This is a genomic window from Serratia sp. CY82433 (assembly GCF_052166535.1).
GTDB lineage: Bacteria > Pseudomonadota > Gammaproteobacteria > Enterobacterales > Enterobacteriaceae > Serratia > Serratia sarumanii.
Map to the genome: position 1 here is coordinate 1 of NZ_JBJNOR010000005.1, position 225,072 is coordinate 225,072.

206 protein-coding genes, 1 other RNA gene, 2 pseudogenes and 1 riboswitch (1 of these 210 only partly in view) are annotated in these 225,072 nt (G+C 60.8%); of the genes and pseudogenes, 113 read left to right on the top strand and 96 right to left on the bottom strand.

The features are described 5' to 3' along the window. The first annotated feature begins 320 nt into the window (after window positions 1–320). Window positions 321–1,631: an MFS family transporter gene (locus tag ACJ8PI_RS19680; RefSeq protein ID WP_033654343.1), complete on the top strand. Its 1,311-nt coding sequence runs from the start codon at window positions 321–323 to the stop codon at window positions 1,629–1,631. Between the two features lie 36 nt (window positions 1,632–1,667). Here ACJ8PI_RS19680 and pssA read toward each other — a convergent pair whose 3' ends face one another. From pssA to trxC, 4 genes are all read right to left on the bottom strand, one after another. Next, window positions 1,668–3,023: a CDP-diacylglycerol--serine O-phosphatidyltransferase gene (pssA, locus tag ACJ8PI_RS19685; RefSeq protein ID WP_033649759.1), complete on the bottom strand. Its 1,356-nt coding sequence runs from the start codon at window positions 3,021–3,023 to the stop codon at window positions 1,668–1,670. Window positions 3,024–3,175: 152 nt separating this feature from the next. Beyond that, window positions 3,176–5,824 carry a bifunctional acetate--CoA ligase family protein/GNAT family N-acetyltransferase gene (locus ACJ8PI_RS19690; protein WP_033654341.1) on the bottom strand — a complete coding sequence of 883 codons (2,649 nt, stop codon included), beginning with the start codon at window positions 5,822–5,824 and terminating at the stop codon, window positions 3,176–3,178. A gap of 48 nt (window positions 5,825–5,872) precedes the next feature. After that, entirely contained in the window at window positions 5,873–6,562 is a 690-nt protein-coding gene (locus ACJ8PI_RS19695; RefSeq protein ID WP_033649762.1) for a tRNA-uridine aminocarboxypropyltransferase, read from the bottom strand. Between the two features lie 114 nt (window positions 6,563–6,676). Next, window positions 6,677–7,096 (bottom strand): thioredoxin TrxC, encoded by a 420-nt coding sequence (trxC, locus tag ACJ8PI_RS19700; RefSeq protein ID WP_004928868.1) that lies wholly within the window; start codon window positions 7,094–7,096, stop codon window positions 6,677–6,679. 207 nt (window positions 7,097–7,303) lie between these two features. Here trxC and ACJ8PI_RS19705 point away from each other — a divergent pair, with 207 nt between their 5' ends. Further along, the gene (locus tag ACJ8PI_RS19705) at window positions 7,304–8,392 is read left to right on the top strand and encodes a tRNA/rRNA methyltransferase (RefSeq protein WP_004928870.1); all 1,089 of its coding nucleotides are present in this window, start codon (window positions 7,304–7,306) and stop codon (window positions 8,390–8,392) included. Window positions 8,393–8,450: 58 nt separating this feature from the next. On the opposite strand, the gene emrB is transcribed toward ACJ8PI_RS19705, so the two are convergent. The 7 genes from emrB to ACJ8PI_RS19740 form a co-directional block, all read right to left on the bottom strand. Further along, window positions 8,451–9,989, bottom strand: a complete 1,539-nt coding sequence (gene emrB / locus ACJ8PI_RS19710) for a multidrug efflux MFS transporter permease subunit EmrB (RefSeq protein ID WP_033654339.1) — start codon at window positions 9,987–9,989, stop codon at window positions 8,451–8,453. Window positions 9,990–10,006: 17 nt separating this feature from the next. Beyond that, the gene (gene emrA, locus ACJ8PI_RS19715) at window positions 10,007–11,179 is read right to left on the bottom strand and encodes a multidrug efflux MFS transporter periplasmic adaptor subunit EmrA (protein ID WP_164134610.1); all 1,173 of its coding nucleotides are present in this window, start codon (window positions 11,177–11,179) and stop codon (window positions 10,007–10,009) included. 23 nt (window positions 11,180–11,202) lie between these two features. Beyond that, window positions 11,203–12,654, bottom strand: a complete 1,452-nt coding sequence (locus ACJ8PI_RS19720) for an efflux transporter outer membrane subunit (RefSeq protein ID WP_033635706.1) — start codon at window positions 12,652–12,654, stop codon at window positions 11,203–11,205. Between the two features lie 27 nt (window positions 12,655–12,681). Further along, entirely contained in the window at window positions 12,682–13,200 is a 519-nt protein-coding gene (mprA, locus tag ACJ8PI_RS19725; protein WP_004928879.1) for a transcriptional repressor MprA, read from the bottom strand. Window positions 13,201–13,361: 161 nt separating this feature from the next. Then, window positions 13,362–13,709, bottom strand: a complete 348-nt coding sequence (ygaH, locus tag ACJ8PI_RS19730) for an L-valine transporter subunit YgaH (protein ID WP_033649768.1) — start codon at window positions 13,707–13,709, stop codon at window positions 13,362–13,364. Then, window positions 13,699–14,445: an AzlC family ABC transporter permease gene (locus ACJ8PI_RS19735; RefSeq protein WP_033649769.1), complete on the bottom strand. Its 747-nt coding sequence runs from the start codon at window positions 14,443–14,445 to the stop codon at window positions 13,699–13,701. Before ACJ8PI_RS19735 ends, ygaH begins: the two co-directional genes overlap by 11 nt. A 121-nt stretch (window positions 14,446–14,566) precedes the next feature. After that, on the bottom strand, window positions 14,567–15,766 hold the full coding sequence (locus ACJ8PI_RS19740) for an MFS transporter (protein ID WP_164134611.1): 1,200 nt from the start codon (window positions 15,764–15,766) through the stop codon (window positions 14,567–14,569). A gap of 105 nt (window positions 15,767–15,871) precedes the next feature. On the opposite strand from ACJ8PI_RS19740, the gene ACJ8PI_RS19745 reads away from it, so the two are divergent. After that, window positions 15,872–16,750 (top strand): LysR family transcriptional regulator, encoded by an 879-nt coding sequence (locus tag ACJ8PI_RS19745; protein ID WP_033649770.1) that lies wholly within the window; start codon window positions 15,872–15,874, stop codon window positions 16,748–16,750. 29 nt (window positions 16,751–16,779) lie between these two features. Here ACJ8PI_RS19745 and proX read toward each other — a convergent pair whose 3' ends face one another. From proX to proV, 3 genes are all read right to left on the bottom strand, one after another. Beyond that, a complete protein-coding gene (gene proX, locus ACJ8PI_RS19750) occupies window positions 16,780–17,781 on the bottom strand; it encodes a glycine betaine/L-proline ABC transporter substrate-binding protein ProX (RefSeq protein ID WP_033635697.1) in 1,002 nt (333 codons plus the stop codon). Between the two features lie 70 nt (window positions 17,782–17,851). Beyond that, complete coding sequence (gene proW / locus ACJ8PI_RS19755; RefSeq protein ID WP_164134612.1) at window positions 17,852–18,958, bottom strand: glycine betaine/L-proline ABC transporter permease ProW; 1,107 nt, start codon at window positions 18,956–18,958, stop codon at window positions 17,852–17,854. Next, window positions 18,951–20,153, bottom strand: a complete 1,203-nt coding sequence (proV, locus tag ACJ8PI_RS19760; protein ID WP_033649772.1) for a glycine betaine/L-proline ABC transporter ATP-binding protein ProV — start codon at window positions 20,151–20,153, stop codon at window positions 18,951–18,953. Before proV ends, proW begins: the two co-directional genes overlap by 8 nt. 232 nt (window positions 20,154–20,385) lie before the next feature. On the opposite strand from proV, the gene ACJ8PI_RS19765 reads away from it, so the two are divergent. Next, window positions 20,386–20,532, top strand: a complete 147-nt coding sequence (locus tag ACJ8PI_RS19765) for a hypothetical protein (protein WP_164097994.1) — start codon at window positions 20,386–20,388, stop codon at window positions 20,530–20,532. Window positions 20,533–20,548: 16 nt separating this feature from the next. On the opposite strand, the gene ACJ8PI_RS19770 is transcribed toward ACJ8PI_RS19765, so the two are convergent. Next, on the bottom strand, window positions 20,549–21,235 hold the full coding sequence (locus ACJ8PI_RS19770; protein ID WP_033635694.1) for a response regulator: 687 nt from the start codon (window positions 21,233–21,235) through the stop codon (window positions 20,549–20,551). A 32-nt stretch (window positions 21,236–21,267) separates the two neighbouring features. Further along, entirely contained in the window at window positions 21,268–22,860 is a 1,593-nt protein-coding gene (locus ACJ8PI_RS19775; protein ID WP_060430571.1) for an ATP-binding protein, read from the bottom strand. A gap of 326 nt (window positions 22,861–23,186) precedes the next feature. Between ACJ8PI_RS19775 and ACJ8PI_RS19780 the strand changes: the two genes are divergently transcribed. Further along, window positions 23,187–24,542, top strand: coding sequence for a 2-hydroxycarboxylate transporter family protein (locus ACJ8PI_RS19780; RefSeq protein ID WP_033635692.1), 1,356 nt, complete (start codon window positions 23,187–23,189; stop codon window positions 24,540–24,542). A 97-nt stretch (window positions 24,543–24,639) separates the two neighbouring features. On the opposite strand, the gene ACJ8PI_RS19785 is transcribed toward ACJ8PI_RS19780, so the two are convergent. Then, window positions 24,640–25,611, bottom strand: coding sequence for a patatin-like phospholipase family protein (locus ACJ8PI_RS19785; protein ID WP_033649775.1), 972 nt, complete (start codon window positions 25,609–25,611; stop codon window positions 24,640–24,642). 206 nt (window positions 25,612–25,817) lie between these two features. On the opposite strand from ACJ8PI_RS19785, the gene ACJ8PI_RS19790 reads away from it, so the two are divergent. The 3 genes from ACJ8PI_RS19790 (at window position 25,818) to ACJ8PI_RS19800 (ending at window position 27,922) form a co-directional block, all read left to right on the top strand. Next, window positions 25,818–26,762, top strand: a complete 945-nt coding sequence (locus ACJ8PI_RS19790; RefSeq protein ID WP_049232485.1) for an MBL fold metallo-hydrolase — start codon at window positions 25,818–25,820, stop codon at window positions 26,760–26,762. A 151-nt stretch (window positions 26,763–26,913) separates the two neighbouring features. Continuing rightward, the gene (locus ACJ8PI_RS19795; protein WP_049232487.1) at window positions 26,914–27,654 is read left to right on the top strand and encodes an SDR family oxidoreductase; all 741 of its coding nucleotides are present in this window, start codon (window positions 26,914–26,916) and stop codon (window positions 27,652–27,654) included. Between the two features lie 64 nt (window positions 27,655–27,718). Next, entirely contained in the window at window positions 27,719–27,922 is a 204-nt protein-coding gene (locus ACJ8PI_RS19800) for a DUF1289 domain-containing protein (protein WP_033654334.1), read from the top strand. A gap of 62 nt (window positions 27,923–27,984) precedes the next feature. Here ACJ8PI_RS19800 and nrdF read toward each other — a convergent pair whose 3' ends face one another. The 5 genes from nrdF to ACJ8PI_RS19825 form a co-directional block, all read right to left on the bottom strand. After that, on the bottom strand, window positions 27,985–28,956 hold the full coding sequence (nrdF, locus tag ACJ8PI_RS19805) for a class 1b ribonucleoside-diphosphate reductase subunit beta (RefSeq protein ID WP_033635683.1): 972 nt from the start codon (window positions 28,954–28,956) through the stop codon (window positions 27,985–27,987). Between the two features lie 8 nt (window positions 28,957–28,964). Continuing rightward, window positions 28,965–31,109, bottom strand: a complete 2,145-nt coding sequence (nrdE, locus tag ACJ8PI_RS19810; RefSeq protein WP_072021607.1) for a class 1b ribonucleoside-diphosphate reductase subunit alpha — start codon at window positions 31,107–31,109, stop codon at window positions 28,965–28,967. Then, complete coding sequence (gene nrdI / locus ACJ8PI_RS19815) at window positions 31,091–31,495, bottom strand: class Ib ribonucleoside-diphosphate reductase assembly flavoprotein NrdI (RefSeq protein WP_033649781.1); 405 nt, start codon at window positions 31,493–31,495, stop codon at window positions 31,091–31,093. The genes nrdE and nrdI overlap by 19 nt, the downstream gene beginning before the upstream one ends. A 9-nt stretch (window positions 31,496–31,504) precedes the next feature. Next, a complete protein-coding gene (nrdH, locus tag ACJ8PI_RS19820) occupies window positions 31,505–31,735 on the bottom strand; it encodes a glutaredoxin-like protein NrdH (RefSeq protein WP_033635681.1) in 231 nt (76 codons plus the stop codon). A 273-nt stretch (window positions 31,736–32,008) separates the two neighbouring features. After that, window positions 32,009–32,440 carry a carboxymuconolactone decarboxylase family protein gene (locus ACJ8PI_RS19825; protein ID WP_041036428.1) on the bottom strand — a complete coding sequence of 144 codons (432 nt, stop codon included), beginning with the start codon at window positions 32,438–32,440 and terminating at the stop codon, window positions 32,009–32,011. Between the two features lie 95 nt (window positions 32,441–32,535). On the opposite strand from ACJ8PI_RS19825, the gene pdxR reads away from it, so the two are divergent. Beyond that, window positions 32,536–33,969 carry a MocR-like pyridoxine biosynthesis transcription factor PdxR gene (pdxR, locus tag ACJ8PI_RS19830; protein WP_041036426.1) on the top strand — a complete coding sequence of 478 codons (1,434 nt, stop codon included), beginning with the start codon at window positions 32,536–32,538 and terminating at the stop codon, window positions 33,967–33,969. A 61-nt stretch (window positions 33,970–34,030) separates the two neighbouring features. Here the strand turns inward: pdxR and ACJ8PI_RS19835 are convergent, their stop codons facing one another. After that, window positions 34,031–34,339: a DUF883 family protein gene (locus ACJ8PI_RS19835; RefSeq protein ID WP_004928950.1), complete on the bottom strand. Its 309-nt coding sequence runs from the start codon at window positions 34,337–34,339 to the stop codon at window positions 34,031–34,033. Window positions 34,340–34,569: 230 nt separating this feature from the next. Here ACJ8PI_RS19835 and asr point away from each other — a divergent pair, with 230 nt between their 5' ends. Further along, window positions 34,570–34,920 (top strand): acid resistance repetitive basic protein Asr, encoded by a 351-nt coding sequence (gene asr, locus ACJ8PI_RS19840; protein ID WP_004928953.1) that lies wholly within the window; start codon window positions 34,570–34,572, stop codon window positions 34,918–34,920. 195 nt (window positions 34,921–35,115) lie between these two features. Here the strand turns inward: asr and ACJ8PI_RS19845 are convergent, their stop codons facing one another. Further along, on the bottom strand, window positions 35,116–35,496 hold the full coding sequence (locus ACJ8PI_RS19845; protein ID WP_039568646.1) for a DUF4440 domain-containing protein: 381 nt from the start codon (window positions 35,494–35,496) through the stop codon (window positions 35,116–35,118). Then, a complete protein-coding gene (locus ACJ8PI_RS19850) occupies window positions 35,493–36,875 on the bottom strand; it encodes an MFS transporter (protein ID WP_074027469.1) in 1,383 nt (460 codons plus the stop codon). Before ACJ8PI_RS19850 ends, ACJ8PI_RS19845 begins: the two co-directional genes overlap by 4 nt. A 105-nt stretch (window positions 36,876–36,980) precedes the next feature. Here ACJ8PI_RS19850 and ACJ8PI_RS19855 point away from each other — a divergent pair, with 105 nt between their 5' ends. The 3 genes from ACJ8PI_RS19855 to ACJ8PI_RS19865 all read left to right on the top strand — a co-directional run bounded on the left by ACJ8PI_RS19855 (window position 36,981) and on the right by ACJ8PI_RS19865 (window position 39,587). Further along, window positions 36,981–37,877: a LysR family transcriptional regulator gene (locus ACJ8PI_RS19855; protein ID WP_033649787.1), complete on the top strand. Its 897-nt coding sequence runs from the start codon at window positions 36,981–36,983 to the stop codon at window positions 37,875–37,877. A 98-nt stretch (window positions 37,878–37,975) separates the two neighbouring features. Beyond that, entirely contained in the window at window positions 37,976–39,157 is a 1,182-nt protein-coding gene (locus tag ACJ8PI_RS19860) for an MFS transporter (RefSeq protein WP_033635673.1), read from the top strand. 91 nt (window positions 39,158–39,248) lie between these two features. Further along, on the top strand, window positions 39,249–39,587 hold the full coding sequence (locus tag ACJ8PI_RS19865; protein ID WP_016929830.1) for a DUF2002 family protein: 339 nt from the start codon (window positions 39,249–39,251) through the stop codon (window positions 39,585–39,587). Between the two features lie 25 nt (window positions 39,588–39,612). On the opposite strand, the gene ACJ8PI_RS19870 is transcribed toward ACJ8PI_RS19865, so the two are convergent. After that, complete coding sequence (locus tag ACJ8PI_RS19870; protein WP_025303978.1) at window positions 39,613–40,059, bottom strand: DUF1198 family protein; 447 nt, start codon at window positions 40,057–40,059, stop codon at window positions 39,613–39,615. Between the two features lie 67 nt (window positions 40,060–40,126). Next, the gene (locus tag ACJ8PI_RS19875) at window positions 40,127–40,462 is read right to left on the bottom strand and encodes an MbeD/MobD family mobilization/exclusion protein (protein WP_033635672.1); all 336 of its coding nucleotides are present in this window, start codon (window positions 40,460–40,462) and stop codon (window positions 40,127–40,129) included. A gap of 184 nt (window positions 40,463–40,646) precedes the next feature. Here ACJ8PI_RS19875 and smrA point away from each other — a divergent pair, with 184 nt between their 5' ends. After that, window positions 40,647–41,219 carry a DNA endonuclease SmrA gene (gene smrA, locus ACJ8PI_RS19880; RefSeq protein WP_049211732.1) on the top strand — a complete coding sequence of 191 codons (573 nt, stop codon included), beginning with the start codon at window positions 40,647–40,649 and terminating at the stop codon, window positions 41,217–41,219. A gap of 50 nt (window positions 41,220–41,269) precedes the next feature. Here smrA and ACJ8PI_RS19885 read toward each other — a convergent pair whose 3' ends face one another. Continuing rightward, entirely contained in the window at window positions 41,270–41,683 is a 414-nt protein-coding gene (locus ACJ8PI_RS19885; protein ID WP_033635670.1) for a DoxX family protein, read from the bottom strand. A gap of 192 nt (window positions 41,684–41,875) precedes the next feature. Here ACJ8PI_RS19885 and ACJ8PI_RS19890 point away from each other — a divergent pair, with 192 nt between their 5' ends. Both ACJ8PI_RS19890 and ACJ8PI_RS19895 read left to right on the top strand, forming a co-directional pair. Continuing rightward, window positions 41,876–42,106 carry a (4Fe-4S)-binding protein gene (locus ACJ8PI_RS19890; protein ID WP_060431263.1) on the top strand — a complete coding sequence of 77 codons (231 nt, stop codon included), beginning with the start codon at window positions 41,876–41,878 and terminating at the stop codon, window positions 42,104–42,106. Between the two features lies 1 nt (window position 42,107). Then, complete coding sequence (locus tag ACJ8PI_RS19895) at window positions 42,108–42,386, top strand: GNAT family N-acetyltransferase (RefSeq protein WP_033654325.1); 279 nt, start codon at window positions 42,108–42,110, stop codon at window positions 42,384–42,386. A gap of 32 nt (window positions 42,387–42,418) precedes the next feature. Here ACJ8PI_RS19895 and ACJ8PI_RS19900 read toward each other — a convergent pair whose 3' ends face one another. Beyond that, window positions 42,419–42,601, bottom strand: coding sequence for a YodC family protein (locus ACJ8PI_RS19900; RefSeq protein ID WP_025303973.1), 183 nt, complete (start codon window positions 42,599–42,601; stop codon window positions 42,419–42,421). 120 nt (window positions 42,602–42,721) lie between these two features. Here ACJ8PI_RS19900 and ACJ8PI_RS19905 point away from each other — a divergent pair, with 120 nt between their 5' ends. Then, complete coding sequence (locus ACJ8PI_RS19905; RefSeq protein WP_033649790.1) at window positions 42,722–43,237, top strand: DUF1543 domain-containing protein; 516 nt, start codon at window positions 42,722–42,724, stop codon at window positions 43,235–43,237. Here ACJ8PI_RS19905 and ACJ8PI_RS19910 read toward each other — a convergent pair. Further along, entirely contained in the window at window positions 43,232–44,158 is a 927-nt protein-coding gene (locus tag ACJ8PI_RS19910) for a LysR substrate-binding domain-containing protein (protein ID WP_442528149.1), read from the bottom strand. The two genes, ACJ8PI_RS19905 and ACJ8PI_RS19910, sit on opposite strands and share 6 nt — an antisense overlap. Window positions 44,159–44,243: 85 nt before the next feature. Between ACJ8PI_RS19910 and ACJ8PI_RS19915 the strand changes: the two genes are divergently transcribed. Continuing rightward, window positions 44,244–44,741 carry a GNAT family N-acetyltransferase gene (locus tag ACJ8PI_RS19915; protein WP_060431265.1) on the top strand — a complete coding sequence of 166 codons (498 nt, stop codon included), beginning with the start codon at window positions 44,244–44,246 and terminating at the stop codon, window positions 44,739–44,741. A gap of 62 nt (window positions 44,742–44,803) precedes the next feature. Here the strand turns inward: ACJ8PI_RS19915 and ACJ8PI_RS19920 are convergent, their stop codons facing one another. After that, the gene (locus tag ACJ8PI_RS19920; protein WP_101427276.1) at window positions 44,804–45,538 is read right to left on the bottom strand and encodes a class I SAM-dependent methyltransferase; all 735 of its coding nucleotides are present in this window, start codon (window positions 45,536–45,538) and stop codon (window positions 44,804–44,806) included. A gap of 98 nt (window positions 45,539–45,636) precedes the next feature. Here ACJ8PI_RS19920 and ACJ8PI_RS19925 point away from each other — a divergent pair, with 98 nt between their 5' ends. From ACJ8PI_RS19925 to ACJ8PI_RS19935, 3 genes are all read left to right on the top strand, one after another. After that, window positions 45,637–46,089, top strand: a complete 453-nt coding sequence (locus ACJ8PI_RS19925) for a GNAT family N-acetyltransferase (protein WP_164134615.1) — start codon at window positions 45,637–45,639, stop codon at window positions 46,087–46,089. 112 nt (window positions 46,090–46,201) lie between these two features. After that, on the top strand, window positions 46,202–46,618 hold the full coding sequence (locus tag ACJ8PI_RS19930) for a DUF2946 domain-containing protein (RefSeq protein WP_226872019.1): 417 nt from the start codon (window positions 46,202–46,204) through the stop codon (window positions 46,616–46,618). A gap of 71 nt (window positions 46,619–46,689) precedes the next feature. Further along, window positions 46,690–48,351: a DUF2534 family protein gene (locus tag ACJ8PI_RS19935; protein WP_204350487.1), complete on the top strand. Its 1,662-nt coding sequence runs from the start codon at window positions 46,690–46,692 to the stop codon at window positions 48,349–48,351. 113 nt (window positions 48,352–48,464) lie between these two features. Here the strand turns inward: ACJ8PI_RS19935 and ACJ8PI_RS19940 are convergent. Continuing rightward, a pseudogene (locus ACJ8PI_RS19940) lies at window positions 48,465–49,021 on the bottom strand (DNA primase); the annotation flags it as partial. Between the two features lie 380 nt (window positions 49,022–49,401). Here ACJ8PI_RS19940 and ACJ8PI_RS19945 point away from each other — a divergent pair. Further along, window positions 49,402–49,785, top strand: a complete 384-nt coding sequence (locus ACJ8PI_RS19945; protein WP_126171188.1) for a hypothetical protein — start codon at window positions 49,402–49,404, stop codon at window positions 49,783–49,785. 55 nt (window positions 49,786–49,840) lie between these two features. On the opposite strand, the gene ACJ8PI_RS19950 is transcribed toward ACJ8PI_RS19945, so the two are convergent. The 3 genes from ACJ8PI_RS19950 to smpB form a co-directional block, all read right to left on the bottom strand. Beyond that, complete coding sequence (locus ACJ8PI_RS19950; protein WP_164134616.1) at window positions 49,841–50,557, bottom strand: colicin Z family toxin; 717 nt, start codon at window positions 50,555–50,557, stop codon at window positions 49,841–49,843. Between the two features lie 588 nt (window positions 50,558–51,145). Beyond that, window positions 51,146–51,509, bottom strand: a transfer-messenger RNA (tmRNA) gene (ssrA, locus tag ACJ8PI_RS19955). A 49-nt stretch (window positions 51,510–51,558) separates the two neighbouring features. Further along, window positions 51,559–52,041 (bottom strand): SsrA-binding protein SmpB, encoded by a 483-nt coding sequence (gene smpB, locus ACJ8PI_RS19960; RefSeq protein WP_033654311.1) that lies wholly within the window; start codon window positions 52,039–52,041, stop codon window positions 51,559–51,561. 161 nt (window positions 52,042–52,202) lie between these two features. Between smpB and ACJ8PI_RS19965 the strand changes: the two genes are divergently transcribed. After that, complete coding sequence (locus ACJ8PI_RS19965) at window positions 52,203–52,637, top strand: type II toxin-antitoxin system RatA family toxin (RefSeq protein ID WP_033648948.1); 435 nt, start codon at window positions 52,203–52,205, stop codon at window positions 52,635–52,637. Next, window positions 52,630–52,914, top strand: a complete 285-nt coding sequence (locus tag ACJ8PI_RS19970; protein WP_004929098.1) for an RnfH family protein — start codon at window positions 52,630–52,632, stop codon at window positions 52,912–52,914. The genes ACJ8PI_RS19965 and ACJ8PI_RS19970 overlap by 8 nt, the downstream gene beginning before the upstream one ends. Before the next feature lie 114 nt (window positions 52,915–53,028). On the opposite strand, the gene bamE is transcribed toward ACJ8PI_RS19970, so the two are convergent. The 3 genes from bamE to nadK all read right to left on the bottom strand — a co-directional run bounded on the left by bamE (window position 53,029) and on the right by nadK (window position 56,234). Next, window positions 53,029–53,367 (bottom strand): outer membrane protein assembly factor BamE, encoded by a 339-nt coding sequence (gene bamE / locus ACJ8PI_RS19975; RefSeq protein ID WP_004929101.1) that lies wholly within the window; start codon window positions 53,365–53,367, stop codon window positions 53,029–53,031. Window positions 53,368–53,607: 240 nt separating this feature from the next. Beyond that, complete coding sequence (recN, locus tag ACJ8PI_RS19980) at window positions 53,608–55,269, bottom strand: DNA repair protein RecN (RefSeq protein ID WP_038870807.1); 1,662 nt, start codon at window positions 55,267–55,269, stop codon at window positions 53,608–53,610. A gap of 86 nt (window positions 55,270–55,355) precedes the next feature. Continuing rightward, window positions 55,356–56,234 carry an NAD(+) kinase gene (gene nadK, locus ACJ8PI_RS19985; protein ID WP_019452304.1) on the bottom strand — a complete coding sequence of 293 codons (879 nt, stop codon included), beginning with the start codon at window positions 56,232–56,234 and terminating at the stop codon, window positions 55,356–55,358. Window positions 56,235–56,359: 125 nt separating this feature from the next. On the opposite strand from nadK, the gene grpE reads away from it, so the two are divergent. Continuing rightward, on the top strand, window positions 56,360–56,944 hold the full coding sequence (gene grpE, locus ACJ8PI_RS19990; RefSeq protein ID WP_049194958.1) for a nucleotide exchange factor GrpE: 585 nt from the start codon (window positions 56,360–56,362) through the stop codon (window positions 56,942–56,944). A 56-nt stretch (window positions 56,945–57,000) separates the two neighbouring features. On the opposite strand, the gene ung is transcribed toward grpE, so the two are convergent. After that, on the bottom strand, window positions 57,001–57,684 hold the full coding sequence (gene ung, locus ACJ8PI_RS19995; protein WP_033635636.1) for a uracil-DNA glycosylase: 684 nt from the start codon (window positions 57,682–57,684) through the stop codon (window positions 57,001–57,003). Window positions 57,685–58,030: 346 nt separating this feature from the next. On the opposite strand from ung, the gene grcA reads away from it, so the two are divergent. The 3 genes from grcA to ACJ8PI_RS20010 all read left to right on the top strand — a co-directional run bounded on the left by grcA (window position 58,031) and on the right by ACJ8PI_RS20010 (window position 60,308). Next, window positions 58,031–58,414, top strand: a complete 384-nt coding sequence (gene grcA, locus ACJ8PI_RS20000) for an autonomous glycyl radical cofactor GrcA (protein ID WP_004929114.1) — start codon at window positions 58,031–58,033, stop codon at window positions 58,412–58,414. A gap of 183 nt (window positions 58,415–58,597) precedes the next feature. Then, on the top strand, window positions 58,598–59,560 hold the full coding sequence (locus ACJ8PI_RS20005; RefSeq protein ID WP_164134617.1) for a DUF2974 domain-containing protein: 963 nt from the start codon (window positions 58,598–58,600) through the stop codon (window positions 59,558–59,560). Continuing rightward, on the top strand, window positions 59,553–60,308 hold the full coding sequence (locus ACJ8PI_RS20010) for an ankyrin repeat domain-containing protein (RefSeq protein ID WP_060426200.1): 756 nt from the start codon (window positions 59,553–59,555) through the stop codon (window positions 60,306–60,308). Before ACJ8PI_RS20005 ends, ACJ8PI_RS20010 begins: the two co-directional genes overlap by 8 nt. A 53-nt stretch (window positions 60,309–60,361) precedes the next feature. On the opposite strand, the gene srmB is transcribed toward ACJ8PI_RS20010, so the two are convergent. Beyond that, window positions 60,362–61,684, bottom strand: a complete 1,323-nt coding sequence (gene srmB / locus ACJ8PI_RS20015; protein ID WP_025303951.1) for an ATP-dependent RNA helicase SrmB — start codon at window positions 61,682–61,684, stop codon at window positions 60,362–60,364. Between the two features lie 132 nt (window positions 61,685–61,816). Here srmB and trmN point away from each other — a divergent pair, with 132 nt between their 5' ends. Then, window positions 61,817–62,563, top strand: coding sequence for a tRNA(1)(Val) (adenine(37)-N(6))-methyltransferase TrmN (trmN, locus tag ACJ8PI_RS20020; protein ID WP_204350488.1), 747 nt, complete (start codon window positions 61,817–61,819; stop codon window positions 62,561–62,563). A gap of 38 nt (window positions 62,564–62,601) precedes the next feature. On the opposite strand, the gene nadB is transcribed toward trmN, so the two are convergent. Then, complete coding sequence (gene nadB / locus ACJ8PI_RS20025; protein ID WP_204350489.1) at window positions 62,602–64,203, bottom strand: L-aspartate oxidase; 1,602 nt, start codon at window positions 64,201–64,203, stop codon at window positions 62,602–62,604. A gap of 214 nt (window positions 64,204–64,417) precedes the next feature. Between nadB and rpoE the strand changes: the two genes are divergently transcribed. The 4 genes from rpoE to rseC are packed head-to-tail and all read left to right on the top strand — an operon-like array spanning window position 64,418 to window position 67,109. After that, window positions 64,418–64,993 carry an RNA polymerase sigma factor RpoE gene (rpoE, locus tag ACJ8PI_RS20030; RefSeq protein ID WP_004929136.1) on the top strand — a complete coding sequence of 192 codons (576 nt, stop codon included), beginning with the start codon at window positions 64,418–64,420 and terminating at the stop codon, window positions 64,991–64,993. A 30-nt stretch (window positions 64,994–65,023) separates the two neighbouring features. Beyond that, window positions 65,024–65,677 (top strand): anti-sigma-E factor RseA, encoded by a 654-nt coding sequence (gene rseA / locus ACJ8PI_RS20035; protein WP_016929795.1) that lies wholly within the window; start codon window positions 65,024–65,026, stop codon window positions 65,675–65,677. Next, window positions 65,677–66,636 (top strand): sigma-E factor regulatory protein RseB, encoded by a 960-nt coding sequence (gene rseB / locus ACJ8PI_RS20040; protein ID WP_033635628.1) that lies wholly within the window; start codon window positions 65,677–65,679, stop codon window positions 66,634–66,636. The genes rseA and rseB overlap by 1 nt, the downstream gene beginning before the upstream one ends. Continuing rightward, window positions 66,633–67,109 (top strand): SoxR-reducing system protein RseC, encoded by a 477-nt coding sequence (gene rseC / locus ACJ8PI_RS20045; RefSeq protein WP_033635627.1) that lies wholly within the window; start codon window positions 66,633–66,635, stop codon window positions 67,107–67,109. Before rseB ends, rseC begins: the two co-directional genes overlap by 4 nt. On the opposite strand, the gene ACJ8PI_RS20050 is transcribed toward rseC, so the two are convergent. After that, the gene (locus ACJ8PI_RS20050) at window positions 67,106–67,942 is read right to left on the bottom strand and encodes a hypothetical protein (protein WP_033654302.1); all 837 of its coding nucleotides are present in this window, start codon (window positions 67,940–67,942) and stop codon (window positions 67,106–67,108) included. The two genes, rseC and ACJ8PI_RS20050, sit on opposite strands and share 4 nt — an antisense overlap. Window positions 67,943–68,461: 519 nt before the next feature. Here ACJ8PI_RS20050 and lepA point away from each other — a divergent pair. From lepA to acpS, 7 genes are all read left to right on the top strand, one after another. After that, on the top strand, window positions 68,462–70,261 hold the full coding sequence (gene lepA, locus ACJ8PI_RS20055; protein WP_033648940.1) for a translation elongation factor 4: 1,800 nt from the start codon (window positions 68,462–68,464) through the stop codon (window positions 70,259–70,261). Window positions 70,262–70,293: 32 nt separating this feature from the next. Next, window positions 70,294–71,271, top strand: coding sequence for a signal peptidase I (gene lepB, locus ACJ8PI_RS20060; protein WP_033635624.1), 978 nt, complete (start codon window positions 70,294–70,296; stop codon window positions 71,269–71,271). A 236-nt stretch (window positions 71,272–71,507) separates the two neighbouring features. After that, window positions 71,508–72,188, top strand: coding sequence for a ribonuclease III (gene rnc, locus ACJ8PI_RS20065; RefSeq protein WP_004929158.1), 681 nt, complete (start codon window positions 71,508–71,510; stop codon window positions 72,186–72,188). Beyond that, on the top strand, window positions 72,185–73,093 hold the full coding sequence (gene era / locus ACJ8PI_RS20070) for a GTPase Era (protein WP_004929162.1): 909 nt from the start codon (window positions 72,185–72,187) through the stop codon (window positions 73,091–73,093). Before rnc ends, era begins: the two co-directional genes overlap by 4 nt. Window positions 73,094–73,099: 6 nt before the next feature. Then, the gene (recO, locus tag ACJ8PI_RS20075; RefSeq protein WP_004929165.1) at window positions 73,100–73,831 is read left to right on the top strand and encodes a DNA repair protein RecO; all 732 of its coding nucleotides are present in this window, start codon (window positions 73,100–73,102) and stop codon (window positions 73,829–73,831) included. 71 nt (window positions 73,832–73,902) lie between these two features. Further along, window positions 73,903–74,634 (top strand): pyridoxine 5'-phosphate synthase, encoded by a 732-nt coding sequence (pdxJ, locus tag ACJ8PI_RS20080; protein WP_025303943.1) that lies wholly within the window; start codon window positions 73,903–73,905, stop codon window positions 74,632–74,634. After that, window positions 74,634–75,014 carry a holo-ACP synthase gene (gene acpS, locus ACJ8PI_RS20085; RefSeq protein ID WP_004929169.1) on the top strand — a complete coding sequence of 127 codons (381 nt, stop codon included), beginning with the start codon at window positions 74,634–74,636 and terminating at the stop codon, window positions 75,012–75,014. The genes pdxJ and acpS overlap by 1 nt, the downstream gene beginning before the upstream one ends. Window positions 75,015–75,059: 45 nt before the next feature. Here the strand turns inward: acpS and ACJ8PI_RS20090 are convergent, their stop codons facing one another. The 3 genes from ACJ8PI_RS20090 to ACJ8PI_RS20100 form a co-directional block, all read right to left on the bottom strand. Next, a complete protein-coding gene (locus ACJ8PI_RS20090) occupies window positions 75,060–75,320 on the bottom strand; it encodes a YfhL family 4Fe-4S dicluster ferredoxin (RefSeq protein WP_033635622.1) in 261 nt (86 codons plus the stop codon). Window positions 75,321–75,411: 91 nt separating this feature from the next. Further along, entirely contained in the window at window positions 75,412–76,956 is a 1,545-nt protein-coding gene (locus tag ACJ8PI_RS20095; RefSeq protein WP_190296740.1) for a phosphoethanolamine transferase, read from the bottom strand. A gap of 143 nt (window positions 76,957–77,099) precedes the next feature. Beyond that, on the bottom strand, window positions 77,100–77,948 hold the full coding sequence (locus ACJ8PI_RS20100) for a MurR/RpiR family transcriptional regulator (protein WP_033648938.1): 849 nt from the start codon (window positions 77,946–77,948) through the stop codon (window positions 77,100–77,102). A gap of 167 nt (window positions 77,949–78,115) precedes the next feature. Between ACJ8PI_RS20100 and murQ the strand changes: the two genes are divergently transcribed. The 3 genes from murQ to yfhb are packed head-to-tail and all read left to right on the top strand — an operon-like array spanning window position 78,116 to window position 81,055. Continuing rightward, complete coding sequence (gene murQ, locus ACJ8PI_RS20105) at window positions 78,116–79,009, top strand: N-acetylmuramic acid 6-phosphate etherase (protein WP_033648937.1); 894 nt, start codon at window positions 78,116–78,118, stop codon at window positions 79,007–79,009. Between the two features lie 18 nt (window positions 79,010–79,027). Beyond that, a complete protein-coding gene (locus tag ACJ8PI_RS20110) occupies window positions 79,028–80,395 on the top strand; it encodes a PTS transporter subunit EIIC (protein WP_164134620.1) in 1,368 nt (455 codons plus the stop codon). Between the two features lie 3 nt (window positions 80,396–80,398). Beyond that, window positions 80,399–81,055 (top strand): phosphatidylglycerophosphatase C, encoded by a 657-nt coding sequence (gene yfhb, locus ACJ8PI_RS20115; RefSeq protein WP_039568563.1) that lies wholly within the window; start codon window positions 80,399–80,401, stop codon window positions 81,053–81,055. A 35-nt stretch (window positions 81,056–81,090) separates the two neighbouring features. Here the strand turns inward: yfhb and ACJ8PI_RS20120 are convergent, their stop codons facing one another. Then, the gene (locus ACJ8PI_RS20120; protein ID WP_060428986.1) at window positions 81,091–82,155 is read right to left on the bottom strand and encodes a DUF2157 domain-containing protein; all 1,065 of its coding nucleotides are present in this window, start codon (window positions 82,153–82,155) and stop codon (window positions 81,091–81,093) included. A gap of 117 nt (window positions 82,156–82,272) precedes the next feature. On the opposite strand from ACJ8PI_RS20120, the gene tadA reads away from it, so the two are divergent. Continuing rightward, the gene (gene tadA, locus ACJ8PI_RS20125; protein WP_033648933.1) at window positions 82,273–82,779 is read left to right on the top strand and encodes a tRNA adenosine(34) deaminase TadA; all 507 of its coding nucleotides are present in this window, start codon (window positions 82,273–82,275) and stop codon (window positions 82,777–82,779) included. Here the strand turns inward: tadA and mltF are convergent, their stop codons facing one another. Continuing rightward, the gene (gene mltF, locus ACJ8PI_RS20130; RefSeq protein ID WP_041036366.1) at window positions 82,780–84,240 is read right to left on the bottom strand and encodes a membrane-bound lytic murein transglycosylase MltF; all 1,461 of its coding nucleotides are present in this window, start codon (window positions 84,238–84,240) and stop codon (window positions 82,780–82,782) included. It abuts the gene before it with no gap. Window positions 84,241–84,514: 274 nt separating this feature from the next. Here mltF and purL point away from each other — a divergent pair, with 274 nt between their 5' ends. The 15 genes from purL (at window position 84,515) to ACJ8PI_RS20205 (ending at window position 106,524) form a co-directional block, all read left to right on the top strand. After that, window positions 84,515–88,408: a phosphoribosylformylglycinamidine synthase gene (gene purL, locus ACJ8PI_RS20135; protein WP_172841023.1), complete on the top strand. Its 3,894-nt coding sequence runs from the start codon at window positions 84,515–84,517 to the stop codon at window positions 88,406–88,408. An 887-nt stretch (window positions 88,409–89,295) separates the two neighbouring features. After that, window positions 89,296–90,732 (top strand): sensor histidine kinase, encoded by a 1,437-nt coding sequence (locus ACJ8PI_RS20140; protein ID WP_033635614.1) that lies wholly within the window; start codon window positions 89,296–89,298, stop codon window positions 90,730–90,732. Window positions 90,733–90,735: 3 nt separating this feature from the next. Further along, window positions 90,736–91,608 carry a two-component system QseEF-associated lipoprotein QseG gene (qseG, locus tag ACJ8PI_RS20145; RefSeq protein ID WP_442528152.1) on the top strand — a complete coding sequence of 291 codons (873 nt, stop codon included), beginning with the start codon at window positions 90,736–90,738 and terminating at the stop codon, window positions 91,606–91,608. Further along, window positions 91,605–92,945 carry a two-component system response regulator GlrR gene (gene glrR, locus ACJ8PI_RS20150; protein WP_049194940.1) on the top strand — a complete coding sequence of 447 codons (1,341 nt, stop codon included), beginning with the start codon at window positions 91,605–91,607 and terminating at the stop codon, window positions 92,943–92,945. The genes qseG and glrR overlap by 4 nt, the downstream gene beginning before the upstream one ends. Before the next feature lie 129 nt (window positions 92,946–93,074). Then, window positions 93,075–94,697, top strand: a complete 1,623-nt coding sequence (locus tag ACJ8PI_RS20155; RefSeq protein ID WP_025303930.1) for an NAD+ synthase — start codon at window positions 93,075–93,077, stop codon at window positions 94,695–94,697. An 11-nt stretch (window positions 94,698–94,708) separates the two neighbouring features. Next, entirely contained in the window at window positions 94,709–95,047 is a 339-nt protein-coding gene (gene glnB, locus ACJ8PI_RS20160) for a nitrogen regulatory protein P-II (protein WP_004847623.1), read from the top strand. Window positions 95,048–95,332: 285 nt separating this feature from the next. Continuing rightward, entirely contained in the window at window positions 95,333–96,256 is a 924-nt protein-coding gene (locus tag ACJ8PI_RS20165; protein WP_038874511.1) for a LysR substrate-binding domain-containing protein, read from the top strand. 115 nt (window positions 96,257–96,371) lie between these two features. Then, complete coding sequence (locus tag ACJ8PI_RS20170) at window positions 96,372–97,835, top strand: gamma-aminobutyraldehyde dehydrogenase (protein ID WP_164134622.1); 1,464 nt, start codon at window positions 96,372–96,374, stop codon at window positions 97,833–97,835. Window positions 97,836–97,908: 73 nt separating this feature from the next. Further along, a complete protein-coding gene (ydcS, locus tag ACJ8PI_RS20175) occupies window positions 97,909–99,063 on the top strand; it encodes a putative ABC transporter substrate-binding protein YdcS (protein ID WP_164134623.1) in 1,155 nt (384 codons plus the stop codon). A gap of 53 nt (window positions 99,064–99,116) precedes the next feature. Continuing rightward, a complete protein-coding gene (locus tag ACJ8PI_RS20180) occupies window positions 99,117–100,145 on the top strand; it encodes an ABC transporter ATP-binding protein (protein ID WP_074027040.1) in 1,029 nt (342 codons plus the stop codon). Window position 100,146: 1 nt separating this feature from the next. Next, on the top strand, window positions 100,147–101,091 hold the full coding sequence (locus ACJ8PI_RS20185) for an ABC transporter permease (RefSeq protein ID WP_025303927.1): 945 nt from the start codon (window positions 100,147–100,149) through the stop codon (window positions 101,089–101,091). Beyond that, window positions 101,081–101,887, top strand: coding sequence for an ABC transporter permease (locus ACJ8PI_RS20190; RefSeq protein WP_033648928.1), 807 nt, complete (start codon window positions 101,081–101,083; stop codon window positions 101,885–101,887). Before ACJ8PI_RS20185 ends, ACJ8PI_RS20190 begins: the two co-directional genes overlap by 11 nt. Before the next feature lie 35 nt (window positions 101,888–101,922). Then, window positions 101,923–103,347, top strand: a complete 1,425-nt coding sequence (gene patD, locus ACJ8PI_RS20195; RefSeq protein WP_033635609.1) for an aminobutyraldehyde dehydrogenase — start codon at window positions 101,923–101,925, stop codon at window positions 103,345–103,347. Window positions 103,348–103,432: 85 nt separating this feature from the next. Further along, on the top strand, window positions 103,433–105,343 hold the full coding sequence (locus tag ACJ8PI_RS20200) for an NAD(P)/FAD-dependent oxidoreductase (RefSeq protein ID WP_103799206.1): 1,911 nt from the start codon (window positions 103,433–103,435) through the stop codon (window positions 105,341–105,343). After that, window positions 105,340–106,524, top strand: a complete 1,185-nt coding sequence (locus ACJ8PI_RS20205; RefSeq protein WP_164134624.1) for a c-type cytochrome — start codon at window positions 105,340–105,342, stop codon at window positions 106,522–106,524. The genes ACJ8PI_RS20200 and ACJ8PI_RS20205 overlap by 4 nt, the downstream gene beginning before the upstream one ends. 37 nt (window positions 106,525–106,561) lie before the next feature. Here the strand turns inward: ACJ8PI_RS20205 and hmpA are convergent, their stop codons facing one another. Next, window positions 106,562–107,752 (bottom strand): NO-inducible flavohemoprotein, encoded by a 1,191-nt coding sequence (hmpA, locus tag ACJ8PI_RS20210; protein ID WP_049194931.1) that lies wholly within the window; start codon window positions 107,750–107,752, stop codon window positions 106,562–106,564. Between the two features lie 357 nt (window positions 107,753–108,109). On the opposite strand from hmpA, the gene glyA reads away from it, so the two are divergent. Beyond that, complete coding sequence (gene glyA, locus ACJ8PI_RS20215) at window positions 108,110–109,363, top strand: serine hydroxymethyltransferase (RefSeq protein ID WP_004941389.1); 1,254 nt, start codon at window positions 108,110–108,112, stop codon at window positions 109,361–109,363. Window positions 109,364–109,519: 156 nt separating this feature from the next. Beyond that, the gene (locus ACJ8PI_RS20220; protein ID WP_033648923.1) at window positions 109,520–110,665 is read left to right on the top strand and encodes a 3-phenylpropionate MFS transporter; all 1,146 of its coding nucleotides are present in this window, start codon (window positions 109,520–109,522) and stop codon (window positions 110,663–110,665) included. On the opposite strand, the gene csiE is transcribed toward ACJ8PI_RS20220, so the two are convergent. Then, a complete protein-coding gene (gene csiE / locus ACJ8PI_RS20225) occupies window positions 110,666–111,931 on the bottom strand; it encodes a stationary phase inducible protein CsiE (RefSeq protein ID WP_164134625.1) in 1,266 nt (421 codons plus the stop codon). Between the two features lie 182 nt (window positions 111,932–112,113). Between csiE and ACJ8PI_RS20230 the strand changes: the two genes are divergently transcribed. Further along, entirely contained in the window at window positions 112,114–112,749 is a 636-nt protein-coding gene (locus ACJ8PI_RS20230) for a DUF1007 family protein (protein ID WP_033651572.1), read from the top strand. After that, window positions 112,740–113,762 carry a nickel/cobalt transporter gene (locus ACJ8PI_RS20235; protein WP_164134626.1) on the top strand — a complete coding sequence of 341 codons (1,023 nt, stop codon included), beginning with the start codon at window positions 112,740–112,742 and terminating at the stop codon, window positions 113,760–113,762. Before ACJ8PI_RS20230 ends, ACJ8PI_RS20235 begins: the two co-directional genes overlap by 10 nt. 55 nt (window positions 113,763–113,817) lie before the next feature. Here the strand turns inward: ACJ8PI_RS20235 and suhB are convergent, their stop codons facing one another. Beyond that, the gene (suhB, locus tag ACJ8PI_RS20240; protein ID WP_004941400.1) at window positions 113,818–114,621 is read right to left on the bottom strand and encodes an inositol-1-monophosphatase; all 804 of its coding nucleotides are present in this window, start codon (window positions 114,619–114,621) and stop codon (window positions 113,818–113,820) included. 119 nt (window positions 114,622–114,740) lie between these two features. Between suhB and trmJ the strand changes: the two genes are divergently transcribed. The 22 genes from trmJ (at window position 114,741) to ACJ8PI_RS20350 (ending at window position 134,926) form a co-directional block, all read left to right on the top strand. After that, on the top strand, window positions 114,741–115,475 hold the full coding sequence (gene trmJ / locus ACJ8PI_RS20245; protein ID WP_025303916.1) for a tRNA (cytosine(32)/uridine(32)-2'-O)-methyltransferase TrmJ: 735 nt from the start codon (window positions 114,741–114,743) through the stop codon (window positions 115,473–115,475). Window positions 115,476–115,668: 193 nt separating this feature from the next. Next, the gene (gene iscR, locus ACJ8PI_RS20250; RefSeq protein WP_004941404.1) at window positions 115,669–116,163 is read left to right on the top strand and encodes a Fe-S cluster assembly transcriptional regulator IscR; all 495 of its coding nucleotides are present in this window, start codon (window positions 115,669–115,671) and stop codon (window positions 116,161–116,163) included. 54 nt (window positions 116,164–116,217) lie between these two features. Then, on the top strand, window positions 116,218–117,432 hold the full coding sequence (gene iscS / locus ACJ8PI_RS20255; RefSeq protein ID WP_016929764.1) for a cysteine desulfurase: 1,215 nt from the start codon (window positions 116,218–116,220) through the stop codon (window positions 117,430–117,432). 24 nt (window positions 117,433–117,456) lie between these two features. Further along, window positions 117,457–117,843 (top strand): Fe-S cluster assembly scaffold IscU, encoded by a 387-nt coding sequence (gene iscU / locus ACJ8PI_RS20260; RefSeq protein WP_033635600.1) that lies wholly within the window; start codon window positions 117,457–117,459, stop codon window positions 117,841–117,843. A gap of 54 nt (window positions 117,844–117,897) precedes the next feature. Then, the gene (gene iscA / locus ACJ8PI_RS20265; protein ID WP_004941410.1) at window positions 117,898–118,221 is read left to right on the top strand and encodes an iron-sulfur cluster assembly protein IscA; all 324 of its coding nucleotides are present in this window, start codon (window positions 117,898–117,900) and stop codon (window positions 118,219–118,221) included. Window positions 118,222–118,283: 62 nt separating this feature from the next. Continuing rightward, window positions 118,284–118,805, top strand: a complete 522-nt coding sequence (gene hscB, locus ACJ8PI_RS20270; RefSeq protein ID WP_086580322.1) for a co-chaperone HscB — start codon at window positions 118,284–118,286, stop codon at window positions 118,803–118,805. 32 nt (window positions 118,806–118,837) lie between these two features. Further along, entirely contained in the window at window positions 118,838–120,688 is a 1,851-nt protein-coding gene (gene hscA, locus ACJ8PI_RS20275) for a Fe-S protein assembly chaperone HscA (RefSeq protein WP_060442838.1), read from the top strand. A 2-nt stretch (window positions 120,689–120,690) separates the two neighbouring features. Next, window positions 120,691–121,026, top strand: coding sequence for an ISC system 2Fe-2S type ferredoxin (gene fdx / locus ACJ8PI_RS20280; RefSeq protein WP_004941417.1), 336 nt, complete (start codon window positions 120,691–120,693; stop codon window positions 121,024–121,026). Window positions 121,027–121,058: 32 nt separating this feature from the next. Beyond that, window positions 121,059–121,259: a Fe-S cluster assembly protein IscX gene (iscX, locus tag ACJ8PI_RS20285; protein WP_006327336.1), complete on the top strand. Its 201-nt coding sequence runs from the start codon at window positions 121,059–121,061 to the stop codon at window positions 121,257–121,259. A gap of 300 nt (window positions 121,260–121,559) precedes the next feature. Next, on the top strand, window positions 121,560–122,855 hold the full coding sequence (pepB, locus tag ACJ8PI_RS20290; protein WP_049213317.1) for an aminopeptidase PepB: 1,296 nt from the start codon (window positions 121,560–121,562) through the stop codon (window positions 122,853–122,855). Between the two features lie 89 nt (window positions 122,856–122,944). Next, window positions 122,945–123,775 (top strand): enhanced serine sensitivity protein SseB, encoded by an 831-nt coding sequence (gene sseB / locus ACJ8PI_RS20295; protein WP_164134627.1) that lies wholly within the window; start codon window positions 122,945–122,947, stop codon window positions 123,773–123,775. A gap of 162 nt (window positions 123,776–123,937) precedes the next feature. Beyond that, window positions 123,938–124,363, top strand: coding sequence for a nucleoside-diphosphate kinase (ndk, locus tag ACJ8PI_RS20300; protein ID WP_004941424.1), 426 nt, complete (start codon window positions 123,938–123,940; stop codon window positions 124,361–124,363). 232 nt (window positions 124,364–124,595) lie between these two features. After that, window positions 124,596–125,792, top strand: coding sequence for a bifunctional tRNA (adenosine(37)-C2)-methyltransferase TrmG/ribosomal RNA large subunit methyltransferase RlmN (locus ACJ8PI_RS20305; protein ID WP_004941426.1), 1,197 nt, complete (start codon window positions 124,596–124,598; stop codon window positions 125,790–125,792). 98 nt (window positions 125,793–125,890) lie between these two features. After that, window positions 125,891–126,640 (top strand): type IV pilus biogenesis/stability protein PilW, encoded by a 750-nt coding sequence (gene pilW, locus ACJ8PI_RS20310; protein ID WP_039568691.1) that lies wholly within the window; start codon window positions 125,891–125,893, stop codon window positions 126,638–126,640. Then, window positions 126,630–127,604, top strand: a complete 975-nt coding sequence (gene rodZ, locus ACJ8PI_RS20315; protein WP_004941432.1) for a cytoskeleton protein RodZ — start codon at window positions 126,630–126,632, stop codon at window positions 127,602–127,604. Before pilW ends, rodZ begins: the two co-directional genes overlap by 11 nt. A 47-nt stretch (window positions 127,605–127,651) precedes the next feature. Continuing rightward, the gene (gene ispG, locus ACJ8PI_RS20320; RefSeq protein ID WP_016929756.1) at window positions 127,652–128,773 is read left to right on the top strand and encodes a flavodoxin-dependent (E)-4-hydroxy-3-methylbut-2-enyl-diphosphate synthase; all 1,122 of its coding nucleotides are present in this window, start codon (window positions 127,652–127,654) and stop codon (window positions 128,771–128,773) included. A gap of 139 nt (window positions 128,774–128,912) precedes the next feature. Then, window positions 128,913–130,187 carry a histidine--tRNA ligase gene (gene hisS / locus ACJ8PI_RS20325; RefSeq protein ID WP_033635593.1) on the top strand — a complete coding sequence of 425 codons (1,275 nt, stop codon included), beginning with the start codon at window positions 128,913–128,915 and terminating at the stop codon, window positions 130,185–130,187. Between the two features lie 13 nt (window positions 130,188–130,200). Then, window positions 130,201–130,821 carry a YfgM family protein gene (locus ACJ8PI_RS20330; RefSeq protein WP_049194911.1) on the top strand — a complete coding sequence of 207 codons (621 nt, stop codon included), beginning with the start codon at window positions 130,201–130,203 and terminating at the stop codon, window positions 130,819–130,821. Window positions 130,822–130,832: 11 nt separating this feature from the next. Further along, on the top strand, window positions 130,833–132,014 hold the full coding sequence (gene bamB, locus ACJ8PI_RS20335) for an outer membrane protein assembly factor BamB (protein ID WP_047570924.1): 1,182 nt from the start codon (window positions 130,833–130,835) through the stop codon (window positions 132,012–132,014). 131 nt (window positions 132,015–132,145) lie between these two features. After that, window positions 132,146–133,636: a ribosome biogenesis GTPase Der gene (gene der, locus ACJ8PI_RS20340; protein WP_004941442.1), complete on the top strand. Its 1,491-nt coding sequence runs from the start codon at window positions 132,146–132,148 to the stop codon at window positions 133,634–133,636. Between the two features lie 99 nt (window positions 133,637–133,735). After that, on the top strand, window positions 133,736–134,692 hold the full coding sequence (locus tag ACJ8PI_RS20345) for an AEC family transporter (protein ID WP_033648913.1): 957 nt from the start codon (window positions 133,736–133,738) through the stop codon (window positions 134,690–134,692). 12 nt (window positions 134,693–134,704) lie between these two features. Beyond that, entirely contained in the window at window positions 134,705–134,926 is a 222-nt protein-coding gene (locus tag ACJ8PI_RS20350; RefSeq protein ID WP_041036329.1) for a zinc ribbon domain-containing protein, read from the top strand. A gap of 4 nt (window positions 134,927–134,930) precedes the next feature. On the opposite strand, the gene ACJ8PI_RS20355 is transcribed toward ACJ8PI_RS20350, so the two are convergent. From ACJ8PI_RS20355 to ACJ8PI_RS20365, 3 genes are all read right to left on the bottom strand, one after another. Further along, a complete protein-coding gene (locus ACJ8PI_RS20355) occupies window positions 134,931–135,272 on the bottom strand; it encodes a protealysin inhibitor emfourin (protein ID WP_033635587.1) in 342 nt (113 codons plus the stop codon). Next, window positions 135,272–136,297 carry a M4 family metallopeptidase gene (locus tag ACJ8PI_RS20360; RefSeq protein ID WP_110593799.1) on the bottom strand — a complete coding sequence of 342 codons (1,026 nt, stop codon included), beginning with the start codon at window positions 136,295–136,297 and terminating at the stop codon, window positions 135,272–135,274. Before ACJ8PI_RS20360 ends, ACJ8PI_RS20355 begins: the two co-directional genes overlap by 1 nt. Window positions 136,298–136,359: 62 nt before the next feature. Beyond that, window positions 136,360–137,442, bottom strand: coding sequence for a LacI family DNA-binding transcriptional regulator (locus ACJ8PI_RS20365; RefSeq protein ID WP_164134628.1), 1,083 nt, complete (start codon window positions 137,440–137,442; stop codon window positions 136,360–136,362). 358 nt (window positions 137,443–137,800) lie between these two features. Between ACJ8PI_RS20365 and ACJ8PI_RS20370 the strand changes: the two genes are divergently transcribed. Together ACJ8PI_RS20370 and ACJ8PI_RS20375 are read left to right on the top strand one after the other, a co-directional pair. After that, window positions 137,801–139,111, top strand: coding sequence for an MFS transporter (locus ACJ8PI_RS20370; RefSeq protein ID WP_033635583.1), 1,311 nt, complete (start codon window positions 137,801–137,803; stop codon window positions 139,109–139,111). 11 nt (window positions 139,112–139,122) lie between these two features. Then, entirely contained in the window at window positions 139,123–141,489 is a 2,367-nt protein-coding gene (locus tag ACJ8PI_RS20375; protein ID WP_164134629.1) for a glycoside hydrolase family 31 protein, read from the top strand. Window positions 141,490–141,492: 3 nt separating this feature from the next. Here the strand turns inward: ACJ8PI_RS20375 and xseA are convergent, their stop codons facing one another. Then, window positions 141,493–142,869, bottom strand: coding sequence for an exodeoxyribonuclease VII large subunit (gene xseA, locus ACJ8PI_RS20380; RefSeq protein WP_031299944.1), 1,377 nt, complete (start codon window positions 142,867–142,869; stop codon window positions 141,493–141,495). Window positions 142,870–143,039: 170 nt separating this feature from the next. Between xseA and guaB the strand changes: the two genes are divergently transcribed. Further along, a complete protein-coding gene (gene guaB / locus ACJ8PI_RS20385) occupies window positions 143,040–144,503 on the top strand; it encodes an IMP dehydrogenase (RefSeq protein ID WP_033635581.1) in 1,464 nt (487 codons plus the stop codon). Window positions 144,504–144,605: 102 nt separating this feature from the next. Continuing rightward, window positions 144,606–146,183, top strand: coding sequence for a glutamine-hydrolyzing GMP synthase (guaA, locus tag ACJ8PI_RS20390; RefSeq protein ID WP_039568517.1), 1,578 nt, complete (start codon window positions 144,606–144,608; stop codon window positions 146,181–146,183). 271 nt (window positions 146,184–146,454) lie between these two features. Here the strand turns inward: guaA and ACJ8PI_RS20395 are convergent, their stop codons facing one another. Next, on the bottom strand, window positions 146,455–146,817 hold the full coding sequence (locus ACJ8PI_RS20395) for a winged helix-turn-helix transcriptional regulator (protein WP_033635579.1): 363 nt from the start codon (window positions 146,815–146,817) through the stop codon (window positions 146,455–146,457). Between the two features lie 122 nt (window positions 146,818–146,939). Here ACJ8PI_RS20395 and ACJ8PI_RS20400 point away from each other — a divergent pair, with 122 nt between their 5' ends. Continuing rightward, entirely contained in the window at window positions 146,940–147,773 is an 834-nt protein-coding gene (locus tag ACJ8PI_RS20400; protein ID WP_164134630.1) for an enoyl-CoA hydratase/isomerase family protein, read from the top strand. A 14-nt stretch (window positions 147,774–147,787) separates the two neighbouring features. On the opposite strand, the gene ACJ8PI_RS20405 is transcribed toward ACJ8PI_RS20400, so the two are convergent. Both ACJ8PI_RS20405 and ACJ8PI_RS20410 read right to left on the bottom strand, forming a co-directional pair. After that, window positions 147,788–149,569 (bottom strand): hybrid sensor histidine kinase/response regulator, encoded by a 1,782-nt coding sequence (locus tag ACJ8PI_RS20405; protein WP_164134631.1) that lies wholly within the window; start codon window positions 149,567–149,569, stop codon window positions 147,788–147,790. Then, on the bottom strand, window positions 149,566–150,198 hold the full coding sequence (locus tag ACJ8PI_RS20410; RefSeq protein WP_041036315.1) for a response regulator transcription factor: 633 nt from the start codon (window positions 150,196–150,198) through the stop codon (window positions 149,566–149,568). Before ACJ8PI_RS20410 ends, ACJ8PI_RS20405 begins: the two co-directional genes overlap by 4 nt. A gap of 175 nt (window positions 150,199–150,373) precedes the next feature. On the opposite strand from ACJ8PI_RS20410, the gene ACJ8PI_RS20415 reads away from it, so the two are divergent. Next, the gene (locus ACJ8PI_RS20415; protein WP_025303891.1) at window positions 150,374–150,688 is read left to right on the top strand and encodes a hypothetical protein; all 315 of its coding nucleotides are present in this window, start codon (window positions 150,374–150,376) and stop codon (window positions 150,686–150,688) included. 195 nt (window positions 150,689–150,883) lie between these two features. Further along, on the top strand, window positions 150,884–153,946 hold the full coding sequence (locus tag ACJ8PI_RS20420) for an autotransporter outer membrane beta-barrel domain-containing protein (protein WP_319861459.1): 3,063 nt from the start codon (window positions 150,884–150,886) through the stop codon (window positions 153,944–153,946). Window positions 153,947–154,091: 145 nt separating this feature from the next. Here the strand turns inward: ACJ8PI_RS20420 and rluF are convergent, their stop codons facing one another. Both rluF and ACJ8PI_RS20430 read right to left on the bottom strand, forming a co-directional pair. Further along, a complete protein-coding gene (rluF, locus tag ACJ8PI_RS20425; protein WP_021504493.1) occupies window positions 154,092–154,961 on the bottom strand; it encodes a 23S rRNA pseudouridine(2604) synthase RluF in 870 nt (289 codons plus the stop codon). Between the two features lie 105 nt (window positions 154,962–155,066). Beyond that, window positions 155,067–155,507, bottom strand: coding sequence for a winged helix-turn-helix transcriptional regulator (locus ACJ8PI_RS20430; protein ID WP_164134633.1), 441 nt, complete (start codon window positions 155,505–155,507; stop codon window positions 155,067–155,069). Between the two features lie 95 nt (window positions 155,508–155,602). Here ACJ8PI_RS20430 and ACJ8PI_RS20435 point away from each other — a divergent pair, with 95 nt between their 5' ends. Next, on the top strand, window positions 155,603–156,832 hold the full coding sequence (locus ACJ8PI_RS20435) for an MFS transporter (protein ID WP_164134634.1): 1,230 nt from the start codon (window positions 155,603–155,605) through the stop codon (window positions 156,830–156,832). On the opposite strand, the gene ACJ8PI_RS20440 is transcribed toward ACJ8PI_RS20435, so the two are convergent. From ACJ8PI_RS20440 to ACJ8PI_RS20460, 5 genes are all read right to left on the bottom strand, one after another. Next, a complete protein-coding gene (locus ACJ8PI_RS20440) occupies window positions 156,809–157,489 on the bottom strand; it encodes a methyltransferase (protein WP_164134635.1) in 681 nt (226 codons plus the stop codon). The genes ACJ8PI_RS20435 and ACJ8PI_RS20440 overlap by 24 nt on opposite strands. A 101-nt stretch (window positions 157,490–157,590) precedes the next feature. Then, on the bottom strand, window positions 157,591–158,016 hold the full coding sequence (locus ACJ8PI_RS20445) for a GNAT family N-acetyltransferase (protein ID WP_164134636.1): 426 nt from the start codon (window positions 158,014–158,016) through the stop codon (window positions 157,591–157,593). A gap of 70 nt (window positions 158,017–158,086) precedes the next feature. Next, on the bottom strand, window positions 158,087–160,051 hold the full coding sequence (locus ACJ8PI_RS20450; protein WP_164134637.1) for an FUSC family protein: 1,965 nt from the start codon (window positions 160,049–160,051) through the stop codon (window positions 158,087–158,089). 4 nt (window positions 160,052–160,055) lie between these two features. Then, a complete protein-coding gene (mdtN, locus tag ACJ8PI_RS20455) occupies window positions 160,056–161,093 on the bottom strand; it encodes a multidrug transporter subunit MdtN (protein ID WP_049194891.1) in 1,038 nt (345 codons plus the stop codon). Window positions 161,094–161,103: 10 nt separating this feature from the next. Then, window positions 161,104–161,367 carry a YtcA family lipoprotein gene (locus ACJ8PI_RS20460; RefSeq protein WP_025303884.1) on the bottom strand — a complete coding sequence of 88 codons (264 nt, stop codon included), beginning with the start codon at window positions 161,365–161,367 and terminating at the stop codon, window positions 161,104–161,106. A 217-nt stretch (window positions 161,368–161,584) separates the two neighbouring features. On the opposite strand from ACJ8PI_RS20460, the gene ACJ8PI_RS20465 reads away from it, so the two are divergent. The 4 genes from ACJ8PI_RS20465 (at window position 161,585) to ACJ8PI_RS20480 (ending at window position 164,557) form a co-directional block, all read left to right on the top strand. Beyond that, window positions 161,585–162,199 (top strand): TetR/AcrR family transcriptional regulator, encoded by a 615-nt coding sequence (locus ACJ8PI_RS20465; protein ID WP_049194890.1) that lies wholly within the window; start codon window positions 161,585–161,587, stop codon window positions 162,197–162,199. A gap of 91 nt (window positions 162,200–162,290) precedes the next feature. Then, window positions 162,291–162,387, top strand: a riboswitch (TPP riboswitch). Between the two features lie 35 nt (window positions 162,388–162,422). Next, entirely contained in the window at window positions 162,423–163,214 is a 792-nt protein-coding gene (gene thiM / locus ACJ8PI_RS20470) for a hydroxyethylthiazole kinase (RefSeq protein WP_060436615.1), read from the top strand. Beyond that, entirely contained in the window at window positions 163,214–164,014 is an 801-nt protein-coding gene (gene thiD / locus ACJ8PI_RS20475; RefSeq protein WP_060436619.1) for a bifunctional hydroxymethylpyrimidine kinase/phosphomethylpyrimidine kinase, read from the top strand. The genes thiM and thiD overlap by 1 nt, the downstream gene beginning before the upstream one ends. Window positions 164,015–164,098: 84 nt before the next feature. Then, window positions 164,099–164,557, top strand: coding sequence for an inhibitor of vertebrate lysozyme family protein (locus ACJ8PI_RS20480; protein WP_033648850.1), 459 nt, complete (start codon window positions 164,099–164,101; stop codon window positions 164,555–164,557). A 39-nt stretch (window positions 164,558–164,596) separates the two neighbouring features. On the opposite strand, the gene gutQ is transcribed toward ACJ8PI_RS20480, so the two are convergent. The 12 genes from gutQ to ACJ8PI_RS20540 all read right to left on the bottom strand — a co-directional run bounded on the left by gutQ (window position 164,597) and on the right by ACJ8PI_RS20540 (window position 175,246). Beyond that, window positions 164,597–165,568, bottom strand: coding sequence for an arabinose-5-phosphate isomerase GutQ (gene gutQ / locus ACJ8PI_RS20485; protein ID WP_016926691.1), 972 nt, complete (start codon window positions 165,566–165,568; stop codon window positions 164,597–164,599). Beyond that, a complete protein-coding gene (srlR, locus tag ACJ8PI_RS20490) occupies window positions 165,561–166,334 on the bottom strand; it encodes a glucitol operon DNA-binding transcriptional repressor SrlR (protein ID WP_033635559.1) in 774 nt (257 codons plus the stop codon). The genes gutQ and srlR overlap by 8 nt, the downstream gene beginning before the upstream one ends. Before the next feature lie 83 nt (window positions 166,335–166,417). Further along, the gene (gene gutM, locus ACJ8PI_RS20495) at window positions 166,418–166,774 is read right to left on the bottom strand and encodes a transcriptional regulator GutM (RefSeq protein ID WP_033648849.1); all 357 of its coding nucleotides are present in this window, start codon (window positions 166,772–166,774) and stop codon (window positions 166,418–166,420) included. A 46-nt stretch (window positions 166,775–166,820) separates the two neighbouring features. Continuing rightward, on the bottom strand, window positions 166,821–167,600 hold the full coding sequence (srlD, locus tag ACJ8PI_RS20500; RefSeq protein WP_041036296.1) for a sorbitol-6-phosphate dehydrogenase: 780 nt from the start codon (window positions 167,598–167,600) through the stop codon (window positions 166,821–166,823). Window positions 167,601–167,610: 10 nt separating this feature from the next. Continuing rightward, window positions 167,611–167,973, bottom strand: a complete 363-nt coding sequence (gene srlB, locus ACJ8PI_RS20505) for a PTS glucitol/sorbitol transporter subunit IIA (RefSeq protein ID WP_021504438.1) — start codon at window positions 167,971–167,973, stop codon at window positions 167,611–167,613. 22 nt (window positions 167,974–167,995) lie between these two features. Further along, window positions 167,996–168,976 (bottom strand): PTS glucitol/sorbitol transporter subunit IIB, encoded by a 981-nt coding sequence (gene srlE / locus ACJ8PI_RS20510; RefSeq protein ID WP_033635556.1) that lies wholly within the window; start codon window positions 168,974–168,976, stop codon window positions 167,996–167,998. Window positions 168,977–168,991: 15 nt separating this feature from the next. Beyond that, a complete protein-coding gene (gene srlA, locus ACJ8PI_RS20515) occupies window positions 168,992–169,540 on the bottom strand; it encodes a PTS glucitol/sorbitol transporter subunit IIC (protein WP_004941528.1) in 549 nt (182 codons plus the stop codon). Between the two features lie 258 nt (window positions 169,541–169,798). Next, window positions 169,799–170,326 carry a hypothetical protein gene (locus ACJ8PI_RS20520; protein ID WP_033648847.1) on the bottom strand — a complete coding sequence of 176 codons (528 nt, stop codon included), beginning with the start codon at window positions 170,324–170,326 and terminating at the stop codon, window positions 169,799–169,801. A 337-nt stretch (window positions 170,327–170,663) separates the two neighbouring features. Beyond that, the gene (fbaB, locus tag ACJ8PI_RS20525; protein ID WP_074026990.1) at window positions 170,664–171,713 is read right to left on the bottom strand and encodes a class I fructose-bisphosphate aldolase; all 1,050 of its coding nucleotides are present in this window, start codon (window positions 171,711–171,713) and stop codon (window positions 170,664–170,666) included. A 289-nt stretch (window positions 171,714–172,002) separates the two neighbouring features. Beyond that, window positions 172,003–172,908, bottom strand: a complete 906-nt coding sequence (gene yegS / locus ACJ8PI_RS20530; RefSeq protein ID WP_033635546.1) for a lipid kinase YegS — start codon at window positions 172,906–172,908, stop codon at window positions 172,003–172,005. Between the two features lie 466 nt (window positions 172,909–173,374). Continuing rightward, entirely contained in the window at window positions 173,375–174,727 is a 1,353-nt protein-coding gene (gene trhP / locus ACJ8PI_RS20535) for a prephenate-dependent tRNA uridine(34) hydroxylase TrhP (protein ID WP_164134638.1), read from the bottom strand. Window positions 174,728–174,907: 180 nt separating this feature from the next. Then, on the bottom strand, window positions 174,908–175,246 hold the full coding sequence (locus tag ACJ8PI_RS20540; RefSeq protein ID WP_033635544.1) for a YegP family protein: 339 nt from the start codon (window positions 175,244–175,246) through the stop codon (window positions 174,908–174,910). 339 nt (window positions 175,247–175,585) lie between these two features. Here ACJ8PI_RS20540 and ACJ8PI_RS20545 point away from each other — a divergent pair, with 339 nt between their 5' ends. Next, on the top strand, window positions 175,586–175,849 hold the full coding sequence (locus ACJ8PI_RS20545; protein ID WP_004941563.1) for an antitoxin: 264 nt from the start codon (window positions 175,586–175,588) through the stop codon (window positions 175,847–175,849). A 3-nt stretch (window positions 175,850–175,852) separates the two neighbouring features. Then, the gene (locus tag ACJ8PI_RS20550; RefSeq protein WP_041036282.1) at window positions 175,853–176,242 is read left to right on the top strand and encodes a type II toxin-antitoxin system VapC family toxin; all 390 of its coding nucleotides are present in this window, start codon (window positions 175,853–175,855) and stop codon (window positions 176,240–176,242) included. A gap of 7 nt (window positions 176,243–176,249) precedes the next feature. Here ACJ8PI_RS20550 and baeR read toward each other — a convergent pair whose 3' ends face one another. Genes baeR through ACJ8PI_RS20580 form a run of 6 tightly spaced genes read right to left on the bottom strand, consistent with a single transcriptional unit; the run spans window position 176,250 to window position 187,235 of the window. Beyond that, complete coding sequence (gene baeR / locus ACJ8PI_RS20555) at window positions 176,250–176,966, bottom strand: two-component system response regulator BaeR (RefSeq protein WP_033635542.1); 717 nt, start codon at window positions 176,964–176,966, stop codon at window positions 176,250–176,252. Then, on the bottom strand, window positions 176,966–178,348 hold the full coding sequence (gene baeS / locus ACJ8PI_RS20560; protein WP_033635541.1) for a two-component system sensor histidine kinase BaeS: 1,383 nt from the start codon (window positions 178,346–178,348) through the stop codon (window positions 176,966–176,968). Before baeS ends, baeR begins: the two co-directional genes overlap by 1 nt. After that, window positions 178,345–179,775 carry a multidrug transporter subunit MdtD gene (gene mdtD, locus ACJ8PI_RS20565; RefSeq protein WP_049213353.1) on the bottom strand — a complete coding sequence of 477 codons (1,431 nt, stop codon included), beginning with the start codon at window positions 179,773–179,775 and terminating at the stop codon, window positions 178,345–178,347. Before mdtD ends, baeS begins: the two co-directional genes overlap by 4 nt. 10 nt (window positions 179,776–179,785) lie before the next feature. Continuing rightward, window positions 179,786–182,866 carry a multidrug efflux RND transporter permease subunit MdtC gene (gene mdtC, locus ACJ8PI_RS20570; protein ID WP_164134639.1) on the bottom strand — a complete coding sequence of 1,027 codons (3,081 nt, stop codon included), beginning with the start codon at window positions 182,864–182,866 and terminating at the stop codon, window positions 179,786–179,788. Next, on the bottom strand, window positions 182,863–185,982 hold the full coding sequence (locus ACJ8PI_RS20575; RefSeq protein WP_041036275.1) for an MdtB/MuxB family multidrug efflux RND transporter permease subunit: 3,120 nt from the start codon (window positions 185,980–185,982) through the stop codon (window positions 182,863–182,865). The genes mdtC and ACJ8PI_RS20575 overlap by 4 nt, the downstream gene beginning before the upstream one ends. Further along, the gene (locus tag ACJ8PI_RS20580; RefSeq protein WP_079656708.1) at window positions 185,982–187,235 is read right to left on the bottom strand and encodes an MdtA/MuxA family multidrug efflux RND transporter periplasmic adaptor subunit; all 1,254 of its coding nucleotides are present in this window, start codon (window positions 187,233–187,235) and stop codon (window positions 185,982–185,984) included. The genes ACJ8PI_RS20575 and ACJ8PI_RS20580 overlap by 1 nt, the downstream gene beginning before the upstream one ends. A 272-nt stretch (window positions 187,236–187,507) precedes the next feature. On the opposite strand from ACJ8PI_RS20580, the gene ACJ8PI_RS20585 reads away from it, so the two are divergent. Both ACJ8PI_RS20585 and ACJ8PI_RS20590 read left to right on the top strand, forming a co-directional pair. Next, entirely contained in the window at window positions 187,508–188,461 is a 954-nt protein-coding gene (locus ACJ8PI_RS20585; protein WP_041036271.1) for an aldo/keto reductase, read from the top strand. A gap of 61 nt (window positions 188,462–188,522) precedes the next feature. Continuing rightward, window positions 188,523–189,140, top strand: a complete 618-nt coding sequence (locus ACJ8PI_RS20590) for a pyridoxamine 5'-phosphate oxidase family protein (protein ID WP_164134640.1) — start codon at window positions 188,523–188,525, stop codon at window positions 189,138–189,140. Here the strand turns inward: ACJ8PI_RS20590 and ACJ8PI_RS20595 are convergent. Together ACJ8PI_RS20595 and yegD are read right to left on the bottom strand one after the other, a co-directional pair. Further along, window positions 189,137–189,703: a GNAT family N-acetyltransferase gene (locus tag ACJ8PI_RS20595; protein WP_103773016.1), complete on the bottom strand. Its 567-nt coding sequence runs from the start codon at window positions 189,701–189,703 to the stop codon at window positions 189,137–189,139. The genes ACJ8PI_RS20590 and ACJ8PI_RS20595 overlap by 4 nt on opposite strands. 51 nt (window positions 189,704–189,754) lie before the next feature. After that, window positions 189,755–191,107, bottom strand: a complete 1,353-nt coding sequence (yegD, locus tag ACJ8PI_RS20600) for a molecular chaperone (RefSeq protein ID WP_033648831.1) — start codon at window positions 191,105–191,107, stop codon at window positions 189,755–189,757. A gap of 164 nt (window positions 191,108–191,271) precedes the next feature. Here yegD and alkA point away from each other — a divergent pair, with 164 nt between their 5' ends. Further along, window positions 191,272–192,762, top strand: coding sequence for a DNA-3-methyladenine glycosylase 2 (gene alkA / locus ACJ8PI_RS20605; RefSeq protein WP_060423946.1), 1,491 nt, complete (start codon window positions 191,272–191,274; stop codon window positions 192,760–192,762). A 9-nt stretch (window positions 192,763–192,771) separates the two neighbouring features. On the opposite strand, the gene ACJ8PI_RS20610 is transcribed toward alkA, so the two are convergent. The 6 genes from ACJ8PI_RS20610 to ppk1 all read right to left on the bottom strand — a co-directional run bounded on the left by ACJ8PI_RS20610 (window position 192,772) and on the right by ppk1 (window position 202,355). After that, window positions 192,772–193,125 carry a DNA-binding protein gene (locus tag ACJ8PI_RS20610; RefSeq protein ID WP_033635531.1) on the bottom strand — a complete coding sequence of 118 codons (354 nt, stop codon included), beginning with the start codon at window positions 193,123–193,125 and terminating at the stop codon, window positions 192,772–192,774. Window positions 193,126–193,317: 192 nt separating this feature from the next. After that, window positions 193,318–196,644, bottom strand: a complete 3,327-nt coding sequence (locus ACJ8PI_RS20615; RefSeq protein ID WP_049234952.1) for a diguanylate cyclase — start codon at window positions 196,642–196,644, stop codon at window positions 193,318–193,320. Window positions 196,645–196,829: 185 nt separating this feature from the next. Beyond that, window positions 196,830–198,263, bottom strand: coding sequence for a magnesium transporter (mgtE, locus tag ACJ8PI_RS20620; RefSeq protein ID WP_033654569.1), 1,434 nt, complete (start codon window positions 198,261–198,263; stop codon window positions 196,830–196,832). 103 nt (window positions 198,264–198,366) lie between these two features. After that, window positions 198,367–198,549, bottom strand: a complete 183-nt coding sequence (locus ACJ8PI_RS20625) for a YfgG family protein (protein WP_004941600.1) — start codon at window positions 198,547–198,549, stop codon at window positions 198,367–198,369. Between the two features lie 181 nt (window positions 198,550–198,730). After that, the gene (gene ppx, locus ACJ8PI_RS20630) at window positions 198,731–200,281 is read right to left on the bottom strand and encodes an exopolyphosphatase (RefSeq protein ID WP_033635528.1); all 1,551 of its coding nucleotides are present in this window, start codon (window positions 200,279–200,281) and stop codon (window positions 198,731–198,733) included. Window positions 200,282–200,291: 10 nt separating this feature from the next. After that, complete coding sequence (gene ppk1, locus ACJ8PI_RS20635) at window positions 200,292–202,355, bottom strand: polyphosphate kinase 1 (protein WP_033648827.1); 2,064 nt, start codon at window positions 202,353–202,355, stop codon at window positions 200,292–200,294. A 396-nt stretch (window positions 202,356–202,751) separates the two neighbouring features. Between ppk1 and ACJ8PI_RS20640 the strand changes: the two genes are divergently transcribed. Genes ACJ8PI_RS20640 through pstB form a run of 3 tightly spaced genes read left to right on the top strand, consistent with a single transcriptional unit; the run spans window position 202,752 to window position 207,410 of the window. Continuing rightward, complete coding sequence (locus tag ACJ8PI_RS20640; protein WP_164134641.1) at window positions 202,752–204,923, top strand: ABC transporter permease subunit; 2,172 nt, start codon at window positions 202,752–202,754, stop codon at window positions 204,921–204,923. Next, on the top strand, window positions 204,920–206,569 hold the full coding sequence (pstA, locus tag ACJ8PI_RS20645; RefSeq protein WP_033635525.1) for a phosphate ABC transporter permease PstA: 1,650 nt from the start codon (window positions 204,920–204,922) through the stop codon (window positions 206,567–206,569). The genes ACJ8PI_RS20640 and pstA overlap by 4 nt, the downstream gene beginning before the upstream one ends. A gap of 28 nt (window positions 206,570–206,597) precedes the next feature. Beyond that, the gene (gene pstB / locus ACJ8PI_RS20650; RefSeq protein WP_019452422.1) at window positions 206,598–207,410 is read left to right on the top strand and encodes a phosphate ABC transporter ATP-binding protein PstB; all 813 of its coding nucleotides are present in this window, start codon (window positions 206,598–206,600) and stop codon (window positions 207,408–207,410) included. A gap of 69 nt (window positions 207,411–207,479) precedes the next feature. Here the strand turns inward: pstB and ACJ8PI_RS20655 are convergent, their stop codons facing one another. Together ACJ8PI_RS20655 and ACJ8PI_RS20660 are read right to left on the bottom strand one after the other, a co-directional pair. Next, window positions 207,480–207,971: a TIR domain-containing protein gene (locus ACJ8PI_RS20655; protein ID WP_033654571.1), complete on the bottom strand. Its 492-nt coding sequence runs from the start codon at window positions 207,969–207,971 to the stop codon at window positions 207,480–207,482. Further along, complete coding sequence (locus ACJ8PI_RS20660; protein WP_164134642.1) at window positions 207,968–209,422, bottom strand: SIR2 family protein; 1,455 nt, start codon at window positions 209,420–209,422, stop codon at window positions 207,968–207,970. Before ACJ8PI_RS20660 ends, ACJ8PI_RS20655 begins: the two co-directional genes overlap by 4 nt. 376 nt (window positions 209,423–209,798) lie before the next feature. Here ACJ8PI_RS20660 and ACJ8PI_RS20665 point away from each other — a divergent pair, with 376 nt between their 5' ends. From ACJ8PI_RS20665 to ACJ8PI_RS20685, 5 genes and pseudogenes are all read left to right on the top strand, one after another. Continuing rightward, window positions 209,799–211,466 (top strand): ShlB/FhaC/HecB family hemolysin secretion/activation protein, encoded by a 1,668-nt coding sequence (locus tag ACJ8PI_RS20665; RefSeq protein ID WP_049213370.1) that lies wholly within the window; start codon window positions 209,799–209,801, stop codon window positions 211,464–211,466. Between the two features lie 60 nt (window positions 211,467–211,526). Next, window positions 211,527–217,454 carry a DUF637 domain-containing protein gene (locus ACJ8PI_RS20670; RefSeq protein WP_164134643.1) on the top strand — a complete coding sequence of 1,976 codons (5,928 nt, stop codon included), beginning with the start codon at window positions 211,527–211,529 and terminating at the stop codon, window positions 217,452–217,454. After that, entirely contained in the window at window positions 217,451–217,834 is a 384-nt protein-coding gene (locus ACJ8PI_RS20675) for a hypothetical protein (RefSeq protein ID WP_126192347.1), read from the top strand. The genes ACJ8PI_RS20670 and ACJ8PI_RS20675 overlap by 4 nt, the downstream gene beginning before the upstream one ends. A gap of 165 nt (window positions 217,835–217,999) precedes the next feature. Further along, a pseudogene (locus ACJ8PI_RS20680) lies at window positions 218,000–219,358 on the top strand (DUF637 domain-containing protein); the annotation flags it as partial. Beyond that, window positions 219,355–219,621, top strand: coding sequence for a hypothetical protein (locus ACJ8PI_RS20685; RefSeq protein ID WP_049213429.1), 267 nt, complete (start codon window positions 219,355–219,357; stop codon window positions 219,619–219,621). The pseudogene ACJ8PI_RS20680 and the gene ACJ8PI_RS20685, both read left to right, overlap by 4 nt. Window positions 219,622–219,740: 119 nt before the next feature. Here the strand turns inward: ACJ8PI_RS20685 and ACJ8PI_RS20690 are convergent, their stop codons facing one another. The 4 genes from ACJ8PI_RS20690 to purM all read right to left on the bottom strand — a co-directional run bounded on the left by ACJ8PI_RS20690 (window position 219,741) and on the right by purM (window position 222,500). Next, complete coding sequence (locus tag ACJ8PI_RS20690) at window positions 219,741–219,956, bottom strand: hypothetical protein (RefSeq protein ID WP_060419990.1); 216 nt, start codon at window positions 219,954–219,956, stop codon at window positions 219,741–219,743. Window positions 219,957–220,158: 202 nt separating this feature from the next. Next, window positions 220,159–220,710 carry a spermidine N1-acetyltransferase gene (speG, locus tag ACJ8PI_RS20695; RefSeq protein WP_004941631.1) on the bottom strand — a complete coding sequence of 184 codons (552 nt, stop codon included), beginning with the start codon at window positions 220,708–220,710 and terminating at the stop codon, window positions 220,159–220,161. 114 nt (window positions 220,711–220,824) lie between these two features. Further along, window positions 220,825–221,463 carry a phosphoribosylglycinamide formyltransferase gene (gene purN / locus ACJ8PI_RS20700; protein WP_041036249.1) on the bottom strand — a complete coding sequence of 213 codons (639 nt, stop codon included), beginning with the start codon at window positions 221,461–221,463 and terminating at the stop codon, window positions 220,825–220,827. Further along, window positions 221,463–222,500 (bottom strand): phosphoribosylformylglycinamidine cyclo-ligase, encoded by a 1,038-nt coding sequence (gene purM, locus ACJ8PI_RS20705; RefSeq protein WP_025303843.1) that lies wholly within the window; start codon window positions 222,498–222,500, stop codon window positions 221,463–221,465. Before purM ends, purN begins: the two co-directional genes overlap by 1 nt. 255 nt (window positions 222,501–222,755) lie before the next feature. On the opposite strand from purM, the gene upp reads away from it, so the two are divergent. The 3 genes from upp to ACJ8PI_RS20720 all read left to right on the top strand — a co-directional run. Continuing rightward, window positions 222,756–223,382 (top strand): uracil phosphoribosyltransferase, encoded by a 627-nt coding sequence (gene upp, locus ACJ8PI_RS20710; RefSeq protein WP_004941642.1) that lies wholly within the window; start codon window positions 222,756–222,758, stop codon window positions 223,380–223,382. A 76-nt stretch (window positions 223,383–223,458) separates the two neighbouring features. Then, window positions 223,459–224,748: a uracil permease gene (uraA, locus tag ACJ8PI_RS20715; protein ID WP_021504398.1), complete on the top strand. Its 1,290-nt coding sequence runs from the start codon at window positions 223,459–223,461 to the stop codon at window positions 224,746–224,748. 108 nt (window positions 224,749–224,856) lie between these two features. Then, a protein-coding gene (locus tag ACJ8PI_RS20720) for a DUF421 domain-containing protein (RefSeq protein ID WP_033648818.1) crosses the window boundary here: on the top strand, window positions 224,857–225,072 show its 5' end (the start). It continues 435 nt past the right edge of the window; 216 of the gene's 651 nt are visible here — the first part of the coding sequence; its start codon is at window positions 224,857–224,859; its stop codon lies beyond the right edge, outside the window.

Below are 225,072 nucleotides of genomic sequence, written 5' to 3' on the forward strand. Positions count from 1 at the left end.
GAACGTTGCGAAGCAACGGCCCGAAGGGGGGCGGGCAGGACGCCCGCCATAAACTGCCAGGCATCAAACCAAGCCGAAAGCCCTGAACTGACGTTCAGGGCTTTTTGCTATGCGTAAAACGGAAAATCCCCGTTGCAATCCGCTTCAGCTTTCAGCGTGCGGTTTAATATTCATCACAAATTCCGCGCATTGTCCCTCCAAACGCCAGATATTCTTCGTCCGCTATTAAGTTTGGCTGTTAACTTATAAATAACAATAAAGTAACAACCAGAGCGGCAGGACGCCGAATTTCATCATTGCTATGGCTCGGAGAAAATACCATGACAGAAACAACCTCGGTTCTTGAGGATGAACGCGGCGTCGAACAGGGGGCGCTGGATAACAAAAAACGCATTTTTGCCATCGTCGGGGCTTCATCAGGCAATCTGGTGGAGTGGTTTGATTTTTACGTTTACTCCTTCTGCTCAATCTACTTTGCCGCCTCATTTTTTCCGGCGGGCAACAGCACGACACAACTGCTGCAAACTGCCGGTGTGTTCGCCGCCGGCTTCTTTATGCGGCCGATCGGCGGCTGGCTGTTCGGCTACATTGCCGATAAACACGGCCGAAAAAACTCAATGCTGCTTTCGGTCTGCATGATGTGCGCCGGATCGCTGGTGATCGCCTGTCTGCCGACGTATGAGTCGATCGGCAGCTGGGCGCCGGCGCTGCTGCTGATCGCGCGATTGTTCCAGGGGCTGTCTGTGGGCGGCGAGTACGGCACCAGCGCCACCTACATGAGCGAGGTGGCAATCAAGGGGCGGCGCGGCTTCTACGCATCGTTCCAGTATGTCACGCTGATCGGCGGGCAACTGCTGGCGCTGCTGGTATTGGTGATCCTGCAGCAGATATTGTCCGGCGAAGAGCTGAAGGCCTGGGGATGGCGCATCCCGTTTGCCTTGGGGGCCGTGTTGGCGGTGGTGGCGTTGTACCTGCGCCGTTCGCTGAATGAAACCTCCGATGCGAAAACACGTAACCACCAAGATGCCGGTTCGCTGACGGGGCTATGGAAAAACCGCAAGGCGTTTGTGATGGTGTTGGGCTTTACCGCCGCCGGTTCACTGACCTTTTACACTTTTACCACCTATATGCAGAAATATCTGGTGAACACCGCCGGTATGGACGCCAAGCTGGCCAGCGCCATCATGACCGCCGCGCTGTTCGTCTTCATGTTGCTGCAGCCGGCGGCAGGCGCGTTCTCGGACAAAATCGGCCGTCGCAGCTCGATGCTGATCTTCTCGGCATTGGCCACCCTGTTGACGGTGCCGATCCTGTTCGCCCTGAAAGGGGTGAGCAACCCCTTTATGGCGTTCGGCCTGATCGTACTGGCGCTGTTCGTTGTCAGCTTTTACACCTCGATCAGCGGGCTGCTTAAAGCCGAGATGTTCCCGCCGGAGGTGCGTGCGTTAGGGGTAGGCTTGTCTTATGCGGTAGCGAATGCCCTGTTCGGCGGTTCGGCGGAATATGTCGCGCTGTCGCTTAAATCGTTCGGCGTGGAAAATGCCTTCTTCTGGTATGTTTCCGGCATGTGCCTGCTGGCGTTGCTGGTCTCACTCCGGCTGCATCGCAAAGGCAAGGAAATACAGCTGTAATAAAAACCCCGGCCTTGGCCGGGGTCAGAGTAGATCTTACAGGATACGGCTAATCAACCGATCGATGCGGATACGCCGTAGACGGCGAATCAGCTTGCGCACCTTGATCGGGTACTGCTGAATGCTTTGCAGCTCCTGATAATGGCCGACCACGGTGGTGTGAGTGCGGATGCACTCCAGTTCTGTTTGCCGTTGCTCGCGCATTTCCTGCTTGGGATCGTGGATCAGAATGGCGTTTTCCAGATCCAACCGCCAGGCGCGCGGGTTGAGGTTATTGCCGGTAATCAGCTGCCACTCTTCGTCAACCCACATGCCTTTCAGATGATAGCTGTTATCGCCATCCTTCCACAGACGCACGATCAGCTGCCCGGTGTCGATATAGCGCTGCAAGCGGCTCAGAAAACGGCGCAGGTTGATCTCGTACAGGTAGGGCAGCGCGCCGATGATTTTGAACGGCTGGTCTTCCGGAATATAGAAGTCGTTGGCGGTCTTGTCGCCGACGATGATCTCCACCTGTTTGCCCTGGCGCAGCAGATAAATGATATTGCGCACCAGCAGCGCCGGCAGGTTGAAATAAGGGGTGCATAGCGTCAGTTTCTGGTCGGCGCACGACATCAGGTGATGAATGGTTTTATTCAGCACGCTTTGCTTGCCAAGCCCAACCAGCGGCGTCACCGCCAACTCATCGTTGCCGGCCTTGCCGCGGAAGTGATAGCCGGCGCGGCGCAGGGCGAAACGGAACAGGCGGGTCTCGTTTTTGATCTCCGGGCTTTTCGGCCGATCGCTGCGATCGAGGCGCTGTACGGCGCCGGCGGTGAGCAGATGCTGCTTGATGTAATCGATCAGGGTATCGGCCAACACCTCGTTGGTGATCAGCTGGTAGCGATCGTAACGGTATTTCTCATGCTGATGCAGATAAACGTCGTTGATGCTGGCGCCGCTGTAGATCACGGTATCGTCGACCACAAAGCCCTTCAGGTGCAGTACGCCCAACGCTTCGCGGGTATTGACCGGCACGCCGTAGATAGGCACCGACTGCTCGGGATGTTGGCCGGCCATGGCGCAGTACCAGTCGGCGTTGGTATTGGCGGCGGCGGCGCCGATACGGCCGCGCTGTGCGCGGTGCCAGTCGACCAGCACGCAGATTTCCAGCTCGGGCCGCCGCTGCTTGGCTTGATACAGCGCGTTGAGGATCTCGCGCCCGGCGTCGTCATGCTCCAGATACAGGGCCACCAGATAGATGCGTTGGGTAGCGTTGGCGATGGCGTCCAGCAGCGTGGTGCGAAAATCGGACGGCGCGTACAACGTACGAACATCAGCAACCGTCTGGGGGAGTTTGGGCAGTTGTGCAAGGTGTTGTTGATGTTTGCTACGTTTAAATTTTGACAACATCACAGTGCGTTTCTTCTCTCATGATTGATGGCCGGAACGCCACAGGCATAAAAACATTAAACCGAATAATCGGGCGATAATACCATTAGTTGCCTCGATTGTGCGTATGTTTTGGCGTTAAGTGGTGGATTCGTAGCGCATTGCGACGCAGGTCACTGCGCGTCGGCGGCCTGCAGCGGCAGCGTCAGATTGACGATGCCGTCCTCAAGCTGCACCTCGATGCCAAAGCCCAGCCGCTGCGCCAACGCGATCATGCCGCGGTTATTCGGCATGGTGATGCCGCTCAGACGGGTCAGGCCATGGGCGCGCGCATAGGCGATCATTTTCTCCAGCAGCTGGCGGCCCAGACCCAGGCCTTTCAGGTCGGAACGCACCAGCACGGCGAATTCGGCGTCGGTGTTGTCCGGATCGGACAGCGCGCGGGTCACGCCGATGATCTCGTCTGCGCGCACCGCCACAAAGGCCATTTCTCGATCGTAGTCGATCTGCGTCATGTTGGCCAAATCGTCATGGGTAAACTCGTTGATCTCGCTGAAGTAGCGATAATAGAGGTCTTCCTTGGTCACCCGGTCAATGAAATGCTTCAGCGCCGGCTCGTCTTCCGGCAGGATCGGGCGGAACAGGCATTGGCTGCCGTCTTTCAACGCGATGGTTTCTTCCAGCTCATGCGGATAAGGGCGAATCGCCAGCCGCGCCTGCGGATCGCCGCTGAACGGCGCGAGCTGCATCGAAACGTCCAGCAGGGTGAATTCGCTGCCGGAGGCCAGCACCGGGTGAATATCCAGCCGGGCGATCTCCGGGCAGTCGAGGATCAGGTTGGAGACCTGCACCAGCAGGCGGCTCAGCCCGGGGATATCCAAAGGCCGCAGCGCGCTGCGGCCGCGGATCTTGCCGCCTTTCACCGCCTGCAGCACCAGATAACGCGCCAGCGCCATGTTCAGCGGCGGCAGCGCGACCGCCACCTGATTTTCCTGTCGCCATTCCACGCCGCCTTCGCCCAGCATGATCAGCGGGCCGAAAATCGCATCCTGCTCCACCGCGATGCGCAGCTCCTGGGCACCGGCGCGGTTGGCCATGCTCTGCACCAGCAGGCCGTGAATGCGTGCCTGGGGGTAGGTGCGCTTCACGCGGTCGAGGATCGCCTCCGCCGCGCGCTGCACTTCGGTCGCGGTGCGCAGGTAGAGCATGACGCCCTGAACTTCCGATTTATGCGGGATATCCGGCGAACGCAGCTTCAGCGCCACCGGGTAGCCGATCTGTTCGGCGATGTGTACCGCTTCGGCGCTGTCTTCGGCGATCCAGGTCGGCAGGGTGCTCAGGTCATAGGCCTGCAGAATGGATTGCACCTCGTGGGTATCCAGCTGGGTGGCGCCTTCGGCCAGCGCCTGATGGATAAGGCGGTGGGCGTCGGCGGTGTTGGCGGTCAGGCCGATCGGCAGCGCCGGCGTCTCTTTCAGCTGCTTCTGATTGCGGCGGTATTCCACCATATGCATAAAGGCGGTCACCGCGCCTTCCGGGGTGCGGTAGGTGGGAATGGCGGCCTCGGTAAACAGCCGGCGCGCCTCTTGAGAAGAGTATTCGCCGCACCAGTTGGTCAGCAACGTGATGCGCTTGCCGCGCGCATGGCGATGCAGCGCGTCGATCAGCCGTTCCGCCGTGGCGGTGCCCGGCGCCGCCGCGCTCGGCGCGTGGATCAACAGCAGCGCGTCATAGTCGTGGCTGTCGAGCAGCGCTTCGATTGCCGCCAGGAAGCGCTGCGGCGTGGCGTCATCTCGCAGGTCGAGCGGATTGCCGGCGCGGATGAAATCCGGCAGCGCGTCGCTCAATTTTGCCAGGCTCTCATCGCTCAGCGTGGCCAGCTTGCCGTTGCGTCCGAGCAGTTCGTCCAGCGCCATCGCCGCCGGCGCCGCCCCGTTGCTGACGATCATCAGCCGCTCGCCGCGCAGCGGATGCATATGGCTGAGGGTTTCCACCGCCGAGAACAGCTCGTGGGTATCCTGCACGCGCAGCAGGCCGGCGCGCTGGATGGCGGCGTCGTAGGCGGCGTCCAGCCCCAGCTGGCTGTTGAGCAGCAGCTGCGCCTGTTGGCTGCGGCCGCTTTTGATCACCAGAATGGGCTTGTTGCGTGAGGCGCTGCGCGAGGCGGAGAGAAAGCGCCGCGCGTCGCTGATGTTTTCCAGATACAGCAGGATGGCGCTGGTCTTGCTGTCGCGCGCCAAAAAGTCGAGCAGGTCGTCGACGTCGATATCCAGGCTGTCGCCCAGCGCGATGAAGTAGGAGAAACCGACTTCGCGCTGCTGCGCCCAGTCGAGAATGGTGTTGGCCACGGCGGCGGACTGCGAGATAAACGCCAGCTTGCCCTTTTGGATCGGCACCGGCGAGAAGCTGGCGTTGATGCCCTGCCACGGCGCCAGCAGCCCCAGGCTGTTGGGCCCTAACAGCCGCATGGCGTAGCGCTGTGCGCAGGCCTTCAGCTCGGCGAACTGTTCCGGCGGCGAAGAGAGCACGATGGCGGTTTTGCAGCCGCGTTGGCCCAGCGCTTCAATCAGCGCCAAATTGCGTTTGGCGTGGGTGCAGATGATCGCCAGATCCGGCGTCAGCGGCAGGCTGGCGACGTCGGGATAGGCCATCACGCCGCATACCGCCTTGTAGCGCGGCGTGACCGGCAAGATGGGCCCGCCGAAACCGCCGGCCAGCAGGTTGCTCATCATCAGGTTGCCGGCGCGGCCGGGCTGCTGCGACGCGCCCAGCACGGCGATCGATTTGGGACGTAGTAGCGCTTCTAACCCTCGCTGGCTCATGCACGGCTCCTTTTGGCAACGTTACGCCTGATTTTAGGCGCTTTCTGGCTACATTGCTGTGACCGGTGCCTCCGGCCGGGTCGGTTTTCCCGCCAGATACTGTTGACGGAAATAGCGGAAATGCTGATTCAAACCGTCGGCGGCCGGCAGATCGCCCGCCTGTTGCAGCAGGGCGGCGGCCACTTCCGCCGTGCAGTGTTGCTCGGCGCGGCTGGCTTCTCGCAGCTGGTAGTCCGATGCCGCGTCGACGTTGAGGGAAAACACCGGGAATTGATTGAGGTACGGGCTTTTACGGAACATTTTGCGCGCTTCCGCCCAGGTGCCGTCCAGCATGATGAACAGCGGCGGTTTGCCGCCGGCGGGCAGCTCGCTGAACACCGGCCGTTCGGCGTCGGCGTAGGAAGCGGGGAACACCACGTAAGGCTGTCGCGTAGGATCGTTAATAGCCGCCAGCAGGGCGGGATCGATCTCGGTGCGTGACCAGAGAAACGCCTGGGTGTCCGGCAGGATATCGGCGATCAGGCGGCCGGTGTTGCTGGGCTTGAGCGGCTCGGCGCCGAACATGATCAGGCAGAAACGGCTGCCGGCTTGCTGCGGGCGAATGGTGTCGCACAGGCAGTTTTTATGCGGTAGCAGGCAACCCTGACAACGCGCCACCCGGCAACCGCGCGCCAGAAAAGGGCGGGTGGCGCGGTCTAAACGGAATTGGCGCAGGCGAAGTACGGCGTTGTCGGTCATAACGATCCTGGGGAAAAACCGCCATTGTAACGCAGAAAAAAGCCCGCCGGGAGGGGCGGGCTCGATCGCGGCACGTTCGCGCGCGATGGCGGGATACGGCCTATACTTGCCGAATCACACTAACTCGTTGAGCCAGTTGTCAAACGGCGCTTTCGGCATCGCGCCGTTGAGCATATCGACCATTTTGCCCTGACGGAACACCATGATGGTCGGGATGCTGCGGATGCGGAAACGGGCGCTCAGCTCCGGCTCGGCTTCGGTGTTCACTTTCACGAAGCGCACTTTGCCGGCGCGCTCTTCGGCCACGTCTTCAAAGATCGGCGCAAAGCTGCGGCACGGGCCGCACCACGGCGCCCAGAAATCGACCACGACCGGCAGATCGTCCTGCAGCAACTGGTCCAGCGTGGCGGCGGTGGCGTTGATCACTTCACCGTCGAAGAGCTCATGGCCGCAGCGGCCGCATTTCGCGTTGTCCGCCAGACGCTCTTCCGGCACGCGGTTGGTGGCATTGCAAGCTGCACAAACTGTATTCATGTTGACCTCGGGTACAGAGAAAGCATGGTCCCCGCAACGCGGTTGCGGAGATGTTTCTTTAATGCTGACAATTATCGGCAAAACCCGGCGCATGAACAATGAGGTTTGTTCAATGGATGTGATAGTTGGGAGCTTTTAGCGCAAGTTGGTGGCTTCGTGCACCAACATCAGGTAATCTTCGCGCCCTGCGCGTTGGTGGAGAAGACAATGAACGATTCATTTAGTGGCAAGAACGGTAAAGTCAAAGTGATGTACGTCCGCAGTGACGACGACAACGGCGACGACCGCAACAAGAATAAACGTCCGGCCGGCAAAGGCCGTCCGGCTGACGGTGCGCGCTCAGGCCGCACCGGTCAAGACAAGGCGCGCGGCGGCAACGATCGCCGCGGCGCCGACTCCCGCCGCAGTGAAAGCGATCGTCCTCGCCGTCCGGCGCGCTCTGAAGATCGCGGCGGCAACGAGTCGCCGTGGAGAACCGTCTCGCGCGCGCCGAATGAAGAGCCGGCGTTCGATCACGGCGGCATCAGCGGCAAAAGCTTTATCGATCCTGAGCAACTGCGCCGCCAGCGCGCGGAAGAAACCCGCGTTTACGGTGAAAACGCCTGTCAGGCGCTGTTCGCCAGCCGCCCGGAAGCGATCGTGCGCGCCTGGTTCGTGCAGTCGGTCACCCCGCGCTTCCGCGAAGCGCTGCGCTGGATGGCGGCCAACCGCAAGGCTTACCACGTGGTGGATGAGGAAGAGCTGGCCAAGGCTTCCGGCACCGAGCACCACGGCGGCGTGTGCTTCCTGATCAAAAAACGTCAGGGTCTGGACGCGCAAACCTACCTGAAAACCGCCCCGGCGACCGACTGCGTGCTGGCGCTGGAAGAAGTGGGCAACCCGCATAACCTGGGCGCCATCGTCCGTTCGTGCGCCCACTTCGGCGTCAACGGCGTGCTGCTGCAGGATCCGGCGCTGCTGGAGTCCGGCGCGGCGGTGCGTACCGCAGAAGGCGGCGCTGAGCATATCAAGGCGATCAACGCCGACGATTTCCTGTCGGTGCTGGATACCTTCCGCAAGGCGGGTTACACCATCGTTACCACCTCCAGCCATAAAGGCACCGCGCTGGCGCAGGCCAAGCTGCCGGCCAAGATGGTGCTGGTGCTGGGCCAGGAACGCGACGGTCTGAGCGACAGCGCCTGGCAGCAGGGCGACATGAACGTCTCGATCGGCGGCACAGGCAAGGTGGAAAGCCTGAACGTTTCCGTGGCGACCGGCATTCTGCTGGCGGACTGGTGGCGTCAGAATCAGGCGTAATCTTTTCTACGTCGGATAAAAAACGGGCGCCCCAGGGCGCCCGTTTCGTTATTGAAGCTTAGTGAGCGCCGCCGCCCCCACCGCCGCCGGAGCTGAACGGCGGTTTCGCCACCCACACCAGCGCCAGCAGCACCAGGAATACCCCGGCCGACAGCCAGAAGATCTCGTTGGCGGAGATGATCAGGCCTTGCGCGGTGATCTCGTTGGCGATGTAGGCCGACGCCTGCTGCTTGCTCATGCCGAGCTGCTCCAACTGCCGGTACATCTCCTGCGACTGCGGGTTGTACGGGTTGACGAACTCCGTCAGCTGCGAATGGTGCTGCGATTCGCGCTGCGTCCACAGGGTGGTGGTGATCGAGGTGCCGATCGAACCCGCCAGCGTCCGCGTGAAGTTCGACAGGCTCGACGCCGCCGCCATGCGTTCCGGCGGCAGGCCGGACAGCGTGATGGTGGTCAACGGCATGAAGAAGCAGGCGATGGCGAAGCCCTGAACGAACTGCGGCCAGGCGGACGCGCCGAAGTCCATGCCCGGTTCAAACGTATAGGCACGCCAGTAGAAGCACACGGCATACATGATGAAGCTGAAAGTCACCAGCTTGCGCATGTCGAGCCGGTTGCCGAACTTGCCGATGATCGGCGACAGCAGCACCGGGATCAGCCCGACCGGCGCCGACGCCAGCCCAGCCCAGGTGGCGGTATAGCCGTACACCTCTTGCAGCAGCTGCGGCAACAGCACGATGGCGCCGAAGTACAGCATGTAGGCCAGGCTGATGCACAGGCAGCCGATGGTGAAGTTGCGCGACTTGAACAGCGACAGATCCACCACCGGATGGTCGTCCGTCAGCTCCCACACCACCAGGAACAGCAGCGCTACTACCGCCACGACGGTGAGCGTGATGATCTCGGTCGAGTTGAACCAGTCCAGCTCCTTGCCCTGATCGAGCATCACCTGCAGCGAACCGATGCCGACGATCAGCAGCACCAGGCCGACGGTGTCGATCGGTTTGATCTCGGTTTTGGTTTCTCGCCCCTTCAGCGTCGCCATCGCCGCCACGATCACGAAGGCGCCGATCGGGATGTTGATGAAGAAGATCCAGCCCCAATGGTAGTTGTCGCTGATGTAACCGCCGAGGATCGGCCCGAAGATCGGCGCGACGATAACGGTCATCGACCAAAGCGCCAGGGCCATCGCCCGCTTGGCGGGCGGGTAGTTGTTCAGCAACAGGCTCTGCGACAGCGGGATCAGCGGCCCGGCCACCACGCCCTGGATCACGCGGAAGAAGATCAGCATGCCGAGGCTGTTGGAGATGCCGCACAGCCAGGAGGCGAGGACGAACAGCGCGGTGGACCAGAGGAACAGCCGCACTTCGCCGATGCGCTTCGCCAGCCAGCCGGTGATCGGGATCGAGATGGCGTTCGCCACGCCGAACGAGGTGATCACCCAGGTGCCCTGCGAGTTGGAAGACCCGAGGTTACCGGCAATGGTGGGGATCGCCACGTTGGCGATGGTGGAGTCCAGCACCTGCATGAAGGTCGCCATGGCGAGCGCGACCGTCATCCAGGCGAGCTGGGCGCCTTCAAGCGGTTTCTGTGGCAAGATGGCCTCCCGCGCGCTTAGCCGGCGTTCGCATGGATCACGTCGGCGATCAGCTGATTAACCGGCGCCAGGTTCAAGGCCAGCGCGTCGCTCTGGTACAGCGGTTTGTCGCGCACCACGTCGGCCAGCACGCGGCCGTCCAGGTTGGCGGTGTCGACGGTCACCAGCGTAGAAAGACCGATGCGCAGCGGATGGTCGGCCACCTGCTTGGCGTCGAGCTCAATACGCACCGGCAGACGTTGCACCACTTTGATCCAGTTGCCGGTGGCGTTCTGGGCCGGCAGCAGCGAGAAGGCGCTGCCGGTGCCCATGTCGATACCGGCCACTTTGCCCTGATACACCACGTCGTCGCCGTAGACGTCGCTGACCACCGTCGCCGGCTGGCCGATGCGCATGTTGGCGATCTGGGTTTCCTTGAAGTTGGCGTCAACCCAGATGTGATCGGCCGGCACCACCGCCATCAGCGGCGAACCGGCGGCGATCTGCGCGCCGACCTGCACGCTGCGGCGCGAGACATAGCCGGTAATGGGGCTAATCACTTTGGTACGCTGCAGCGCCAGCCAGGCGTCGCGCATTTGCGCAGCGGCCTGTTGGATCGCCGGCTGCTGTTCCAGCGGGGTATTCAGCACCATCGCCTGGTTGGCGTTGTATTGCTGCACCGCCACTTCCAGCGCGGCCTTGGCGCTGTCGACCGCATTGCGAGCGTGTTGCAGCTCTTCGCGGCCGATGGCGTCAACGCTGCCCAGCACCACGCGGCGCTTCAGATCGTTCTCGGCCTTGCTCAGATCGGTCTTGCGCAGGGCGATGTTGGCCTGATACTGCTTGCTGTTGATGATCAGCTGGTGGGTCTGACGCACGCTGTTGGCCAGGCCGGTCTTGGCGCGTTCAAACGCCTGCTCGGCATCGGTCGGATCGAGCGTCAGCAGCACGTCGCCCTGCTTGACGTAGTCGGTGTTGTCGAAATTGACGCTGTTCACGCTGCCGGACACCTGGGCCATGATCTGCACCTGGTTGCCGGAGACGTAGGCGTCGTCGGTTTCCTGGTGATGACGCAGCACCAGGAACCAATACACTAAGTAAGCCACCCCTATAACAATGAAAATAACCGTCAGCAACAGCAGCCAAAATTTACGCTGCTTCTTTTTGCCGCTCGGCTGCTGCGGGTTTTGGATTTCCGCGCTTGCGCTCATGGTGTTCTCCAAGCCTTATATTATTATGCTTTCGAATCCGCTGCGGCCGGGGCCTGATAGCCACCGCCCAGCGCACGGATCAGTCCTATCTTCGCCTGCAGTAAGTTGCTGCTGGCATTCAACTCCGCCTGTTGCTGCTGCAATAGCTGCGTCTGGCTGGTCAACAGATCGTCGCGCCCGATAATCCCTGCCTGGTAACGGGCGTTGGCGACCTGATACACCTGTTGCATCGACTGGGCCGCGGACGCCGCCTGCAGCTGCTGTTGCGCAGAACTCTGCTGGATGGTGATGGCGTCGGCGGTTTCCTGTACCGCATTCAGGATGGTTTGGTTGTAGGATTCCACCGCTTCGTCATACAGCGCGGATTCCTCGCCCAGCTTGCTGCGCAGCGCCCCGGCGTGGAAGATCGGCAGCGAAATCGCCGGCATCACGTTCCAGGCCTGGCTGGCCGCTTCAAACAGATTCGGGCTGGTGCCACTGGTATTGGTGGTCATCAGGCCGGCGAAGGCTGAAATGGTCAGGCTGGGGTAAAACTCTTTACGCGCGGCGCTGACGCGCTGGCTGTAAGACTCCACCAGCTGGCGTTGCGCGGCGATGTCCGGGCGTTTGCCCAGCAGATCCGCCGTCAGCTCGCCCTGCGGCGCCATCAGGTTGTCTGCGGGCAAAGGCACCTGACGCAGGTGCTGCATGGCGTTCGGCCCCTGGCCCGCCAGCGCGGCGAGTTGGTGCCGGAGCTGCTCGATCTGCGACTGCAGCTGCAGGATCTGCTGCTTGGCGACGTCGGACTGCGCCTGGGTTTGTTGCGGCACGTCGACGCCGGTCAGGCCGGCCTGATAGCGCTGTTGGCGCAGCGCGGTCAGGCGCTCATTGTTGTTCACTTCCTGCTGCAGCAGCTTCTCGAGCGCCAGATTGCTCTGCAGCTGATAGTAGGCGGACGCCACCGAGCTGGTCAGCGTCAGCGCCGCCTGTTCCTGCTCGGCGCGCGCGGCGTTGACCTGCGCTTTGGCGGCGTTCACCTGGTTGCGGTATTTGCCCCACCAGTCGAACTCGTACGCCAGGTTCAACCCCAGCGAGTTGGAGCTTGAATAGATCGGTTTATGCGGATACCCCAACCCCATATTGACGTTTTGCGGCACGCGCTGGCGCTGGGTGCTGGCGTTCAGATCCAGGTTCGGCCCGTTGGCGGCGCTGGCTTCGCCCACCACGCTTTGCGCTTCGCGCACGCGGGCGGCGGCCTGCCGCAGGGTCGGCGAGCTTTGCAGCGTTTGCGTCATCAGGGTATCCAACTGCGGATCCTTGAGGGCACGCCACCACTGCGGGCTGACGGCCAGCGAACTGACTTTCGGCTGAGCCAACTGCAGGCTCTGCGGATCCATCAGCGTGGATTGCGGGGCAATATTATCGGTCGAAGCACACCCGGCCAGCAGCAACACGGCGAACAGCGGGGTGAATCTCCAGTTAAATGGGGATCGCATAATAGGTACCTGAACAGAAATTGTGAATTAGGGTAACTGTTCTGTGATTTCCATTTGATCCAGACGTGCCAGCAATTTGCGCGTCAGCTGTTCCAGCTGTTTTTGCTCATCGTCGGTCAACGTGGACCACAGGAAATGCAGACATTGGTGCTGCGGCGGCAGCAGTTGACTGAGAAACTCTTCCCCCTGCGGTGTCAGATGCAGATGCAGGCAGCGGCGATCGTTGTCGCTTTCCCGGCGCTCGATCCAGCCGCGTTTCTCCAGCTCATCGGCGATGCGGGTCGCATTGGTGCGCGAGGAGCCCAAGGCAGAGCTTAGCTCAGAAGGTTGGATGCTGTGGCTCTCCTGCGCATCCAGGGTAATCAGCGCCATAAACAGTGTTTCGTTAATCCCCTGCGCCTTGAGCATCTTATTGCGGTTTTCCAGCAGCTTGCCTTGCATGTGCATGCACAGGCGGGTCAGCAGGATTTCCTGATAAGGGAAATCTTTCTGCCGCGTGGCGCGGAAATTCAGCATTTGTTCTATGGGGGCAAACGAGCTTTCCATAATTTAGGGCCTCATTAATTTCGTTCGAGATAGTAACGACGGTGACTAATAATGTAAATGTTCAGCCGTGCGGATAATTTAGCAATTCGTGTCATTTGTCAGTGTTTGTAAAGATGTGGCGCCTGAAAACGCCAAAGTGAAGCCAAACGATCGGAGCGGCGTCAGCCCGGACCGAAAAGCATTAACAGCTTTAATGTGACGCCAAAGGCCGTCGCGCCGAGCAGCGTCGACAGAATGATGCTTTTGCTGCGGTAGAAGCACAGCGCCAGCGCGGCGAACCCCACCAACGTCGGCAGCAGCTTGTCCGGTTCGCGCATCACCACCGGCGTGCTGGAGACCACCAGCAGGGCGCAGATCGAGGCGATGCCGATGCTGTCGAGCAGCAGGGCGGCTTTACCGCGTTTGAGGCCGGGCTGGGCGCGCGCCGGCGCCAGCCGCAGCGGCAGATAACGGAACAGGTAATTGGCGCAGCCCACCACCAGACCGATCGCCAGCACATCAGTGTTCATGGGGGGCCTCCGCAGGGGCTGGCTGGAACAGGGCGGCGACGCAACCGGCGCCGATGCCGGCCAAAATGGCGACCGGAATGGAGAACAGCACTACGCCGAGCAGCGCGCCGGCCAGCGCGGCGGCGATAGTCAGGCTCTGCGGGCGGCGGAAGGCGGCCAGCAGGAAGCTGAGAAACAGCGCCGGCAGCATGAAGGCCAGCGAGGCTTCTATCACCGGGAACTGCTCCAGCGGGCCGTTGCCGAACAGCGCGCCGAGCGCGGTGCCGGCTACCCAGGAGAGCCAGGAACAGAGCGCGATGCCCAGCATCCAGTTTTCGCTCCAGCTGCGGTTATTGCGCATCAGCCTGGCGGTCGCGGCGGCGAAAACTTCATCGGTCAGGCCAAAGGCCCACATCGCCGTTTTTCCGGGGGACATGCGCGAGACGATGCGGTGACGCAGCGCCGGGCCGTACAGCAGGTGGCGCACGTCCATCGCCATCACCGTCAACGCGGAGACCCACAGCGACATTCCGGCGCTCAGCAGGGCGGTGATCACGAACTGGCTGGCGCCGGCGTAGATGATGCAGGAGAAGAAAATGCTTTCCAGCGGGGAAAAGCCCAGTTTGACGGCGCTGAGGCCGAAGGCGAACGCCACCGGGACATACCCGATGACGATCGGCAAACTGTCGACGACGCCGTTGGCGAAGGTGGCGCTGACGGCGGGCGGATTGAGGCTGTCTGCAGCTTGGCTTTGCATGGTTGTGGGTCGCAGGGTAGATAGGACTTCAATAGTTTATGGCCAGAACATTACCAGAGAGTAAGTAATGTTTATACCCTGCACCGCTAATAAATTTCTTAAGTTACTATTTGCACGATAATCAGATTGTCGCCGGCCCCTGCGGATCGTGGTGCTTGCCGAGCCACCAGGTCAGCAGGTTGAGCAGGCATAACACCCCGCCGGCGGCGGCCACGCCGTACCAGCCGGCATGCTGATAGGCCGAGGCGGAGAGCAGTGAACCGAGGGCGCCGCCGATAAAGTAGCTGGTCATGTAGCCGGCGGTCAGGCGGTTGCGCGCGTCCGGCATGATGCGGTACATCACGCTCTGGTTGGTGACGTGTACTGCCTGCACCGCCAGATCGAGGATCAGGATGCCGGCGATCAGCGCCCACAGCGATTGTTTAGCCAACGCGATGGGTATCCAGGACAGCAGCAGCAGCACCAGGCCGACGGTGGTGGTCAGCCCGGCCTTGCCCTTGTCCGCCAGATGCCCGGCGTGTGAAGCGGCCAGCGCCCCGGCGGCGCCCACCAGGCCGAACAGCCCGATCACCCCCTCGGAGTAGTTGAACGGCGGCGCGGCGAGCAGAAAGGCCATGGAGGTCCAGAGCACGCTGAAGTTGGCGAACGACAGGGCGCCGAGGATGGCGCGGGTGCGCAGCAGCGGCGTGCGGCAGAACAGGCTGAAGATCGAGGCCAGCAGCTGCGGGTAGTTCAGCCCGGAGTGCTGCTTATAGCGCGGCAGCGCGCGCCACAGGATCAGCGCCATCAGGATCATCAGCACGCTGGCGACCCAGTAGATGGTGCGCCAGCCGCCGAACGACGCCAGTGCGCCCGCGACGGTGCGCGCCAGCAGAATGCCGAGCAGCAGGCCGCTCATGATGATGCCGACGGTCTTGCCGCGCTTTTCCGGGTGAGCCAGCGTGGCGGCCAGCGGCACCAGGATCTGCGCCACCACAGAGAACAGCCCGGTGAGCGCGGTGCCGAGGATCATCATCGGCAGCGTGGCGGAGGTGGCGGTGATCAGCATACCCCCGGCGGCCAGCAGCGTCATGAAAACGATCAGCCCGCGGCGCTCGAACATATCGCCGAGCGGCACCAGCAGCAGTAGGCCGGTGGCGTAACCGAGCTGCGCGGCGGTGACGATAAAGCCGGCCTGGTTGACCGACAGATTGAAGCCGGTGGCGATGGTTTCCAGCAGCGGCTGCGCGTAATAGTTGCTGGCGACCGCCAGGCCGGTAGCGATGGCGATCAGCACGGTCAGCGCCGGGCTGAGGCCCGGGTGGACGTTTTGTTGGTTCATGATTTTTTCATCACGGGAAGAAGATAGCGCGCAGTATCCGGCAATGCGTCTGCGGAAACCAATGTATAATTTTCATTTGATTTATCTCATTTCAAGATAGATGCCATGAACCTGAAACAGATCCGCTATGCGCTGGCGGTGGCGGAGGAACAGAGCTTCACCCGGGCGGCGCAGCGCTGCCATACGGTGCAGTCGGCGCTCAGCCACCAGATCGCCAAACTGGAAGAAGAGCTGGGCTGTACGCTGTTTGAGCGCACCTCGCGCCGGGTGCGATTGACCCCCGCCGGCCAGGCTTTCATTCCCTCGGCGCAGCGGCTGCTGGCGGCACAGCAGGCGCTGGTGGAAGAGGTGACCGCCGCCGGGGATGCGGTGTCCGGCACCTTGACCATCGGCACCATTTCAACCATAAACGCGATTGATCTGACCGAAAAGCTCGACAAGTTTCATCGCCACTATCCGGCGGTGAACATCCGCCTGTACGTCGGCATGAGCGAAGCCCTGCTGGAGGACGTGCGTCAGCAGAAGTGCGATATGGCGTTCGTCGGCATCTGGCCCGGCGATGTCGATTTGCTGCCGATGTCGCACCGGCAGTTGACCGATGAGCCGCTGGTGGCGTTGGTGGCGCCGCAGCATCCGCTGGCCAACCGCGAGCGGGTGAACCTGCAGGCGCTCGCGGAAGTGCCGCTGGTGGATTTCTACAGCGGCACCGGTGCGCGGCGCCAAACCGATCGCGCCTTCCAGGCGGCGGGCATCCGCCGGCACGTCAGTTTTGAAATCGATCATATCGAATGGTTGGAGAATCTGGTGCGGCGCGGATTGGCGGCGGGCATCGTACCGATCTCGACCGCGCAACGCCTAAGCACGCTGGTGTCGATTCCGATTGAAGACGGGCCGCGACGCCAGGTGTATTGCATCTGGCCGCAGCCCTTGTCAAACGCCGCCGCACGTTTTTTACAGTTCAGCGGCATCGATATGGCGGGGTAGGGGGCGGCGGATGCGGCGCCCCCGAGCGGTTACGGCTTCGCCGCCTCGGCGGCGGTTTTCACCCAGCCGTCGAAGGTCGCCTGGTGCGCCTTGATCCAGCCGTTGACGTGGTTCTGGATGTCGGCTTCCGAAGCCTGGCCTTCATGCATGCGCAGGTTTTGCGCGTTGATGTCGGCGATCGGCAGCTTCATGATGGCGAACAGCTTGGCGGCCGCCGGATTGGCTTCGGCCCACTGCTTGTTGGCGGCGATGCGCATGGTGTTGACCGGGAAGCCGTAGTTGGCGCCGTTAGGCAGCTTGGTGTCGACGTTCTTCTGCTCGCCCGGCAGGGAGGAGAACGGCACCTGCAGCCAGACCACGTCGCGCCCCGGCACCATCACATCGCTGACCCAGTACGGCGTCCAGGTGTAATACAGCACCGGTTTGCCCTCTTTGTAACGGGTGATGGTGTCGGCGATCATCGCCGCGTAGTTGCCCTGGTTGTGCTCGACGGTGTTGCTCAGGCCGTAGGCCTTGATGTGGTGGTTGATCACCGCTTCGCAGCCCCAGCCCGGGGTGCAGCCGGTCAGATCGGCCTTGCCGTCGCCGTTGGTGTCGAACAGCTTGGCGATCTTGGGATCCTTGAGCTGCTCGACGTTGGTGATGTGGTATTGCTCGGCGGTCTTCTTGTCGATCAGGTAGCCCTGCGCGGCGCCGTTGACGTAGACGCCTTCGCGGTAGAACTTGGCGTCGCCGCCGGCGGCCTTGTACTGATCGGCGTGCAGCGGATCCCAGTTGACCGCGATAAAGGTCGCGTCGCCGGAGGCGATCGAGGTGTAGGCGACGTTGTAATCCACTTCACGCGGTTCTTTCACGTCGTAACCCAGTTTTTCCAGCGCCTTGCTGACCAGCAGCGTCTGGAAGGTCTCTTCGGAAATGGTGCTTTGCACCGGCTGTACCGCGATCCCCTTGCCGGGTAAATCTGCCGCGCTCACGCTCTGTGAGCCAATCAGCGTCGTCAGGGCGAGAGCCCAGATGCCCGTAGTGCGCATAGTGTTTCCCCTTTTTTCGATGTGGTGGTGTCATAGCCCGCCGGGGCCGCAGCCGCCGGCGGGAAAAGCGTCAGGCTTGCTTGATGAACGGGCGAGTCAGCAGCCCGATGGGGCCGCGGCGGTACCAGCGGCCGATGCCTTTGCTGCGGCGATCGCGCCCCAGCGATTGGGTGAGGCGATCGAGAATGATCGCCAGGATCACGATGCCGACCCCGCCGACGGCGGCCAGGCCCATGTCCAGCCGGCCGATGCCGCGCAGCACCATCTGGCCCAGCCCGCCGACGGCGATCATCGAGGCGATGACCACCATCGACAGCGCCAACATCAGCGTCTGGTTCACGCCGGCCATGATGGTCGGCATTGCCAGCGGCAGCTGCACCTTGAACAGCAGCTGGCGCGGGCTGGCGCCGAAGGACTCGGCGGCCTCGATCAGATCTTCCGGCACCTGCTTGATGCCGAGAATGGTCAGGCGCACGATCGGCGGCAGCGCGAAGATAATGGTCACTACCACGCCCGGCACGTTGCCGATGCCGAACAGCATGACGATCGGCACCAGATAGACGAAGGCCGGGGTGGTCTGCATCGCGTCGAGCAGTGGCCTGATGACTTTGGCGGCGTGCTTGCTGCGCGCCAGCCAGATGCCGAGCGGCAGGCCGATAAGGATGCAGAAGAACAGTGCGGTCAGCACCAGCGCCAGCGTGACCATCGCCTGCGACCAGGCGCCGATGGCGCCGATGGCGACCAGGGAGAGCAGCGTCGCGGCGCCCATGCCGAGGCCCGAGACCTGCCAGGCGAGCAGCGAGAACACCAGAATGGCGATCGGCGCCGGCATGCCCAGCAGCAGTTGCTGGAAGCCGCTCAGGATCATGTCGACCGGCACGCGGATGCCCTGGAACAGCGGGCGGAAGTGCAGCACCAGCCAGTCGATGCCCTGCGTGACCCAGGTATCGAACGGCACCCAGGCCTTGTGGAACGGATCGAGCAGGCTGAAGTGTTCCGGCTGCGCCGGGGCGCTGCTGAGCCAATCGGCGCCTTGTCCGGCGGCGTCATGGGTGGCCGACGGCGGCGCGCTGGACCAGGCGTCGCCGGCGTTGGCGGCGGCATCGTTTGCGGGTGCGGCGCCGGTATCGGCCGGTGCGGTAGCCCAGGGATCTTGGGTTTGCGTAGTATCACTCATTGGCGGAGCCCTCCTTGTCCAACGCCTGCAGCAGCATGGCCTTGGAGATGATGCCGAGATAGTTATGTTCTTCGCACACTACCGGCACCGCGCACGGCGCCTGGGCGACCAGGGAAATCAGATCGCTGAGCGGCGTGTCGGCCGGCACGGCGGCAGGGGCCTCGAGCAGGGCATCGTCCAGCGTTTGATTGGCGGACAGCGCCTTTTTCAGCGACTCTATCGACACTACGCCGATAAATTTCTTTCCGCGTTCAACAACATAACCATAATCACGGTCCTCATCGCGCAGCAGCTGCAGCGCCGATCGGGGGCCAAAACCGGGGGTTTTGCGGATCAGCGTCACCGGGCGCCGTTGGGCGATATCCTTGGCGCTGAATACGTGACTGATGTCCACGCCGCGGAAGAAGGTGCGCACATAGTCGTTGGCCGGGTTGTTCAGGATCTCGTCCGGCGTGCCGACCTGGATCACCTCACCGCCCTGCATGATGGCGATGCGATCGCCGATGCGCATCGCTTCGTCCAGATCGTGGGAAATAAACACGATGGTGCGCTGATGCTGGGCCTGTAATTTCACCAGCTCATCCTGCATTTCGGTACGAATTAACGGATCGAGCGCCGAGAAGGCTTCGTCCATCAATAATATATCCGGGTTATTGGCCAGGGCGCGGGCTAATCCCACGCGCTGGCGCATGCCGCCGGATAATTCATCTGGATAAGACAGCGCATAATTCTCCAGCCCGACCTGGCGCAGGGCGTCCAGCGCTTTTTCCTGGCGTTCCTGCAGCGGTATGCCGGCTAATTCCATACCGAATGCGGTGTTATTAATGACATTCATGTGCGGCATCAGCGCGAATGACTGAAATACCATGCTGATCTTATTTCGCCGCACTGTGCGCAGCGCGGCGTCGGATATTTTGGCGATGTCCTCACCGTCGATCAGCACCTGGCCGCGGGTGGGTTCTATCAGACGATTGAGAAGGCGTACCAAGGTGGACTTGCCGGAACCGGAGAGCCCCATGATGACAAATATCTCGCCTTCTTCAATGGCCAGAGTGGCGTCTTTTACGCCGAGCGATAAGCCGGTTTTTTCAAATAGCCGATCTTTTGTCAGACCTTTATCCAGCAGTTTGAATGCGCGTTCCGGGTGTTCGCCAAATATCTTATACAGGTTCTTTACTTCGAGTTTAATTGCCATGCAATTTGCTGTTTCCTCTGGTTTAATTAACGCGTTATGGGCTGTCCTTAGCAAAATAAAAGAGCTTTTTACCCTAACACAGTGAATATCTGAGACAACCCTCAATGTCATTTAAATGGGATATTAGTGGTTTACATCAAGGTTTTAATTAGTTATGGTAATTTTGCCCATGACTCGAAATTGACGGCCGCTATTCGCCATAATGGTTTGGTTTTTAGGGAAATAACGCGGCGTGAAGCAATGGGATATTTCGCTTTTGCGCCTGCCGTTTCGGATAATAAAAAACCCGACCAGAGGCCGGGTAAAAGTCATCAGTATTTCAACAGGTGCCGATATCGAGGGGGATATCGTCGGGCGCTATGTTATCGCCGTAATATGACAGCCAGATGGCAGCCTCAGGCCTTGCGATACAGCCGCCGCGGGTGGCCGATATTGCCGTACAGCATCTCTACCCGCACGAACTGGGTGGCGACGCAATATTCCAGATAACGGCGGGCGGTGGTCTTGCTGATGCCGACCTGCTCCACCACGTCTTCCACCGCATGTGCCACCGCCGGCTGGGCGATAAACAGCGCCTGCACCAGCTCGAGGGTATTGGTTTCGATGCCTTTGGCGCTTGGCTCGCTGGAGAACTGCTTCGACTGCAGGTTGTACAGCGCATCGACGTTGTCCTGATCGATGATCTTGAAGGTGCGCTGGGTTTGCACGAACTGCATGAAGCGTTCGAGTGAATTGCGCAGCCGCTTGTAGGATACCGGCTTGATGATGTAGTCGAAGGCGCCGTTGCGGATCGCCTGGCTGCAGGTGTGCATGTCGCTGGCGGCGGTGATGAAGATCACCGAACAGGCGGGGTTCTTCACCGCCGGCTCTTCCATCAGCTCGATGCCCTGGCCGTCCGGCAGAAAGTTATCCAGCAGGATCAGCCGCGGCTGATGCGCATTGGCTTTGGCCCGCGCTTCGGCCAGCGTGGCGGCGTAAGCCACCACCCGCAGGTTGAAATTTTTCTCGATGAACTCCGCGTGCAGCGTCGCCAGTTGCGGCTCGTCTTCCACGATCAGAACGTCCAGTGCTTGGTGTGACATAATCGGGTGCTCAAAAAATCGGGTTATGGGTTTTATTTAGGGATAAATATAGAGAATATCGCGCCGTGCGGCTCGTTGTCCGACACTTCTATGCTGCCGTGCGCCTGCGCCACGTGGCTGGCGACCAGATGCAGGCCGATGCCGTGGTCGCTTTTATCCGCTTTGGTGGTGACGCCCTGTTCAAACAGCGTATCACGAATCTCCTCGGCGATGCCGGTGCCGCGATCCGCCACCTCGATCACCAGCTCGTCGCTGCCGTCGCTGATATAAAGCTCGATTGCGTCGTGCGGGGCCGGGCAGTGCAGCGTCGCCTCCACCGCATTATCCAGCAGGTTGCCGACGATCGACATCAGTTCGGTCTCATTCAGCGCCGCCGGGATCTGCCGCAGCTGGCAGGCCGGATCGAAGCGCAGCTCGATGCCTTTTTCTCTGGCGCTGGAGTATTTGCCCAGCAGCAGGCCGCACAGCGCCGCCGAACTGAAGCGCTGCGAGATGAAATCGAGGATTTCCTGCGCCCCCTCCGACTGGGCTTCCACATAGCGAATGGCCTCGTCGTAGCGCTGCATATGCAACAGCCCGGCCAGCGTGGCGGTCCAGTTCAGCTGTTCGTGGCGCATGATGCGCAGGTTGTCGGCATAGCGTTTCACCTGGCTGAGCTGGCTGCTCAGGGTATTGATGTCGTTCTTGTCGCGGAAGCTGATCACCCAGCCTTGCTGCTCCTGCTCCTGCATGATGCGCACCCGGCTGGCGATCACCCGCACATGGTTGAAGCGGCACACCTCGTCGTGCGTATCCTGGCCCAGCTGCGCGGCGGCGAAGAAGTTCGGCTGCGCCTGGATCACGTCGCCGATCGGCCGGCCCAGCAAGCCGGCGGCGGGTTGGTGCAGATCCAATAGCTCGCGCGCCGCATGGTTGATGGTGATGATCCGCATCTGCGGATCGATGGCGATCACCCCTTCATAGATGGCTTCCAGCAGCGCTTTTTGCTGGCGCACCAGCAGCGCGATCTCTTTCGGCTCCAGCCAGAACATCTGGCGCTTGAGGTTTTTCGACAGCAGCCAGGAAAAGACGAACAGGGCGATCAGCAGCAGGACGATGGAGCCGATAATTTGCGTCAGCGTCCTGGCATTTAAATTATCGATGTGCGATTTCAAATAGCCGACGGAAACGATGCCGATCACGCGATTATTTTCATCCAGGATCGGCGCCTTGCTGCGCAATGAAACGCCGATGCCGCCCTTGCGAATGGAAATAATGCTTTTCCCTTCCAGCACCTCTTTATTATCGCCGCCGATCATCGGCGTGCCCAGACGGCCTTCATATTCGGAATGATAAAGATGGCGGGCGTGATTATCGCCGATGACGATATAACTGGCGTCGCTGCTGGCGCGGATTTTTTTCATCAGCGCAGTGATTCGGGCGGCGTCGTTGTTTTCCACCGCGTTGACCAGCGAAGGAATGAGGGCGATTTCCCGTGCCTGCACCTGCGCGCGGGCGCCGAGATCGCGGTGCAGCTGCGCATCCAGCTGGTAATAGGTGTAGGCGCCGATGCAGGTCAGCAGCAGGCAGGAGAAGGCCACCAGGCACAGAAACAGCTTGATTTGAAATGAGAGTTTGAGCCGCATGGCGGAGCTTCACCGTAAAGAGATCCTGAAGCCTTACCCTATCACGAGAAGCGGGGTCTGTAATATTGCGCCCGATCAACTTGTGATCCCTCACACGGCATTAGAGTGAACCGGACGAGAATTGTTCGTCTGCGATAAAGTTGATAAGCTTTAAAATAAAAACGGCATTAACACCATTAAAACCACGCCGGTTTTTACATAATCTTAATTAACCCCATAGAAACCATAACCACCATTAAAAACCCTTTTTAACTTTGAACATAATCACAGCAGATAATCCGTGCGCTTCTCTATGATGGCTGAACAAACTAATAAGAGGCCAGATTATGAGCACAACAGATGATTCTTACCTCGTAGCCAAAGACAAGGCCGCCGATATTCCTCTGCGCGAGAAATGGTGGCGGATACTGGACAATTATAAAGTAGGGATTATTCCGTTACCGTTCTTTATTCTGGCCGGCGTATTGATTCTGCTCGACTGCCTGGAAGGCAAATTGCCGAGCGATATCGTGGTGATGGTGGCTACCCTGGCGTTCTTCGGTTTCGCCTGCGGCGAATTCGGCAAGCGCCTGCCGCTGATCGGCAAAATGGGCGCGGCGGCGATCTGCGCCACCTTTATTCCTTCCGCGCTGGTGCACTACGGCCTGCTGCCGGACGTGGTGGTGGAGTCGACCACCAAGTTCTACAAATCGACCAACATTCTTTATCTCTACATCTGCTGCATCATCGTCGGCAGCATCATGAGCATGAACCGGCAGGTGCTGATCCAGGGCTTCCTGCGCATCTTCATTCCGATGCTGTGCGGCGAGATCGTCGGCATGCTGGTGGGGATGGGCGTCGGCATGGCGCTGGGCCTGGAGCCGTTCCAGATCTTCTTCTTCCTGATCCTGCCGATCATGGCCGGCGGCGTGGGTGAAGGGGCGATCCCGCTGTCGATGGGCTACGCGGCGATCCTGCACATGGAACAGGGCGTGGCGTTGGGGCGCATTCTGCCGATCGTGATGCTCGGCAGCCTGACCGCCATCGTCATCGCCGGCCTGCTCAACCAGTTGGGCAAGCGTTATCCGCACCTGACCGGCGAAGGCAGCCTGATGCCGAGCAAGCAGGGCGACAGCGACATGAACGCGGTGGAAAAAATCAGCGGCAAGGTGGACGTCAGCACCATCGCCTGCGGCGCGCTGCTGGCCATCCTGCTGTATATGGTGGGCATGTTGCTGCACCGTCTGATCGGCCTGCCGGCGCCGGTGGGCATGCTGTTCGCCGCCGTGGCGGTGAAGCTGGCGCACGGGGTGTCGCCGCGCATTCAGGAAGGCTCGCAGGTGGTGTACAAATTCTTCCGCACCGCCGTGACCTATCCGATCCTGTTCGCGGTCGGGGTGGCCATCACGCCGTGGCAGGAGCTGGTGGACGCGTTCACCGTACAGAATCTGATCGTGATCGTCACGACCGTCAGCGCGCTGGTGGCGACCGGTTTCTTCGTCGGCAAGAAAATCGGCATGCATCCTATCGATGTGGCGATTGTCTCCTGTTGCCAGAGCGGGCAGGGCGGCACCGGCGACGTCGCGATCCTCACCGCCGGCAACCGCATGTCGCTGATGCCGTTCGCGCAGATCGCCACCCGAATCGGGGGCGCTATCAACGTCTCGCTGTCGCTGCTGGTGTTGGCCAAGTTCTTCGTATAACTCCTATAAATCCTTAGCGTTACTTTGCCTTTCCCCGCCCCCGCGGGGATTTTTTTGCCCGCGCGCCGGCCGTACGCGCGGGCGGGGTGGATGGGGGTTATGCCGCCTGTTTCATGGCGGCGTCGTACCAGGCGAAGTAGCGCTCTACGCCGCGGCGGCCGGATTCGATCAGCGCGCGTTTCTTCTCCTCGCTGATGCCGAACTCCAGCGTGCCGACGTCAAGCGTGTCGACATACACGGTGCGTTTCCAGTCGTCGCTGTCCAGGTGCACCTTGGTTTGGATGTCCAGCATCACGTTGGCCACCGCCAGGGTGAAATCAAACAGGTTGTTGACCTGCGTGCGCGGACCTGCCTGCCCGGCTGCCTGGGCGATTTCGCCGGCGGAGTCCAGGCGAAGGCCCAGGGTGCGGGTGTTGATGCGCTGGCTTGAAGCGTCGATGTAAGGCGGCGTGGCGGAGAAGTCATAGTCGAACAGCCGCACCGGGTAGTTGTCGATCATGCCGCCGTCGATGCACAGGTCGCCCAGGGTGTTGTTCTTCGCCACGAAGGCGAATGGGAATGACATCGAAATGCGCAGGCCGTCCGCCACTTTCATGCGCGGCGTAGTGCGATGCGAATAGACCTCGCGCTGGCCGCTGTTGAGGTTGGCGCCGATAAAGTAAATCGATTTGAACCCTTTCGCCGCTTTCATCGCTTCGAACTGCTCGAAGGTAATATCCGGCTTGCCGGTGTATTGCTTGATAATATCGCGCGACCATTGATAGAAATAATCGCCGGGCGCGATGCCGTATTGATTGAACAGGCGATAGGCATCGTGGAGCGTACCGAAAAAGCCGCCGTTATAATCGAGGAATTTTTTAAAATCCATCGCCGACAGAATTTTGGTGACGTCCGCCGAGCTGCAGCCCAGACCGACCAGCAGCGCGGCGATAGCGCCCGCCGAGGCGCCGGAGGTTTGCTTGATCTGTGGCATGATGCCTTTGGCTTCCAGCAATTCCAGCGCACCGCCATAGGCGATGCCTTTTACGCCGCCGCCTTCAAAGACCAGATTTTCGAATTGATAGTTCATGATATTTCCTCACTCTTGGTTTAGGGAGTAAGAAAAATAACCAAGTCGCGAGCGAGAAAATATTGATTGGGGTTGTGTGAGTCGGCAAACAAAACTATTCATAATAAATATATTATTTATATATTTATTAAAGGCATTTATTAAACAGGCGCATCGGGATTTTTGCGTCAATACTTAGCGCTGTTCAATTCTCGCAAGGAGTCATCATGTTCTGGAAACGTTGTCTGCTGGGGGCGGCGCTGGCCGTTATGTCATTACAGGCCGGCGCCGCCGCGCCGCAGGCCAAAACCCCGACGCCGGGAGTTTACCGCATCATGCTGGGCAGTTTTGAAGTGACCGCGTTGTCTGACGGTATCATTCGCCTGCCGGCGGACAAACTGCTGCTCAACACCACGCCGCAGCAGATCGCCGCCGGGTTGGCCGAGCGGCATCAAAGCCTGCCGGTGGTCACCTCGGTCAATGCCTATCTGATCAATACCGGCGACAAGCTGGTGATGATCGACAGCGGCGCCGGCCAGCTGCTGGGCGACGGCCTGGGCAAGCTGGTGGATAATCTGCGCGCGGCGGGCTATCAGCCTGAGCAGGTGGATGAGATCTACCTGACTCATATGCACCCGGATCACCTCGGCGGCCTGACGCACGACGGCAAGGCGGTATTCCCCAATGCGTTGGTGCGCGCCGCCAGCCAGGATGCGGACTTCTGGCTGAGCGCCGAGCGGTTGAAACAGGCCAAGGCGCAGAACAAAGGCAATTTCGAAAAGGCCATGGCGGCGATCAAGCCTTACCAGGCGGCGGGGCACTTTAAGCCGTTCAACGGCGACGGCGAGCTTTCGCCGGGCATCGCCGCCTTTGCCGCTCACGGCCATACGCCAGGCCACAGTGTCTATCAGGTGACCAGCCAGGGCAAAAAGCTGCTGTTGCTGGGGGATCTGATCCACGTGGCGGCGGTGCAGATGTCGCATCCAAAGGTGGCTATCAGCTTTGACAGCGACGCCAAGGCGGCGGTCGCTCAACGGCTGCGGGTGTTCAGCGACAGCGTGCGGCAGAACGAGCTGGTGGGCGGCGCACACCTGTCGTTCCCGGGATTGGGCTACCTGAACCGCCAGGGTGAAGGGTACGGCTGGGTGCCGCTGAATTACGGCGCGCTGTAACGCGGATGGCCGCCCGTTGGGCGGCCATCGAACGAGTCCAGACGCATTGTTCGATAATTTGGGATGATGATGCCAGAGAATCGGGGCTTATTCGCCGCGATAAAGAGTGCATGATTAACGTTACCCTCGTCGTTTTCTTTAAGGATCTCCGATGAACCAGAAAACTCCCCCCGTCGCTATCGTCACCGGCGCATCGCGCGGCATCGGCGCCGCCATCGCCGAGCGTCTGGCCGCCGACGGCTTTACCGTCATCATTAACTATTCAGGCAACCCGGCGCCGGCCGATGAGCTGGTGCGCAAGATAGAACAGCGCGGCGGCCGCGCGCTCGGCGCCAAAGCCGACGTCAGCGATGCGGCCGCGGTCGCCCGGCTGTTCGACAGCGCCGAACAGGCATTTGGCGGCATCGACGTGCTGGTCAATAACGCGGGGGTAATTGCGTTGGCGCCGGTGGCGGACATGCGCGATGAAGACGCGGATCGCCTGATCGACATCAACCTGAAAGGCAGCTTCAACACGATGCGTGAAGCGGCGAAGCGCCTGCGTGACAACGGCCGTATCATCAACTTCTCCTCCAGCGTGGTGGGGCTGCTGCAGCCGGGGTACGGCATGTATGCCGCCAGCAAGGCGGCGATCGAGGCGTTGACCAGCGTGCTGGCGAAAGAGCTGCGCGGCCGCAATATCACGGTAAACGCCGTCGCGCCGGGGCCGACCGCCACCGGTTTGTTCCTCGATGGCAAAACGCCGGAGCTTATCGAGCGGCTGGCGAAGATGGCGCCGCTGGAGCGGCTGGGCACGCCGGACGATATCGCTGCGGCGGTGGCCTTCCTGGCCGGCGCCGACGGCGGCTGGATCAACGGCCAAACCCTGCGCGCCAACGGCGGCATCATCTGATTGACGACGCGCCGCCGCCGGATCGGGTATCCTGTGGCGGCACACATCACATCAAGGGCGGTTTATGGCGGGCGACAATCAGCAATCCCAGCACGGCGTAAGATCGCCCTGCGTCAGCCTGTGCCGCATCGACGACGAAACCCAGCAGTGCCGGGGATGCCGGCGCACGCGGGCGGAGATCGCCGCCTGGCCGACCGCCGGCGACGCGGAGAAACGCGCCATCTGGCGGCGGCTTGAGCTGCGTGCGGCCTTCAAGCAAAACACATAGTCGCGGGAGCACGACACGTCGCACTCCCGCGAAAGCCTTTTCCTGATACGGCCAGCCAGTTCTCAGAAATCCCAGTCCTCATCTTCGGTGTTGACCGCCTTGCCGATGACGTAAGACGAACCGGAACCGGAGAAGAAGTCGTGGTTTTCATCGGCATTTGGCGACAATGCCGACAGGATAGCCGGGTTGACCTCCGCCATCGCCGGCGGGAACAGCGCCTCATACCCGAGGTTCATCAGCGCCTTGTTGGCGTTGTAGTGCAGGAAGGTTTTCACGTCTTCCGTCCAGCCGACGCCGTCGTACAGCTCCTCGGTGTAGCGCACCTCGTTGTCGTACAGATCCTGCAGCAGATCGAAGGCAAAGTTTTTCACCTGCCGGCGCCGTGCGGCGTCCACTTTCTCCAGCCCTTTCTGGAATTTATAGCCGATATAGTAGCCATGCACCGCCTCGTCGCGGATGATCAGGCGGATCAGATCGGCGGTGTTGGTCAGCTTGGCGCGGCTTGACCAGTACATCGGCAGGTAAAAGCCCGAATAGAACAGGAACGACTCGAGGAACACGCTGGCAACCTTCTTCAGCAGCGGATCGTCGCTGCGATAGTGCGCCAGAATGATGCCGGCCTTCTTCTGCAGCGCGCGGTTTTCCTCGCTCCAGCGGTAGGCGTCGTCCACGTCCGGCGTTTGGCACAGGGTGGAGAAGATTGAGCTGTACGAGCGGGCGTGCACCGCCTCCATAAAGCTGATGTTGGAGTACACCGCCTCTTCGTGCGGCGTCAGCGCATCGGCGATCAGGGCCGGCGCGCCGACGGTGTTCTGGATGGTGTCCAGCAGCGTCAGCCCGGTGAACACCCGAATGGTCAGCTGCTGCTCCTTCGGCGTCAGCGTGGCCCAGGAGGGGATATCGTTGGACAGCGGCACCTTCTCCGGCAGCCAGAAGTTGGAGGTCAGGCGGTTCCACACCTCCAGATCCTTGTCGTCTTCGATGATGTTCCAGTTGATGGCGCGCACCAGCGGCGCCGATGTTACGGTCGTCATAAGTTGCCTCACAGCGCGCAGGACACGCAGCCCTGCACCTCGGTGCCTTCCAGCGCCATTTGGCGCAGGCGGATGTAGTAAATGGTCTTGATGCCTTTGCGCCAGGCGTAGATCTGCGCGCGGTTGATATCGCGGGTGGTGGCGGTATCGCGGAAGAACAGCGTCAGCGACAGCCCCTGATCGACGTGTTGCGTGGCGGCGGCGTAGGTATCGATGATCTTTTCCGGGCCAATCTCATAGGCATCCTGGTAATACGCCAGGTTGTCGTTGGTCATGTAGGGCGCCGGATAGTAAACGCGGCCGATCTTGCCTTCCTTGCGGATCTCGATGCGCGAAACGATCGGGTGGATGCTGGAGGTGGCGTTATTGATGTACGAGATGGAACCGGTCGGCGGCACCGCCTGCAGGTTCTGGTTGTACAGCCCGTGCAGCATCACCGACTGGCGCAGCGCGCGCCAGTCGTCGCGGTTCGGAATGGCGATGCCGGCGGCGGCGAACAGCTCGCGCACCCGCTCGGTCTGCGGCAGCCAGTCGCGCTCGGTGTACTTATCGAAGTACTCGCCGCTGGCATAGCGGGAATGCTCAAAGCCGTCGAAGGCGCCGCCGCGCTCGATCGCCAGCCGGTTAGAGGCGCGGATGGCGTGATAGGCCACGGTATAGAAATAGAGGTTGGTGAAGTCGATGCCTTCTTCCGAGCCGTAGAAAATGCGCTCGCGCGCCAGGTAGCCGTGCAGGTTCATCTGGCCCAAACCGATGGCGCGGGCGCTGCGGTTGCCTTCGGCGATCGACGGCACCGAGCGGATATCGCTCATGTCGGCCACCGCGGTCAGCGCGCGGATCGCGGTCTCGATCGCCTTGCCGAAGTCCGGCGCGTCCATGGTTTTGGCGATGTTCAGCGAGCCGAGGTTGCAGGAGATGTCCTTGCCGATGCGATCGTAGCTCAGATCCTCGTGATACGTGCTGGCGCGGTTGACCTGCAGGATCTCCGAACACAGGTTGCTCATGTTGATCCGCCCGGCGATCGGGTTCTCCCGGTTAACCGTGTCCTCGAACATCACATAGGGGTAGCCGGATTCGAACTGGATCTCCGCCAGCACCTGGAAGAACTCGCGCGCGTTGATGCGCGACTTGCGGATGCGCTTGTCGTCCACCATCTCGCGGTACTTCTCGCTGACGGCAATCTCCGAAAACGGCACGCCATACACCCGTTCGACGTCGTAGGGCGAAAACAGGTACATCTCTTCGTTGTTCTTCGCCAGCTCGAAGGTGATATCCGGGATCACCACCCCCAGCGACAGCGTTTTGATGCGGATCTTCTCGTCGGCGTTTTCGCGCTTGGTGTCGAGAAAACGCAGAATGTCCGGGTGGTGGGCGTTGAGGTAAACCGCGCCGGCTCCTTGGCGCGCGCCGAGCTGGTTAGCGTAGGAGAAGGCGTCTTCGAGCATTTTCATGATCGGAATGACGCCGGAGGACTGGTTCTCGATGCGCTTGATCGGCGCGCCCACCTCGCGAATATTGCTCAGCAGGAAGGCCACGCCGCCGCCGCGTTTCGACAGCTGCAGCGCGGAGTTCACCGCCCGCCCGATCGATTCCATATTGTCTTCGATGCGCAGCAGGAAGCAGGAGACCAGCTCGCCGCGCTGGCGTTTACCGCAGTTGAGGAAGGTCGGGGTGGCCGGCTGGAAGCGGCCGGAAATCATCTCCTCCACCAAATCCTGCGCCAGTCCGGTGTCGCCCGCCGCCAGCGTCAACGCCACCATGCACACCCGATCTTCGTAGCGCTCCAGATAGCGTTTGCCGTCGAAGGTTTTCAGCGTATAGCTGGTGTAGTACTTGAAGGCGCCGAGGAAGGTCTCGAAGCGGAATTTTTTGGCGTAGGCCTGCTGGAACAGCTGCTTGATAAACGGGAATTCGTACTGCGCCAGCACCTGCGGCTCGTAGTAGCCTTCCTCCACCAGATAGCGCAGCTTTTCCTCCAGGTTGTGGAAAAACACGGTGTTTTGGTTGACGTGCTGCAGGAAGTAGTGCCGCGCCGCCAGCCGATCTTTATCGAACTGGATCCGGCCTTCCGCATCGTAAAGATTGAGCATCGCGTTGAGCGAATGGTAATCCAGCGCGCCCGTTTCGGGCCTGGTCAGTTCTGTCGTTGCCAAAATGCGGTTACTCCCTGTCTAACGTTTTCAACGTCTTGCGTAGTGCCGAGCAGCTCAAAGCGGTATAAAAAAGGCACCTGGCATTTTTTGGCGATGATGTCGCCGGCGATGCCGTACGCCGCGCCGAAGTTGGTGTTCCCGGCGGCGATGACGCCGCGCAGGTATGAACGGTTTTGCGGAACGTTGAGAAAGCGGATCACCTGGATCGGCACCGCGCCGACGGCGCTACCGCCGCCATAGCTGGGTACGATCAAGATAAAGGGGTGTTCCATCAGCAGCTTGCTGCGGGCGCCGGCGATCGGAATGCGGATCGCCGGCAGGCCCAGTTTCTCAACGAACCGATGGGTGTTCTCCGAGCTGCTGGAGAAATAAACCAGCGGATTCATCGGCGGGCCTCAGCAGGTGAGCGCCAGCGCGCCGATCTTGTCCGGCCGGAATCCAGACCAGTGATCGTCTCCGGCGATAATCACCGGAACTTGCTGATAACCTAAGGATTTAACGTGGTTCAGCGCCTGCTGATCCTGGGTGAGATCGACCACCTGATAATCAATCCCCTGTTTATCAAATGCGCGATAGGTGGCGTTGCACTGGACACAGTCCGGCTTACTGTAAATAATAATGCTCATGATTCGCATTTACCTTTAGACTGAAGGAAAGGCGGACAAGTCAGATAACGGAGCATTGTTCCTGGCGTTTCTGACGGCGTTATCAACCGAACGACATTCCCTGCGGCTGACCTATAAAATACTATATGTTGATATTTATTTTATCAACCACGCCATATATGGTGTTTTGTAAGGGTGAAGGCGCAAGCCGCGCCGGGGCTGGAAAAGGCGAGGGAAAAAATTTTTGCGGGTGAGAAATTCCCCCTCTCAGTGCGGAGGGGGGAAGAGAACGCATTACTGGCGCATGCTGACGGCCAGCCGGTTGAAGGCGTTCATGATGCTGATGGCGAAGGTCAGATCGGCGATCTCGGCATCGCTGAAGTGCGCCTTCAGCGCCTCGAAAGCGCTGTCCGGCGCGCCGGTGGCGGCGATCAGCGTCACCGACTCGGCCCATTCCAGCGCGGCGCGCTCGCGCTCGTTGAACTCATGGCTGACGCGCCAGCCTGCCAGCGTATCCAGCTTGGCATGGCTGAAGCCGCTTTCGCGCAGCGCTTTGCCGTGCATATCCAGGCAGTAGGCGCAGCCGTTGATCTGCGAAACGCGCATAAACATCAACTCGATGGTCGCCTTGTCCAGGGCGCCTTTCTCCAGCGCCATCAGCGCGCTCACCATATTTTTGTACGGGGCGGGCGCCAATTCGGCATAGTTCAAACGTTGCTTAATCATGGTCAACCTCAATCGGTAGTAACGAAATCATGGCGCTACTTTAGCGGCCTTATGGTCTATGCTATAGGGCCATAAAATGATTATTTAACCGGGCCATAATGCCATCTTTCCTGACTTCGCTGCGGCTGGACAGTCGGCTCGCCGAACCGCTGTACCGGCAGATTTACCTGCGGATTAAAGACGCCATCGCCCAGGGCAGCCTGGCGGCGGGCAGCCGGTTGCCCTCGGTGCGCGGGTTGGCGAGCGATCTGGGCGTGGCGCGCGCCACGGTGGAAAGCGCCTACGCGCAACTTATTGCCGAAGGTTTCTTGCAGAGCCGCGGGCAGGCGGGCACCTATGTTTCACCGCAGCTGCCGCACGTGCCGCCGGGCGCGGTATCCGCCGCGCCGTCGCTGGCGACGATAGCGCCGGATCCGCTGCAGCCGCAGGGCATGCTGCAGCCTTTCCAGCTGGGCGTGCCGGCGCTGGATGCGTTTCCGCGGGCGCTGTGGCAGCGCATTGTCGCCCGCCGGCTGCGTGCTTCCACGGTGGCTTCCCTGGCGCTGCCGCCGGCCGGCGGCCTGCCTGAACTGCGTGAGGCGATCGCCCATTATCTGCATTTGTCGCGCGGCATCAGCTGTCGGCCGGAGCAAATTTTCCTCTGCGCCGGTTATCCGGCGCTGTTGGACTGGGTGGTGGAGACGCTGTTGCACGCCGGCGACGCGGTATGGATAGAAGATCCCGGCTATCCGGTCACGCGCCCGCTGCTGCGGGCCGCCGGCGTCAGGCCGCTCGCCGTGCCGGTGGATGAACAAGGCATGGACGTGGCCGCCGGTATGCTGACGGAGCCTGAGGCGCGGCTGGCGGTGGTGACGCCGACCCATCAAAGCCCGCTCGGCGTCTCGCTCAGCCTGGCGCGGCGCATGGCGCTGCTCGACTGGGCGCAGCAGCGCGGGGCCTGGATCCTGGAAGATGACTACGACAGCGAGTTTCGCTATCACGGGCGGCCACTGCCGCCGCTGAAAAGCCTCGATGTTCAGGGGCGGGTGCTGTACGCCGGCACCTTCAGCAAAACGCTGTTCCCGGCGCTGCGCATGGCTTATCTGGTGGTGCCCGTCGGTCTGACGGAGACATTCGCGCGCAGCAGTCGGCTGCGTGGCTGCGGTTGCCCGCCGCTGCTGCAGGCCGGCGTGGCGGATTTTATCCGGCAAGGGCATTTCTACCGCCACCTGAAACGCATGCGGCCGCTGTACCGCCAGCGGCGCGAGTGGCTGACGCAGGCGTTGGAGCGGCAGCTGGGGGCGTGGCTGAGGGTGGTGCCGCAGCAGGGCGGCATTCAGCTGTTGGCCCGGCTACGTGACGGGGTGGCGGATACGCCGTTGGCGGCGCAAGCCTGGCAACTGGGGTTGGCGGCGCAGGCATTGTCGGACTGGCGAATCGATCATCCGGCGGGGCAGGGGTTACTGCTGGGGTTTGCCAATTTCACTCGGCAAGAGGAGACGGAACGGGCGGTGCAGGGGCTGGCGCAGCTGTTCAAACGCCTAAATTAAACGGCCCGCGATTTCCGCGGGCCAGACGCACATCTGTTTTATCTTTATGACTGCAGGGGTGTTAACGCCGGGCCAGCAGCACGCCGAGCACGATGCCAACGGCGGCACCGATCCCTACGCCCTGCCAAGGTTTGTCACGCACATAGCTATCGGCTTGATCAACCGCATCGCGCGCATGCTGTGTCAGACTGGTGGAGCCATTGAACCGCGCTCGCGCGTCGCGCAGCACGCCTTTCGCCTTGCTGTGCAGCTCTTTCAGTTCCTCTTTGGTCTTGTCACCGGACTCGCGCAACACTTCATCCAGCGTATCGGCCAACAGAGTGACGTCCTGATCGATATCGCGTTCTGTTCTTTCCGCTTTCTTAAACATTCAGCTCTCCATTTCGACACATGTCTCTTAAGTGTAGACCATGGCGCGATTTGCGTGGCCGATCACGGAAAAAAAACCGCCGTCACGCAGGTGTTTGCCGGCGCTTGGGTTTTGTACATTTGGTTACTCGGCGAAACCAATCACTCACGGAAGCGGCAGTTTGATTCCACTAGTATCTGTTTCAACGGCTCCACCGGAGCTTACCGAAACAACACTCTGAGGATGTAAAGATGAAAAAAGTATTAGCGCTGATCGTTGCTGCCACTATGGGTCTGTCTTCTGTTGCTTTCGCTGCTGATACTGCAGCTACTGCTCCGGCTACCACCACCGCGCCAGCTGCGACCACCACTACCGCTGCGCCAGCGGCTGCCGCTGAAAAAGCGCCGGCTAAAGCAACGCACCACAAGAAAGCCAAGCATCACAAAAAAGCGCCAGCCCAGAAAGCGCAGGCCGCTAAAAAGCACCACAAAAAAGCGCCGGCTCAGAAAGCCCAGGCAGCTAAAAAACACCACAAAAAAGCGCCAGTGCAGAAAGCTCAGGCCGCTAAAAAACACCACAAAAAAGCCGGTAAAAAAGCTTAATTAAGTGATGTTTGCGGAACCGAAAGGTTCCGCACTTTCCAGCCTGTACTCCAGACACCCGGTTATCCCGGGTGTTTTCTTTTGAGGCGACGAACGATGATCAATCGCTATCTGTTTGAAGTCATTTTCAGCGCGGTAACCCTGTGCGGAGCGATCGTCGGTTGGGAACTGTTTTTGGCCGGCAGCTTTCTGTAATTATTGCGCCGCGGCGGTTTCGTGCAAATGCCGCCAGCCGAGCGCGTTGGGCTGACGTTCAAAGACCACCGTGGAATAGCGCAGCGTGGCGCTTTGCCCCGGCAGGCTCTGTTTTTCCCGGTAGCTGACTACCGCGCCCGTCGGCCATTCGGCCACCAGCTTCATCTCTTCTATCTCGATTTCCAATCCCGGTTTGGCGGCGCGATGCGCGCGGAAAAAGGCGCACAGCGCGGCAAAATCCAGCGGAGCGCCGCTCAGCGCGATCATGCTGAAATCCGGCGTAAAGCGCGCCAGCAGCGCCTGCTCTTCTCCAGCCCCTTTGCCCAGCCAGCGTTCAATGGCGATGTGGGCGTCGATCACTTCGGTAAAATACGGGTTCATAAAGCATCCTGTTGAGCGTTGAGTTGGCGCACGATGGCGCGGTTGGCGAGGCGCAGGCACAGCAACAGCGGGATAAATATACTGGCGCCCGCCAGAATGAAGCAGGTTCGGTAGGCCGCTGCGGGCGGCAACACGGTTAGCAGCAGATTCAGCAGCAGGCTGAGCAGCGCCACGCCGAGGCAAAAACTGAGCTGGCGGTTGATGTTCCACAGCGCGCTGGCGTCCGCCAACTGAGCGTCGGGGATCTGCAGGAACGCGCTGCTCTGCGCGGTGCTGCTGCACAGGCTGCCGCCAAATCCCATCAGGGCGAAGGCGGCGATCTGCCACGCGTGTTGCCCGGCCTGGTCGATCTGCGCCAGCGTCAGCATGCCGGCGCCTTGCAACAGGCAGCCGGCGATCAGCAGCGGCCGCGGGCCGAGGCGGTTAAAAGTTTTGCCGGTCAGCGTGATGGCCAGGAACGACGCCAGCGCCCAGGGCAGCATCAGGCCGCCGACCTGGGCGGCGGGCATCCCCAGCTGGTTTTGCAGATACAGCATCGCCACCAGGCTGACGCCGATGAACAGGCCGGGAATGCACAAATAAACCGCCATGGCGTTGCGCAGCAGCGGATCGCCGACCAGCCGCAGGTTCAGCAACGGTTGCGGGGTGCGCAGGCTATGGCGCAGATAGTACGCCAGCACTAGCAGGCCGGCGGCCAACAGCGCCGCACCGGAAGCCTGATGACCGGCCTCGCTCAGCCGGGTCAGGCCGAGCAGCAGCAGCGTCAGCGCCGCGCAGGCGCTCAGCAGTCCTTTGCCGTCGAGCGGTTTGCGCGCCGTCGCCGACGTTTCCGCGCGCAGCCACCGCGCCGCCAGCGCCAGGGCCAGGGCCGCCAGCGGCAGGTTGGCGAAAAACACCCAGCGCCAGTCCAGCCGATCGACGAGCCAGCCGCCCAGCGCCGGTGACAGTGCCGGCGCCAGCAGCCCCACCAACATGATGGCCGCCGACAGCCCGGCGCGTTCATGGCTGCGGTACAGCTGATAGGTCAGCGTTTGGCCGATGGGGATCAGCAAGCCGCCGCCCATGCCCTGCAGGGTGCGCCAGCCGATCAGCGCGCCAATGCTGTCGGCGTTGCCGGCGCCGAGGGTGGCCAGCATGAACAGCGCCAGCGACAGCAGGAACACCCGCCGCCCACCGATGCGTTGCGCCAGCCAGGCGCTGAGCGGGATCACCAGCGTCAGGCCGAGAATATAGCCGTTGCTGACCCACGCCAGTTGGCTGACCGACGCCCGCATCGCCTGGCCGATGGCGGGGTAGGCGACGTTGGCGATAAACATATTGATCAGATCGACAAAAAAGCCGAGCAGATAGACGATTGCCACTTTGCTGCGATAAGACATGGTGCCTCCGGTTGAAGGCGAGCAGTGTATCGGGGGGAAAAGTGCGGATAAATCGGCGGCGGGCGATTACACTGTCAAAATGATTTTGACAATAAGGGCGGCAAAATGCTGAATTTGCAGCGCCTGGCGATCTTCGCGGCGGTAGTGGAAGCGGGCAGCTTTACCGCGGCGGCGGCGGCGCTGGGGCAAACCAAGGCGGTGGTGAGCTTTAACGTCAAGCAGTTGGAGAACGAGCTGGGGGTGTCACTGCTGGCGCGCAGCACCCGGCGGCTGTCGCTGACCGACGCCGGCGAGCGCTTTTACCAGCGCAGCCTGCAGCTGCTGCAGGAGGCGGAAAACGTGCTGGACGACGTGCGCCGCGATCACCACGGGCTGAGCGGCGTGCTGCGCATCACCAGTACGCCGGAGTACGGCGCGCAGGTGGTGGTGCCGGCGCTGGCGGCGTTTTCGCGGCAGCATCCGCGGCTGCGCATCCAGCATGTCTCTTCTTCTTATCACGCCGATCTGATCTCGGAGCGCTTTGACGTGGCGATCCGCCTGGGCCAGCTGGCGGATTCCAGCCACCGCGCGGCGCTGATCGACAGTTTCGCCATTTTTCCGGTGGCGTCGCCGGGTTACCTGGCCGAGCGACCGATTCATTCGCTGACCGAGCTGGCGCAGGCGCAGTGGATCGCCCACAGCCGGCTCAGTTCGCCGCTCAGCTGGCAGGTGGCCACGCCGCAGCGCGAAGCGGTGCTGTTCAAGGTGGCGGACGCTGCGACGCTCACCGGCGACAGCGCCGCGGCATTGCTGGCATTCGCCCTGCATGGCGCCGGGGTGGCGCTGCTGCCGGCGTGGCTGGCGCAGCCCGAAATCGACGCCGGCCGGCTGCAGCGGTTGCTGCCGGATCACCGTTTCCCCGAGCAGAGCATCTACGCGCTCTACCCGAATACCCGCCACGTGCCGGAAAAGGTGCGGGCGTTTATCGATTTTCTACGCGCGCGGGTGGCGGCCAACCGTTAGCGAAATAATAATTCGTTATAACTCTCTCATTTATCATCAGATCCCATCGGGGTATGCTGGCAATCTCTGTCTACCCCGTCCGATGCGAGCCACCTTCGATGACCGCAGAAAATAACCTCCAGCTGAACCGACGCATTCTGTCCGTGGTGATGTTCACCTTCGTCTGCTACCTGACCATCGGCCTGCCGCTGGCGGTGCTGCCGGGATTTGTGCATGACCACCTGGGTTACAATTCGGTGCTGGCGGGCCTCATCATCAGCGCGCAGTACTTCGCCACGCTGTTCAGCCGCCCGCACGCCGGGCGCTATGCCGATCAGCTGGGGCCGAAAAAGGTGGTGCTGTTCGGCCTGGCGTGCTGCGGCGCCAGCGGCCTGTTTTATGCGCTGGCGTTCGGCGTTGACGGTTACCCGTGGCTCAGCCTGCTGTTGCTGTGCGTGGGGCGGGTGTTTCTCGGCGTCGGCGAAAGCTTCGCCAGCACCGGTTCCACGCTGTGGGGTATCGGCCGGGTCGGAGCGATGCACACCGCGCGGGTGATTTCCTGGAACGGCGTCGCCACCTACGGGGCGATGGCGGCCGGGGCGCCGCTCGGCGTGTACCTGAATCAGCAGTGGGGATTGGCCGGGGTGGCGGCGCTGATCGTGCTGGCGGTCGCGGTGGCGCTGCTGTTGGCGAGCGGCAAGCCGGACGTTTCGATCGCCGCCGGGCAGCGCATCGCTTTCCGCGCGGTGTTCGGCCGCATCTGGGCCTATGGCCTCGGGCTGGCGATGGGCACCGTCGGCTTTGGCGTGATCGCCACGTTCATCACCCTTTACTACGCCGACAAAGGTTGGAGCGGCGCGGCGTTTTCGCTGACGCTGTTCAGCTGCGCCTTCGTCGGCATCCGCCTGATCTTCAGCAACGTCATCAACCGCCACGGCGGTCTGAAGGTGACGCTGGCGTCGTTTCTGGTCGAGATCGTCGGGTTGCTGTTGATCTGGCAGGCTGGCGAACCCTGGATGGTGCAAACCGGCGCGTTGCTGGCCGGCGCCGGTTTCTCGCTGGTGTTCCCGGCGCTGGGCGTCGAGGCGGTGAAACAGGTGCCGCCGCAGAACCAGGGCACGGCGCTCGGCACCTATTCGGCATTCCTCGATCTGGCGCTGGGCATCACCGGGCCGCTGGCCGGGCTGCTGATTGGGCAAGCGGGCGTGCCGTCGATCTATCTGGCGGCGGCGCTGCTGGTGGCGCTCGGGGTGCTGCTCACCCTGCGTCTGCTGCAGCGCAGCCGAGCCATTCAGGAATAGTCTGAAACCCGGATTCCTCCCCAGAAAATCATTGTTTCGGTGAATGATTACGGTAAGGTCGCTCAGCGGTCCAGAATGAGAGGAGGAATCGATGTATTTACGGCCGGATGAAGTGGCTAAAGTGTTGGAGAATACCGGCTTTGAGCGTGATTATGTCACCGACCAGGCCTATGGCTACCGCAAGGGTACACACTACGTGTATGTGAATCGCGAAGCGCGGATGGGCAGAACCGCATTGGTGATCCACCCGGCGCTGAAAGAGAGAAGCGTGCATTTCGCCACGCCGACCTCTCCGGTGCGCACCAGCGAGCAGTATCTGGAGTTTCCCCTGGATTTAAGCAGCGACGCCCCGAACCAGCGTTACGGCATCGCACACGGCTTCAGCTCGCGCGAAGCGCTGTCGCGCTACCTCTACAGCATGTTCCTGTAATCGGTCCCCCGCCCGGGGGACGCGATCAGCCGTGGGCCAACGCTTCGCGGTTGAAACGCTCATTGTAGGCGCGGCGGAACTGCGCCAGTTCAAACGCATCGATATCCAGCTCGGCGAAGTAAAACAGCGCCGCTTCGGTGTGCTCGGCGTGCAGCTCCGGCGACAGCCCGGCGCGCAGCAGCACGTCGCGCCACAGGGCAATCTGCTCGTCGTCCGCCTGTTTGATGAACGTCAGGTAGATGAACAGCAGATAAGCCGCCTGGTGCATCTCTTCGGTGTAGCCGTTGTTCAGCATGCGGATAAAGGTCTGGCTTTGGCGGCCGCCCATCTCCTGGATCATCGATTCAATCAGCATCGGCTTGACCCTCAGCAGATGGGCCAGCGAATCGATGGCTTTGCGGGTGTCGGACGTCAGGATGCGGTAACCGATGATAAATACGACGATCAGGGCGGCGAGGATGATCCAGGTCATTTAGGCTTTATTACACTCTCAATACGCCAGAAGAGGGGCGGGAGGCGCTGTGCGACAGCGCCCGCTATCAATGCTGTTCGCCGCTGAAATTACCGACCGCGCCCTGTTGGCGCAGGTGGTGATTGAAGGTGGCCGCGTCTTTGGCCAGCGCATCCAGATGGGCGCCGAGCATTTTGATCTGCTTCACCAGCGCATGCTGCTCCGGCACCGAACTGGCGGTGCTCAGTTTGCGCGCCAGTTGTTCATTCTGCGCCCGCAGCGCGGCTTCGCGCTGTTTGGCTTCTTCCAGCAGTTGCTGCAGCGCCTGGTAGCTCTGCTGCCATTCGCGGTGTTGCCGTTCGAAGCTGCTCTGCAACTCATTCATCGCATTTTGAAACTGGATTTCCAGCTCGCGCATTGTCATGGGCTCGATCCTTTGCGGCACTCAATGATGGCTTAGCAGTATAGCGAAAACTGTTCGCAAGCTCACCCGTTGACGACAAATGAGACAAATGCCGCTGACAATTCCCGGCTTGCAACCGTGGCAAGGCGTCTTACAATCGACCCCATTCCCGGCCGTAAAGGCTGCCGTTCAAGAGAGGTGGAAGATGAGCGAGCAGGAAAAAGACTTTTTTGAACAGGCGATGGCGGACGTGGTGCCGCTGGCGAGCGGGCGGCAGACGCTGTACCTCAAGCCGCAGGAGACGGTGGACAAAAGCGCGCGGCGCGAAGCGCAGCGGCTGCGGCAGGAAAACTTCCTCAGCACCGATTTCCTCGAGGTGATCCCCTGTGAACAGCCGCTGGAGTTCAAAGGGGAAGGCATTCAGCAGGGCGTGCTGGACAAGCTGCGCAACGGGCGTTATCCGCCGCAGGCGTCGCTGAACCTGTTGCGTCAGTCGGTCGAAGCCAGCCGGCAGGCGCTGTTTCGCTTCATCGTGCAGGCGGAGGCGCAAAACCTGCGTTCGCTGCTGATCGTGCACGGCCGCGGGCGGCAGAACGAAAGCCATCCGAATATCGTGCGCAGTTACGTCGCCAAATGGCTGGCGCAGTTTGAACAGGTACAGGCGTTTTGCCGCGCCTTACCGCGCGACGGCGGCGAGGGCGCCTGCTACGTCACGCTGCGAAAATCGGCGCAGGCCAGGGCGGAAAACTTTGAGCGCCACGCCAAGCGCAGCCGTTGAAAGGATAGCGGAAATAAAATGGCCGGCGAGAGTCGCCGGCCATCGATGAATTATTTATTAAATATTTTATAGTCCAGCGAATAACGGCCGGCGCCGGTCACCGCCAGCAACAGCAAGCCGCCAATGATGCTGATGTTTTTAAAGAAGTTGATTTCGTTGCCCATCATTTCCATGCCGGTCATTTTCCAGAACGGATGGCCGATAAACGCGGTGCCCAAAACATACAGGGCGAAAATGACCGCGATAGGGCGAGTAAACAGACCGAGAATAAGCGCGATGCCGAAAATAAACTCCACCAGCACGGCAACGATCGCCGCCAAATAAGGCATCGGTGTGCCATAGCCTTCCATCGCCGTGACGGTCGCACCGAAGTTGACCAATTTCATCCAGCCGAAAATGATAAACAGAATCATCAGTAATATGCGGGACAGCAAAATGACGCCGTCTTTTGAGCTATCACCCATTTCGAACTCCTTAGCCACTGTCGGAATTATGTTGCCTTACTGAATAAAGATTAGAACAATTTACGTTTTTTTCTAGCGGCGACGGGCGGTTGCGCCACTTTTTTCGGTGTGCGAGACGCGTGGTGAAGCCGGCGGCATTGCCTATACTTGAACCCGGAGCAAAAACAATAAAACAGGCAATGTGAGGCCAAGATGGACGAGAAATTGACCGCCGCCGGTTACCGCCGTTATTCCGGTGATAAGATTGACGTTTATTTTAACCGTGCAGTTTGCCGCCATTCTGCCAACTGCGTGTGTGGCAATGCGGCTATTTTTACCTTGAATCGCCGCCCGTGGATTATGCCGGACAATGCCGAGCCGGCCGAAGTGAAACGCGTCATCGACACCTGCCCCAGCGGCGCACTGAAATATAGGGAGAAATAATATGGCTCATAAAATACTGGCAGACGAGAAGCGTTTTTATATCAATGATGAACAAGGCAAGCTGATCGCCGAGATCTCTTTCGTGCCGAGCGGCGACAAGCTGACCATTATCGATCACACCTGGGTGGATGAGTCATTGAAGGGGCAGGGCGTCGGTAAAAAGCTGGTGGCGCTGGTGGTGGAGAAAATGCGCGCGGAGCAGCGTAAAATCATTCCGCTGTGCCCGTTCGCCAAACACGAGTTCGATACCACGCCGGCCTATCAGGACATTCGCGCCTGACGCGATAACGGGGCGCGGCGCGCCCCGAGCGTTCAGCAGACGCCGAAATCGCCGTCTTCGTGGTACAGCGCCACGTCGCTGGCCTGCACCTCCGTGCGCTGCTCTTTGCCCAGTTCATTCCAGCTGCAAACCAGGGTTTCGCCGTCGATCGCCACCACGGTCATCTTTGGGCCGCCGGTGGTGCGTTGAACAAAATCACCGATATTGAATGCCATGCGTTCCTCCACAACAGATTAAACCTCATCTATTGATAACACAGAATGGCGCCGCCGTTGGCAGATGTTTCGCTATGTATTATTTTATATAGCGATTATCACCAAGGAGAGCAGACTAACATGCCGGGATTATTGATGTTTTATGTGGGCGGTACGGCGCCGGGCGCCAATATTGAGCTGCACGACGTGCAGTTCGCGGCGGCGGATCGGCCGGAAGAGGCGTATCCGCTGCTGCGTGAAAAGTGGTTCGGCGATAAGCGCAAGGTGCATGTCGACGGCTATGCGCGCATCGACTGGGCGGACGGTTACGACGTGAGCCTGGAGCCTGCGCCGTTCGCCGGTGAAGAGAAGCTGTTTTTCGTCAACGTGGGCGGCTACCGCAGCGATGAGCTGGCGGAATTGCACCAGTTCGGCCTGTTTGTGGCGCGTTCCGCCGACGAGGCGAAGGACAAAGCCAAACGGGTGCTGCTGACGGACAGCGCACAGCAGCACAAGGATGACCTGGCCGAGGTGGACGACTGCCTGCTGCTGCAGGCGCTGCAGGGCTACCACGTGCATCTGCGGGCCAACCCGCACGGCAAACCGGCCCGGCCGCTGTGGCAGGGGTATCTGCCGATCGGCGAACCCGCGTTATAGCGCCGCCAGCGCCTGCAGCTGTTGCCGCAACCAGCGGCAGGCCTCCGGCCGGCCGTTTTTGCGGTGCAGGTAGATTTTGATCTGATACGGCAGCACCGGAAACGGCAGGGGATGGATAGCCAGCGCCGCCGCCTGCCGCAATTTTTGCGCGGCGTAGCGCGGCATGCTCATCACCAGTTCGCTGTCGGCGACGATGAACGGCGCTCCCAGCAGCGAAGGCGTGCGGATGGCGATATCGCGCTGCAGCCCCAGCTTATCGAGCTGGTAGTCAATGACGCCGCGCTGTTCGTTCCACGGCGTCACCACCAGATGGCGCGCCTGCAGGTAGTTTTCCAGCCTCAGTTCGCCGTATTTTACGCTGAAGGCGGGTGAACAAATCGCCACATACTCATCCTCCAGCCAGCTCACCTCGTCGATCTCCGGGTAGCTTTCGCCGTCGGTTTCGGTAAAGCCCAGCGCGAAGTCGATGCGCCCCGCCAGCAGATCGTTCAATGCCACCTTGCGCTCGGAATAGCGCAGTTGGAACGACAGCCCCGGTGCCAGGCGCTGCATCTGTGCCATCAGCGCCGGGAACACCGCGAAGGCGGTGTAATCGGTAATGGCGAAGGTGAAGCTCTCCCGGCTTTCGGCGGGAACGAAGCGCGGGCGCGGATGCAGCCCTTTGGCCAGCAGCGCCAGACTTTCGCTGACGGTCGGGGCCAGGCTGTCGGCATATACCGTCGGGTGCATGTCGTTGCCGACCCGGTAAAACAGCTCGTCCGCCAGCGCCTTGCGCAGCCGGATCAGCGCGTGGCTCAGCGCCGACGCGCTGAGAGCCAGCTCCGCCGCGGCGCGCGTTACAGACCGCAGCCGATACACCGCTTCGAACACCAGCAGCAGATTGAGATCGAGGCGTTTCAAATCCAGATGCATGATATTCATTACCTGTTGATGAAAATGCAGTTCATACAGTATTTGAGGCGCGATATGCTGGCAAGCACAGCCATCAACACACTCAGGATTTGCCATGACCATTGAGATTTACCCGGCGCAAAAAAGCGACGCCAAACTGATTCTGGATATGATTATCGAGCTGGCGGTGTACGAAAAGGCGCGCGAGCAGGTGCTGGCCGGCGTGGAAGATATCGAACGCAGCCTGTTTGGGCCGGGCGCCTGTTCCGAAGCGCTGATTTGTACGGTGAACGGCGAGCCGGCGGGTTATGCGGTGTTCTTTATGAGTTACTCCACCTGGCTGGGTAAGAACGGCATCTATCTGGAAGACCTGTACGTGGCGCCGAAGCATCGCGGCGCGGGCGCCGGTAAAAAGCTGCTGCGGCACATCGCCCAGCTGGCGTGCGAACGGCAGTGCGGCCGCCTGGAGTGGAGCGTGCTGGACTGGAACCAACCGGCCATCGATTTCTACCTCAGCATCGGCGCGCAGCCGCAGGGCGAGTGGGTGCGCTATCGCATGGAAGGCGAGGCGCTGACGCACTTCGCGGCGCACGGGGCGGCGCTGCCGGCATAATAGCCGTTGGGGGGAGGCGGCCTCCCCAACTGTGGTGATGTGAACGGTTTACTGCGGATCAATCAGGCGGGTTTGCGGGCAGCGAGAATGAAGATCATCGGGCGCTCCTGCTCTTCGTCCAGCGCCGGATTAGCGGCAATTTGCTGCGCGCTGGGGCCCCATTCGTTCAAATGCTGAATGATAAAGCCTTTCTGCGCCAGCGGGTTGATATAGCTGCCGAGCGTGCGGTGCTGCTTGATGACGCCTTCCGCCAGCCAGTTGGAAACGCGCTGGCCTTCTCGCTGGTAGCCGTTCACCGGCCAGGATTTCTGTCCGTTGCCGTCGGTCAGCCAGCCCTGCTGCGCCGGGGCGGTGTAGATCGGGTGCTCGGCGGTGAAGATGAATTGCCCGCCGGGTTTCAGCGCGGCGTAAACCGTGGCGAACAGCGCGGCCAGATCCTCGAGGTAGTGCAGCGTCAGCGAGCTGTAGACCAGATCGTAACTTTCCGGCGGCAGCTGAAGCTGCGCCAAATCCTGCCGACGATACGCGATGCCCGCGTCGGCGGTCATCTCCCGCGCTTTGGCCAGCATTTTTTCCGAGACGTCCAGCCCCAGCACGCTGGCTGCGCCCTGTTCGCGCGCGCTGCGGCAGAACCAGCCGTAGCCGCAGCCGAGATCAACCACGCTTTTGCCCTGCAAATCCGGCAGGATGCGGCGGATGGCGGGCCATTCCGGCGCGCCGTCCAGGCCGTGCTGCGAGCGGCTGAGCTGCGCATAGCCGTCGAAAAAGGCCTGATTGTCATAGATGTTTTGCGTCATGATGACTCCTTAGTGAATGACGGCGGCGGAATGCCGCTGCCATACCGTGCATATTGCTGCATAATTCTACGCTGACAACATGGATAACAGGAATGACGATGGACATGATTTCGGTGCGGCAAGCGCCCGAGCTGGCGCCGCGCGCCATTGCGTATTTTCAGCGGCACTGGGCCACGGCAGAGACGCTGATGATGTATGAAGACGCCATCAACCGCAGCCTCGGCGCCGCCAACCCGCTGCCGCAGTGGTACCTGCTGATGGAAAATGACCAGATCCTCGGCTGCGCGGGGCTTATCACCAACGACTTTATCAGCCGCGGGGAACTGTATCCCTGGCTGTGTGCGCTCTACGTAGAGGAAGCGCAGCGCGGCCGGGGCCACGGCGCCAAACTGATTGAGCATGTGGCGGCGGAAACCCGCCGGTTGGGCTTCCCGCAGCTGCACCTGTGCACCGATCTGGAAGGCTACTACGAGCGCAGCGGCTTCGTTTATAACGGGCTCGGGTATCACCCCTGGGGCGAATCCTCGCGGGTCTATTCGCGGGTGCTGTGATCGCCGCCGCCGGGGGCGCGTAAGACAAACCTGACTTTTCTTTCACCTCATCGCGCATCGCGGGTTACACTGGCCGCTTGTTCGCCACCGACCGGGTTAATTCGCCGCCGCGATGAGAGTGCCACGTCAGCTACAGCAACGCTTTACCGCCTGCATCGCCATTATGGCGGTGCTGTTGCTGTTTGTGGCGCCGGTGGTGTCGAAATCGCTGATGCACCACCCGATGATGGGCGGCATGATGCAAACGGACGCCGCCATGCCGCACGACATGCACGCGATGGCGATGCCCGCTGCCGAGCATGCCGGCCACCACGGCATGGATCCTGCGGAGATGATTTTCTGCGGCTATTGCGAGCTGCTGATCCACGTGCCGCTGCTGCTGTGGACATTCGTCCCGCTGCTGTGGCTGATGGCGCGCATCGCGCGCCTGCCTTGCGCGCCGCGCATCGTTTCTCCGCCCATTCGGCGCCTGACTCTGCGGCCGAGCCCGCGCGGGCCGCCCGGCCAACCGTTTTTCCCTATTGCTTGATCATGGGTAACGCCGTTCGTATCGCTGCGGACGGTTTGCCTGCGCGCACAGTTTGAAAAACGAGAAAGGCCATGTCTTCAATAACCAAAACTCCACCTGCCGCATCGCCGCGTGGCGCGATGCTGAACCTGATCAGACGGCTGCATTTTTATATCGGCCTGCTGGTCGCTCCTTTTATTCTGGTCGCTGCATTGACCGGCACGCTGTATGTGTTGACGCCGCAGCTTGAAGAGGCGCTGTATCGCGATGCGCTTTTCACCGAACCGCACGGGCAGGCGAGATCGCTGGCTGACCAGATAGCCGCCGCCCGCCGCGCGGTGGGTGACGAGGCGCGCATTTACGCCGTGCGCCCGGCACCCGGCGCAATGGACACCACGCGCGTACAGTTCGCGGGCGCCGATCTGGGCGCTTCCGAGTCGCGCGCGCTGTTTGTCGATCCTTATACCCTGGCGATCAAGGGTGATATGACGGTGTACGGCACCTCCGGCGTGCTGCCGCTGCGCACCTGGCTGGATAAGTTGCACAGCAGCCTGCTGCTCGGCGATCTGGGGCGCAACTACAGCGAGCTGGCGGCCTCCTGGCTGTGGGTGGCCGCGCTGGGCGGCGTGGCGCTGTGGCTGGCGACGCGGCCGAAGCGCAAGCTGAAAAGGGCGAAAGGGGGCTTCGCCGCCAGCCGCCATTGGCATATCACGCTGGGTGTAGCGCTGCTGGCCGGGCTGCTGTTCTTCTCGGCTACCGGGCTGACCTGGTCGCAGTGGGCCGGCGGCAACATCGACGCGCTGCGGGCCAACCTGGGCTGGCTGACGCCGCAGGTCAACACCAGCCTGCAGGCCGATACGCCGCAGACGCCGGCCGATCCGCACGCCGAGCACCGCGGGATGATGGCGGGCATGAAGATGGCCCCAGCCGCGCAGAGCAATGCGCTGAACGGCGACTGGGATCGGGCGCTGTACGCCGCGCGCGCCGCCGGGATCGACGCCGCCAAGATCGAGCTGCGCCAGCCGAAAGGCGAGGGCAAAGCCTGGACGGTAACCGAAGTGGATCGCAGCTGGCCGACGCAGGTGGACGCGGTTGCCATCGCGCCGCAAAGCTTCGCCGTCGTCGACCAGGTGCGGTTCGACACCTTCCCGCTGATCGCCAAGCTGACCCGCTGGGGCATCGACGCCCACATGGGCATTCTGTTCGGCTTGCCGAATCAGCTGCTGCTGGCGGCGTTCGGCCTTGGGCTGTGCTTGATGATCGCGCTGGGTTACCGCATGTGGTGGATCCGCCGCCCGGCGGCGGGAGCGCAGCATCCGGTGCATACGCTGGTTGCCGCCTGGCTGGCGCTTTCCCTGCCGGCGCGCGCCGGCACGCTGCTGGTGGCAGCCGTACTGGGTTATTGCCTGCCGGTGATGGGCGTGAGCCTCGCGGCGTTGCTGCTGGTGGACGTGTGGCGCTGGCGCGGCCAACGGCAAGGCCACCGGGACGAAACGCCGGAAGCGGCCGCCCGCCGCGCCGAGGTGCGCAAGTTCCGCGCGGCGGTGGCGACGGTGGCGGTGGCGGTCGGCTGCGTGATGGGTCGAGCGATCCTCGGCGGCACCGTTGAGCAATTCCAGCTGCCGATCGGCGCCTGGAGCGCCCAGATGGTGATCATGCAGAGCCTGATGGTGCTGCTGTATACGCTGGTGTTCACCCTGCTGCTTTCCATTCCGCTGTGGTATTTCTTCCTGGGGGAGAAAGAGGGGCGGTGAGAAGGCGTCCGGCATGCCTTCGGGCATGCCGGATATTTGGGAATGTGGCTCAAGCGCGTATCATCTTGGTCAGGCAGGATAATCAGCGAGAACTCGACCACTGAATCCCTCTACTGTGACGATTCCAGCGTATCGATAGTGGCCAAGGTGATGTTGTCTTTCCCCGCCAGCAGGCTGGCCATCACGCTTTTGCTGCTGCCATCGGGGCCGGTGACTTCAAGGAACAGTTGCCAGTCATAACAGTTCGCCAGCATTATAAACAACGCCGCGAGAATACGCTCCTGCTTGTCGTGATTGCCCCGGCAGCCTGCGTCAGCCACTGCCAGAAATGCGGCCCATGGCCAGCCAGGTTTTCCCCGATGCGTGGCGGGGTGTATTTCGCGCTGTTGACGGTGCGCAGCCAGTGTTCTTGCTGGTGGGCGCCGAACTGCCCCGTTGAGGGTATCGAATACCCCGTTACGAACGCCTATCAACCGGCGGGGCGGATCGTCCATCTGTGGCATCATCAGCTTGAGGGTGTCCCAAATGCTGTTGATACCAGCAGTGGAGAACAGTTCGGGCACCTTCTGGAACTGCGCGGTAATCTCCCGGCTCAGTTGCCTGTGTGGTAGTACTTACCACAATGGTCGCGTATGTAGTGAAATAGATCTTCCCCTACCGGCGTTACTGCAGGGTGTTACGTAGTGTTCGGGCTAGCTCGCTGGCGCTCATGAAGTTGAATTTAGCGACCCGATGAGGCAATAAGGTGTGATTTCACAGGAATGCGTAATTCAAATCCAATGAATAAAACTTGAAAACCCTTTAGTGATATTGATTATCATTTGCATTGGAATGCTGCACCTGTAATGCTACCATCATAAAGCCATATAACTTTGAAAAGGACAAGTAGGATGCAAACAAGAGCTGTACTGTCAACTTAAAATACTACCGTTTCCAGTGAGAAAAGAACGGAAACTGCAACCAATGTGCTCAAAAGTTGGACTAAACATGGGTTGAGTGTTACCGATGATGATCTAAATAAATAGTATCATTAAAGCGTGGATTGAAAATATGCTTAAATTTATATTAATTACTGCTCTTTGCATCACATCAGTAGGGTGTGCGGATAGTAAAAAAAATAAACTTGTATATGTAAGCGAAGATCTTCAATTTATTTTGGATAAAAAATGTATTGTGGAAATATCACCGATTGAAAAAAGTGCGGAAAATAATTATGCCTTAGCCATAAGATTGAAAAATGACACGGCGTGTGCAAATAAACTCAATATGCTAATTTCTAAAAGTATTGGCAGGGATTTATTCATCTACTATAATTCGAATTTAGTTATGAAATCCCATGTGGCTAGTAGCCTAAATACTGAAAATGGATATAGGCAAATGATGCCAGATAAAAAAACACTTAATGATGTTTTGTCGTCATATAATGAGTTGTAAATATATCTCAAGTGCTTGAGCCACCAAGATATGGTGGCTTCGTTCAACTAACCTGCTATTTCTCTGGAAATTCAAAGGTGACAGTTACAGGGTTTGAATGTGACTTTACCCTGATGTAAGTATTTCCGATTCCTGTGGCTTTTATTGTGTATGATCCTGGTCCCATTGTGTTAATGGTTTTCATTCCACTATGTTCCGGGTATTTTATCTCCACATCAAAAGATGACTCCATATTCGATGAAGGATTAAAATTGACGGTATAGACGTTAGGGGAATTTTCGTTAGCAAAGGAGTTTAATAACTCAATCCACTCACTCCACACACCAGGCGCAGCAATGACGCGTTTGTGTTGAATTGGACCGATGTAAGGCACGGTACAAACGCCGTTATTTCTTGCGTCGCGGGCTTTTTGCAGTCCTTTCATCACTTCAGCTTTGTTTATTCTCCGAAGTGGTGCAAACTTTGTTCTATAGACTTTTTTAGCTTCTTCCACGTTCCCACTTTTCAGAGAGTTAATGAGATTTTGGTAGTCTCTGCTATTTTTGATATAGGGACAATTCTTTTCCCCACAAATGATGCAGATATTATTTTCCAGTGCTTCTTTCACTTCTTCAGGAAACCAGTCAGATATCGAGCCGGGGTTTAATTTGAGGTCGTCCCATTCCCATGCATTGGTTACATGACTCCAACTGGTATTGGCTTCGGGCGGCTTACCTCCGTTACAGTTGAAGCCATCATAGGTTACTTTGTTGTTATGTGGGGTTCCACTCATAGCGCTTTCCTTTTTGCGATTAAATAGCTTGTGCAGAAATCTGTATGTACAACCAGTACTTTACTCTGTCGATACCGTTACAGCGATTGACCCGTGTTGTGCCATTGCTCCCACAACATCGCCACTGTATGCATGTCAGCGCATGGAGGCGGCAGCTGAGCTGCAAGAGAACGTCAACAGATCAGAATCGTCAGTCGCGTGGTGTTAGCGGGCCGCCAACGAGCGTGTTAGGCCTCCAAATAACCGCCAACTTCACCATGAACACAAAAATCGATGTTACAGTTCAAGGGGCGTGTTCACTAAGTAATCAGAAATGATGACAAAACATAGGAGTACGATGGGATGAAGACAGTGCTGCTCGGCCTCGCGGAGAATACTGATGATTTGTTCGTCGGAAAAACGCTTCTTCATGGGGATGTCCTCATGTGGCTCATGAAGACATGACTAACATCATGGTGTATTAATCAATGGGGCAGGTCAATTTAGCTTGGTATTATTGATTTTTGCAAAAACAAAAAAGCCCGCAACCGAAGTTGTGGGCTTTTTCGCTATTATCGCCGGGTCTATCTGGTTCACTGGCGACGTATTTGGTGGAGCTGGCGGGAGTTGAACCCGCGTCCGAAATTACTACACCGTCGGCACTACATGCTTAGTCCAATCTTTACATTCGCCGGCCAGCTGCGGATGGACACGCTACTGACAGACTAGCCTGATTGAGTTTAACGCTTCAGCCCCAGGCAGGACATCCACGCGATCTCTTTTGGGTTTGACCTCTCTTGATCCCCGTCCTAAGAGCGGAGGCTAGGGAGAGAGGGCTCTAAGCAGGGTATTAAGCTGCTAAAGCGTAGTTTTCGTCGTTTGCGACTATTTTTTTGCGGCTTTTTACGAGGCCAACCGCCCCTCGGCATGCTCCTAGGGCTTCGCAAATCCCGTCGAATCCAGAATCAGCCCCAAGTAACTTTGTGCAGTATACCAGAAGTTTACCTCGATAAGCCAGCGGCTTAACGATTGGCGTGCTTCATGATACGGGCTTTCGCCGTCTGCCATTCGCGATCTTTGATGTCATCGCGTTTGTCGTGCTCTTTCTTGCCTTTGGCTACGCCGATCTTGATCTTGCTCCAGGCATTTTTCCAATACAGGGACAAGGCCACCACGGTGTAGCCATCGCGGTTGACGCGGCCGAGCAGGGTATCCAGCTCGCGTCGTTTCAGCAGCAGTTTACGGGTACGCGTCGGATCGCACACCACATGCGACGAAGCCACGTTGAGCGGGGTGATGGTGGCGCCAAACAGATAGGCTTCACCGTCACGGAACGTCACGTAGCTGTCGCTGAGGTTGGCTTTGCCTGCACGCAGCGATTTAACTTCCCACCCTTGCAGCGACAGGCCCGCCTCGAACTCTTCTTCAATGAAGTATTCGAAACGCGCGCGCTTGTTTTGAGCAATGGTGGCGGAACCGGGTTTGTGTGCTTTTTTCTTTGTCATAGTGCGTTCATTATACTGGATGCTTCAGCGAAAGAAATCCTTTCCCGTTCAGCACCTGCGCAATTTTTCGCATTTTTGGCGCCCTCATCCCTTAGCAGATTTTTTGTTTGCCGCCAGATAAATGGTATTATCTGTACGTTTTATGTCTCACAGGAAATGATATGCCCCAGATCAGTCGGTCTGCATTAGTGCCGTTCAGCGCCGAGCAGATGTATCAGTTGGTTAACGATGTTCACTCTTATCCCGATTTTCTGCCTGGCTGCACCGGCAGCCGGGTGCTTAACGCTACCTCCAACGAAATGACCGCCGCGGTGGACGTCGCCAAGGCCGGTATCAGCAAGACCTTCACCACGCGCAATACGCTGCTGGATAACCAGAGCATCAATATGCAGCTGGTCGATGGCCCGTTCCGCAAGCTGATGGGCGGTTGGCAGTTCACGCCGCTGAGCGAAGAGGCCTGCAAGGTGGAGCTGCACCTGGACTTCGAGTTCACCAACAAACTGATTGAGCTGGCGTTCGGCAAAGTGTTCAAGGAGCTGGCGGGCAACATGGTGCAGGCATTCACCCAGCGGGCGAAAGAGGTCTACAGTGTCTGACATCCAGGTCGAGGTGGTGTACGCCTTGCCGGAGCGCCAGTACCTGCGCAAGGTGAAGCTGGCCGAGGGCAGCAGCGTCGAGCAAGCGATCCAGGCTTCGGGCCTGCTGGAGCTGCGCCAGGATATCGATCTCAAGAGCAACAAAATCGGCATCTACAGCCGCCCGGCCAAGCTGGGCGATACGCTGAACGACGGCGACCGGGTGGAGATCTACCGGCCGCTGATAGCCGATCCGAAAGAGCTGCGCCGGCAACGGGCAGAAAAGGCAAAAAAATAAGGCGCTATAAGCGCCTTATTTTTTTATCTGAAACTGATTTTCTCTTCCGCGTTGCAGCCTGCGACTGTCATGAGGAACAGCATGCCCCCTCATGGGCCGGAAGAGCGGCGCCGATTACTTGGTCAGCGCCGGTTTGTTCTGAATATCGGTCAACACGCCTGCGCTGTCGAAGGTCAGCGTCAGCGTCTGCTGGGTGATGTCTTCATGGCCAGGCTGCTGGCGGAACACATAGAACCACGTCTGAGTCCCGAACGGGTCTTGCAGCATTGGGGTGCCCAATGTGTAAGCGACCTGTTGCTGGGTCATCCCTTTCTGAATTTTCGCCACGTCGGTCGACGTCAGGTAGTTCCCCTGGTTGATGTCAGGACGATAAACCACCTTTTCAAAAGTAGAACAGCCTGCAGTCAGCATCACAAGAACTACAGCGGCGGCAGTCAGCGTTTTACAGCGCATAGTAATCACATTCCTTTAGGGCATAGGATGCCGATGATAATAGACCTTGCGGCAGTTGGAAACCTTTATACCCTTCATCTTTCAAGTTGCGACGCGTTGGCTTTCTTTCAGCACCTCAAGCGCTTGGCCTGTTTCAGGCCGTTGAGGAGGCTTAGGATCGCCGCCGCGCCGCACTTTAGATATCTTTCGGGTTAACAGCGTCACTGTCAGACCGCAGGAAAGTGAAAAAGTTGAGCTTTTTTATGCCGCCAGCAGTTCTTTGGCGTTCGCCAACGTATTGCGGGTGACTTCACTGCCGCCGAGCAGGCGCGCCAGCTCCTGCAGCCGGGCGCGTTTATCCAGCGGCGCCATCTGGGTTTCGGTGACCGTGCCGTCGGTCTGCTTGCTGACGAACAGGTGTTGATGCCCGCATCCGGCCACCTGCGGCAGGTGGGTCACGCACATCACCTGGGTGGATTCGCCGAGCTGGCGCAGCAGGCGGCCGACGATGGCGGCGGTCGGGCCGCTGATACCCACGTCCACCTCATCGAAGATCAGCGCCGGGGTTTCCATCTTGCGGGCGGTGATCACCTGAATCGCCAGCGCGATGCGTGACAGCTCACCGCCGGAGGCGACCTTCGCCAGTGGCTGCAGCGGCTGCCCCGGGTTGGTGGAGACGCAGAACTCGGTGCGGCTGGCCCCTTCGGCGCTCAGATGCTGCGGCTCGAAACGCACGTCGATGTTGAACTTGCCGTGCGGCATGGAGAGCGCCTGCATACTGTCGGTGATGAGCGTGGTCAGCTCGGCGGCGTAATGCAGGCGTTTCTGATGCAGCTGTTCCGCCAGCGCCAGCGCCTGCTGGTGATGCAGGGTGACCGCCTCGTTCAGGTGCTCATGGTCGCTTTCCTGCTGCGACAGCAGCTGCTGTTCATCCAGCAACTGCTGATGCAGCTGCGGCAGCTCTTCCGGCGCAACCTGGTGTTTGCGCGCCAGGCTGATTTGGCGCGACAGGCGCTGTTCCAGCTCGTGCAGGCGGTTGGGATCGAGATCCATGCGATCGGCGTAGTGGCGCAGCTCGTCGCTGGCTTCGCTGATCTGGATAGAGGCCTCTTCCAGCATGTCCAGCAGGCCGCTGAGTTTGTCGTCCAGCCCGGCCAGCTCGAGCAGCAGGTGCTTGGCGCTGTAGAGCTGGCTGAGCATGTTGTTCTCGTCGCTGTCGGCGAGCAGCTGCAGCGTCTGCTGGCTGAGGGTCAGCAGCTGGCCGCTGTTGGCCAGGCGCTTGTACTCGGCGTCGGTCTGTTCGAACTCGCCGGCCTGCGGCGCGAATTCGTTCAGCTCTTTCAATTGGTATTGCAGCAGCTGCTTGCGCGCTTCGCGCTCGATGGACTGCTGCTGATGGTGCGCCAGCTCGCGGCAGCTCTGGTGCCAGCGTTGGTAGGCCTGGCTCATCGCCGCCAGCAGGGCGGGTTCGTCGGCGTAGGCGTCGAGCAGCGCTTTTTGGTGCTCCGGCTTGAGCAGCAGCTGATGGGCGTGTTGGCCGTGGATTTGGATCAGGCGTTGCCCCAGTTCGCGCAGCTGCGACAGCGGCACGGCGGTGCCGTTGATAAAGCCGCGCGAACGGCCGTCGGCATTGATCACCCGGCGCAGCAGGCATTCGTTGCTGTCGTCCAGCTGGTTCTGTTCCAGCCATTCGCGCGCGGACGGGGTGTCCGCCAGCGAGAAGCGGGCGCAGATGTCGGCGCGGGCGGCTCCCAGGCGCACCACGTTGCCGTCGGCGCGGTTGCCGAGGCACAGCCCCAGCGCATCGATGGCGATGGATTTGCCGGCGCCGGTTTCACCGGTGATCGCCGTCATACCCGGTTGAAAATCGATTTCCAACTCACGAACGATAGCAAAGTTGCTGATGGTTAATTGCGCCAGCATGGGAACCTTCCTGTGTATAAACACATAACTGTAGTTTCATACAGTATAAACTGGTTTTATATACAGTAAAGTGGCCGGCGCAGATTTTAGAACAATTTTTTCGACCAGCCCAGTTTGGTGCTTAACGTGTTGAAATAGCTGTAGTCCTTCGGGTGAATCAGGTTCAGGTGGAAATCGCTGCGGCGGATCAGCACTTCTTCGCCTTCCTGGATCGGCAGCGCGATCTGGCTGTCGCAGCTGATCTCCAGATCGCTGCCGATCTGCGAAAACTTCAGGCGGATGGTGCTGTCGCCGTTGATCACCAGCGGCCGGGCGGAGAGGGTATGCGGGAACATCGGCACCAGCGCGATCGCCTCCAGCGACGGGGTGAGGATCGGCCCGCCGGCGGAGAGCGAGTAGGCGGTGGAGCCGGTCGGCGTGGCGATGATCAGGCCGTCGGAACGCTGCGAGAAGGCGAAGCGATCGTCGATGTACACCTCGAATTCGATCATGTGCGCCACTTTGCCGGGGTGTAGCACCACTTCGTTGATGGCGGTGCTGATGCGGCACTGCTGGTGCTCTTTATGCACGATGGTTTCCAGCAGGAAACGCTGTTCGTCGATGTACTCGCCTTCCAGCACGTCCGCCAGCTGCTGCAGGGCGTTGTCGGGATCGAGATCGGTGAGGAAGCCGAGGTTGCCGCGGTTGACCCCGATCACCTTGATGTCGTAGCGCGCCAGCACGCGCGCGGCGCCGAGCATGTTGCCGTCGCCGCCGACCACCACCGCCAGGTCGGCGCGCTGGCCGATATCCGCCAGGCTGCCGGTCACGGCGTCTTTCAGCCCTAAATCATGGGCGATCTGGCGTTCGACCATCACCGAATAGCCGCGGGCGACCAGCCAGTGGAACAGCATCTCGTGGGTTGCCAGCGCTGAAGGGTGACGCGGGTGGCCAACAATGCCAATACAGGCGAATTTTTTATTCATTTGTTGTGATTTTCCTCACCGGGAGCCGTTTATGCCCCACATTGTGACCGGTTGACTTGAAACCCCGGTTTTGATCCCCATAATAAGCCAAGTTGCGAGATTAATGCTAAAACGCGGAGATATTCATGAGTAGTAAAGAACAGAAGACGCCAAACGAGCAAGTCTCGGAAGAAATGGAACAACACGCTCACCACGAGGATACGCTGCCGGAAGCGGCGGAAGGCGTCGATCTGCGCGATGCGCGTATCGCCGAACTGGAAGCCCAACTGGCGGAAGCTCAGCAGCACGAGCGCGACAGCCTGCTGCGCGCCAAAGCCGAAGCGGAGAACATCCGCCGCCGCGCCGAACTGGACGTCGAGAAAGCGCACAAGTTCGCCCTGGAGAAATTCTCCGGCGATCTGCTGCCGGTGATCGACAACCTGGAGCGCGCGCTGGATCTGGCGGATAAAAACAATCCGGAACTGGCCGCGATGATCGAAGGCATCGAGCTGACGCTGAAATCGCTGCTGGACGTGGTGCGCAAATACGGTATCGAAATCGTCGGCGACGTCAACGTGCCGTTCAACCCGGAAGTGCATCAGGCGATGAGCATGATGGAATCCGCCGATCATCTGCCGAACCACGTGATGATGGTGATGCAGAAAGGCTATACGCTGAACGGCCGCCTGCTGCGCCCTGCGATGGTTGCGGTCTCCAAAGCCAAGGCGTAATCGCCCCGGCAACGGCATAAAGAAAGGCACCCGAGGGTGCCTTTTTTGTCTCTGGACTACGCCTGCGGCAGGCGCGGCATCCAGTCGATCGGCGTGAGCCCTTGTTGCTCCAGCAGCTGATTGGCCTGCGAGAAGTGGCGGCAGCCGAGGAAGCCGCGGTGGGCGGAGAGCGGCGACGGGTGCGGCGCCTTCAGCACATGGTGGCGGTTGCGGTCGATAAAGTTGCCTTTCTTCTGCGCGTGCGAGCCCCACAGCAGGAACACCACGCCTTCGCGGTTCTCGTTCAGGGCGGCGATCACTTTATCGGTAAAGGTTTCCCAGCCCAGGTTGGCGTGCGAGTGCGCGCGGCCGCCTTCCACCGTCAGCACGGTGTTGAGCAGCAGCACCCCCTGTTCGGCCCAGCTTTGCAGATAGCCGTGATCCGGGCGTTCGAAACCGGGAATGTCGGTCGCCAGCTCTTTATACATGTTCACCAGCGACGGCGGCGCCGGCACGCCGGGGCGCACCGAGAAAGAGAGGCCGTGCGCCTGATTGGGGCCGTGGTAGGGATCCTGGCCGAGGATGACGACTTTGACGTCCGCCAGCTCGGTATAGCGGAAAGCGTTGAACACGTCCTTCTGCGGTGGATAAATGGTCTTACCGGCCTGGCGTTCAGCGGCAACAAAGGCGAGCGTTTCAACAAAATAGGGCTGCTCTTTCTCTTTGCCGATCACGTCATGCCAGGTGAGGGAGGTGGCCATAAACGCTCTCCTTTGTTTTCTTTAGCAATTCATGGGCTATAGCTTACCGTGTCGGCTCGCGCAGCGAAACCCGCTTTTCATTTCTCGCCGCTGCGTCTTATGCAATTAATTTTGAAAATTTACAAAAATAATTGGTTTTTGCCGCAGTAGGAAAATTGATATAAAACATAAATTTGCCCCTTCACGCCTTGTGCCTACCCGGTAAAAATTGACTTTAATCAAGGAACTGGCTTGGTCAGGCTGGTATACAGAACAACAAGACAACAATGGTTTTACCAAATGGCCGAAACCAGAATTGGGTTTTCTCACGACGTGAATTTTTACGCCCTTGTACGGAGGCAACATAATGATTACCGGTATTCAAATTACCAAAGCGAACGACCAGGCGCTGGTGAATTCTTTCTGGCTGCTGGACGATGAAAAAGCGGAAGCTCGCTGCGTGTGCGCCAAGGCCAACTACGCGGAAGATCAGGTTGTCGCGGTGAGCGACCTGGGCCAGATCGAATACCGTGAAGTGCCGCTGGAAATGCAGCCGACCGTGCGCGTGGAAGGCGGTCAGCACCTGAACGTCAACGTGCTGCGCCGCGAAACCCTGGAAGACGCGGTCAAGCACCCGGAAAAATACCCGCAGCTGACCATCCGCGTGTCCGGCTATGCGGTGCGCTTCAACTCCCTGACGCCGGAACAACAGCGCGACGTTATCGCCCGCACCTTTACCGAAAGCCTGTAATTTGCGGCGCAGTCAATAAGGGAGCTTCGGCTCCCTTTCTGGCGTTTGGCGGCCGAAATCGAACGCGGATCACATTCTGCACAAAGATAAGCATTTCTAATACAGAACTCATCCGACCTGCCGATAGCTAAATCAGTACCTATTCAGGTGCTAAATAAAAAAGTCTATCGACAAGGAGTCGGCATGAGTATGCCTTTAAGTTTTACCTCTGCAGTATCCCCGGTGGCCGCGATCCCTACACCTCGCGCCGCTGCCGAAACGGCGACGGCGGCGCAGCCCGCGGCAGCGCCAGCAAATCCGGCGCCAGTGGCCTCTCCCTCTCAGAACACGCTCAATGCGCAGAATCTGTTGAATACGCTGGTCGGCGATATCTCAGCGGCGGCACCGACGGCGGCGGCAGCGCCGGGCGTGACGCGGGGGCAGCAATCGCAGGAGGGGGATTATGCGTTGGCGCTGTTGGCCAAGGACGTTTATTCACTCAATGGCCAGGGTGCCGCCGGGTTCAACCGCCTGAGCGACAGCGCGCTGCTCGGTTTCGGCATCGATCCCGCCAGCCTGCACGACGCGGGCAGCGGTTTCCAGGCCGGGATTTACAGCAACGACAAGCAGTATGTGTTGGCGTTCGCCGGTACCAACGACTGGCGCGACTGGCTGAGCAACGTGCGGCAGGCGACGGGCTATGACGATGTGCAGTACAATCAGGCGGTTGCCGCTGCCAAAAGCGCCAAGGCGGCCTTCGGCGATGCGCTGGTGATCGCCGGCCATTCGCTCGGCGGTGGTCTGGCGGCCACGGCGGCGCTGGCGACTGGCACCGTCGCGGTCACCTTCAACGCGGCCGGAGTGTCGGATTACACCCTGAATCGCCTGGGTATCGATCCGGCGGCGGCGAAGAAAGATGCCGAAGCCGGCAGCATTCGCCGCTACAGCGAGCAATATGACATGCTGACCAGCACCCAAGAATCGACCTCGCTGATCCCGGATGCCATCGGCCACAACATCACCCTGGCCAACAACGATACCCTGACCGGCATCGATGACTGGCGGCCGAGCAAGCATCTGGATCGCAGCCTGAGGGCGCACGGCATCGACAAGGTGATAAGCTCGATGGCGGAACAAAAGCCGTGGGAGGCGAAGGCCAATGCCTGAAGGGCGTCGCTTGCGGTGGGCGCTGGCGATAGCCTTACTGGCGCTGGTCGCGGTGACCGGTTTACTGATGATGGCTAAGGAGCAACAGATGGGGCAGGAGATTTCGCCGTTTGACGGCCACAGCAATCTGGCGCTGGCTCAGGCGGTGGCGCGCGGCGATACGCAGGGCATCCGTGCGCAGGCCACGCAGGATCGTTTGCGCGAGCGGGGCGATCGGCAGGTCACGCTGTTGCAGTGGGCGGTGCTTTCGCAGCAGCCGGATAGCGTGCAGGTGTTGCTGGATCTCGGCGCCGACCCGGCGGCGGCGGGGCTGGACGGCAACAGCGCGCTGCACACCGCGGCGATGTTGCAAGACGCGCAGTACCTGCGGTTGCTGCTGACCGAAGGAGCACCGGTGAACGTGCGCAATGCCGTTACCGGCGCCACGCCGCTCGCGGCGGCGGTGCTGGCCGGGCGCGAAGAGCAGCTGCGGCTGTTGCTGGCGGCCGGGGCGGACACCACCTTGAGCGATCGGCTGGGGGATACCCCGCTGCATCTGGCGGCGAAGATTAACGCGCCGCACTTGGCGCTGCTGTTGTTGCAGGCCGGGGCCGATGCCCGGGCGCGCAACCAGCAGGGCTTTGCGTTCCAGTTTTATTTCTCGCAAACGCCGGCGCATTTGCAGAATGACGAGCTGAAGGCGCAGTTCCGCGAACTGGACAAATGGCTGCAGGGGCACCGCCTGGCCACGCACTACGCGCAGCCGTAAACGCCCATAAAAAAAACCGCCTGTACAGGCGGTTTTTTCTTAGGCAGCGATGGTTATTCCGCGTCGCCGGCCGGTTTGGCCTTCGCCTGACGGCGTTTGCCGACGTTTTTGGCGTCGCGATGGCGCACTTTTACCTTGGCCTTTTCTTTGTTCTTCGCTTTATCTTCCGCGCGTTTGGCCAGCACTTTCTTCGACGGCTTGCCGTTGCTCTTCTCATTCGGCACCTTGGTTTTTGGCCGCAGTTCGTCGATCACGCGCGCTTTCAGCGGCTCGTTCAGGTAACGGCCCACTTTGCCCAGCAGCAGATGGTCGTGCGCTTCCACCAGCGAAATGGCGGTGCCTTTGCGCCCGGCGCGGCCGGTACGGCCGATGCGGTGTAAGTAGGTGTCCGCCGTGCGCGGCATGTCGAAGTTGAACACGTGGGTGATATCGAGGATATCCAGACCGCGCGCGGCAACGTCGGTGGCCACCAGCACGTTAACCCGGCCATCCATCATGCGTTTAACCGCTTCGTTGCGTTTGGCCTGCACCATTTCGCCTTCGAGATAGCAGGTGTTGATGCCCGCTTCGCGCAGCCAGGTGGCCAGCTCGTGCACGCGCTCGCGTTTGCGCACGAAGATCACCGATTTCTGCACGTCCGGCTGCTGCAGCAGGTGGATCAGCAGCGCGGTTTTGTGCTGCACGTCATCGGCGCGGTAGTACCACTGCAGGATCTTTTTGCGTTCGCGGCGCGACGGATCGGCCTCCACTTCCACCGGCTCTTTCAGGATGCGCTCGGCGAATTCGCGGATCGCTTCGCCTTCCAGCGTGGCGGAGAACAGCAGCGTCTGGTTGCGCCAGCGGGTTTCGGCGGAGATGGTTTCGATGTCCTGCGCGAAGCCCATGTCGAGCATGCGGTCGGCTTCGTCGAGGATCAGGGTTTCCACCGCGCGGCAGTCGAAGTTCTCTTCTTTAATGTATTGCAGCAAACGGCCGGTGGTGGCGACCACCACGTCCTGGTTTTCGCTGAACACTTCCGCGTGGTTCATGTAAGCGACGCCGCCGGTGATGGTGGCGATATCCAGCGAGGTATGAGCAGCCAATTCACGCGCCTGATCGGCGACCTGCATCGCCAGTTCACGCGTTGGCGTCAGGATCAGCACGCGCGGCGGGCCGGATTTTTTGCGTGGAAAGTCCAGCAGGTGCTGCAGCACGGGCAGCAGGAAGGCGGCGGTTTTGCCGGTGCCGGTCGGAGCCGAACCTAAGACGTCGCGCCCGTCCATCGCCGGCGGGATCGCAGCGGCCTGAATGGCGGTGGGGCGATCGTAGCCTTTGTCGCGCAGCGCGTCGATCAGGCGATCATCGAGTTCGAGTTCGGAAAAAGTGGTTGCTGTCATGGTCTACCTCTACTTGGGGCGCCGATTATAGACGGGTTGGCCGCGATCTTCACCTATTTAAGCGGAAAGCCGCTCTTTTCCCGCCGATCAGATTGCCTTATGCTACGCCAGTTTTATAGCCAGGTGGTGAGAGTGAGCAAGCGTTCGAAAGCCGATTTTACCCCGCGCCGCGGGGGTTTTACCTTTAAACAATTCTTTGTCGCCCACGATCGTTGCGCCATGAAAGTGGGCACCGACGGGGTGCTGCTCGGCGCCTGGGCGCCGCTGGGGCAGGCGCGCCGGGTGCTGGACATTGGCAGCGGCAGCGGGCTGATCGCGCTGATGCTGGCGCAGCGCAGCGGCGACGAAGTGACCATTGACGCGGTGGAGCTGGACGAAGCCGCCGCCGGCCAGGCGCGCGAAAACGCGGCGGCATCGCCGTGGCCGCAGCGCATCCGCGTGCATGCGCAGGATATTCACCATTATGCGCAGCGGCATGCCGCTGAGTATGATCTGATAGTCAGCAATCCGCCGTATTTCGAGCCGGCGGTGGCCTGCCGCGACCAGGCGCGCCACAACGCGCGCTACACCGAAACCCTGACGCACGAGGCGCTGTTGGCCTGTGCGGCGCAGCTGCTGACGGAACAGGGGACGTTTTGCGTGGTGCTGCCGCACGACATCGGCGCTGAATTCGAACGTCTGGCGCAGCAAAGCGGCTGGCATACGGCGGTGAAAGTGAACGTCAGCGATCGGGCCGATACGCCGCTGCACCGGGTGCTGCTGGCGCTGACGCGGCGGGAAACGCCGCTGCAGGCGCAGGCGCTGGCGATCAAGCAGGCCGACGGCAGCTACACCGACGATTTCCGCCATTTGATCGCTGACTTCTACCTGTTCTACTGAAAAGAAAAGGGCGCCGATTAGGCGCCCTGTCGCAGCGTTTAAGGCTGCAAAATGGTCGGCAGCGCTTCCGGCAGCAGATCCGGGTAGTCCAGCGTGTAGTGCAGGCCGCGGCTCTCTTTGCGCGCCATGGCGCTGCGCACGATAAGCTCTGCCACCTGCACCAGATTGCGCAGCTCCAGCAGGTTGTTGGAGATGCGGAAGTGAGCGTAGTACTCGTCGATTTCCGCCTGCAGGGTGTTGATGCGGCGCAGGGCGCGCTCCAACCGCTTGGTGGTGCGCACGATGCCGACGTAATCCCACATGAACAGCCGCAGCTCGTGCCAGTTGTGCTGAATCACCACCCGTTCGTCCGCATCGTCCACCCGGCTTTCATCCCAGTGCGGCACCTGTTTGGCCTGCTGAATGAACGGCAGGCGCTGCAGAATGTCTTCCGCCGCCGACCAACCGTACACCAGGCACTCCAGCAGCGAATTCGACGCCATGCGGTTGGCGCCGTGCAGGCCGGTATAGCTGACCTCGCCGATGGCGTACAGCCCGTCGAGATCGGTGCGGCCGTGCTGATCGACCATCACGCCGCCGCAGGTGTAGTGCGCCGCCGGGACGATCGGGATCGGCTGCCGGGTCAGATCGAAGCCCAGCGTCAGCAGCTTCTCGTGGATCATCGGGAAGTGCTGGGTGATGAACTCCGCCGGCTTGTGGCTGATGTCCAGGTACATGCAGTCGGCGCCCAGGCGCTTCATTTCATGGTCGATGGCGCGGGCGACGATATCGCGCGGGGCCAGTTCGCCGCGCGGGTCGAAATCCGGCATAAAGCGGCTGCCGTCCGGGCGCTTCAGGTAAGCCCCTTCGCCGCGCAGCGCTTCGGTCAGCAGGAAGTTGCGCGCCTGCGGATGGAACAGGCAGGTCGGGTGAAACTGGTTGAACTCCAGGTTGGCGACCCGGCAGCCGGCTCGCCAGGCCATGGCGATGCCGTCGCCGGAGGAGATGTCCGGGTTGGTGGTGTATTGGTATACCTTGGCCGCGCCGCCGGTCGCCAGCACCACCGTTTTGGCGCGGTAGGTTTCCACCCGCTCCATCTCGCGGTTCCAGACGTACGCGCCCACCACTCGGCGGGTGCCCGGCAGGCCGATTTTGTTCGAGGTGATAAGGTCAACCGCGTTGCGGCGCTCCATCACGCAAATATTGGGGTGAGCGCTTGCTTTCCCCACCAGCGTGGTCTCTACTTCCTTACCGGTCGCGTCCGCGGCGTGCAGGATGCGGCGATGGCTGTGGCCGCCTTCGCGCGTGAGGTGATAATGCTCCTCGCCCTGCGCGTTGACCTCGGTATCGAACAGCACGCCCTGATCGATCAGCCACTGCACGCAGTGGCGCGCGTTGCCGGCGATGAATTCGACGGCCTCTTTGTCGCACAGGCCGGCGCCGGCAATCAAAGTGTCATCAACGTGTGAGGCAATGCTGTCCGTCTCATCGAACACCGCGGCGATCCCGCCCTGGGCGTAAAAGGTGGCCCCCTCGCTGAGCGGCCCCTTGCTGAGAACGGTAACCTTGCAATGCTGTGCCAGGCGCAGCGCCAGTGACAGGCCCGCAGCGCCGCTGCCGACGATCAGTACATCGCTTACATGTTCAGATGATGGTTGCATAACGTATGATGTGTGCAGAAGAAGAGTGAATTTCATGTTAGCCTAACTGTCCGGGCAAAAGCCACGGATAGGGTGACATCAACAGAAAAAACAATGGCTATATGGAACTTCGTGTTCTATATGAACTCCAAGCGAGTGCTTGCTCAGGAAAATAATGTATGGCTGGCAGTACAATTTTACGCGTGGAGACGGATTTGGGGAGAGTTTACCTCGGATGAGCGAGCAGTTAACGGATCAAGTTCTGGTCGAGCGGGTCCAAAAGGGCGATCAGAAATCGTTTAACCTACTGGTAGTGCGCTATCAGCATAAGGTGGCGAGTCTCGTTTCCCGCTATGTGCCGCAGGGCGATGTGCCCGATGTGGTGCAGGAGTCGTTTATCAAGGCCTATCGCGCACTGGAATCGTTCCGTGGCGACAGCGCTTTTTATACTTGGTTGTATCGAATCGCCGTGAACACGGCAAAGAATTATCTGGTTGCTCAGGGGCGCCGTCCGCCATCCAGTGATGTGGACGCCAACGATGCGGAAAATTACGAAAGTGCGGGCGCACTGAAAGAAATTTCGAACCCTGAGAACTTAATGTTGTCAGAAGAGCTGAGACAGATAGTTTTCCGTACCATTGAGTCGCTCCCCGAGGATCTTCGCATGGCGATTACCCTGCGGGAGTTGGATGGTCTAAGCTACGAAGAGATAGCCGCCATCATGGATTGCCCGGTCGGAACCGTACGTTCGCGTATTTTTCGCGCCCGGGAAGCTATCGATAATAAAGTTCAACCGCTGATCCAGCGTTAGCAATGGCGGGCACAGGAAGGGTACTTAGGCATGCAGAAAGAAAAGCTTTCCGCTCTGATGGATGGTGAATCGTTCGACAGCGAGCTGTTGAGTTCTCTGTCGCAAGATCGAACGCTTCAACAAAGCTGGCAGAGCTATCACCTGATACGTGACACACTGCGAGGTGATGTCGGGCAAGTGATGCATCTCGACATCGCCGATCGCGTAGCCGCTGCACTTGAGAAAGAACCCGCCCGGCTGGTGCCTTCCGCCGTTCAGGAATCTCAGCCGCAGCCTCACACCTGGCAGAAAATGCCGTTTTGGGACAAAGTGCGTCCCTGGGCGAGCCAGATTACGCAAATCGGTATGGCGGCCTGCGTGTCGCTGGCGGTGATCGTCGGCGTGCAGCAGTACAACCAGCCTTCTGCGCCATCGAACGCGTCCGAATCGCCGGCCTTCACCACGCTGCCGATCATGGGCCAGGCCTCGCCGGTCAGCCTGGGCGTCCCGGCCGACAGTTTCTCCACCGGCAGCGGCCAACAGCAGCAGGTGCAGGAACAGCGCAAGCGTATCAACGCCATGCTGCAGGACTATGAACTGCAACGTCGCCTGCATTCGGATCAGCTGCAGCTTGAGCAAGGCAACCCGCAACAGGCCGCCATTCAGGTTCCCGGAACTCAGTCTTTAGGAATGCAACAGCAGTAATGAAGCAAATCTGGTTCTCCGTTTGTTTATTGACGGGCAGCCTGCTCTATTCCAGCATCGCCCCGGCGCAGCCAACTGCGTCCGGGGCGTTATTGCAACAGATGAGCAGCGCCAGCCGTTCTCTCAATTACGAGCTCGCCTACATCAGCATCAGCAAGCAGGGAATCGAGTCGTTGCGCTATCGCCATGCGGTGATCGGCAACGTGCCGCTCGGCCAGCTGCTGCATATGGACGGCCCGCGCCGCGAAGTGTTGCAGCGCGGCGGCGGGATCAGCTACTTCGAACCCGGCCTGGAGCCGTTCACGCTCACCGGCGATCACATCGTCGATGCGTTGCCGGCGATCGTCTATGCCGATTTCACCCGCCTGGCCAAGTACTACGACTTTATCTCCGTGGGCAGCACCCGCATCGCCGATCGGCCGTGTGAAGTGCTGCGCGTGGTGGCGCGCGACGGTTCCCGCTACAGCTATATCGTCTGGATGGACGAGGACACCAAGCTGCCGCTGCGGGTGGATCTGCTCGATCGCGACGGCGAAACGCTGGAGCAATATCGGGTGATCTCCTTCGCGGTCGGCGCCGACGTGCAGGGCGCGATGCAGGGGCTGCTCAAAGCCAACCTGCCGCCGCTGCTGTCGCTGCCGGCGGTGGAAAACGTCAAGCTCAGCTGGAGCACCGGTTGGCTGCCGGCCGGGGTGGACGAGGTGGCGCGCAATCGCCGCAAATTGCCGAACGTCGCCGTGCCGGTTGAATCCCGGCTCTACAGCGACGGCCTGTTCAGCTTCTCGGTCAACGTCAGCCCGGCGGGCAGCGGAGCCGGGCAGCAATACTACCGTCAGGGGCGCCGCACCATTCAGACCGAAGTGCGCGCGGGCAACGAAATCACTATCGTGGGCGAATTGCCGCCGGCTACGGCCAAGCGCATCGCCGACAGCATTTCTTTCAAGGTATCGCCGCAATGATGAAAGAGTGGGCCACGGTGGTTTCGTGGCAACAGGGCGTAGCGCTGCTGCGCTGTGAACCCAAGGCCGGCTGCGGCAGCTGCACCGCGCGTTCCGGCTGCGGCGCGCGCGCGCTGAACGAGCTGGTGCCGGAAACCGAGCATCAGCTGCAGGTGCATATCGATCAGCCGCTCGAACCGGGGCAGCGCGTTGAAGTCGGCATTGCGGAAGGCAGCCTGCTGCGCTCCGCCATGCTGGTTTACCTGACGCCGCTGCTGGGCATGATGCTGGGCGGCACGTTGCTGCAATATTGTTTCGGCAGCGACGCCTCGGCGGCCGTCGGCGCCGTACTGGGCGGCGCGGCGGCCTTTATGCTGGCGCGCCGGTTGGCCCGGCGTCTGGGCGAGCAGGCCGATTATCAGCCGGTGGTGCTGCAGATTGGGTTGCCGCCTACCGCGATGCGCATGCAGGCGGAAAATTCCCCGCTGATTTAAACCGACGGCCGCGTCATCGCCGGGTTGTGATAGGCGGGGATGCGGTTGTGGATCATATGCTCCAGCAGCGCGATGAACAGATCGGCGCTGAGCAGCGAATCGTAGTTAATCGCGAACAGCACATTTCCCTGGCCGTCGAGCAAACGGATGCCGCGCTGTGGATGGTTTTCCACCGCGCGGATCTGCTCGAGCGGCACGTTGCCCCGCTCCGTGGTCAGCAAGGTGGCGCTCAGCCGCAACGTTTCGGTCGGCGTGCCTTGCCGCTTGCCGAGCAGCAGTTGCCACAGCCAGCGCGCGTCGCCCTCAACGGTGTGAAACGACACCGTCTCCCCTTGATAGAGCGCATTCAGCGCCAGCGGCCCGCGCTGCTGCAGCTGTTGGTCGACGATCACGTCCGCCAGCCGCCACGAATGGGCGACATTGCTGAAAACCGTACACCAGGGCTGATCCGCGCCGGCGCGGAACGCCGTGACGTCAAACAGCCCGCCAAAAGCCTGGCCGCCGCGAAAGCGATAGATATCGCCGATCTTCTCAAACGGGATGAAGCGCTCTTTGTGATGGTGGCCGTCAAAGACCCGCACGCCGTGCTCGTACAGGCGATAGGTCAGCGTCGGGCGCAGATAGTGCCGCAGTGCCAGCAGCGTACAGCCGAGTAAAATCGTGCCCGCCCCGGCCTGCAACAGCGTGATGACCTCGCTCTCATCAATGCTGCTCAGCAGCGGCAGCACCAACAGCGCCGCCCCCACGCTAAACAGCAGCGCCGCCGCCGCCAGAATGCCCCAGTTGACCTTTGAAAAATCGTGCCGGCTCAGCATTTGCCCTTTATCGATCATAATGCACCTTCCAATCAACGTACGGATATATGCTGGTGAACCCCGGTGGGCTGCCGATGTAGTGCCCTGAATAATGTTTTGTCGCGGAGTTCATGCCCTTTCTATCCGAGGGGCGGTGGTGGCGTATATGGGGTTTTTCCTAAAGGAAGAGGGGTGAGATGGAAATCTAAGAGGTTGATCCAAATATTCTTTTTTTAGAATTTCGGAGAGGGTTTATTGCGCTGCGGCCGGTTATGTATTAGCGCCGGAGTTTGGTGGCCACGAATCATCGGCAAGCCTTGGGTTCAGGCCGTATCGTCCGCGTTAACATCTGTTTTCACCCGCCGGGGCGCCCTGTAACATTTAGCGGCGCATAATAGAATGCCTTCACTGCACCGATCGCTAGGTTTTCAGTGGTGTGGCATGTAGAATGCAGCGATTCAGGTGCAAGACGGCCTAACCCATTCACTGTCGCTTTAGGTCCATGCGGGTTTCTATAGGCGAGTAATTCAGAAATACCAAGGCAGAAAAACTTTTATAATGAAGCATATACGAAATTTCTCCATTATTGCCCATATTGACCACGGTAAGTCGACGCTGTCTGACCGCATTATCCAAATCTGCGGTGGCTTGTCTGACCGTGAAATGGCCGCGCAGGTGCTCGATTCCATGGATCTGGAGCGCGAGCGCGGCATCACCATCAAAGCGCAGAGCGTGACGCTGGATTATAAGGCGCTGGATGGGCAGACCTATCAACTCAACTTTATCGACACCCCCGGCCACGTTGACTTCTCCTATGAAGTTTCCCGCTCGCTGGCGGCCTGCGAAGGCGCGCTGCTGGTGGTGGATGCCGGTCAGGGCGTCGAAGCCCAGACGCTGGCCAACTGCTACACCGCGATCGAAATGGATCTGGAAGTGGTGCCGGTGCTGAACAAAATCGACCTGCCGGCCGCCGATCCGGATCGCGCCGCGCAGGAAATTGAAGACATCGTCGGCATCGACGCCACCGATGCGGTGCGCTGCTCGGCCAAAACCGGCGTCGGCGTGCCCGACGTGCTGGAGCGCCTGGTGCGCGACATCCCGCCGCCGCAGGGCGATCCTGATGCGCCGCTGCAGGCGCTGATCATCGACTCCTGGTTCGATAACTACCTGGGCGTCGTGTCTCTGGTGCGCGTCAAGAACGGCACGCTGCGCAAGGGCGACAAGATCAAGGTCATGAGCACCGGCCAGGTGTACAACGCCGACCGCCTGGGCATCTTCACGCCGAAGCAGGTCGATCGCGACGTGCTGAACTGCGGCGAAGTGGGCTGGCTGGTCTGTGCGATCAAAGACATCCTCGGCGCGCCGGTGGGCGATACCCTGACGCAGGCGCGTCAGCCGGCGGATAAAGCGCTGCCGGGCTTCAAGAAAGTGAAGCCGCAGGTGTACGCCGGTCTGTTCCCGATCAGCTCCGACGATTATGAGTCCTTCCGCGATGCGCTGGGCAAGCTGAGCCTCAACGACGCCTCCCTGTTCTACGAACCGGAAAGTTCCACCGCGCTGGGCTTCGGCTTCCGCTGCGGCTTCCTCGGCCTGCTGCACATGGAGATCATTCAGGAGCGTCTGGAGCGTGAATACGATCTGGATCTGATCACCACCGCGCCGACGGTCGTCTACGAAGTGGAAACCACCGGCAAAGAAGTGATCTACGTCGACAGCCCGTCCAAGCTGCCGCCGTTGAACAACATCCAGGAACTGCGCGAGCCGATCGCCGAATGTCACATGCTGATGCCGCAGGAATACTTGGGTAACGTCATCACCCTGTGCGTCGAGAAGCGCGGTGTGCAGACCAACATGGTCTACCACGGCAACCAGGTGGCGTTGACCTATGAAATCCCGATGGCGGAAGTGGTGCTCGACTTCTTCGACCGCCTGAAGTCCACGTCGCGCGGCTATGCGTCGCTGGATTACAACTTCAAGCGCTTCCAGGCCTCCGACATGGTGCGCGTGGACGTGCTGATCAACAACGAGCGCGTGGATGCGCTGGCGCTGATCACTCACCGCGACAACTCGCAGTATCGCGGCCGTGAGTTGGTGGAGAAGATGAAAGATCTGATCCCGCGTCAGCAGTTCGACATCGCGATTCAGGCGGCGATCGGCACGCACATCATCGCGCGTTCCACCGTGAAGCAGCTGCGTAAAAACGTGCTGGCGAAATGCTACGGCGGTGACGTCAGCCGTAAGAAAAAGCTGCTGCAGAAACAGAAAGACGGTAAGAAACGCATGAAGCAGGTCGGCAACGTCGAACTGCCGCAGGAAGCGTTCCTGGCCATTCTGCACGTCGGTAAAGACGGCAAGTAACCGCGACGAGTTCGCGAAACGAGGGAGTTTGCATGGCGAATATGTTTGCCCTGATCCTGGCGTTGGCCACCCTGGTCACCGGGATCATCTGGTGCTTCGAGCGCTTCAAATGGGCGCCGGCCCGCCGCGCGAAGATCGCGGCGGTCAACGCACAGACCGCGGGCGCCGTAGACGATAAAACGCTGGCGAAAGTGGCGAAGCAGCCAGGCTGGGTGGAGACCGGCGCATCGGTGTTCCCGGTGCTGCTGCTGGTCTTTGTGGTGCGTTCGTTTATTTACGAACCGTTCCAGATCCCGTCCGGCTCAATGATGCCGACGCTGTTGATTGGCGATTTCATTCTGGTGGAGAAATATGCCTACGGCATTAAAGATCCGATTACCCAGACCACGCTCATTGAAACCGGCCATCCGAAGCGCGGCGATATTGCGGTATTTAAATATCCGCTGGATCCGAAACTGGATTATATCAAGCGCGTGATCGGCCTGCCGGGCGACCGTATTACTTACGATCCGGTGAATAAGCGCGTTACGGTGCAGCCGTCCTGCAACAGTGGGCAGTCCTGCGATACCGCGCTGGCGGTGACCTACGCCGACGCGCAGCCGAGCGACTTCGTGCAGTTGTTCAGCCGCAGCGGCATGGGCGAGGCCAGCAACGGCTTCTACCAGATCCCGCTGAGCGATAACGTGCCGCCGGGCGGCATTCGCATGCGCGAGCGCCAGGAAAGCCTCGGCAACGTCACGCATCGTATCCTGACCGTGCCGGACGCGCAGGATCGGGTGGGCGCTTACTACCAACAGCCGGGCAAACCGCTGGCGGAGTGGGTGGTGCCGGCCGGGCATTACTTCATGATGGGCGACAACCGCGACAACAGCGCGGACAGCCGTTACTGGGGCTTTGTGCCGGAGAAGAATCTGGTGGGTAAAGCCACGGCCATCTGGATGAGCTTTGAAAAGCAGGAAGGTGAGTGGCCTACCGGCGTGCGTTTCAGCCGGATCGGCGGCATTCATTAATCGCTGACTGATTCCCTGTTAATTTCACGCCGCAGCCTACTGCGGCGTGAAAGATTAAGGGGATATAAAACACAGCATTATGTTTCCACTCGTTGTAGAATACTTTCTCGAGCGATAAAAAGTTGGCCCCTGCTGGGAGCCACTGCAAACGAAACAGCTTTGGATCGGCTTTCGGCGAAGCAGGCCTGTTCCGTATGCTGCAAGTTTTTGACGCATTCTTGATCTATTGGTAACTCATGAACCCCATCGTAATAAACAGGCTGCAGCGGAAGCTGGGCTACACTTTTCAACAGCAGGAGCTTTTACTGCAGGCTTTGACTCACCGCAGCGCCAGCAGTAAACACAATGAACGTCTTGAGTTTCTGGGTGACTCGATTCTGAGCTTTGTCATCGCCAATGCGCTCTATCACCGCTTTCCTCGCGTCGACGAGGGCGATATGAGCCGCATGCGCGCCACGCTGGTGCGCGGCAACACGCTGGCGGAGATGGCGCGCGAGTTTGACCTGGGCGAATGTCTGCGGCTTGGGCCGGGCGAATTGAAAAGTGGTGGGTTCCGCCGCGAGTCAATCCTGGCGGATACGGTGGAGGCATTGATCGGCGGCGTGTTCCTGGACAGCGATATCCAGACCGTCGAGCGTCTGATTTTGGACTGGTATCGCAGCCGGTTGGACGAAATCAGCCCCGGTGATAAGCAGAAAGACCCGAAAACCCGTCTGCAGGAGTTTTTGCAGGGGCGTCATCTGCCGTTGCCTTCTTATTTGGTGGTGCAGGTTCGCGGTGAAGCGCACGACCAAGAGTTTACCATCCACTGCCAGGTGAGTGGTTTGAGCGAGCCCGTGGTGGGCACCGGCTCGAGCCGCCGTAAAGCCGAGCAGGCGGCAGCGGAACAAGCGCTGAAAAAGCTGGAGCTTGAATGAGCGAAGTAAAACAACACTGCGGGTTTATCGCCATCGTCGGCCGCCCGAACGTGGGCAAATCGACGTTGCTGAACCAACTGCTGGGGCAGAAGGTTTCCATTACGTCGCGTAAGCCGCAGACGACCCGTCACCGCATTATGGGCATCGACACCGATGGCGCCTATCAGGCGATCTACGTCGACACCCCAGGGCTGCACATCGAAGAAAAACGCGCCATCAACCGCTTGATGAACCGCGCGGCCAGCAGTTCGATCGGCGACGTCGAACTGGTGATCTTCGTGGTCGAAGGCACCAACTGGACCGCCGACGACGAAATGGTGGTCAACAAGCTGCGCAGCCTGCGCTGCCCGGTATTGCTGGCGATCAACAAGGTCGATAACGTCACCGACAAATCCAAGCTGTTGCCGCACATCGCGTTCCTCAGCCAGCAGATGAACTTCCTCGACGTGGTGCCTATCTCCGCCGAAAAAGGCATGAACGTCGACACCATCGCCGGCATCGTGCGCAAGCTGCTGCCGGAAGCGGAACACCACTTCCCGGAAGACTACATCACCGATCGCTCACAGCGCTTTATGGCCTCCGAGATCATCCGCGAGAAGCTGATGCGTTTCCTGGGCGAAGAGCTGCCGTACTCGGTGACGGTAGAAATCGAACAGTTCGTGGCCAACGATCGCGGCGGCTACGATGTGCACGGCCTGATCCTGGTCGAGCGCGAAGGCCAGAAGAAAATGGTCATCGGCAACAAAGGCGCCAAGATCAAAACCATCGGCATCGAAGCGCGCCAGGACATGGAACAGATGTTCGACGCCAAAGTGCATCTCGAGCTGTGGGTGAAAGTGAAATCCGGTTGGGCGGACGACGAACGTGCGCTGCGCAGCCTGGGCTATGTTGACGATCTGAAGTAACGATCCGTGGACGGCTGGGAGCGCGCTTTCGTCCTGCATGGGCGGCCGTACAGTGAAACCAGTCTGATGCTGGATCTGTTTACCGAAGGTCATGGGCGGGTGCGCTTGCTGGCGAAAGGCGCGCGCAGCCGCCGCTCCAATCTGAAGGGTTGCCTGCAGCCCTTTACTCCTCTGTTAGTGCGCTGGGGCGGCCGCGGCGAAGTGAAAACGCTGCGCAACGCTGAAGCGGTCTCCCTCGGTTTACCCCTCAGCGGCATGATGCTTTACAGCGGCCTGTACGTGAACGAACTGCTGGCGCGCGTGCTCGAGCAGGAAACCAACTATTCGGTGCTGTTCTTCGACTATCTGCAATGCCTGCAGGCGCTGGCGGCGGAAGACAGCTCGCCGGAGCAGGCGCTGCGCCAGTTCGAGCTGGCCTTGCTGCACCACCTGGGTTACGGCCTCGATTTCCTGCACTGCGCCGGCAGCGGCCTGCCGGTGGATGATGCCATGACCTATCGCTATCGCGAAGAGAAAGGCTTCATCGCCAGCCTGGTGGTGGATCACTACAGCTTCACCGGGCGCGAATTGCGCGCGCTGGCGGAGCGGCAGTTTCCCGATGCCGAGACGCTGCGCGCCGCCAAGCGTTTCACCCGTATGGCGCTGAAACCCTACCTCGGCGGCAAGCCGTTGAAGAGCCGCGAACTGTTCCGCCAGTTCGTGCGCAAACAGCCGAATACGCCGGTCGACGACGCCTGACCTTTTCCCCTTTTGCCGCCTTGCGCCCGCGTGTAAACTGCTGGCACTGAAAATCGTATTTAGAGGTTGTCATGGCTGATTTGCTGCTGGGCGTCAATATCGATCACATCGCCACGTTACGTAACGCGCGCGGAACCCAATACCCGGATCCGGTTCAGGCGGCATTCATTGCCGAACAGGCGGGGGCCGACGGCATTACCGTGCATCTGCGCGAAGACCGCCGCCACATCACCGACCGCGACGTGCGCCTGCTGCGCCAGACCATCCAGACGCGCATGAATCTGGAGATGGCGGTGACCGACGAGATGCTGGATATCGCCATTGAGCTGAAGCCGCATTTCTGCTGCCTGGTGCCGGAAAAGCGCGAAGAAGTGACCACCGAAGGCGGCCTGGACGTCGCCGGCCAGCTGGACAAAATGAGCGTGGCGGTTGAGCGCCTGGCGCAGGCGGGCATTCTGGTCTCGCTGTTCATCGATCCCGATCATCGTCAGATTGACGCGGCGGTGGCGGTGGGCGCACCCTATATCGAAATCCACACCGGCGCCTACGCCGAAGCGCAGGGCGAGCTGGCGGTACAGGCCGAGCTGCGCCGCATCGCGGTAGCCGCCGCCTACGCGGCCGAGAAGGGGCTGAAGGTCAACGCCGGCCACGGCCTGACCTACCACAACGTGCAGCCGATCGCCGCGCTGCCGGAGATGCACGAGCTGAACATCGGCCATGCGATTATCGGCCAGGCGGTGATGAGCGGGCTGCCGGCCGCGGTTGCCGACATGAAAGTGCTGATGCGGGAAGCGCGCCGGTAATGGCGGTGCTCGGGCTGGGAACCGACATCGTTGAGATGGCGCGTATCGAAGCGGTGGTGGAGCGCAGCGGCGATCGCCTGGCGCGCCGCGTGCTGAGCGACGCCGAGTGGGCGCTGTATCAGCAGCACCAGCAGCCGATTCGCTTTCTGGCCAAACGTTTCGCGGTGAAAGAGGCCGCCGCCAAGGCGTTCGGCACCGGCATTCGCAATGGCCTGGCGTTCAATCAGTTCGAAGTGTTCAACGATGCGCTGGGCAAGCCGAATATTCGTTTGCACGGCCGCGCCGCCGAGCTGGCCGGGGAGATGGGGGTCACCGCGATCCACGTTTCGCTGGCCGATGAACGGCGCTACGCCTGCGCGACGGTGATCGTCGAAAGCTGAAAATAGCAAGGGCGCCTGTGGCGCCCTTGTCAGTCCTGCGGCAAATTAAATGCGATCGGCGTGGTGCAGCACCACGAACTTGTCCCACAGCTGTTCGTTGGTCTCGCGATGCTGCGGATCGGTGATGATGGTGTTGTCGATCGGGCAAACCTGCTGGCAGGTCGGCGTATCGTAATGGCCGACGCACTCGGTGCAGCGATCGGTATCGATCTGATAAATCTCATCGCCCATCGAAATCGCCTGGTTCGGGCATTCCGGCTCGCACATGTCGCAGTTGATGCATTTCTTGGTAATCAGCAGTGCCATTGTCAGTTATCTTTCCATCGGTGTGCTCGGGCTGGCGCGCAATCTATCATAGAATCGCCGCGCGGCGGGCGTTTTTTCGTCATCTTATCGCTTAGGGTAACTCAGGTGGGTCGTCAGCCAGCTGATCGAAATCAACCCTTCTCTGCCCGTCAAACACCCAGCGCTTATCGGTATCCGCCATACGCATCGTAGGCATCACCTCCGGATGGGTAACCCGTATTCCCGCCTCTTGAGCAAACAACCCGATAAAATCGAACGCGCTCAAGGGATCATCAATGATCTGGTGCTGTTGGTCGCGATCGCTCAGCACCAGCAACGGCACCTGGTAATTCTGCCGGGTATCGCCGCTGTGACGCAGAGAACGTATGCCGCCGATATCCTTATGGGAAAGACCGTGATCGGAGAAATAGAACAGTTTAAACGGCGCGCCGGTCTGTTTCAGACTGTGATAAACCTGCTCGATAAAACGATCAGTCTTGCGATAGGTAGAGAGGTAGCAGGCCAGCTCCTTATTCGGCGACTCGACGCTCGGCGGTTCGCCGTTAAGCCGCTCGCAAAAGTCGGCGTGCGAGCCCATCAGATGCAGCACATAAAGGTTGCCTTGCCCCTGGCGGCTCAATAATTGGTCAAATATCGGCAGCAGTGCATCATCATCGGTGTTGCGCGATTGATAGTCGCCTTTCTTCAGGAAGTAATGGTTATCGCTGAACATAGCGATTTTTGATACCGGCGTATCGAATTGCCCGAACATGCCCTGATTGGACAGCCAGTGGGTATTGAGGCCGGCGGCTTTTGCCAGGGTGATGATATTATCTCCGAGGGCAATGCTGTGGCCGTTGCTTAAAGCCAGCGTGCGGGGGAGCGATTCGAATGTATTCGGCGCGGTGGAAATATAATTACTGTAAAACCGTCCCTTGGCATTATCCAGAAACGGTGTAGTGGACACCGGATAACCAAATAAGGACATATGATCCCTGCGCATACTTTCGCCGACGATAATGACATAGTTTTCATTCTTCGGTGCGCCAGAGGTGAACGACCAAGAGTACGGTTCTGAAACGCCGGTGTTTAATTCATCAATTTGCTGTTGATATTGATCGTAAGCGGAGTAGGTGGATAAAAAGAAGTCAGGTAATTTAAGCTTAACCAAGCCACCGCTGAATATTCTGGTGATGACGATAACCGCAAATAACGCCAGCAAAGGCAATATGATTTTTTTTGGTAGTGCTTGTCGCCAAATAAACCTTTTTAAAATAATAAGCATGGTAAATATTACGACAGGCAGCAGATAACACCTGGCTGGGAGGGTATGCAGGAACTCACTCGCTTCTGTACTGTTGGTTTGCAGCAGGGCAGACACCACGGCCGCTGACGGAGACCCGTAAATGGCACCGACCGGCGCATACAGCGCGCACAGCAGAATAAACGGAATAATCAGGCCGTAGCGGGTAAGCGAATGATTAGATAATAATAGCAAGATAAGTGCAATAAAAAGAATATCAATGCCTTTTCCACCGCTGTATCCCATCGCTTTGATCAATATCAAAGCAATAATGGCGTAAAATAAAAAAGTGCGCAGGGTCGGGTGAGCCACGGAGTGCCGCAACTTATCTAAAATAACAGTGTGTGTATTCATAATGGTATCGTTAAATAATGCTGTCCATGCATGCTCAATTATTGAACGATAATTGAGCGAGTCACCGCCCGCACATTATTTTTCGAATGCAGAGAAGGGAAATAATTGAGCTGGCGGCGTTTTATCGGCCGCCATTATACGCCTCAAACCAACTTTTTCATTAACTGTTCGCTGTGTTTGATGCGATCGCGGGCATGATCGAGATCGTGCTGGATCAGCGCCATAAACAGCAGGTCGGTGAGGGCGTACTGGGCCGTGCTGGAAGAGATGGCCGCGCTGCGGGTGTGGGGCTCTTCGGCGATGGTATAGAGGCAGTGGTCCGCGCGCTGCTGCAGGCCGTTGGGAGAGAAGCTGGTCAGCGCCAGCACCCTGGCGCCGGCCTGGCGCGCCTCTTCCGCCGCCAGATTGATTTCACGCCGTTCGCCGCTGAAAGAGATAGCCAGCAGCAGATCGCGTTTGTCCAGCGCCTGCACCGCCGCCAGCTGGACGTGCATGTCCGGTTCGGCCACTGCCATCACGCCGATTTTCAGCAGTTTGAAGGAGAAATCCTTGGCCACCAGCCCGGAGGCGCCGATGCCGATCAGCATCACCCGGCGCGCCTGGCGCAGCATGTCCAGCGCCTGATGCAGCCGCTCTTCGCTGTTGATGTCCAGCGTCGCGCGCAGCGCCGCCTGCTTTTCCGCCAGCAGTTTTTCACCGACGATTTTCAGCGTGTCGCTGCTGAGGATGTGGTTGTGAACGGTCACCACCGGCTCGGCCTGCGGCTGGGCCAGCGTTTCGCTCAGCGCCAGCTTCAGCGCCGGAAAGCCCTTATAGCCCAGCTTTTGGGCGAACTTCACCACGCTCGACTGGCTGATGCCGGCCAGCTCGGCCAGCTTTTGCGAGCTGAGATGGCGCGCCTGCTCGGCGTTGTTCAGCAAAAAGTCCGCCAGCTTGCGGTCGTTTTGCGCCAGTGTCGGATACATCTGGCGTATGCGCAGAAGGGTACTCATTGATCTTTCCCTGGAAACCAGCGGCCATTTTGCCACGCAGGCGGCGAAAACGCGCGGTGAAAATTTTTGTGAGCTCGTCGTTAAAATAGCAAATAGCGCTCGCTTTGTTGAATAAAATATTCAAATATTGATTTAAATTTGTGAATTAAAAATTCAAAGGTGAACAGATGAACTTAGGCGCACTGGTATCGGAAACCCGCAACCCGGCCACCATGGGGCTGGATGAGATGTCGACGCTGGAGATGGTCCGCTGCTTTAACCAGGAAGACCGCAAGGTGCCGGAGGCGATCGAAAAGGTGCTGCCGGCGATCGCGCAGGCGGTCGATTTGGCCGCGGCGGCGTTGAAGGCCGGCGGCCGGCTGATTTATTTGGGCGCCGGCACCAGCGGCCGATTGGGGGTGTTGGATGCCTCCGAGTGCCCGCCGACCTTCGGCGTGCCGCACGGCGTGGTGGTGGGCTTGATCGCCGGCGGGCCGGGCGCACTGCTCAAGGCGGTGGAGGGGGCGGAAGACGACGAAGCCCTGGGCGAAGCCGATCTCCGGGCGCTGAACCTCACCGCCGTCGATATGGTGGTGGGGTTGGCGGCCTCAGGGCGCACGCCTTATGTGATTGGCGCACTGCGCTATGCGCGCGGGCTGGGCTGCCCGACGGCGGCCATCTCCTGCAACCCGGATTCGCCGATCGCGCACGAAGCGCAGGTGGCGATTTCACCGGTGGTGGGGCCGGAGGCGCTGACCGGTTCGACGCGCCTGAAATCCGGCACCGCGCAGAAGCTGGTGCTCAACATGCTGTCGACCGGCGCGATGGTTAAGCTGGGCAAGGTCTATCAGAACCTGATGGTGGACGTGAAGGCCACCAACGTCAAACTGGTGGATCGCGCCTGCCGCATCGTGGTGGAGGCCACCGGCGCCGAACGCGCTCAGGCCGAGGCGGCGCTGGCGCAGACCGGCTTCGAGGTCAAGCCGGCGATACTGATGATTCTGGCCGGCGTCAGCGCCGAAGAGGCGCAGCAGCGGCTGCAGCGGCACGACGGCTACCTGCGCGCGGCGCTGGCGCGTTAACTCACGGTGGGGGCGGCGATGGACAAGACAACGGCATTGGCGACACAGATCCTGGCGGGCGTGGGGGGCGAGGGCAATATCCTCAAACTGGAGAACTGCATGACGCGGGTGCGCGTCGAGGTCAGCGACGAACAGCGTCTGGATCTGGCCGCTCTCAAGCAGCTGTCCGGCGTGAAGGGCTATATCAAACAGGGTGAGCAGCATCAGTTTATCGTTGGCCCGGGCGCCGCCGCCAAGGTGGTGGACGCCATGCGCGCATTGCTGAGCGGTAGCGCGCAGCCCGTCGTCGCCGTCGGTGACGCGGCCCGCATCAAGGCGCAGGCCAAGCAAAAATACGCTGCGCCGATGAGCGGTGCGCTGAAAAAGCTGGCCGATGTTTTTATTCCGCTGATCCCGGCGTTTATCGCCTCGGGCCTGATCACCGGCATCATCAACCTGCTGAAACGGCCCGACATCGCCGGCCAACTGGCGGTGGACTACCCGAACGTGCTGGGGTTGCTGGCGATCTTCGGCAGCGCGGTGTTCGCCATCATGAACATTCTGGTCGGGGTCAACGCCGCGCGGGTGTTCGGCGGCTCCCAGGCGATGGGCGGCGTGATGGCGGGCATTCTCTCCAGCCCGGCGCTGGCGCAGATCACCTTGTTCGGCGAGGCGCTGCAGCCGGGGCGCGGCGGGGTGATCGCCGTGCTGCTGGTGGTGGCGTTGATGTGCTGGGTGGAGAAACGCCTGCGCGCGCTGCTGCCGGAATCGGTTGAGCTGATCCTTAATCCATTGCTGACCACGCTGGTCACCGCCTCGCTGGCGATCCTGATTCTGCAGCCGATCGGCGGCATTATCTCCGACGCCATCGCCCACGGCGCCAATCTGGCGATCGACAAGGGCGGGCTGCTGGTGGGGGCGCTGCTCTCGGGGCTGTTCCTGCCGCTGGTGCTCTCCGGCCTGCACCAGGGGCTGGTGCCGATCCACGTCGAGCTGGTGCAGGCGCACGGTTCCAACCCGCTGCTGCCGATCCTGGCGATGGCCGGCGTCGGGCAGGTAGGGGCGGCGCTGGCGGTGCTGTTGAAGACCCGCAACGCGCGGCTGAAGAAGGTGATCAAAGGGGCGTTGCCGGTCGGCATTCTCGGCATCGGCGAGCCGCTGATCTTCGGGGTGACCTTGCCGCTGGGGCGGCCGTTTATCGGCGCCTGCCTCGGCGGGGCGGTCGGCGGCGCGCTGATCAGCTACTGGAAGGTGGCGACGGTAATCACCTTCGGCATTTCGGGGCTGCCTTTGGCGTTGACCATCGTCTCAGGTAAGGTGATGTTGTATCTGGCGGGGATGCTGATTACGATTGTCGCCGGTTTTCTCTTCACCTGGATGATGGGGTTCAACGATCCCGAGGAGTAGCGTTTGAGCGACAAGCAGCAACAACCGGCCGCAGAGGGGCGCCGCGTGGTCTTTTTCGATCTGGACGGCACCCTGCATCAGGAGGATATGTTCGGCAGTTTCTTGCGCTTTCTGCTGCGCCGTTTGCCGCTGAACCTGCTGCTGGTGATACCGGTGCTGCCGCCGATCGGCCTGGCGCTGCTGCTGCTGGGGCGCGCCGCGCGTTGGCCGATGAGCCTGCTGCTGTGGGCGATTACTTTCGGGCGCTCCGAAGCGAAGCTCAAGGCGCTGGAGCGGCAGTTTATCGAGGCCTTCCGCCAGAAGGTGACCGCGTTTCCGGTGGTGCAAATGCGGCTGCGGCAGTACCTGGACGAGCACGATGCTGAAGTGTGGCTGATCACCGGCTCGCCGGAGCGGCTGGTGGAGCAGGTGTATCGCGACTCGGCGTTTCTGCCGCGCGTGCGGTTGATCGGCAGCCGCATCACGCGCCGCTGCGGCGGCTGGGTCTTGACCCTGCGCTGCCTGGGAGCGCAGAAAGTGGTGCAGCTGGAGCAGCGGCTCGGTGCGCCGCTGAAGTTGTACAGCGGTTACAGCGACAGCAAGCAGGATAATCCGCTGCTGTTCTTTTGTGAGCACCGCTGGCGGGTAAGCAAGCAGGGCGAGCTGCAGCAGCTGGAATAAACCAAGGGCGGAGGATTCCGCCCTTGCTGTTTTTATCAGTACCGCGATCGGTCGTCGGTCACGTCGTGCGGCTTGCGCCCCAGCTGCCAAATCTTCTCCGCATAATGCCCCAGTGCCCACAAGCTCAGGCCGAGCAGCGCGAAGAAAACCGCCTTCGGCATGCTGTCCCAGAAAAACTCGAACAGGCGGGTATACAGGTTAATGCCGAGGAAGGTCAGCCCGAAGCCGCGCAGCATGGCGTCGTCATGCTTCAATCCCAGCCAAATGGCGGCGAGGGCGGCCAGCCCGAACAGCAGGCTCCAGTGGAACAGCTCGATCTGGCGCGCGCGGTACCAGCTGTCGAGGTCGCCGTAGTTGCCGAAGATAGACAGCAGCCACAGGGCGATAAACAGATACAGCAGGCCCATCGCCAGCGACACCCGCTGCAGGCCGCGTTGCGCCAACAGCGGCCGCAGCAGCAGCGCGGCGGCGATCAGCACCGCGCCAAAGGCGATAAAACGAATCGGGTAGCTCATGCCGAGCCAGTAGGCGCCCCAGCCGGACAGGTAGCCGGTCTCGGCGCCGAAGGCGTTGCCGAGCGACAGCAGGGCGAACCACCATACCAACCCGGAGCGGCTGAACCAGCCGATCGCGCCGTACAGCAGCGCGGCGAACAGCAGCAGCACGGAAACCCGGCCGCTGCCGTTATCCAGCCAGACCCCCAGTTGCCATAAGGCGCAGGCGGTAAGCAACACGGCGACAAACAGCGCCGCCTCATTGCCGTAGCGTTTTTCCGGGTGGCGCCGGCGGCGACGCAGCGCCCAGACGTAGGCCAGTGCCGCCAGTACGCCGGCGATCGCCATGCGCACCGGCGCGTCGAAGCGGAACAGTCCGCTGAGCCATGCAAGCAGTTCGCTGTCGGCGAACAGGCTGGTGACGGCGATCAGCAGCGAGGCCAGCGCGGCGAGAAACGCATAGCGCGCCAGCCGCCGCCAGTCGAAAGGCTGCACGGCCACATGCTGCAGCAGCTGCTGCCGTTGTTCGGCCGTCAAGGCGCCTTCTCCCACCCAGCCGTCCAGCGCCTTGCGCACCACGACCGCGTTCTTTTTACTGAGTTTCATGCTTCTTGTCCCTGAATCACATGCTGATTCGGCCAGTATAGCCATTGGCGGGCGGCTACGACAAAGGAGGGCTAGTGTGTATAATGCCCGCCGCAAAAGCGCACGAGGAATTATGCGATGACTGAATATAACGATGAGTACTGGATGCGTCAGGCATTGCAGCTGGCCCTGCGCGCGCAGGAAGAGGGCGAGGTGCCGGTGGGTGCGCTGCTGGTGCTGGACAATCAGGTCATCGGCGAGGGCTGGAACCGCCCGATCGGCCGACACGATCCTACCGCACACGCCGAGATCATGGCGCTGCGCCAGGGCGGCGCGGTGCTGCAAAACTACCGTCTGCTGAACGCCACGCTGTACGTCACGCTGGAGCCCTGCGTGATGTGCGCCGGGGCGATGGTGCACAGCCGCATCCGCCGGTTGGTGTATGGCGCCGCCGACGAGAAAACCGGCGCGGCCGGTTCGCTGGTGGACATTTTGCGCCATCCGGGCATGAACCATCAGGTGGAGATCGTCTCGGGCGTGCTGGCGGAGGAGTGCGCCGCCACCCTGAGCAATTTCTTCCGCCTGCGCCGCGAACAGAAAAAAGCGCTCAGGCTGGCGCAGCGGGCGGCGGATAAGCCGGAATAATCAGTAGTTGAGCGCCAGTTCCGGCATCACCGTCGGGTAGCCTTTCCCCAACGCCTCCTGCTCGGCGGCCGCTTGCGCTGCCTTTCTCTCTTTTTCCTGCAGATAGCCCACCAGGCTGACCTGGTAGCGGCGAATGTTTTCTACATAGTTGTAGGCTTCACGCCCGCGCGCATAGCCGTAGGTCAACTGCGGGTAGTAGCGCTTCTGGCTGAGCATCGGCAGGCGCTGCTTGACGTCGACCCAGCTGTCCGGGTTGCCTTTTTGCGTCTTGGTCAGCTTGCGCGCGTCCAGCATGTGGCCCCAGCCCATGTTGTAAGCCGCCAGCGAGAACCAGATGCGCTCGTCTTCCGGCACGCTGTCCGGCACCTTGGCCATCAGCCGCTGCAGGTAAAGGGCGCCGCCCTGAATGCTCTCTTCCGGATCGAGGCGGTCGTTGACCCCGAGGCCGTCGGCAGTGGCGCGGGTCAGCATCATCAGGCCGCGCACGCCGGTGGGTGAGGTGGCCTGCGGATTCCAGTGCGATTCCTGATAGGCGATGGCCGCCAGCAGCTTCCAGTCGATCTCGTTGGCGTGCTTCTCGAACAGCGGGCGGAAGTTGGGCAGCACCGAGTCGATGGCCGACAGGAAGGTTTTGGTGTCCACATAGTCGAAGCTGCCGACGTGGCCGAGGTATTTCTCTTCGAGCCGCGCCAGGGTGCCGTCGTCCACCATCTGGCTGTAGAAGTCCAGCATCGCCGCGTACAGGCTGTCGTCGCCGTCGCGTTTCAGATACCAGGTGACCGGCTCTTCGTCGGTGACGTCGAACGCCACCGCCAGCTGTGGATGGATGCGCTGCAGCAGCGCGATGGTCACCGAATCGCCGAGGGTGTAGTCCAGCTTGCCGTCGGCCACCCGCTCCAGCAGCTCTTTGGAGGTGAGATCGCTGGAGGACTCCCAGGCGAGATCAGGGTATTTATCCTGTTTGAGCTGCTTTAGCGTGCTGACGTGCGCGGAACCGGAAGCGACCGCCAGCTTGCCTTTAATGTCGGCGAAACTTTTCGGCCGCGGGGTGCCCAGCCGATACACCAGCTGTTGGGAAACGGAGTAGTAGGCCGGGCCGGTGCGCGCGCGGCTGAGGCGTTCCTGGTTGTAGATCAGGCCGGCCGCCAGCAGGTCGGCATCGTCGTCGTCCAGATCGTCGAACAGGTCATTGATGTTCTGATGGGGGATCACCACCAGCTTCACCCCGAGGTAGTTGGCGAAGCGCTTGGCCAGTTCGTAGTCGAGCCCACCCGGCCCTTGCTTGGTGTTGAAATAGGTCAGCGGTGAATTCAGCGTGCTGATACGCAACTCGCCGCGGGAAATGATCTCCTGGAGTTGCCCGCCCGGGCCGCTGCGCCAGGTGATATTGGGCCACAGCGCGAGAGCCAGAAGCAGGGTGACAACGCCGATGAGGATGTAGTTTATTTTAAGACGTTTCAAATAGTTATCCAGTGGTGGCACAGGTACGCCGGCGACGATAACCGCGACTTTTCTCATGGTTAAATCACCAGTGCGGGGGCATTTTGCGCAACAAAACGCCAGTGTGCAACTTTATTGACACGTTATGACAATTCGACGGTGCGGCACGCTTTTATCAATTATCCCTACGCAAACGGTTTCGTCGGCGGCGAGGATTCTCTATAATGACGCGCGTTTTCCCCTGTTGCGCCCAATGAAGCGTCTTATCCGTCGCTTCGAAGACGAGAGAACTTTGATTATGGAAATTCTGCGTGGTTCGCCCGCTTTATCGGCTTTTCGCATTACCAAACTGCTGTCCCGCTGCCAGGACGCTCACCTGCCCGTCAGTGATATCTACGCCGAGTACGTCCACTTTGCCGATGTTAGCGCACCGCTCAGTGCCGAAGAACACGCCAAGCTTCAGCGGCTGCTCAAGTACGGTCCTTCTCTCGCCGAACACGCCCCCGAAGGCCGGTTGCTGCTGGTTACGCCGCGTCCGGGCACCATTTCTCCCTGGTCTTCCAAAGCCACCGACATCGCCCACAACTGCGGTCTGCAGCAGATCGTGCGCCTGGAGCGCGGCCTGGCGTTCTACGTCAAGGCGCCCGAGCTGACGGAAACCCAGTGGCGGCAGCTCGCCGCGCTGCTGCACGATCGCATGATGGAAACCGTCTTCAGCGAACTGCAACAGGCCGAACAGCTGTTCGCGCACCATCAGCCGGCGCCGTATCAGTCGGTCGACGTGCTGGGCGCAGGGCGCGCCGCGCTGGAGCAGGCCAACGTCCGGCTCGGCCTGGCGCTGGCGCAGGACGAGATCGACTACCTGCTGAATGCCTTTACCGGTTTGGGGCGCAACCCGACGGATATCGAACTTTATATGTTCGCGCAGGCCAACTCCGAGCACTGCCGCCACAAGATTTTCAACGCCGACTGGATCATCGACGGCGAACAGCAGCCTAAATCGCTGTTCAAAATGATCAAGAACACCTATGAGCAGACGCCGGACTATGTGCTGTCGGCGTATAAAGACAACGCCGCCGTGATGGAAGGCTCGCAGGTCGGCCGCTTCTTCGCCGCGCCGGAGACCGGCACCTACGATTACCATCAGGAAGACGCGCACATCCTGATGAAGGTGGAAACCCACAACCACCCGACGGCGATCTCGCCGTGGCCGGGCGCCGCGACCGGCTCCGGCGGCGAGATCCGCGACGAGGGGGCTACCGGCCGCGGCGCCAAGCCGAAGGCCGGCCTGGTGGGCTTCTCGGTGTCCAACCTGCGTATTCCCGGCTTTGAACAGCCGTGGGAGCAGGATTTCGGCAAGCCGGAACGCATCGTCACCGCGCTGGATATCATGACCGAAGGCCCGCTGGGCGGCGCGGCGTTCAACAACGAATTCGGTCGTCCGGCGCTGCTGGGCTACTTCCGTACCTATGAAGAGCGCGTCAACAGCCACAACGGCGTTGAGCTGCGCGGTTACCACAAACCGATCATGCTGGCGGGCGGCATCGGCAACATCCGTGCCGATCACGTGCAGAAAGGGGAAATCACCGTTGGCGCCAAGCTGGTGGTGCTGGGCGGCCCGGCGATGAATATCGGCCTGGGCGGCGGCGCGGCGTCGTCGATGGCGTCCGGCCAGTCCGACGCCGATCTGGACTTCGCTTCGGTGCAGCGCGACAACCCGGAAATGGAGCGCCGCTGTCAGGAAGTGATCGACCGCTGCTGGCAGCTGGGCGATCAGAACCCGATCCTGTTCATCCATGACGTCGGCGCAGGCGGCCTGTCCAACGCCATGCCGGAGCTGGTGAGCGACGGCGGCCGCGGCGGCCGCTTCGAGCTGCGCGATATCCTCAACGACGAGCCGGGCATGAGCCCGCTGGAAGTGTGGTGCAACGAATCGCAGGAACGTTACGTGATGGCGATCGCCCCGGCGCAGATGGCGCAGTTCGACGAGATCTGCCGCCGCGAGCGCGCGCCTTATGCGGTGATCGGCGAAGCGACCGAAGAACAGCACCTGACGCTCAACGACCGCCACTTCGACAACCAGCCGATCGACATGCCGCTGGATGTGCTGCTCGGCAAGACGCCGAAAATGTCCCGCGACGTCACCCGCCTGCAGGCGAGCGGCGAGGCGGTGCAGCGCGAGAACATCACGCTGGCCGACGCGGTGAAACGCGTGCTGCATCTGCCGGCCGTGGCGGAGAAAACCTTCCTGATCACCATCGGCGACCGCACCGTTACCGGCATGGTGGCGCGCGACCAGATGGTCGGCCCGTGGCAGATCCCGGTGGCCGACTGCGCGGTCACCACCGCCAGCCTGGACAGCTATTACGGCGAAGCGATGTCGCTCGGTGAACGCGCGCCGGTGGCGCTGCTGGACTTCGCCGCCTCCGGCCGCCTGGCGGTCGGGGAAGCGCTGACCAACCTGGCCGCCACCGAGATCGGCAGCCTGAAGCGCGTGAAGCTGTCCGCCAACTGGATGGCCGCCGCCGGCCACCCGGGCGAAGACGCCGGCCTGTACGAAGCGGTAAAAGCGGTGGGCGAAGAACTGTGCCCGGCGCTGGGCATCACTATCCCGGTGGGTAAAGACTCCATGTCGATGAAGACCCGCTGGCAGGAAGGCAACGAACAGCGTGAAATGACCTCGCCGTTGTCGCTGGTCATCACCGCCTTCGCCCGCGTGGAGGACGTGCGCCACACCGTGACGCCGCAGCTGCGCACCGATAAGGGCGACAGCGCGCTGCTGTTGATCGACCTGGGCAACGGCCATAACGCGCTGGGCGCCACCGCGCTGGCGCAGGTTTATCGCCAACTGGGCGACAAGCCGGCCGACGTGCGCAACGTCGCGCAGCTGGCGGGCTTCTTCAACGCCATGCAGCAGCTGGTGGCCGATCGCGCGCTGCTGGCATACCACGATCGCGCCGACGGCGGCCTGCTGGTGACGCTGGCGGAGATGGCCTTCGCCGGTCACTGCGGCGTGGACGTCAACCTCGACGGCCTCGGCGACGATGCGCTGGCGGTGCTGTTCAACGAAGAGCTGGGCGCGGTGATCCAGGTGAGCGCCGAACGTCTCGACGACGTGAAGCAGGCGTTCGCTCAGCACGGTCTGACCGACAATGTGCATCACATCGGCAGCGTGCAGGCCGGCGATCGTTTCGTCATCACCCAACACGGCCAGGCGCTGTACAGCGAAAGCCGCAATACACTGCGCACCTGGTGGGCGGAAACCACCTGGCAGATGCAGCGCCTGCGCGACAACCCGGCGTGCGCCGATCAGGAACATCAGGCCAAGCAGGATGAACAAGATCCCGGCCTGAATGTGAAGCTGACCTTCGCACCGCAGGAAGACATCGCCGCGCCGTACATCGCCAAGGGCACTCGCCCGAAAGTGGCGGTGCTGCGTGAGCAGGGGGTGAACTCCCACGTTGAAATGGCGGCGGCGTTCCACCGCGCCGGCTTTGATGCGGTGGACGTGCACATGAGCGATCTGCTGGCGGGGCGCCGCGATCTGCAGGACTTCCACACGCTGGTGGCCTGCGGCGGCTTCTCTTACGGCGACGTACTGGGCGCCGGCGAAGGCTGGGCGAAGTCTATCCTGTTCAACGAGCGGGTGCGCGACGAGTTCGAAGCGTTCTTCCACCGTCCGCAGACGCTGGCGCTGGGCGTGTGCAACGGCTGCCAGATGATGTCCAACCTGCGCGAGCTGATCCCGGGCGCCGAACACTGGCCGCGCTTTGTGCGCAACCTGTCGGATCGCTTCGAGGCGCGTTTCAGCCTGGTGGAAGTGGCGGCCAGCCCGTCGCTGTTCCTGCAGGGCATGACCGGTTCGCGCATGCCGATCGCCGTTTCCCACGGCGAGGGGCATGTTGAAGTGCGCGATGCGGCGCATCTGGCCGCGCTGGAAAGCCACGGCCTGGTGGCGCTGCGTTTCGTCAACAACGCCGGTCAGGTGACGGAAACTTACCCGGCCAACCCGAACGGTTCGCCGAACGGCATTACTGCCGTGACCAGCGCCAACGGGCGCGCCACGGTGATGATGCCGCACCCGGAACGCGTGTTCCGCACCGTCAGCAACTCTTGGCACCCGGAAGAGTGGGGCGAGGACAGCCCGTGGATGCGCATGTTCCGCAACGCCCGTAAGCAGCTGGGCTAAAAACGGCCACCGCCGTACAGAGGGTGCAAGCAATTGCGCCCTTTTTTATGGCCGGCGTTCGCCGTCTGGCGGCAGTGTCTGCATTTTGCGACAGGCGCTATTTTCCCTGTCGCTAAATGGAGACATTTAACTATTTGATTTTATTAATGGTAAATGGGTTTGGCTTTAGTTGTCTGCATTTGGCGACAGCGCGGCGTTTTTTTCATCGCTCATCGGGGCGTGATGCACAAAGAAATTTGCTGATATAATCTTATTTTTTAATAAAATCATCTGGTTATTATTTTTATTGCAAAGTTGGCACGTAACGTGCATTATTCTCGGCGGCTGCTCATTCACCTTTTTATGACGGCGCCGTAATTAGACGGCAAATCGCCTCATAAGCCTCCGAATGATGCCAAAGAAATGGTGCCTATCGTCCAACCAAACCGATAACAGACCGTGCAAGCGGCTTTATCAAGCATCGGGCGACACGTGGAGTGAGGCACCGCCTGTATCCAACTGTGATGAAGGGTTCATCAATCCTGGATACTTACGGATGCTATTCGTCCTGTTCGATGCCAGCCGCTGCGCTACATCACCCTGGGGACGAGGTTTAAGGGCATCCACACTTTCCTTGCGTTGGGGCAAGTTTCTTGCCCCGATGTCAATTCTCAACGCTGCGCTTATCCCTGTTGCGTTGCCTATGCCCTCGAACGCAGACTCTATCCCCACACTCTCGTTTTCGCACCGGTTGATGTTGCCGGGGCCGCATGCCGTCGGCAGGCCAGGCCTATGGGCGCGGTTCACCGATCCCGCGGCTTTTTCCTTGCGCGTTCAGGATTCTCCCTTGCCGGGCTTTTCTCTTTCCGGCGAGTCAGTTAGCATCGTGACAGAGCTGAGAGAATGAGATGATTTCGTTGAAAAGATGGCGTTTATTCCCCCGTTCGCTGCGGCAATTGGTGCTGCTGGCCTTCCTGTTGGTGCTGCTGCCGCTGCTGGTGCTGGCCTATCAGGCCTACCAGAGCCTGGATCACCTCAGCGCGCAGGCGGCGGACATCAACCGCACCACGCTGGTGGACGCGCGGCGCAGCGAGGCGATGACCAGCGTGGCGCTGGAGATGGAGCGCAGCTATCGTCAGTACTGCGTGCTGGTCGATCCCACGCTGCAAAAGCTGTATCAGAACCAGCGCAAGCAGTATTCGCAGATGCTGGACGCCCATGCGCCGATTCTGCCGGACGAGCGCTATTATCAAACGTTGCGCCAGCTGCTGACCCAGCTGGCGGCGATCAAATGCCATAACAGCGGGCCGGATCAAGAGGCTTCCGCCTTGCTCGAGTCGTTCTCGCGCTCCAACGCCGAAATGGTGCAGGCCACGCGCGCGGTGGTGTTCTCGCGCGGCCAGCAGCTGCAGCAGGCCATCGCCGAGCGCGGCCAGTTCTTCGGCTGGCAGGCGCTGCTGCTGTTCCTGGTCAGCGTGCTGCTGGTGGTGCTGTTCACCCGCATGATCATCGGGCCGGTCAAGGCCGTGGAGCGGATGATCAACCGTCTGGGGGAAGGGCGCGCGCTGGGCAGCACCGCGTCGTTCAAAGGGCCGCGTGAGCTGCGTTCCCTGGCGCAGCGCATTATCTGGCTGAGCGAGCGGCTGGCGTGGCTGGAATCGCAGCGCCACGAGTTCTTGCGCCATATCTCGCACGAGCTGAAAACGCCGCTGGCCAGCATGCGCGAAGGCACCGAGCTGCTGGCCGACGAGGTGGCGGGGCCGCTGACTTCCGATCAGAAAGAGGTGGTGACGATCCTCGACAACAGCAGCCGCCATCTGCAGCAGCTGATCGAACAGCTGTTGGATTACAACCGCAAACTGGCCGATGGCCCGGCGGCACATGAGAACGTCGAGCTGCGCGAAATGGTCGATTTGGTGGTCGCCGCGCACAGTTTGCCGGCGCGGGCGAAGATGATTTCCACCGAAATTGCGCTGGAGGCGGAAATCTGCTGGGCAGAGCCTACGCTATTAATGCGCGTGCTGGATAATCTCTATTCCAATGCGGTGCACTACGGCAAGGAATCCGGTAACATTTGGATCCGCAGCCGTCAGGTTGGACAACGGGTGCAAATCGACGTCGCCAATACCGGCACGCCGATCCCCGAGGCTGAAAGAGCCATGATTTTCGAGCCTTTTTTCCAGGGTAGTCACCAGCGAAAAGGGGCGGTAAAAGGAAGCGGACTGGGGTTGAGCATCGCTCAGGACTGTATCCGTCGCATGCGCGGTGAGCTGCAACTGGCGACGGTCGCCGGTGCAGACGTCTGCTTCCGCATTGAATTGCCGTTAACCGCCGAGAATGAATAAATAATGTACACATGGTCTAAGCGCCTTCGTCTTTCACAGACCGAAGGTTCACCGCGTGCCACGCACAGGACGCCGCTCGGCAAACGCCCGATCGGCTGGTTGGGCGCCGTCTTCTTCATGCCGCTGTTGCTGGCGGGCTGCGTCGATCGCGCCGTCAGCGGCGGCCTGAACGCTCAGCAGCAAGAGGCGATCCCGGATACCAAGGTGATCGATTACCGCACCGCGGCTTGCGATACCCTGTGGCAGTTGGACGACAAGGACGCGCTGGATAACGCGCTCTACTGGCTGCGCGCGATGGACTGCGCCGATCGCATCGGGTCGACCCAGGCGCGCGCGCTGGCGAAAACGGTGCCTGGCGACAGCTGGTCCGTCGTTTTCAAACAGAGTATCCTGCTGGGCAGCGCGCAGCCGACTTCCGGCGAGCGCCGCCAGATGATCGACAGGATCAACAGCTACCGAATGGAGTTCCCCGGCTCGTTGCGGCCGCTGACGCAGCTGTGGCGCCAGCAGCAGATGCTGCAGATCACGCTGTTCGATGAAAAAGCGCGCTATCAGCATCTGCAGGAGAGCAGCGACAGCCAGATCGATTCGCTGCGCCAGAGCCAGGCGCGCTTGCAATCGCAGCTGCAGGACACCTCGCGCAAGCTGGAAAACCTGACCGACATCGAGCGTCAGCTCTCATCGCGCAAGCAGCTGCAAGGGGAAATACCGGACAACGGCACAGGCTCGCAAAAGGGCGAAGCCGCCGGTAAAAACGGCGCGGCCGCGAAAGGGGCTGAGCCGCAGGACGAACCGGAAAAGGGCACTGCGCTGCCGGTTGAACCGGAAGACACCTATACGCCGCCCCCTGCCAATAAGGAGTCCCACGCGCAATGACCGCACGCAAACCGGCCAACCTGTTATTGGTTGACGACGATCCCAGCCTGCTGAAGCTGCTGGGCATGCGCCTGACCAGCGAAGGTTTTCACGTCACCACCGCCGAAAGCGGCCAGGAAGCGCTGCGCCTGCTGGCGCGCGAACAGATCGATCTGGTGATCAGCGATCTGCGCATGGATGAGATGGACGGCATGGCGCTGTTCGCCGAGATCCAAAAACATCAGCCGGGCATGCCGGTGATCATTCTCACCGCGCACGGTTCGATTCCCGATGCGGTGGCCGCCACCCAGCAGGGGGTGTTCAGCTTTCTCACCAAACCGGTGGATCGCGATGCGCTGTACAAGGCCATCGACGAGGCGCTCGCGCTGTCGGCCAGCCCGGCCGGCGACGATGCCTGGCGAGAAGACATCGTCACCCGCAGCCCGTTGATGCTGCGCCTGCTGGAGCAGGTGAAAATGGTGGCGCAATCGGACGTCAGCGTATTGATCAACGGCCAGAGCGGCACCGGTAAAGAGGTGGTGGCGCAGGCGATCCACGCGGCCAGCCCGCGCGCCAGCAAGGCGTTCATCGCCATCAACTGCGGCGCGCTGCCGGAGCAGCTGCTGGAGTCCGAACTGTTCGGCCACGCCAAGGGCGCCTTTACCGGCGCGGTCAGCAGCCGCGAAGGGCTGTTCCAGGCGGCGGCGGGCGGCACGCTGTTCCTCGACGAGATCGGCGATATGCCGCTGTCGCTGCAGGTGAAGTTGCTGCGCGTGCTGCAGGAGCGCAAGGTGCGGCCGCTGGGCAGCAACCGCGATCTGGACATTGACGTGCGCATCATCTCCGCCACCCACCGCGATCTGCAAAAGGCGATGGCGAAGAACGAGTTCCGCGAAGATCTCTACTATCGCCTCAACGTGGTGAACCTGAAGATCCCGGCGCTGAACGAACGCGCCGAAGATATCCCGCTGCTGGCCAACCACCTGTTGCGCGAAGCGGCCCAGCGGCACAAGCCGTTCGTGCGCAGCTTCTCGACCGACGCCATGAAGCGGCTGATGACCGCCAGCTGGCCGGGCAACGTGCGCCAGCTGGTCAACGTCATCGAGCAGTGCGTGGCGCTGACCTCGGCGCCGGTGATCGGCGAAGCGCTGGTGGAGCAGGCGCTGGAAGGGGAAAACACCGCGCTGCCGACCTTCGCCGAAGCGCGCAACCAGTTCGAATTGCACTACCTGCGCAAGCTGTTGCAGATCACCAAGGGCAACGTGACCCAGGCCGCGCGCATGGCGGGCCGCAACCGCACCGAGTTTTACAAATTGCTGTCGCGCCACGAGCTGGACGCCAACGATTTTAAAGAATGACAGTTTGCCGCCGGTGCCTGCCACGCAGGTTCTCAACAAATCCGGCGGAATGATTTACACTCCGTTCTCTTTGCCGCGGCGCGCCCGGCGTAGAGCACCATGGAACGTATTAAGCGGGATCGTACACAAATGAGCAGATCACTTTCCATCGCCCTGGCCCAGCTGAACCTGCTGGTCGGCGACATTGAAGGCAACACCGAACGCATGTTGCAAATCGTGCAGGAGCAGCAGAAGGCGGGAGCCGATCTGGTCATGTTCAGCGAACTGGCGCTGTCCGGCTACCCGCCGGAAGATCTGCTGTATCGCAATGACTTCTATCAGCGCTGCGACGCGCAGCTGCTGCGCCTGCAGCAGGCCTCCGCCGAGACCGCGATCCTGGTCGGCCACCCGTGGCGCGAAGGCGACAAGCTGTATAACGCGCTGTCGCTGTTCGCCGAAGGCCGCCTGCTGACCCGCTACTTTAAACAGCAGCTGCCGAACTACGGCGTGTTCGATGAGAAGCGCTATTTCCACGCTGGCAACGACACCTGCGTGGTGGAACTGAAAGGCTACCGTCTGGGGCTGCTGATTTGCGAAGATCTGTGGTTCCCTGAGCCGATTGACGCCGCCAAGGCGGCCGGCGCGGAAATTATCCTGTCGATCAACGCCTCGCCGTATAACCGCGAAAAGCCGTATATCCGCAAAACCCTGATGGCCGGCCACTGCCAGCGCACCCAGCTGCCGCTGGTGTACCTCAATCAGGTCGGCGGCCAGGATGAGCTGATCTTCGACGGCTGTTCCAAGGTCTTCGACGCCGCCGGCACCATGACCCACCGTCTGGCGGCCTTCGACGAGCAAGTGACCCGCCTGGAATTCAACGAGCTGGCCGTGGTGCCGATGGCCGATCCGGCCGCCGAGCTGCCGCAGCTGGCGCAGGTGTACCAGGCGCTGGTGTTGGCGGTGCGCGACTACGTGACCAAAAACGGCTTTAAAGGCGCGGTGCTGGGGCTGTCCGGCGGCATCGACTCGGCGCTGACGCTGGCGATCGCCGTAGATGCGCTGGGCAAAGACAAGGTGCAGGCGCTGATGATGCCGTTCCGCTATACCGCGGACATCAGCATCGCCGACGCCAAGGAAGAGGCGGAAATCCTCGGCGTGGAGTTCGATATCGTCTCCATCGAACCGATGTTCGACGCCTTTATGGGCCAGCTGTCGCCGATGTTCGCCGGCACCGAGCGCGACACCACCGAAGAAAACCTGCAGGCGCGTTGCCGCGGGGTGGTGCTGATGGCGCTGTCCAACAAACGCCGCAGCATCGTGCTGACCACCGGCAACAAGAGCGAAATGGCGGTGGGATACGCCACGCTGTACGGCGATATGGCCGGCGGTTTCGACGTGCTGAAGGACGTGCCGAAAACGCTGGTGTTCAAGCTGTCCGAATACCGTAACACCGTCTCCTACGTGATCCCGCAGCGGGTGATCGATCGTCCGCCGTCCGCCGAGCTGGCGCCGGATCAGGTCGATCAGGACAGCCTGCCGCCATACGATATCCTGGACGCGATCCTGGAAGGCTACGTTGAGCGCGACAAGTCGGTTGCCGATCTGGTGGCCGAAGGGTTCGACGAAGCGATCGTGCGCAAGGTGATCCGCCTGGTGGACATCAACGAATACAAGCGGCGTCAGGCCGCCGTCGGGCCGCGTATCACCGCCCGTAACTTCGGCAAAGACCGCCGCTACCCCATCACATCCGGTTTTGGCCGCAAAAATTGGTAAAAGGAAAGAAGATGAAAAAGATCGACGCGATTATCAAGCCGTTCAAACTGGATGACGTCCGCGAAGCGCTGGCCGAAGTGGGCATCACCGGCATGACGGTCACCGAAGTGAAAGGCTTCGGCCGCCAGAAGGGCCACACCGAGCTGTACCGCGGCGCCGAGTACATGGTCGATTTTCTGCCCAAGGTGAAGATCGAGATCGTGGTTGCCGACGACATCGTCGACACCTGCGTGGAAACCATCATGCAGACCGCGCAGACCGGCAAGATCGGCGACGGCAAAATCTTCGTCTTCGACGTGGCGCGCGTGGTGCGCATCCGTACCGGCGAGCAGGACGAAGAAGCGATTTAATGTGATCGTCTACCGAGCACCGCCAGCTTGAGCCTGGGCAGTGCTCGGTCTCCTCACGTACTGCGTGTACGCTCCGGGCCCTGCGCGCTGGCCGTGCCCAATCTGGCCGGCGCTCGCTACGCCCCACACCTCAGTGAACATCTCCCGACCTCTCCACAATTCTGGTTATTTTCACCATTAGCATTCTAAAAAAGCGAACGCTATCGCGTTTTTGATACTTTGCCCGATCGCTTCACGGCCGGCGTCTACACTCAACGCAATGTTTTTGCTTGAGGAATCATCCCCATGATGACGTTACGCCAAATCCGCCACTTTATCGCGGTGGCGGAAACCGGGTCGATCTCCGCCGGCGCCCAGGCGGTGTTTGTCTCCCAGTCTTCGCTGACGCTGGCGATCCAGCAGTTGGAAACCGAGATCGGCGTGCGGCTGTTCGATCGCCACGCCAAGGGCATGACGCTGACCCATCAGGGGCATCAGTTCCTGCGCCAGTCGTATCTGATCCTGGCGACGGTGGACAACGCCAAGCGCAGCCTGCAGATCGGCACCGAAAGCCTGACCGGCAAGCTGACCGTCGGCGTCACCAGCCTGGTGGCCGGCTACTTCCTGGTGGAGCTGCTCACGCGCTTTAAATCGGCCTATCCCAACGTCACCGTGCAGGTGGTTGAAGACGAGCGCCCGTATATCGAGCACCTGCTGGTCAGCGGCGAGATCGACATCGGCGTGCTGATCTTGTCGAACATCGAAGACCGCGACGCGCTGCAGACCGAGGTGCTGATGCACTCGCCGTATCGCCTTTGGCTGCCGCCGCTGCACCCGCTGCTGGAGCACGAGAGCATCAGCCTGGCGGACGTGGCCAAACAGCCGCTGATCCAGCTCAACGCCGATGAAATGGACGTGCACGCGCGGCGCATCTGGTCGCGCGCTGGGCTGAAGCCGGAGATCGCCATGAAGACCGCCTCGACCGAGGCGGTGCGCAGCCTGGTGGCGGCGGGGATGGGGGTCTCCATCCAGCCGGACATGGCGTACCGCGCCTGGTCGCTCGAGGGCAACATGATCGAAGCGCGCAAGCTGGACGATCTGCTGGAGCCGCTGGATATTGGGCTGGCGTGGCGGCGCGGCAGCGCGCGGCCGGAGCTGGTGACGCCGTTCCTTACCATCGCGCGCGAGAACGGCAGCAAACACGCCGCCGGGCTTAAGCATTCGATTTAATCGAACGCGGCGTTCAGTATTTAGAATTTGTTGCCCGCCAGAGGCTCGCTTAGGCTGATTAAAACTAACTTATTCACATTTGGTTAACGTTTTTGTCACTTAGGGGCGTCAGGCGATGGCAGATGTGCAGGTTCTCTCAGGTTTGTCCTGTCAGCAGTTCATTAACGGTCAGCTTATCGACGGCGAAGGCCAGCAGGAGTGCATCGTCAATCCGGCCAACGGCGAGACGCTGATCGCCCTGACCGAAGCCTCTTCGGCGCAGGTCGGCGGCGCGGTGAAGGCCGCACAGCAGGCGTTCGGCCACTGGTCGCGCACCACGCCGGCCCAGCGCGCCGCTCTGTTGCTGCGCATCGCCGACGCCATCGAGCGGCAGGCGCCGCAGCTGGCGCAGCTGGAAGCCCTCAACTGCGGTAAACCGCTGCATCAGGCGCTCAATGACGATCTGCCGGCGGCGGTCGATGTGTTCCGCTTCTTCGCCGGCGCGGTGCGCACGCAGCAAGGGCAGCTGGCCGGCGAGTATGTGCCGGGCCACACTTCGATGATCCGCCGCGATCCGATCGGCGTGGTGGCCTCGATCGCCCCCTGGAACTACCCGCTGATGATGGCGGCGTGGAAGATTGCGCCGGCGTTGGCGGCGGGCAATACCGTGGTGTTTAAACCGTCCGAGCATACGCCGCTGACCATCTTGGCGCTGGTGCCGGCGCTGCAGGAGATCCTGCCGCCGGGCGTGCTGAATATCGTCTACGGCGGCGGGGAAGGGGTCGGCAGCCAGCTGGTGGGGCACCCGCAGGTGCGGCTGGTGTCGATCACCGGTGATATCGTCACCGGGCAAAAAATTCTTCAGGCGGCGGCCAAAAGCGTCAAGCGCACCCACCTGGAACTGGGGGGCAAGGCGCCTGTTATCGTCTGCGACGACGCCGATCTCGACGAGGTGGTCAACGGCATCCGCACCTACGGCTATTACAACGCCGGCCAGGACTGCACCGCCGCCTGCCGCATCTATGCGCAGGCGGGCATCTATCCCAAGCTGGTGGACGCGCTGGGCGAGGCGGTTGCCAGCCTGCGCTTCGCCCGCAAGCGCGATCAGGACAACGAGATCGGCCCGTTGATAAGTAGCCGCCAGCGCGATCGCGTCGCCAGCTTCGTCGAGCGAGCGCTCAGCCAACCGCATATCGAATTGATCACCGGCGCCGCGGCCCACTCCGGGCCGGGGTTCTACTACCAGCCGACCCTGTTGGCGGGCTGCCTGCAAAGTGACGAAATCGTGCAGCGCGAGGTGTTTGGCCCGGTGGTCAGCATCACGCGCTTCGAACACCTGGAGCAGGCGGTCGAGTGGGCCAACGACTCGGAATACGGGCTGGCTTCGTCGGTGTGGACGCAAAATATCGATCGGGCGCTGCACATTGCCGCCCATCTGCAGTACGGCAGCACCTGGATCAACACCCATTTCACCTTGGCGAGCGAGATGCCGCACGGCGGCCTGAAACGCTCCGGCTACGGCAAGGATCTGTCCAGCGATTCACTGCAGGATTACAGCGTTGTCAGGCACGTAATGGCGAAGTTCAAAGCCGGCTTCTAGCGGTTCTATAAAGCAAAATCAGGCGGCAGCCGTTCCCTGCCGCACACAGATACGCAACACAGGGGTAATTACGATGAGAAAAACTACCGCAGTCACCACCACCGTCTCCGCGCTCTGTCTCACCGTGCTGTGCGGTCTGGCCCAGGCGGCCGATCTGCCGCAGTCGCTGGGCAAAGGCGAAGGCCGGTTGGATATCATCGCCTGGCCCGGCTACATCGAACGCGGCCAGTCCGACAAAAACTACGACTGGGTCACCCAGTTTGAGAAGCAAACCGGCTGTGCGGTGAACGTGAAGACCGCCGCCACCTCTGATGAAATGGTCAGCCTGATGGCCAAGGGCGGCTACGATCTGGTGACCGCCTCCGGCGACGCCTCGCTGCGCCTGATCTTCGGCAAGCGGGTGCAGCCGATCAACACCGCGCTGATCCCTAACTGGAAGAACATCGATCCGCGCCTGCTGAACGGCGCCTGGTACACCGTGGACGGCAAAACCTACGGCACGCCGTACCAGTGGGGGCCGAACCTGCTGATGTACAACACCAAAACCTTCCCGACGCCGCCGGACAGCTGGGCGGTGATCTTCCAGCAGCAGAACCTGCCGGACGGCAAGAGCAACCAGGGCCGGGTGCAGGCTTACGACGGCCCGATCTACATCGCCGACGCGGCGCTGTTCCTGAAGGCCACCCAGCCGCAGCTCGGCATCAGCGATCCATACCAGCTCAACGAAGAGCAGTATCAGGCGGCGCTGAAGCTGCTGCGCAGCCAGCACGCGCTGATCCACCGCTACTGGCACGACACCTCGGTGCAGATGAGCGACTTTAAAAACGAAGGCGTGGTGGCCTTCAGCGCCTGGCCGTATCAGGCCAACGCCCTGAAGGGTGAGGGGCAGCCGATCGCCACCGTGTTCCCGAAAGAGGGCGTGACCGGCTGGGCGGACACCACCATGCTGCATGCCGACGCCAAGCACCCGAGCTGCGCCTACCAGTGGATGAACTGGTCGCTGGAGCCGAAGGTGCAGGGCGACGTGGCGGCCTGGTTCGGGTCGGTGCCGGCTTCGCCGGCGGGCTGCAAGGCCAGCGCACTGCTGGGTGAGAAGGGCTGCGAAACCAACGGTTTCAACCAGTTCGACAAAATCGCCTTCTGGAAAACGCCGCAGGCGCAGGGCGGCAAGTTCGTGCCGTACAGCCGCTGGACCCAGGATTACATCGCCATCATGGGCGGCCGCTAAGCCGCGGGGCGCAGCCCGCTGCGCCCGAATTACATCAGTATGGAGCACAGAAAATGACCATTGCCGTGCAATTCATCGATGTTTCGCGGACTTTCGGCGATGTTCGCGCCGTGGATCGGGTATCCATCGACATTCAGGACGGGGAATTCTTCTCCATGCTCGGGCCGTCCGGCTCGGGTAAAACCACCTGCCTGCGCCTGATCGCCGGCTTTGAACAGCTCTCTTCCGGCTCGATTCGCATCCACGGCCAGGAAGCCGCCAACCTGCCGCCGTACCAGCGCGACGTGAATACGGTGTTTCAGGATTACGCGCTGTTCCCGCACATGTCGGTGCTGGAAAACGTCGCCTACGGCCTGATGGTGAAGGGCGTCGCCAAACGCGAGCGGCTGGCGCGGGCGCAAGAGGCGCTGGAGAGCGTGGCGCTCGGTTTCGTTGCCGAACGCAAACCGGCGCACCTGTCGGGCGGCCAGCGGCAGCGCGTGGCGTTGGCGCGCGCGCTGGTCAATCGGCCGCGGGTGCTGCTGCTGGACGAACCGCTCGGCGCGCTGGATCTCAAGCTGCGCGAGCAGATGCAGGGCGAGCTGAAGAAGCTGCAGCGCCAGCTGGGCATCACCTTTATCTTTGTCACCCACGATCAAAGCGAAGCGCTGTCGATGTCCGATCGGGTGGCGGTGTTCAATAACGGCCGCATCGAACAGGTGGATACGCCGCGCGAGCTTTACATGCGGCCTAAGACGCCGTTCGTCGCCGAATTTGTCGGCACCTCCAACGTGGTGCGCAGCGAGCTGGCGCAGCGCCTGCTCGGCGAAAGCCGAACCTTCTCGATCCGGCCGGAACACATCCGCCTGCTGGAGCTGGGCGGCGCGGCGCAGGACGAGATCCAGGTGCAGGGCACGCTGCAGGAAATCCATTACCAGGGCGCGGCCACGCGGTATGAAATCGCGCTGCATGGCGGCGAAAAGCTGCTGGTCAGCCAGGCCAATCCGCAGTGGCTCGCCGAAGGGCAACAGCGGCAGATCGGCCAGCCGATCGTCGCCTGCTGGCCGCGCGCGGCGATGGTGCCGCTGCTGGAGGAGAGGTGAGATGGACATGAGCATCGATTCCCCCTCGGCGCGCGGCGGCACCGTGCGCGCGCTGTCGACCTGGCTCTATCGCCGGCCGACGCTGTATCTGCTTTTGCTGCTGGTGCCGCCGCTGCTGTGGTTCGGCGCGGTGTACCTCGGTTCGCTGCTGACGCTGCTGTGGCAAGGGTTTTACACCTTTGACGATTTCACCATGGCGGTGACGCCGGATCTGACCTTCGCCAACCTGGCGGCGCTGTTCAACCCGGCCAACTACGACATCATCCTGCGCACGCTGACCATGGCGGTGCTGGTGTCGCTGGCCAGCGCGGTGCTGGCGTTCCCGATCGCCTATTACATGGCGCGCTACACCAGCGGCCGGGTCAAGGCGTTCTTTTACATCGCGGTGATGATGCCGATGTGGGCCAGCTATATCGTTAAAGCCTACGCCTGGACCCTGCTGCTGGCGAAAGACGGCGTGGCGCAGTGGTTCCTGCAGCACCTGGGGCTGGAGCCGCTGTTGGCTTCGCTGCTGACGGTGCCCGGCGTCGGCGGCAACACGCTGTCGACCTCAGGGCTGGGGCGTTTTCTGGTGTTCGTCTATATCTGGCTGCCGTTCATGATCCTGCCGATCCAGGCGGCGTTGGAGCGCCTGCCGCCTTCGCTGCTGCACGCCTCGGCGGATCTGGGCGCCCGACCGGCGCAGACCTTCCGCCACGTCATTTTGCCGCTGGCGGTGCCGGGCATCGCCGCCGGGTCGATCTTCACCTTCTCGCTGACGCTGGGCGACTTTATCGTGCCGCAGCTGGTGGGGCCGCCGGGCTATTTCATCGGCAGCATGGTCTACGCCCAGCAGGGCGCGATCGGCAATATGCCGATGGCCGCGGCCTTTACGCTGGTGCCGATCGTCCTGATCGCCATCTACCTTTCCATCGTCAAACGTCTGGGGGCTTTCGATGCACTCTGAACGCGCGCCCTTAGGGCTGAAGCTGGCCGCCTGGGGCGGACTAATCTTCCTGCATTTCCCGTTGGCGATCATCGCCATCTACGCCTTCAACACCGAGGATGCCGCTTTCAGCTTCCCGCCGAAGGGGTTTACGCTGCACTGGTTCAACGTTGCCGCCGGGCGGCAGGATATCCTCGATGCGGTGCTGCTGTCGGCGCAGATCGCCTGCCTGGCGACCGCCATCGCGCTGGTGCTCGGCACCCTGGCGGCGGCGGCGCTGTATCGGCGCGATTTCTTCGGCAAGGACAGCATTTCGCTGCTGTTGCTGCTGCCGATCGCGCTGCCGGGGATCGTCACCGGTCTGGCGCTGCTGGCGGCGTTCAAGGCGCTGAACATCGAGCCGGGCATCCTGACTATCGTCGTCGGCCATGCGACGTTCTGCGTGGTGATCGTGTTCAACAACGTCATCGCCCGATTCCGCCGCACCTCGTACAGCCTGATCGAAGCGTCGATGGATCTCGGCGCCGACGGCTGGCAAACCTTCCGCTACGTGATCTTGCCGAACCTCGGCTCGGCGTTGCTGGCCGGGGGCATGCTGGCGTTCGCGCTGTCGTTCGATGAAATCATCGTGACCACTTTTACCGCCGGCCATGAGCGCACGCTGCCGCTGTGGCTGCTGAACCAGCTCGGTCGCCCGCGCGATGTGCCGATTACCAACGTGGTGGCGCTGTCGGTAATGCTGTTGACCATGCTGCCGATCCTCGGCGCTTACTACCTGACCAAAGGTGGGGAAAGCGTCGCCGGCAGCGGCAAATAATTTCCTTACCCGACCTCTGATAAAAGGATAACCCTATGCAAAGCCAACTGTTGATTGACGGCCAACTGGTGAATGGCCAGGGCGCGACCCAGCCGGTGTATAACCCGGCGACCGGCGAAGTGATTGCGCAGGTGGCGGAGGCCAGCCCGGAGCAGGTCGATCGCGCGGTGCTGGCGGCGGACGCCGCGTTCGCCGCCTGGGGGCAAACCACGCCGAAAGAGCGCGCCGAGCATCTGCTCAAGCTGGCGGATCTGATCGATGCGCATGCCGAGACTTTCGCCAGGCTGGAGTCGCTCAACTGCGGCAAGCCTTATCACTGCGTGTTGAACGATGAACTGCCGGCGGTGGCCGATGTGTTTCGCTTCTTCGCCGGGGCCAGCCGCTGCCTGACCGGCATGGCGGCCGGCGAGTATCTGGCCGGGCATACCTCGATGATCCGCCGCGATCCGCTGGGCGTGGTGGCCTCGATCGCGCCGTGGAACTACCCGCTGATGATGGCGGCCTGGAAACTGGCGCCGGCGCTGGCGGCGGGCAACTGCGTGGTGATCAAGCCTTCCGAGCAGACGCCGCTGACCACCTTCAAACTGGCCGAACTGGCCGCCGGGCTGTTCCCGCCGGGCGTGCTCAACGTGCTGTTCGGCCGCGGCGCAAGCGTCGGCGATCGGCTGACCGGGCATGACAAGGTGCGCATGGTGTCGCTGACCGGCTCGATCGCCACCGGCGAGCACATCATCGCCCACACCGCCGCCGGCATTAAGCGCACCCATATGGAGCTGGGCGGCAAGGCGCCGGTGCTGGTGTTTGACGACGCCGATCTGCAGCAGGTGGTGGACGGCATTCGCGGCTTCGGTTTCTACAACGCCGGGCAGGATTGCACCGCCGCCTGCCGCATCTACGCGCAGAAAAGCATTTATCCCGAGCTGGTGAAGCGGCTGGGCGAGGCGGTGGCCAGCCTGAAGATCGGCGCGCCGGACGACGAGAGCACCGAGCTGGGGCCATTGATTACCGCCCAGCATCTGGAGCGGGTCGCCGGTTTTGTCGAGCGAGCCAAAGCCTTGCCGCACGTGCAGGTGGTGACCGGCGGCGAGAAGGTGAAGGGGCCGGGTTACTACTTCCAGCCGACGCTGCTGGCCGGCGCGCGCCAGGAGGATGAAATCGTGCAGCGCGAGGTGTTCGGCCCGGTAGTGACGGTGACGCCGTTCGACGACGAAGAGCAGGTGCTGGCCTGGGCGAACGAATCCAACTACGGGCTGGCGTCGTCCGTGTGGACCCGCGACGTGGGCCGTGCGCATCGCTTAAGCGCCCGCCTGCAATACGGCTGCACCTGGGTGAACACCCACTTCATGCTGGTGAGCGAAATGCCGCACGGCGGCCAGAAACTGTCCGGCTACGGCAAGGATATGTCGATGTACGGGCTGGAGGATTACACCGCCATTCGTCATGTGATGTTCAAACATTGATTTTACAATAATTATCCGCACAATAGCGCGGCCTTCGGGCCGGCCCCGGCCGGCCGATGATAATAAAAATTGAAAGGAAGCCTATATGGGTATCACCCGACGCGATTTTCTCAACGGGGTGGCGATCACCATCGCCGCCGGGTTGACGCCGCTGCAAATCTTGCGCGCGTCGCCGCAAACCGCCAATCAAACCCTGTACTACCCGCCGGCGCTGACCGGGCTGCGGGGTAACCATCCGGGCTCGTTCGAGCATGCGCACCAGTTGGGGCGCGACGGCAAAACCTTTGATTTCGGCAGCGTGCCCGCCGTTGAAGAGTTCGATCTGGTGGTGGTCGGCGCCGGCATCAGCGGGTTGGCGGCCGCCTGTTTCTGGCAGCAGCTGAAAGGTGAGCAGCAGCGCATTTTGCTGATCGACAACCATGACGACTTCGGCGGCCACGCCAAGCGCAACGAATTCAACACCGACGACGGCATGCTGCTCGGCTACGGCGGCAGCGAATCGCTGCAGTCGCCGCGCTCCAACTTCAGCCCGGTGGCGATGGGGCTGCTGCGCAATCTCGGCGTCGATATCGATCGGCTGGAGCAGGCGTTTGACACCACCTTCTACCCGGATCTGAACCTGAGCCGCGGGGTTTACTTCGATCGCAAGAACTTCGGCGTCGACAAGGTGGTGAGCGGCGATCCGGGCCGCACGGTGGCGGACGACATTCCGCGCGATCGTCTCAACGGCCGCTCTTATGAAGCGTTCATCGGCGATTTCCCGCTGCCGGAAAGCGATCGCCAGGCGTTGATCGCGCTGCATACGGTGAAGAAAGATTATCTGCCGGAGATGACGCTGGAGCAGAAGATCGAGTGGCTCGATACCCACAGCTACACCCAGTTCCTGCGCGAGAAGGTGGGCCTGAGTGAGCTGGCGATCCGTTATTTCCAGCAGACCACCAACGATTTCCAGGCGGTGGGCATCGACGGCACGTCGTGCAGCGATGCGCGCATCTGCGATCTGCCGGGCCTTGACGGCATGAATCTGCCACCGCTGGACGAGGAGTCGCAGGCGGATCTCGACGATCCTTACGTGTTCCACTTCCCGGACGGCAACGCCACGCTGGCGCGCCTGATGGTGCGCAAATTGATCCCGGCGGTGGCGCCGGCTGGCAACGACATGAACGACGTGGTGCTGGCCAAATTCGACTACGGCCAGCTCGATCGGCCGGAATCGCCGGTGAAGCTGCGTTTGAACAGCACCGGGCTGCATGCGGCCAACGTTGGCGACAAGGTGGAAGTCACCTACATGACCGGCGAGAAGATGACCAAGGTGCGCGCCGGGCAGGTGGTGATGGCCGGCTACAACATGATGATCCCATACCTGGTGCCGGAGATGTCGCACGAGCAGCAGGAGGCGTTGAAACAGAACGTCAAGTCGCCGCTGGTGTACAGCAAGGTGGTGATCCGCAACTGGCAGCCGTTCATCAAGCTGGGCGTGCACGAGATCTATTCGCCGGCCGCGCCGTACAGCCGCGTGAAGCTGGATTACCCGGTGAGCATGGGCGGGTATCAGCACCCGCGCGATCCGGATCGGCCGATCGGCCTGCATATGGTGTACGTGCCGACGCTGCCGGGCAGCGGCCTCAGCCCGCGCGAGCAGTCGCGCAAAGGGCGCGCGCTGCTGCTGGGCACGCCGTTCGAGGTGCACGAGCAGATGATCCGCGAACAGCTGCAGGGCATGCTGGGCGAGGCCGGTTTCGACCATCAGCGCGACATTCAGGCGATCACCGTCAACCGCTGGTCGCACGGTTACTCCTACTTCCTCAACGGGCTGTTTGACGACGAAGACGAGGCCACGAAAATCATCGAAACGGCGCGGCAGCCGATCGGCAAGATCGTTATCGCCAACTCCGATGCCGACTGGAGCCCGTACGCCAACTCGGCTATCGATCAGGCGTGGCGCGCGGTGAATGAACTGGCCTACGGCAAGGTTGCCGCCAAGGAGGGAGCATGAGTCTGCGTTCGCTGTACCTGTTGAGCCTGCTGGCGGCAGGCGGCTCGGCCCAGGCGATGTCGGCCGGGGAATACGTCGCCAAAGCCGGTGACTGTACCGCCTGCCACACCGCGCCGGGCGGCGCCGAATTGGCGGGTGGCATGAAGTTCCCGACGCCGCTCGGGGCTATCTACGCCACCAACATCACGCCGGACAAGCTGCACGGCATCGGCGCCTATTCGTTCGAAGAGTTCGATCGCGCCATGCGCCAGGGGGTAGCCAAAGACGGCCACCGGCTCTACCCGGCGATGCCGTACACCTCGTACGCCAAAATGAGCGCGGAAGACATGCGCGCGCTGTATGACTATCTGATGAAAGAGGTGCCGGCGCAGAACGTGGCCAACCGCGCCAGCGACATCAGCTGGCCGCTGTCGATGCGCTGGCCGTTGGCGGTGTGGAACCAGCTGTTCCACGACGACCAGCCGTATCAGGCGGATCCGCAACAAAGCGCCGAGTGGAACCGCGGCGCCTACCTGGTGCAGGGCGCGGGCCATTGCGGCAGCTGCCACACGCCGCGCGGCTGGGCGATGCAGGAGAAGGGGCTGGACGGCAAGGAGCCGGTGTTCCTGAGCGGCGCCGAGCTGGACGGCTGGTACGCCTCCAATCTGCGCGGCCTGCCGCCGGAAGAGGTGACGGCGCTGCTGAAAACCGGCCGCAGCCGCCATGCGGCGGTCGCCGGGCCGATGAGCGAGGTGGTGACCCACAGCACGCAGTATCTCAGCGACGGCGATCTGAACGCCATCGCGGTGTACCTGCGCAGCCTGGTGCCGGAAACCGCCGCCAAAGCCGCTGCGCCTGCCGCGCAGGCAGATAACCCGGGCGGCAAGGCGACCTACGCGATGTACTGCTCGACCTGCCACGGCAACAAGGGGGAGGGCACCGACTTCGCCATTCCGGCGCTGGCGGGCAATGCCACGGTAACGGCGGACAATCCGCTGACCGCGCTGCGGGTGGTGCTGGAGGGGGCGCATACGCCGATCACGCAGCAGGCGATGGCGTTCGACATGCCGGCTTACGGCTGGGCGTTGAACGATCGGCAGGCGGCGGATCTGATGAGTTATCTGCGGGGAAGCTGGGGCAACCAGGCGGCGCCGGTGACGGTGCAGCAGGTGCAGGACGCGCGCCAACTGCAGGCGAAATGAAGAGGGAGCGCGGTCTGACGGCCGCGCTCCGCAAGCATTACAGCACCTTATGCGGGCCGAAGCATTCGTAGTGGATGCGTTCGGCTTCTACGCCCATTTCCAGCAGCTGTTTGCCCACGAACTGCATGAAGGCCACCGGGCCGCAGAAGTAATAGTGCATCTGCGGATCGGCCAGGCTGCCTTGCAGCGCGCTCAAATCCATCAATCCGCGGCTGTGGTAGTCGCGGCCTTCCACGTCATCGGCGCCCGGCTCGCGGTACCACACATGGCGGCTCAGATTCGGCATGCGCCCGGCAATATCCGCCACTTCATCGGCAAAGGCGTGCACGCCGCCGTTTTCCGCCGCGTGCAGCCAGTGGACCTGCGCCTGATGCTGGTTGTCGTGCAGGGTGTTGAGCATGCCGAGCATCGGGGTTTGGCCGACGCCGGCGGAGATCAGCGCCACCGGCGTGGTCGGCGCCACGTCGAGGAAGAAGTCGCCGTGCGGCGGGGCGATGTAGATCACGTCGCCTTCCTGCGCCTGCTGGTGCAGGTAGTTGGACACTTTCCCCTGATCTTCGCGCTTCACCGCGATGCGGTAGAACTCGCCGTTCGGCGAGGTGGTCAGCGAGTACTGGCGAATTTCCTGATGTTCCAGGCTGTCGTGCTTGATGTAGACCGCCAGATACTGCCCCGGTTTGAAGTCCGCCACCCGGCCGCCGTCCACCGGCGCCAGCACGAAGCTGCAGATCACGTCGCTCTGCGGCTGTTTCTTCAGGATGCGGAACGCGCGCAGATCGCGCCAGCCGCCGTTGTCGGTTTCACTCTGCTGATAAATCTGTTCTTCACGCTGGATAAACACGTTGGCCAGCACGCCGTAGGCCTTGCCCCAGGCGTCCAGGACTTCCTGACCCGGGCTGAACATTTCGTCCAGGGTCGCCAGCAGGTGACCGCCGACGATGTTGTACTGCTCCGGCTGGATATTGAAGCTGGTGTGCTTCTGCGCGATGCGCTCCACCGCCGGCAGCAGCGCCGCCAGGTTCTCGATGTTGGCGGCATAGGCGCAGATGGCGTCGAACAGCGCCTGACGCTGATCGCCGTTGCGCTGGTTGCTCATGTTGAAAATGTCTTTCAATTCCGGGTTGTGCGCGAACATGCGATCGTAAAAGTGGGCGGTCAGCTTCGGCCCGGTCGCAGCCAGCAGGGGAAGGGTGGATTTCACGGTGGCGATGGTTTGGCTATCCAGCATGGAAGCGCTCCTTGGGTTGGGATCTTGACGATAATTGTAATGATGCATTTTAAATGCATCTTATTGGGTTCCGCGTCGCTTGTAAATACCCTTGTTTTCGTTGCGGTGTTCTTCGGGCGTCGATCGCGCTCACAGAACATGAAAAAAGCGCATCGTTCGCATGAGGAAATGTCCGTTGATAAACGGCGGCGTTTAGCGGATCAAAGCCTTGCGCCACCTTATGCCAATCGTTTGCGTAAAAACCTCTGTCAAGACCTATCTTCGGTGGGGCGAAACGGTTTACACTGTGGCCCAGAGCCCAAACGGGTAGTTATTTGGTGATTTTTTAGTTAGCTGATTTAAGTCAGGAGATGCCGGATGTTAAAGCGTGAAATGAACATTGCCGATTACGATGCGGAACTGTGGCGTGCCATGGAGCAGGAAGTGGTGCGTCAGGAAGAGCACATCGAGCTGATCGCGTCTGAGAACTACACCAGCCCGCGCGTGATGCAGGCTCAGGGTTCCCAGCTGACCAACAAATACGCTGAAGGCTATCCGGGCAAGCGTTACTACGGCGGCTGCGAATACGTGGATATCGTTGAGCAGCTGGCTATCGATCGCGCCAAAGAATTGTTCGGCGCCGATTACGCCAACGTGCAGCCGCACTCCGGCTCCCAGGCTAACTTCGCCGTGTACACCGCGCTGCTGCAGCCGGGCGACACCATTCTGGGCATGAACCTGGCGCATGGCGGCCACCTGACCCACGGTTCCCCGGTCAACCTGTCCGGCAAACTGTATAACGTGGTGCCTTACGGCATCGACGACAAAGGCCAAATCGACTATGACGATCTGGCCAAGCAGGCGCAAACCCACAAGCCGAAAATGATCATCGGCGGCTTCTCCGCTTACTCCGGCGTGGTTGACTGGGCCAAAATGCGCGAAATCGCCGACAGCATCGGCGCTTACCTGTTCGTCGACATGGCGCACGTGGCGGGCCTGATCGCCGCCGGCGTCTACCCGAACCCGGTACCGCACGCGCACATCGTCACCACCACCACCCACAAAACCCTGGCGGGCCCGCGCGGCGGCCTGATCCTGGCGAAGGGCGGCGACGAAGAGCTGTACAAAAAGCTGAACTCCGCCGTGTTCCCTGGCGGCCAGGGCGGCCCGCTGATGCACGTGATCGCCGGCAAGGCGGTGGCGCTGAAAGAAGCGATGGAGCCTGAGTTCAAGGTTTACCAGCAGCAAGTGGCGGTCAACGCCAAGGCGATGGTGGAAGTGTTCCTGCAGCGCGGCTACAAAGTGGTCTCCGGCGGCACCCATAACCACCTGTTCCTGCTGGATCTGGTCGACAAAAACCTGACCGGTAAAGAAGCGGACGCCGCCCTGGGCCGCGCCAACATCACCGTCAACAAAAACAGCGTGCCGAACGATCCGAAAAGCCCGTTCGTCACCTCCGGCGTGCGTATCGGCACCCCGGCCGTCACCCGTCGCGGCTTCAAAGAAGCCGACGTGCGCGAACTGGCCGGTTGGATCTGTGATGTGCTGGACAACATCAACGATGAAGCCACCATCGAACGCACCAAGAAGAAAGTGCTGGATATCTGCGCCCGCTTGCCGGTTTACGCGTAATCCCGCTTTCGCCCTATAAAACCCGCTGCGGCGGGTTTTTTTGTGGCCGCTCGCGGCAAACTGTGAGCTGTCTGGCACTCTAACGCATTGAAGTGGAATGAAGATTGCGGGTCGGTGTGAGCTCTGTCAAAGTATTGCCCTCACTCCGGAGGGATCATGGTTCTGCAATCCACGCGTTGGCTCGCGCTCAGTTATTTCACCTACTTCTTTTCCTATGGCATCTTCTTACCGTTCTGGGGCGTGTGGCTGAAAGGCGAGGGCATCGCGCCCGAAACCATCGGCATGCTGCTCGGCGCCGGCTTGGTGGCCCGCTTCCTCGGCAGCTTACTGATTGCACCCCGCGTTAAAGATCCCTCTCATTTAGTCTCCGCCTTGCGCCTGCTGGCGCTGCTGACCCTGGCCTTTGCGGTCGGGTTCTGCTTCGGCAACGGCTGGGGTTGGCTGATGCTGGTGATAGCGGGTTTCAACCTGTTCTTCTCGCCGCTGGTGCCGCTGACCGACGCGTTGGCCGCCACCTGGCAAAAGCAGATCCGTATGGACTACGGCCGGGTGCGGCTGTGGGGCTCGCTGGCGTTCGTCATCGGCTCGGCGCTGACCGGGCAGCTGGTAGCGGTATGGGGCCATAACGCCATTCTCTACAGCCTGATCTTCAGCGTGCTGGCGATGCTGCTGGGCATGCTGTTGAAGCCGAGCGTCATGCCGCAGGGCGAAGCGCGCGCGCGCAGCGGAACCGAACGTTCGCTGTGGGCGCTGCTGAAAGAAGGGCCGGTCTGGCGCTTCCTGCTGTGCGTCACGCTGCTGCAAGGGGCGCACGCCGGCTACTACAGCTTCGGCTCCATTTACTGGCAGGAGGCGGGCTATTCGGCCTCGACCATCGGCTATCTGTGGTCGCTGGGCGTGGTGGCGGAGGTGATTATTTTCGCCAGCAGCAACGTGCTGTTCCGCCGCTGGAATGCGCGCAACCTGCTGTTGCTCTCCGCCTGCTGCGGCGTGTTGCGCTGGAGCCTGATGGCCTACAGCACCGAGCTGGGCTGGCTGCTGCTGATCCAGATCCTGCACTGCGGCACTTTCACCGTCTGCCATTTGGCGGCGATGCGCTTTATCGCCGCGCGTCAGGGGCAAGAGGTGATCCAACTGCAGGCGGTGTATTCGGCGCTGGCGATGGGCGGCGGCATCGCCGTCATGACGGTCATTGCCGGGTTCCTGTTCGAACATTGGCAGGGCGGGGTATTCTGGGTGATGGCGGCGGTCGCGGTGCCGGCCTTGTTCATCCGGCCGCCGGCGGTCAGCGTCAGCCGCTGATTAAGGGGCTTCCAGCAGCGCGCGGATCGCCTGGCGCTGCCGGGTTTCCAGCGGTAGTTCGGTATAGACCAGCGGCGGGTGCGGATCGCTGTGCACCGCCGCATAAGGGGTGATCACCAGCGTGATGCCCTGCGGCGCTCCGCCGCGCAGATAGTCGCTCAGCGGCAGGTACTTGATGTTCAGCGGCAATAGCGTGAGCTCTCGGATCTGATATTCCACTTCCTCTTCCAGCTGCGGGTTGTCCAGCGTCAGTAGCAGCACCTGCTTTTCCTGCAGCGCGTTGTCCTGCATCAGCCAGGCGCCGAAGCTGATGGCCACCAGACCCGCCTCCTCGTTGGAAAAATGCACGCCGTACTCCTGCTCCAGCGGTTTCAGCGCTTCCTGCGTGGTGCGCATCAGCCGCGGGTATTTGCGCACCACTTCTTCCAGCAGCATATTGTCGATGCCGATGGCGAAACGGCAGCGCTCCAGCGCCGGCGCCAGATGGGCGAACAGCTGGCTGACCAGCTCCGCCTTGCTGCTGAAGGCCATGCCGGAAAGTTGCTGGAAGCGCTCGACCATGCTGTCGATCGCCACCATCAATCTCCGCTCTTGCGCTGAGTCGTTGCTGTGGTAGCTGTGATTTTTCAACATGGTAAACGTCAGCGCCAAAAAATCGCGCTCGTCTGCCTGCGGCGGCTGGTTAAACAGCCGGTTGCAGGCCTGATGCAGCCAGGCGGCGGCCTGCTGTTCCGGCTTTTTCCGCAGCCAGTCGCGCTGAACGGCGTCGAAACGCGGATGCTGCTGCAGGCGATTTTGCCAGGCGCAGTAGAGCAGGTAATGCTGCAGGAATTGGCGGTCGCGCGCATCGAAGTGGCGGCTGAGCAGCGGCTCGCAGGCGTCGATCGCCTCTGTTAGCGCAGACGCCGGGGAGGCATCGGTCGCCAGCGCTTGCCGCAGGCGCGGGGCGAAATCGCCTTCGACAAACCGCGGGCTGCAGCGCAGGGCCCGCCGCAGCCAGTGGATGAGGCACAGGCGTTGGTCGAGCACGCTGCCCCGCAGTTGGTAGCCATGGTTGGGATCGACGGCGATCTCCAGGTGATGGAAACGCTGGATTTCACTGGCCACCTCGGCTATATCTTGCCGGGTTATCGGGGGGGCGACGCCGTTGATTCGGCTTAGGGTCTCCAGCTGTAACTCGGGCTCCGGCGTGTACAGCATCAGCAGCAGATGGCAGCGCCGTTGTTGTCCGGAGAGCTCGGGCACGGGAGAGGTGTCCAGGCTCATTATCACCTTCCGGCATAAAAGGTTGCGATTATGCCTAAGCATAGCAAAAGGCTTTGTGACGGCAGGATTACCGCGCGGCTTTTACTTCGGCTTACAACTTTCGTCACAAATATCGCCGGGAGAGGCGGGCCGTTAGGCATCTATTTGTGTTACGTTATAACAAATGCAGGTAAGACAGGATAATGATGAAGTTACGTCGTCTTTTGGCTGCCTTCGGCGCCGTGTTCAGCGCCGGTGCGATCGCTCATCCGCACAGCTTTATCGACATGAATACCACCTTCGTCGCCAAAGACCAGCGGCTGGTCGGCCTGAAAATGGTGTGGGTGATGGATGAAATCACCTCGGCGGATCTGCTCTACGATGCGAAAAACGCCAAGAGCGATTCGGAAGTGTGGAAAAAGCTGGCGGCGGAAGTGATGGCCAACGTGCTGGGGCAGCACTATTTCACCGATCTTTACCGCGACGGCAAACCGGTGAAATACCTGAACTTGCCCAGCGAATATCACCTGTCGCGCCAGGGCAACCAGGCGGTGCTGGAGTTCGTGCTGCCGTTGGCCGAGCCGCAGCCGCTGGCGGGCAAGCCGTTCGAACTTTCGACTTACGATCCGACTTATTTTGTGGATATGACCTATAAAGACCAAAATGCGCTGCATCTGCCGCCGGAGATGGCGCAGCTGTGCAGCTACAAGCTGATGACGCCGAAGCCGAATGCGTCGCTGCAGGCCTATGCGCTGTCGCTCGACAAGAACGACTCGCCCGGTGAAGACCTGGCGCTGGGGCAGCAGTTCGCCCAGCGGGTGACGCTGCAATGTCGTTAAATCTCTCGCAACCGACGACGAGCCGGCGCCACTGGGCCTTCGGCCTGTGGCCGCTGCTGCCGTTCACGCTGGCGCTGGCGGCCGCCGCGCTGCTGGCGTGGCACTATTGGCCGCAGCTGCTGATGCAGAGCGTGGTGTGGCAAAAAGCGCTGCACCAGCAGATGGCGGGGCTGTTGCAGCAGGTGAAGGCCGCGCCGCAGCAGGCCGGGCTGGCGCTGATGCTGTTCAGCCTCGGCTATGGCGTCTTGCATGCGCTCGGCCCCGGCCACGGCAAAGTGGTGATCGCCACCTACCTGGCTACCCATCCGGCGCGGCTGAAAAGCAGCCTGAAGCTGACCTTCGCCGCCTCGCTGGTGCAGGGTGGGGTAGCGATCGCGCTGGTCACGCTGATGCTGGTGGTATTGCAGCTCTCTTCGCGCCAGCTGCACCAAAGCAGTTTCTGGCTGGAGAAGGGCAGCTTTATTCTGGTGATGCTGCTTGGCGTGCTGCTGAGTTGGCGCGCGCTGAAACGCCTGTTTGCGGCGATCAAGGCGATGCGCCCGGCGCCGGCGCTGCGCATCAACAGCCTGACGCCGCTGGCGGCGGATCATGTGCACAGCGCCAATTGCGGCTGCGGCCACCGGCATCTGCCGAGCGACAGCGAGCTGCAGGCGGGAAGCGACTGGCGCACTCAGGCCGCCATCGTGCTGGCGATGGGCATGCGCCCCTGTTCGGGGGCGATTTTGGTGCTGCTGTTCTCCAAAGTGATCGGCGTGTTCGGCTGGGGAGTGATCTCCGCGCTGGCGATGGCGTTCGGCACCTCGTTGACCATCTCGATGCTGGCGCTGCTGGTACATTACAGCCGCCGGCTGGCGGTGCGCCTCAGCCGTTCGCGCCCGCCCGCCGCCTGGAGCGCGGTGGCCTGGGGGGCGTTGGCGCTGGCCGGCGGCCTGATCCTGCTGGCCGCCGGGCTGTTGCTGTACGTCAGCGCGCAGCCGGAATTCGGCGGCGGCATCCGTCCCTTCTCCCGCTAACGGGCATAAAAAAAGCGCTGCATCGGCAGCGCTTTTTTCGATTCGCTTCTGGCGATTAACGCTTCAGCGCTTCGCTCAGTTCTTCACGCATGGTGGCCAGCATGGCTTTCACTACGCGCGGGTTGCCTGCCACCACGTTGCCGGAGCTGAAGTGGTTGTGGCCGCCGACGAAGTCGGTCACCAGGCCGCCGGCTTCACGCACCAGCAGTTCGCCCGCGGCGAAATCCCACGGCTTCAGGCCGATTTCGAAGAAACCGTCTACGCGGCCGGCGGCCACATAGGCCAGATCCAGCGCCGCGGAACCGGTGCGGCGGAAGTCCGCGCACTGGGTGAACAGCTTGCCGACGATGTTGATGTAAGGCGTTGCGTGCTGTTTGACCTTGAACGGGAAGCCGGTCGCCAGGATGGTGCCATCCAGATCTTTGGCGTTGGTGCCGCGCAGGCGGTAGCCGTTGAGCTGTGCGCCCTGGCCGCGAGTGGCGGTGAACAGTTCGTTGCGCATCGGATCGTAAACCACGGCCACTTCAGTACGGCCTTTGATGCGTACGGCGATGGAAACGGAGAAATGAGGGAAACGTTTGATGAAGTTTGCAGTGCCATCCAGTGGATCGATCACCCATTGCACATCGCGATCTTCGCCGATCAGCTCACCGCGTTCTTCGCTCACGATACTGTGTTGCGGATAAGACTTGCGGATGACGTCGATGATCAGATGCTCTGCATCGCGATCGACGTTGGTGACGAAGTCATTGGTCCCTTTCTGGCTCGCTTCTACAGCGTCCGGGGTTTCGTAGTTTTTGGCAATCAGGTTACCGGCCTTGCGCGCAGCGCGCACGGCGATAGTCAGCATCGGATGCATGGGTATCTTCCAACTAGGATGTTAAAGAACAGGAAACGGCGCGAAGTATAGCAGCTGTTCGGCAAATTGCCTACGGCTGTGTTAAGATGCTGCGATTTTCCGCCACGCTCAGAGTTTGTATGCTGCACAATATCCGCATTGTTCTGGTAGAGACTTCACATACCGGCAACATGGGCTCGACCGCCAGAGCCATGAAAACCATGGGTTTAACCAACCTTTATCTGGTTAATCCGCTGATCAAACCCGATTCTCAGGCCATCGCCCTGGCCGCCGGCGCCAGCGACGTGATCGGCAACGCCACTATCGTCGACACCCTCGATGACGCCATCGCCGGCTGTAGCCTGGTGGTGGGCACCAGCGCCCGTTCTCGCACCTTGCCGTGGCCGATGCTGGAGCCGCGTGAATGCGGCGTGCGCGCGGTGCACGAGGGCGAACACGCGCCGGTGGCGCTGGTGTTCGGCCGCGAACGCGTCGGGCTGACCAACGATGAATTGCAGAAGTGCCACTACCACGTCGCCATTCCGGCCAACCCGGACTACAGCTCGCTGAACCTCGCGATGGCGGTGCAGATCCTGGCGTATGAAGTGCGCGTGGCTTACCTCGATCGCCAACAGGCGGGCGCGCCGCAGCTGGAAGAGACGCCGTATCCGCTGGTGGATGACCTCGAGCGTTTCTATCAGCACCTGGAGCAGACGCTGCAGCGCACCGGCTTTATTCGCCCGTCCCATCCGGGCCAGGTGATGAGCCGCCTGCGTCGGCTGTTCACCCGCGCGCGCCCGGAAGGGCAGGAGCTGAATATCCTGCGCGGCATGCTGACGTCGATCGAGAAACAGGATAAACATCAAGGTAATTAATTGATGTGGCATAGCGGCGGGTGACAATAGTATTAGTTATCCAAAGGTTATAACATGTATTTTATATACCTTTGTTCTTGCTAAGTTCAAAACGTGCTAATACTTGAGTCAATTACTAGGTTAAATAGTTGACTGTTTTACTCAGGAATGTCAGACTTTCGGCCATATTTGACCAACAGGTAACCATTGAGCTATGAGACTGACATCCAAAGGCCGTTATGCCGTAACCGCTATGCTCGACGTAGCGCTGCATTCCCAGGAAGGGCCGGTGCCACTGGCGGACATTTCCGAACGCCAGGGTATTTCGCTCTCTTATCTGGAACAATTATTCTCCCGTCTGCGCAAGAATGGCCTGGTGGCCAGCGTGCGCGGCCCGGGCGGTGGTTATCTGCTGGGTAAAGACGCGGGTGAGATCGCCGTTGGCGCTGTCATCACTGCCGTCGATGAATCGGTAGATGCAACCCGGTGCCAGGGCAAAGAAGGCTGTCAGGGCGGCGATCGCTGCTTGACCCACGCCCTGTGGCGCGATCTGAGCGAGCGCATCAGCGGGTTCCTGAACAACATTACGCTGGCAGAACTGGTCAACAACCAGGAAGTGCTGGTGGTGGCGGATCGTCAAAACAACGATACGCGCCGCACGGCCAACGGTCGTCCGCAAGAAACTATCAACGTTAATCTGCGCGCATAAGCAGCTGGCGAAATTATTTTAGTTTTTGGAAGTGATGTACGGAGCACAAGAGCAATGAAATTACCGATTTATCTGGATTACTCAGCAACGACGCCGGTTGACCCGCGCGTTGCTGAGAAGATGATGCAGTTTTTGACCCTGGACGGCACTTTCGGCAACCCGGCTTCCCGTTCCCACCGTTTCGGTTGGCAGGCGGAAGAGGCGGTAGACATCGCCCGTAACCAAATTGCCGAACTGGTGGGCGCCGACCCACGCGAAATCGTCTTCACCTCCGGGGCGACCGAATCCGACAACCTGGCGATCAAAGGTGCTGCCAATTTCTACCAGAAAAAAGGCAAGCACATCATCACCAGCAAAACCGAACACAAAGCCGTGCTGGACACCTGCCGTCAGCTGGAGCGCGAAGGGTTCGAAGTGACCTATCTGGCGCCGCAGAGCAACGGCATCATCAGCCTGCAGGATCTCGAAGCGGCGCTGCGCGATGACACCATTCTGGTCTCCATCATGCACGTCAATAACGAAATCGGCGTGGTGCAGGACATCGAAGCGATCGGCGAAATGTGCCGCGCGCGCGGTATCATCTACCACGTTGACGCCACCCAGAGCGTGGGCAAACTGCCTATCGATCTGAGCAAGCTGAAAGTCGATCTGATGTCGTTCTCCGGCCACAAAATCTATGGCCCGAAAGGCATCGGCGCGCTGTACGTGCGCCGCAAGCCGCGCATCCGCATCGAAGCGCAGGTACACGGCGGCGGTCACGAGCGCGGCATGCGTTCCGGCACCCTGCCTGTCCACCAGATCGTCGGCATGGGCGAAGCTTATCGCATCGCCAAAGAAGAGATGACCGAAGAGATGGCGCGTCTGCGCACCCTGCGCGATCGTCTGTGGAACGGCGTGAAAGATATGGAAGAAGTGTATCTGAACGGCGATCTGGAGCACGGCGCACCGAACATCCTGAACGTCAGCTTCAACTACGTTGAAGGCGAGTCGCTGATCATGGCGCTGAAAGACCTGGCCGTTTCCTCCGGTTCAGCCTGTACCTCCGCCAGCCTCGAGCCGTCCTACGTGCTGCGCGCGCTGGGCATGAGCGATGAATTGGCGCACAGCTCGATCCGTTTCTCCCTGGGGCGTTTCACCACGGAAGAAGAGATCGACTACACCATTCAACTGGTGCGTAAATCCATCGGCCGTCTGCGCGATCTGTCTCCGCTGTGGGAGATGTTCAAGCAGGGCGTGGACATCAACAGCATCGAATGGGCGCATCATTAATTCTCAGGTTTCAGGAGCAAGGTCATGGCTTACAGCGAAAAAGTAATCGATCATTATGAAAACCCGCGCAACGTGGGTTCCTTTGACAACGAAGATCCTACCGTCGGTAGCGGCATGGTAGGTGCGCCGGCTTGCGGCGACGTCATGAAGCTGCAAATCAAGGTTAACGATGAAGGCATCATCGAAGACGCGCGCTTTAAAACTTACGGCTGCGGTTCCGCCATCGCCTCCAGCTCGCTGGTGACCGAATGGATGAAGGGCAAGTCGCTCGATCAGGCTGAAGCGATCAAAAACACCCAGATCGCCGAAGAGCTGGAATTGCCGCCGGTCAAAATTCACTGCTCGATCCTGGCTGAAGACGCCATCAAAGCAGCGATTGCCGACTATAAGAGCAAGCATAGCGCCGAGTAATTTGTCTGAGTCGGCCCGGCCACGCCGGGCTTTGATTTGAAGTGTGAGGTTGTGATGTCTATTACCATGAGCGACAGCGCTGCGCAGCGTGTTCAGGCGTTTTTGACGAACCGCGGCAAGGGTCTCGGCCTGCGTCTGGGAGTGCGAACTTCCGGCTGCTCCGGAATGGCCTACGTGCTGGAATTTGTTGACGAAGCCAACGATGACGACATCGTGTTTGAAGACAAAGGCATCAAGGTGATCATCGACGGCAAGAGCCTGGTTTACCTTGACGGCACCGAGCTTGATTTCGTTAAGGAAGGCCTGAACGAAGGCTTCAAGTTCAACAACCCGAACGTCTCAAGCGAATGCGGCTGCGGCGAGAGTTTCAACGTCTGACAGTCCATCGTGCTCCCCCGTTTCGGCGGGGGAACTTCATCCGCTAACGCCCAGAGCACGCTATGGATTACTTTACTTTATTCGGGCTGCCAGTTCGCTACACCGTGGACGGCAGCCTGCTTGCGTCCCGCTTCCAGGATCTGCAGCGCCAATTTCACCCCGATCGTTTCGCCAACCAGCCGGAGCGCGAACGCCTGATGGCGTTGCAGCAGGCGGCGACCATCAACGAAGCCTACCAGACGCTGAAGCACCCGTTAAAACGCGCGGAGTATATGCTATCTTTGCACGGCTTCGATCTGGGTAACGAACAGCATACGATGCGCGACACCGCGTTCCTGATGGAACAGCTGGAACTGCGCGAAGAGCTCGACGCCATTGAGCGCAAGCCGGAGGCGGAAAGCCTGCTGGCCGATTTCGGCGCGCGGCTGGCCGCCTCCATCAAACAGCGCAGCGCGCTGATGCTGCAGCAGCTGGACGGCGAGCAGTGGGCGGACGCCGCCGACACCGTGCGCAAGCTGCGCTTTTTGGACAAACTCCAGCAACAGGTTGAACAACTCGAAGAAAAACTGCTGGGTTTTGAGTAACACCTTCTGATTCTGATTGTGGAAGCTTCAACATGGCCTTATTACAAATTAGTGAGCCTGGCCTCAGCGCCGCGCCGCACCAGCGACGCTTGGCCGCCGGCATCGACTTGGGCACCACCAACTCGCTGGTCGCCACGGTGCGCAGCGGGCAAGCGGAAACGCTGGCCGACGAACAGGGCCGCCATTTGCTGCCTTCGGTGGTGCATTATCAGGCGGACGCGCAGCGCGTCGGCTGGGAGGCGCGCCAACAGGCTGCGCAGGATCCGGCCAATACCGTCAGCTCCATCAAGCGCATGATGGGCCGCTCGTTGGCGGACGTGCAGCAACGTTACCCGAACCTGCCGTATCAATTCCAGGCCAGCGACAACGGCCTGCCGTTGATCGTTACCGCCGCCGGCCCGGTTAACCCGGTCGGCGTCTCCGCCGATATCCTGCGGGCCCTGTCCGCGCGCGCGCAAGCGGCGCTGGAAGGGGAGCTGGATGGCGTGGTGATCACCGTTCCCGCCTACTTCGACGACGCGCAGCGCCAGGGCACCAAAGACGCGGCGCGTCTGGCCGGCCTGCATGTCCTGCGCCTGCTGAACGAACCGACCGCGGCAGCGATCGCCTACGGGCTGGACTCCGGCCAGGAAGGGGTGATCGCGGTTTACGATCTGGGTGGCGGCACCTTTGATATCTCCATTCTGCGCCTCAGCCGCGGCGTGTTCGAAGTGCTGGCCACGGGCGGCGATTCCGCGCTGGGCGGCGACGACTTCGATCACCTGCTGGCCGACTGGCTGCGCGAGCAGGCCGGCGTGGCCGATCGCAGCGATCACGGTGTGCAGCGCCAGCTGCTGGACGCCGCCATCGCCGCCAAAATCGCGTTGAGCGATGCCGACAGCGTGCGCGTTGAGGTAGCCGGCTGGCAGGGTGAGGTGACCCGCGCCCAGTTCGAAGCGCTGATCGCTCCGCTGGTGAAACGTACGCTAATGGCCTGCCGCCGCGCGCTGAAAGACGCCGGCGTCGCCGCCGACGAGGTGCTGGAAGCGGTGATGGTCGGCGGTTCCACCCGCGTGCCGCTGGTGCGTGAGCAGGTGGGGGCCTTCTTCGGCCGCACGCCGCTGACGTCGATCGATCCCGATAAAGTGGTCGCCATCGGCGCCGCGATCCAGGCCGACATCCTGGTGGGCAACAAGCCGGACAGCGACATGTTGCTGCTGGATGTGATCCCGCTGTCGCTGGGCCTCGAAACCATGGGCGGCCTGGTAGAGAAAGTGATCCCGCGCAACACCACCATCCCGGTGGCGCGCGCGCAGGAGTTCACCACCTTTAAAGACGGCCAGAGCGCGATGATGATCCACGTGCTGCAGGGCGAGCGCGAGCTGGTGCAGGATTGCCGTTCGCTGGCGCGCTTCACGCTGCGCGGCCTGCCGCCGCTGCCTGCCGGGGGGGCGCACATTCGCGTCACCTTCCAGGTGGATGCCGACGGTCTGCTGAGCGTCACCGCGATGGAGAAATCCACCGGCGTTGAAGCCTCGATCCAGGTCAAGCCGTCGTACGGCCTGTCGGACAGCGAAATCGCCGGCATGATCAAGGATTCGATGGCCAACGCGCAAAGCGACGTGGGCGCGCGCAAGCTGGCGGAGCAACGCGTGGAAGCAGCGAGGGTGCTGGAAAGCCTGCAGGGCGCGCTGGCCACCGACGCCGCGCTGCTGAGCGAGGCGGAAAGCCAGGCGATCGCCGCCGCGACCCAGGCGTTGCAGCAGGCGGTGCAGGGTGAAGATCCCGCCGCTATCGAAGACGCCATCAAAACATTAGATGCACAAACGCAAGATTTTGCCGCGCGCCGCATGGACGCTTCCATTCGCCGCGCGCTGGCTGGCCATTCTGTGGATGAGGTTTAACCATGCCTAAAATTGTTTTCCTGCCCCATCAAGATCTTTGCCCGGAAGGGGCGGTTCTGGAAGCTGAAAAAGGGGAGTCGATCCTCAACGTTGCGCTGCGCAACGGCATTGAAATCGAGCACGCCTGCGAGAAATCCTGCGCCTGCACCACCTGCCACTGCATCGTGCGTGAAGGCTTCGATTCGCTGGAAGAGAGCAGCGAGCTGGAAGACGACATGCTGGACAAGGCCTGGGGGCTGGAGCCGGAAAGCCGCCTGAGCTGCCAGGCGCTGGTCGCCGACGAAGATCTGGTGGTCGAAATGCCGCGCTACACCGTCAACCACGCGCGTGAGCATTAATTGTTAGCCGCAGCGCCAACCCGGAGATCATAATGGGACTGAAGTGGACCGACAGCCGAGAAATCGGCGAAGCCCTGTACGACCAATACCCGGACACCGATCCGAAAACCGTGCGTTTTACCGATATGCATCAGTGGATCTGCGATCTGGAAGAGTTCGACGACGATCCGCAGGCTTCCAACGAAAAAATACTGGAAGCGATCCTGCTGGTCTGGTTAGATGAAGCGGAGTAAATAGCGTAACGGGCTGCCATGGGCGGCCCGTTTATTTTGTATCCGACATACCCGTCGTCTTTCAAACCGCAGCGTTGTTACCTGCACGTAGTTACGTGGCCCATCCGTGGGCCACGCCCCAAGGGGCCGCTGCGAGCAGCGTTCAAATCTGCTCCCGGCAGATTTGTCTTACCCCAGTCACTTACCTGAGTAAGCTCATGGGGATGAGATCGCTGGGCGCCTAGCTGCAATTTGAAATCCATAGGGTATGCAATAAAGCCCTAATGAAATAATAAAGGGAACATCCGGAGTAAGAAGGCTATGACAACAGAATTCATGCAGGTCACGCTGTCGCAACAACCTGCCGACGCCCGTTGGGGCGAAAAAGCGCTGCTCAGCACCAACGGCGAAGGGATGACCATCCACCTGACCGGCGCCGACAAGCTGGGCGCGATCCAGCGCGCGGGCCGCAAAATTGACGGTCAGGGCATCAAAAACGTCAAGCTGGCCGGCGACGGTTGGGACTTGGAAAACAGCTGGGCGTTTTGGCAGGGCTACCGCGGGCCGAAAGGGCAACGCAACGTCGAATGGGCCGAGCTGCCGGAAGCCGCGCGTCAGGAGCTGGATAAGCGCCTGAAGATCGTTGACTGGGTGCGTGACACCATCAACATGCCGGCGGAAGAGCTGGGGCCAGAGCAACTGGCGACCCGCGCCGTCGATCTGATGTGCGACGTCGGCTGCGATGCCGTCAGCTACCGCATCACCAAGGGCGAAGATCTGCGCGAGCAGAACTATGCCGGCATCCACACCGTCGGCCGTGGCTCCGAGCGCCCACCGGTGCTGCTGGCGCTCGACTTCAACCCGACCGGTAACCCGGACGCGCCGGTGTTCGCCTGCCTGGTCGGCAAGGGCATCACCTTCGATACCGGCGGTTATAGCCTGAAACAGAGCGCCTTTATGGATTCGATGAAGGCTGACATGGGCGGTGCGGCCACCATCACCGGCGCCCTGGCGCTGGCGGCGGCGCGCGGCCTGAAGCAGCGCGTGAAGCTATACCTGTGCTGCGCCGACAACATGGTCAGCGGCAACGCTTTCAAACTGGGCGACATCATTCGCTACCGCAACGGCAAAACCGTCGAGGTAATGAACACCGATGCGGAAGGGCGCCTGGTGCTGGCCGACGGCCTGATTGACGCTTCTGAGCAGAATCCGCAGCTGATTATCGACTGCGCCACCCTGACCGGCGCGGCCAAAACCGCGGTCGGCAACGACTACCACGCGCTGTTCAGCTTCGACGACGCGCTGGCGCAAGAGTTGCTGAACAGCGCCGCCGCCGAGCAAGAGCCGTTCTGGCGTCTGCCGCTGGCCGAGTTCCACCGCAGCCAGCTGCCGTCCAACTTCGCCGAGCTGAACAACGTGGCCGGCCCGGCCTACACCGCCGGCGCCAGCACCGCGGCGGCCTTCCTGTCGCACTTCGTCAAGAACTACCAGCAAGGCTGGCTGCACATCGACTGTTCCGCCACCTACCGCAAAGGCGCGGTGGATCAGTGGTCGGCCGGCGCGACCGGTTTGGGCGTGCGCACCCTAGCCAATCTGCTGCTGAGCAAAGCCAAATAATTGAATGCCCGCCGCGTCGGGCGCTAGAATGCGCATTATCTTCGAGGCCCAGCATGCTGGGCCTCGCTCTTTGATCCCTGGAGTTTGCCATGAGTGCCCATCATCACGATGCCGCCCCGAACGAGAACGAACTTGAACGCCTGCTGAAGCTGGCGGTGACGGAGCCGGCCCATCGCCCGGCGTTCTTCCGTGAACTGCTCGACGCCACGGTGCTGATCCTCGGCGACAGCGAGCAGGTGCAGCAGGATGGCGACATCACGCTGAACGCGGATACGCCGGTCAATATCCAGCATTGGGAGAAGCAGGACGGCGGCAGCATCATTCCGTTCTTCACTTCGCTGGATGCGTTGCAGAAGGCGGTTGAGGACGAACAGCCGTTTATCGCCATGCCGGCGCGGGTGCTGTTCGAGATTACCCAGGGCGCGGATCTGTTCCTCAACCCGAAGGCGGAATATGGCAAAGAGTTTTATCCGGAAGAGGTGGCGATGCTGCTGGCGACCGGCGGCGTCGTCAAACCGGTGGAGCACTACGTCGATAAAGAGACCCAAATCCTGCTGGGGCAGCCCGAAGAGTATCCGTCGGCGATGGTGGATGCGTTGACCACGCTGTTCAGCCAGCGCAAGCCGGTGCGCCGCGCGTTTCTGGCGCTGATGCACGATCAGGCGGTGGACGAGAAGCCGAATCTGCTGATCGGGCTGGAAGTGGACGCCGAGCCGGCGGAGATCGAAGCGTTGATCAACGAGGCCGGCAGCGTCGCCAGCGAAACGGCGCCGAACGACGAACCGGTGGATTTCTGCCTGGTGTCGGAGAACGAGCGCGGCATCAGCCACTATCTGATCTCCCATACGCAGCCTTTTTATCAGCGCCGCTGGGGCAGTTGGCTGCGCAATTTGATCCCGTCTACCGACAAGACCCAGTAGCGCCGCCGCGTGGTCGAAAATGAATCATGAAGATCATATTTTTTTAATGAAATGTTGATTTTCCCGTAGGCAAGCGTTAACGGCGCACATATAATCTGCGCCACTTGAGAAGGCCGGCAACATTGCAGACCGGCCTGTTTTGGAAGTCATACAGAGGCCATCATGACCGTAGAACGTACCTTTTCCATCGTTAAACCAAACGCTGTAGCCAACAACGACATCGGCGCTATCTACGCTCGTTTCGAGCGCGCCGGTTTCAAAATCATCGCCGCTAAAATGCTGCGTCTGACTCGCGAGCAAGCTGAAGGCTTCTACGCTGAGCACAAAGGCCGCCCATTCTTCGACGGTCTGGTTGAGTTCATGACCTCCGGCCCAATCATGGTGCAGGTTCTGGAATCTGAAAACGCCGTGCAGCGCAACCGCGACATCATGGGCGCAACCAACCCGGACAACGCGCTGGCCGGTACCCTGCGTGCCGACTACGCGGACAGCTTCACCGCTAACGCCGTTCACGGTTCCGACTCCGTTGAATCCGCACAGCGCGAAATCGCTTACTTCTTCAACGAAAGCGAAATCTGCGCACGTTAATCGTGCCGTTGCTGATAGCCAGGCATTCACCGGCTGAAACAATAAAAATGCCCTGAATGCCTTTCAGCCGTAGCCACCCGCTACTAAAATTTGTACAATGCCGCGCCCCTGATAAGACGACTTGTCAGGGGCGTGTTTTTAGTGCCGCCACCCGAATCATGCGGGCTGAAATGCACAACTTACTGTCCATTCTTTAGCGCCATAACGTGTAATAACGAGGCCAGAGATCATTATGTTAGAACCCATCACGTCCGAGCACACCGTGTCTGAAAATAATTCGCTGACTACCCCCTCCGTTAACGTGGAGCAACCGGCTGCGGCCAAAATCAACCTGCTGGACCTGAACCGCCAGCAAATGCGCGAGTTCTTCGCCGAAATGGGCGAGAAACCGTTCCGCGCCGATCAGGTGATGAAGTGGATTTACCACTACTGCTGCGACGATTTCGAGCAGATGACCGACATCAACAAAGTCCTGCGCGGCAAGCTGCAACGCGTGGCGGAAATCCGCGCGCCGGAAGTGGCGGAGGAACAGCGCTCGGCCGACGGCACCATCAAGTGGGCGATTAAAGTCGGCGATCAGCAGGTCGAAACCGTGTATATCCCGGAAGCCGACCGCGCGACGCTGTGCGTCTCCTCGCAGGTAGGCTGCGCGCTGGAGTGCAAATTCTGTTCGACGGCGCAGCAGGGCTTCAACCGCAACCTGCGCGTGTCGGAAATCATCGGCCAGGTGTGGCGCGCGGCGAAAATCATCGGCGCGCTGAAGGTGACCGGCCAACGCCCGATCACCAACGTGGTAATGATGGGGATGGGCGAGCCGCTGCTCAACCTGAACAACGTGGTGCCGGCGATGGAAATCATGCTGGACGACTTCGGCTTTGGCCTGTCCAAACGCCGCGTGACCCTGTCTACCTCCGGCGTGGTGCCGGCGCTGGACAAGCTGGGCGACATGATCGACGTGGCGCTGGCGATCTCGCTGCACGCGCCGAACGACACCATCCGCGATGAGATCGTGCCGATCAACCGCAAGTACAACATCGAGACCTTCCTGTCCGCGGTGCGTCGCTATTTGGAGAAATCCAACGCCAACCAGGGCCGCGTGACCGTCGAGTACGTGATGCTGGATCATATCAACGACAGCACCGACGATGCGCATCAGCTGGCGGAAGTGCTGAAAGACACGCCGTGCAAGATCAACCTGATCCCATGGAACCCGTTCCCGGGTGCCCCTTACGGCCGCAGCTCCAACAGCCGGGTGGATCGTTTCTCCAAGGTGTTGATGGAATACGGCTTTACGACTATTGTTCGTAAAACCCGTGGTGACGATATCGACGCCGCCTGCGGGCAACTGGCGGGTGAAGTGATCGACCGTACCAAGCGTACCCTGAAGAAGAAAATGGCCGGGGAACCTATCAACGTACGGGCGGTCTGAATCCTATAGCACCATTTTTTGTTATCTAACAGCCTGTTATGCGAAAGCGTATCGCTGGCGGGCGTTAGCTGACGGCCGATAAGGAAATAAATGCGGGCATGAAGCTGAAACTGTGGGGTGTGTGGCTGGCGGCCGGGTTGTTGGCCGGGTGTTCCGGTTCAGCGCCGGAAAAGGAAGCACAAGTCTCTGAGGCGGGCCAGACGCGGTTGCAGCTGGGCCTGGAGTACCTGCAGCAAGGCGACATGGACGCCGCGCGCCAGAACCTGGAAAAGGCGCTGGACGCGGCCCCGCAGGATTACCGCACGCAGTTGGGCATGGCGCTCTATGAGCAGCGGATCGGTGAAAATGCCGCGGCCGAACAGCGTTATCGGCAAGCGCTCAAACTTGCGCCGGGCAATGGCACCGTATTGAATAATTACGGTGCGTTTCTTTGCAGTTTAGGGCAGTATGTACCGGCGCAACAGCAGTTTAGCGCTGCGGCGCTGGCGCCCGATTATGGCCAGGTCGCCGACAGCTTGGAAAACGCAGGTTACTGTTTTCTCAAGGCCGGACAAAACGATGAGGCGCGCACGCTGTTGAGCCGCGCGCTGAAAGTCGATCCGGACAAAGGCACTCCGCTGTTGGCGGAGGCCGAAAAGCAATTTGGAGAAGGGAAGCGCGCCCAGTCGCAACTTTTATTGGATGTTTATCAGCATGTTCTGCCGGCCAGCGCCAGCAGCTTATGGTTACAGATTCGTTTCGCCGCGTTAGCCGGCCGTCAGGATAGCGTTCAACGCTATGGCAAGCAGCTAGCGCGAAGTTTTCCACAATCCAAACAGTACCAGCAGTTCTTAGCTAATGAATACTGAAGCCTCCCAAGATAAAACCGTATCCATGACGACGGGCCAGCGCCTGCGTCAGGCCCGTGAGCAACTCGGGCTGAGCCAACAGACCGTTGCAGAACGCCTGTGTCTCAAAATGTCCACCGTGCGCGATATCGAGGAAGACAGCGTGTCCGCTGACCTCGCGTCCACCTTCGTGCGCGGCTACATCCGTTCCTACGCCAAGCTGGTGCATTTGCCGGAAGACGAACTGCTGCCGATGCTGGCCAAGCAGGCGCCGTTGAAGATGGCGAAAGTGGCGCCGATGCAAAGCTTCTCGCTGGGCAAGCGCCGCAAGAAACGCGACGGCTGGCTGATGAGCTTCACCTGGCTTATCGTGTTCGTGGTGATCGGCCTGACCGGCGCCTGGTGGTGGCAAAACCACAAGGCCCAGCAGGAAGAGATCGCCACCATGGCCGATCAGTCCTCCGCGCAGCTTTCGCAGAATAACGAAGGGCAGTCCGTGCCGCTGACCGACGGCAATGCCGATGCCGGCACCAACGTGCCGTTGACCGACAACAGCGCCGCGCCGGCCGATACTGGCGCAGCGGCTCAGGCGCCGGCGGCGACCGCCCAGGCGCCGAGCGCGGCTCAGCAGCAGCCTGCCGTGGTGTCGCCAAGCCAGACCACCCTGCCGGAAACCGCGCCGGCGGCACAGGCGCCGTTGCCGACCGCCGATGCGGGCGTGGCTGCGCCAGCGGCCGATCCGAATGCGCTGGTGATGGATTTCTCCGCCGACTGCTGGCTGCAGGTGACCGACGCGAGCGGTAAGACGCTGTTCAGCGGCACCCAGAAGCAGGGCGGCAAGCTGAACCTGACCGGCACTGCGCCGTATAAACTGACCATCGGCGCGCCGGCGGCAGTTCAGATCCAGTATCAGGGTAAACCGGTTGATTTAAGCCGGTTCGTTAAGTCAAACCGTGTTGCTCGCCTGACCGTCGCCGCGCAGTAATCGCGCGGCACCGGTCGTGATGTCAGAGCAGCAATGGAGAGTAAGTAATGCATAACCAAGCGCCCATCAACCGTCGAAAATCTACACGCATTTACGTCGGCAAGGTGCCTATTGGTGATGGCGCGCCGATTGCCGTGCAGTCGATGACCAACACCCGTACCACCGATGTTGAAGCAACGGTTAATCAGATTAAAGCGCTGGAGCGCGTGGGCGTCGACATCGTCCGCGTTTCGGTTCCTACCATGGACGCCGCCGAGGCGTTCAAGCTGATCAAGCAGCAGGTCAACGTGCCGCTGGTCGCCGATATCCACTTCGATTATCGCATCGCGCTGCAGGTTGCCGAATACGGCGTAGACTGCCTGCGCATCAACCCGGGCAACATCGGCAACGAATCGCGCATTCGCTCGGTGGTGGACTGCGCCCGCGACAAGAACATCCCGATTCGCATTGGCGTCAACGGCGGCTCGCTGGAGAAAGACCTGCAGGAAAAGTACGGCGAACCTACGCCGGAAGCGCTGCTGGAATCCGCCATGCGCCACGTGGACATCCTCGATCGCCTCAACTTCGACCAGTTCAAGGTCAGCGTCAAGGCGTCGGACGTGTTCCTGGCGGTGCAGTCTTACCGCCTGCTGGCCTCGCGCATCGATCAGCCGCTGCATCTGGGCATCACCGAAGCCGGCGGCGCACGCAGCGGGTCGGTCAAATCGGCCATCGGCCTGGGCATGCTGCTGTCTGAAGGCATCGGCGACACCCTGCGCATCTCGCTGGCGGCGGATCCGGTCGAAGAGGTGAAGGTCGGTTTCGATATCCTGAAGTCGCTGCGCATCCGCGCGCGCGGTATCAACTTTATCGCCTGCCCGACCTGTTCGCGTCAGGAGTTCGACGTGATCGGCACGGTGAACGCGCTGGAGCAGCGCCTGGAAGATATCATCACGCCGATGGACGTTTCGATCATCGGCTGCGTTGTGAACGGCCCGGGCGAAGCGCTGGTGTCCACCATGGGCGTGACCGGCGGCCACAAGAAGAGCGGCTTCTATGAAGACGGCGTGCGCCAGAAAGAGCGTTTCGACAACGAACAGATGATCGACCAGCTGGAAGCGAAAATTCGCGCCAAGGCCGCGATGATGGACGAAAGCAACCGCATCACGGTCAATCTGCTGGAAAAATAAGCGTTATCGCTACACGGCGGGCCTGTTGGCCCGCTTGTTTATGAACCTGAAGGGCAGAAAACCGCATCCGCGTTGAATACCGGGCGGCAAAGTCCCTATAATCAGGTTCATTTTTACAGACAACGGACAGAGAACTCACGTGGCAAAGAACATTCAAGCCATTCGCGGCATGAACGACTACCTGCCGGAAGAAACGGCATTATGGCAGCGTATTGAAGGCACCCTCAAGCAGGTGCTGGGCAGCTACGGTTACAGCGAAATCCGGTTGCCGATTGTAGAGCAGACCCCGTTATTCAAACGCGCGATCGGTGAAGTGACCGACGTCGTGGAAAAAGAGATGTATACCTTCGAAGACCGCAACGGCGAAAGCCTGACGCTGCGTCCGGAAGGGACGGCCGGCTGCGTGCGCGCCGGCATCGAACATGGTCTGCTGTACAATCAGGAACAGCGTCTGTGGTACATCGGCCCGATGTTCCGCTACGAGCGCCCGCAGAAGGGCCGTTACCGTCAGTTCCATCAGCTGGGCGCGGAAGTGTTCGGCCTGCAAGGCCCGGACGTCGACGCCGAGCTGATCCTGCTGACGGCCCGCTGGTGGAAAGCGCTGGGCATCGCCGAGCACGTCAAGCTGGAGCTGAACTCCATCGGTTCGCTGGAGGCGCGCGCCAACTACCGCGACGCGCTGGTGGCGTTCCTGGAGCAGCACGTTGAGGTGCTGGACGAAGACTGCAAACGCCGCATGTACAGCAACCCGCTGCGCGTGCTGGACTCCAAGAATCCTGAGGTGCAGGCGCTGCTGAACGACGCGCCGCGCCTGTCCGAGTACCTGGATGAAGAATCCCGTGCTCACTTCGCCGGTCTGTGTGAACTTTTGGCGCAGGCAGGTATCCCATATACCGTTAACGAGCGCCTGGTGCGCGGTCTGGATTACTACAATCGCACCGTGTTTGAGTGGGTGACCACCAGCCTGGGCGCGCAGGGCACCGTCTGCGCGGGCGGCCGTTACGACGGCCTGGTCGAGCAATTGGGCGGCCGCGCCACCCCGGCGGTCGGTTTCGCCATGGGCCTCGAACGCCTGGTGTTGCTGGTGCAGGCGGTTAACCCGGAATTCAAGGCGCCGTCGGCTATCGACGTGTACGTCATCTCTTCCGGCGCGGGCACCCAGAGCGCGGCGATGCAGCTGGCTGAACAGGTGCGCGACGCGGCGCCGCAGCTGAAGCTGATGACCAATTACGGCGGCGGCAACTTCAAGAAGCAGATCACCCGTGCGGACAAATGGGGCGCGCGTATCGCGCTGATCCTGGGTGAGAGCGAAGTGGCGGCGCAGCAGGTGGTGGTGAAAGACCTGCGCAGTGGTGAACAAGAAACGCTGGCGCAAAGCGAAGTCGCTGCGCGTCTGGCTTTGATGTTAGGTTAAGGAGAAGGACACCGTGGAAGTCTATACCACTGAAAACGAACAAGTCGACGCACTGCGTCGGTTCTTTGCCGAGAACGGCAAAGCGCTGGCGGTGGGCGTGGTGCTCGGAATTGGTGCCCTGGTTGGCTGGCGTTACTGGCAGAGCCATGAAAACTCCAACATGATGGCTGCGTCGCAATCCTATCAGGAAGCCAGCGATCGTCTGGCGGCCGGCAAGCCGGATGACGTGGCTGCCGCGGAGAAATTTGTCCAGGCTAACGGCAACAGCTACGGCGTATTGGCCGCGCTGCAGTTGGCCAAGCACTTTGTCGAACAGAATGATTTCGCCAAGGCGGAACAGCAATTGGCGCTGGCGCAGGGCCAGACCAAAGACGACAACCTGTTGGCGATGATCGACCTGCGTCTGGCGCGCGTCCAGCTGCAGGAGAAAAAGCTGGATGAAGCGCTGAAAACGCTGGATGGCGTGAAAGGCGAAGGCTGGGCGGCGATGATGCAGGATGTGCGCGGCGATGTGCTGCTGGCCAAGGGCGACGTCAAGGGCGCGCGCGAAGCTTACAGCAAGGGCATTGAGTCCAACGCTTCTCAGGCGCTGCAGGTTCTGCTGCGCATGAAATTGAATAACTTGTCCAGCTAAGGGGAATTCCCATGCAATTGCGTAAAACACTCTTGGTCGGACTGGTTTCCGCTGCCTTGCTGAGTGGTTGCTCGCTGTTTAACAGCGAAGAAGACGTGGTTACCATGTCGCCGTTGCCGAAAGTTGAAAATCAGTTTACGCCGAGCAAGGCGTGGAGCACCTCGGTGGGCGACGGCATCGGTGAGTATTACTCCCACCTGCGTCCGGCCTATCAGGACAGCACCATTTACGCCGCCGATCGCTTCGGCATCGTGAAAGCGATGGATGCCGACAGCGGCAATGAGAAGTGGAAGGTCAATCTCTCCGAGAAGACCGGTTTCTTCTCCAGCAACCTGTCTGCGCTGCTGTCCGGCGGCCTGACGGTCGCGGGTGACAAGGTTTACGTCGGCAGCGAAAAAGCGGTGGTTTACGCATTGAACACCGCCGACGGCGCCATCGCCTGGCAGACCAAAGTGGCCGGCGAAGCGATCTCCCGTCCGGTTGTCAGCGACGGCATGGTGTTGGTGCACACCTCCAACGGCATGCTGCAGGCGTTGAACGAAGCCGACGGCGCGGTGAAATGGACGGTTAACCTGGACATGCCTTCGCTGTCGCTGCGCGGTGAATCCGCGCCGGCCGTCGCCTTTGGCGCCGCCATCGTCGGCGGTGACAACGGCCGCGTCAGCGCCGTGCTGATGCAGCAGGGCCAACTGATCTGGCAACAGCGTATTTCTCAGCCGAGCGGCGCGACCGAAATCGATCGCCTGAACGACGTGGACACCACGCCGGTGATCGTTGACGGCGTGGTCTACGCGCTGGGCTACAACGGCAACCTGACGGCGCTGGATCTGCGTTCCGGCCAGATTATCTGGAAACGCGAGCTGGGTTCGGTGAACGATTTCATCGTCGACGCGGGCCGCATCTACCTGATCGACCAGAACGATCGCGTCGTCGCGCTCAGCACCGAAGGCGGCGTGACCGTGTGGACGCAGAGCGATCTGCTGCACCGCAACCTGACGCCGCCGGTGATGTATAATGGTTATCTGGTGACCGGTGACGCCGAAGGCTATCTGCACTGGATTAACACCACCGATGGCCGTTTTGTCGCCCAGCAGGAAGTGGACAGCTCCGGCTTCCTGTCTGCGCCGATGGTGGCCAGCGACAAGCTGATCATCCAGGCTCGCGGCGGGAAAGTTTACGCTTTCACCCGCTAACGCCGCTCGTCGCAAGGCTTGAAAACGGCTCCTGAATGTTCAGGGGCCGTTTCGTATTTTTATAAGCTGCACCGCTGGTGTCTATCCACAGTGCAGTAACGCATTGATTATTAAGTAATGAGGCTTCAACAATGATACCTGTCGTCGCGCTGGTCGGGCGCCCGAATGTGGGTAAATCCACCTTGTTCAACCGTTTAACCCATACGCGTGATGCGCTGGTGGCGGATTTCCCGGGGCTGACGCGTGACCGCAAGTATGGTCGTGCTGAAATCGAAGGCAATGAATTTATCATCGTCGATACCGGTGGTATCGACGGCACCGAAGACGGCGTTGAAACGCGCATGGCCGGTCAGTCGCTGCTGGCGATCGAAGAGGCGGACATCGTGCTGTTCATGGTCGACGCCCGCGCCGGCCTGATGCCGGCGGATCAGGGCATCGCCCAGCACCTGCGCAGCCGCCAGAAGGCGACCTTCCTGGTGGCCAACAAGACCGACGGTCTGGATCCTGACACCGCCACCGCCGATTTCTACTCGCTCGGCCTGGGTGAAGTGTTCGCTATCGCCGCTTCCCACGGCCGTGGCGTGACCCAACTGATCGAACACGTGCTGGTGCCGTTCGTGCCGGAAAAACCGGAAGACGTCGAGCTGACCGAGGAAGAGGCCAACGCCGCTTACTGGGCCGAGCAAAACGGCGAAACGCTGGAAGGCGAAGAAGACGAAGAGCCGGAAGAAGCGTTCAACCCGCAGGATTTGCCGATCAAGCTGGCGATCGTCGGCCGTCCTAACGTTGGTAAGTCTACGCTCACTAACCGTATCCTCGGCGAGGAGCGCGTGGTGGTGTATGACATGCCGGGCACTACCCGCGACAGCATCTACATTCCGATGGTGCGTGACGAACGCGAATACGTGCTGATCGACACCGCCGGGGTGCGTAAACGCGGCAAGGTGACTGAAACCGTCGAGAAGTTCTCGGTGATCAAGACCCTGCAGGCGATTGAAGACGCCAACGTGGTGCTGCTGGTGATCGACGCGCGTGAAGGCATCTCCGATCAGGATCTCTCGCTGCTCGGCTTTATCCTCAATAGTGGGCGCTCACTGGTGATTGCGGTCAACAAGTGGGACGGCATGAGTGAAGAAGATCGCGAGCACGTGAAAGAGATGCTCGACCTGCGTCTGGGCTTCGTTGACTTCGCGCGCGTGCACTTCATTTCCGCGCTGCACGGCAGCGGCGTCGGCAACCTGTTCGAATCGGTGCAGGAAGCCTACGAGTGCGCAACCCGCCGCGTAAACACCTCGATGCTGACCAAAATCATGCAGATGGCGGTTGACGATCACCAGCCACCGCTGGTGCGCGGCCGCCGTGTGAAGCTGAAATATGCTCACGCCGGCGGTTACAACCCGCCGATCGTGGTGATCCACGGCAACCAGGTCAGCGATCTGGCCGATTCGTACAAACGCTACCTGATGAACTACTTCCGCCGCTCGCTGAACGTGATGGGGACGCCGATCCGCATCCAGTTCAAAGAGGGCGACAACCCGTTCGCCGGCAAACGCAACCTGCTGACGCCGACCCAGATGCGTAAGCGCAAGCGCCTGATGAGCCACCTGAAAAAGAGCAAGTAATCGCTCATGAGGGGCGCGGCAGTGATGCCGCGCCCCTTTTTTATTGGCCCGAAATCGTTTTATTATCTGAAGATTACCTCGCCTGCCTGAAGGAACACCATGTCCTGGGAAACCTGGAGTTTTGCGTTTAACGTCACCGTGCCGAATCTGCTGATGATGCTGTTGGGGATCCTGCTGCGCCATTGGCGCCTGATGGATGACCGCTTCGTCGACGGCGCGACCCGCCTGGTGTTCAATCTGGCGCTGCCGTGCCTGCTGTTTTTCAGCATCGCCACCAACCATCCGCAGCTGCTCGGCAACCTGCCGCTGGTGCTGTTCGGCGCGGTCGGCACGCTGGCGACCTTCCTGCTCCTGGAGCTGGCCGCCAAGTGGCTGGTGAAAGAACCGCGTGAGCGCGGGGTGTTCGTGCAGGGCGGTTTCCGTGCCAATACCGCCATCGTTGGCCTGGCCTACGCCATGACCGCCTACGGCAGCGAAGGCATTGCGCTCGCTTCGCTGTACCTGACGGTGACGGTGATCCTGTTCAACATACTGTCGGTCATCACCCTCACGCGCAGCCTGCAGGGCGGGCAGGGCAAGAAAATCAGCCACCTGTCTTTGCTGCGCAGCATCGTTACCAACCCGCTGATCATCGGCCTGGTGTGCGGGCTGCTGTACGCGCAAACCGGGCTGGGCATCCCGACCGTGATCCGCCAGACCGGCAGCTATATCTCTGCGCTGTCGCTGCCGCTGGCGCTGCTGTGCACCGGCGCCAGCCTGGATTTTCGCGCCATGTTCCGCTCGTCCAACGTGGCGGCGCTGTCGTCGGCGGCCAAGCTGTTTCTGGTGCCGTGCCTGATGACGCTGGCCGGCTGGCTGTGCGGGTTTCAGGGGGCGGCGCTGGGCATTATCTTCCTGTTTTCCGCCACGCCGACCGCGTCGGGCAGCTATGTGATGACGCGCGCCATGGGCGGCAACGCCACGCTGGCGGCCAACATTATCGCCATCACCACCGTCGGTTCGTTCTTCACCACCGCGTTGGGGATCTATTTCTTGCGCTCATGGGGCGCGATTTAACCTGGAGTCGTTATGGAAGCGCACTGTCCGCAATGCCGTCAGACCATGAAGTGGGTAGCGGGTCACTACCATTGTGAAGCCTGCCAGCGCGATTATCGGCAGCTGGCGAGCTGCCCGGCGTGCGGGCAGCCGCTGCAAGAATTGAAAGCCTGCGGGGCGGTGGATTACCTGTGCCAGAACGGGCACGGGCTGATCTCCAAAAAACGGGTGAATTTCAGCTATCAGCCGCTGTAAGTCCTCACTCATCCACCTGGCCGGTTTTCCACAGATCCACCAGCGCCTGCGGCGCGCTGCTTTCCGGGATTAACAGCACGATCTCAGTGCTCAGGGTGGGGCTGGTGTAGTTGATTTGCACGCGGTAGTAGCGCTGGTCGCCGCAGCCGGGGGAGGTGGGCTGGCCTTCTTCCTGCGCATAGGGCAGCGTCTGGTTCAGCAACTGATTCAGGCGCTGCCGCTGCTCCGGCGTGATATCGGCCAGCGCGATGCGGCGCTGGCCCGCCAGTTTGGGAATGTAGGCAAAGCCTCCCTCGCGCGCCAGCTCAATGACCGTATCCTGATTGAGCGTCGGCAGCGGTTTCATTATTCCACCCCCACCTGATGCCAGGCTTGCTGCACCTTGTCCGCCACGCTCTGATCGAAACGCGCTAGCGCATGTTTCACCGTGGTGCGGGCGAAGGTGGCGAAGTCGGCGTTTTGCGGCAGCGCTTTGTCGCACACCGTGTCATACCAGACGTAACCGGCTTTCTCCCAGGCGAAGCCACCCAGCGCCGTCGCCGCCAGGTAGAAGGCGCGGTTGGGGATGCCGGAATTGAGGTGCACGCCGCCGTTGTCTTCCTTGGTCTGGATATAATCCTTCATGCTGGCGGGCTGCGGGTCTTTACCCAGCAGCGGATCGTCGTAGGCGGTGCCGGGTGCCGACATCGAGCGCAGCCCTTTGCCTTTGATGCCCTTGGCGAGCAGCCCGGCGCCGATCAGCCAGTCGGCTTTATCGGCGGTTTGCTGCAGGTGGAACTGCTTGACCAACGAGCCGAATACGTCGGACAACGACTCGTTGAGCGCCCCGGACTGCTGGTAGTAGATCAACCCGGCTTCGCTCTCGGTCACGCCGTGCGCCAGCTCGTGGCCGACCACGTCGATGGCGATGGTGAAACGGTTGAAGATCTCGCCGTCGCCGTCGCCGAACACCATCTGCTGGCCGTTCCAGAAGGCGTTCTGGTACTCCTTGCCGTAGTGTACGCTGCCGACCAGCGGCAGCCCCTGGTTATCCAGTGAATTGCGGCGGTAGGCCTGCCAGAAGAAATCGTAGGTGACGCCGAGATAGTCGTAGGCTTCGTCCACCGCCACGTCGTGGTTGCTGGGCTGGCCCTCTTTGCGCACCTGTTTGCCGGGCAACTGGGTGCCGTTCTGGGCGTCGTAGATATCGCGGAGCGCTTCACCGGCTCGGGCGTTTTTCTCGGTCGGCGAACGCAGCGGCTTGTTGCCGAGCAGGCTTTGCACGTGGTTCAGCGTGTGCAGCGCGCAGTCGCGCTGCGGGGCGTTGCCGTGTTCAATGATGCGGCGCAGCATGTAGGGAGGAATGACGGAACGCATGCGCTGGGCTGGCATAGTGGCTCTCCTTAGGCAAAAATTTTACCTCATCGAATGAATGCACTGTGCCTAAGTGTAGCCTACTCGTCATAAAGCCTGTGGTCATGCGTGCTCACCGCCGGCGCGGTCTTGTGCGGGCTGATGCGTCGCACCGAGGCGCGCACCGCCAGCCGGCCGTGCAGCAGCAGATTGCACGGCGGCGCGTCGGCGCGCAGCATGCGCCGCTGCAGCAGCTGGATCGCCTCGTAACCCAGTTCGTCGCGCGGCACCTGCACCGAGGTCAGCGGCACATCGTGGATTTCCGCCAGATTGAAGCCGTCGGTGCTCATCACCGAGACGTCACCCGGCACGCTCAGCCCCCGCTTGTTGAGCGCTTTGACCGCCCCGACCGCCATGTAGTCACCGCCGGCCAGGATCGCCGTCGGCAGCGGGGAGTGGCCATGGAGGCCGTCGAGATAGGTGGTCAGCGCCTGCTCGGCCTCTTCGCCGCCGAAGCCGGAGGTGGTGATCAGATGGCGGCCGTCGTCGAACGGCAGATGATGCCGGGCGTAGGCCTGGCGGATGCCCGCCAGCCGCAGCTCCATGGTGTGGCGGCGCAGACACTGCAGATTGAGGATATGGCTGTGCCCCTGCTGGAACAGGTAGCTGGCGGAGTAATCGCCGATCAGCTGATGGTCCGGCGAGACGCTGTCCAGCCGCATCTGCCGATCGCTGCAGTTGATCAGCACGCAGGGCTTGTGCAGATCGGCGGCCAGGGTGTGGATATGCTCGTCGTCGATGCCGATGATCAGCGCCGCTTCGGTGTGCGGGTCGCTCATCTTTTCCAGAAACAGCGCGCCGTCGCTGTGTTGCTCTTCCAGCCCGCAGTAGCGGATGCGCACCTCGTGCTCCATCAGCGCGGCGGCGATACCCTGAATGACCTTGTAGTAGAAGATGTCGGTGCGCACGTCGAACGCGCGCTGCGGCGCGAACACCATCACGTTGTTCAGCATCAGTCGGCCGCTGGAAATGCCCTGCAGAATGCCGTTTTGCTGCGCACAGTCCAGCACCTTGCGGCGCGCCTCGGCGCTGGTGTTGGCCTTGCCCGCCAGCACGCGGGAAACGGTGCTGATCGACAGCCCGGTTTGGCGAGCGATCTCCTGAATTTTCAGCTTTCCGTTCATTCTGTGATCTCCTTCAAATTCGTCCGTGAGAATATTTTCATTGCAGATTTTCAGCGTCTTGACCGGATTTCTTGGTCATTATGACTATTTTTTCACCCGCCTGTGAAAATCTTTGCAAAAAACAGCGTTTCGCTGCGCGCTCTCGCTGAGTAGTCTGCATTGGTACACCAATTTTAGCGACATGTCAGTCCAATTTTAACGGTGTGCGAAAATGAAAACAAAAATAAATCATGGGGTTGTGATTGTCTGTCGGCCAATGATATGGCGCCGACCCGTTTTCACCGCCCCGTGTTTGATAGCACAACGTACCCTACCAAAACGCGCGTCGCCGTAGCCGGCGGCCGCGGGGAGAGAACCGATGAGTGTGGAGATCAATCAGGCGGTCGCGCAGAGCGGCCGGCGCAAGTTCAAATCGCTGCGCTGGTGGATGCTGGCGCTGTTCTTGCTGGGCGTCACGGTCAACTACATCACCCGCAACTCGCTGGGCATTCTGGCGCCGGAGCTGAAAACCAGCCTGAACATGAGCACCGAGCAATATGCCTGGGTGGTGGCGTCGTTCCAGCTGGCTTACACGGTGTTTCAGCCGATCTGCGGCTGGCTGATCGACGTTATCGGCCTGAAGATGGGCTTTCTGATCTGCGCCGGCATCTGGGCGGTGGTGTGCATGCTGCACGCCGGCGCCGGCAGCTGGCTGCAACTGGCCATTCTGCGTTTCTTCATGGGGGGCGCGGAGGCGGCGGCCACCCCGGCCAACGCCAAGGCGATCTCCGACTGGTTTCCGAAGAAGGAGCGCCCGATCGCCGCCGGCTGGGCGGGCGTCGGTTTCTCCATCGGCGCCATGCTGGCGCCGCCGATCATCGTCATCGCTCACGTCTCTTTCGGCTGGCAGGGCGCCTTCCTGTTCTCCGGCGGGCTGGCGCTGATCTGGGTGGTGCTGTGGTGGCTGTTCTACCACTCGCCGCAGCAGCACCCGAACCTCAGCCAGCAAGAGCTGGATCTGATCCGCGAAGACAACGAACCGGTGCTGCCTAAGCTGCCGTTCCTCACCTCGCTGGCCAGCCTGTGCAAGAACAAGAAGTTTTACGGCATCGCCATCCCGGCCTTTCTCGCCGAGCCGGCCTGGGCGGTATTCAGCTTCTGGGTGCCGCTGTACCTGGCCACCGAACGCGGCATGGATCTGAAACAGATCGCGATGTTCGCCTGGCTGCCGTTTCTGGCGGCGGATATCGGCAGCGTCGCCAGCGGCTATCTCACCACCCTGTACCGCAAATGGTTCGGCTGCAGCCGCGTCAACTCGGTGGTCGCCAGCTCGGTGACCGGCGCTTTCCTGATGGTGTCGCTGGCGTTCGTGGCGATCACCCAAGATCCCTATGTGGCGATCGCGCTGATCTCGATCGGCGGCTTCGGCCACCAGGTGATCTCCTGCATGCTCAGCGCGCTGGTGGTGGAGTCGTTCGATAAAAACCAGATGGCGACGGTCAACGGCATGCGCGGATCCAGCGCCTGGATCGCCAGCTTCCTGTTCACGCTGCTGATCGGCGCGGTATCCGACACCATCGGCTTCAACCCGCTGTTCATCGCCATGGGCTTCTTCGATCTGATCGGTGCCCTGTTCCTGATTGCCCTGATCGCCGAACGCGGCGGTAAGAAAACACCTTCACACAGCTAAGTGGAATGCTTATGAAAACCTTGAAAAACTGGACGCTGGCGGCGCAGCATGCCGACCACGTTGAGCTGCTGGTCGATGAACGCCACCGTTTCTGCCTGTACGTGCTGGAAGACGGTCTGTTCCGCGTGTTGATCAAACGTGAGGGCGAACTGGCGCTGGATCGTACCTGGAGCATCGCGCCGCAGGAAGATGTGCCCTGGGAGGGGCGCGATCGGCTCAGCGTCGCCGGCTTCAGCCTGCCGGGCTACCAGCTGCGCCAGGAGGGCGATCGGCTGGTGGTCAGCACGCCGCTGCTGCGCGTGACGGTGCATCAGCCGCTGTGGCTGGAATGGGAATATTGCAACGCCGCCGGCGAATGGCGGCCGCTGGCGGCGGATCGGCCGACCAGCGCCTACCTGCTCAATGCGCACGGCGACGGCGTGGCGCACTATCAGCGGCGTTTCGCCGATGAGCGTTATTACGGCCTGGGGGAGAAGGCCGGCGATCTGGAGCGCACCGGCCGCCGCTTCGAAATGCGCAACCTGGACGCCATGGGCTACAACGCCGCCAGCACCGATCCGCTGTACAAGCACATTCCGTTCACCATCACCCGCGGGCCGGAGGCGAGCTTCGGCCTGTTTTACGACAACCTGAGCAGCTGCTGGTTGGATCTGGGCAACGAGATCGACAACTACCACGCGGCCTATCGCCGCTATCAGGCCGAAGCGGGCGATCTGGATTACTACCTGTTCCTCGGGCCGAAGGTCTTGGACGTCACTAAGGCCTTCGTGCGCCTGACCGGCCGCACCCACTTCGGACCGAAGTGGAGCCTGGGCTACAGCGGCTCGACCATGCACTACACCGACGCGCCGGATGCCCAGCAGCAGCTGCAGCAGTTCATCGCGCTGTGCCGTCAACACGCCATTCCCTGCGACTCTTTCCAGCTGTCGTCGGGCTACACCTCGATCAACAACAAGCGCTACGTGTTCAACTGGAACTACGACAAGGTGCCGCAGCCCAAGCAACTGAGCCAGGCGTTTCACGACGCCGGCCTCAGGCTGGCGGCCAACATCAAGCCGTGCCTGCTGCAGGATCACCCGCAGTATCAGGAGGTGGCGGCGCAGGGGCTGTTTATCCGCGATTCGCAAAGCGACGCGCCCGAGCGCTCCAGCTTCTGGGACGACGAAGGATCGCACCTCGACTTCACCAACCCGGCGGCGGTGCGCTGGTGGCAGCGGGGCGTCACGCAGCAGCTGCTGGAGATGGGCATCGACTCGACCTGGAACGACAACAACGAGTACGAAGTGTGGGACGGCGAAGCGCGCTGCCACGGCTTCGGGCGGCCAATCGCCATCAAGCACATCCGCCCGGTGATGCCGCTGCTGATGATGCGTGCCTCGATGGAGGCCCAGCAGCGCTTCGCGCCGCAGAAGCGGCCGTATCTGATCTCGCGCTCCGGCTGCGCCGGCATGCAGCGCTACGTGCAGACCTGGAGCGGCGACAACCGCACCAGCTGGCAGACGCTGCGCTACAACATCCGCATGGGGCTGGGCATGAGCCTGTCCGGGCTGTATAACCTTGGCCACGACGTCGGCGGCTTCTCGGGCGACAAACCGGATGCGGAGTTGCTGGTGCGCTGGGTGCAAAACGGCGTGATGCATCCGCGTTTCACCATCCACTCCTGGAACGACGACGCCACGGTCAACGAGCCCTGGATGTACCCGGCCGCCACCCCGGCGGTGCGCGAGGCGATCAACCTGCGTTACCGACTGCTGCCGTATTTCTACACGCTGTTGTGGCAGGCCTGCGCCGACGATGAGCCGATGCTGCGCCCGACCTTTCTCGATCATGAACAGGATGCGCGCACCTTCGGCGAGAACGACGATTTTCTGATCGGCCGCGATCTGCTGGTGGCCAGCGTGGTGGAGCCGGGGCAGCGCCGGCGTTCGGTGTATCTGCCGGACAACGGCGAAGGCTGGTACTGCTTCTACAGCGGCCAATGGTTCGGCGGCGGCCAGACGGTGACGCTGGCGGCGCCGCTGGAGCGTTTGCCGCTGCTGGTACGCGCCGGGGCGGCGCTGCCGCTGTCGCAGCGGCTGGCGCATGTGGACGTGGCCGCCGACGATCGGCGCGAGCTGCGGCTGTTTCCGCTCAAGGGCTGCGGCGCAAGCAGCGGGCTGTTGTTTGAGGACGACGGTGAAAGCGAGGGCTGGCGACAGGGCGATGCGCTGTGGCTGCGTTGGGAAATGCGCTGCGACCATCAGCGCATCATGCTGGATATCACGACGGAAGGGCGTTTCCGCCCGGCCTGGCACACGTTGGCGCTCAGCCTGCCGGAAGGCGAAATGCGCGCGCTGTGGGTGAACGGCGAACCGGGCGAGCGTTTTACGCTGGAGTAGGGGTTACTCGGCCGCGCGTTTCTTGCGCGGCTTCTTGGCGACGGTGATGGTTTTCACCTCGCTTTCCACCCAGCCATCCTGCAGGCGGGTTTTCAGCAGTTCGCCGACCTGCGCCTGCTTGGTGGTTTTCAGCAGCTCGCCGCGCGGAGTTTGCGTCACGCTGTAGCCGCGCGCCAGCGTCGCCAGCGGGCTGACGGTTTCCAGCTGGCTGCAGGCCACGCCGAAGCGCTGGCGGTAGGCGTTGAGCTGCCGCTCCATCGCCTGCTGCAGACGGTATTCTTGCTGCTGCACGCGCTGTTGGTAGCGGTGAATGCGGCCCTGCGGCTGCACCTGCGCCAGCCGCTGCTGGGCGCGTTCGCTGCGGCGGGCGGCCAGGCGCAGCTGTTGCTGCATGCCGTCTTCCATCCGGCGCTGCAGCTTGAACAGCAGCGTCTGCTGGCGCGCCAGGCGCAGATGCGGATGCTGCTGCTGTAAACGGTGGTGAATGCGGGTGAACTGCTGCTGGCGCTGCGCCAGATAGTAATCCATCGCCATCTCCAGCCGCTGCTGCTGCGACTGCAGCTGGCGCAACAGCTCAAGCTGATTGCGGCTGACCAGTTCGGCGGCGGCGGAAGGGGTCGGCGCGCGCAGATCGGCGACGAAGTCGGCGATGGTGACGTCGGTTTCATGGCCGACGGCGCTGACGATCGGAATGCGGCTGGCGAAGATCGCCCGCGCCACGCGTTCGTCGTTGAAGCTCCACAGATCCTCCAACGAACCGCCGCCGCGGCCGACGATCAATACGTCGCATTCGTCGCGGCGGTTGGCGGCCTCGATGGCGCGCACGATCTGCATCGGCGCTTCCGCGCCCTGCACCGAGGTGGGGTAGATGACGATCGGCAATGACGGATCGCGCCGCTGCAATACCTGCAGAATATCGTGCAGCGCCGCGCCGCTGGCGGAGGTGATCACCCCGACGCGTTTGGCCGGGGCGGGCAGCGGCTGCTTGAACTGCTGATCGAACAGCCCTTCGGCGCTCAGGCGCTGTTTCAGCTGCTCGAACTGTTGCTGCAGCAGGCCGTCGCCGGCGGGCTGCATGCTCTCGGCGATCAGCTGGTAGTCGCCGCGCGGTTCATACAGCGTGATGCTGGCGCGCACCAAAACCTGCTGGCCGTTTTGCGGCCGGAAGGTGACGCGGCGGTTGCTGTTGCGGAACATCGCGCAGCGCACCTGGGCGCGATCGTCTTTCAGCGTGAAATACCAGTGGCCGGAGGCGGGCTGGGAGAGGTTGGAGATCTCGGCGGAGAGCCAAATCTGCCCCATTTCCATTTCCAGCAGTTGGCGAACCGTCTGATTGAGGCGGCTTACGGTAAAAATGGAAGGCGAAACAGGTAGCGACATGTGACCCAGATCAAATTTCAAAACAATCACTTAATTGGTCGATACTACATGGCTGAAAAAGGTAATCAAGACTTTTTGTAAGAAAGTGCTGGAGGCAACCGATTCCGCTCTGTATAATGCCGCGGCAATATTTTATCTTTTTCACAGCCCACCCTGGTGAGATATTGCCCATGCTACGTATCGCTAAAGAAGCTCTGACGTTTGACGACGTCCTCCTGGTTCCAGCCCACTCCACGGTTCTGCCTAACACCGCAGAGCTCGGCACCCAACTGACCAAAACCATCCGCCTGAACATCCCTATGCTGTCCGCAGCCATGGATACCGTTACCGAATCCGGCCTGGCCATCGCGCTGGCGCAGGAAGGCGGCCTGGGCTTCATCCACAAAAACATGTCCATCGAGCGCCAGGCTGAAGAAGTCAGCCGCGTGAAGAAGCATGAAAGCGGCGTAGTTACCGACCCGCAGACCGTTACCCCATCCACCACGCTGCAGGAAGTGAAAGAGCTGACCGCGCGCAATGGCTTCGCCGGTTACCCGGTCGTCACCGAAGACAACGAGCTGGTCGGCATCATCACCGGCCGCGACGTGCGCTTCGTGACCGATCTGACCCAGCCGGTCACCGCGGTCATGACGCCAAAAGATCGCCTGGTCACCGTGAAAGAAGGTGAAGCGCGCGACGTGGTGCTGCAGAAGATGCACGAAAAGCGCGTAGAAAAAGCGCTGGTGGTGGACGACAGCTTCCACCTGCTGGGCATGATCACCGTTAAAGACTTCCAGAAAGCGGAACGCAAACCGAACGCCTGTAAAGACGAGCACGGCCGTCTGCGCGTGGGCGCGGCCGTCGGCGCCGGCGCCGGCAACGAAGAGCGCGTTGACGCGCTGGTGGCGGCAGGCGTTGACGTCCTGCTGATCGACTCCTCGCACGGCCACTCCGAAGGCGTGTTGCAGCGCATCCGCGAAACCCGCGCCAAATACCCGGATCTGCAGATCGTCGGCGGCAACGTCGCGACCGCAGCGGGCGCCAAAGCGCTGGCTGAAGCCGGCGTGAGCGCGGTGAAAGTCGGTATCGGCCCTGGCTCCATCTGTACTACCCGCATCGTGACCGGCGTGGGCGTACCGCAGATCACCGCCATCGCCGACGCGGTGGAAGCGCTGGAAGGCACCGGCATCCCGGTTATCGCCGACGGCGGCATCCGCTTCTCCGGCGACATCGCCAAAGCGATCGCCGCGGGCGCATCCTGCGTGATGGTCGGCTCCATGCTGGCGGGCACCGAAGAATCCCCGGGCGAAATCGAGCTGTATCAGGGCCGTTCGTTCAAATCTTACCGCGGCATGGGCTCTCTGGGCGCGATGTCCAAAGGCTCTTCCGACCGTTACTTCCAGACCGATAACGCCGCCGACAAACTGGTGCCGGAAGGTATCGAAGGCCGCGTCGCCTATAAAGGCATGCTGAAAGCCATCGTGCACCAGCAGATGGGCGGCCTGCGCTCCTGCATGGGCCTGACCGGCTGCGCCACCATCGACGATCTGCGCACCAAGGCGGAGTTCGTGCGCATCAGCGGCGCCGGCATTCAGGAAAGCCACGTGCACGACGTGACCATCACCAAAGAGTCGCCGAACTACCGCATGGGCTAATGCCTTAACCTCTCCTGAGTGAGAGGCCGGGGTGGGGCGTTAAGCCCCATCCCGAAACACACATTTTCGCTCTTTTTCTCTTGTTGCTGGAATTCGCCTCACATGACACAAAATATCCATAAGCATCGCATCCTGATACTGGACTTCGGTTCGCAATACACCCAACTGGTCGCCCGCCGCGTGCGCGAAATCGGCGTTTACTGCGAACTGTGGGCCTGGGACGTTAGCGAAGAGCAGATCCGCGAATTCAATCCAAGCGGCATCATCCTCTCCGGTGGCCCGGAAAGCACCACCGAAGCCGGCAGCCCGCGCGCCCCAGACTATGTGTTCAACGCCGGTGTGCCTGTGCTGGGCGTGTGCTACGGCATGCAGACCATGGCGATGCAGCTGGGTGGCCATGTGCAGGGTTCCACCGAACGCGAGTTTGGCTACGCGCAGGTGGAAATCGTCAAAGAGAGCGCGCTGCTGCGCGACATCGAAGACGCCATCAGCCCGGCCGGCAAACCGCTGCTGGACGTGTGGATGAGCCACGGCGACAAAGTGACCGCGATCCCGTCCGACTTCGTGACCGTCGCCAGCACCGACACCTGCCCGTTCGCCATTATGGCCAACGAAGAAAAACGCTTCTACGGCGTGCAGTTCCACCCGGAAGTGACCCACACCCGTCAGGGCCAGCGCATGCTGGAGCGCTTCGTACTGGACATCTGCCAGTGTGAAGCCCTGTGGACCCCGGCCACCATCATCGAAGATGCGGTCGAGCGCATCCGCGAGCAGGTGGGTGAAGACCACGTGATCCTCGGCCTGTCCGGCGGCGTCGACTCCTCCGTGACCGCGATGCTGCTGCACCGCGCCATCGGCAAACGCCTGACCTGCGTGTTCGTCGATAACGGCCTGCTGCGCCTGAACGAAGCCAAGCAGGTAATGGAAATGTTCGGCGACCACTTCGGTCTGAACATCGTGCACGTCGAGGCGGAAAACCGCTTCCTGACCGCACTGGCGGGCGTGGACGAGCCGGAAGCCAAGCGCAAGATCATCGGCCGCGTGTTCGTTGAAGTGTTCGACGAAGAAGCCTGCAAGCAAGAGCAGGTGAAATGGCTGGCACAGGGCACCATCTACCCGGACGTGATCGAATCCGCCGCTTCCGCCACCGGCAAAGCGCACGTGATCAAGTCGCACCACAACGTGGGCGGCCTGCCGAAAGAGATGAAGCTGGGCCTGGTCGAGCCGCTGAAAGAGCTGTTCAAAGACGAAGTGCGCAAGATCGGCCTGGAGCTGGGCCTGCCGTACGACATGCTGTTCCGTCACCCGTTCCCGGGCCCAGGTCTGGGCGTGCGCGTGCTGGGCGAAGTGAAGAAAGAGTACTGCGATCTGCTGCGCCGCGCCGACGCCATCTTCATCGAAGAACTGCACAAGGCCGACCTGTACAACAAAGTCAGCCAGGCGTTCACCGTGTTCCTGCCGGTGCGTTCGGTCGGCGTGATGGGCGACGGCCGCAAATACGACTGGGTGGTCTCCCTGCGTGCGGTAGAAACCATCGACTTCATGACCGCGCACTGGGCGCACCTGCCGTATGACTTCCTCGGCCGCGTCTCCAACCGCATCATCAACGAAGTGGACGGCATCTCCCGCGTAGTGTACGACATCAGCGGCAAGCCGCCGGCGACGATTGAGTGGGAGTGATTTGACACTTCCCTCAGCCTGTTTGTAACTAGGCCGAAGTGACTGAAACCCTCTGTTTTTACAGAGGGTTTTCTTTATATGGCCATATCTTTTCTGCCTGGTTCCAGCCATGAGTAAAGCCGAACATTGTTTGTGGCCTAAATCTGGCCTATGTTCGGACCTTGGCATGATTGATAGCGCCTGGGGGCATGAAGAAAGTAGAGACCATCGGCTACGTTAAAAAGAGCGCGGCCACGCTCGATCTCTCTGAACCTATCTATAGAGGATCGCATTACTCGTCCTGCTCATCATACTTGCGTTGGCACTCCTGAATCGCCTCAATATTCCCCAATGTCCAGTCGAACAGTATCGAGAACGGCCCCTGCAGGGATTTGCCAAGCGGCGTCAGCGAATACTCGACGCCAAGCACTCGCCCATCCAACACTTTGCGATGCACCATGCCGTTGCGTTCCAGTTTGCGCAGGGTCTGGGTCAGCACGCGTTGCGTGACGCCATCCAGACGGCGCTTGATGGCGTTGAAACGCTGCGGCTCGCGCAGCACTTCCAGCACCATCATGGACCATTTATCTGCAATCTGATCGAGCACGATGCGGCTCGGGCAGTCGGCGCGGTAAACAACATCGGTCTTATCCATCGGTATCCTCCCGCATCCCTGGGATGCTTAAGGTGCGTAATTGACGCCAGGTATGCAAAGTATACCATTCGAAACACGGCGCGAATAACCCGCACTTGTACCCCAGGTAAAAGGACATTGAGATGACAGATACAGATTTCAGCAAACTCAGGCTGTCTCATGCGCATGGCGTGATGACGATCGCTATCGATAACCCACCGGTAAACGTACTCGATGTGGCGCTGATGTCGGAAATCAGCCGTTTATTGCTCGCGGTGCGTGACGATCCGGATACGCGGGTGTTGGTGTTCCAGAGCGCGAACCCAGCGTTATTTATTGCTCACGTCGACATGACCTTGATCGATGAGCCGCACGCTTTCGACGAACTGGCGAGCAACGCGCCGGAGGGGCTTAATCCGTTCCAGGCGTTTGGCGAACTGCTGCGCAGCCAGCCGCAGGTCACTCTCGTTAAGCTGGCCGGGCTGGCGCGCGGCGGCGGCGCCGAGTTTGTGGCGGCGGCCGATATGGCTTTCGCTGCACGGGAAACGGCGGGACTGGCCCAGTGCGAGGCCTTGATGGGCATTACGCCCGGTGGCGGCGCGACGCAGTATCTGACGAGCCGAATGACGCGCGGCCGCGCTCTGGAAGTGATCCTGGGCGCCGAGCTTTTCGATGCCGCTACCGCAGAACGCTACGGCTGGATTAACCGCGCCTTGCCTGCCGCCGAGCTTGATGATTTCGTCGATCGGTTAGCGCGCAATATCGCGGCATTGCCTGCGGGAGTGATTGCGGCGGCCAAACAGGCGATGCCTGCGCCGGATCTGCAGGCCGGTTTTTATCGCGAGCACGACGCCTGGGCGGGATTGTTCGCACGCCCGGCAGCGGAGCGGTTGATTCGCGGCGGGCTGAAGGCCGGTGCGCAAACCCCGGAGGGGGAGCGCAACCTTGAAGGCCTGCTGCGGCATCTTGCCCGCTAAGGCACCGCCGCGCGCTAGCCCGCCCCCCACTGCGTCAGTAGCGCATGCAGCCTGGCCGGCTCCAGCGGTTTGCGCAGCACCAGATAGCCTTCCTGCTCGGCCTCTTGCAATATCTGCGAGTTGAACTCGCCGCTGACCATCGCGCCGCTCACGTCCGGCAGGCGTTCGAACAGCGCTTTCAGGATGTCGAAACCGCTCTCGCCGGAACGCAGGCGCTGGTCGCACAGCACGGCGAACGGCGTAAAACCGTCGTCGACGATGGCGAAGGCTTCCTCGGCGGAGGCCGCGCAGCGCACGGTGATGCCCCAGGTGCTCATCAGGCTCTCCCAGGCTGAAGTCACCAAGGGATCGTCGTCCACCACCAGGCAGGCGCCGCGCAGCGGCGCATAGCGGATGGGCGTGGCGATGTTGTCGTAGGCGGCCGCGGTTTCCGGCGCTTTGTCTTCGCCGATGTATTGCGTGAAGCGCATCCAGAAGCGCGAACCTTTGCCTTCGACGGAGTGCATGCCGTACTTCACCTTCATCAGCTTGGCGCAGCGCGCCACCACCGCCAGCCCCAGCCCGTGGCCGGCGCTGTCGATTTTCCACGCCAGTTCGGGGCGGTAGTAAGGGGAGAAGATTTTGCTTTTCTCTTCGTCGGCGATGCCCACGCCGGTGTCCCATACTTCCACCAGGCACTCGGCGCCGCGCGGGCGGATGGCGATCAGCACGCCGCCCCGTTGCGTGTAGCGCAGGGCGTTTTGGATCAGGTTGATCAACGATTGCCGCACCAGTAGCGGATCGCCCATCACGCTGATGCGCCGTTTAGGCCGCCAGGTGCGCAGCGCCAGGGCGCGGCTGTTGGCCTCTTCGCGGAACAGGGTGATCACCGAGTCGAGCAGGGCGCCGATATCCACATGGGTGGCGGCGGTGCGCACGTTGCCGGACTCGATCTTGCTGAGATCGAGCAATGAATTGAACATCAAATGCACCGAACGCACGCTCTGCTGCAGATCCAGCAGCTGTGGCGTCAGGCTGTCGTCGCGGTTCTTGTGGATGATGGCTTCGATCAGAAAGCCCATGGCGTGCACCGGCTGGCGCAGATCGTGGCTGGCGGTGGTCAGGAACTGGTTCTTGTCCAGCAGCGCCTGTTCCGCCTCCTCTTTAGCTTGCCGGAACTGTTCCGCCAGGCGCGAGCTTTGTTCTTCGAGCAACGCCTGCTGGATAAAGAACGCATGCGAGGTTAACGCGTGGCGGTAAATGGCGAAGCCGTACAGCAAGTTCAGCATCAGCACGATGAACATCACGTCTTCCAGCCGCCAGATGATGCCGAGGTTCAGCAGCCCCCAGGAAGCGAAGAAAAAGCGGGTAAAGGTGCTGATAACCGGCGTCAGATGCGTTGCGTTGGCGGCGACGATCGCGGCGATGCTGATATTGAGCAGCAGAAAAAAGTCAAAGTTATGGGTCTGCGGGGTAATTAAATAGAGTGAGGAGATCCCCACCCCGTGAATAAACGCCACCTTATTAATGCGCGGCAGCCAGCGGCGCAGCACGGCGTCTTCATCATTTTCTTTGGCCTCGCGTTGGTAGCGCCGATGCCATATTCTGATCGCCACGGCGCATAGCAGGTAAACCATGATCCAGGCAATGGTTGGGCCGAGTTCATCCCCCAGCAAATAAATCCAGATGGCGAACGGGATGCCGACGAAAGGCACGGCGGTGAAGCTGAACACCAACCGCATGAAGGTGTTGTCCAGCAGGCGGATCTGCGCGCGTGAGGAGATGCCATCATTTTGTAAATTCTGGAAAAACTTCATGGCGACGGATCCCGTTTGCCGTGCAACAGCGTGATGGCTTCCACCCGGCTGTTGACGCCGATCTTTTTCAAGATATTACTGATATGTTCTTTCACGGTGGGTTCGGAAATAGACAGCTGCGTCGCGATCCTTTTATTCGGCAGGCCGCGCAGCATCATAGTCAATACGTCGATTTGTCTCGGCGTTAAATTGAATTTATTTAAATGTTCATGACTGTTTTTAATGGCGGATTCATTTCCTTCCGGGAACCACTCCTGATTATTATTCAACGCAAAAACCGCTCTGGCGAATAATTCCGGGGGTTCATTTTTTAATACGAACCCATGCCCGCCGGCATTGTGCACTTTCTGCCAGATATCGTTATTTTCGTCGCCGCTGACCACCAAAATACGCACCTGAGAATAACGTTGTTTTACTTCTTTGAGTAATTTCAATGCGGTGCCGGAAGAGAGCCAAAAATCGATCACCAGTAAACGCGGCGGGCCATTTTCCCTAATATGACGGTAGCAATTTTCTTCATTGGTCACCACATGTGCCTGTTTGAATCGGCAATGCGTGCTGAGAAAGTTAGCGATACCGCTTGCTACCAATGGATGGTCATCAACGACCAACGCATAATCCTGCCCCAAAGGATTCTCCTTTCGCCTTCACAGTTCAGATAGGTCTGATGAATTATTATCAACCCTCCCTACTTTAGGAGGGTTTTTTCGTTTAGGAAAGGGAAATATATTATTCGAGGATTTGGATAAGAGAAAACATAAAGCCAATCGATAATTTTAACTGATTGGTTATAAAGGATAATTTATGAAAAAACCACTTATCGCTTTAACCGTTACGATGATGATAGCCGGTTGTTCCACCCTGAAAACCGATCAGGCCATTCCATTACTGCAGGCGGAAACCGCCAAAATGCTGGGCCTGGGCTCATCGGACGAAATTACCGTGACCAATGTCAATGGCGCACAGCCGGATGCGCTGGGCGGGCAAAAACTTTCTTATCGCGCCACCACGGAAAAAGGCCGCATTTTCGATTGCTCGTCGCTGATGATGCCGGGAATTTTAGGTTCGTCGCCGTCGCTGAGCGCGCCGACCTGTACGCCGGTGGTCACGCATAAATAATTCGCTTTGGGGGCGGTATTGCCGCTTCCTGGTTTTCCATCGTCGGAGCGTCAGCGCCGGGGGGCAATAAGCTTTTGCTTCGACGATCACTAAACCGGCGTGCGCGAAATAACGTCTTACACCTCCTCTAGTGCATTGAGTTTCCCTATAACAATAAATTTCGCGCCATCACGCCAACGAGTACGGAGATAGCCCGTGAATGACAAGACATCGCATCCTTTAGCGGTTAAAACACCGCTTTCCAAACTTTACCTCGCTCTATTTTCTGCGCCGCTGTTGATGCTGGCGCCCGCCGATATCGCTCGCGCAGACGATGCCATTTTTGATGGCGACGCAAAAATTACCGAATCATTGGCCTACACCGGGGACGTTTACGTCGGCCGTAATCAAAGCGGCAACCTGCTGATCGATAATGGCAAGATCAGCGCCTATAACATCAATATCGGCCGGATGTTCAACGGCCAAATTCATGAAAGCCTGGTCACGGTCCGCGGGCCGAACGCCGAGCTGAACGCGGTGAACGATCAGTTCGTGCTGCGCGGCGGCCTGAATCTGGGGCGGGGCACCCTGCGGGTTGAAGACGGCGCGCTGGCCAGCGCGAAAGAGATCGTGGTCGGCACTACGCGTGGCTACGACAGCCACCTGATCGCCACCGGCGCCGGCTCCCGCGTCACCAGCAATTTTCTCAGCGTCGGCACCGATTTAGGGGCACGATCCACGCTGGCGATTGAAGACGGCGCGGTGCTGAACACCGCCTTTGACGCGCGCATCGGCAATGGTAGCGGGCCGGGCGAGACCGATACGCTGAGCCCGAAAGCCACGGTCACCGGGGCCAATTCCCAATGGAACGTCGGCCGCGCGCTCACGCTTTACGGCGATCTGGACGTGCTGAACGGCGGTGCGGTCAGCGTTGGCAGCATCGAAGTGGCGGGCGTCTCCGGCGCGCGTAAAACTGCCGAGTTGACGATCGCCGGCAACGGCTCACGGTTTACCAGCGGCAGCAGCGTCAACGTCGGCGATTACGGCAACGGCGTGTTGGCGGTCATGGACGGCGGGACATTCTCCGCCGGCGGCAACGAAGTGGTGCTGGGCAAGACCGGCTCCGGCTCGAACCGCGGCGCGCTGATTATCGGCAGCCGCGGCAACATGGACACCGGCACCGGGTTGACCGAGCCGACGCTCGGCGCGGCGGGCGCCGCAGGCACCATCGATGCCCAGACGGCGATCGCCCTGCGGGGCGGATTGTTCCGCAGCTATGTGTACTTTAACCATACCGACGGCAATTACGTTTTCAGCAACAAGATGAGCGGCGAAGGCGAGGTGATCAACACCGCCGGGCACACGACGCTGAACGGCGATCTCTCTGAGCTGCAGGCGAACGTCACCGCGCGCGGCGGCAAGCTCATCATCGCCAGCGACATCAATACCCAGAAAGAAGACGACATCTTCGAGATCCAAACCCTCAGCGCAGAGAACGGCGGCACGCTGATCCTCAACGCGACGGCGGGTTCCGACGTCAATAACGGGCAGGGCTACAGCAGCGCCGCGTCGATCAAGGCCGGCGGCACATTGGGCGGCAACGGCACGCTGGGCCAGACCGAGATCCAGTCCGGCGGCCATATCTCGCCCGGCGACGGCAATATCGGCACGCTGACGCTGAAACGCTACCTGAACTTTATCGGCGAATCCTTCTACGACGTCGATATCGCCGGCGACGGCCGCAGCGACCAGTTGCTGGTGGCGGGCAAAACCACCATCAGCGATCGGGCCAAGGTGCAGGTTACGGCTCTGGATCCGCAAACCAGCTATAAAACCGGCCAAAGCTATCGCATTCTGACCTCGGACGGCGGCATTGACGGCCAGTTCGCGGCGGCGGTCTCCAAGTCTGCCTTCCTCGATGTAGCGCTGAATCACAGCGCCAACGCCGTGGATCTGACCATCGCGCAGAAAGACACGGGCGGTGAAAATCCAGGGGGCGAAAACCCGGGTGGAGAAAACCCAGGCGGTGAGAATCCAGGGGGCGAGAATCCGGGCGGAGAAAACCCAGGCGGTGAGAATCCAGGGGGCGAGAACCCGGGCGGGGAAAACCCAGGCGGTGAAAATCCGGGGGGCGAGAACCCAGGCAGCGGCAAGCCGGGCATTTTCCAAACGGTGGCCGAGAGCGGCAACCAGTGGAATACCGCCGGCGCGCTCTCGACGCTGACGCAGAGCGGCCCTTCGCTGGCGCTGTACAACTCGCTGCTGCTGCTGAGTGCGCCGGAAGCGCGCGAGGCGTTCAATCAGCTGTCCGGCGAAGTCTATCCGTCGATGCAGTCTAACCTGATCGCCGGCAGCACCCAGCTGTTCAACGTGCTAAACCAGCGCATGCTGCGCCTGTTCGACAACGACAGCCTGCCGATACCGCCGTTGGCGATGTCGCTGGTGCAACCGGCGCAGGCGCAAAACAGCGGCGTCTGGGGGCAGACCTTCAGTTCCTGGGGCAGAAACAGCGGCAACGGCAACGTGGGCAAGCTGGATGGCAACACCACCGGCTTCCTGTTGGGGGCGGATCGCAAGCTGGCGGACCATAACGTGCGCATCGGCGGCTACTTCGGTTACAGCCGCGGCGACTACGACGTCGACAGCCGCCGTTCCAAGGCCGATACCGACAACTACCACCTCGGCCTGTATGCGGCGGGGCAGCAGGATGCGTTCTCGCTGCGCGGCGCGCTGGGTTACACCTGGCACAAGATCGAAGGCAAGCGCAACGTCGATTTCAGCGGCTTCTCGGATCGGCTGAAGTCGGACTACGATGCCAACTCGCTGCTGGCGTTCACCGAAGCGGGTTACCGTTTCGGCCAGCCGGAGATGAACGTCGAACCGTTCATCAACCTGAGCTACATCCGTCTGCATACCGACAGCTTCCAGGAGTCGGGTGGCGCGGCGGCGCTGAGCGTGCGCAATGAAACGATGAACACCTTCTACTCCACGCTCGGGGTGCGCGGTGTGACCGAACTGCCGAAGAACGTCAGCCTCTACGGCTCGCTCGGCTGGCAGCACGCCTACGGCGATAAGAACACCTCATCGCGCATGGCGTTTGCCGGCAGCGACGCGTTCGTCACTCAGGGCCAGGCCGTGGATGACAACGTGATGGTGGGCGATATCGGCGTGAGCGTGAAACTGTCGCGCGCCGCGACGCTGGATGTCGGCTATCAGGGGCAATTCGGCGCCGATACCCGCGTTAATTCGGTCAACGCCAACCTGCGCTGGTCGTTCTGATTCTTCCTCTAGACTTCTCTGGTACTGACTGGCCCGCTTGATGCGGGCCTTTTTTATGGTGAGAACTCAGTGGCGGCCTGTGGCTGACTTTTATGATGAAAAAGCCCGCGCAACGGCGGGCTTGGCGAGAAGCGTGAGCGGGGGGTTAACGCCCTTTTTTCTTGCGCCCTGGCTGGGTAAAGCGCTTGCGGCCGGCCGGCGCAGCGGCTTTGTCGGCGCTTTTGGGGCCGCCGGCACTCGGTTTTTTCGCCGCGGCGGATTTGGCCGGGGCCTTCTTCGCCGGCTTGGCCTCGGACGAGGAGCCTTCAATCAGTTTGAACAGCTCGATCAGCTCGTCATCGGTCAGATCGCGCCATTCGCCCAGCGGCAAGCCTTTCAGGCTGACGTTCATGATGCGCGTGCGTTCCAGCTTGGTGACCTCGTAGCCGAAGTGTTCGCACATGCGGCGGATCTGGCGGTTCAGCCCCTGCACCAGCGTGATGCGGAACACGAAAGGCGCCTCTTTCTTCACCTTGCACTTTTTGGTCACCGTGCCCAGCATCGGCACGCCGGCGCCCATGCCGCGAATAAACTCGTCGGTCACCGGCTTGTTGACCGTCACCAGATACTCTTTCTCGTGATTGTTGCCGGCGCGCAGGATCTTGTTGACCAGGTCACCGTGGTTGGTCAGAAAGATCAGCCCCTGCGAATCCTTGTCCAAGCGGCCGATCGGGAAAATGCGTTTGCTGTGGTTGACGAAGTCGGCGATGTTGTCGCGCTCGCCGTCTTCGGTGGTGGTGACGATGCCGACCGGCTTGTTCAGCGCGATCAGCACCAGATCTTCTTCATTGCGCGGTTCGATCAGCTGACCGTTAACCTTCACCACATCGCCGGCAAATACCTGAGCGCCAACGGTGGCGCGTTTACCGTTGATGAAAACGTTGCCCTGTTCGATGTATCGATCGGCGTCGCGGCGTGAGCAGATACCGCTCTCGCTAATATATTTGTTCAGACGAATGGATGAGTTAGTCAGCATGGGATCTCCGTAAAACGCGGACTATACATTACCTGCAGGGGATTGCGGAAGCTGTTAGAGAATAGATGTAATAGCTCAAGGTAACGCAGGCCTTATTGAGACTATTCATACCTTCACCACCCGGGTATTCAGCGGGGTGAGCGTCTGCCCGGCGCTGCCGATCGGCGTCAGGCGCGGGACGGGGCGGCCGCTGTCGCTTTCAACCAGCGTTGAGTGCGCTTCTCCCTCGGTGAACAGATGATCTTCCCCCCACTGGCGCAGGCCGACGATCACCGGAAACAGCGCGCGGCCTTTCTCGGTCAGCACATACTCCTGATAGGCGCTGCCGTCTGCGGCGGGCACGATTTCCAGCACGCCGTGCGTCACCAGCGCGCGCAGACGGGTGGCAAGGATGTTCTTCGCCATCCCCAGCCCTTTTTGAAATTCGCTGAAGCGGGTGACGCCGTCGAAGGCGTCACGCACGATCAGCAGCGACCACCAGTCGCCAATCACATCCAGCGTGCGCGCCACCGGGCACGGCGCGTCTTCCAGGCTTTTACGTTTCACGACGGTTATCTCCAGCTGCACATTCTGGTTGCATTATAAAACCTCTGCGCCTAAAGTTCATTGGGTTTAATAATGAAACCAGATTGAGGTATGCGATGAGCGACAAACTGCTGGATCCCCCCTGTGCGGCGCTGGGGCGCCTGCCGGCCCCTCTGGTGCTGCTGCTGGCCGCCGCCAGCGCCTTTAGCGTGGCCAACGTTTACTATGCGCAGCCGCTGCTGGACGCCATCGCCCATGATTTTTCCATCAGCCTGGCGGCGGTCGGCATGGTGATCACCGTGACCCAACTGGGCTGCGCGCTGGCGCTGCTGTTGGTGGTGCCGCTCGGGGATCGGCTGAACCGGCATTGGTTGCTGGCGGGGCAACAGCTGGGGCTGATCGGCGCGCTGCTGCTGGTGGGCTGGGCGCACAGCGCGCCCTGGCTGCTGGCGGGGATGTTGCTGGTAGGCTTATTGGGCACCGCCATGACGCAGGGGCTGATCGCTTTCGCCGCAGCACTGGCGGCGCCGCAGGAGCGCGGGCGGGTGGTCGGCGCGGCGCAGGGCGGAGTGGTGTTGGGGTTGCTGCTGGCGCGCACCCTGTCCGGCGCACTGGCGGACGTCGGCGGCTGGCGCACGGTGTACTTCTTCTCTGCCGGGGTGACGCTGGTATTGCTGCCGATCCTGTCGCGTCTGCTACCTGCGCCGCGCACCGCTCCCAGCGCGCTGAGTTATCCCGCGCTGCTGCGTTCAATGCTGACCCTGCTGCTGCATGACCGCACGCTGCAAATTCGCGGCATGTTGGCGCTGCTGATGTTCGGCGCTTTCAGCCTCTTTTGGAGTTCGCTGGTGTTGCCGCTGAGCCAGGCGCCGTTCAACTTCACCCATGCCGCGGTCGGGGCGTTCGGCCTGGTCGGCGCGGTGGGCGCGCTGGCGGCGGTGCGCGCCGGGCATCTGGCGGATCGCGGGCTGGGGCAGGCGGCCAGCGGCGTGTGTCTGCTGCTGTTGACGCTGGCCTGGCTGCCGCTCGGTTTGCTCGGCAGCGGCCTGGTTTGGCTGGTGGCGGGCATTGTGCTGCTGGATCTGGCGGGCCAGGCGATCCACGTGCTGAACCAGAGCATGATCTTCAGCGCGCACCCGCAGTCGCACAGCAGGCTGGTGGGCTGCTACATGCTGTTTTACTCCGTCGGTAGCGGGTTGGGCGCCTTTGCCGGCACCCATATGTATGCCTGGGCGGGCTGGAGCGGCGTCTGCTGGCTGGGGGCGGGCGTCAGCCTAAGCGCGTTGCTGTTTTGGCGGCTGACGCTGCGCGGCATGCCGCCCTCAGCGGCGGCGGTGGAGCAGTGAAAGCTGGAAGCCCAGCGCACCGCACAACTGCTGAGGCGCGGTGAAGCCGCTTTCCGCCAGAAGGAGACGGCTGCGCGCCGCCGCCATCGGGTGCCAGTTGCGGCGGGTGCGTTCGATCACCTCCTGCGCCTGCGCCGCGGAATGCCCGGCGCTTTGCAGCCAGTGTTGGTAGTGGCTGGCGGGCAGGCCATCCGGTTGATAGTCGAACAGCAGCAGCGGTGCGGCGGGAGAGAGGCGCTGTGCCAGCTGCTGCAGGAAGTCCAGTTTGGCGCCATCGTCGGCGATAAAGTGCAGCACCAATGAGCACACCGCCGCGTTGTGGCGGGTTTGCGGCGCTTGTTGCAGCAAGGTGGGCTGGAAGCTCACCCGTTGTGCGTAACCCGCGGCTTCGGCCTTGGCGCGCGCGGCCGCCAGCATGCCGGCGGAGGGTTCCACTGCGCTGAAACGCCAGCTGGCGTTGGCGGCGGCCAGCGCCTCCAGTTCACTGCCGGTGCCGCAACCGGCCAGCAACAGCGTGGCGTTATTCGGCAGCGTCTGCGCGAGCGTCGCCGTCAGCAGCGCCTGAGCAAACTGATAGCCGGGCACCAGGGTCAGAATACGGCGATCGTAGTCCGCCGCCGCGGCATCGGGGAAGCGAGTATCCGTTTGATGTTGCATAACCTTCCTTGCAAAGTTCATTGAGAGAGACAAGGAAGGGTATGCTTAAATGATAATGAAATCCATTATCATTAATAAGTTCTGTGACGGGAAAGGCGGCGTTAGCGGGCCGGCGAATGCAGCAGGTAATAATCTTCCTCGCCGGCGTTGCCGGTAGAGATGATGCGCCAGCCGTGTTTGCGGTAGAACGCCAGTGCCTTTTCATTCTTCACCAGGCATTTCAGCGAGCCGGTGGCGGTGAAGGTAGCTTCCGCCGCCTGCAGCAGCGCACTGCCGACGCCGCGCGGCGGCTGATGGGGATCGACATACAGGTTATGAATGAAGTTGTCTTCGCGGTAGATGGAGACGAATCCCAGCAGTACGCCGCCGTCTTCCGCCACCCAAATCGCTTCGCCCAGCGTCGCGCCGTCGAAATCTTCCAACTGATAGTTTGAGGTATCGCGCCAGCCGAACGCCGCCTTGCGCGACGCCAGGTACAGCGTGCGCAGGAAGGGGCGATCGGTCTCTTGGTAGGGTCTTATCTGCATGGCATCTCCCGGTGGTTTGTGCTCACTATAGCGCATTGCGCCGGGCGTGCACGGCCACAAACGGAAAATGCTAGGCGTCACCCCAGGCGGGCAGGCGATTGAGCCCGTCGCTTAACTCCTGAGCCAGGTGGCGAACGGTGTCGGCATGCAGGGCGGCCAGCGGTGGATGAAAGTCGGGCGCCCGCAGCGCTTGCGGTGCGCTGGCAAGCTGCGCCGCATACCCGGCGAGAACGTGCCCGCCCTGGCGTTGCACCTCTTGCTGCGCCTCGTGTTCCTGCTCGGACAGCGCGGCGCCGCTGCCCGCCAGATAGGTGTTGAGCTTTTCGCTGGTCAGCAACAGGCTGCGCGTCTGGTTGAAGATCAGTTGGATATGCCGGGTGAAGCTTTCATGGTTATCATCCGCCAACTGCCAGGTAGGCTCCAGCGTCACCCGGGCCACCACCGCTTCGCAGCCCTCGATCTTTTGCCAGATGCCGATGGCGTTTGTGTTCTCGCCGCCGAGGAAGCGCGCCAGTTCCTGCAGCACGGTGGCAACCTGCTGCCGCAGCGACTCCCCTTCGTATTCCGGCCACAGCGTGGCGTGAATGAAGGTGGCGAACCCTACCCCCAGCACGATGCCGATCAGGCGATCGCGGATCTCGGTCAGCTCGGTGACCGGGCCGAAGCTTTCCAGCAGCGCCAGGGAAAAGGTGAACAGGATCTGTACCCCGGCATAGCTTATCTTCTCGGAGCCGGCGGCGATCCAGGCGGAGAGGGCGATCACCGGCAGCGTCAGCAGCAGCAAGCCGACGAGGCTGTCGAGGTGAGGCATGATCCACACCACCGAGATCAGCGCCAGCAGGCTGCCGATCGCCGCGCCGCCAAGACGCAGCCGCGCCCGCCGCTGCGTGGCACCAAGGCTGGGCTGCGCCACGATCAGGCAGCTCAGCATAATGGTATGAATGCCGGACCAATCGACGGCGGTATAAAACACGTAGGCCACCAACACGGTCAGCAGCGTTTTCAACGAAAACTGGATGTAAACCGGGTTGGTCAGGGCGTCGGGGGTAAAGAAGGGCACTTTCGGCGGCGGCGCGGCCTGCAGGGCGTCGGCGTAGTCGCTGCGGTTGGCGTAGACCTGCAGGAGGCCGGCCATTTCATTGAGCGGCGCCGGCACTTGCGGATCGTCGCTGCCGGCGATCGCGACGGAAAATCGCAGCGCGCTGTCGTGGCTTATCGCGGTTTGCAGTGCTCGGCAGGCGGCATCTATCTCTTGCGCCAATTTACGTGCGGCCGTGCCGAAAGCCGGCGGCAGCTGGTAGGCCAGGATATTGAGCTGCAACACCAGGGTGATCAGCGCCAGATAACCGGGCTCGTTGGCGCGGCAGCGATCGCTGCGCATCACCGAGAAGCGCAGCAGCTTATGCAGCTCGGTGGCGTGCTGCGAGATGGCGCTCAGATCGCGCGTCTCGCCGCCGTGGGCCAACATAGCGCGGGTTTCGTCCAACACCGCGATCATCCGGCCCTTTAGCTGCTTCAGCGGTTCGGCCGGCAGCAGTAGGGTATTGACGATCAGAGTGAGCAGAATGGCGTAGTTGATCGCCACCCATACCCACAGCACCAGCCGTATCACCACTTCCGCCTGCGGAGTGAGATCGACAAAGCTTTGCGTGTAGATCACCACCAGCGCCATCAGAAAGAACAGCACTCCGACCTTGGTCACCCGCATCAGGAACACGCTGAGGAAAAACAGCGCGCTGGAGAGCAGAATGCGCAGCATCGGGTAGTCGTAGGTGAACTTCAGCACCAGGATAGCGGCGCCGATTGCCAGCGTGGAGCTGACGAAAAACAGGATACCGATCGCGCGGGTGATCACGATATTGGACTGCGTGATAAAGAAGACAGCGATCAGCGATAGCGCCAGCCACGGCACCTGCAGCGTCTGCGAGATCACGATGGCGATCGCGCTGGAGAGCAGGGCGCGGATCACCAGGTTGATGCGGCTGTCCGAAGGGCGCAGCTCGTCGATCAACCGGGACAGCCAGCCGCGAGACATCGTTTTACTCTTCATGGCGCAGGTTCAGCTTCGCCACCGCCGAAGCACCCACGCGGAACAGCGCCGGGTTGGGAGCCTCTACGGCGATCTTGACCGGGAAGCGCTGCGAAACGTGCACCCAGTTGATGTTGCGCGACACGTTGGGCAGCCCGCCCAGCACGGTGCCGCCGTCGTCGGGCTGTACGCCGTAACTGACCGACTCCACCTTGCCGCTGAATGTCTGGCCGGCGTCGCTCATTAAATACAGCGTGGCCGGCACGCCAGGGTGCACGCCTTTCAGGTCGGTTTCGCGGAAGTTGGCGACTACGTACCAGCGGCGGGTGTCAATCAGCGTGAACACCGGTTTGGCACTGGAGGCATATTGGCCGACGGTGGTTTTCAGCGAGGCGATGCGGCCGTCGAATGGCGCTCGCACCTCGGTAAATTCCAGATTCAGCTTGGCGATGGCGATGTCGGCCTGCACTTCGGCGCGCTGCGCGACCAGGGCTTCGACGCCGCTGACGGCGGCTTCCGCCTGTTTCGCCTGCAGCAATGCGGCCTGCAGCTCCGCCTGCGCCGAGCGCTGAGAGGTGCGGGCGGTTTCCACTTCTTCTGCCGAAACGTAGTTCTTGCCGAGCAGCTTCTGCCGGCGGTTAAGGGTGTCGGTCGCCTGCGCCACCAGCGCCTGCGAGCGTTTGACGATGGCGTTCATCGATTCGGCGTTGTACTGCTGCGCGTTGACCGAACGCTGCGTCAGCTTGATCTGCTCATTCAGAGTGATCAGGCGCGCTTCGCTGGCCGCCAGCGCGTCCTGGTAAGGGCGCGGATCGATGCGGAACAGCAGATCGCCTTGCCGCACTTCCTGGTTGTCGCGGATCGGCATCTCGACGATGCGGCCGTTCACCTCCGGCACTACGTCGATGGTGTCGGCATAGGCGTAGGCATCGTCGGTAGTGGGGGCGTTTTCCACCCGCCAGACGACGACGGCGGCCACGATGAGCGTCAACGCCAGGATGGTAAGCACCAGCAGTCTGCGCTTGTTGGAGATTTGTGGTTGGGTCATGGCGTCAGTCTCAGTGGGGGAAAACCAGTAACCAAATCAGCATGGCGATCAGCGCAGTCAGCGCCGGATACGTCAGCAGCTGCGGCGCCAGCCAGGCGCGTTTTTCCGGGGTGCGCAGCAGCAGGTGGATCGCCACCATGCCCGCCACGCCGCCGCACAGGCAAAACAGCCAGTCGGGGAACGAAGCGCCGAACACCACTATCGACGGTGCCGGCGAGCACCCGGTGAGCAACAGCGCGGTCAGGCAGGTGATAAGCAGTTTTTTGTCGGGCATAGGGCATTCTCTGGCGATTGGCTTGGGCGACGGGCCGAATGAAATGACTCTTTTTCAGTGAGTGAGGTCACTGTTTGTCTTCCCCACGCTTGCGTCAGGGTAAACTAGAATAAATACTCTACTCTAAACTAGAGGTATTGATCTAGTTTTTTGTGTCGCCCTGCCTTCGCGGCGGCAAATGGGTATAATGCGTTGATGACAGCGGGCAGAAACGAATATGCAAATCGACGAACACATCACCGGGCGAGAGCCGCAGCAGGAAAGAGGGCGGCAACGCGTACAAACCATTCTGGATTCGGCGGCGGCGATCGTGGCGCAGGACGGGCTGGCGGCGCTCAGCATGCAGCGGCTCGCCAAGCACGCCAAAACCTCCATCGGCTCGATGTATCACTTCTTTCCCGATCGTCACGCAGTGATCAAGGCGCTGGCGGATCGGCATACCGAGTCGGTCGAGGCGCTGATCCGCGACATGGCGTTGGCCAGTGACGACGAGTGGCGGCGCCTCTCCGCTGAAGAGGTAATCCAGCGGCTGTTTTCACCCTATGCGCAGTACCTGCGCGAGCACACCGACTACCTGCCGGTGATGCGGGAAATGAACCTCCCGGACGAAAAGTCCAGCTTCCTGGCGCTGATCGCCAGAGTGCTGCAGCTGCGCCGCCCCGAAACCGCCGAAGCGGAGATCCTGCAGCAAACCCGGCTGTTGCAAAGCCTGGTGGCCGGCACGCTGCACCATATCTTCAAGACAGCGCCGCAGAGCGTGGCGTTCACGCTGGCGGAGCTGCCCGGCGTGCTGAGCCTGTATCTGGCGGGAAAAGAGGGGAACATCGCTTAGGCGCGAGCCAATTTATTCGCTTGTTTGTCCGCGCCGCCGCTGGCATGATCCCCTGCAGGGATTAACGCAACGTTGATCACAACCTATTGATTTTCATGACTCGGGGTGCCCTTCTACGTGAAGGCTGAGAAATACCCGTATTACCTGATCTGGATAATGCCAGCGTAGGGAAGTCACGGCCGCCCAGCCGGCGCCGCCTTCTTGAACGCCGGTTGGGAGGAATATGATCGCTCGACCTGATGCACTACCCGGCGCGCGCGCCGCGGCCTGTCTGACCCAATTCCAACAGCGGCCTCCGCTGATCCACTGCCTGACCAACGAAGTGGTGCAATCGCTGACCGCCAACGTGCTATTGGCGCTCGGTGCCTCCCCGGCGATGGTGGTGGAGCCGCAAGAGGCGGCGCAGTTCAGCGCGCTGGCCGACGGCCTGCTGATCAACGTCGGTACCCTCAATGCGCTGCGCGCCGAATCGATGCGGGCGGCGGTGGCCGCGGCCAATCAGGCCGGTAAGCCCTGGACGCTGGATCCGGTGGCGGTCGGCGCGCTCTCCTACCGCACCGCCTTTGCTAAACAGCTGCTGGACGAGAAACCGGCGGCGATACGCGGCAACGCCTCGGAAATCATGGCGCTCAGCGGGTTGCTGGCCAGCGGCCGCGGCGTGGACAGCGGCGACGATTCGCTGGCGGCATTGCCCGCCGCGCGTGAGCTGGCGCAGCGCAGTGGCGCGGTGGTGGCGGTCACCGGCGCGGTGGATTACGTCACCGACGGCCAACGCGATTGGGCGATCGAAGGCGGTTCCCCGCTGATGACGCGGGTGGTGGGCACCGGCTGCGCGCTGTCGGCGGTGGCGGCGGCGTTTTGCGCCCTGCCGGGCGATCGCCTGGACAACGTGGCGACCGCCTGCCGGGTGATGTCCCACTGCGGCGGTCTCGCGGCCAGGCAGGCCGGCGGGCCGGGCAGCTTTACGCCGGCGTTCCTCGATTCCCTGTATCAGCTGCGCGGGGAGGATCTGTGATGAAACGCATTAACGCGCTGACCATCGCCGGCACCGATCCCAGCGGCGGCGCCGGCATTCAGGCCGATTTGAAGGCCTTTTCTGCGCTCGGCGCCTACGGCACCTCGGTGATCACCGCGCTGGTGGCGCAGAATACCCGCGGCGTGCAGTCGGTGTATTACATCGATCCGGCGTTCGTCGCCGCGCAGCTGGACTCGGTGTTCAGCGACGTGCGCATCGACAGCGTCAAGATCGGCATGCTGGCCAACGCCGACATCGTGCAGGCGGTGGCCGAACGGCTGCGCCATTACCGGCCGGAATTCGTGGTGCTGGACACCGTGATGCTGGCGAAAAGCGGCGATCCGTTGCTGGCGCCGGAGGCGGTGGCGTCTATTCGGCGCGAGCTGTTGCCGCTGGTGTCGATCATTACGCCGAACCTGCCGGAAGCGGCGGCGCTGCTGGCGTGCGCGCCGGCGGAAGATGAAGCGCAGATGCGCGAGCAGGGGCGAGCGCTGCTGGCGATGGGCTGCCGGGCGGTGCTGATGAAGGGCGGCCACCTGAGCGAAAGCGAGAGCCCGGACTGGCTGTTTACCGCAGAAGGCGAGCAGCGCTTTACCGCGCCGCGCGTCGCCACCCGCCACACCCACGGCACCGGTTGCACGCTCTCGGCCGCGCTGGCGGCGCTACGGCCGCGCCATGCCGACTGGGCGGCTACGGTAACCGCCGCCAAGGACTACCTGCAACAAGCACTGCAACAGGCGGACACGCTGGAAGTGGGGCACGGCATCGGGCCGGTGCATCATTTCCACGCCTGGTGGTGAGTCAACTTTTTGCCGCAACCGTGGTCTGACTAGTTCAGGCCCGGTTTGACGGGCGAAACCTGATTTAACCTAGGGAGAAGGACTATGACGGGACACCAGGCGCTGCGTTGCGCCCTCTTCGGCGCACTGCTCAGCTTCAGCGCGGGCAGCTTTGCTCAGCAGATCGTCACCACGTCGGATTTGATTCAGCAGCCGGGGTATCAGGCCAGCTGGCAAAACATGGTGAAAGGCCAGGCGCGGATGCCGGGCTGGGCGCGCAAGGGCGTCGGCACCTCGACGCCGGCGCAGAACCTGAGCTGGAAGGGCAAAGAGTATCTGGTCGGCAATCTGTGCAAACCGCACGACTGCGGCAACAACTTTTTGATCGTGGCGTTCAGCGCGGACAAATCCCAGGCCTGGGGCGTGCGAGTGGCGGTGGAAGACCGGCCGGAAGCCGTCGACCATCCGAAGAAATACGCCAAGTATCAGTGGCTCGGCAAGCCGGATGACGACATGAAAGCGCTGCTGAAGCAACAGTTCGAGAACAATCCCGACTGGAAATGATCTGACCGGGGGCGCCGGTGACGGCGCCCCCGGCGTTGATCAGCCGATGCCGGCCTGATGCAGATCGTGCAGGTTGAGCGCCCCTACCAGCACGCCGTCCATATCGACCACCGGGGCCGCGCTGATGTGCTGTTCGTGCAGCGCTTCCAGCGCCTCGCCGGCGCGCCACTGCTCCGGCAGCCGATAGCCGGGGCGGGTGATCGCCGGGCTGAGCGGATCCTGCAGGCTGTTGCCCTTCACCAGCCAGCGGCGCAGGTCGCCGTCGGTAAACACGCCCACCACCCGTTGTTGCGCGTCGCAGACCGCCACTAACCCGAGCCCGGTGCGGCTCAGCTCCAGCATCGCTTCCATCACGTTGGCGCTTTCGCTCACGCGCGGCAGGCGATCGCCGGTGCGCATCAGGTGATGCACGCGGTTCAACAGGCGCGCCCCCAGGCTGCCGCCCGGGTGCGAGCGGGCGAAATCTTCCGCGTTGAAACCGCGCTGGCGCATCAGCGCCATCGCCAAGGCATCGCCCATCATCAGCGTGTTGACCGCGCTGGAGGTCGGCGCCAGCCCCATCGGGCAGGCTTCGCGCTCGACGCCGATATCCAGCACGCAGGCGGCGGCCTGCGCCAGCGGCGACTCTTTGCCGCCGGTGACGGCGATTACCGGAATGCCGTTCTCCGCCAGCAGCGGCAGGATCAGATCCAGCTCTTTGGCGCGGCCGGAGTAGGAGATGAACACCACCACGTCGTCGGCGCCGATCATGCCGAGATCGCCGTGCAGCGCCTCCGCCGGGTGCACGAAGAACGACGGCGTGCCGGTGCTGGCCAGCGAGGCGGCGATTTTCTTGCCGATATGGCCGGACTTGCCGATGCCGGAAATCACCGCTTTGCCACGGCAGTTCAGCAGCAGTTCGCAGGCGCAGACGAAGTTGTCGTCCAGGCGCGCCAGCAGGCGTTGCGCTTCGGTCAGCTCGATCTCCAGCGTTTCGCGGGCGAAGGCGAGCAGGGCGTTGGCGTTACTCATCAGGGTCTCCTACCAGAAGGATATTGATGCCTTTCGCCTGCAGCGCGGCGAGGTAATCGGGGTTGATGTCTCGGTCGGTGATCAGCGTGTCGACGGCGCTGAGTTCGCACACCACGTTCGGGCTCTTGCGGCCGAATTTCGAGGAATCTACCAACAGAATAATGCGGCCGGCGGCTTCGCACATCGCTTTGCTGACGTTGTGCACTTCGTTGAAGGTGGTGACGCCGGCGTTGAGATCGACGCCGTCCGCGCCGATAAACAGCTTGTCGAAGCTGAACTGCTGAAACGCCGATTCGGCCAGGCTGCCGTGGAACGAGGCCGATTTTTTGCGGTAGGTGCCGCCCGGCATCAGGATGGTCTGATCGTTGTCCAGCTCCACCAGCGCGTTGACGATGGTCAGGCTGTTGGTCATCACCGTGATGTTATTGAACTGCGCCAGGTGCGGCACCATCTGCAGCACCGTGCTGCCGGCGTCGAAGATCAGCGAGTCGCCGTCGGCGATCAGCGCCACGGCGGCGCTGGCGATGTGGCGTTTTTTCTCGGTGTTGATATGGGTTTTGCGGTCGATCGGCTGATCGCCGTCGTCGCGGCTGAGCACCACGCCGCCGTAGGTGCGGATCACCTCGCCTTCTTCTTCCAGCAGGGTGAGATCCTTGCGGATGGTGGTGCCGGTGGTGGAGAAATGCTCGGCCAGGGCATCCACTGCCGTTTTGCCGTGCCGCTGCAGATATTCAAGGATAGCGGCCTGCCGCTGCTTTGGTTTCATCGCGATTCCCGTTCACAAGAGTTGGGCATTTCCCCTCGCTGAATAATTCACTATGAAAGGTAATGTCTTTTAATGTGAAAATATCACGATTTGGGTTCAATCGCTAACGATAGTGCAGACTGGCATGCGCGATCCTCGGGGAAGATCACATCCGGGCGCAAATCCCGCTGATGCAAACCGTGCAATCGAGGCAGCGGGCGGGGCCTGGCGAAAACGGTCAGGCCGCGCAGCAACAGGCTGCCGCACACCCGCCGATCGGCGTCGAAGGCCAGCGCCAGCACCACTCGCGGGCGGAAGCGGCCGCCGGAACGGCCGACGCCGACGGCGCCCAGCCGGCACAGGCCGTCGAAGGCGCGGTTGAAGCGCTGCAGTTGCCACCAGCCGAAGGCGATTTGCAGCAGCCAGGCCAGCAGCGCGAAGGCGATCAGAGCTTGAGTCATGGGGTTCTCCTTAGGCCCCCTTCCGCCGAAGGGGGCATCGATGGCGTCAGAACATCACCTGGCCGCCGGTGATGTTGATCGATTGGCCGGTGCAGTAAGAGGCCTTGTCGCTGGCGTAGAACAGCAGGGTGTTCAGCACGTCCTGGTAGTCGCAGCCGCGCTTCAGCGGCACCTTGTCGATGTAGTACTGCTCCACCTGGTCCGGCGCGATGCCCAGTTTTTGCGCGTACTGCGGCAGCAGCGACTGGAACATTGGCGACTTCAGCAGGTTGCCGAGCATCAGCGAATGCACGGTAATGCCGTACTCCGCCAGATCGAGCGCCAGCGACTGCGTCAGCCCCACGCCGCCGAACTTGGCGGCGCTGTAGCCGGAGTTGTGCTTGCTGCCGACCTTGCCGGACTTGGAGTTGATCTGAATGATGCGCCCGGCGATGCCGTCGCGGATCATCAGGCGCGAGAACTCGCGGGCGCAGAGGAAATAACCCACCAGGTTCACCTGCAGCGAGCGATCGAAGTCGCCCAGTGGGAAATCGGTGATCGGCGCCGCCTTGGCGATGCCGGCGCTGTACACCAGCAGGTTGGCCTGGCCGAACGCCCGGTCAACCGCCGCCGCCAGCGCCATCACGCTCTGCTCGTCGGTGGCGTCGGCCTGAAAACCGCAGGCGCTGCCCGCGCCAAACGCTTCGTTGATCTGCTGTGCCACCTGATTGGCATTGTCGGCGTTCAGATCGGCCACCGCCACCCGATAACCGGCCTGCGCCAGCCCGTGGGACAAAAAGGCGCCTAACGTTTGGCCGCCGCCAATCACTACAGCTACTTCAGACATGGTCTACTCCTTATGCGATAAATGACAGCGTGCTGCCCAACGGGATATCGGTCGGCGTCGGGCCGGATACGTGGATCGAGCCGGGGAATTCGGCTTCGGCTTCGCCGTCGAAGCGCACGGTGATGTGGCCCAGCTCGCGCAGATTCTGCGTGGCGACGCTGCCGACGGCGGTGATGGCGTAGCGCCGCTGCGCCAGTTCCATCACGCCGCCGACCTGCAGCTCGCCGGCGGTCGCGCCGTGGCGGTGGATGAAGCAGAACTCTTCGATATCCGCCGGGGCGCCTTCACGGAAGGTGATCAGCATGTTGTCCAGCAACGCGTCGCGGGCGCAGCCGCCGATCTGCGTGATGGTGGTGTGAAAAATGGTGTGCATAAACGTCTCCCAGGAAATCAGCTTATTGATAAATGAAGGCCGAGGCGGCCCAGGCGATCAACACCGTCGGCGCGCCGGTAAGGAAGCGGCCGACCAGCACCGAAGGCACGCCGACCCGCACGGTGTCCTGCTTGGCTTCCGCCAGCGACAGGCCGACCGGAATGAAGTCGCAGGCGGCCTGCGCGTTGATGGCGAACAGCGCTGGCAGCGCCAGCTGCGGCGGAATATGGCCGAGGCCGATCTGCACCCCGACCAGCACGCCGATCACCTGGGCGATGACCGCGCCGGGGCCGAGGAACGGCGACAGCAGCGGGAATGAGCAGATCAGCGCCAGCGTCACCAGGCCGATCGGGCTGTTGGCCAGCGGCGTCAGGCCGTGAGCGATAAAGTCCCCGAGGCCGGAGGCCATGATGATGCCGATCAAGGCCGAGACGAACGCCATAAACGGCAGGATGGTCTTCAGCACGGTGTCGATGGTGTCGCGCCCGGCCTGGAAGAACACCGCCACCACCGATCCCATGCCCATGCCGACCTTCGCCAGCAGCCCGTCGCTTTGCTCGGTGATCTTCTTGCTGGTGTCGTAGTCGCGCGCCTTGGGCGGCGCTGCAACGGTGGCGGCGGGTTGGCTATCTGCCGCTTCGATTCGGCTGATGTTGTGGTCGCGCACGCCGGAGACATAGATGTCTTCGAGGATAAACTGCGCCAGCGGGCCGGACTGGCCGGTGGCGTGGATGTTGACCGTCGGAATGCGGCGTTTCGGGTACAGGCCGCAGCGCAGGGTGCCGCCGCAGTCGATCACCGCCACCCCGATCTCTTCCGCCGGCGGTTCACCTTCTTTGAAGCCGTCGACGGCCGGCCAGCCGGTCAATTCGCTGAGGCGATCGACGATCGAAGGTCGGGTGCCGGCGGTGATGTACACCACTTTCTTGCCGGGCTCTATCGGCAGCTCCAGGGGGCCGCCCCAGCCGCTGGCGCCTTTTTCAATACGGATATAAGCACTCATGCTGCACTCCACGAATTAAAGTTGCACCTGGCGATCCAGACGGATGCCCATCTTGCGTTCGAACAGGCTGGTGGTGAGATCGGTGACCCAGCCGCGGAAGAAGTTGGTGAACAGCCCCACCAGGAAATAACTCACCGCCAGCGGGCCGAGCGGCAGGCCGAGGGTGGTCAGGCCGCTGGCGATGCCGAGGTAAACGAACAGTTCGCCCGGATTGATGTGCGGGAACAGGCCGTTCATCGAGTGGCAGCTGTAGGAGGCCGCCGCGTAGTAGCTCGGCTTGTATTTCTCCGGCATGAAGCGCCCCAGGCTGAGGGTCATCGGGTTGCAGAAGACAAAGGTGCCGATCAGCGGCAGCAGCAGATAACGCGACACGGGGTTGCCCGCGCAGCGCTGCGCCAATCGTTCGATACGTTCCTGGCCAACAAATTTGATCAGCGCGTTCATGATAACCAACAGGCTGATCAACAAAGGTAAAATGCCGGTCACCATGCCGACAAACACTTCACCGCCTTTCTGAAACAGGCCGATAAACCACTCGGCGCCGTGGGTGATTAGCTCAATCATTATGTTCTCCTGTAATGGACTGATATGGCCTGGAGCGAACGGCGGCTCTGTCGCCATGGGCCTTACAGTAGTCACTTTGTTGGGCCATTTGTTTTAAATAGATCACAATTTGAAAGATAAATATTTTATTTTGAAAGTTTAAAATGAAAGAAAGAGAAGGTCTGTGGCATGAGGGGGAGAGCGCGGGCACAAAAAAGCCCGGTGAACCGGGCTTTGGGTAGGGGGGATACGGAAATCGCCGTTGTTAGCGTGTTTCTGTTACTGCTCGAGAATCTTTTGTATTGTCTCTACGGAAGCACCGTTTCTTTCGGCCGTTTGGGCCAGTTCTTGCTTTTGTTTGTCTTTTTCAGCGATTGCCATATCTTTGGCGGCGGCTATCGCGGCCAGGAAAATTTCTTTTTCCGTCGCGGTGAGCGGGCCTTGTAGTCTGGCTTCGCAGACGCGATACAACGTATCGCGGATAAAATTTACCGTGGTGGTACGCCGAGCCAGATCGACTACGGCGGTGCTGAACTCTGCATCGCCACTGACTTTTTGAATTTGTTCCGTGCTCATTTCAGCTTTCAGCGCGGCAATAACGGACTGCGCGACATCAGGCGGTGGAGCCACGCAGTACTTGATATTTGAGTCTGCGGGAATATAAATGGCGCTGCTTCTTGTTGAGTCATAGTCAAACCAATACGTTTCTCCAGGTTTCAACTCATGCCTAGAGGCCGGAGATTTAAATAGCGCGCAAGACGATAGCGAAAGGATGAGCAGGGAGATGATTACAATATTGACTTTCATGATGGCACCACCATAAAAATGTGGGTTAACTAGCGTAAAATTTAGTCAAAAGTCCATAAATAACAATGAACTATAATAATTATTAATGCGCTAAGTTTTTGTGTTTTCGGAAAAGGTGGGGAATTTGAAATTTGATAAGGTTAACTTTCAATCTTTAATGATTTATGTCGTTCTCTTTCGCATATTTGGAATAAAAAAAGCCCAGGGGGATTAAATAAAAACCAGCTCTTATTTTTGCTCATAAAATACATTCGGTTGCATTATTTCCTTGTCAAGACCTCCCTCGATGCATAAAAAAGCCCGGCGAACCGGGCTTGGGGACAGGTGGTCCGTCACATCAGGCGATGGTGACCTTCTTGTCCAGGTAGGCGTCTTGCACGGCGTTGATCAGCGCCACGCCGTCTTTCATCGATTTCTTGAACGCCTTGCGCCCCAGGATCAGGCCCATGCCGCCGGCGCGTTTGTTGATCACCGCGGTGCGCACCGATTCCTGCAGATCGTTCTCACCGGCGGCGCCGCCGGAATTGATCAGCCCGGCGCGGCCCATGTAGCAGTTGGCTAACTGGTAGCGCACCAGATCGATCGGGTGATCGGTGGTCAGCTTGGTGTAGACGCGATCGTCGGTATAGCCGAATTTCACCGCGCGGTAGCCGCCGTTGTTTTCCGCCATTTTCTGTTTGACGATGTCGGCGCCGATGGTGGCGGCGATGTGGTTGGCCTGGCCGGTCAGATCGGCGCTGGAGTGGTAGTCCACGCCGTCCTTGTTGAATGCCGGGTTGCGCAGATAGGCCCACAACACGGTGACCATGCCCAGCTCATGCGCGCGCTCGAAGGCGATCGAGATCTCTTCGATCTGGCGGCGCGACTGCTCGGAGCCGAAGTAAATGGTGGCGCCGACCGCCACCGCGCCCATGTTGAACGCCTGCTCGACGCTGGCGTACAGGGTCTGGTCGTACTGGGTCGGGTAGCTCAGCGTTTCGTTGTGGTTGAGTTTGACCAGGAACGGAATTTTATGCGCGTAGCGGCGCGATACCGACGCCAGCACGCCGTAGGTGGAAGCGACGCAGTTACAGCCGGCTTCAATCGCCAGCTCGACGATGTTCTTCGGATCGAAATACAGCGGGTTGGCGGCGAACGAGGCGGCGGCGGAGTGCTCGATGCCCTGATCGACCGGCAGGATCGACAGGTAGCCGGTGCCGGCCAGGCGGCCGTGGTTGAACAGGGTTTGCATCGAACGCAGCACGCTGTTGGGGCGGTTGTTATCGACCATTACGCGGTCAACGAAGTCGTCGCCCGGCAGGTAGAGATTCTCGGCGGGGATAGTGGTACAGCGGTGTTGCAGCAGATCTTCCGCTTCCTTTCCTAGCAACTGCACAATATCAGTCATGATTCACTCCCGATTAAGCTTCTTCATACACCGGTAATGCAAGGGTTTTTGACCACCGGCGCAGTAAAAAAGCGGTGATTGAAGCTGTAAAGCGATACTACCGAACTGGATCCGGCAAGGACAAACAATAGATGCGATTGAGAGGAAATGCCATTTGCGAGGCCAAATACGCGGGGACGATCGCCCCCGGCGCGCTAAACGATTGATTATTCGATCTCGAACCACTCGGTGTTCTGCTGGGCGATTGGGAACAGCAAGGTGTCGGGCGCAGCGGCTGCGCCCGACAAGGTCAGCCCAGCAGGGCGCAGTTAGGCGGCAGGCGGCATTCGATGGCCTGCGGCAGCACTTCGATGCGGAAATGGCGACCCTTGAGCGGTTCGCCGTCGAGGTTGAAGGTCATCTCATGCGGCGCGTCGATCTCGAGCCACGGCAGCGCCGCGCTGAGGATGCTGTTGCTCTCTTCGTCGTTGAACAGGGCGGCGACCAGCGCCGGCAGCAGCTCATCGGCGATCAGCAGGCGCAGCTGCAGCAGGCCGTCGTTGATCAGCGCGCTGGGGCACAGCTCCTGGCCGCCGCCTGCCTGCTTGCCGTTGCCGATGCCGATCACCAGCGCCTCGCCGGCCCAGCGGAAGTCCGGCCCGCGGATTTCACAGCGGTCGGCCTGCAGCGTATCCATGCGCAGCAAGCCGTGCACGAAGTAGGACACGCCGCCGAGAGCCGCCTTCAGCTTCTCCGGCGTTTCGGTGGTGATGCGGGTGCCGAAGCCGCCGGTGGCCATGTTGATGAAGTAGCGCTCGCCGTTGACCTTCGCCAGATCGATCGGCACCGAGCGGCCCTTGATCGCCAACTGCAGCGCCTGTTCCGGCGAAGGGGGGATGTTGCAGGCCATGGCGAAGTCGTTGGCGGTGCCGAGCGGCAGGATGCCCAGCGCCGGGCGGTTGTGCGCCGGCAGTTGCACCAGCGCGGCGGCCACTTCGTTGATGGTGCCGTCACCGCCGCCGGCGACGACGGTGCCGACGCCGAGCTGCGTGGCTTCTGCGACATAGCGCGCGGCGTCGCCGTGCTCCCAGGTTACGCGCACGTGCAGCGTGATTTGCTCTGCGCGCAGGCGTTTGACCGCCTGACGCAGCTCTTCGTTACCGGCGCCTTTGCCGTTGATGATAAGCAGGGCGGGCGCATGTGAGTGTTGAGGCATTGCCGATATCCTCCGGCGGAAAACCAAGAATGCCTCAAGATAAACCAGCTGCCGCCACCAGGCCATCAGAATATTCAGCTAATTCTGGTTATTTCCCGGCGTTCAGTGAATAAGAAACAAGGCGAATTTATCTGAATTTTACCCGGAAATAAGCCAGGTTTTAAAGACGAGAGGATTAATCGCTGTAGCGTTATTTATATATCGAGGCGACGTGATTATTATTATTAAAACGGATAACGGGAATAAGTTATGGAAATCGGCGCGGCGAAAAAAATAGGCGCACCCATAAAGAAAAAGCCAGCCCAAGGGAGATTGGGCCGGCTAAGGAGGTGGTTCCTAGTATTGCTATGCAAATATTTTCGTTGTTCGTTTTAAGCAGCGTGATAGTAACCAAGCTGCGCGCACATTGATGTGATCCAATTCTAATATTTGCTAAAAATCGCCGCCGAATGACGGCGATTCATTTTTATGCCTCGGCGCTATTTTCTTCCGCCAAATTGCGGATCAGCAACGCATAATTGAGATCGATATCCTGCGGGATCGGCAAATAAACGATATGGCCGTTGCCCGGCGCCACCTCAATCGGCTCGCCTTTCTTATTTTGCATGCTTTCGAGGGTGAACACCACGTTGCCGCCCGGCGTCATCATCTCGACGCTGTCGCCGAGCGCGAACTTATTCTTCACGTCGACTTCCGCCCAGCCATCGCGGCGCACGCCGGTGAATTCGCCGACGAACTGCTGGCGCTCGGAGAGCGAGGAGCCGTAGTCGTAATTCTGCTGCGCTTCGTGCACGTGGCGGCGCAGGAAGCCTTCGGTGTAGCCACGGTGCGCCAGGCCTTCCAGCGTGGTAAGCAGAGTCGGATCGAAGGGTTTGCCGGCGGCCGCGTCGTCGATGGCGCGGCGGTAGACCTGGGCGGTGCGGGCGCAGTAGTAGAAGGATTTGGTGCGGCCTTCGATCTTCAGCGAGTGCACGCCGAGCTGCGTCAGACGCTCCACGTGCTGGATGGCGCGCAGATCCTTGGAGTTCATGATATAGGTGCCGTGTTCGTCTTCGAAGGCGCTCATATATTCGCCTGGCTTTTGCGCTTCAGACAGCATGAACACCTTGTCGGTCGGCGCGCCGATGCCCAGCGTCGGCTCGACGGTTTGCACCGGGATCGGCTCGTGCAGGTGCACGATATTGCCGGTGTCGTCCTCTTTGCCTTCTTCCGCTTTGTACTGCCAGCGGCAGGCGTTGGTGCAGGTGCCCTGGTTGGGATCGCGCTTGTTGATGTAGCCGGACAGCAGGCAGCGGCCGGAGTAGGCCATGCACAGCGCGCCATGCACGAAGATCTCCAGCTCCATGTCCGGCACTTCGGCGCGGATCTCGGCGATCTCTTCCAGCGACAGTTCGCGCGAGAGGATCACGCGGGTCAGGCCCATTTGCTGCCAGAACTTCACCGTCGCCCAGTTAACGGCGTTGGCCTGCACCGACAGGTGGATATCCATCTGCGGGAAGGCTTCGCGCACCATCATGATAAGGCCGGGATCGGACATGATCAGCGCATCCGGGCCCATATCGATAACCGGCTTCAGATCGCGCAGGAAGGTTTTCAGCTTGGCGTTGTGCGGGGCGATGTTTACCACCACGTAGAATTTTTTGCCCAGCGCATGGGCTTCATTGATGCCCTGCGCCAGATTCTCGTGGTTGAACTCGTTGTTGCGCACCCGCAGGCTGTAGCGCGGCTGGCCGGCGTAAACCGCATCGGCGCCGTACGCGAAGGCGTAACGCATGTTTTTCAGCGTTCCGGCCGGGGAGAGAAGTTCCGGTGTAAACATAGTGTGTCTCGGTCTGATTTCAGGTCAGCACCACGCCACCTGATGGCGCAGTAAAAGCGGGGAATTGTAGCCGCAGCGCGGCAATAAATCAGCAGTTAACCGGATTTATTCAGGGGAGATTGATCTTGGTCAAACGGAAAATGCGCGGCGGCGGGCCACCGCGCGGGAGAAAGGGAAAGATCAGGCGCTCAAATCGCGGATATCGGTGGTCGGGCCGTTTTTCATCACCGATTGGATACCGTTTTTGGCGGCGCTTTCGGAACTGTACATTTCGCTGACGCCGATCACCTGATGGTTCTTTGCCTTCAGCACAAAATAGGGCTGATTGCTGGCGCTGTGCTTCAGTTCGTACTGCGCTTCGTGCGGTGAATTGGTCTGCACCGAAGCGATGCCGTTCTCCGCCGAGGCTTTGCTGGCGTACATTTCGCTGGCCAGAATGCTCTCGCCGTTACTGGCTTTCAGGTTGAAGTGGTACTGCCCGTTCTTTGCTTTTTTCAGCTCATAATGACCGATTGCCATGGTTCTTCTCCTGTAGGTTCCGATTCGTGATGTAAGTGTAGCCAATCGCTTGAAAATCGGCGGCTAAACCTCACAGCAGCTTAGTCGAAAAAATGCGCAGTTTTTTTGCGCCGGCGCGGAGTTTTCATTCGGTGAACCTGGCGCCGCACGGGAAGCTAAGGGAAGGCGCGGTGATTGCGCAGTGCGCCGCATAACAAGGGGAACAGGGTTTCACCCCGTGAGATTGTGCGTTACGGTTTGGCCGTTTCGTCAATATGGATGAAAAATGAGCGATACATCTTGGCATCGACACGCTACAGGCATATGCTTTGGCCTATGCCTGCTGTGGAGGTTGTCGAGATGGAAAGAATCGCAAAGCTGTTTAAAAACGGCAGAAATCAGGCGGTGAGGTTACCGGTGGAATTTGAATTTGATACGGATCGTGTCTATATCCGTCGCGATCGGGAGGGCAACGTGATTTTATCCAAATATCCGGCAAAGCCGGACAGCTGGGCACCGCTGCTGAGCATTATCGCCCAAACGCCGGTGCCGCAAGAGTTTCTTGGCGCGGAAGATCGTCAGCAAGGGGTTGCAGACCGCGATCCATTCTCAGAGGAAGAGTAGGCGATGTACATGTTTGATACCAACACCGTCAGCCACTTGTTTCGGCAGCATCCGCAGGTGCTTAACGTCATGGAAAAGCTCCCGCCTTCTGCCGTATGTATTTCCAGCGTCACGGAGGCGGAACTGCTTTACGGTGTGGCTAAACGGCGGAACAAGGCGTTGCAAAGCATGGTCGAGGCCTTTCTTGCCGCGGTGACGGTCTATGCATGGGATAGCGAGGCCGCCCGCTGCTACGGTGAAATGCGCGCGAACATGGAGAAAAAGGGCAAAATCATGGGCGCGCTGGATCAACTGATCGCCGCGCACGCGCAGAGCCGTGGCGCGACGCTGGTGACCAACGATCGCGCATTCGCCATGGTGCCCGGGTTGGCGGTTGAAGACTGGACGCGCTGATTTCCCCCTAAACCCCATTCACCAGCCGGCAGGGCTCGGCTTCCCAGCGGTAGCCCACGCCGTATACCGAGCGGATAAAGGATTTTTCCCCGTCGATCAGCTCCAGCTTGCGGCGCAGGTTTTTGATGTGGCTGTCGATGGTGCGGTCGGTGACCACCCGGTAGTCGTCGTACAGGTTGTTCAGCAGCTGCTCGCGAGAAAATACGTTGCCCGGCTGGCTGGCCAGCGTTTTCAGCAGGCGGAATTCCGCCGGCGTCAGATCCAGCAACTGCCCCTGATAGCTGGCCTGGAAGCGCGGTTCATCGATGTGCAGCAGGTCATCTTCCCGCGCGCTCTCCTGCGGCCGATAGCTGCGGCGCAGGATGGTTTTCACCCGCGCCACCACTTCGCGCGGGCTGTAGGGTTTGCAGATGTAATCGTCGGCGCCGATCTCCAGCCCCAGCAGGCGGTCGATCTCTTCGATTTTCGCCGTCACCATCACGATCGGAACGTCGCTGAAGCGGCGCAGCTCGCGGCACACCGTCAGCCCGTCGGCGCCCGGCAGCATCAGGTCGAGCAAGATCAGCGCCGGCGGATGCTGGTGCACGGTCGGCACCACCTCGTTGCCGTTGGTCAGCCAGCGGGTGGCGTAGCCCGCCGCCTGCAGATAATCCACCAGCAGCTGGCCCAGCTTGGGCTCATCTTCAACAATCATGATCTGCACGGGTTGATTCTGAATGTCCATCAGGGCGCCTTATTTTTTATCGGGGTAGCAAATTCTACTGTAATGCGCACGCCACCTAAAGGCGAATGCTCGGCGCGGATTTTCCCGTCGTGCGCTTCCACGATGTTGTGGCAGATCGCCAGCCCCAGCCCGGAACCGCCGCTGGCGCGGTTGCGTGAACCTTCCGCCCGGTAGAAACGTTCGAAAATGCGCGTCAGCTGCTGATCGCTGATGCCCGGCGCGCTGTCCTGCCAGTAGAGAAGCAGCCGCCCCGGCTGCAGCTCGGCGCCGATCTCCAGCCGGCCGCCGGCGTCGGTGTAACGCAGGCTGTTTTCCAGCAGGTTATTGAACAGCTGGTTCAGGCGATCGGGATCGCCGAACAGCGGCGCCTGGGGCGGCAGATGGGTGACGATCTCCAGCCCTTTGGCGCGGAAGCGTTCGCGAAAGGCGGCGACGGCGATCTGCAGCAGGTGCACGCAGTCCACCGACGATTTGCGATAGGCCAGCGCGCCGAGATCGGAGAGCGACAGCTGGTGCAGATCGTCGACCAGTTTGGTCAAGGTGGATACCTCGGCCTGCAGCGAGCTGAGCGACGCCGGCGTCGGCTGGCGCACGCCGTCCTGCAGCGCTTCCAGTTCGCCGCGCAGCACCGCCAGCGGCGTGCGCAGCTCGTGCGATACGTCGGCCATAAAGGCGCGGCGCATCTGCTCGTTTTTTTCCAACGAGGTGGCCAGCTGGTTGAAGTCGTGCGCCAGCCGGCCCAGTTCATCCTGGCTGCTGACCGCCACGCGGGTGGTGAAATCGCCCGCCGCCAGGCGGTGGGTGCCCGCCACCAGACGCTTGACCGGGGCCAGCATGCCGCGCGACAGCAGCCAGGTCACCGCCGCCGCCAGCAGGGTGGAGAGCGCGACGATAATCCAACTGGTGCGCCGCTGCTGGCGATCGAAGTTGATGTCGGTATTGCGCGTCAGGCGCTCGACCGGGGTGGTGAGCACCCAGCCGACGATCTGGTTGTTGTAGCGGATCGGGTGGCGCGGCCCCTCTTTCGGCAGGGGGCCAGAATGCCCGACCAAACGATTGAACTGGCTGTCCACCACCCAAAACTGGGTGCGCCAGCCCTTGGGCGGCAGATTGTGGCTGCTGTCGCTGTTCTGCTCGAACGAACGCATGATTTGGTAGACCACCTGATCGTTGTTGCGCAGGAATATCCAGTTGCCATGGTGGCTGTACTGTTCCTCCAGCGCTTCGCTCAGCATATTGATGCGTTGCTCGTTGCTGCTCTTGATGTAATCGATAAAGCCGCGCTCAAAGCTGACGCGCACCCCCCAATGCATGGTGATCAACACCAGCATGCAGGTAGCGAAAATGGCCAGGAACAGTTTCCCGGTAATGCCTATCCTCATTGCAACCTCGTTGAGCCGGTACCCGGCTCTTTGGTCAGCGTGCGGTTGGGCGCGCTATCGGCCGGCACGCGCGCGAAGGCCAGCGCGGGCAGAGCGATAATCAACGCCATACAGCAGTAGCTGTAAATAAATGCGCTGTGAATGGCCGGGCTATCGGCCACCACCTGATGATGGGCGAAGCTGCCGATCAAGATGCCGGCGACGCTGACGCCAAGGCTCATCGACAGCTGCATGACCATCGATAACAGGCTGTTGCCGCTGCTGGCCAGCCGGTCCGGCAGATCTTTCAGCGTCAGGGTGTTCATCGCCGAGAAGCGCAGCGAGTTGACCATCCCCTGGAAGAACAGCACCACCGGCAGCAGCCACAGCCAGCCGAGCATCGCCGCCAGCAGGAAGCTCAAGCTGACCAGCGCCAGCAGCAGCGTGGCGGCCACCAGCACGTTACGGTAGCCGAAGCGGTTGACCACCTGCACCACGATGCGCTTCATGCCCATGCTGCCGATGATCATCGGGATCATCATCAGCCCGGCGTGGAACGGCGTGAAGCCCATGCCCACCTGCAGAAACAGCGGCGTCATGAACGGCAGCATGCCGCTGCCGATGCGCCCCAGCAGGCTGGCCAGCAGCCCGATCTTGTAAGTCGGGGTGCGCAGCAGCCGCAGCGAGAACAGAGCGCGGCTATTGCCGTAGGCATGCCAAACATACCCCAACAGCGCCGCCGCGCCCAGCGCCACCAGGCCGGCGATGGCGCCGCCGGACAGCCCCATGCCCTTGTGGCCGTCGAGCGCCAGCGTCAGCGCCGCCATGCCGATCGCCAGCAGGATAAAGCCGCTGAGATCGAAGCGGCGGGTCTGCATTTGGTAGTTGGGCATCAGCAACAGCGTGGCAATGGCGCCAACGATGCCCACCGGAATGTTGATCAGGAAAATCCAATGCCAGCTGGCGTATTGCACCAGGAAGCCACCCAGCGCCGGCCCCATCAGCGGGCCGATTTGCCCCGGCAGCGTCACGAAGGTCATCGCCGCCATATACTGCTCGCGCGGCACGATCTTCATCACCGTCAGGCGGCCGACCGGCACCATCATCGCGCCGCCGATGCCCTGAAGCACGCGCGAGGCGATCAGCTCGTTCAGGGTTTCCGAACGGGCGCAGAGGAGGGAGCCGAGGGTGAACAGCAGGATGGCGCTGAAAAACACCCGCTGTACGCCGATCTTGTCCGCCAGCCAGCCGCTGGCTGGCAGCGTCACCGCCACCGTCAGCACATAGGAGACGATCACCGACTGCATGCGCAGCGGGTTCTCCCCCAGGCTGGCGGCCATCGAGGGCAGGGCGGTGTTGACGATAGTGGTATCCAGCGTCTGCATAAAGAAGCCGAATGCCACTATCCAGAGTTGCCAGCGTACCGTGGCGGCGTGTTTCATCAGCATCGGTCGACCATTAATGCGGCAGCGGGGCCAGTTGCTTGTTGCGGCGGAACTTCGCCTGCAGCCGGTCGAAGTAAAGGTAGACCACCGGGGTGGTGTACAGCGTCAGCAGCTGGCTCATCACCAGGCCGCCGGCGATGGTGATGCCGAGCGGCTGGCGCAGCTCCGCGCCGTCGCCGCTGGTCAGCACCAGCGGCAGTGCGCCGAACAACGCCGCCAGCGTGGTCATCATGATCGGCCGGAAACGCAGCAGGCTGGCCTGGAAAATCGCCTCGCGGGCGCTGATGCCGCCGTTGCGCTGCGCCTCGAGCGCGAAGTCGACCATCATGATGGCGTTTTTCTTCACGATGCCGATCAACAGCATGATGCCGATCAGCGCGATCAGGCTGAACGGCGCGCCGAACAGCTCGAGCGCCAGCAGCGCGCCCACGCCGGCGGAAGGCAGCGTGGAAAGGATGGTCAGCGGATGGATATAGCTCTCATACAGCACGCCGAGCACGATATAGACCGTGGCGATAGCCGCCAGGATCAGGATCAGCTGCGACTTCAGGGTGTCCTGGAATACCTGGGCGGTGCCGGCGAACGCGCCGCGTACCGTAGACGGCACGCCGAGCTGAGTCATGGTGCGCTCTACCGCGGCGGTGGCGTCCGACAGGCTGCCGCCGTCCGGCAGGTTAAAGGAGATGGTCGAGGCGGCGGACAGCCCCTGATGGTTGACCGACAGCGGCGCGTTGGCCGGCCGCCAACTGGCGAAGTAGGAGAGCGGTATTGCCTTGCCTTCGCTGTTGATGATGAACATTTTGTCCAGCGAGCTCACGTCCTGGGTGTAGGGCGGCGCCACTTCCATCACGACTTTGTATTGGTTAAGCGGTTGATAGATGGTCGAAATCTGCCGCTGGCCGAAGGCGTTGTTCAGCAGGTTGTTGGCGTCGGATACCGAAATGCCGAGGCGCGCCATGGTTTCGCGATCGTAGACCAGATCCATTTCCGAACCTTTATCCTGTTGATCCGAGTTGACGTCCGCCAGCTCGGGCAATGCGGCCAGCGCGGTGCGGATCTTCGGCTCCCATTCGCGCAGCGCGGCGAGATCGTCCGCCAGCAGCGTGTATTGGTAGCTGGCGTTGGCCTGCCGGCCGCCGACGCGGATATCCTGCACCGCCATCAGAAACAGGCTGGCGCCCGGTTCTTTGGCCAGGCGAGCGCGCAGGCGGGCGATCACTTTCTGCGCGTCGTCGCTGCGTACCGACAGGGGTTTCAGTGAGATGAACATCGAACCGCTGTTGGTGCGCGAGCCGCCGGTAAAACCGGTGACGTTTTCCACGTCCGGATCTTCGCGCACGATTTTCATGAAGTCTTCCAGTTTGCCGCGCATCGCCTGGAACGAAATGCTTTGGTCGGCCTGGATAAAGCCCATCAGGCGCCCGGTATCCTGTTCCGGAAAGAAGGTTTTCGGGATGCTGATATACAGCCAGATGTTGAGCGCAAGGGTGGCGAGGAACACCGCCAGCACCCAGCGCGAGTGGCCGAGCACCCAGTTCAGCGAGCGTCCGTAGCCCTGCTGCAGCGCCAGCAGCATTTTGCCGAAGCCGCGCGCCCGCCGCTGCGAACGCGGCGGCTGGTGGCGCAGCAGGTAGGCGCACATCATCGGCGTGAGCGTGAGCGAGACGATGAGCGACAGCCCGATCGATACCGACAGGGTGACGGCGAACTCGCGGAATAGCCGGCCGGGCAGGCCTTCCATCAGCAGCAGCGGGATAAACACCGCCACCAGCGAAACGCTCATCGACAGCACGGTGAAACCGACTTCCCGCGCGCCCAGCAGCGCGGCGTTGATCGGTTTCATGCCGGCCTCGACATGGCGGGAAATGTTTTCCAGCACCACGATGGCGTCGTCCACCACAAAGCCGGTGGCGATGGTCAGCGCCATCAGCGACAGGTTGTTGAGGCTGAACCCGCACAGATACATGGCGGCGAACGAGCCGATCAGCGACACCGGCACGGCGACCGCCGGGATCAGCGTGGCGCGCCCGGAGCGCAGGAAGATGAACACCACCAGGATCACCAACCCGATGGCGATCGCCAGCGACTGTTCCACCTCGGCCAGCGACGCGCGAATGGTCGGCGAACGATCCTGCGCGACGCTGAGTTTAATCGAGGCCGGGATATTCTCCTGCAGGGCGGGCAGCTCGGCGCGAATGCGATCGACGGTTTCGATGATGTTGGCGTCCGGCGCGCGGCTGATGGCCAGAATGATCGCCGGTTTGGCGTCGGTCATCCCGGCGTTGCGCACGTCTTGCACCGAGTCTTTAACCTCGGCCACGTCGGCCAAACGCACCGCCGAGCCGTTGTTGTAATGAACGATCAGCGGACGGTAGGCCTCGGCGGTTTTCAGCGCGTCGTTGGCCTGGATCTGCCAGCGCTGCTGCGGGTTTTCCACGGCGCCCTGCGGGCGGCGCACGTTGGCGTTGGCGATGGCCTGCCGTACGGTGTCCAGCGACACGCCCTGATTGAACAGCGCCGAAGGGTTCAGCTCCACCCGCACCGCCGGCAGTGAGCTGCCGCCCACGGAAACGTCGCCGACGCCCTCGGTCTGGCTGATCTTCTGCGCCAGCTGGGTGGAGGCGAAATCGTAAAGCTGCCCCTGGCTGTAGGTGTCCGAGGTCAGCGTCAGGATCATGATCGGCGCGTCGGAAGGGTTGACCTTGCGGTAGCTGGGGCGGCTCGGCATGCCGGTCGGCAGCAGGCTTTGCGCGGCGTTGATCGCCGCCTGCACATCGCGCGCGGCGCCGTTGATGTCGCGATCGAGATCGAACTGCAAAATGACCCGGGTACTGCCGAGCGAGCTCATCGAGGTCATTTCGTTAACCCCGGCGATGCGGCCCAGCGCGCGCTCCAGCGGCGTCGCCACCGAGGACGCCATGGTTTCCGGCGAGGCGCCCGGCAGCGACGCGCTGATCGAAATCACCGGAAAGTCCACCTGCGGCAGCGGCGACACCGGCAGCAGGCGAAAACCGATCGCGCCGCTGATGGCGATGGCCAGCGTCAGCAGGGTGGTGGCCACCGGCCGGTGAATGAACAGGGCGAAGAATTTCACGGCAGCTCCTGCGTATCCGGCTGGCGATGCGTGTTGCGCGCCAGTTTGTCAAACAGCAGGTAGATCACCGGCGTGGTGAACAGCGTCAGGATCTGGCTCATGATCAAACCGCCGACCATACAGACGCCGAGCGGATGCCGCAGCTCCGCGCCGACGCCGGTGCTCAGCATCAGCGGCAGTGCGCCGAGCAAGGCCGCCAGCGTGGTCATCAGGATCGGCCTAAAACGCAGCAGGCAGGCCTGATAGATGGCGTCGCGCGGCGATAAGCCCTGTTCGCGTTCCGCCGCCAGCGCGAAGTCGATCATCATGATGGCGTTCTTCTTCACGATGCCGATCAGCAGGATGATGCCGATGATGGCGATCACGTCCAGCTCGCTGCCGGCCATCATCAGCGCGAGCAGCGCGCCGACCCCGGCGGTCGGCAGGGTGGAGAGGATGGTGACCGGATGAATGAAGCTTTCATACAGCACGCCCAGCACGATGTACATCGCCACCACCGCCGCTAAAATCAGCCACAGCGTGCTGCCGAGCGCCGCCTGGAAGGCCAGGGTCGCCCCCTGGAATTGGGTGGTGATGTCCCTCGGCATGTTGAGATTTTCTTCCGCCTGGGTGACCGCGTCGACCGCCTCGCCGAGCGAGTAGCCGTCGGCGACGTTGAACGAAACGGTGGCCGACGGGAACTGGTCGAGATGGTTGACCGACAGCGGGCCGAAGCGCTCTTCGATTTTGGCGATGGCGCTCAGCGGCACCACGGCGCCGTCGTTGCCGCTCAGACGGATCTCATTGAGCGCCGCCAGCCCCGGCGTCGCGCTGACGTCGTGTTCCAGCACCACGCGGTATTGGTTGGCTTGGGTGTAGATGGTGGAGATCAGGCGCTGGCCGAACGCGTTGTACAGCGCATTGTCCACGTCGCTCATGGTGACGCCGAGGCGGGAGGCCGAATCGCGATCGACGTTGACGTAGGCCACCAGCCCCTGATCCTGCCAGTCGCTGGTGACGTCCGCCAGCTGCGGGGTTTGCTTCAGCTCATCCATCAGCTGCGGCACCCACAGGCTGAGATCGTCCAGCGACATCGCCTGCAGGGTGAACTGGTACTGGGTGCGGCTGACCTGGGTATCGATGGTCAGATCCTGCACCGGCTGCAGATACAGCTTCACGCCGGGGAACTGCGCCGTTTGCTGCTGCAGGCGGCTGATGATCGCCGGAATGCGCTCGCTGCGTTCGCTCAGCGGCTTCAGATTGATCTGCAGCCGGCCGCTGTTGAGCGTGGCGTTGCTGCCGTCGACGCCGACGAACGAGGTCAGGCTCTCCACCGCCGGATCTTTGAGGATCTGCGCCGCGACCTGCTGCTGGCGCTCGGCCATATTGCTGAACGAGACGCTCTGCGGCGCTTCCAGCGTGCCCTGAATGATGCCGTTGTCCTGCACCGGGAAGAAGCCTTTCGGGATCAGCAGGTACAGCAATACCGTCAGCGCCAGAGTGCCCACGGCCACGCCGAGCGTCAGCCAGGGATGGTTAAGCACCGTTTTCAGCCACTGGCCGTATCGCGCGATCACCCGGTCGAAAAAGCGTTCGGAGGCGGCGGAAAACCGGTTCTGCTTGCGCAGCGATTCGTGGCTGAGCATGCGCGCGCACATCATCGGCGTCAGCGTCAGCGACACCACGGCGGAGATCAAAATCGCCACCGCCAGCGTGACGGCGAACTCGCGGAACAGGCGGCCGACGATGTCGCCCATGAACAGCAGCGGGATCAGCACCGCCACCAGCGAGAAGGTCAGCGAGATGATGGTGAAGCCGATCTCGCCGGCGCCTTTCAGCGCGGCGTCGAGCGGTTTTTCCCCTTTCTCGATGTAGCGCGAGATGTTCTCGATCACCACGATGGCGTCGTCCACCACGAAGCCGGTGGCGATGGTCAGCGCCATCAGCGTCAGGTTGTTGATGGAGAAGCCGAGGAAGTACATGGCGGCGAAGGTGCCGACCAGCGACAGCGGCACCGCCACGCTGGGGATAATGGTCGCCGGCACGTTGCGCAGGAACACGTAGATCACCATCACCACCAGCGCGATCGCCAGCAGCAGCTCGAACTGCACGTCGCTGACCGAGGCGCGGATGGTGGTGGTGCGATCGGTCAGCACCTTGACGTCGACCGATTTGGGCAGGCTTTTAATCAGCGTCGGCAGCATTTCGCGGATGCTGTCGGCGGTGGTGATGACGTTGACGCCAGGCTGGCGTTGGATGTTCAGCACGATCGCCTGTTGCTTGTTGGCCCAGGCCGCCAGTCGGGTGTTTTCCGCCCCTTGTTCAATGGTGGCGATATCCTGCAGGCGGATCGCCGCGCCGTTCTGGTAGGCGACGATCAGCTGGCGATAGTCGTCGGCGGATTTCATTTGGTCGTTGGCGGACAGGGTGACCGAGCGGGTCGGGCCGTCCAGGCTGCCTTTCGCCGAGTTGACGTTGGCGTTGCTGATGGCGGCGCGGATGGTTTCACTGTTCAGGCCATAGGCGGCGACCGCCGCGGCGTTCAATTTTACGCGCACCGCCGGGCGTTGGCCGCCGGCCAGCGTCACCAGGCCGACGCCGGTCACCTGAGAAATTTTTTGCGCCACGCGGGTTTCCACCATGTCTTCCACCTGCGTCATCGGCATGGCGGTGGAGGTCACGGCCAGCGTCAGGATCGGCGGATCGGCCGGGTTAACCTTGCTGTAGATCGGCGGGTAGGGCAGATCGGTCGGCAGCAGGTTGGTGGCGGAGTTGATCGCCGCCTGCACTTCCTGCTCCGCGACGTCGAGCGGCAGCGCCAGCTGGAACTGCAGCGTGACCACCGAGGCGCCGCCGGAGCTTTGCGACGCCATTTGTTTGAGGCCGGACATCTGGCCGAACTGGCGTTCCAACGGCGCGGTAATGGCGGAGGTCACCACGTCCGGGCTGGCGCCGGGATACAGCGTCACCACCTGGATGGTGGGGTAATCCACCTCCGGCAGGGCGGACACCGGCAGCGCGCGATAGCCGATAATCCCCGCCAGCAATATCGCCACCATCAGCAGCGTGGTGGCGACCGGACGCAGAATAAACAGGCGGGACGGACCGCCGCCGGCGTTGGGAGGCATCACCTGCATCAGGACTTCCTCTGAACGTCAGGTTCGCGCTTGGCGTTGGCCGCCGCCGGCGCTTCGCTCGGCGCGAGCACTTCCACCTGCATGCCTTCGGTCAGGCGATCGATACCGTCGGTCACCACCCGATCGCCGGCGTTGAGGCCGGCGCTGATCACCACCTGCCGGCTGTCCTGCACGCCGGCGGTGACCCGATGTTTGCTGACCCTGTTGTCTTCGCCGAGCGTCCAGACGAAGTTGCCCTCGTTGCCCATCTGCAACGCGGCGGTCGGGATCACCACCGCATCGTGCAGGGTATCCACCTGCAGCCGCGCGTTGACGAACTGGTTGGGGAACAGCGCGTCATCTTCGTTGGTGAAGCGCGCTTTCAGCTTGATGGTGCCGGTGGCGGTATCAATTTGGTTGTCCAGGCTCAGCAGCGAACCGGTCGTCAGCTTGTTCTGGTTGGTGCGATCCCAGGCTTCGACGCCCACCGGCCCGGCTTTTTGCGCCTTGAGCAGATCGGCGATGTTGCCTTCGGGCAGCGTGAACACCACGTCGATCGGGTGCGTCTGCGTGATCACCACCAGACCGGTGGTGCTGCCGCTGGTGACGTAGTTGCCGACGTCGACCAGTTTCAGGCCGACGCGGCCGTCGATTGGCGCGGTGATGCGGCTGTAGGTGATCTGCAGTTTGGCGCTGTCGACCGCGCCCTGATCGGCCTTGATCGCGCCTTCGGTCTGCTGCACCAGCGAGGCTTGCGTATCCAGCTCCTGACGGGAAACCAGATTGGTTTTCACCAGCTGCTGATAGCGCGCCAGATCGCGCCGGGCGTTGGCCAGCGTGGCCTGATCTTTTGCTAACTGCCCCTGAGCCTGGGTCAACTGAACCTGGAACGGCCGGGGATCGATCTCCGCCAGCAGATCGCCGGCTTTGACCTGCTGGCCTTCGGTAAAGTGGATCGCCATCAGCTGGCCATCGACCCGGCTGGTGACGGTCACGGTATTGGCGGCGGTGGCGGTGCCCAAGCCGGAAAGATAGCGCGGCACCGTCTGGCGGGTGGCGGTCGCCGCCTGCACCGGCGACATCGGCGCGCCGCGTCTGCCGCCCGCCGCGCGGCCGGCTCCCGTTTTACCGGCGGCCTGGTGCGCGCCCGGCGTCGTCCCGGCGGCCGGTTGGGCGGCGCTGAAATGGCGCCAGGCCAGAACGGCGACGATGATCGCAATCGCCGCAACCAGCAGGCGCAGCAGCAGGGAACGACGTTGGGGTTTTGCATTCATGGTGGTGAAAATTCTCTCCAAAAGGCAGGGGCGCGGGCACTCATTGCCACAAAAATGACACTCCTTACAGGATACTAGTTTAGCCAGCGAAGACGGCATAAAAATGAAGGAAATATGGAGGAACCGTCAGCATTGTCCTAATAAGTGGGTGATTTGAGCGTGCTATGTTTATAAGTGATTTATTCCGGCTTATAGCCAATGCGTTTTAACGATTTCCTGCATTTGGCGCTAATAATTAACAGGCAAATCATTTAACCCATGGAGCCTTTGTGATGAGCAAGAAACAACTGGGCCGTTCGGGCATTCAGGTGCCGGCGTTAACCTTCGGCGGCAACGTGTTCGGCTGGACGGCGGATCAAGCGACCTCTTTCAGCCTGCTGGATGCGCTGGTGGACAATCAGCTCAACTTTATCGATACCGCCGATGTCTATTCCAGCTGGGCGCCGGGCAACCGGGGCGGCGAATCGGAAACCGTCATCGGCGAATGGCTCAAGAAGAGCGGCAAGCGCGACCAGGTGATCATCGCCACCAAGGTGGGCAAACCGATGGGCGAAGGCAAACAGGGGCTGTCGCCGCGCTATATTCAGCAGGCGGTGGAGGACTCGCTGCGCCGTCTGCAAACCGATTATATCGATCTCTACCAGTCGCACGACGATGACCGCGATACGCCGCTGGAAGAGACGCTGGCGGCGTTCGATGCGCTGATCAAGGCCGGCAAGGTGCGGGCGATCGGCGCCTCCAACTATCAGGCGGATCGCCTGGAAGAAGCGCTGCGGGTGAGCGAAAGCAACGGGCTGGCGCGCTACGAAACCCTGCAGCCGGAATATAACCTGTATGCGCGCGAAGGATATGAGGCCGAGCTGGAAGGCGTGGCGCAGCGCCATGGCCTCGGGGTGATCAACTTCTTCGCGCTGGCCAGCGGCTTCCTGACCGGCAAATACCGCAGCAAAGCGGACGAGGGCAAAAGCCAGCGCGGCGATCGCATCGTCGAACGCTACCTTAACCCGCGCGGTTTCCGCATTCTGGCGGCGCTGGATCAGGTGGCGGGCAAGCACGGCAGCTCCCCGGCGCAGGTCTCGCTGGCCTGGCTGATTGCGCGCCCGAGCATCACCGCGCCGATCGTCAGTGCCACCTCGTTGCCGCAGTTGGATGAGTTGGTCAGCGCCACCCGCCTGACGCTGGATGCGGACGACATTCAGACGCTGAACCACGCCAGCGCTGAGTAAGAGCCGCCGGCGATTTTGCTCTATGCTGAAGGGGTCAATATGACTTATTCAGGAAACCGCAATGTCTGGCGATACCATCAACGACCTCGCGACGCTGGGACAGCTTTACGGCAAACCCGCCGCGCCCTCGGTGTTTAAAGAAGTCAGCTATATCCACCCGGCGTACCGCCCGTTTATCGAGGCGGCGCCGTTTGCCGCCCTCTCGACGGTCGGGCCGGACGGCATGGATGTCTCGCCGCGCGGCGATCCGGCCGGTTTTATCCATATCGAAGACGAGAAAACCCTGCTGCTGCCGGATCGGCGCGGCAATAACCGCATCGACAGCCTGCGCAATATCCTGCACGACAACCGGGTGGCGCTGCTGCTGCTGATCCCCGGCATCGGCGAAACGCTGCGGATTAACGGGCGGGCGGAGATCGTGGTGGCGCCGGCGGTGCTGCAGCGCTTCGCCCACCGCAATCAGCTGCCGCGTTCGGTGCTGCGCATTCGGGTGGAGGCGGTGTTCTTCCAGTGCAGCCGGGCGATCTTGCGTTCGGGACTCTGGGAAGAGGGCAGCCGCCTCGAACGTTCGGCGCTGCCCAGCCCCGGCCATATTTTGGCCGCGGTGAGCCAAACGCGCTTCGACGGTGAGGAGTACGACCAGGCGCTGCCGCAGCGGCTGAAGGATACGCTGTATTAATCGCCGCGACGTTCGCGCCACGTTTGCCGGTTCAGCCGGTACAAGACGTGCTTTTGCAGCGGATGGCCCGCCGGCAGGCGTGGGTGCAGGAAGGTTTCGCCGTCAAATTGCATGCCGATGCGCGTCATCACCCGGCGCGACGGTTGGTTGTTTTCGGCGGTGAAGGACACCACTTCCGGCAAGTGAAGCGTGTCGAAGGCGCACGCCAGCGCCGCGCGTGCCGCTTCAGCGGCGTAGCCGTTGCCCCAATGGGCCGCCGCCAGCCGCCAGCCAATCTCCACGCAGGGGGAACAGGGCAGATCGTCGCCCGGCCGCGCCAGCCCGACAAACCCGATAAATGGCGCGCCGTCTTTCACTTCCACCGCCCACAGCCCCCAGTCATGTTGTTGCATGAAGGCGCGGATGCGTTCGGCCTGCGCGCGGCTTTCCTCGGCCGTCATCGTCGCCGGGAAATAGCGCATCACCTGCGGATCGGCGTTAAGCGCAGCGAAGGCCGGTAGATCGTCGTCGCGCCAGGGGCGCAGGCGCAGCCTGGCGCTGTCGAGGGTAAGGATGGTTGACATGATGCATAGCCTCCAATGAGCAAGGGCGCGATGAGCCGCGCCCTTGGGCCGTCAACGGAACAGCGTTTGCGCCCAGCGCGCCAGCCCGGCGGTGACCGAGCCGAAGTCGTTGCCGCCGACGATCGGAATGCCAGGCAGCTGCTGTTGCAGCGCGGCGCGCAGCAGGGGGGATCGCGCGCTGCCGCCGGTCAGGTAGATCACCTGCGGCGCGGTCTGGCTGCTGGCCAGCGCGGCGCTGACCTGTTCCTGGATGCGCATCAACGGCTGCGAGATGGCGTCGGCGAGCTGAGCCTGGCTGATGCTCTCCGCCAGATCGGCCTGCACGAAGCCGAGCGGCGCGCTGATGGCGGTTTGGCCGGACAGGGCTATCTTACTCTCTTCGGCCGCGCGCACCAGTCGGTAGCTCAGGCGCTGCTGGTACACTTTCAGCAGGCGTTTGACCTTTTCCGGCTCCGCCGCGTCGAGGATCAGATCGCGCAGCACGCGGCCGTTGGCGGCGCTGTAGAAGTCGTTTTGCGCCGGCACGTCGTTGGTCGCCACCGCGTTCCAGTAAGGCAGCGCCGGCAGGGCGATGCCTTTCGCGGTTTCGCCGCCCAGGCCGAACAGCGGCATCAACTGTTTGAAGGCCAGCATGATGTCCAGATCGTTACCGCCGACCCGGCAGCCGCTGTGCCCCAGCAGGCTTTGCTGGCGATCGGCGCGGTCGCGCCACTGCGGCCCCATCAGCAGCACCGAGCAGTCGGTGGTGCCGCCGCCGATGTCCACCACCAGCACGGTTTGCTCTTCGCTCAGCGTCGCCTCGAAGTCCAGCCCCGCCGCCACCGGCTCGAACTGGAATTCAATGGCTTTGAAACCGGCGCGTTCGGCGGCGCGCTGCAAAATGCCCTGCGCCTGCCGGTTGGCCTCTTCGCCGCCGATGCCCTGGAAGTTGATCGGCCGGCCGATCACCGCCTGCTCGATGCCGGTCTGCAGCACGTTTTCCGCCTGGCGTTTGATGTGGAACATCATGGCGCACACCAGGTCTTCGAACAGGGCGATCTGCTGCGGTTTCAGGCCGTTGGCGCCGAGGAAGGATTTCGGCGAGCGCACGAAGTACACCTCTTCCGGATCTTCCATGTAGTGCGCCAGCGCCTGCAGGCCGAACAACACGCTGTCGCCGTTGACCGGAATGTCCTCTTCGCGGTTGTAACTGATGGCGCGGCGCAGCAGCTGCTGGTTTTCTTCGCTGCCGGTCGGCACCTGCCAATGGCGGTGCAGGCATTCGCTCACCGCTTCGCGGGTCGGCGCGCACAGCATCGAAGGCAGATACGGTTCGTTGTTTTCCAGCGTCAGTAGCTCGGGGCCGTGGTCGCGCATCACCGCGACGGAACAGTTGGCTGTCCCGTAGTCGAATCCAATAAACATCTCTTTTTTGTCCCCATGCCAATGAAGGGGGGCGACTTTACCCGAGACGGGGCCGGCGGGCAATGCGCCAATGCGCGAGTGTCGAAAAATTTAGCGGGCGCGGCATCGGCATGCTTAACTTAATGTCCGAATTCCGCACGTCAGCGCGCCAGGCGAGCCCCATAATGCAGAAAAAACCGAACCCGAGCGTTGCCATGAATACTCAACAGCAAGCGTTGTACGACGCGCTGCGCGCGCGTGACCGCAAATTCGACGGCCGCTTTTTCGTCGGCGTCTCTTCCACCGGCATCTATTGCCGCCCGGTGTGCAGCGCCCGCACGCCGAAGCTGGAAAACTGCACCTTTTATCCGAGCGCGGCGGCGGCCGAGCTGGCGGGCTTTCGCCCCTGCCTTAAATGCCGGCCGGAGCTGGCGCCCGGCCTGGCGCTGATCGATCTGGGCAATCGCTATGCGCAGGTGGCGGTGCAGCTCATCGAGCAAGGCTATCTGTCCGAACACAGCTGCGAAGCGCTGGCGGCGCGGCTCGGCATTTCCGATCGCCACCTGCGGCGCATCTTCGCCGAACAGTTTGGCGCTTCGCCGATCGATTACGCGCAGTCGCACCGGTTGCTGCAGGCCAAACGCCTGCTGGCGGATACCGATCTGCCGCTCAGCGAGGTGGCGTTCGCCGCCGGTTTCGGCAGCCTGCGGCGTTTCAACGAGCTGTTCAAGGCGCGCTATCGCCTGATCCCGTCTGCGCTGCGCAGCGGCGGCGCGCGCGGTGAGCGGGCCGCCGCCAGCGGGCTGGTGTTCCATCTGGGCTATCGGCCGCCCTATGACTGGGATCGCATGCTGAATTTCCTGCAGGCGCGCGCCGTGCAGGGCGTGGAGCGGGTCGAGGGACGCCGCTACCTGCGTTCGATCGCCGTCAACCAGGGCGGCACGGAATATCGCGGCTGGGTCAGCGTGCAGCCGGAGGAAGCGCGCAACCGGGTCAGGGTCGAGATCGCGCCTGCGCTCAGTTTGGTGACGACGGAGGTGCTGCGCCGCGTGCGCCTGCTGTTTGATCTGGACGCCGCGCCGGATCGCATCAATGAGGCGCTGGGCTCGCTGGCGGCCGATGCGCCGGGACTGCGCCTGCCGGGCTGCGTGAACAGCTTCGAGCAGGCGGCGCGGGCGGTGCTGGGGCAGTTGGTCAGCGTGAAAATGGCGGCGACCTTCGCCGGGCGGATGGCCGAACGCTGGGGAGAGCCGCTGGCGGCGCCGCACGAGGGCATTACCCACGTTTTCCCCAGCGCCGAACGAGTGGCGCAGCTGCAGCCCGAAGCACTGCGTCCGCTCGGGGTGCAGCTGAAGCGCGCGGCGGCGCTGATCGAGATCGCCCGCGCGCTGGGCGAAGGGCGGCTGCAGCTCGATAACGTGCTGGATATCGACCAGGGCATCAGGGCGCTGACCGCGCTGCCGGGCATCGGCAACTGGACCGCCAGCTATATCGCGATGCGCGCCTGGTCTTGGCCGGACGTGTTTCTGGCCGGCGACTACCTGATCAAACAGCGTTTTCCCGGCATGACGCCGCGCCAGATCGAACGCTATGCCGAACGTTGGCGCCCGTGGCGCTCTTATGCCACGCTGCATCTGTGGCACAACGACGGCTGGGCGCCGGAAGGGGAGGATTGAGCATTCGGGCTAGCGGGGGGGCTCGATCAGCTGCAGCAGGCGGCTCATGCCCTCGCGCATCAGGAACGCCAGCAGCTTTTCCCGCTCGGCCGGTGTCAGGTGGTAGTAATACTCGATCCAGACCCGTATCGGATCCTGGCGTTTGACGTCGTAGCCCGGAGGGTCTGTCTCGCGCAAGGCTGACAGGCTGCGCGCGCCGTACGGCAGGCTGTCGATATGGTATTCCAGCGCTTTGCCCTGCACGCCGCTGCGGCGGCGGCTGAGCCAGCCTTCGCGCCGGGCCATCAAATTGACCCCTTGCGGGGTTGAAGGCAACCCCGCCTTGCCCATCAGTTCCCTGGCGGAAAACCATTTCTTTTCCATAGTCCCTTATCCCTGAGCCATCACATGTCGAGGAAAATCAACGGATACGCTGATGTTCGCATGGGAGTTTCATCTTATTTAATCGTTTAAGCTTCAGGTGTTATTTATATCACTAATCTCGCATGGGTTAACACAATGTGAATAACGGGAGTGCGGCGCCGCCCGCGAGACGGCGCCGGTGAGGGGGAGGGGTTAGCGAATGCCGAAGTAGCCGTCGCTGAGCAACACCGCCAGCGGCTGCTCCAGCGCTACCTGATCGCCATCCGCCAGATCGACGCCGATATCGCGCAGCGCCTGCAGCGTCACCGGCTGGTGGGCCGGCCCGGCGAGCGTCTGCGCTTTGATCCGATGCGCCGCGCCGTTGAGCATCGAGACCATCAGTTCATCCATCTGGTTGCAGTGCACGTTGGTGATAAAGCGTTCATCGACGCGAATGATGTCGATTTTCTGATCGCCCAGCTCATCGAAGGCATTGATGTTATGCCCGAAGCCATTGACGATCAGCCGGCAGCCCAGCTGCTGCAGTTCGCGAAGACACGCCCGGCACTGCGCGGCGTGTTCCAGCACCACGGCCTCATCGACGCTGAACAACAGTGCCTGCGGCGGCAGCGAGGAAGCGCGCACCCTTTCCGTCAGCTCGCGCTGGAAGTCGGTGTTCAGCAGGCTGTCGGTGGCCAGCGGCAACGCGAGCGACAGCCCCTTGCGCTTGATGTCGTCGGCGCAGTGCACCAGCAGCTGCGCCACCGTCCAGCGGTCGATGTCCGGCATCAGGCCGTACAGCTGCGCGGCGGCGATGAATGCCTCGTGCGGCAGCGGCCGATCGTCCGGCGCCATCACCTGCAGCTTCACCTGGTGGAACGCGGCCGACAGCGGCGTCGCCGGCGGTGCGACCGCGCGGGTCAGCAGCCGCAGCTGCCCCTCGCTGACGATCGTCTGCACTTCCTGCAGGCTCAGCAATTCATGCTGCCGCTCCAGCAGCTGTTTTTGCCGCGCTTCATACAGATACACCTGGCCGCGCCCGTGGTGCTTGGCGGTGTAGCAGGCGATGTCGGCCTGGGCCAGCAGCTCGCTGCTTTTGGCGTCGCCGCCGATGCGCGTGATGCCGGCGCTGGCGCCGACGCGATAAATTTTCCCTTCCCAGTAGAACGGATGCTGGCTGATTTGGTTGACCACCTGTTGCATCAGCGATTTGGCCTGCTCCGGCCGGCAGTCGAACAGGATCAGGCCGAATTCGTCGCCGCCCAGCCGGGCCAGGCAGTCGCTGTTGCGCAGCTGGTGCCGCATCAGCTGGGCGATGTCCCGCAGCAAGGCATCGCCCGCCGCGTGGCCGGCGGTGTCGTTCACCGCCTTGAACCGATCCAGATCGAGGAACACCAGCGAATGCGGCGGTGACGGTTCCCCGCCGGCGACGATTGCCGCTTTCAGCTGCTTCTCGAAGCTGGCGCGGTTCGGCAGGCCGGTCAGCGCGTCGTGCGAGGCGCTGTAGCTGAGCTTTTTCATCAGTTCGCGCGAGGCGGTGACATCCTGCAGCACCATCACCGCGCCCATGGTTTCACCGTCGAGGGTTTTCAGCGGTGAGACAGACTGCTGCACGTCGAAATAGCGCCCGTCGCGGCTGTGCAGCACCAATGCGTAATCCGCCGGCCACTGCCGTGGATATTGCGTGAGGTTTTCGATTTCCGGGCCGTCTTTGCCGTTGGTCAGGCGCACCACGCCGGCGACGGGCATACCGATCGCCAGATCGAGCGGCCAGCCGCACATCTGCTCGGCCACCGGATTCATAAAGGTAATGCGCAGGTGGCTGTCGGTGGAGATCACCCCTTCGCCGATGGCGTCGAGGGTGATGTGCAAACGCTCTTTCTCCTCGTGCAGCGCTTCGGCGAGGCTCTTGAGCTCGGTCATGTCGATATTGGTGCCGATCATGCGCAGCGGCCGGCCCTGATCGTCGAGGATCACGTTGCCCTGGCCGCGAATATGGCGCACGCTGCCCTGGCGGGTCACGATGCGGTATTCCATGACGAAAGGCTTGGGGTCGGCCAACAGCGCGGCCAGCTCGCGATCGGTGCGGTCGCGATCTTCCGGCACCAACAGCGTGCGCCACAGCGCCAGCGTCGGCGTTTGGTCGGGATTGAGATCGTAGAGTTCGAACATGCGCTGATCCCAGGTGAAGTTTTCCTGGCTCATCACCCATTCCCAGATGCCGACGCCGCCCACCTGATTGGCCAGCGTAATGCGCTCCACCAGCCGGTTGTTTTCCGCCTGGCTGCGTTTCAAATCGCTGATGTCCTCCACCTGCGAGATGAAATACAGCGGCAGGCCTTCGGCGTCGCGCACCAGCGAGACCGCCAGCAGCGCCCAGACGGTCTGGCCGTCGCTGCGGATGTAGCGTTTCTCCATGGTGTAGCTGCTGATATGGCCATCGAGCAGGTCGTGCAACTGGCTTAGATCGGCGGTGAGATCGTCGGGATGCGTAATTTCTTGAAAGGTCAGCTTATGCAGCGCCTCAGGCGTATAGCCGAGCAGCGCGCACAGCGCCTGATTGACCTGCAGCCATTTCCCCTGCGGCGACACCAGCGCCATGCCGATGGCGGAATACTCCAGCGCGCTGCGAAAGCGGCTTTCGCTCTCGACGATGTGCTGTTTTTCCACCCGAAAGGCGTGCATCACCACCGCCATCGCGTGCGCCGGGATTAAAATCAGCAGCATCGGCAAGTACAGACCGAGATCGCCAAGGTGCTTGCCGGAAGCCTGGAAATGCAGCAACCCCAGCGAAATCATCACGGTGATCAGCAAGAGGGTGCAGAAGCAAACGGTGAACGCCTCAAAACGCGGCAGTGCGATGGCTGCCCACAGCAGCGGCAAAATCACGAACGTGAACGGAAAAGGCAGGTAGGTCAGCGCCATAAAGCTGAAAGCCAGCGTAACCATCAGCGTCAGCAATAATGGAAACGGGTTCAGCGCTGTCAGGGTGCGACGGTTATAAGAGAGGCCGATCGGCGCCAGCGACAGCACCCCTATCGCTTCGGAAATGAACCAGGTACCGAACGGCTGCCAAAAAGGCTGGCCTGGCGCGGGCACCAGGCCGGCGGCCAGCAGCGCGCTGAACAGCGGGGTAAAAATCACCGCGCACACCACAAAACGCAGCCAACTGGCGAGATCGTTCAACGGATCGTACGGGTGTAGCATGCGGCGCAGCAGCAGGGCGCAAACCGCCGCTTCCAGCAGGTTGATGGCGGCCAGCTTGACGGGAGTGGCGCTGACGCCGAACAGCAAGAAGCTGGCGAGCACGATGCCGAGGCCGCTGGCCAGCAGCGGCAGGCCCCAGTGGCGCGGGGCGTGGCGGTACAGCACCGCGATCGCGGCGGCGGTCGGAAACCACAGCGGGGTGAAGTGGCTGGCTTCGCTGGACAGCGACAGGCTCAGCAAGGCGAGCAGAAACGTCGCCAGCGCCACTAACAGGGAATGCGTCAGCACGACGCCTTTGTGGGTGCCGAACGTGTTCGGCGCGCTGATCTCCATAGACACCCTTACCGATGGCCTCTGTCAGTGATTGGATTCATGACGTGGATGAATTAAGACGATTTATTGGCAAAGGGTAGTACAGCGCGAGAGGAAAACCTACCGGGATGGCCGACTTTACTGCGTTAACGCAAACCCGGCGACAGAATGGCGAAAAAGCCGGCGCGCGGCCGGCTTTTCGCGTATTACAGCAGGAACAGGGTGGCGAGGCCGAGGAAGATGAAAAAGCCGCCGGTATCGGTCAGCGCGGTGATGAGCACGCTGGAGCCGACCGCCGGATCGCGGCCCACTTTGAGCATGGTCATCGGGATCACTACGCCCATCAGCGCCGCCAGCAGCAGATTGAGCAGCATCGCCAGCGTCATCACGCCGCCCATCGCCGCGTCGCCGTACAGCAGCCAGGTGATGACGCCCATGATGCCGCCCCACACCACGCCGTTGATGATGGCGACGCCCAGCTCTCTGAGCATCAGGCGCGAGATGTTGCCGACTTCAATCTGGTGCAGCGCCAGCGCGCGCACGATCATGGTGATGGTCTGGTTGCCGGTGTTGCCGCCGATGCCGGCGACGATCGGCATCAGCGCCGCCAGCGCCACCAGCTGGGAAATGGTGTGTTCGAACAGGCCGATCACCCGCGAGGCGATGAATGCGGTGCAGAGGTTGATCGCCAGCCAGGCCCAGCGGGTCTTGACCGCCTTGCTGACCGGGGCAAACACGTCTTCTTCCGGGCTCAAACCGCCCATGCGGCGCAGGTTGGTGTCGCTCTCTTCGTTGACGGCGTCGACGATCTCTTCGATGGTCAGGCGGCCCATCAGTTTGCCCTTGGCGTCAACCACCGGGGCGCTGATCAGGTCGTAACGTTCGAACGCGCCGGCCGCTTCATCGGCCTTGTCTTCGGGCTGAAAGGTGGCGGGATCGCTGTCCATCACTTCGCGCACCGGGATCTCCGGATCGTTCAGCAGCACTGCGGTCAGTGGCAGCTCGCCCAACAGGGTGTTTTTGCGATCGGTGACGAACAGTTTATCGGTGGCGTCGGGAATGGTTTTGCGCATGCGCAAGAAGCGATGCACCGCGCCGAGCGTGACGTCCGGCCGCACCGTCACCAGTTCGAAATCCATCATCCAGCCGACGCTGTCTTTGGCGTACTGGCTCATCTCGCGCACCTGGGCGCGCTGCTCCGGCTCCAGCGAGGTCAGCAACCGGCCCATCAGGTTACGCGGCAGGTATTGCGCCAGGTAGGCCTGTTCGTCGACGTCCAGCGTTTTGATCGCTTTGAGCAGGTCTTTGTCGCTCATTTCCTCGATCAGGCTGTCCCAGACCGGTTCGGCGACCTCCACCAGCGTCTGGCCGCGCTTGCTGTTGCCCACCAGCCGCCACAGCGCCATACGTTCGTCCTGCGGCAGCGCCTCCAGCAGGTCCGCCAGGTCGGCGGCGTGCATATCGTCCAACAGACCGGTGATTTCCGCCGTCTGGTTCAGCAGTTCGCTTTGGCTGAGGGCGTGTTCATCCCCTGGCCGGCCGAGAATGCCGTCGACCAACTCCTTATTGTTCAACAGCAGAGTGAGAATGCGCTGGCGGTATTCAGCGACTTTTTTGACGTTATGGGTTGCGGCTGACATGGTGTTCCTTTACGGGCGCTCGGCGTTCCTGACGCAGGCTCATTAAAAGATAGAGCATAGCGGGTGCCGGCGTCATTTTTATGAAACGGCCGGGGTGCGGCGGTTATTCAGAGGAGGCGTCCTGTTGCGGCGCGCTGACTTCGGCGGCGTTTTGCGCAGCGGCCTGCTTTTTTTCCTGATGATGAGGCACCGCCACCACGGCGGCGTACAGCAGTCGGCCGACTAAAATGATAAAGCTGATAAACAACACTATCTTCGTCATCTGTCCGGTGGTTTTCTTGCGCATATATCACCCGGTATGCCGGTGTCCTGTGTTATTCGCTCGAGAATTTGTAAGCGGATTTTAGGCGCTGATGACAAAAGTTGTCCATTTTTTTCCGGCGTGCGGGGCGGTGCATTAGGGCTTCGTTTAGGTTGACGGGGCGAGGGCGGAAAGAAAAACCCCCTGTCTGGCAGGGGGTGGGGGATCAGGCGGAGCGCTGTTCGTTTTGCGAGCCTTCTTCTTCGATCAGCAGCTTCCAGCCGACGACGTCGTTCCAGTAGGCCTGTTCGCGCTCGAAATCGAGCTGCACCAGGTTGTTCTGCGCCAGGTAGCCGGCCGGGAAGCGCAGCGTCCAGTGGTTGTCGTCGGTGGTCAGGCGCAGCGTTTCCGGCGTGGTGGTCGACTGACGCTGGTTGTTGAGCAGGGTGCTCAGACGCAGCAGCTGGATCAGCGGCAGGTAGTGCTTCTTCTTGAACAGGTTGAGGCGCGGCAGCTCTTCGAGCTTGATCGCCTTGCGATGGAAACGCACCAGCGCCGCCAGCAGCAGCTGCTGTTCCTGGTTGAAGCCAGGCAGGTTGGAGTTTTGCAGAATGTAGGCCGAATGGCGGTGCATGCCGCTGTGGTTGATGCTCAGCCCCACCTCGTGCAGCATGGCGGCCCATTTCAGCAGCGCTTCCAGTTGCGGATGCGCCAGCTTGGTGTTTTGCGCCATCCACTGCGAGTAGAGCAGCTCGGTGGTTTCCAGCACCCGCTTGGCCTGTTCGCGGTCGATGTTGTAGTGATCGGCCAGGCTCTTGGCGGTGCGGCTGCGGATGTCCTGATGGCGGAAGCGGCCTTCCATTTCATACAGCACGCCTTCGCGCAGCGCGCCGTCGGACAGGCGCAGATCGCGGATCGCCAGCGCGTCGAACACGCCGCACAGGATAGCCAGCCCCGGCACGAACACCGATTGGCGATCCTCCGACAGCCCCGGCAGGCTCAGCGAGCTGAAGCTTTTGAACTGCAGCACCTGTTCGGCGAGCATTTCCAGGCGATCCAGGGTGATGAGACCGTCTTTTTCCCCCATCGCCACCAGCACTTCGTGGGCGGCCTTGATGGTGCCCGAGGCGCCCAGCGCGTACTGCCAGCCCTGAATGCGGTACTGCCAGGCCAGCGTTTCCAATTTTTGCGCCGCCGCCAGCCGCGCGCGGCGGAAGTTGTTTTTGCTGATCTCGCCGCCCGGGAAGAACAGCTGGGCGAAGCTGACGCAGCCCATGCGGCGGCTTTCCGCCAGCAGCGGCTCGAAGTCTTCGCCGATCACCAGCTCGGTGGATCCGCCGCCGATGTCGATCACCAGCTTGCGGCCTTTCTCCGGCTGAGTGTGCTCCACGCCCATGAAGATCAGACGCGCCTCTTCCTGGCCGGCGATGATTTCGATCGGGTAGGGGATCACTTTGGCGGCGCGCTTGAGGAACACTTCGGCGTTCACCGCCTGACGCAGGGTATGGGTGCCGACGATGGTGACGTTATCCGCCGGGAAGCCCTGCAGCCGTTCGGCAAACAGCGCCAGGCAGGCCAGGCCGCGTTCTATCGCCTCTTCACTGAGTACGTTGTTGCTGTCCAATCCGTCGGCGAGATGCACCCGCTGTTTTAAACGGCCCAATACCTGTAAGGCGCCGTTGACGACGCGGGCGATCACCATGTGGAAACTGTTCGACCCGAGGTCGATGGCGGCGATTTCCTGCGGTTTGTTCGTTGCAGTGTTTTTTAGCGGCATAGTTGCTGGCCTACTGTCCTGGTTGTTCCAGAGCTTTTAAATACTCGTAAATAGCCACCTGGGCACGCACTTTGCGGCGGTTGCCGCGCGGCACGTACTGGTTGCTCAGTTCTTTATCCACATAACGGGCCTTGACCGTATCGCTGAACAGGATCTCCAGAATGTCCAGAACGCGCTGTTTCAGCGCCGGATCCAGCAGCGATACCGCCACTTCGATACGGTAATCTATGTTGCGGGTCATCCAGTCGGCGGAGGACAGATACACCCGTTTGTCACCTTTATTGTCGAAAACGTAAACCCGGTCGTGTTCCAAAAAGCGATCGACGATGCTGATCACCTGAATATTGTCGCTGATCCCCGGCAGGTTGGGAATCAGGGAACACATGCCCCGCACCAGCAGGCGGATCTTCACGCCGGCGCCGGACGCGGTATATAACCGATCTACCAGCCCTTTATCCACCAGATTATTAATTTTCAACATAATGCCGGCCTGTTCCCCGGCCTGGGCGTTGGCGATTTCGTTGTCGATCAGCTCATACAGCTTCAGGCGCGAGTTCTGCGGCGACACCATCAGGTTGTCGAAGGTGACCGGCCGGTAGGGGTTCTCGATAAAGTTGAACACCCGACGCACCTCGTTGGTGATGCGTGAGTCGGCGGTCAACAGCGAATAGTCGGTGTAGATGCGCGCGGTTTTTTCGTTAAAGTTGCCGGTGCCGATATGAGCATAGCGCACAATTTCATCGCCTTCACGGCGTGAAATCAGGAACAGTTTGGCGTGGATTTTCAGGCCCGGCGCGGAGAAGATCACGTGTACGCCGGCCTCGGTCAGGCGCTTCGCCCAATGAATGTTGGCTTCTTCGTCGAAGCGCGCCTGCAGCTCGACCACCACCGTGACTTTTTTGCCGTTGTGCGCGGCGTGGATCATCGATTCGATAATGCGTGAATCTTTCGCCACCCGGTAGATGTTGATCTTGATAGCCAACACGCTTGGATCGAACGACGCCTGGCGCAGCAGCTCCAGCACGTGCTCGAAGGTGTGGTACGGATAGTAGAGCAGCACGTCTTTTTCGCGAATGGCGTCGAAGCCGTTGCGGAAACCGTCGAACCAGATGTGGCGCAGGCGCGGCAGCGGCTTGTTGACCAGGTTGGCCTTGCCGACGTTCGGGAAGCTGATGAAATCTTTGAAGTTGTGGTAGCGGCCGCCGGCGATCACCGAATCGTAGTTGGAGATGCCCAGCTTGCCGCGCAGCAGTTCCACCATTTCGTTCGGCATGTCGCGCTGATACACGAAGCGCACCGGCTCGGCGGTCAGGCGCTGTTTCAGGCTGGAGGACATCAGTTCCAGCAGGCTGGATTCCATTTCGGTCACCAGATCGTACTCCGCGTCGCGGGTCATTTTCATCGAGTAGGCGTTGAGCGCGTCGTAGTCGAAGAAGCCCTTGAAGATATCGTCCAGGCAGTAACGCAGAATGTTGTCCAGCAGGATCATCGGCTTGCGGCGGCGCGGCGCTTCCGGCGGCAGATTGACGAAGCGCGGCACCTTGTCGGACGGGATCTCCAGCAGCGCATAGTCGATGCGCGCGCCGCGGATGATCTCCACCGCCAGATAGGTGTAATCGTCTTTCAGGAACTGCACCAGATTGGTGTCGTGATTGATCAGGATCGGCGTGATGTGCTGGCGCAGATGCTGTTTGAAATATTGCCGCAGCCAGATTTGCTGGTTCTCGGACACCTGGCGTTCGTTGATCAGGAAGATCTGGTTACGCGCCATTTCCAGCAGCAGATCGTTGTACAGGCCGTCGAACTCCTGATCGGTTTTCAGCACCTTGGCCTGGATCTTTTTCAGCAGGTGGCGCGAGGCGCCGGCGGAGCCTTGCTCTTCGCTGATCAGGATGCGCCGTTTGAGATCGGCGAAGCGGACTTTATAGAATTCGTCGAGGTTGTTGGAGTAAATGCCCAGAAAACGCATACGTTCAATCAGGGGATTGCTCTTATCTGCGGCTTCCTGCAACACGCGTTCATTAAAGGATAACCAGCTTAGTTCTTTTTCGATGTAGAGCTTTTCCTGACCCATTGCCACTCCAGTTCAAATTTAGAATAGGATCCGGGACGCAGCGCCCGGATGCCGCTCTAGTGTCCTTGATCATTATTGCGAGAGATTGACAGGAAAGTCCAACATATCCATTGCGTTGGCGCGCGGCATTTTTCGGCGGCAATAAATTTTCGCCGAGGCGGGACGCCCGGCAGTGAAGTGAGTAGCATGAAATGACGATTATCAGGCTAATTTTTGGTGATATTGAGCGTGTTTACGGTAATTTTTCAGCAATATACCGACGCCATATTGTCTGTTTGCAGTGTAAAAAACCTGGAGTGTGGCGGGTAACTTTGTCATGCAAACGTCATAAAACTGACATAAGATGCCCGGTTATCTTACGGCGCAAGCCCGATTACATCAGCGACAGCGAGACACATGACACAGACGACGGCCAATCAACATCCCCGAGATCGCATGCGCGGGCGCATCGACCGCGGCGTGCAGGCGGCAGTGACCGCCAGCGGGCTGATGGTGCTGATGACGTTGATGCTGATCTTCGTTTATCTGCTGTTTGCGGTGCTGCCGCTGTTCAAACCGGCCTCGCTCGGCCAGGCGCAGCCGCTGCCGATCGCGGCGTCGGCCCCGGCGCTGGCGCTGGGCATGGACGTGCAGCAGCGCGTCGGTTACCGCATTGACGCGCAGGGCGCGGGGCAATTTTATCGCCTGACGCCGACCCCGAACGGCCAGCCCCAGGCGCCGCTGGCGCAGCAGACGCTGTTGGCCAAGCCGGCGCTGCTCGCGCAGGCCGCCGGAGAGCGCGATCTGTTTGCGCTGGCGCAGGCCGACGGCCGCTTGGTGGTGGCGCGCGCGGATTTCGCGACGGCGGAGACCGGCCGGCCGCAGTGGCTGTTCCCGCTCGGGCAGCAGCCGTTGGCGCTGGATCCACAGCGCAAGCCGCTGAAACTGATGACGCTGGCGGATGCGCATCGCGGGCAGTATCTGCTGGCCGGGGTGACCGACGATCGGCGCCTGGTGTTCGGCCGTTTCAGCCCCGACCGGCCGCCGCAGTTCAGCGAGCGCCCGCTGGAACATGATGCTGAGCAACTGGTGCTGACGCCGGATGGCCGCCAGCTTTACCTGCTGACCGGCAACCGGCTGGCGCGTTATCAGATCGACGGCGCGCAGCTGCAGCTGCGTGAAACGCGTACCCTTGGCGAACATGCCCCGTATCAGATGACGGCGCTGCCCGGCGGCAGCGCGCTGCTGATCAAGGGCGCCGACGGCAATCTGCGCGAGTGGTTTGAGGTGGAAAAAGATCGGCGCTGGCGCCTGACGCCGGTGCAGCATTTCGACCACGGCGCCGACGGGCGGGAGCTGACGGTGGCCGAGCCTTACCGCCGGGTGTTCGCCACCCTGCGGCCCGATGGCGGCTTCTCGCTGTTCTCTACCATTCAACCGCAGCCGCTGCTGAATACCCGTTTGAGCGCCGAGGTGCGGCAGATGGCGTTCGCGCCGCGCGGCGATGGCCTGCTGCTGGAGAGCGCGCAGGGCTGGCAGCGCTACGCGCTCGACAATCCGTATCCAGACGTCACCTGGCGTTCGCTGTGGGGCAAGGTGTGGTATGAGAACTACCCGCAGCCGGCCTACGTCTGGCAATCCACCTCCGGCGAAGACAGCTACCAACCCAAATTCAGTTTGATGCCGGTGATCTTCGGCACCTTCAAGGCGGCGGCTTACGCGATGCTGTTCGCCATTCCCCTGGCGCTGGCCGGCGCTATCTATACCGCTTATTTTATGACGCCGGGGCTGCGGCGGGTGATCAAACCGGCTATCGAAGTGATGGGCGCGTTGCCGACGGTGGTGATCGGGCTGGTGGCCGGCGTTTGGCTGGCGCCGATCATCGAGCAATACCTGTTGGCGGTGCTGGCGTTGCCGCTGCTGCTGGCGGCGGCGGTGCTGCTGTGCGGCGCGTTGACCCATCGCTTTATGCCGCGCTGCCGGCCGGGTGTCGATCTGCTGTTGCTGTTGCCGCTGCTGGCGTTGACGGTGTGGCTGGCGCTCAGCCTGGGGCCGCGGCTGGAGGTGGCGCTGTTCGGTGAGCCGCTGCATTTCTGGCTGGGGGATAATTACGACCAGCGCAATGCGCTGGTGGTGGGCGTGGCGATGGGCTTCGCGCTGGTGCCGATCATCTTCTCGCTGGCGGAGGATGCGCTGTTCAGCGTGCCGGCTACCCTGAGCCAGGGCTCTTTGGCGCTGGGTGCCACCCAATGGCAGACGGTGATCAAGGTGGTGCTGCCTTCCGCCAGCGCCGGGATTTTCTCCGCGTTGATGATCGGCTTTGGCCGCGCGGTGGGGGAAACCATGATCGTGCTGATGGCCACCGGCAATACGCCAATTATCGACGGCAGCCTGTTCCAGGGGCTGCGAGCGCTGGCGGCCAATATCGCCATCGAAATGCCGGAGGCGGTCTCCGGCAGCAGCCATTACCGCGTGCTGTTCCTGACCGCGCTGGTGCTGTTTATCTTCACCTTCGTGTTCAACACGCTGGCGGAGGCGGTGCGCCTGCGGCTGCGCAAGCGCTACACGCCGAATCAGGAGGCGCCATGAAGAACTGGGTGAAGAGCGGATCGCCGTGGATTTGGCTGACCGCCGGTTCGGTCGCCGTCAGCCTGTTGGCGCTGATCGGCATTCTGTTGCTGTTGGCCGGGCAAGGGATGCGCTATTTCTGGCCGAGCCCGGTTTATCAGTTCGAGCTGAATCAGAACGGCGCCGGGCCGGTGACGGTGATCGGCGAGCTGTACCAGCAGCAAAGCATTTCGCGCCGCCAGCTAACGGAAGCGGGCGTGACGCCGCCGGGCGAGGCGCAAAGCGTCGAACGTTATCTGATCAAGGTCGGTAACCGCGAGCGTGAAGGGCAGGATTTCCGCACCTTGCTGGCCAGCGACATCCGCAGCCAAAGCACGCCGCGCAGCCTGCTGGTGCTGGAGCGCGACAGCCACGGCACCGCTTACGGCTATCTGGCGGGGCTGCTGGAGGACGGGCAACCGCTGACCGGCCGCAATCTGGGGCAGGCGTTGCAGCAGCGGCTGCCGCAAATCGCCGCGCTCTCGCGCCAGGCGCACGACATTCAATTTCGCGATATGGCGCGCATCAATCAGCAGTTTGACGCGCTGCGGCTGCGGGAAAAGCGCCTGCAGCGCGACGATAAGCTGGACGCCCGCGCGCAGGACGCCATCAAGGCCGAGCGGCTGGAGTTGCAGCGGCAATACCAGCTGCTGTCCGAACGCCTGGCGGGGCTGAACCGCGATCGCCAGCGTGATGCGCTGCTGCTGCGCGACATGCACGGCCAGACGTTGACCATTCCGCTCAGCCAGGTACGCGATGCCTGGTACCCGAACGCCATGAACACCAGCGAGAAGCTGGCGCATTGGGGCGAGCAGGTGAAGAAGTTCCTCACCGACAGCCCGCGCGAGGCGAATACCGAAGGCGGGGTGTTCCCGGCCATTTTCGGCACGGTGTTGATGGTGATCCTGATGTCGATCGTGGTGATGCCGTTTGGCGTGATCGCGGCGGTATATCTGCACGAGTATGCCGGCAACAATCTGCTGACGCGGGTGATCCGCATCGCGGTGGTCAACCTGGCCGGCGTGCCCTCGATCGTCTACGGCGTCTTCGGCCTCGGCTTTTTCGTTTATATGATAGGCGGCACGCTCGACCAGCTGTTCTATCCTGAATCCTTGCCCAACCCGACCTTCGGCACGCCCGGCGTGCTGTGGGCGGCGCTGACGCTGGCGCTGCTGACGCTGCCGGTGGTGATCGTCGCCACCGAGGAAGGGCTGTCGCGCATTCCCACCTCGCTGCGGCAGGGCTCGATGGCGCTGGGCGCCAGCCGGGCCGAGACGCTGTGGCGCATCGTGCTGCCGATGGCGGCGCCGGCGATGATGACCGGCCTGATTCTGGCGGTGGCGCGCGCCGCCGGGGAGACGGCGCCGCTGATGCTGGTGGGGGTAGTGAAATCGGTGCCGGTGCTGCCGGTGGACGAGATTTTCCCGTATCTGCACCTGGAACGGAAGTTTATGCATTTGAGCTTCCAGATCTACGATATGGCATTCCAGAGCCCGAGCGTAGAGGCGGCGCGGCCGCTGGTGTTCGCCACCGCCTTCCTGCTGGTGACGATCGTGGTGAGTTTGAATCTGGCGGCGATGGGCATCCGCCATTCGCTGAGGGAGCGGTACCGAGCATGGTCGCAGTAACAATGACGCTATTTTTGGGGAGTGCGTAATGGGTTTGATGACGCCAGGCAGTTTGCCCCGGCTGGATGTCCAGCATCTCGACGATGAACAGACCGCGCTGGCGGTCAACGGACTGAACCTGTTTTATGGCGACAAACAGGTGCTGCACGACATTTCGCTGCGCATTCCGAAGCACCGGGTGACGGCCCTGATCGGCCCTTCGGGCTGCGGCAAATCGACGCTGCTGCGCTGTTTCAACCGCATGAACGATCTGGTGGACAACTGCCGCATCGAGGGCGATCTGCAGCTGAACGGCGCGGCGATCTCCGGCGCGCAGATTGACGTGGCGGCGCTGCGGCGGCGGGTGGGCATGGTGTTCCAGCGGCCGAACCCGTTCCCGAAATCGATCTATGAAAACGTGGTGTACGGCCTGCGGCTGCAGGGCGTGCGCGACCGGCGCTTGCTGGATGAAGCGGTGGAGCGTTCGCTGCGCGCCGCCGCGCTGTGGCATGAGGTGAAGGATCGGCTGCGCGAAAATGCGTTCCGCTTGTCCAGCGGCCAGCAGCAGCGCCTGGTGATCGCGCGCGCCATCGCCATCGAGCCGGAAGTGTTGCTGCTCGACGAGCCGACCTCGGCGCTGGATCCGATCTCCACGCTGACCATCGAGGAGCTGATTTCCGCGCTGAAACAGCGTTACAGCGTGGTGCTGGTGACGCACAACATGCAGCAGGCGGCGCGCGTCTCCGACTACACCGCCTTTATTCATCAGGGGCGGCTGGTGGAGTACAACGACACCGACGCCATCTTCACCTCGCCGCGCCAGCGCCGCACCGAAGATTATATTACCGGGCGGTATGGGTGAGCGACGTGCCGCCCCCCTAGCGAACGAAAGGCTGCGGGATAATGCAGCCTTTCGTCTTTAGGGCGGCCGTCAGTAATTTTCGCGAATGCGGATCGCTTCTTCTACCCACTCCGCCAGATTTTCCTTGATGTGATTATAGACATTGGTGCTGGTCAAATAAGGCGGATCATAGGCTTTGGCGATTCCGGAAAGCTTTCTATCCCCCAGCTTGATATGATCCAACGGGTTGTTGCCTTTTCGGGCTTGTTCGCCGGCGCTGTCTTTCAGGTTATGGATATACACCACCAGCACGCCCATGCCTTTCTTCCAGGCTTCGCAGATTTCGAAATTGATCCACTTGCGATTGGCGGTATCTTTACCCGCGAGAATCACGGCGCAGCTCCGATTGTCCAACTGGCCTTTGATCCAAGCGGCGATGGCGTCGTCACCGCCTTTTTTCACTTCCTCCCAATCGTTATCCGTGGCCGGCCGGTTACCTTCCAGCGAGCCCATTTCGCGTATCTGAGAAGCGCGCCAGTTGTCCGGCTCATAATGGAAACTGTAAAAACATTTTCTGGTCATCGAGGATTATCCTTAGTAATGATATCGATAAGTGCCAACAGGCATGTTTTCTTCTCCGCCAGGCTGCCCGGCTCGTTAAGTTGATCCAGCAGGTTCATGGCGACGGGATGGCGGTGATAGAGGGTGTCTTTCATCTCCTCCTTGATTTTTCGGTAGATCTCGGCGGATGCGCCGCCGGTACAACCGATAGGAATGCAGACGCAGCCTTGTTCCGCAGCGATGTGGAACTCTTTCAATAAACCGTCGGCCAGCACGCATTCGCCTTCGGCGTTACGCTTGTTGCCGAACAAAAAAACCGCGATGCCGCTGAGCGAAATCATGTTCTGGCGGTATTCGTGCCAAAGTGCCGGCAGCGTAATGCCCCCGCTGGCGAATTGGGGGAAAGGGCGCAATACCAGCTGGCTTTCGCTGATTTTCCCCCCGCTGGCGTAAATAGCTTCCAATGCGCCGTTGATCACCGCCGTGCCCACGCCCCAACCGAAGCCGTTGACGATGCGGTACTGTTTGCAGATAAGCAGGCGCGCCAGGCGGTGTATGAACTGGATGGATTCTTCACGGGCATAGGGATGGTAGTTGTCGGCGCTGCCGGAGATAAACACCGTGCTTTTCTTGAATTGCGTTTCGATGGCATACAGCAGGTCGGTGATTTGCCGATAGTCCTCCACCAGCAGCGTTTGAATGCCGTAACGGCGCAGATCGTTGATCATCAGGCTTTGTTTTCGGCTGTTGTAATCATAAGACGCCTGATCCTCGCTGCCGCTGTCGCCAGCCTGAACGCGCCGCATGATGCAGTAGTGGTTTCTTTTCCCTTCGCCGTACTGCGCGTAAAGGCGACTCAATACGTATTGCAGGTTGGGGTCTTCAAAGCTGAAACCGATAAACAGGAAGGTTTTGGCGGTCAACTCCGCCATCAGCATGTTGATAAAAGGAAGGTGTGTACGGGAGTAAGTTTCGTATTGTTCGCGGGTGATAATCGCCTGGTTGGGGGTTCTATAATCACCATGCATTTTATATAAGACAACATCGCGCTTGTGAATATTGTTGGTCAGACTTTCCGGCGTGGTTTTAACGTCGCAGACGCGATTATAACGGGCATAGGTTTTTTCAATCAGATCGTCGTAGTTGGTTGTCCAGAGTGACGCTATCGGCAATCTGGCAATGATCCGATGATTTTCAGTTTCTTCCGCTTGCTCAGCGAATTCTGTAATTATTTTTTGATTTATCTTATGCCGGTTGCCTTTTTCATTGAGATGATATTGAGCCAGAGAAATAAGGTCACTTTCTTTTTCTATATCCAGCCCCAATTCATAAGCGATATCACCGATAAGCTCTTTCCAGCTGACGAAACCGGCGGGTATGGACAGCCCGGCGCCGGCAAATAGCGCGGCGCTGCCGGCTTTGATATCATTAACGTAATCACGAATAAACAGTTCTATATCACGTTCTGGCATTAGGAAATCCTGATATTGTTCGAGGTTCTTGATTGGTTAGTTGTAAATTATGGCTTTCATGAATAATTGCATTAAACAAAATATCACGGTAAGACGGCGGGTTAATTTTGTAAACTTTATTTTTTATTTTTAGCGATATTGTGCGTGTTATTTAACTCTTGAATTTATTATTGGCAATTATTTGGGTTTTTAATTCATGTGGTAATAATATCCGCCATCAGGAAATGTGGCGGCAAGCTCGATAAAATATATTCCTGATGTTTAACCACGTTGTGAACCCGATCAAACAAAAACAATTCTCATTATCATTGATCGTCGGTGTAAAATGTATATACTTCGATAAGCTATGTAAACTAACGTAAATGGATGTGTTTAAATGTGTGCATGGAAGCCCGGGATTTGGCCTGCACTCTTGGCGCTCTGCGCTCCGGCGTGGTGTGCGGAGATCGCCAGCCCTGCTGACCGCGACAGCATTACCCAGCAGCAGAAAACGTTGCTGGAACAGGCGCAGCAGCAACGCGAGGCGCTGCAAAATAACGTTGAGTTGCCGGCCTTGCCGCTGCCTGTGTCGGCCGCCGCAGGGGCGGTTTGCCAGCCGGTGCGGCAGATCGTTTTTCAGGGCGCCGAACATCTTTCCTGGTCGGTGAAGGAAAGCCTGGTTCGCCCGTATCAAGGGCGCTGCCTGACGCTAGAGCACATCAACCGTCTGGTGCGCGAAACCACCAATGCTTATCTGCAACGCGGCTATGTCACCTCGCAGGCCTGGCTACAGGAGCAGGATATCTCCCGCGGCGTGTTGACCGTGAGCGCCAGCGAAGGGCGAATCGAGTCCATCACGCAGAACGGCGAGCAGACGCTGGCGCTGAAAATGGCGTTTCCCGGCCTGGTTGGCGACGTATTGAATCTGCGCGATATTGAGCAGGGCATGGAGCAGCTCAACCGCCTGCCATCGCAACAGGTGGTTATCGATATTCAACCCGGCGAACAACCCGGCTTTTCCAACGTGGTTTTGCTGCGTGGCGCCCGGCGCGCGCCGGTCTCTTTCTCTTTCGGCGCCGATAACAGCGGCCAGAGAAGCACCGGCACCGGGCAGATGAACGCCGCCTTCACGCTGGATAACCCACTGCGCCTCGCCGATCAATGGTCGCTTTCCGCAGCGCGCAATAACGATTTCAGCCCGCATTACCGCAGCCGCAGCCTGAACGGCGGCGTCACCTTACCCTACGGCTATTGGCTGTTCAGTTACCAGTACGCCTGGAACGATTTTTTCCAGCGGGTGCCGTTCAACGGCGCGGCTTACCGCTATCAGGGCAACAACCAGACCCAGCGTCTGGGCGCCAACCGCACGTTGCTGCGGGATGGCAAACGCAAGCTGGCCGTCGATATCGGGCTGGCGCGGCGTACCACGGAAAATAAGCTGGCGGGGGAACGGTTGGGCGTCAGCAGCCCGACGCTCAGCGTCGCCAGCCTGGGCCTCAATTACAGTGCGGCTGCGGGCGGCGGCTATATGACGCTGAACCCGACGGTAAGCCGCGGGCTGCGCATGCTAGGCGCCACCGCCGACGATCCTGAGCGCGACGGAGCGCCGCGCAGCGAGTTCCGCAAGCTTGGCCTCAGCGCCAGCTACTTTTATCCGCTCGCCCCCTCTCTCTATTACCTGACCTCGGCCTATGGGCAAACCAGCGCAGACAACCTGTATGCCGGCGAGCGCATTTCCATTGGCGGGCAATACTCGGTGCGTGGCTTTAAAGAGCAGTACCTGACCGGCAATCGCGGCGCCTACTGGCGCAATGAACTCAACTGGCAATGGCGGACGTTGCCGGGGCTGGGAGAGCTTTCTTTCACCGGCGCGTTAGACGCCGGTTGGTTGCAGGGGCGCGCCGGGCTGATAGACGGCGGCAGCGTCGCCGGCGCGGCGCTGAGCGCGACGCTAAACGGCCGCTGGTTCAATCAGGCGGTCACCGTCGGTAAACCGCTGACGCACCCAGGCAGCCTGCAACCGGATCGTTGGGTGGCCTACTGGCAAGCCACCGTCACGTTATAACGCCAGCACACAGCAGGAGCGCCTCGGCGTTCAAAACAACATCCTTTCGAAGGAATGAATATGGATAAGTCCACTTCCCCTTTGGCGCGGGGCGCCAGCTATTTGCTGATCTACCTGACGGCTTTCCAGCCGTTGCACCCGGCGTTCGCCGCCGGCATTACCGCCGCTAACGGCAATACGCAGGTTCATATGAAACCGGGCAACGTGCCGGTGGTGAATATTGCCACGCCGAACGGCGCCGGCATTTCGCACAATAGCTATCAGGACTTCAATGTTGCTGCGCCTGGCGCGGTGTTGAACAACGCCACCGCCGCCGGTCAGTCGCAGTTGGCCGGGCAGTTGAATGCTAACGGCAATCTCAAAGGCAAGGCCGCGGAGCTGATCATCAACGAAGTCACCGGAGGCAGTCGTTCCGAGCTGCAGGGCAAGCTCGAGGTGTTCGGCAACAAAGCCAACGTGATGATCGCCAACCCGAATGGCATCACCTGCAACGGCTGCGGCTTTATCAACGCGCCGGGCGTGACGTTAACCACCGGCAAACCGCAGTTCGACAAGCAGGGCGCGCTGGAGGCGCTGGAGGTGAAAAAAGGCGGCGTCACCATCGGCGGTAAAGGGCTGGACGGTTATAGCGCCGACTATGTTGACATCATCAGCCGCGCAACCGAAGTGAATGGGCAAATCAACGCCAACAATCTGTCGCTGACACAGGGCGCCAACCGCGTCAGTTTTAAAGACGGCACCATCAAGCCGATCGCCGGCGAAGGCGCCAAACCGGTGTTGGCGGTGGACACCAAGGCACTGGGCGGCATGTACGCCAACAAAATCCGCCTGGTGGCCAATGAGGATGGGGTAGGGGTTAACCTGAAAGACCTCACCAGCAAACAGCGGGATATTACGCTGAGCGTTAGCGGGCGGATTGAGTTGGGCAATACACAGGCAGCGACAGACTTGAACGCCAGCGCCAGGGAAATTCATATCTCATCGGGTGTTAAGGTGCGCGGTGAACGTGACGTGACAATGGCTGCCGATACGCTCAATAACAACGGCAATGTTACGGCGCATCGCGATATGCGGGTGTTTGCCGATACGGTACGCAATGTGGCACTACGTGATGGCGACAACACCGCATTGCATAGCAACAATAATCTCTGGATTCAGAAAGACGCTCAGGGGAATAAAGCCAAACAGATAGAAAACCGCTCTGCACGCATTCAGACCAACAGCGGTGACTTGGTTATACGCACGGAGAATTTGAACAATGTCAGGCAAGAGGTTCAAGCCGTTTGGAAAAATACTCCCGCTAACTCTAAAGCGTTCAATAAATCCTTGGTAGGAAGTTATTACGACTCACGGCAAGGTGTTGACGCTATTGTGCTGCTGGAGCCTGAACTGAAGGACTTTGGCATCGGCAGTTGGTTTGGCGAAATCAACCTGTCGAAAGGCGACAAGGTTAATGTGGGGAAAGACGAGTATCTTCTGGTGAAATCGCAGGCGCCGGGGGTGATAAATTCAGGCAACAACGCTTATATCAACGCGACAACGTTATGGAACGATCAGTCGAATATCAGCGCGGCCAAAGATCTGATCCTGACGGGGAACGATTTTACCGTAAAGAGCATTCAACTCGGCCAGAAAGATCGGTACTGGCGTCTGGGAACGAACACGTTTGGCGTTGGGGCGTTTGCCCGTGACGAAGATGCGCCTCCCGGAGATTGGGATCTGCTGTATGTCACGGAAAAAGCGCCTTATACCAAGCAGCAGGAACTTGTCGTCTGGCGAGCAAAGGGGCAGCAAAAATCATCGATTACCGCCGGCAATAATCTCACTGCGGATTTTAAAAATAAGATAGAGATCAGTACGCCGACGCCTCATGAAAATCAGCTGAATGAAGTGGTCACCTCCGGCAGGCCAGAGTCGCTAAAGGCACGGAATGTTCTGCTGCATGCCAAAAATATCGTCGGTACTGATGCGATTCGTGCCGACGGCAATATCACCGCGATTGCCGAAGATCGGATTGTTCTTGGGCAAGGCATTTTGGCCGCCGGAAAAGAGCTGTCTCTGACGGCGGTCAACGCCATCGACGCCTGGCAAAGTGAGCTGAAAGGGCAGGACGTCACGCTAAACGCCAAAAACGGTGAGATAAAGATACATTCCAGCGAGAAACCTCACTACTTCCGCCCTGACGGTTCGCGTTGGTTGGGCAGCCTTGAGGCTTCACGCGATTTGTCTCTCACGGCTGGCAGTACCATTACGTTGCTGAATACGCTGCTAGCGCCGCAAAGTCGCAATATCGCCATGACGGCTAACGGCAGCATTGCAATCGTAAAAAACAGCGCGTTGTTGGAGGGGCCGCTATTGGGGGGGCCGGTTTCTCCGGCTAAACGGCAGGAATACTTCAACCAGCTGTTGGCCAGTGGCCAAATGAGGGCAACGGGTTCGGTTCTGCTCAATAGCGGTGGCTATCTGGCGCTCCGCGGCGCCAAGATTAATGCGGACAAGGACGTTACGCTGTTAGCCGCCCATAACGCCGATCTTAACTACCGTGAACTTGACGGCCGATTCAATGCGCTTTTCCCTGTGTCCCGCACGCCTGAACTGGGTAGCCGGGTACACGCCGGCGGCAATTTGCTGATTAACTCGGCCCGCGACATCGGCACCCAGGGCGGCGCGCTCTCCGCTAACGGCAATATCACGCTGCTGGCCGGGCAGAATCTATGGTTGTCGAACCTGGCCTATTCCGCCATTGATGCCGCCAACGACAACAACAAAGACGACCGCCATGTGGTCACAGCCCTCAGCGCGGGTAAAAACCTGACCGCGTCGGCGAATAACCAACTGCTGACTTACGGCGCTAGGCTGACCTCCGGCGCCAACATGACGCTGACCTCCGGCGGCGATATGCGTTTCGAGGCGGTGCAAAATCACACTTACCGCGAGGGCGGCAACGAGTTCACCGAAACTCGCACCCAGCAAGGCACCGAGCTGAATGCCGGCGGCCTGATGACGGTGATTGCCGGCGGCAGCATTCTGTTCCAGGCGACCAAGCTGGTGGTTAAAGGATTAGGGGCGAACTGGAAACCATCGGTAGCGGTGACGGATTGGGGGAGTCGGATAGCCATTGCAGAGCAGCAGCTTCAAAATGCACAGCAGCGTATCAATCAGGCTCTGCAGGACAAGAGCCGGGCTGAACAAGCGAAAAACAGTAAAAGCAATGAATTTAATACGTTGCAGCGTGACATTGATACGCTAAGACAAAGACAAGCAGATAATTTAAGGAAGACTCAGGAATTTTCCGCCAAGCATGGCAAGTTAATGGAAATTAACGATTGGGGTTTATGGCAACAAAGTGCCGCCCTCGCTGCCGAGGGTATCGGCATCACCCATGAACTCTTGGAAAAAGAGAAGCGTGCGAATATCCTTCCGAATGAAATAAATGCCGAGCAATCAGCGTTCAATAACGCGCAACAGCGCCTTACTCAGGCCACGCAAGATCGCGATGGCGCTCAATCACGCCTGGCAACCGCCCGCAACGAGGCGAAAAGCAAAGGGGCGGACGAGGCCAAACAAAAAGCCCAGGTCGACGCCCATAATCAGGCCGAAGCCATGCGTGTCGGCAATATGGATATTGCCGCCAAGGGTGGCTATCTCTACGCCCAGGCGATGGAAGAGTCCAGCCACTACGAGAAAAAAGAAACCAAGCGCAAATGGTGGGGCAAGAAAACCGAGGTTAAGCAGACCCGCCATGACGTGACCAACAAGGTTACCGAGTTTACCGCCGCCGGCAATATCACGCTGATGAGCCGCGACGACAGCACCTATGAAGCCAGCAAAATCGCCGCCGGGCAAAACGCGCGCCTGACCAGCTCCCGTGGACAGGTTAACTTCCGCGCGGTGAAAAACACCTCTTTCGAACAGACCGTCAGCAATTCGAAAGGCTTCTTTATCAAGCAGGCCAATAAAGGGTACGAAGACAATAAGTGGGTGCTGCCGAACATCCATACCGGTGGCGCCTTGACCGTAGAGGCCGCCAAGGGTGTTAGCGCCGATGTGAAGGTGAAAAACGGCCAGGCGCTGCAAAGCGCCATCGACGCCCTGGGCAATACGCCGGGCACCACCTGGGTCAAAGATCTGAACAAGCGCAACGACGTGCAGTGGAGCAAGGTCAAAGACGCTTACGATAGCTGGGATTACAAGAGCCAGCACCTGAACCCGGCGGTGGCGGCGGTGATCGCCATCGCGGCCGCGGCGGTGACCGCTGGCAGTTCACTGGCGGCCACGGCAGCCTCCAGCGTTTCCGGCGCCGTGGGCGGCGGGGCGGTAACCAGCGGTGCGGTCACCGCCGGGATGTCTTCGCTGGCCTCCCAGGCGGCGGTGGCGTTGGTGGAGAACCAGGGCAACCTGTCGAAAACCCTGCAGGCGCTGGGTAGCAATGAGAACGTCAAGGCGACCGCCACGGCGATGGCGATCGGCGGCGCGCTCAACGGTTTCGACAGCGCGATGGGCTGGAGCAAGGACGCGGCGGGCAAACCGCTCAATCTAAACAACGTCAAACTGCCGCAGCTGAGCAACGGCGACTGGAGCAAGGTGGCGCAGCGGGTGGCCGGGCAATCGGTCATCAGCTCCAGCCTGAATACCGCCATTAACGGTGGCAGCTTCAAGGACAACCTGACCAATGCGCTGCTGGCGAATATCGGCAGCCAGGTTCAGGCCGAGGGCGCCAATCTGATCGGGGATAACGGTCAGGTTCTCAATATACCGGGCCGTGCCGTAAGCCATGCCGTTCTGGCGGGCGTGGCCGCAGAAATCGGCAAGGGCAATGCCAAAGGCGCAGCGGCAGGGGCGCTGGCGGCGGAGCTGGCCGGGGTGATCATCAATGATAATTTGGTCAGAAGTGAAGGCTGGCAAGAGCGTCAGGCTCAAATCAGCCGCGTAGCGGGCGCCTTTGCAGGGGCCATCGTAACCGCCAAAGCAGCAGGTGCCACCAGCGGTGCAAATGCGGGTGAGTTTGTCGAGCGTTTTAATCGACAGTTGCATCAGGAAGAACTCAACGCCATTAAAGCGTTGGCTAAGGGTGACAAGGAAAAAGAAGCGCGTCTGATGGCGGCTTCATGCCGAAAAGTAGCTTGCACCACGCAAGAGGCGTTGAACTCAGACGAACGCAAGCAGTTTGAAGCCCTGATGAATAAGTACCCGTCAACGCGGGATGAAGACGGCCTCATTGCCAATTACTGGGTACAAAAAGAGCGCCAGCGCTTCGGCAACTATCCGGCGTTTGCCGGCTATGACAGCGAAAAGTTATTCACGTATGATTTGGGCGACCAGATAACCGACGGCCAGCTGTTTGCACGCAACCAGCAGATAGAACAAATCAGCAAGTTGACCGGGTGGTCGCCGGACTGGGTGAATGCCTCGGTGATGGCAGTCTCTATCGCCAGTACGTTTGCCGGTATGGGTAAAGCGAACGTCGGCAACCAGTACCTGTCATCCAAACTGGTAGGGCCAACCAGCGCCTGGAAAGGGTATCTGGTCAATGAGAAGACCGTTCAACAGGCTGCTGCGTTTAGGCAGCAGGTATTAGATGCTAGAGCGCCATTTGCGGAAAAAATCCGAAAAAAAGGAAATGCAGCTGTTGCACAAATCGATGTTCCTGGTATGCCGAAAACACTTGCGGCACACAGCAGGATAGCTAAAGCAGAAAAAAGTTTCATAGGTGATGGAAACCAAAACTTTAAATATGAAACCATTAAAAGTTCTGATGGTATCCTCATATCTAGGAATACAGATTCAGAGTACAAAATTCTGGACAACCTGGCTGATAAGTTAGGTAACAATGTATCAGCTGAGGGGAGAGTCACCATTTTCACTGAACGTGCTGCATGTGAGAGCTGCTTGGGTGTCGTAGAGCAATTTCAGAAAAAATACCCTGGAATAAAAGTAGAGGTTCTCGACAATAACGACGTAATGCTGATCCCTGGGAGATTGAAATGATGGATGAAGAACGCATGACTTATGAAGAATTGCGAGCTGAGTATTTAGATTGCTTTTATAGCTGTTGTAGAAGTCACATTAATGCTTTTAATAAAAATGGTACGACCTGGGAGTACGGTATTGAAGAAATAGGGTATGCATCTTATCAATACGAAAATGCACATTTATCGCCTGTGGAAATGTTAATGCTGAAAGTGTTTACACTCATCCTTATAGCCGGCAGAGGGCCAAAAGATGTTGAGAATAATTACCGAAACTCAATTTCTTCCATTTTGGAAAAAACAAACCTTGAGTCTCTAATTCAAGGTATTGGCGAAGATGAAAAAAGCGATTTGCTTTATGATATGGAGTTGCTTGGATTGCTTGAGAAGCCTGAGTAACCTCACCGCTCCCAACAGTTTGAGGTTAGGCACGCTTTGCTCATGCAAATGAGCCAAGGTAAAAAGTACCACTATAGGCCACGGTTGACGGAAATCTAACGCCCATGCGAACGGCTCTCCGGAGCCGTTTTCTCTTGATGTTGTATTCCATATAAACGCCGATAGGACGCGGCGGGCAAACCGCTTAATCCAAACAACGTCAAACTGCCGCAGCTGAGCAACGGCGACTGGAGCAAGGTGGCGCAGCGGGTGGCCGGGCAATCGGTCATCAGTTCCAGCCTGAATACCGCCATCAATGGCGGCAGCTTCAAGGACAACCTGACCAATGCGCTGCTGGCGAATATCGGCAGCCAGGTTCAGGCCGAGGGCGCCAATCTGATCGGGGATAACGGTCAGGTTCTCAATATACCGGGCCGGGCCGTAAGCCATGCCGTTCTAGCGGGCGTGGCCGCAGAAATCGGCAAGGGCAATGCCAAAGGCGCAGCGGCAGGGGCGCTGGCGGCGGAGCTGGCCGGGGTGATATTGGGCGACAATATCATCAAGCCGGAGGAGTGGCAGAAGAAATCGGAACAGCAGGCGCAGATGGCACGAGTGCTGGGCGCAGCCGCAGGCGCAGTCTTCACCGGCAAGTCTGATGGTGCTTACAGTGGCGCCACCGGTGGTGAGAATGCGTTCCGATACAACTATCTCAGCCACAAACAGCAAGAATTGATGGAGAAAGATTTGGCGGCCGCGAAATCGCCGCTCGATAAAGCGGTTGTGTTGGCGAACTGGGGAATAACGAGCCATACCCAGGATGGCGCCTTTGCGGCAGGTGTAGTCTCGGGCATCCCAGTTGAAATCAGCGATACGGTGGATGGTTTGGTCGCCGTGGCCAGTAATCCACGCGAGGCCGCGGATGCATTAATAGCTCTGATAAAGAACGATGAACGATTCTCGATTATCGGAGAGAGTGTGAAACAGGAATACCTGGGGCGGATCGAGACATTCAAGACGAAGTACGAACATGCCGGCGTGGATGGCGCTTTTGGTGCAGGTCTGGAGTTTGGTAAACTGACGATGGCCGGGCTAGGGCTGTTTGCTGGGGCCGCCGGTGCAGGTAAGCTGGGTGTAAAAATAACTAGTAACACGCTTAAAGCTACTTCCAAAGCTGCCGAGAAAAACACATTAATTGCTCTAGACCGCATGCCCAAAAGTGAGACGAAACTTCCGTGGGACTCTTGGCAAAATTATCCGAAAAAAACAGTTGATGGACGTCAATACGCACGTATAGGTGATCGTCTTTACTCTCAACATGCCGTTGACCGAATGCAACCAACAAGCTTAGGTTCCCCAGCAGGAACCATTGGACCTGGAAAAACCATTTCTCCAAATATAGTTGAACATGTAATTAAAACAGGTGTTACTGAAACAAGCATATCCAATGGTATTCAAAGGACAATTTATCGGGCTGGTGACATTGGTGTGGTTACTGAAAACAATGGTAACATCATAATCACAATCCTTCGTAGGAGTGAAAAATGAGTGAGTGGATTTATCCCGATGTAATTAAAAAACTTAGGTTTTCCTGTGTGGCCTTTTTAGAGGGAAAACTATCTGTGGCTGAAGTTCAATCAGAAATAGATAACGCAGGTAACAGTATTGTAGCGATAGAGGAAAAATGGTTACGACAGTTGCTACTTGATGCGGAAAGCGATATTGAACTTTTGATCTTCACTATTGACAATGAAAAATTGACAGCAGCTGTTACACCTATCGTACAGAATATTATCAAGGAAATAAGTTAGGAAATGGCTTCGCCCCTATTTCAGCAACGTGCTATGCATCATAAATAGGTAAATAATACCGTTTATGGAGGCTGCTGACCCACGTATGGAAACGGCTCTTCGGAGCCGTTTCTGTTTTTTTATCGTCCCCGCCCCGAAAACCGCAATACCAGCCCTATCAACAGCAACGCAGCGCCCGAGGCGTAGAGTGGGAACCAGCGCGTCCACCAGAGCGGGGAAAACAGCGGGGCGCTATTGGGATCTGCGGAGGCGTAGCCGCTATAGGTATTTAGGCCGGCGGTTATGGCGAACATGACCAGACCGATAAAAAGCAGCAGGTTTGAGATGGTCGTCATTATATTTTCCTTTGTAGAGGTAGAGGGTAACTCTTACTATCAATATGAATTATTGTTCGATTAATTATCTCGGATGAATATTATTTATTTCCGCATTCATCAGGCTATTTCCTGACGATAAAATAGCATGCCTTAATACTAGCCACTTATTTCCCAATAAAAAACCCGCCTGCGCGGGTTTTCTCTTTTTTCTCGCTAATTGTCACTTCACCAGCGGCTTATCATTGGGCGTTTTGAACTTCGCCAGGTATTGCGGCTGGAAGATGCACATGCGCAGCACGGTGCGGTATTCGCCGTTGACGAAGAACTCGTCGATCAACTCGCCTTCCACGTTGAAGCCCAGCTTGCTGTAGATGTGGATCGCCTTCGGGTTCTCTTTGTCGACGATCAGGTACAGCTTGTACAGGTTCAGCACCGAGAAGCCGTAGTCCATCGCCAAGCGGGCGGCGGTGCTGGCATAGCCTTTGCCCTGGTGGGCGGGATCGATGATGATCTGGAACTCTGCGCGGCGGTGGATGTGATCGATCTCCACCAGCTCCACCAGGCCGACCTTGGCGCCTTCGTGCTCGATGATAAAGCGGCGCTCGCTCTGATCGTGGATGTGTTTGTCGTAGAGATCGGAAAGTTCGACAAAGGCTTCGTAAGGTTCTTCAAACCAATAGCGCATAACGCTGGCGTTGTTGTCCATCTGGTGGACGAACGACAGATCGTCCCGTTCCAATGGGCGTAACCTGACGCTGGCAGTGCTGGACATGTGGGCTCCTCTGTGCCGTGAAATTGTGCAAAGTATAACTTCACAGAATGGATGAAGGCGAAAAAAAAACGGCGCCGCGTGGGCGCCGTTTAGGCAAGGTTCAGGCTGCGCGCATCAGTCGGCGGCGTGGCCCTGCTCAGGCAGGCGTTCGCCGTCCAGCCAGGCGGCGCCATCGCGCATCGCCAGGCGGCCGTCGACGAACCAGCTCACCACCAGCGGATAGATCGTGTGTTCCTGGGTTTGCACCCGTTCAACCACGTCATCCTCTTCGTCGTCAGCGAAAATCGGCACCTTGGCCTGCAAAATCACCGGGCCGCCGTCGAGCTGCTCGGTCACGAAGTGCACCGAGGTGCCGTGTTCGCTGTCGCCGTTGTCGATGGCCTGACGGTGGGTATGCAGCCCGGGGTATTTCGGCAGCAGGGAAGGGTGGATGTTCAGCATGCGGCCGGCATAACGCTGCACGAACTGCGGGCTGAGGATGCGCATGTAGCCGGCCAGCACCACCAGATCGGGCTGGTACTGGTCGATGGCGTCCGCCAACGCGGCGTCGAACGCCGTGCGATCGGCGTAGGCCTTGGCATCCAGCGCCTGGGTGGCGATGTCCGCCGCCTCGGCGCGCTGCAGGCCGTAAGCCTGCGCCTTGTTGCTGAACACCGCCACGATCTCGGCGGCGATGCGGTCCTGCTGGCAGGCGTCAATCAGCGCCTGGAGATTGCTCCCCTGGCCGGAGACCAACACCACGATCTTTTTCATCAGTTGATGACCACTTGTTGTTCGTCGGAAGAGGCGGTCAGTTTACCGATTTTCCACGCTTTTTCACCTGCCGCGGTCAGCAGCGCGATGGCCGCTTCCACTTCGGCTTCCGGCAGGGCGATGACCATGCCTACGCCGCAGTTGAAGGTGCGGTACATTTCATGGCGGCTGACGTTGCCGGCCTGCTGCAGCCAGGTGAACACCGCCGGCCACTGCCAGCTGGCTTCGTCGATCACCGCCTGCATGCCTTCCGGCAGCACGCGTGGAATGTTTTCCCAGAAGCCGCCGCCGGTGAGGTGAGCGATGGCGTGTACGTCCGCCTTCTCGATCAGCTCCAGCACGGACTTCACGTAAATCTTGGTCGGCGCCAGCAGGTGGTCGGCCAGCGGTTTGCCTTCCAGCTGGGTGGCGGTCGGATCGGTGTTGCTCACTTCCAGGATCTTGCGCACCAGCGAGTAGCCGTTGGAGTGCGGGCCGGAAGCGCCCAGGGCGATCAGCGCGTCGCCGGACTGCACTTTGCTGCCGTCGATGATCTCGGATTTTTCGACCACGCCGACGCAGAAACCGGCCACGTCGTAGTCTTCGCCGTGGTACATGCCCGGCATTTCAGCGGTTTCGCCGCCCACCAGCGCACAGCCGGACTGTTTGCAGCCTTCGGCGATGCCGGTGATCACGCTGGCCGCGGTGTCCACATCCAGCTTGCCGGTCGCGTAGTAGTCGAGGAAGAACAGCGGCTCGGCGCCCTGAACCACCAGATCGTTGACGCACATCGCCACCAGATCGATGCCGATGGTGTCGTGGCGTTTCAGATCCATCGCCAGACGCAGCTTGGTGCCCACGCCGTCGGTACCGGAAACCAGCACCGGCTCGCGGTATTTCTGCGGCAACGCACACAGGGCGCCAAACCCGCCCAGACCGCCCATCACTTCCGGGCGACGGGTCTGTTTAACTACACCTTTGATGCGGTCTACCAATGCGTTGCCAGCATCGATATCGACACCTGCGTCTTTATAGCTGAGAGAGGTTTTGTCGGTCACTGCGCGATTCCCCACGACGGTTTGCGGTTTGAAAACTGTGCTTCCGATGTTGATTCCGGAATAAGGCGCGGCAATTCTAACAGCGCAGGCAAACGTTTGCGAGCGGCTTGTGAACCGGCTCCGCTTTTTCGTCATCTATACTGATATTCAAACTTTTGTTGATCCCGATCGGGCTATTGTGGGTGGCGCGGCGAAAAAAAGGAGGTATAATCCCGCGATTTTTTTGGCCGCAACCACCTTAATAGGAGAAAAATGATGAAGATCGTTGAGGTGAAACACCCGCTGGTAAAACACAAGCTTGGCCTGATGCGCGAAAATGACATCAGCACCAAACGCTTCCGTGAGCTGGCCTCAGAAGTGGGTAGTTTACTGACCTATGAAGCGACCGCCGATCTGGAGACGGAAAAAGTCACCATCGAAGGCTGGTGCGGGCCAGTTGAAGTGGATCAGATCAAAGGGAAAAAGATTACCGTAGTGCCGATCCTGCGCGCAGGCCTGGGCATGATGGAAGGGGTACTGGAGCATGTGCCGAGCGCGCGCATCAGCGTGGTGGGAGTATACCGCGACGAAGAAACCCTGGAGCCGGTGCCGTACTTCCAGAAGCTGGTTTCCAACATCGAAGAGCGCATGGCGCTGGTCGTCGACCCGATGCTGGCCACCGGCGGTTCGATGATCGCCACTATCGATCTGCTGAAGAAAGCCGGCTGCCACAGCATCAAGGTGCTGGTTCTGGTGGCGGCGCCGGAAGGCATCGCCGCGCTGGAGAAAGCGCACCCGGACGTTGAGCTGTACACCGCCTCCATCGATCAGTGCCTGAACGACAAAGGCTACATCGTGCCTGGCCTGGGCGATGCGGGCGACAAGATATTTGGTACCAAGTAAACATTTGAGCCGACTAACGAGTCGGCTTTTTTTTTGACTAAAACCTATAAAACCAATAAACCGAGGAAAAGCACACATGACCCGTCGCGCCATCGGCGTCAGCGAGCGCCCGCCGCTGCTCCAGACCATTCCGCTCAGCTTCCAGCACCTGTTCGCCATGTTCGGCGCCACCGTGCTGGTGCCTATCCTGTTCAAGATCAACCCGGCGACCGTGCTGCTGTTCAACGGCATCGGCACGCTGCTGTATCTGTTCATCTGTAAAGGCAAGATCCCGGCCTACCTCGGTTCCAGCTTCGCGTTTATCTCGCCGGTGCTGCTGCTGTTGCCGCTTGGTTACGAAGTGGCGTTGGGCGGTTTCATCATGTGCGGCGTGCTGTTCTGCCTAGTGGCGCTGATTGTGAAAAAGGCCGGCACCGGCTGGTTGGACGTGATGTTCCCGCCGGCGGCGATGGGGGCGATCGTCGCGGTCATCGGGCTGGAGTTGGCGGGCGTGGCGGCCAACATGGCGGGGCTGCTGCCGGCGGAAGGCACCAGCGCCGATTCGACCACCATCACCATTTCGCTGGTGACGCTGGCGGTCACGGTGCTCGGCTCGGTGCTGTTCCGCGGCTTCCTGGCGATTATCCCGATCCTGATCGGCGTGCTGGTGGGCTATGCGCTGTCGTTCTTCATGGGCGTGGTGGATTTGACTCCGATTCGCGAGGCGCACTGGTTCGCGCTGCCGACCTTCTACACTCCGCGCTTTGAGTGGTTCGCCATCTTCACCATTCTGCCGGCGGCGCTGGTGGTGATCGCCGAGCACGTCGGCCACCTGGTGGTGACCGCCAACATCGTGAAGAAAGATCTGATCCGCGATCCAGGGCTGCACCGCTCGATGTTCGCTAACGGTATCTCGACGGTGTTCTCCGGCTTCTTCGGCTCTACGCCGAACACCACCTACGGTGAGAACATCGGCGTGATGGCCATCACCAAGGTCTACAGCACCTGGGTGATCGGCGGCGCGGCAGTGTTGGCGATCCTGCTGTCCTGCATCGGTAAGCTGGCGGCGGCGATCCAGGCGGTGCCGGTGCCGGTGATGGGCGGCGTTTCCCTGCTGCTGTACGGTGTGATCGGCGCCTCGGGCATTCGCGTGCTGATCGAGTCCAAAGTGGATTACAACAAAGCGCAAAACCTGATTTTGACCTCGGTGATCCTGATCATCGGCGTAAGCGGTGCCAAGGTGCATATCGGTGCGGCGGAGCTGAAAGGCATGGCGCTGGCGACCATCGTGGGTATCGGCCTGAGCCTGCTATTCAAGGTCATCAGCCTGTTCCGCAAGGAAGAAGAGGTGCTCGACGCGCCGGACGAACCGGCGGAGCAGAAGTAACGAAAAGGGCAGCCCAGGGGCTGCCCTTTTTACTCGTATTTCTGCCTTTACATCCGTTGGGATAAAGTAGCTGATAGCATTAACAACATCGATTAAAAGGAAAAGGATATGGAGTACTACGGATATATTTTGCTCAAATTTGTTATTGGCTTTGTCATTGTTATCACCCACTTGAACCTGTCCGGAAAGACCCAGCTATCGCAAATGACCCCTGTGGATTTTATCGGCAACTTTGTGCTCGGGGGCATTATTGGGGGCGTTATCTATAGCGATAGCATCCCCTTGTACCAGTATGTCGTTGTACTGCTTATCGGTGTAGGGCTA

What these genes read in the sequence shown, in the direction of transcription:
- ACJ8PI_RS19680 (WP_033654343.1), top strand. Translation starts at nt 321, where the DNA reads ATGACAGAAACAACCTCGGTTCTTGAGGATGAACGCGGCGTCGAACAG.
- pssA (WP_033649759.1), bottom strand. Translation starts at nt 3,023, where the DNA reads ATGTTGTCAAAATTTAAACGTAGCAAACATCAACAACACCTTGCACAA.
- ACJ8PI_RS19690 (WP_033654341.1), bottom strand. Translation starts at nt 5,824, where the DNA reads ATGAGCCAGCGAGGGTTAGAAGCGCTACTACGTCCCAAATCGATCGCC.
- ACJ8PI_RS19695 (WP_033649762.1), bottom strand. Translation starts at nt 6,562, where the DNA reads ATGACCGACAACGCCGTACTTCGCCTGCGCCAATTCCGTTTAGACCGC.
- trxC (WP_004928868.1), bottom strand. Translation starts at nt 7,096, where the DNA reads ATGAATACAGTTTGTGCAGCTTGCAATGCCACCAACCGCGTGCCGGAA.
- ACJ8PI_RS19705 (WP_004928870.1), top strand. Translation starts at nt 7,304, where the DNA reads ATGAACGATTCATTTAGTGGCAAGAACGGTAAAGTCAAAGTGATGTAC.
- emrA (WP_164134610.1), bottom strand. Translation starts at nt 11,179, where the DNA reads ATGAGCGCAAGCGCGGAAATCCAAAACCCGCAGCAGCCGAGCGGCAAA.
- ACJ8PI_RS19720 (WP_033635706.1), bottom strand. Translation starts at nt 12,654, where the DNA reads ATGCGATCCCCATTTAACTGGAGATTCACCCCGCTGTTCGCCGTGTTG.
- mprA (WP_004928879.1), bottom strand. Translation starts at nt 13,200, where the DNA reads ATGGAAAGCTCGTTTGCCCCCATAGAACAAATGCTGAATTTCCGCGCC.
- ygaH (WP_033649768.1), bottom strand. Translation starts at nt 13,709, where the DNA reads ATGAACACTGATGTGCTGGCGATCGGTCTGGTGGTGGGCTGCGCCAAT.
- ACJ8PI_RS19735 (WP_033649769.1), bottom strand. Translation starts at nt 14,445, where the DNA reads ATGCAAAGCCAAGCTGCAGACAGCCTCAATCCGCCCGCCGTCAGCGCC.
- ACJ8PI_RS19740 (WP_164134611.1), bottom strand. Translation starts at nt 15,766, where the DNA reads ATGAACCAACAAAACGTCCACCCGGGCCTCAGCCCGGCGCTGACCGTG.
- ACJ8PI_RS19745 (WP_033649770.1), top strand. Translation starts at nt 15,872, where the DNA reads ATGAACCTGAAACAGATCCGCTATGCGCTGGCGGTGGCGGAGGAACAG.
- proX (WP_033635697.1), bottom strand. Translation starts at nt 17,781, where the DNA reads ATGCGCACTACGGGCATCTGGGCTCTCGCCCTGACGACGCTGATTGGC.
- proW (WP_164134612.1), bottom strand. Translation starts at nt 18,958, where the DNA reads ATGAGTGATACTACGCAAACCCAAGATCCCTGGGCTACCGCACCGGCC.
- proV (WP_033649772.1), bottom strand. Translation starts at nt 20,153, where the DNA reads ATGGCAATTAAACTCGAAGTAAAGAACCTGTATAAGATATTTGGCGAA.
- ACJ8PI_RS19770 (WP_033635694.1), bottom strand. Translation starts at nt 21,235, where the DNA reads ATGTCACACCAAGCACTGGACGTTCTGATCGTGGAAGACGAGCCGCAA.
- ACJ8PI_RS19775 (WP_060430571.1), bottom strand. Translation starts at nt 22,860, where the DNA reads ATGCGGCTCAAACTCTCATTTCAAATCAAGCTGTTTCTGTGCCTGGTG.
- ACJ8PI_RS19780 (WP_033635692.1), top strand. Translation starts at nt 23,187, where the DNA reads ATGAGCACAACAGATGATTCTTACCTCGTAGCCAAAGACAAGGCCGCC.
- ACJ8PI_RS19785 (WP_033649775.1), bottom strand. Translation starts at nt 25,611, where the DNA reads ATGAACTATCAATTCGAAAATCTGGTCTTTGAAGGCGGCGGCGTAAAA.
- ACJ8PI_RS19790 (WP_049232485.1), top strand. Translation starts at nt 25,818, where the DNA reads ATGTTCTGGAAACGTTGTCTGCTGGGGGCGGCGCTGGCCGTTATGTCA.
- ACJ8PI_RS19795 (WP_049232487.1), top strand. Translation starts at nt 26,914, where the DNA reads ATGAACCAGAAAACTCCCCCCGTCGCTATCGTCACCGGCGCATCGCGC.
- ACJ8PI_RS19800 (WP_033654334.1), top strand. Translation starts at nt 27,719, where the DNA reads ATGGCGGGCGACAATCAGCAATCCCAGCACGGCGTAAGATCGCCCTGC.
- nrdF (WP_033635683.1), bottom strand. Translation starts at nt 28,956, where the DNA reads ATGACGACCGTAACATCGGCGCCGCTGGTGCGCGCCATCAACTGGAAC.
- nrdI (WP_033649781.1), bottom strand. Translation starts at nt 31,495, where the DNA reads ATGAATCCGCTGGTTTATTTCTCCAGCAGCTCGGAGAACACCCATCGG.
- nrdH (WP_033635681.1), bottom strand. Translation starts at nt 31,735, where the DNA reads ATGAGCATTATTATTTACAGTAAGCCGGACTGTGTCCAGTGCAACGCC.
- ACJ8PI_RS19825 (WP_041036428.1), bottom strand. Translation starts at nt 32,440, where the DNA reads ATGATTAAGCAACGTTTGAACTATGCCGAATTGGCGCCCGCCCCGTAC.
- ACJ8PI_RS19835 (WP_004928950.1), bottom strand. Translation starts at nt 34,339, where the DNA reads ATGTTTAAGAAAGCGGAAAGAACAGAACGCGATATCGATCAGGACGTC.
- asr (WP_004928953.1), top strand. Translation starts at nt 34,570, where the DNA reads ATGAAAAAAGTATTAGCGCTGATCGTTGCTGCCACTATGGGTCTGTCT.
- ACJ8PI_RS19845 (WP_039568646.1), bottom strand. Translation starts at nt 35,496, where the DNA reads ATGAACCCGTATTTTACCGAAGTGATCGACGCCCACATCGCCATTGAA.
- ACJ8PI_RS19850 (WP_074027469.1), bottom strand. Translation starts at nt 36,875, where the DNA reads ATGTCTTATCGCAGCAAAGTGGCAATCGTCTATCTGCTCGGCTTTTTT.
- ACJ8PI_RS19855 (WP_033649787.1), top strand. Translation starts at nt 36,981, where the DNA reads ATGCTGAATTTGCAGCGCCTGGCGATCTTCGCGGCGGTAGTGGAAGCG.
- ACJ8PI_RS19860 (WP_033635673.1), top strand. Translation starts at nt 37,976, where the DNA reads ATGACCGCAGAAAATAACCTCCAGCTGAACCGACGCATTCTGTCCGTG.
- ACJ8PI_RS19865 (WP_016929830.1), top strand. Translation starts at nt 39,249, where the DNA reads ATGTATTTACGGCCGGATGAAGTGGCTAAAGTGTTGGAGAATACCGGC.
- ACJ8PI_RS19870 (WP_025303978.1), bottom strand. Translation starts at nt 40,059, where the DNA reads ATGACCTGGATCATCCTCGCCGCCCTGATCGTCGTATTTATCATCGGT.
- ACJ8PI_RS19875 (WP_033635672.1), bottom strand. Translation starts at nt 40,462, where the DNA reads ATGACAATGCGCGAGCTGGAAATCCAGTTTCAAAATGCGATGAATGAG.
- smrA (WP_049211732.1), top strand. Translation starts at nt 40,647, where the DNA reads ATGAGCGAGCAGGAAAAAGACTTTTTTGAACAGGCGATGGCGGACGTG.
- ACJ8PI_RS19885 (WP_033635670.1), bottom strand. Translation starts at nt 41,683, where the DNA reads ATGGGTGATAGCTCAAAAGACGGCGTCATTTTGCTGTCCCGCATATTA.
- ACJ8PI_RS19890 (WP_060431263.1), top strand. Translation starts at nt 41,876, where the DNA reads ATGGACGAGAAATTGACCGCCGCCGGTTACCGCCGTTATTCCGGTGAT.
- ACJ8PI_RS19895 (WP_033654325.1), top strand. Translation starts at nt 42,108, where the DNA reads ATGGCTCATAAAATACTGGCAGACGAGAAGCGTTTTTATATCAATGAT.
- ACJ8PI_RS19900 (WP_025303973.1), bottom strand. Translation starts at nt 42,601, where the DNA reads ATGGCATTCAATATCGGTGATTTTGTTCAACGCACCACCGGCGGCCCA.
- ACJ8PI_RS19905 (WP_033649790.1), top strand. Translation starts at nt 42,722, where the DNA reads ATGCCGGGATTATTGATGTTTTATGTGGGCGGTACGGCGCCGGGCGCC.
- ACJ8PI_RS19910 (WP_442528149.1), bottom strand. Translation starts at nt 44,158, where the DNA reads ATGAATATCATGCATCTGGATTTGAAACGCCTCGATCTCAATCTGCTG.
- ACJ8PI_RS19915 (WP_060431265.1), top strand. Translation starts at nt 44,244, where the DNA reads ATGACCATTGAGATTTACCCGGCGCAAAAAAGCGACGCCAAACTGATT.
- ACJ8PI_RS19920 (WP_101427276.1), bottom strand. Translation starts at nt 45,538, where the DNA reads ATGACGCAAAACATCTATGACAATCAGGCCTTTTTCGACGGCTATGCG.
- ACJ8PI_RS19925 (WP_164134615.1), top strand. Translation starts at nt 45,637, where the DNA reads ATGGACATGATTTCGGTGCGGCAAGCGCCCGAGCTGGCGCCGCGCGCC.
- ACJ8PI_RS19930 (WP_226872019.1), top strand. Translation starts at nt 46,202, where the DNA reads ATGAGAGTGCCACGTCAGCTACAGCAACGCTTTACCGCCTGCATCGCC.
- ACJ8PI_RS19935 (WP_204350487.1), top strand. Translation starts at nt 46,690, where the DNA reads ATGTCTTCAATAACCAAAACTCCACCTGCCGCATCGCCGCGTGGCGCG.
- ACJ8PI_RS19945 (WP_126171188.1), top strand. Translation starts at nt 49,402, where the DNA reads ATGCTTAAATTTATATTAATTACTGCTCTTTGCATCACATCAGTAGGG.
- ACJ8PI_RS19950 (WP_164134616.1), bottom strand. Translation starts at nt 50,557, where the DNA reads ATGAGTGGAACCCCACATAACAACAAAGTAACCTATGATGGCTTCAAC.
- smpB (WP_033654311.1), bottom strand. Translation starts at nt 52,041, where the DNA reads ATGACAAAGAAAAAAGCACACAAACCCGGTTCCGCCACCATTGCTCAA.
- ACJ8PI_RS19965 (WP_033648948.1), top strand. Translation starts at nt 52,203, where the DNA reads ATGCCCCAGATCAGTCGGTCTGCATTAGTGCCGTTCAGCGCCGAGCAG.
- bamE (WP_004929101.1), bottom strand. Translation starts at nt 53,367, where the DNA reads ATGCGCTGTAAAACGCTGACTGCCGCCGCTGTAGTTCTTGTGATGCTG.
- recN (WP_038870807.1), bottom strand. Translation starts at nt 55,269, where the DNA reads ATGCTGGCGCAATTAACCATCAGCAACTTTGCTATCGTTCGTGAGTTG.
- nadK (WP_019452304.1), bottom strand. Translation starts at nt 56,234, where the DNA reads ATGAATAAAAAATTCGCCTGTATTGGCATTGTTGGCCACCCGCGTCAC.
- grpE (WP_049194958.1), top strand. Translation starts at nt 56,360, where the DNA reads ATGAGTAGTAAAGAACAGAAGACGCCAAACGAGCAAGTCTCGGAAGAA.
- ung (WP_033635636.1), bottom strand. Translation starts at nt 57,684, where the DNA reads ATGGCCACCTCCCTCACCTGGCATGACGTGATCGGCAAAGAGAAAGAG.
- grcA (WP_004929114.1), top strand. Translation starts at nt 58,031, where the DNA reads ATGATTACCGGTATTCAAATTACCAAAGCGAACGACCAGGCGCTGGTG.
- ACJ8PI_RS20005 (WP_164134617.1), top strand. Translation starts at nt 58,598, where the DNA reads ATGAGTATGCCTTTAAGTTTTACCTCTGCAGTATCCCCGGTGGCCGCG.
- ACJ8PI_RS20010 (WP_060426200.1), top strand. Translation starts at nt 59,553, where the DNA reads ATGCCTGAAGGGCGTCGCTTGCGGTGGGCGCTGGCGATAGCCTTACTG.
- srmB (WP_025303951.1), bottom strand. Translation starts at nt 61,684, where the DNA reads ATGACAGCAACCACTTTTTCCGAACTCGAACTCGATGATCGCCTGATC.
- nadB (WP_204350489.1), bottom strand. Translation starts at nt 64,203, where the DNA reads ATGCAACCATCATCTGAACATGTAAGCGATGTACTGATCGTCGGCAGC.
- rpoE (WP_004929136.1), top strand. Translation starts at nt 64,418, where the DNA reads ATGAGCGAGCAGTTAACGGATCAAGTTCTGGTCGAGCGGGTCCAAAAG.
- rseA (WP_016929795.1), top strand. Translation starts at nt 65,024, where the DNA reads ATGCAGAAAGAAAAGCTTTCCGCTCTGATGGATGGTGAATCGTTCGAC.
- rseB (WP_033635628.1), top strand. Translation starts at nt 65,677, where the DNA reads ATGAAGCAAATCTGGTTCTCCGTTTGTTTATTGACGGGCAGCCTGCTC.
- rseC (WP_033635627.1), top strand. Translation starts at nt 66,633, where the DNA reads ATGATGAAAGAGTGGGCCACGGTGGTTTCGTGGCAACAGGGCGTAGCG.
- ACJ8PI_RS20050 (WP_033654302.1), bottom strand. Translation starts at nt 67,942, where the DNA reads ATGATCGATAAAGGGCAAATGCTGAGCCGGCACGATTTTTCAAAGGTC.
- lepA (WP_033648940.1), top strand. Translation starts at nt 68,462, where the DNA reads ATGAAGCATATACGAAATTTCTCCATTATTGCCCATATTGACCACGGT.
- lepB (WP_033635624.1), top strand. Translation starts at nt 70,294, where the DNA reads ATGGCGAATATGTTTGCCCTGATCCTGGCGTTGGCCACCCTGGTCACC.
- rnc (WP_004929158.1), top strand. Translation starts at nt 71,508, where the DNA reads ATGAACCCCATCGTAATAAACAGGCTGCAGCGGAAGCTGGGCTACACT.
- era (WP_004929162.1), top strand. Translation starts at nt 72,185, where the DNA reads ATGAGCGAAGTAAAACAACACTGCGGGTTTATCGCCATCGTCGGCCGC.
- pdxJ (WP_025303943.1), top strand. Translation starts at nt 73,903, where the DNA reads ATGGCTGATTTGCTGCTGGGCGTCAATATCGATCACATCGCCACGTTA.
- acpS (WP_004929169.1), top strand. Translation starts at nt 74,634, where the DNA reads ATGGCGGTGCTCGGGCTGGGAACCGACATCGTTGAGATGGCGCGTATC.
- ACJ8PI_RS20090 (WP_033635622.1), bottom strand. Translation starts at nt 75,320, where the DNA reads ATGGCACTGCTGATTACCAAGAAATGCATCAACTGCGACATGTGCGAG.
- ACJ8PI_RS20095 (WP_190296740.1), bottom strand. Translation starts at nt 76,956, where the DNA reads ATGAATACACACACTGTTATTTTAGATAAGTTGCGGCACTCCGTGGCT.
- ACJ8PI_RS20100 (WP_033648938.1), bottom strand. Translation starts at nt 77,948, where the DNA reads ATGAGTACCCTTCTGCGCATACGCCAGATGTATCCGACACTGGCGCAA.
- murQ (WP_033648937.1), top strand. Translation starts at nt 78,116, where the DNA reads ATGAACTTAGGCGCACTGGTATCGGAAACCCGCAACCCGGCCACCATG.
- ACJ8PI_RS20110 (WP_164134620.1), top strand. Translation starts at nt 79,028, where the DNA reads ATGGACAAGACAACGGCATTGGCGACACAGATCCTGGCGGGCGTGGGG.
- ACJ8PI_RS20120 (WP_060428986.1), bottom strand. Translation starts at nt 82,155, where the DNA reads ATGAAACTCAGTAAAAAGAACGCGGTCGTGGTGCGCAAGGCGCTGGAC.
- tadA (WP_033648933.1), top strand. Translation starts at nt 82,273, where the DNA reads ATGACTGAATATAACGATGAGTACTGGATGCGTCAGGCATTGCAGCTG.
- ACJ8PI_RS20140 (WP_033635614.1), top strand. Translation starts at nt 89,296, where the DNA reads ATGATTTCGTTGAAAAGATGGCGTTTATTCCCCCGTTCGCTGCGGCAA.
- qseG (WP_442528152.1), top strand. Translation starts at nt 90,736, where the DNA reads ATGTACACATGGTCTAAGCGCCTTCGTCTTTCACAGACCGAAGGTTCA.
- glrR (WP_049194940.1), top strand. Translation starts at nt 91,605, where the DNA reads ATGACCGCACGCAAACCGGCCAACCTGTTATTGGTTGACGACGATCCC.
- ACJ8PI_RS20155 (WP_025303930.1), top strand. Translation starts at nt 93,075, where the DNA reads ATGAGCAGATCACTTTCCATCGCCCTGGCCCAGCTGAACCTGCTGGTC.
- glnB (WP_004847623.1), top strand. Translation starts at nt 94,709, where the DNA reads ATGAAAAAGATCGACGCGATTATCAAGCCGTTCAAACTGGATGACGTC.
- ACJ8PI_RS20165 (WP_038874511.1), top strand. Translation starts at nt 95,333, where the DNA reads ATGATGACGTTACGCCAAATCCGCCACTTTATCGCGGTGGCGGAAACC.
- ACJ8PI_RS20170 (WP_164134622.1), top strand. Translation starts at nt 96,372, where the DNA reads ATGGCAGATGTGCAGGTTCTCTCAGGTTTGTCCTGTCAGCAGTTCATT.
- ydcS (WP_164134623.1), top strand. Translation starts at nt 97,909, where the DNA reads ATGAGAAAAACTACCGCAGTCACCACCACCGTCTCCGCGCTCTGTCTC.
- ACJ8PI_RS20180 (WP_074027040.1), top strand. Translation starts at nt 99,117, where the DNA reads ATGACCATTGCCGTGCAATTCATCGATGTTTCGCGGACTTTCGGCGAT.
- ACJ8PI_RS20185 (WP_025303927.1), top strand. Translation starts at nt 100,147, where the DNA reads ATGGACATGAGCATCGATTCCCCCTCGGCGCGCGGCGGCACCGTGCGC.
- ACJ8PI_RS20190 (WP_033648928.1), top strand. Translation starts at nt 101,081, where the DNA reads ATGCACTCTGAACGCGCGCCCTTAGGGCTGAAGCTGGCCGCCTGGGGC.
- patD (WP_033635609.1), top strand. Translation starts at nt 101,923, where the DNA reads ATGCAAAGCCAACTGTTGATTGACGGCCAACTGGTGAATGGCCAGGGC.
- ACJ8PI_RS20200 (WP_103799206.1), top strand. Translation starts at nt 103,433, where the DNA reads ATGGGTATCACCCGACGCGATTTTCTCAACGGGGTGGCGATCACCATC.
- ACJ8PI_RS20205 (WP_164134624.1), top strand. Translation starts at nt 105,340, where the DNA reads ATGAGTCTGCGTTCGCTGTACCTGTTGAGCCTGCTGGCGGCAGGCGGC.
- hmpA (WP_049194931.1), bottom strand. Translation starts at nt 107,752, where the DNA reads ATGCTGGATAGCCAAACCATCGCCACCGTGAAATCCACCCTTCCCCTG.
- glyA (WP_004941389.1), top strand. Translation starts at nt 108,110, where the DNA reads ATGTTAAAGCGTGAAATGAACATTGCCGATTACGATGCGGAACTGTGG.
- ACJ8PI_RS20220 (WP_033648923.1), top strand. Translation starts at nt 109,520, where the DNA reads ATGGTTCTGCAATCCACGCGTTGGCTCGCGCTCAGTTATTTCACCTAC.
- csiE (WP_164134625.1), bottom strand. Translation starts at nt 111,931, where the DNA reads ATGAGCCTGGACACCTCTCCCGTGCCCGAGCTCTCCGGACAACAACGG.
- ACJ8PI_RS20230 (WP_033651572.1), top strand. Translation starts at nt 112,114, where the DNA reads ATGATGAAGTTACGTCGTCTTTTGGCTGCCTTCGGCGCCGTGTTCAGC.
- ACJ8PI_RS20235 (WP_164134626.1), top strand. Translation starts at nt 112,740, where the DNA reads ATGTCGTTAAATCTCTCGCAACCGACGACGAGCCGGCGCCACTGGGCC.
- suhB (WP_004941400.1), bottom strand. Translation starts at nt 114,621, where the DNA reads ATGCATCCGATGCTGACTATCGCCGTGCGCGCTGCGCGCAAGGCCGGT.
- trmJ (WP_025303916.1), top strand. Translation starts at nt 114,741, where the DNA reads ATGCTGCACAATATCCGCATTGTTCTGGTAGAGACTTCACATACCGGC.
- iscR (WP_004941404.1), top strand. Translation starts at nt 115,669, where the DNA reads ATGAGACTGACATCCAAAGGCCGTTATGCCGTAACCGCTATGCTCGAC.
- iscS (WP_016929764.1), top strand. Translation starts at nt 116,218, where the DNA reads ATGAAATTACCGATTTATCTGGATTACTCAGCAACGACGCCGGTTGAC.
- iscU (WP_033635600.1), top strand. Translation starts at nt 117,457, where the DNA reads ATGGCTTACAGCGAAAAAGTAATCGATCATTATGAAAACCCGCGCAAC.
- iscA (WP_004941410.1), top strand. Translation starts at nt 117,898, where the DNA reads ATGTCTATTACCATGAGCGACAGCGCTGCGCAGCGTGTTCAGGCGTTT.
- hscB (WP_086580322.1), top strand. Translation starts at nt 118,284, where the DNA reads ATGGATTACTTTACTTTATTCGGGCTGCCAGTTCGCTACACCGTGGAC.
- hscA (WP_060442838.1), top strand. Translation starts at nt 118,838, where the DNA reads ATGGCCTTATTACAAATTAGTGAGCCTGGCCTCAGCGCCGCGCCGCAC.
- fdx (WP_004941417.1), top strand. Translation starts at nt 120,691, where the DNA reads ATGCCTAAAATTGTTTTCCTGCCCCATCAAGATCTTTGCCCGGAAGGG.
- iscX (WP_006327336.1), top strand. Translation starts at nt 121,059, where the DNA reads ATGGGACTGAAGTGGACCGACAGCCGAGAAATCGGCGAAGCCCTGTAC.
- pepB (WP_049213317.1), top strand. Translation starts at nt 121,560, where the DNA reads ATGACAACAGAATTCATGCAGGTCACGCTGTCGCAACAACCTGCCGAC.
- sseB (WP_164134627.1), top strand. Translation starts at nt 122,945, where the DNA reads ATGAGTGCCCATCATCACGATGCCGCCCCGAACGAGAACGAACTTGAA.
- ndk (WP_004941424.1), top strand. Translation starts at nt 123,938, where the DNA reads ATGACCGTAGAACGTACCTTTTCCATCGTTAAACCAAACGCTGTAGCC.
- ACJ8PI_RS20305 (WP_004941426.1), top strand. Translation starts at nt 124,596, where the DNA reads ATGTTAGAACCCATCACGTCCGAGCACACCGTGTCTGAAAATAATTCG.
- pilW (WP_039568691.1), top strand. Translation starts at nt 125,891, where the DNA reads ATGAAGCTGAAACTGTGGGGTGTGTGGCTGGCGGCCGGGTTGTTGGCC.
- rodZ (WP_004941432.1), top strand. Translation starts at nt 126,630, where the DNA reads ATGAATACTGAAGCCTCCCAAGATAAAACCGTATCCATGACGACGGGC.
- ispG (WP_016929756.1), top strand. Translation starts at nt 127,652, where the DNA reads ATGCATAACCAAGCGCCCATCAACCGTCGAAAATCTACACGCATTTAC.
- bamB (WP_047570924.1), top strand. Translation starts at nt 130,833, where the DNA reads ATGCAATTGCGTAAAACACTCTTGGTCGGACTGGTTTCCGCTGCCTTG.
- der (WP_004941442.1), top strand. Translation starts at nt 132,146, where the DNA reads ATGATACCTGTCGTCGCGCTGGTCGGGCGCCCGAATGTGGGTAAATCC.
- ACJ8PI_RS20345 (WP_033648913.1), top strand. Translation starts at nt 133,736, where the DNA reads ATGTCCTGGGAAACCTGGAGTTTTGCGTTTAACGTCACCGTGCCGAAT.
- ACJ8PI_RS20350 (WP_041036329.1), top strand. Translation starts at nt 134,705, where the DNA reads ATGGAAGCGCACTGTCCGCAATGCCGTCAGACCATGAAGTGGGTAGCG.
- ACJ8PI_RS20355 (WP_033635587.1), bottom strand. Translation starts at nt 135,272, where the DNA reads ATGAAACCGCTGCCGACGCTCAATCAGGATACGGTCATTGAGCTGGCG.
- ACJ8PI_RS20360 (WP_110593799.1), bottom strand. Translation starts at nt 136,297, where the DNA reads ATGCCAGCCCAGCGCATGCGTTCCGTCATTCCTCCCTACATGCTGCGC.
- ACJ8PI_RS20365 (WP_164134628.1), bottom strand. Translation starts at nt 137,442, where the DNA reads ATGAACGGAAAGCTGAAAATTCAGGAGATCGCTCGCCAAACCGGGCTG.
- ACJ8PI_RS20370 (WP_033635583.1), top strand. Translation starts at nt 137,801, where the DNA reads ATGAGTGTGGAGATCAATCAGGCGGTCGCGCAGAGCGGCCGGCGCAAG.
- ACJ8PI_RS20375 (WP_164134629.1), top strand. Translation starts at nt 139,123, where the DNA reads ATGAAAACCTTGAAAAACTGGACGCTGGCGGCGCAGCATGCCGACCAC.
- xseA (WP_031299944.1), bottom strand. Translation starts at nt 142,869, where the DNA reads ATGTCGCTACCTGTTTCGCCTTCCATTTTTACCGTAAGCCGCCTCAAT.
- guaB (WP_033635581.1), top strand. Translation starts at nt 143,040, where the DNA reads ATGCTACGTATCGCTAAAGAAGCTCTGACGTTTGACGACGTCCTCCTG.
- guaA (WP_039568517.1), top strand. Translation starts at nt 144,606, where the DNA reads ATGACACAAAATATCCATAAGCATCGCATCCTGATACTGGACTTCGGT.
- ACJ8PI_RS20395 (WP_033635579.1), bottom strand. Translation starts at nt 146,817, where the DNA reads ATGGATAAGACCGATGTTGTTTACCGCGCCGACTGCCCGAGCCGCATC.
- ACJ8PI_RS20400 (WP_164134630.1), top strand. Translation starts at nt 146,940, where the DNA reads ATGACAGATACAGATTTCAGCAAACTCAGGCTGTCTCATGCGCATGGC.
- ACJ8PI_RS20405 (WP_164134631.1), bottom strand. Translation starts at nt 149,569, where the DNA reads ATGAAGTTTTTCCAGAATTTACAAAATGATGGCATCTCCTCACGCGCG.
- ACJ8PI_RS20415 (WP_025303891.1), top strand. Translation starts at nt 150,374, where the DNA reads ATGAAAAAACCACTTATCGCTTTAACCGTTACGATGATGATAGCCGGT.
- rluF (WP_021504493.1), bottom strand. Translation starts at nt 154,961, where the DNA reads ATGCTGACTAACTCATCCATTCGTCTGAACAAATATATTAGCGAGAGC.
- ACJ8PI_RS20435 (WP_164134634.1), top strand. Translation starts at nt 155,603, where the DNA reads ATGAGCGACAAACTGCTGGATCCCCCCTGTGCGGCGCTGGGGCGCCTG.
- ACJ8PI_RS20440 (WP_164134635.1), bottom strand. Translation starts at nt 157,489, where the DNA reads ATGCAACATCAAACGGATACTCGCTTCCCCGATGCCGCGGCGGCGGAC.
- ACJ8PI_RS20445 (WP_164134636.1), bottom strand. Translation starts at nt 158,016, where the DNA reads ATGCAGATAAGACCCTACCAAGAGACCGATCGCCCCTTCCTGCGCACG.
- ACJ8PI_RS20450 (WP_164134637.1), bottom strand. Translation starts at nt 160,051, where the DNA reads ATGTCTCGCGGCTGGCTGTCCCGGTTGATCGACGAGCTGCGCCCTTCG.
- mdtN (WP_049194891.1), bottom strand. Translation starts at nt 161,093, where the DNA reads ATGACCCAACCACAAATCTCCAACAAGCGCAGACTGCTGGTGCTTACC.
- ACJ8PI_RS20460 (WP_025303884.1), bottom strand. Translation starts at nt 161,367, where the DNA reads ATGCCCGACAAAAAACTGCTTATCACCTGCCTGACCGCGCTGTTGCTC.
- ACJ8PI_RS20465 (WP_049194890.1), top strand. Translation starts at nt 161,585, where the DNA reads ATGCAAATCGACGAACACATCACCGGGCGAGAGCCGCAGCAGGAAAGA.
- thiM (WP_060436615.1), top strand. Translation starts at nt 162,423, where the DNA reads ATGATCGCTCGACCTGATGCACTACCCGGCGCGCGCGCCGCGGCCTGT.
- thiD (WP_060436619.1), top strand. Translation starts at nt 163,214, where the DNA reads ATGAAACGCATTAACGCGCTGACCATCGCCGGCACCGATCCCAGCGGC.
- ACJ8PI_RS20480 (WP_033648850.1), top strand. Translation starts at nt 164,099, where the DNA reads ATGACGGGACACCAGGCGCTGCGTTGCGCCCTCTTCGGCGCACTGCTC.
- gutQ (WP_016926691.1), bottom strand. Translation starts at nt 165,568, where the DNA reads ATGAGTAACGCCAACGCCCTGCTCGCCTTCGCCCGCGAAACGCTGGAG.
- srlR (WP_033635559.1), bottom strand. Translation starts at nt 166,334, where the DNA reads ATGAAACCAAAGCAGCGGCAGGCCGCTATCCTTGAATATCTGCAGCGG.
- gutM (WP_033648849.1), bottom strand. Translation starts at nt 166,774, where the DNA reads ATGACTCAAGCTCTGATCGCCTTCGCGCTGCTGGCCTGGCTGCTGCAA.
- srlD (WP_041036296.1), bottom strand. Translation starts at nt 167,600, where the DNA reads ATGTCTGAAGTAGCTGTAGTGATTGGCGGCGGCCAAACGTTAGGCGCC.
- srlB (WP_021504438.1), bottom strand. Translation starts at nt 167,973, where the DNA reads ATGCACACCATTTTTCACACCACCATCACGCAGATCGGCGGCTGCGCC.
- srlE (WP_033635556.1), bottom strand. Translation starts at nt 168,976, where the DNA reads ATGAGTGCTTATATCCGTATTGAAAAAGGCGCCAGCGGCTGGGGCGGC.
- srlA (WP_004941528.1), bottom strand. Translation starts at nt 169,540, where the DNA reads ATGATTGAGCTAATCACCCACGGCGCCGAGTGGTTTATCGGCCTGTTT.
- ACJ8PI_RS20520 (WP_033648847.1), bottom strand. Translation starts at nt 170,326, where the DNA reads ATGAAAGTCAATATTGTAATCATCTCCCTGCTCATCCTTTCGCTATCG.
- fbaB (WP_074026990.1), bottom strand. Translation starts at nt 171,713, where the DNA reads ATGACTGATATTGTGCAGTTGCTAGGAAAGGAAGCGGAAGATCTGCTG.
- yegS (WP_033635546.1), bottom strand. Translation starts at nt 172,908, where the DNA reads ATGCCTCAACACTCACATGCGCCCGCCCTGCTTATCATCAACGGCAAA.
- trhP (WP_164134638.1), bottom strand. Translation starts at nt 174,727, where the DNA reads ATGTTTACACCGGAACTTCTCTCCCCGGCCGGAACGCTGAAAAACATG.
- ACJ8PI_RS20540 (WP_033635544.1), bottom strand. Translation starts at nt 175,246, where the DNA reads ATGGCAATCGGTCATTATGAGCTGAAAAAAGCAAAGAACGGGCAGTAC.
- ACJ8PI_RS20545 (WP_004941563.1), top strand. Translation starts at nt 175,586, where the DNA reads ATGGAAAGAATCGCAAAGCTGTTTAAAAACGGCAGAAATCAGGCGGTG.
- ACJ8PI_RS20550 (WP_041036282.1), top strand. Translation starts at nt 175,853, where the DNA reads ATGTACATGTTTGATACCAACACCGTCAGCCACTTGTTTCGGCAGCAT.
- baeR (WP_033635542.1), bottom strand. Translation starts at nt 176,966, where the DNA reads ATGGACATTCAGAATCAACCCGTGCAGATCATGATTGTTGAAGATGAG.
- baeS (WP_033635541.1), bottom strand. Translation starts at nt 178,348, where the DNA reads ATGAGGATAGGCATTACCGGGAAACTGTTCCTGGCCATTTTCGCTACC.
- mdtD (WP_049213353.1), bottom strand. Translation starts at nt 179,775, where the DNA reads ATGCTGATGAAACACGCCGCCACGGTACGCTGGCAACTCTGGATAGTG.
- ACJ8PI_RS20575 (WP_041036275.1), bottom strand. Translation starts at nt 185,982, where the DNA reads ATGCAGGTGATGCCTCCCAACGCCGGCGGCGGTCCGTCCCGCCTGTTT.
- ACJ8PI_RS20580 (WP_079656708.1), bottom strand. Translation starts at nt 187,235, where the DNA reads ATGAATGCAAAACCCCAACGTCGTTCCCTGCTGCTGCGCCTGCTGGTT.
- ACJ8PI_RS20585 (WP_041036271.1), top strand. Translation starts at nt 187,508, where the DNA reads ATGAGCAAGAAACAACTGGGCCGTTCGGGCATTCAGGTGCCGGCGTTA.
- ACJ8PI_RS20590 (WP_164134640.1), top strand. Translation starts at nt 188,523, where the DNA reads ATGTCTGGCGATACCATCAACGACCTCGCGACGCTGGGACAGCTTTAC.
- ACJ8PI_RS20595 (WP_103773016.1), bottom strand. Translation starts at nt 189,703, where the DNA reads ATGTCAACCATCCTTACCCTCGACAGCGCCAGGCTGCGCCTGCGCCCC.
- yegD (WP_033648831.1), bottom strand. Translation starts at nt 191,107, where the DNA reads ATGTTTATTGGATTCGACTACGGGACAGCCAACTGTTCCGTCGCGGTG.
- alkA (WP_060423946.1), top strand. Translation starts at nt 191,272, where the DNA reads ATGCAGAAAAAACCGAACCCGAGCGTTGCCATGAATACTCAACAGCAA.
- ACJ8PI_RS20610 (WP_033635531.1), bottom strand. Translation starts at nt 193,125, where the DNA reads ATGGAAAAGAAATGGTTTTCCGCCAGGGAACTGATGGGCAAGGCGGGG.
- ACJ8PI_RS20615 (WP_049234952.1), bottom strand. Translation starts at nt 196,644, where the DNA reads ATGGAGATCAGCGCGCCGAACACGTTCGGCACCCACAAAGGCGTCGTG.
- mgtE (WP_033654569.1), bottom strand. Translation starts at nt 198,263, where the DNA reads ATGTCAGCCGCAACCCATAACGTCAAAAAAGTCGCTGAATACCGCCAG.
- ACJ8PI_RS20625 (WP_004941600.1), bottom strand. Translation starts at nt 198,549, where the DNA reads ATGCGCAAGAAAACCACCGGACAGATGACGAAGATAGTGTTGTTTATC.
- ppx (WP_033635528.1), bottom strand. Translation starts at nt 200,281, where the DNA reads ATGCCGCTAAAAAACACTGCAACGAACAAACCGCAGGAAATCGCCGCC.
- ppk1 (WP_033648827.1), bottom strand. Translation starts at nt 202,355, where the DNA reads ATGGGTCAGGAAAAGCTCTACATCGAAAAAGAACTAAGCTGGTTATCC.
- ACJ8PI_RS20640 (WP_164134641.1), top strand. Translation starts at nt 202,752, where the DNA reads ATGACACAGACGACGGCCAATCAACATCCCCGAGATCGCATGCGCGGG.
- pstA (WP_033635525.1), top strand. Translation starts at nt 204,920, where the DNA reads ATGAAGAACTGGGTGAAGAGCGGATCGCCGTGGATTTGGCTGACCGCC.
- pstB (WP_019452422.1), top strand. Translation starts at nt 206,598, where the DNA reads ATGGGTTTGATGACGCCAGGCAGTTTGCCCCGGCTGGATGTCCAGCAT.
- ACJ8PI_RS20655 (WP_033654571.1), bottom strand. Translation starts at nt 207,971, where the DNA reads ATGACCAGAAAATGTTTTTACAGTTTCCATTATGAGCCGGACAACTGG.
- ACJ8PI_RS20660 (WP_164134642.1), bottom strand. Translation starts at nt 209,422, where the DNA reads ATGCCAGAACGTGATATAGAACTGTTTATTCGTGATTACGTTAATGAT.
- ACJ8PI_RS20665 (WP_049213370.1), top strand. Translation starts at nt 209,799, where the DNA reads ATGTGTGCATGGAAGCCCGGGATTTGGCCTGCACTCTTGGCGCTCTGC.
- ACJ8PI_RS20670 (WP_164134643.1), top strand. Translation starts at nt 211,527, where the DNA reads ATGGATAAGTCCACTTCCCCTTTGGCGCGGGGCGCCAGCTATTTGCTG.
- ACJ8PI_RS20675 (WP_126192347.1), top strand. Translation starts at nt 217,451, where the DNA reads ATGATGGATGAAGAACGCATGACTTATGAAGAATTGCGAGCTGAGTAT.
- ACJ8PI_RS20685 (WP_049213429.1), top strand. Translation starts at nt 219,355, where the DNA reads ATGAGTGAGTGGATTTATCCCGATGTAATTAAAAAACTTAGGTTTTCC.
- ACJ8PI_RS20690 (WP_060419990.1), bottom strand. Translation starts at nt 219,956, where the DNA reads ATGACGACCATCTCAAACCTGCTGCTTTTTATCGGTCTGGTCATGTTC.
- speG (WP_004941631.1), bottom strand. Translation starts at nt 220,710, where the DNA reads ATGTCCAGCACTGCCAGCGTCAGGTTACGCCCATTGGAACGGGACGAT.
- purN (WP_041036249.1), bottom strand. Translation starts at nt 221,463, where the DNA reads ATGAAAAAGATCGTGGTGTTGGTCTCCGGCCAGGGGAGCAATCTCCAG.
- upp (WP_004941642.1), top strand. Translation starts at nt 222,756, where the DNA reads ATGAAGATCGTTGAGGTGAAACACCCGCTGGTAAAACACAAGCTTGGC.
- uraA (WP_021504398.1), top strand. Translation starts at nt 223,459, where the DNA reads ATGACCCGTCGCGCCATCGGCGTCAGCGAGCGCCCGCCGCTGCTCCAG.